The sequence below is a fragment of the Rhodococcus rhodochrous genome (assembly GCF_900187265.1).
Taxonomy (GTDB): Bacteria; Actinomycetota; Actinomycetes; order Mycobacteriales; family Mycobacteriaceae; genus Rhodococcus; species Rhodococcus rhodochrous.
Window position 1 is genome coordinate 744,509 of the sequence record NZ_LT906450.1, and the last position, 230,686, is coordinate 975,194.

A 230,686-nucleotide genomic window follows, 5' to 3' on the forward strand; every position below is an offset into this window, starting at 1 on the left:
CTGCGCGACTGCTGGTCGAGCCGGCCCGATTCGATGGAGATGGGGAAGGCACCGACACGCACCGAGCGGAAGCCGACCTGGACCACGCCGAGCTTCGACCGGATACCGATGTTGCCGCGGGAGGTCTGGGCCCCTGCCAGACGTCGGGCGAGATACAGGAAGTTCTGGGCACCACCGGGGAGGTGGAAGCCGATGAGATCGGCGCCGAGGAGACCCTCGACGATCTCGGTGCGCCACGGCAGCTGCATGAACAGCTCGATCGGCGGGAACGGGATGTGCAGGAAGAAGCCGATCGTCAGATCGGGGCGGAGCATCCGCAGCATCTTCGGCACCAGCTGCAGCTGGTAGTCCTGGATCCAGACGGTCGCGCCCTCCGCGGCGGCCTTCGCGGTCTCCTCCGCGAAGCGGCGGTTGATCTCGACGTAGGAGTTCCACCATTCGCGCCGGTACTCCGGGCGCACGATCACGTCGTGGTAGAGCGGCCACAGCGTGGCGTTGGAGAACCCCTCGTAGTAGTCGGCGATGTCCTCGGTGCTCAACCGCACCGAGTGCAGGGTCAGACCGTCCTCGACGATGACGCCGGACTCGGCGTCGGCCACACCGGCCCAGCCGACCCAGGCGCCGTTGTTCGAACGCAGGATCGGCTCGAGCGCGGTGACGAGGCCGCCCGGACTGCGCTTCCAGCGGGTGGTGCCGTCGGGAAGCCGTTCGAGGTCGACCGGCAGGCGATTGGCGACGACCACGAAGTCCGACCCGGCGTGCGAGTCGTGGTTCCCCGCTGCGTCCGCTTCGCCTGCTGTCACGTTGTGGTCCTCTTTCGGGGCCGGTGCCGTCGCCGGCCCGGCAGGGTGGGTGCCGTCACCGGCCCGGCAGGGTGGGTGCCGTCACCGGCACCGTGGTGGGTGTCGTGCTCGTCAGTGCTTGTCGCTGGGACCGATGCCGAGCATCGACAGCAGCATGCGGCACTCGTCCGCATTCTCTGCGTAGGCGGCGACGACTCGCTGCGCCTGTCGTGCGGTTTCGTCGGCGACGGGTTCGAGATCCTCGTCGGCGATGTCGTTCGCGGTGGTCGGGTCCGCGGCCATGATGTCCTCCCGGGGTCGCTGCTCTGTGCGAGCACGCATCGTCCTTCGACTCTAGGAGAATCGGACAGCTCGCCGCCACCCGCCTTCCGAGGTCGGTCCTGGCACGGTCCTGCACGTCTACGTCGCGGTACCGTAGGACGGTCGTGCTGTAGGTACACCGTGTGTGTTTCCGGTGCGCGACGTCACGGCGCCGACCCGCGGCGCACAACCGCGCTCTCGTCGAGGAAGGTATTCATGCCCATTGCCACCGTGAACGGCATCCCGCTGAACTACCAGGTCAAGGGAACGGGCGATCTCGTCGTCCTCATCATGGGAACGGGTAGTCCGGGACGCGTGTGGGATCTGCACCAGGTGCCCGCGCTCGTGAAGGCCGGCTACCGGGTCGCCACCTTCGACAACCGCGGCATCGCACCGTCGGGCGAGAGCCTCGGCGGCATGACCATCGACGACCTGGTGAAGGACACCGCCGGCCTGATCGAACTGCTCGGCGGTCCCGCCTACGTGATCGGCACGTCGATGGGTGCGCGTGTCGCGCAGGAGTTGACGCTCGCCCGTCCCGAGCTCGTCCGCAAGGCCGTCTTCCTGGCCGGCCACGCCCGCATGGACCAGTTCCAGCTGACGCTCACCGAGGGGGAGCGCCAGCTCTACGACAGCGGCGTCGAACTGCCACCGAAGTACCAGGCCGCCGTCACGGCGGTGATGAATCTGTCGCCGGCCTCGCTGGCCGACGAGCACACCGCCCGCGACTGGCTGGACGTCTTCGAGTTCAGCGGCGGAAAGGTGTCGGCGGGCGTGCGCGCGCAGCTCGGCATGGACCGGGAGTTCGATCGGCGCGCGGCCTACCGGGGCATCACCGTGCCGTGCCTGGCCGTCGGATTCGCCGACGACCGGATGATCCCGGCCTATCTGTCGCGCGAGGTCGCGGACGCCATTCCGGGTGCGCGCTACGAGGAGATCCCGGACGCCGGGCACTACGGCTATCTCGAGCGGCCCGAGGCGGTCAACAAGATCCTGGTGGACTTCCTGGCTTCGTAGGGGAGTCCCCTGGCAGGGGAAATCGGCAGGCGGGCGCGGTGGAATCGGTCACGATCCACCGCGCCCGTCGTCTGCGAAATGCGACGAAGGTCCCTGTGATCCGGGAGATCGTGACGTCCCGCGGACCGTCGGGCACTGGTACGCTCACCGAACAAAGGTTAGCCTGAGCTACCTTCGAGTCTCGTACGAACCGATCACGGGCCCCTCCGGCCCCCCTAGTACGGAAGTTGAGTGATGACCGACCGTTCCAGCCTTGTCGCCGATGACGCGGGGAGGTCGGAGGGCAACTCGCAAGGAGACGTCTTCGACCTCGTCGGTATCGGTTTCGGCCCCTCGAACCTGGCGCTCGCGATCGCTGTCGAGGAGCACAACACCGACAACCCCTCCTCGGCGATCCGGGCACGATTCTTCGAACGTCAGTCGGCCTTCGCCTGGCACCCGGGCATGCTGCTCGAGGGCGCCACGATGCAGATCGCGTTTCCCAAGGATCTGGTCACCTTCCGTAACCCCACGAGCTCGTACAGCTTCTTCTCCTACCTGCACGACCGTGGCCGTCTCGTGGACTTCGTCAACCACCAGACGTTCTTCCCCACGCGTCACGAGTTCCAGGACTACCTGCAGTGGGCGGCCACGCGCGTCGACGCCGATGTCCGCTACGGAACCGAGGTCGTCTCGGTCGAGACCGTGCGCAACCACAACGGGATCGCCGACCTGTTCGCCGTGCGGACCGCCGACGGTGCCGTCGTGTACGCGCACAGCGTCGTGGTCGGAGTCGGACTGCGTGCCCGGCTCCCGAAGTGGGCGGTCGCGTCTGCCCGCTGCTTCCACAACCACCACTTCCTCTTCCACATCGAGGACATGCCGGAGCCGCAGCACCAGCGCTTCGTGGTGGTCGGCGCAGGGCAGAGCGCTGCCGAGGTCGTGCAGTACCTGCACACGCACTACCCGCAGGCCGAGGTCCACAACGTCTTCAACCGCTTCGGGTACAGCCCCGCCGACGACAGCCCGTACGCGAACCGCATCTTCGACCCGCAGGTCGTCGACGAGCTGCACGCGGCCCCGCTGTCCGAGCGTGAGCGTCTGCTCGCTCTGCACCGCAGCACCAACTACTCGGTCGTCTCGCCCGAACTCATCGAGGCGCTCTACGCGACCGAATACCGCGAACGGGTGAGCGGTCGTCGCCGCCTGTTCATGCGGCGTGCCTCGGAAGTCGTGTCGGCGATCGAGAGCGACGGTGGAGTCACCGTCGAGATCCGCGACAATCTCGAAGGCGACAGCGAGACACTCGAGTGCGACGCGGTGGTCCTCGCGACAGGCTTCGAGCCCGCACCCCTCGCGCCGCTGCTGGGCGATCTCGCCCCCGAGACGCCCGTCCTGTCCGTCGCCCGCGACTACCGTCTGCCGCTGCCGGAGAACGTCACGGCCGACGTCTACCTGCAGGGCGGAACCGAGAAGACACACGGTCTGACCGCGTCGTTGCTGTCCAATGCAGCGATCCGCGCGGGTGAGATCCTCACCTCGATCGTCGAACGCCGAGAGCTCCGTCTGCCCGGAGCAGGGGGAGGAATCGATGAGCTTGGTAGGATATCGGACCATCACACCTACGCAACAAGTGAGGCGAGATGAGCACGAATCCATTTGACGACGAAGACGGCCGCTTCTACGTCCTCATCAACGATGAGGAGCAGTACTCGCTGTGGCCGACCTTCGCCGAGGTTCCGCAGGGGTGGCGGGTGGTATTCGGCGAAGAGTCGCGCGCCGCTTGCGTCGAGTACGTCGAGCAGAATTGGACCGATATGCGTCCGAAGAGCCTTCGCGACGCAATGGAAGCCGACGAGAAGGCCCGCCAGGGCAGCTGAACGCTTCCGTCAGATCCGCCGAGAGTCACGCCCGCGCCGAAAGCGCAGCGTGGCTCTCGTCGTCTGTACGGACGATCCTGCCTCCCGGCCCGATGACGACCCGTGTGAATCGAGAGGTATCGGGCCGGTGGTCAGGGGACCCGACGCGATCGGGCCCGTCGGTATCGGGCCGGTGGCGATCGGACCGGTGGCGATCGGACCGGTGGCGATCGGTCCCGTCGCGAGGGGGCCGGTCCCGGGAGCTGTGGGTATCGGACCGGTGTGCAGCGATCCCACCGGGATGGGACCCGTGGCGGGGCCGGGCGCCGGACGCCACACCGGGCGGTTCTTGTCGAGCCGGATCCGGGGGATACGCCGCAGCTGCGGGCGACGCAGCGCGCCGACGCGGAGGACACCGCGCGGGTTGCGGGTGCGGCGGGCGAGCCATTCACCGAGCGTGACACCCGCGGCGAGCGCGCACCCGATACCGAACGCCGAGAACAGCGCCGTCATGCCGGTGGCCATCTGATTGCGGAGCATCGCGTACAGGCCGCGATAGAGGGCGAGACCGGGCAGCAGCGGCGTGATGCCGGCGACCGCGACGACCAGCGGCGGCGTGAGCGTGCGGCGGGCCATCAGACCACCGGCGAAACCGATGACGGTCGCGGCCAGTGCCGACGAGATGATCGGGCCGAGCGACAACCCGAGCGCGAGCTGGTAACCGAGGCTGCCGGTGGCGCCGGCGAGCGCGGCGACCGTGAGGGCCCGGCGTTCGGCGTAGCAGGCGAGGGCGTAGAACAACGCCGCCGCGGCGCCGGCGAGGATCTTCGTCGGCAGCTGTGTGAGGTCAGGGAGTGCCTCGTAACTGATGAGGGGGAGTTCGGCGCCGAACACCGACGCGACCCGCAGGGTCGTCGCGACGCCCGCGATGATGCCGCCCGTCATCATCAGCACTTCGAAGAAACGCGCCGACGCCGTGATGGGGGCACCGGTGATGGCGTCCTGCACCGAACCCACGAGCGACAGACCGGACAACAGCACCGTCACGCCGGCCGCGATGATCAGTCCCGGAGACACTTCGACCCCGAAGGTCTCCCGTATCCCGTACAACGTGATCGCCGGGGCCGTCGCGATGATGCCGCCCACCAGATGCTGGAAGAAGAACGGCAACCCGGCCGCGTTGAGTTTGCGATTGACGCGGTCGATCACGAACGTCGAACCGAAGGCGACGAGCGCGACCAGCGCGTCGCCACCGAGGAGCACGGAGATCGAGGCGGCCATCGCCGACCACGCGATCGTCGCCACCCAGCGGTTGTACGGATGAGCCTTGGTGGTGATGGCGAGCAGTTCCTCGTGCGCCTGTGCCGGGGAGATCGCGTCGCGGCGGATGCGGCGGGTCAGGCGGTCGACGGCCGCGAGTCGCGTGAAGTCCATCGAGCGGTAGTGCACCACCCGCATCGTGCTCGACGGCGGCATGGTCGGTCCGCGATAGGCCGACAGCACGATCGAGTTGTAGGTGACGTCGACGTCGCACTGCGCCAGACCGTAGGTGGCAGCGACGAACCGCACCTGTTCGGCGGTGTCGATCGCGCCGGTGCCCGAGGCGAGCAGGACCTCACCGACACGTACGGCGACGTCGAGCGCCTCGGCGACCACTGCATCGTCGGTCAGATCGATCGGCTGCAGTGGCGCCGGCGCCTCGGTGACCGCGTCGATGGTCGCGCGGCGGGTCCCGAGAACCCGATCGAGGAAGTCGTCGAAGCGGCTCACCGTCCGCGGCCTCCGGTACGGCTGGGGGAAACGGGGAGGGTGGGCATGCAATCCACCGTAACGAAGGCGGGTGGGTGCGCGCCGGGAGTGTGACGCGCTATATGATGGCGTCGCTCACGCGTCGTCCGCGGCCGTCGAGTTCTGTGCCTCCTTAGCTCAGTGGTAGAGCACTCGCCTTGTAAGCGAGCGGTCGTCAGTTCAATCCTGACAGGGGGCTCCAGTAGGGCCCGTCGCGTACCGCGCGGGCCTGTTTCATCCGGTGCTGCTGTGAACCGCTGCGAAGACCACGAATACGGCGAACAGCGCCGCAGCGCCCAGGCAGGCACCGATCAGAGCTTCGCGACGATGCGTCGCCGTACCCCTGTCGATCCGTTCGAGACCGATCCATCCGCACACCACCGCGACCAGACCTGCCGGGATCGCGACGAAGTCGCCGATGACGGGTACGAAGGCGAAGACGAGCGCGACGATTCCCGAGATCAGTGCCGTGTTCCCGGCGCCGTTGCGGGGCGGGACCGGGGTGAAGCGGTCTGCGGTCATCGTCCCTCGATCCGGGAGGCACACATGCACGGGCGGGTGTTCGCCCGGACCGGATCCCGATGTCCCGTCGAAGGCGAGAAGGACAACCTACATCGGAAGACGGGGCTCCGGGAGAGTTGCCGGACCGGTGCCGTCCTGCTCCGGCTGGTGGCGTTCACCGAGGCGGAGTGCTCGGCGCTCGGACAGGTCGATCACCGGTGCGATCGTGCGCGGCGCCTCGTGGAGGTCGCGGGCCGCGGCGACGCGGCCGAATACGAGGGCGACCACCGGGGATGCCGTGAGCCATCCGAGCAGCGGCCAACCGATCCATGTCATATCCAGAGAACGGTTCGGGCGCGCGGAGCGTTAACGGATCCGGTGCAGTTCACCCGGTTGTTCACCCCTCGCATGTCACTGCAGGGGCGTGTGAATACGGAAGTGGCGAAATGGATCGGATATCAGGACTTCGAGGATTCGAATGCGTCCATATCGACGAATATCAGTCGTCCGTCGTCGAGTGCCACGGCCCAGCGGCGCACGGGCGCCCAGTCGCGACCCAGCTTGTCGCCCACGGCTTCCTGTGCAGGACCGAAGTCTTCGACGATCGTGCCGGGACAGGCCTTGTCGCCCGCGACACCCGCGCGTACGACGACCTTCGAGCCCACAGCAGGCTTCGGGGGAGTATTCGACGATCCGGCCATAACTCGAATCATGCCATCAGTGGAAAGAAATGACCGGGCAAACACGCATTATCCGCATCGGACGAATGTGGTGATTCGAGTGGAATATCCCTTTTGCGTTGTTCTTTCCTCCGGAAACGACTTCGCCCACGCCGGTCGGCGTGGGCGAAGAGGTTCTCGAATCGGAGAAACAATGGTCGGTCAGCGCAGTGCGAGCTTCTCGCGCGCCTGATCGACGAACTCGGAATCGACCATGAGGTCGTAGCGCGAGGCCTCGATGCTCTTTCTCGAGACGAAGTCGCGGCGTCCCCCGGTGCTCCAGTGGGTGAAGAAGCCGAGTGATCCGCCCCATACCGCGCCGAAGACGACAGCGGCGAGGATCACGGTGGCCATGCCGGTAGCAGGCAGGAGCAGTGCCAGGAGCAGCCCGAAGAGCAAGCCCGTCCAGACGCCCGCGGCGGCGCCGCGAAGGGCGGCCTTGCCGTTGGTCATGCGGCCTTCGATGTGTTCGACGGTGGTGACTCCCTGGCCCACGACTCGCAGGTACTCCACGGGAAAGCCTTCGTCGGACAGGTGGTCGATGGCCCTCTCGACGGCGTCGTAGGTGCGGTAGCTCTCGAGGACGGTTTCGGATTCGGTGTGGTGCCCGGGCGTCGGTGCGTAGATATCTGTCATGCGTTCCCCTTCGTCGACGATTGGAACGATACGCTCATCGTAGCGTATCGTTTCGTAGTGTTTGATTCGGGGTCGCCTTTTCGGGGAGACTCGGGAATCCTGCGGGTGTATGCCCGCGCGAGGAGGATGTAGACATGGTGGGCGAGGTCGAGACGGAGTCCGTGGCCCTGACGTCGCGGCGTCCCGTCAAGGAGCGTGCCGGGACCGACGCACGCATCGTGAAGGCCGCGCTCGAGATCCTGCGCCTTCACGGGCCCAACCGCGTCACCGTCGAGGCGGTCGCGGCGCTGTCGGGCGTTGCGAAGACGACGATCTACCGGCGCTACGCGAACCGCGAGGAGATCCTCGACGCGGCACTGCACTCGCAGGTCGCCTCGCCGTGCGTTCCCGACGGGTTGTGCGTCTACGACCGCGTCAAATGGACCCTCGAACTGATCCGTCGCGGACTGTCGAACGAGGTGGGCATGGGCAGTGTCGGCGCACTGCTCACCGACCAGGAACCCGAGTTCACCGAGTCGATCCGCGAGATCATCAATGCCCGGAGCGAGGTCGTCGCCGACGTGCTCCGCACCGCGATCGAGTCGGGCGCGATCCGCAAGGACATCGACGTCGACACCGCCGTCTCGATGCTCGTCGGCGCGTATCTCGGCGCCTACCTGCGTCACGGCGAGGTGGGGGAGTCCTGGGCGGACGAGGTCGTCCACATCGTCTGCCCCGAACTGGAACCGGACACGAAGGGGCAGTGATCGTAGGCCCGCCCCCGCGGGTCGATCGGCCGTAGGCTCGACCCGTGACCGAGTCGAGTCGATGCGTGGTGGCGGTCGTGGGATCGCTCAACCTCGACCTGACGGTCGTCGTGGCACGTGCTCCCGAAGAGGGTGAGACGGTACTCGGCCGGCATCTGCGCACCTATCCGGGAGGCAAGGGCGCGAACCAGGCCATCGGTGCTGCCCGCCTGGCTCCCACCGCCATCGTCGGCGCGGTGGGCAGCGATCATGCCGCCGACGTGCTGCGCGGCGTGCAACAGAGGGCCGGGGTCGACACCTCCCATCTGCGCACCACACCGGGCCCGACCGGCCGGGCCGTCATCATCGTCTCCGACGACGGGCAGAACCGGATCGTCGTCGTACCCGAGGCCAATTCGCTGCTGAAAGCCGAGGACGTGACCACCGCACTCGATGCCCTCGATCCCGCGGTGGTGCTCACCCAACTCGAGCTGCTCCCCGCGGTGACCTGGGCCGCCGCCCAGTGGGCGCGCGATCACGACCGCCGGTTCGTGCTCAATCCGAGCCCGGTGATCGACCTGGACGAATACGTCCTCGCCGGCGCCGATCCGCTCGTACTCAACGAGCAGGAAGCCCTGCACTACGCGGGTCTTCCCGCCGGGGCCCCCTTCGACGAGATCGTGACCCGCCTGCTCGAACAGGTACGCACCGTGGTGATCACCCGGGGCGGGGAGGACGTCGTGGTCGGAACCGAGGACGCGATCGAACATCTGCGGGTCCCGCAGGTCGACGTCGTCGACACGACGGGTGCGGGCGACCACTTCGCCGGCACGCTCGCCGCACTGCTCGGCACGGGGGAGGACCTGTTCGCGGCAGCGCGCCGGGCATCGGCCGACGCTGCCCGGCTGGTCGCATCCCGTCGCTCCGATCGCTGATCCGCGGGAACCGCGTCAGGGCGGCGGAAGCAGTTCGCCCTTGCCGCTGCGCAGCCAGCGCCCGGGAAGGCGGCCGGCGAGGTCGCCGAGCGGACCGACGGCCCCGCGCAGCAGCTCGACCGTTTCCTGCAGCATGTCGATACTCGCGTTCATCTGCGAGATGCCGGGCGTGAGATGCGCGAGTGTCTCCGAGAGCGAGACGATCTGATCGAGCGGACCGCCCTCGGCGAGCAGTCGTTCCAGGGCGCCCCGTTCGGAGAGCAGGACGTCGAGGACGCCGCCCTGGGCGAGAGCCCGCTCGACGACCCCGCCGGGCCGGATCGCCACGTCGACGATGCCGCCCGGTGCGGTGAGCCGCTCCACCGCCCCGTCCTGGGCGAGCAGCCGCTCGAGCGGGCCGTCGTGCGCGGTGAGGCGATCGAGCAGACCGCCTTCCGACACGAGGCGGTCGAGGGCACCGTCGTCGGCGAGGATCCGGTCGAGGGGACCGCCCGGCGCGGTGAGCCGGTCGACGGGTCCGCCCGGTTCGAGCAACCGATCGAGCAGGCCACCCGGCTCGGTGAGCCGATCCACGGGACCACCCGGCGCGAGCAGCCGGTCGAGGGGACCACCGGGACGCAGCGCGTGACCGAGTCCGCGGTCCTCCGACGTGAGCTTCGAGATCTGCTGCAGCAGACCCACCGAACTGCGGGTGTCGGGCAGGCCGACCGCGCCGAGCGCGGAGTAGGTGGTGGGCGACACCGCGACCCGTACGGTGCCGACGACCGTCTCGGCGACGCTCAGGGCGGCCTCGGCGGCGGTCAGACCCACACGCACCGGCATCACGAGTATGGACCCGAGGTTCATGGAACCGACTGTAACGGTCAGTGTCCGAGAACGTCAGTGCCGGAGGTTGTCGGTGCACGGAAAGGTCAGTGCACGAGTTTCAGGCCGACGACGCACAGCACGATGCCCGCGATCAGTGCGATCTTCAGCAGCGAGGCGGTCTCGGTGCCCGTGACCATCGCGTATCCCACCGTGAGGGCGGCGCCGATACCCACCCAGACGGCATAGGACGTCCCGACCGGCAGCGTGCGCAGGGCGTACGCGAGTCCTGCCATGCTCAGGACGAGGGCGACGACGAACACCAGTGTCGGTGTGAGCCGGCTGAAACCGGCGGATCTGCCGAGGGCCGTGGCCCACACGGCTTCGAGCACACCGGAGAGGACGAGAACGATCCAGGCCATGACGTACAACGCTCCTGCACCGTCTTGTCGCTGGCCGGGTACGGTGCGCTCGTCCGGGAGGCCGACCGGCGGCCACCTCCGTCGAGGTTAGGAATCCCGGGCGAGTATTGGCAAATTGCTCAGGACACGCGCAGCAGCTGTGATTCCTGCGCAATCACCGTGCACGAGCATCCGCCGTCCAGTTCGGTGCAGTCGAGAACGAGGGTGTGCCGCACGATCTCGAAGCCGACGCAGTCGGGTTCTGTGCAGTCGACCCGAGTATCGGCGTGGATCACGAGGGTGCCGTGGCAGTGGTCGAGATCGTGGTTGCACTGTGAGCACGTCATGCACCACTTGATAGCACTACCGTCGGACAGGTTCTCAGAGGCGGGTCGTGTGCCGTCCGGTTCGTCCGGTGCGCGGGCCCCGACGTCCCACGACTATCGTGAGCACGCGCAACAAGCAGGTATTGCCGACTCGGGGAGGAGTCACACATGGGGATCACGGACGTGGTCGGGAAGGCCGCGCGGAACGCGTGGTCGTTGTTCGTCGCCGACGGAATCGCGCCGCCCCATCGCACTCCCTCGGTGGTCGTCGGGGACGGTCGCCACCGCACGCTGCGTCGCTTCGGCCCGGAGAACGCCGGTCCGCCGGTGCTGCTCGTGACCCCGCTCGCCGCCTCGCCCACCTGCTTCGACCTGATGCCCGGCCAGAGTCTCGTCGAGCACCTCCTCGAGCTCGGACGCAGCGTCTTCCTCGTCGAATACGGCGAGATGACCTCCGACGACCGCGACCTCGGACTCGAGTTCTGGATCGACGAGGTCATCCCCGAAGCGATCGCCCGCACGTCCGAACTGTGCGGGAACCGCGAGGTGGACGTCGTGGCATGGAGCATCGGCGGCACGCTCGCGATGCTCACCGCCGCGGCACATCCCGACCTGCCGATGCGGTCGCTGACGGCCTTCGGCAGTCCGCTCGACTACTCCGCGATCCCGCTGATGGCGCTTCCCCGGCTCGTCGGCCGGTTCGTCGCCGAGCCCGCACTCGGCCTGCTCGACGCCGTTTTCGGCGGGGTGCCCGCACCCATCGTCCGCACGGCCTACCGCCTCACCGCGATCGAACGCGAGATCCAGCGTCCGTGGTTCGTCGCGACGCACCTCGCCGACGCGGAGACGCTCGCGCGGATGGAACGCGTCGACCGTTTCCAGGACGAGATCCACGGCTACGCCGGACGCGTGTTCCACCAGCTCGCGACGAGCGTGACCGTCGACAACGAACTCGCCACCGGACGTCTGGACCTCGGCGACCGGGTCGTCGACCTCGCCGATGTCACGGTGCCCGTGCTCGCACTCGGCGGCGAGGACGACGTGCTCGCCCCGATCCCGGCGGTCGAACCCGTCACGAGGCTGCTCGGCAGCACGCAGGTGCGCTTCGTCCGCGTTCCGGGGACGCACCTCGGCATGCTCACCGGCAGCGCCGCGCGCGACACCTCGTGGGTCGAACTGGACGCTTTCCTGCGCGAACCCCGTGCGAACGGCAACGCGCCGGCCGCCACGCTTCCCGTCGAACAGGAAGTCGTGACGACCGGCGCGTGAGTTGGCCGGCCGGCCGGTGGGTACCGCCGGCTAGTGCGTGCCGGCGGTCTCCGGGACCGACGCCTCCACCGCATCCGGTTCGGGCTCCGGGGCCCGTCGGACGAACAGCGAGCCGACGACGGCGATCACCGCGATCACCGCACCCCACGTGAAGGCACCGTGGACACCGTCGGCGAGCGCGCCTGCGGGATCGTCGGCGTTCTCGGCGCCCGCGACGGTCGTGCGGGTCAGCACCGTGATGAACAGCGCCGTACCGGCCGCGCCGGCGACCTGCTGCATCGTGCTGACGATGGCGCTGCCGTGCGAGTACAGCCGTCGCGGCAACGCTCCGAGGGCGGAGGTCAGCAGCGGCGAGAACATCAACGCGAGGCCGATGTTGAGCAGCACGTGCCAGGCGATCACAGTGCCGATCGCGGTGGTCGCGTCGAAGGTCGTCATGCCCCACATCGCGACGCAGGCGATGACCGCGCCCGGCGCGACGAGCGGCCGCGGACCGAACCGGTCGAACAGGCGTCCGACGATGTAGCCGAGCAGACCCATGACCAGACCGCCGGGCAGCAGCATCAGGCCGGTGGTCAGCGTCGACTGGCCCAGCACGTTCTGCAGGTAGATCGGCAGCAGGATGAGGGTGCCGAACAGCGACATCATGCTCACCGACACGAGTGCGACCGCGAGGGAGAACGCCGGGGTGCGGAACGCGCGCATGTCCAGCAGCGCGCCGTCGCCGAGGCGGATCTGACGCAGGACGAAGACCGTCAGCGACGCGATGCCGACGCCCAGCGGCAGCCACGGGGGCAGCAGCGGATCACCCTCGGCGGCCTCACCGAGGCTGCTCAGACCGAAGACGAGACCGCTGAACCCGAGGGCCGACAACACCACCGACGGGACGTCGAGCGGCACCGCGACCGGTTCGGTGACATTGCGGATCCAGCTCAGGCCGAGCGCCGTCGCGACGACCGCGATCGGCAGCACCAGCCAGAACATCCACCGCCAGCTCAGCTGGTCGAGCACGACGCCACCGATGGTCGGGCCGACGGCAGGAGCGACCGCGATGACGATCGAGATCACGCCCATCGTGCGCCCGCGACGATCGGCGGGAACCAGGTTGAGCACCGTCGTGAACAGCAGCGGCAACATCACCGCGGTGCCCACGGCCTGGACGACACGACCCAGCACGAGGACCGGGAAGATCGGGGCGCTCGCGGCGATCAGGGTGCCGAGCAGGAAGCTGCCCATCGCGATCGCGAAGACCGTGCGCAGCGAAAGCCGGGTGAGCAGGTAACCCGTGATCGGGATGACGACGGCCATGGTCAGCATGAACGCCGTCGTGAGCCATTGGGCGGTGGCCGCGCCGACGTCGAACTCGACCATCAGCTTCGGCAGCGCGACGCTCATGATCGTCTCGTTGAGGATGACGACGAATGCGGCCCCGACGAGAACGGCGATCAGCAGACCGGCGCGCGGTGCGGCAGCGGCCTGCGGCTCGGCCGTACCGGCCGGGGCTGGGGAACTCGGTGGAGTAGAAGACACGAGGAACTCAACGGGATACCGGTCGGAATTGTTCCGCCGATATCCCGTCGAGTGGAGATCAGTCCGGGACGTGCTCGCCGTGACCCTGTTCGCGCAGCGCATCCTTGATCTTCTGCTGCGCCCGGTCGAGCGATTCGGGCGACGGATCCTTCTCGGCCGTCGCGAAGTCGAAGTCGCCGAGGGAGTAGGCCGGGAAGACGTGCAGATGCAGGTGGGGGACTTCCAGACCGGCGATCATCAGGCCGGCGCGCGGGGCGTCGAAGGCGGCGGTGACGGCGCGGCCGAGGATGCGGGCGACGTCGTTCACCTTCGCCCACAGGTCGTCGTCGACGCTCTGCCAGTGATCGACCTCCTGCCGCGGCACGACCAGCACATGCCCCTCGGTGAAGGGATTGATGGTCAGGAAGGAGACGACGTCGTCGTCCTGCCAGACGAAACGGCCCGGCAGTTCACCGGCGATGATCTTGCTGAACACGGAAGTCATACCGGGAGGATAAGGGACACCGTGTTCACCGGAGCTGTTCCCCGACATCGGCCGCCGCGACGGTGAGGACGAGCAGCGGCACGACCTTCTCCGGAGCGATCCGGTAGCGGTTGCGGCTCTCCTGCTCGACCACGCGCGCAGCCGACAGGGCCCGGAGATGGTGGTACAGCCGGCCGGTCGACGTGAGGTCGGTGGCCTCCTGGAGTTCGGTGGCGGTGGCGGGACCGCGCAGCAGGGTCCGCACGATCGCGAGTCGCGCCGGGTTGCCCAGCGCGTCGAGGACGGCGGCGACGGGAACGGGATCGAGTACGAGGGATGCGCCCGCGTCGTACTCGATGTTCCAGCGCACGTTCCCGTGCAGGGAGACCGCGCCCCCGTAGGTCACGGACCCGGTGCCCGCCGCCACGTCCGCCGCGGGGCCGGGACCGTCCCCGGCGCTCGGACGGGTCGCGTCGCCCTCGAGGATCCGCACACGGCGTTCGAGATCCGCGAGCCGGGCCTCGTACTCGTCGTTCACGTCGCCGTCGCTCACATCGCGCAGCGTATCCGCTCGAGGAAATCGGGATCGTTCGCCGCCGTGAAGAGCATCTCCTGGTGGGCGAACGATTCGAAGGCTCCCGCATAGTCGCTGTCCGACATGCCGGACGCGAGCATCACCGTGGTCGCGATCGTGCCGTCGTCGCGGCGGAAGGTGATCGCGTCGGTGAGGACGCCGGGCAGGCTGCCGCCCTTGAAACCGATTCCTTCGAATCCCGGAACCGTGGACGGTTGCCATTCGAGGTGGGTGCGCGCGAGGTCGCTGCCGGCGCCGAACGAACCGTCGGCGATCGCGCGATGCAGGTCGGTGAGTTCGGCGGCCGATCCGGTGTTGTCGAAGCGCTGGACGCGGTCGACCCGGGCGGCCAGATCCTCCGGCACCGGGTTCTGCACCACTTCGGCGCGGTAGGCGGGGTCGGAGGCGTAGCGGCGCGCGGCGTCCCGGACCGCCGACGAGTCGTCGAGCGTCGGGTCGAGCAGCGCGAGCGTGTTGCCGAGCATCGTCGGCGGCGTGAAGTCGTCCCAGCCGCCCTGGGCGGCGGCCTCGCGCAGGGCGTCGTCGCCGAGCCGGTCGCGCAGGTAGTCGGGGACGGCGTTGTCGCTCTCCTGGATCATCGCCGACACCATCTCGTCGAGGGTGACGGTGTCCTCCGGATCGTTCACGCCGAGCCGTTCGAGAGCCCGGGGATGTGCGCCGCCGTCGGTGTCGGGGAGATGCCAGCGTTCCCAGTCGGTGAGCGGTACACGCTCGTCGGGGGAGAGTTCACCGGCTGCGACGGCGCGGGCGTAGGCGGCGAGATGCACGACCTTCACGGCCGATGCGAGCGGTTGCCGCTCGTCGGGTCGCTGTTCGAAGGACCCGCCGTTGCCGTCGTGGACCGCGACGGCGACCGTGTCGGAGTTCTCGGCGAGGTAGCCGATCCAGCCTTCGGCGGTGGTCACGTCGGCGGCGGGGGTCGGCAGGCATTCACCGGTCGGCGCGGATCCCTCGGCACCGGAAGGTGCGGCGACGTCGGGTTCCGGCGGGTCGGTCTGTCCGCATCCGGCGAGTGCGATCACGACGCTCGTCGCGGCGAGGGTGGTTCCGATCCTGTTCGGCATGGCGATGTCCGTCCGTGTCGAGGTTGGTAGTTCGTAATTTCGAACTTACGAAATAACGATAGACCGGTCGGGGTGGGCGTGTCGAGAGCTCACGGCGACTCCGATGTCGCGAGCGGTCGTATCGTCGGGCTCATGGGAGGTGACGGGAGTGTGCGGGAGGCGCCGCTGCGCGTGCTCGTGGACGAACTCGTCACGCACGTCCTCGTGGGACTTCCCGCGGATCGGCGCACGGTCGTCGGTCTGTGCGGGCCGCCGGGCGCCGGGAAGAGCCGCGCCGCGGCGCTGCTCGTCTACGCCCTCCGATGCGCGGGGGTGTCCACCGGGCAGGTGCCGATGGACGGCTACCACCTGTCCAACCGCCAGCTCGACACCTTCGGCGCGCGGGACCGGAAGGGAGCGCCCGACACCTTCGACGTCGCCGGCTTCCGCGACATGCTGAGCCGGGTGCGGCAGTGCCGCGACGAGACGATCTACGCCCCCGACTTCTCCCGGCCCCTCGACGAACCGATCGCGGCGGTGCACGCCGTGCCGGCCGACGCGCGGGTGATCGTCACCGAGGGCAACTACCTGATGTTCGAGACCGGGGGATGGGAACACATTCGCCCGCTGCTCGACCTCGTCATCTACATCGACGCACCCCGCCGCACGCTCACCCGGCGTCTCGTGCGCCGGCACCGCCACAACGGGCGGGACGACGACGGAGCGCGCGAGTGGGTGCGGACCGTCGATCTGCCCAATGCGGAAGCCGTCCAGCGCACGCGCTCCCGCGCCGATCTCGTGTGGAGACCGGTCCCGTAGTCTGTCCTGCGTGCGCGTACTCGTTATCGGCTCCGGTGCCCGTGAACATGCTCTTGCTCTCGCCCTGTCCCGCGACCCCGGCGTGACCGCCGTGCTGGCCGCGCCCGGCAACCCCGGTATCGCGAACGTCGCCGAGCTGTTCCCTGTCGACGCGGCCTCCGCCGAGAGCGTCGTCGACCTCGCCACCGAGCAGAAGGCCGACCTCGTGGTCATCGGCCCCGAGGTCCCGCTCGTCCTCGGTGTCGCCGACGCCGTCCGCGCCGCGGGCATCCCCTGCTTCGGACCGTCCGCCGCCGCCGCGCGCATCGAGGGATCGAAGGCGTTCGCGAAGGACGTCATGGCCGCCGCCGGTGTGCGTACCGCCCACAGCGAGGTCGTCGACAGCCCCGCGACCCTCGACGAGGCGCTCGACCGCTTCGGGCCGACCTGGGTGGTCAAGGACGACGGTCTCGCCGCCGGTAAGGGCGTCGTCGTCACCACCGACCGTGCCGCGGCCCGCGACCACGCCGCCGAGATCCTCGAGAACGGCCACCCCGTCCTGCTGGAGTCCTTCCTCGACGGCCCCGAGGTCTCGCTGTTCTGCCTCGTCGACGGCGAGACGGTGGTGCCGCTGCTGCCGGCGCAGGACCACAAGCGCGTCGGCGAGGGCGACACCGGCCCCAACACCGGTGGCATGGGTGCCTACACGCCGCTGCCGTGGCTGCCCGAGGGTAGCGTCGAGCAGATCGTCTCCGAGGTCGTCGAGCCGGTCGCGGCCGAGATGGTGCGTCGCGGATGCGGTTTCTCCGGCCTGCTCTACGCGGGTCTGGCGATGGGTGCCGAGGGTCCGGCCGTGGTCGAGTTCAACTGCCGTTTCGGCGACCCGGAGACCCAGGCCGTGCTCGCCCTGCTCGAGTCGCCGCTGGGCGAGGCCCTGAACGCGGTCGCCACCGGCACGCTCGCCGAACTCCCGCCGCTGCGCTGGAAGGACGGCGCCGCGGTGACCGTGGTGCTCGCCGCCGAGTACTACCCGTCCACCCCGCGCACCGGCGACGTGATCACCGGTGCCGAGGGTGAGACGGTGCTGCACGCCGGCACCAGGCGTCGCGACGACGGTGCGCTGGTCTCCGCAGGTGGGCGCGTGCTCAACGTGATCGGTGTGGGTGCCGATCTCGCGTCCGCGCGCGAAGCCGCTTATGATCGGCTCGCCGACGTGAAGCTGCCGGGCGGTCACTTCCGCCGCGACATCGGTCTGGCAGCCGTCGAGGGCCGGATCTCGGTCTAGCCTTTCACCCGCGTCCTTCACCTTGCACCTACCGGGTGTATGTTGCACACTCGGTGCATCTTTGATGCCGCCAGGGGTGACTGCATGGTTTCTCGAAGACGACCGCCGAAGCCGGACCCGACACCGCTACGGCACCACCACGTCGTCGTCCACGGGCTGCCGGACGACGTCCTCGTCGAGCGCGACGTGCCCATCCGCACGGGCGACGGCACCGTACTGAAGGCCGACGTCTACCGCCCCGCAGGCTCCGGTGAGCACGACCGCTGCCCCGTGCTGGTCGCCGTCACCCCCTACGGCAAGGACGCCGGCGTCGACCGGTATCCCGTCGACTTCGACGATCTCGCCGAATCCGGCAACCACGTGGGCGATCTCGAGATCAGCGACTGCACCTCCTTCGAAGCGCCCGACCCCGCCTACTGGGTTCCTCACGGTTACGTGCTCGTCGTCGCGGACATGCGCGGCCATCACGCGAGCAGCGGCCGTCCCCGACTGCTGCTCGGCCGGGCCGCGCTCGACTGCGCGGCCGTCGTGGAATGGGCCGGCGGTCAGAAGTGGAGCAACGGCCGCGTCGGCCTCGCCGGCGCCGACTACCTCGCCACGCTGCAGTGGTACACGGCCGCGCTCGACCCGCCCTATCTCGCGGCCATCGCACCCTGGGAGGGCGTGAGCGATCCCTGCCGCGACATCCTCACCCAGGGCGGCATCCCCGAGACCCGCTACAGCGCGTTCTGGTACAGCGCGATGAACACCGGAGCCCGCTGCGGCGCCGCGTCCCTCCGGCGATTCACCCCGTGGTTGCTGCGCCGGTTCCCCGACCTCTTCCGCCACGTCGCCCCACCGCCCCGGCTCGAGGACGTCACCGTGCCCGCCCTCGTCGGGGTCTCGTGGTCCGATCAGGGCCCGCGCGCCCGCGGATCGGTCGAGGGCTACCGCCGCATCGCGTCGGAGCACAAGTGGCTCTACACCCACGGCCGGAAGATGTGGCAGACCTTCTACGGCAACGAGGCACTCGACTACCAACGACGTTTCTTCGACCGCTTCCTCAAGGGCGAGGACAACGGCTTCGAGGACACCCCGCGCATTCGCCTCGAGACCCGCCACGACCTGCGCACCTATTCCGAACGCCTCGAATCCGAGTGGCCCGTCCCCGACACCCGCTACGTCGCACTCCACCTCGACCACGCGAACGCAGACCTGAGCACCACCCCGTGCGAGAGCCGCCAGTTCCGCCGCACCTTCCCCGTCGCGGGCGACGAACTCGTCTTCACTCACACCTTCGACGAGGACACCGAGATCACCGGCCACGCCGCGCTGCGTCTGTGGGTGCAGGCGAAGGACGCCAACGACATGGACCTGTTCGTCGGGCTGGCCAAGCGCGACGAACACGGCCGCGACGTGTGGTTCGAAGGCCACGGCGGCTACGAGAAGGGATTCGTCGCCCACGGGTGGATGCGGGTCTCGCGCCGGGCACTGGACCCGGAGGCCTCCACCGCCTACCGGCCCGTCCACGACCAGAAGAAGTACTGGCCGTTGCTGCCCGATCAGATCGTGCCGGTCGACATCGAGATCATGCCGCACAGCACCTTCTTCGAGGCCGGATCGAGCCTGGTGCTCGTCATCGCCGGTCACGACCTCGACGAGAACCCGCGCGTCGGGCACGATCGCACCATCAACAAGGGCTTCCACATCGTGCACGCCGGCGGACAGTTCGACTCGCATCTACTGTTGCCGGTCGTGCCGCAGCCGCAGCCGGAACCCGACGAGACCGCCACCGACGCGGACGCCGTACCCGCGAAGGGCGTCGATCGTCACGACTACCCGATCGCGTGGGGCGCCCTCACCCGACTTCAGCGCGTCCGGCTCTGACGAACGACACAGGCGTACTACCGTCGTCGACGTGCGCCCCGAATCCCAACGCTCCGGTATCGAGACGTTCCATGTCATGGATGTGTGGAAGGCGGCTGCCGAGCGGCAGCGCAGCCACGGCGACGTCCTGAGTCTCGCCGCCGGACAACCCTCGACCCCCGCACCCGCTCCCGTGCTCCGCGCCGCCAACCTCGCGATCGACGCCGAACTGCTCGGTTACACGGAGACCTTCGGCATCCTGCCGTTGCGCGAGGAGATCGCGGCGTACCACCGCCACAAGTACGGCATCGACGTCGACGCGGACGACGTCGTCGTCACCACCGGCTCGTCGGGTGCCTTCACCCTGGTGTTCCTCGCGGCCTTCGATGTCGGCGACACCGTCGTCGTCGCCCGCCCCGGTTACCCGGCCTACCGCAACACCCTCGCCGCCCTCGGCTGCCGCGTCGTCGAACTCGACTGCGGCCCGCAGACCCGCTACCAGCCGACCGTCGCGATGCTCGAGGAACTCGACACTCCGCCCGCGGGAATCGTCGTCGCCAGTCCGGCCAACCCGACCGGCACGATGATCGAACCGTCCGAGCTCGCGGCGCTCGCACGCTGGTGCGACGAGCACGGCAGCCTGCTCATCTCCGACGAGATCTACCACGGCATCGAGTTCGGTACCCCCGGATCACCGGCGACCTCCACGGCGTGGGCGACCTCCCGCGACTCGGTGGTGATCGGCTCGGTCTCGAAGTACTTCTCGATGACCGGCTGGCGGCTCGGCTGGATGCTCGCGCCCGAGACGATGCGTCCGGCCCTGCAGCGACTCGCGTCGAACATGACGGTGTGCCCGCCGTCGATCTCCCAGTTCGCGGCGATCGAGGCGTTCGGGACCGAGGCCCGCACCGAACTCGACGGACACGTCTCCCGTTATGCCGTGAACCGGGAACTGCTCCTCGAAGGCCTGCCGGATCTCGGAATCACGAAACTCGCCCCGGCCGACGGCGCCTTCTACGTCTACGCCGACATCGGTCATCTGCTCGACGGCGAGAACTCGACGGCGTGGTGCGCGCGGCTGCTCCACGACACCGGTCTCGCGCTCGCACCGGGCGTCGACTTCGACACCGTGCGCGGCGACGGGACCGTGCGACTGTCGTTCGCAGGATCGACCGCCGACGTCACCGCGGCGCTCGACCGGCTCGCGGGCTGGCTCCCCGTCTCCTGATCGCCGGCCCGGACCGCCGCGGACGGATCACCGCCCGTCGGCGACGATCCGCGCGATGTTCCGTTCGGCCAGCGCCGCGATGGTCAGCGACGGATTGGCGGTGCCGGTGCTGCCCGGGATCAACGCGCCGTCGACGACGTAGAGGCCGGGATGACCGTGCACGCGGCCGTACCCGTCGGTCGCGTCGCCGAGCACCGCACCACCGAGCGGATGCGCCGTGAAGGTCGCGTTGACGTCCTCGGCCATCGGCGATGCGCCCGGGATCGTGCCACCGGCCTGCGCCATGGCGTTGTGCACGGCCCGAAGGGCCTCGACGCTCTCGCGTTCGCCACCGGCCGGCCAGTTCGGAACCGCGCGATCGGCACCCGGGTCGTACGTGAAGTCGGCGCGGGTGGGGTCGAGGGTCATGCCGAGGGAGGCGAGCATCCCGACGTCCTTCGCGGTGCCCGCGACAAACCAGTTCTCGAGGCTCAGCGGCAGACCGGACTCGTCGACGATGCGCGACGCCGACGGCGCGCCCTGGTCGCCGCCGAAACCCTCGGTGAGCGCGAACGAACGGACGAGCACCGCGTCGCCGTTGGTGCCCCAGCCCCGGCCCACGCGCTCGTCGAGGTTCGGCAGCGAACCCGTGTGCCGCGCCTTGACGAGCAGTTCGGTGGTGCCGATCGATCCGGCGCCGAGGACGAGGCGGTCGCACGTGATCGTGGTGGTGCGCAGCACCGCACCCGTCGGGTCGACGGCCTGCACGTCGAGCCAGTACCGGCCGTCGCCGTCCTGACCGACAGCGAGCACCCGGTGACCGTGGCACACCAGGGTGCGCCCGGTCGCCTCGGCCGCCGGGATGTAGTTCTGTGTGAGATCGAACTTCGCGCCGTTCGAGTTGCCGAGATTGCTCTCACCCGCGACGGCCGACCGGCGGACCGAGCCGGCGAGTTCGGCGCGCACGACGTCCCAGTCCCAGATGCCGTCGATGCGGTGCGGGCTGTAACCGGCGGCGCGGGCGTCGTCGTCCCACCGCCGCGAGTGCGTGAACTCGGCGGCGTTGTAGATGTCGTCGGGCATCGGATCGAGGCGCAGCATCGAGCGCACCTTCGGGTACCAGGTGGACGCCATCTCGTCGTAGGAGAGACGGCCGCCGAAGACGTGCTCGAAGAAGTGCCGTTCGGGAGCGATCATCACGCCGGTGAACACGATCGATCCGCCGCCCACCGCGGCGCCGCGCCACACCGACATGTTCGGGTAGTCGACGACGTCGAGGACGCCGGCGAAGTCGTCGCACACCACCGGGATGCCCGTCGGGCCGGTGAACCGGGTGCGGTGGTGGTAACCGCGACCGTCGGCGAGCAGGTCGGTCGTGAAGATCTCGCGGTGCGGGTCGCGGGGCCAGCGCATGCCGCGCTCGAGCATCGTGACCCGGTTCCCCGCCTCGGCCAGGCGCAGCGCGGCGACGCTCGCCCCGAAACCGGAGCCCACCACGACGACCTCGGAATGCTCCGGCGGTGCGGGCGGCGGCACGAACAGCTCGGGCACGAGACGGAGGTACTCGTCGACCCCGACCGGCAGGGCGTCCGCACGGGGGACACCGATGCCGGTCAGGCCGGAACCTGCGGCGCCGGTGCCCGCCAGGGCAGCCCCGAGAAGCGAGGCCTGCAGAAAGCGTCGACGTCTCATCCGGTACGGCTCCGATCGTTCGATGACCTACTCGCGGGGCGGCGCCCGCCGAGGACTCGACACGCGCGGGCGGGCGCAATGGTACCGGTTGGTCTCCAATTCCGTTTTCCCCTGGTGAGACGCTCGGGACTGTCACCATGAGAAGGTGTCGATTGCTGCGACCCCCAAGGGCGAACGGCGCCGTCAGGCGCTGGTCGAGGCAGCGGCCGACCTCATTCTCGAAGGAGGGATCGACGCCGTCCGCCACCGGGCCGTCGCGACCCGCGCGGGCCTGCCGCTCGCATCGACCACCTACTACTTCGAATCACTCGACGACCTCGTCGCGTGCGCGGTCGACTACAACAGCGAGCGGGAACTCGACGCGATGCGGGAACGCGTCCGCGACATCGAGCCGCTCCCGCGCAGTCTCGAGGGCACGGCCGATCTCATCGTCGACCTGCTGATCGGGCCGCGGGACTGCGACGGCGGCATCGACCGCGAACGCCTGATCTCCCGCTACGAGCGGTGCGTCGCGACGGCCCGCTATCCGGAACTGCGCGACGTGCAGGTCCGCATGCGCGAACAGATCGACCACCTGCTCACCGACCTGCTCGAACGCTGCTGCCGATCGGTGCGGCCCCGTGAGGTGCGCCGGCTCGTGGCGGTCGTGGACGGCGCGGTCCTCGGCGGACTGGGCGAACTCGATCCCGACCCGCGCTCGCTCGCGCGCGGCATCCTGCTCGACGTCGTGGAGACCGTCGCACCCCCGGTCGAGGATTGAGGTCGGGGAATACGGGAACAGGCCCGGACCGTAAACTCACTTCTGTGAGCCACATCCCCAACGTCCTCGCCACCCGCTACGCCAGCCCCGAACTCCGGGACCTGTGGTCGCCCGAGTACAAGATCGTGCTCGAGCGCCAGCTGTGGCTCGCGGTGCTGCGGGCGCAGGCCGAACTCGGGATCGACGTTCCCGCCGAAGCGATCGCCGACTACGAGCGCGTGATCGAGCAGGTCGACCTCGAGTCCATCGCGCAGCGCGAACGCGTCACCCGCCACGACGTCAAGGCTCGCATCGAGGAGTTCAACGCCCTCGCCGGTCACGAGCACGTCCACAAGGGCATGACCAGCCGCGACCTCACCGAGAACGTCGAGCAGCTGCAGATCCTGCGGTCGCTCGAACACGTCCACTCCCACGGTGTCGCCGTGGCCGCACGCCTCGCCGAGCGCGCCACCGAGTACGCCTCGCTCGTCATGGCCGGCCGCTCGCACAACGTCGCGGCGCAGGCCACCACACTCGGCAAGCGCTTCGCGTCGGCCGCCGACGAACTGCTCATCGCGCTGCAGCGCGTCCGGGAGCTGATCGCCCGCTACCCGCTGCGCGGGATCAAGGGCCCGATGGGCACCGCGCAGGACATGCTCGACCTGCTCGGCGGTGATTCCGCCAAGCTCGCGCAGCTCGAACAGAAGGTCGCGCAGCATCTCGGCTTCGCGAACGTCTTCACGAGCGTCGGCCAGGTCTACCCCCGTTCGCTCGACCACGACGTGCTCTCCGCGCTCGTGCAGGTCGGCGCCGGCCCCGCGTCGTTCGCCCACACCATCCGGCTCATGGCCGGCCACGAACTCGTCACCGAGGGCTTCCAGCCCGGCCAGGTGGGATCGTCCGCCATGCCGCACAAGATGAACACCCGCTCGTGCGAGCGCGTCGACGGCCTGCAGGTCGTCCTGCGCGGCTATGCCTCCATGGCCGCCGAGCTCGCCGGCGCGCAGTGGAACGAGGGCGACGTCTTCTGCTCCGTCGTCCGCCGTGTGGCCCTGCCCGACGCCTTCTTCGCGATCGACGGCCAGATGGAGACCTTCCTGACGGTCCTCGCCGAGTTCGGTGCCTACCCGGCGGTGATCGAGAAGGAACTCGTGCGGTACCTGCCGTTCCTCGCGACCACCAAGGTCCTCATGGCCGCGGTCCGGGCCGGGGTGGGTCGCGAGACCGCCCACGAGGTCATCAAGGAGCACGCGGTCTCCGTCGCGCTCGCGATGCGCGAGGAGGGCCGCGAACCCGATCTGCTCGACCGTCTCGCCGCCGACGACCGGCTTCCGCTCGACCGCGCCGCGCTCGACACGGCACTGGCCGACCGGGAGGTCTTCGCCGGAGCCGCGGTCGCGCAGGTCGAAGCGGTCGTCGCGGCGGTGCAGGATCTCGTAACGCAGTATCCCGAGGCGGCGAAGTACACGCCGGCGCCGATTCTCTAGGAAGCCGATTCAGCAGGAATCACGGGAGCCGACTACCGGGGGGAGTGTCCGATGGGGGTGGGCGGTATCAGCAGGGGAGAACGAAGTGTCGGTGAAACCGGGAAATACGGGTCGGGTGCGTGACGCAGCGCGAACACGCACCGCGCTGCTCGATGCGGCGCGCGAGGTGTTCCTGCGCGACGGATACGCGGCGGCGGCCACGGAGGAGATCGTCTCGGTCGCGGGGGTGACGCGCGGTGCGCTCTACCACCACTTCGCCGACAAGCGGGATCTGTTCCGCGGCGTCATCGAGCGCCTCCAGAAGGAAGCGGAGAGCTCCCTGGTCCCGGCCGAGCCGGTCGACGACGCCTGGGAGGGTTTCACCCAGGCCGTGCTCGCCTCGCTCGATGCTGTCTACGATCCCGCGACCCGCCGACTGCTGCTCATCGAAGCTCCGGCGGTCCTCGGCTGGGCCGAGGTTCGTGAGACCCACCGGCACTCCTCGCTGAGGGCGATCGAGCGCATGCTCGTCACCCTCGACCCCGAGACCTACGAGGCGTCGCCCACACGGACGTCGGTGCTCGCGCACCTGCTCGTCGCGGCCGTCGAGGAAGCGATGCTGTGCCTCGCGCACAGCGACGATCCGGTACGCGACCGTCCCGAGGTTCAGGGCGAACTGCTGCGCCTGCTCGAATCCGCCCGCGGACCCGCACGTACGGAGGAGTCCACGCCACGGTGACGGACTGCATCTTCTGCGCCATCGTGGCCGGGCAGTCGCCGGCCAGCGTCGTGCTCGACGAACCCGATGTGCTCGCATTCATGGACATCCGCCCGTTCACCCCGGGGCATCTGCTCGTGATCCCGAAGCGGCACGCCTCCGGACTGGCACAGCTCGATCCCGACGACGGAGCGAAGGTGTTCGCCGCCGGGCAACGGATCGCCACGGCGATGCGCGAGTCCGACCTCCCCATCGAGGGCGTGAACATGTTCCTCGCCGACGGCGTGGCTGCCGGCCAGGAGGTGTTCCACGTGCACCTGCACCTCGTGCCGCGCAGGGCCGGGGACGGCTTCGGGATCCGCGCCGATTGGCGGACACCGAACCGGACCGTGCTCGACGGCACGGCCGCCACCATCCGCACCGCCGTGGAGACACACCGGTCGTGATGCAGTGACAGGTGCATACGTTCAGCCGATCGCGCCGGTCGGCGGGTCGCTCGCGTGGTCGGCACTGGTGGCGGTACTCCCGCTGCTGACCATGCTCGTCCTGCTCGCCGTCTTCCGTCTGCGGTCGCATTCGGCCGCGGGCATCGCGGTGGTGGTGGCCCTCATCGTGGGCACCGCCGTCTACGGCATGCCGGTCGGGTCCGCGCTCAGCGCCGGCGTCGAAGGCGCGGTCTTCGGTCTCTTCCCGATCATGTGGACGGTGGTCAACGCCGTCTGGGTGTACCGGCTCACCGTCGAATCCGGGCACTTCGACGTCCTCACCCGCGCCTTCGGGCGAATATCCCCGGATCCGCGGATCCTCACCATAGTCATCGCCTTCCTGTTCGGCGCGCTGCTCGAGGCGGTCGCCGGTTTCGGCACCCCCATCGTCGTGTCGACCGTCGTGCTCATCGGCGCCGGTCTGCCTCCGGTGCGTGCGGCCGCTGCGTCGCTGCTCGCCAACTCGGTCGTCACCCCGCTCGGCGTCATGGGCACACCGATCCTGACGATGTCGCGCGTGTCGGAGATCCCGATCGACGAGATCGGACCGGTCGTTGCGCGCCAGGTCTGCCTGCTCGCGGTGTTCATCCCGCTCGTGCTGGTCGCGGTGATCGGCGGATGGCGCGGTGTCCGCGAGACGTGGCCGGTCGCGCTCGTCGTCGGACTCGCCTTCGGCGCCGCCCAGTTCGTGTGCGCGAGCTACCTCACCGTGGGGCTGAGCAACATCGCCGGCGCAGTGGCCGGTCTGCTCGTGCTGGTCGTCGCGGTGAAGGTGCACCCCACGCATCGGGAGGCCCGCCGGGCCGCGGCCGAACGGATCCACGACTCGCGCCGACGCGTCGTCGAGGCATTCGCCCCCTACGCGCTGATCGTGGTCGTCTTCCTCGTCAGCCGGTTCGGTCCGGTGGCATCGCTGCTGTCGAACGCGAGCCTGTCGTTCCCCTGGCCGGGTGTGGACGTGACCACCGCGGACGGGGACGTTCCCACCGCGGAGACCTTCACCATCGATCTGTTCACCGCCCCGGGCAGCCTCGTCTTCGTCGCCGCGCTGCTGTCGATACCGGTGCTGAAGGTCGCGGTGGCCGACGCGGTGCGGTGCTTCGTCGCGGCGGTCGTGCAGTTGCGGTGGTCGTTCGCGACGGTGACGGCAGTTCTCGCCCTCGCGTACGTGATGAACCTGTCCGGGCAGACCGCCACGATCGGCGGGTTCCTCGCCGGTGCGGGCGTCGCGTTCGCGCTGTTGTCGCCCGTGCTCGGCTGGCTCGGCGTCGTGGTCACCGGCTCGAACACCGCCTCCAACGCGATGTTCGGCAGCCTGCAGGTCGCCGCGGCCCAGCAGTCGGGACTCGACCCGACCGTGCTGGTCGCCGGGAACATGGCCGGCGGCACCACCGGCACCCCGATCGCACTGCAGAACCTCGCGCTGGTGTCGTCGGTGAAGGGACTGTCCGGCAAGGACGGGCTGCTCATGCGCCGCATCTGGCCGCTGAGCATCGCCGGCCTCGCGGTGCTCTCCGTCCTCGTATGGCTGCAGTCGACCTCGGTGTTGGGTTGGATGGTGCCCTGACACTCCCGGCGTGCCGTGAATGCCTGGTTCGCCGGGGTGCACTAGCGTTGTCCGAGTGGTTCGCGCACAACCGATACTGACCCCGCTCACCGAAGCGGCGATCTTCCTCGTCGTCACCGTCGACGAGGGTGCAGAGGACACCGTGCGGGATCTGCTCGAAGATCTCTCGGGCCTGCGCCGCTCGGTCGGTTTCCGCATCCCGGAGGGCGGCCTGTCGGTCGTCACCGGCATCGGCTCGGACATGTGGGACCGGCTGTTCGACGGTCCCCGCCCTGCCGAACTGCACCCGTTCGTCCCGCTCGACGGCGGTCGGCACCAGGCACCCTCGACCCCCGGCGACCTGCTGTTCCATCTCCGCGCGTCGACGATGGACCTGTGCTTCGAACTCGCCGCGAAGATCAACGATCGGCTGCGTGGAGTGGCCCGGGTCGTCGACGAGACCCACGGCTTCCGCTATTTCGAACGCCGCGACCTGCTCGGCTTCGTCGACGGAACCGAGAACCCCGAGGACGACGAGGCCGTCGACGCGGCCCTGGTCTCCGACGAGGATCCGGACTTCGCCGGTGGTAGCTACGTCATCGTCCAGAAGTACCTGCACGACCTCGCGTCGTGGAACTCGCTGACGGTGGAGGAGCAGGAGCGGGCGATCGGCCGGACCAAGCTCGACGACATCGAACTCGACGACGAGACCAAGCCCGCGAATTCGCACGTCGCGCTGAACGTGATCGTCGACGAGAACGGGGTCGAGCAGCAGATCGTGCGCGCGAACATGCCGTTCGGCAGCTTCGGCGCCGACGAGTTCGGCACCTACTTCATCGGTTACTCGGCCACCCCGGAGGTGACCGAGCAGATGCTGCGCAACATGTTCCTGGGCAGCCCACCCGGCAACACCGACCGCATCCTGGACTTCTCCACCGCGGTGACGGGCTCGCTGTTCTTCTGCCCCTCGCTGGAGTTCCTCGAAGATCTTCCGCCGTCACCGGCGGATATTCCCTCCCACGAAGATTCGAGTGCCTCGACCGCCGGCCGGCCGGCCGACGGATCACTCGGAATTGGCGCTCTGCGAAGGAGTTCGACGCTGTGAACAATCTGTATCGCGACCTCGCCCCGATTTCCGAGGCAGCATGGACCGAGATCGAGGAGGAGGCCGCGCGCACCTTCGAGCGGCACGTCGCCGGACGCACCGTCGTCGACTTCTCCGGACCGCACGGCACCGACTTCGCAGCGGTGGGTCTCGGCCGCACCCGCGAGATCGAGCCCCCGGCCGCCGGAGTGCGGGCACGCCAGCACCGCGTCGCGCCGGTCGTCGAACTGCGGGTGCCGTTCACGCTGTCGCGCGAGGAGATCGAGAGCGTCGAGCGCGGTTCCCGCGACATCGACCTCGACCCCGTCAAGGAAGCGGCCCGCCAGATCGCCTTCGCCGAGGACCGCGCGATCTTCGAGGGCTACGCGGCCGCCGGTATCGAGGGCATCCGGGCGTCGTCGTCGAACCCGTCCCTGCAGCTGCCCGAGGATCCCCGCGATTTCCCGGAGATCATCAGCCAGGCGCTGTCACAGCTGCGACTGGCGGGTGTGGGCGGCCCGTACTCGATCCTGCTCGGCGCCGACGAGTACACCAAGGTCAGCGAGACCTCCGATCACGGCTATCCGATCCGCGAACAGCTGCGCCGCCTCATCGACGGCGACCTCATCTGGGCCCCGGCGATCGACGGTGCGTTCGTCCTGACCACGCGCGGCGGCGACTACGACCTGCAGGTCGGTCAGGACCTGTCGATCGGCTACCTCTCGCACGACGCCGAGACGGTGAACCTGTACTTCCAGGAGTCGTTCACCTTCCTCGTCTACACCGGCGAGGCCTCGGTTCCGCTGGTGCCGACGACGCTCGAACTCCCGCACTGAGCCGACCCCGGGGCGTTCGCGCGTGCGGCGCCCCGGGTCACCGAGCGAGAGCGAAGTGCGCGCGATCTAGTTCCGGATCGCCCCGGCCTTCAGCGCCGCCGCGTTGACGCGGACGAGCGCGGCGTGCAGGTCCTGGAGTTCGTCGAGCCCGACACCGAGGGCGTCGACGACCTGACCCGGCACCGATTCGGCCTCGGCGCGCAGCGCCCGCCCGGCGTCGGTGAGCTCGAGGACGAGTTGCCGTTCGTCGGCGGCGCTGCGCGCACGGGTGATCAGCCCCAGAGCTTCGAGCCGCTTGAGCAGGGGAGAGAGCGTGGGGGAATCGAGCTGGAGCAACTGCCCCACTTCCTTGCTCGTCAGCGGCGAGCGTTCCCACAGGGCGAGCATCACCAGATACTGCGGATGGGTCAGGCCCAACCTGTCGAGGATCGGCCGATAGACCGCGAGCACGGCGCGGTTCGCCACGGCGAGCGCGAAACACACCTGCCGCTCCAGTGCGAGAGGATCATCGCCGGAAGCGGGGAGATGAGTGGCCGGGGACTCGACGCTCATGAATCGACGATACCGAACCGGTATGCCCTGACCCGGGTTCTCCCTGGTGCAACGATCCTCACGGGTCGTAATCGGGATAGGTCGTGTGCAACCTCAGGTAGCCGGTGACGTTCTCGCCCAACCATCCTTCGCTCTCCTCCGGCGTCACGCCGTCGCAGACCGCGTCGCCCTCGATGCAGATCCGTTCGACGACGATCGGCCCGAAGTCGTCGCGACCGCCACTGAGTGTGATGCCCGGAGCGACCTCGCCGGGGAACAGCGTCTCGACCCCCCCGGGTGTCGCGCGGATCGGAGTACAGCACACCGCTGATCCGCTCCGGCGGCACCGAACCGTCGGCGGCGATCTCGGCGAGGACGTCGCCGGCGATCGACGCGCCCTGCGAGTAACCGAGGACGACGAGTTCGCTGTCGGGACACGAGCTGTGCCGGACGGTGATCGTCTCGCGCAGGCGCTGGTGCCCGATCCTCTTGGACTCGTCGTAGGCGAGACGCCCCGACCCCTCGCTCGACCCGGACTCGGGCACCGGGACCACGACGGCGGGATACCGGATGTGCTCGACCACCGTGCCGGGTGCCGCGTATCGCGCCGAGATCTTCGCGAGGGGCGAATCGGGATCGATCGAATCGGGGGTGTCGATGTTGCGGGTTCCGTCGACCGCGATGACGAACCGCTCCGGGCACGGACGGAAGGTCTCCGCTCCGGCGGTGGATGCGGTGCCGGCGGTGGCAGCGGCGGCGACAGGTCCGGTCAGACCGAGGGTGAGTCCTGCGATGATCGCCAGGACACGACGGCAAGCGAAGTCGGACATGGCAGTCTCCTGTGATCGATCCCGACACCGATGACTACCGCACGAGAATATCGTCCCTTTTGACTCATTTCTCGTCGGAGAACCGCTACCTGGAGTGTAGTTGGTTACAAAGTCACAGACCGAACGTTCGGAATTTTCGAGGAGGGTCGGTCAGGAGAGTCCGGTGCTCCGCAGGGTGATGTTGAGGCGCCCCGCGGTGAGTCCGCAGCGGGCGCTGCCGGTGTCCGGATACACGACCGGCACCCCGTGGTACGCGAATCGCGACGGCCCACCGAAGACGAACAGGTCGCCGGATTCGAGACGCACGTCGGTGTAGGGCCGGCCTCGCGACTCGGTGTTGCCGAACCGGAACAGGCAGGCCTCCCCGAGGCTGAGCGACACGATCGGCGCGCTCACCCGTTCGTCCTTGTCCCGGTGCATGCCCATCCGCGCGTCGCGGTCGTAGAAATTGATCAGGGCGGTATCGGGTTCGTACCCGCTCCCGGCCGCCGGATCGTCGTAGGCATCGGCGACGGCACGCCGCCCGAGTTCGACGAGCAGGTCGGGAAGCGGGGGAACGGGAGCGTCGTCGACGTCGACCGCGGTGCGGGTGTACCGGTACGGCGACCAGTGCCATCCGAGGCACACCGTGCTCACCGACATCCGTCCGCCACCCGGCAGCAGGGTGTGCCGCATCGGCGCCGGCGGGCGCGCCCATTCGCGACACAGCTCGACGAGCTCGCGCTGTTCGTCCGGGCCGAGCCAGTCGGGCACGTGCACGGCGCCCGGCGCGATCTCGCGTCGCGGACGGGAGACGGAGAACAATTCGTCCATCCCGGGTGCTCGACCTTCCGTGCGTGTGAGCGGTACGTACAGCCGGTGATACGTGTAGACAGGTTCCGTACCAACTGTGCCGCACGGGACGGCACTGCGATTCGACGGGGAGGTAACAGCGATGAAGGTCGAAGGCAGAGTGGCCGTCGTGACCGGCGGGGGCGGCGGAATCGGCGGCGCCATCGCTGCCGGCCTCGTCGAACGGGGTGCGCGAGTGGTGGTCGCCGACCTCGACGAACACGCGGCCCAGCGCGTCGTCGCAACGCTCGAGGAGAAGACCCCGGGCAGCGCCGTCGCGGTGGCGGCGGACGTCTCCGACGACGAGCACATCCGCGGACTCGTCGAGCGCGCCGAAGCGGAGTTCGGTCCCGTGGACATGTACTTCGCCAATGCCGGTGTCACCGGTGTGCCGGGCCTGGAGATCGAGGACTCGGTCTGGGAGCAGTCCTTCGATGTCAACCTGCGCGCACACATCCGGGCGGCGCGACTGCTGGTGCCCCGCTGGGTCGAACGCGGCGAGGGCTATTTCGTCAGCACGGCGTCGGCGGCGGGCCTGCTCACCCAGATCGGCTCGGCCACCTACTCGGTCACCAAGCACGCGGCCGTCGGTTTCGCCGAGTGGTTGTCGGTGACCTACGGCGACAAGGGCGTGCGGGTGAGCTGCCTGTGCCCGATGGGCGTCAACACACCCCTGCTGTACTCGGGGGACGCATCCGGGCATGCACTCGGCGAACTCGCCACCCGCGCCGTCACGACCGCCGGTGCGGTGCTCGAACCCGCGGACGTCGCGGAGACGGTGTTCGCCGCGATGGAGGAGGAGCACTTCCTGATCCTTCCTCACCCGGAGGTCCTCGAGATGTACCGGAACAAGGGCGCCGACTACGACCGGTGGCTGCGCGGCATGCGTCGCTACCGTCAGGCCCTCGAGGAGTCGACTCCCACCGATTCGTGAAATCGGTGCCCCTCCCGCCGGTGGTGTCCTAACGTCACCGGTCATGACATCCGTCGACACCGTTCGCGGCCCCCTCGACACGGGCCGTCTGGGCAGAGTCCTCATGCACGAGCACGTCTTCGTGCTCGGCGAGGAGATCCGCAGCAACTTTCCCGACTACCCGAGCCCGTGGGACGAGGACGAGCGTGTCGACGACGCGGTGGCGAAGTTGAAGGCGTTGTCGGAGCGTGGCATCGACACGATCGTCGATCCCACGGTGGTCGGTCTCGGCCGGTACATCCCGCGCATCCAGCGCGTCGCCGAACAGGTGGACATCTCCATCGTCGTCGCGACGGGCCTGTACACCTACAACGATCTGCCGTTCCAGTTCCACAACGTCGGGCCGGGGCTGCTGGTGGACGGACCGGAACCGCTCACCGAACTGTTCGTGAAGGACATCCGCGAGGGCATCGCCGGCACGGGGGTACGTGCAGGAATGCTCAAGTGCGCCATCGAGCTTCCGGGCCTCACGCCGGGCGTCGAACGCGTGATGCGGGCGGTGGGGCAGGCGCACGTCGAGACCGGCGTGCCGATCACGGTGCACACCAACCCGCACACCGGATCGGGGGAGGTGGCGCAACGCGTGCTCGCGGAGGAAGGCGTCGACCTCACCAAGGTGGTCGTCGGGCACAGCGGTGATTCGACCGATCTGGATTACCTGCGACGGATCGCCGACGCCGGTTCGATTCTGGGGATGGACCGCTTCGGCCTCGACCTGCTGTTGCCGTTCGAGCAGCGCGTCGATACGGTGGTCGCGCTCGTGGAGGCCGGTTATACCGAGCGCATGGTGCTCTCGCACGACGCGGCATGCTTCATCGACTGGTTCCCGCACGACGTGAAGCAGGCCGCCGTGCCCAACTGGAACTACAACCACATCAGCGACGAGGTGCTGCCGGCCCTGCGTGAACGGGGCGTGACCGAGGAGCAGATCACCACGATGCTCGTGGACAATCCGCGGCGGATCTTCGAACGGTAAGAGTGCTCAGGCCGCGTCGTGCAGGACCAGGCCGAGCGTGCGACGCAGACCGGAACGGACGGTGCTCACGCCGTGCCGGACCGGTGCCCGCGACCATCCGCGTGCCGAGCGGATCGGTCGGTCGCGGGTGGTGAAGATCAGCGCGTGGCCTCGCTCGAGCACAGTGACGGTGCCCCGCGACTGCGCGCGCGGCCGTTGTTCGACCAGCAGGAACTCACCACCGGTGTAGTCGACGCCCGCCCGGTCGAGCCCGATCACGACCTGCAGGGGGAACACGAGGTCGCCGTAGAGATCGCGGTGCAGGGCGTTCCAGTCGCCGGTGGTGTAGCGCAGCATCAGCGGGGTGGGGTCGGTCTGGCCGGCCGCGTGGCACATGCCCAGCCAGTCGTCGAAGTCGTCGGGCCAGGGTGCCGGATCGCCGAGGCGTTCGGCCCACGAGCGCGCGACGCCGAGCAGCTGCCGGTAGAACGCCGAGCGCAGGTGTGCGACGGCGTCGGGGACGGGTGGGCCGAAGTACTTGTAGATGCCGTGCCCGTATCGGTAGCGGCTCATGTCGACCGTGGTGCGGAATCGGGCGTCGTCGTCCCACAGGGCCGCGAGCTCGGCGCATTCGTCGTCGCTCAGCAGCGGCCCGGTGAGGACGCAGCCGTTCTCGTCGAGCTCGTTCGTCAGCTCGGGCAGGTTCAGTGCGTCGACGCGCGACTGCAGGCTGTCGATGGTCTTCACGGGGTTCTCCTCGATCGGCACGGACACTCGTAGGGAAGACGTCGCCGCCGTCGGAAATGTGAGTACCCGGAACCGGAAAGGATCAGCGCGGCCGGTCGTCGACGAGTTTGTGCAGCAGATCGGACAGTCGCGCGCGTTCCTCGGCGCCGAGCCGGTCGAACATCTCGACGGCGTCGGCATCGCGGGCGGAGGCCAACTCGGCCCGGATCCTGCGGCCCTCGTCGGTCAGCCGCACGCAGACCGCGCGCCGGTCGGCGGGATCGGGGAGCCGCTCGGTGAGGCCCCGCGATTCGAGGCGGTCGACCACCTCGGTGGCCGAGCGGGGGACGATACGCAGTTCCTTGGCCACGACACCGAGGCGGATGGGGTCGTCGGCGCGTCCGATGACGTCGAGCGCCCGGTACTCGTGGGGTGACAATCCCCACGGTTGGAGGAGGTCGTGCCAGCGTCGGCGCAGCGTACGCGTGGTGGTGAGGAGGAGATCGCGCAGTGCGACGGGTGAATCCGACATAGTGGTAACACTACCTCACTTGACGGTTGCCACTCAATGAGGCAACCTCAATAAGTACGAAACACGAACCACGAATCGAGGTGGCGCACATGATGCAGCCCCCACCCACACTCGGCGGCAAGCCGGGCGGCCGCGGCGGGATCGACAAGAAAGATCTCGAGCAGCTCCGCGAAGCCCCGGTGAGCCTGCGCCGTATCGGCGCCCTCTTCGCGCCCTACCGGTGGAAGATCACCCTCGTCGTCGCGCTCATCATCGCCTCATCGGTGATCTCCCTCGCGACGCCCTTCCTCGTCCGCGCCGTCATCGACGACGCCATCCCGCACCAGAACGTGAGCCTGCTGCTGTGGGCGGTCGGCGGCATGCTGGCCGTCACCGTCGCGAGCTCGCTCCTGTCCGTCGTCCAGACCTGGATCTCCACGACCGTCGGCCAGAACGTCATGCACGGTCTGCGCACCCGGGTCTTCTCCCACCTGCAGCGACAGTCGCTGAACTTCTTCACCCGCACCCGCGGTGGCGAGATCCAGTCGCGGTTGACCAACGACATCGGCGGCATGCAGTCCGTGGTCACCAACACCGCGACCTCGCTGGCGTCCAACGTCACCACCGTCGTCGGCACGGCGATCGCCATGGCGGTCCTCAGCTGGCGACTGGCCCTGCTCTCCCTGATCGTGCTCCCGCCGGCCATCTGGCTCACCCGCCGGGTCGCACTCATGCGCCGCGCCGTCACCGCCCGTCAGCAGCGCCGCCTCGCCGACATGCAGTCGCAGATCGACGAAGGACTGTCGGTCAGCGGTGTGCTGCTCGTCAAGACGCTGGGCACCGGCCCGGCACTGTCCGACAAGTTCGCCCGCACGTCGGAGGAGCTGGCCGATCTCGAGGTGCACGCGCAGTTGTCCGGCCGCTGGCGCATGGCCACGATGAACATCGTCTTCGCGGCGATCCCCGCGGTCCTCTATCTCGTCGCCGGCCTGCCGGCCACCTCGGGCGGCATGACGATCGGCACCCTGGTGGCGTTCACCGGACTGCAGGGCGCGCTGTTCCGGCCGCTGATGAGCCTGCTCGACGTCGGTGTCTCCGTCACCAGCTCACTGGCCCTGTTCAGCCGCATCTTCGAATACCTCGACCTTCCCGTCGACATCGACGACCCGCGCGATCCGGTGGCCGTCGACCCGGCGACCGTCGCCGGCCGGGTGCTGTTCGAGAACGTGAGCTTCCGCTACGAAGGAGCTCACCGCAACGCGCTCGACGGGATCGACCTCGACGTCCCGGCGGGAGCGCAGGTCGCGCTCGTCGGCGAGACCGGATCGGGCAAGACCACGCTCGGCTCGCTCGTCGCACGACTGTACGACCCGGTCGACGGACGCGTGAGCATCGACGGCGTCGACCTGCGCGACATGCGGCTCGCCGATCTCGCCGGACTGGTCGGCGTGGTCTCGCAGGAGACCTACCTCCTCCATGCGACCGTCCGGGAGAACCTGCGCTACGCGAAGCCCGACGCGACCGACGACGAGATCGAGGCCGCGGCCCGCGCCGCCCACATCCACGACCTGATCGTCTCGCTGCCCGACGGCTACGACACCGTCGTCGGTGCCCGCGGACACCGCTTCTCCGGTGGCGAGAAGCAGCGCCTGGCGATCGCACGTACGCTCCTGCGCGACCCGCGTGTCCTCGTGCTCGACGAGGCGACCAGTGCCCTCGACAACGACACCGAGCACGCCGTGCAGCAGGCCCTCGACGCCGCGCGCAGCGGTCGTACGACCATCACCATCGCGCACCGGCTCTCGACCGTGCGCAACGCCGACGAGATCGTGGTCCTCGACCGGGGCCGCATCGTCGAACGCGGAACGCACGACGAACTCGTCGCCCGCGGTGGCCGCTATGCGACCCTCGCCGCCCGTGCAGAGCGAGGTGAGACCGGCGCCGCCGTGCGGAGCGAGGTCGATACCGCCGCCGTGCGGAGCGAGATCAGTCCTTCAGAGTGGCCGCGAGAGCGCGCCGCAGTTCGTTCCGGCTGATCTTGCCCACACCCGTGACGGGGAAGGCGCCGACGAACTGCACCTTGTCGGGGATCTTGTACTCGGCCAGCCCTCGCTCTCTCAGGAACTTCTTGAGCGCGAGGGCCTTCGGCGCTTCACCCTCGGTGACGACGAAGGCGCAGGTGCGCTCGCCGAGATACTTGTCGGGCATCGACACCACCGCCGCATCGAGCACGGCCGGGTGCGCGATCAGATGGTTCTCGACCTCCTCGGCCGCGATCTTCTCGCCACCACGATTGATCTGGTCCTTCGCGCGTCCCTCGACGACGATGTAACCGTGCTCGGTGAGCCGGACGATGTCGCCGGTGCGGTAGAAACCGTCCGGGGTGAACGCCGTCGAATTGTGTTCCGGCGCGTTGTAATAACCCCGGATCGTGTACGGGCCGCGGGTGAGCAGGTGACCGGTGGTGCCCACGGGCACGGGTTCGTCCGCGTCGTCGACGACGCGGATCTCGTCGTCGGCACTGATCGGCCGGCCCTGGGTGGTGACGATGGTGTCCTCGTCGTCGTCGAGCCGGGTGTAGTTGACGAGACCCTCCGCCATACCGAAGACCTGTTGCAGCGTGCAGCCGAGTTCGGGGCGAACGCGTTTGGCAGCCTCGGCCGGGAACTTCGCGCCACCGACCTGCAGCACCTGGAGCGACGACAGGTCGCGCTCGGTGCGGGCCCGCGCCGACAGCCACGCCTGCGCGAGGGGCGGGACGAGCGACGCCATCGTCACGCCCTCGCTCTCGATCAGGGCGAACGCGGTGTCGGGGCTCGGATCCGGAGCGAGGACGACGGTGCCGCCGGCGTGCAGCACACCGAGGATGCCCGGTGAACTCATCGGGAAGTTGTGCGCCGCCGGCAACGCGACCAACATGCGGGTGTTCTCGTCCACCCCGCAGATCATCGCGGACTCGCGCACCGAGTACAGATAGTCGGCGTGGGTGCGGGGGATGAGCTTCGACGTCCCGGTGGTGCCGCCCGACAACTGCAGGAAGGCAACGCTTTCGGAGTCGTTCTCCGTGATCGGCGCGGGTTCGCGGTCGCGCAGCGAGTCGAGCGCGGTGAACTCCTCGGCCTCACCGGCGACCACGACCGCCGGCGGATTCTCCATCTCGGAGGTGACCTGCCGGGCGAGCACGCGGTAGTCGAATCCGCCGTGTTCGTCGGCGATCACGTACGCCGCGGCGTCGCTGAACCGGCAGAAGTAACCGATTTCCGACGCGCGGTGTGCGGGCAGGGAGAAGACGGGGAGCGCGCCGAGCCGGAAGACCGCGAAGAGCACCTCGGTGTACTCGACGATGTTCGGCAACTGCAGGACGACACGGTCGCCCTTGCGTACCCCGAGGTCGGCGAGACCGGCGGCGATGCGGGCCGAGGCGTCGTCGAGTTCGCGGTAGGTGATGCTCCGCCGAGTGGCCGTCGCGTCGTGTCCGACGACGGCGGTGCGATCGGCGAACCGGGCGGCGCGGGCCGGGAGGAACTCGCCGAAGGTCTCGCTCGTCCAGTAACCGGCTGCGCGATACCGCTCGGCGAACTCCTCGGGGTAGCGGGCGGTGTCGACGAGCGGGGTGCGCTCGAAACCGGTTGTCACGGAACGGTTCCTTTCGGGATGCGGATCGATGTGGGGTCGGTCGGTCAGGCACGGAGGGTGGCGCCGCCGTCGATGTACAGCGCCTGCATGGTGATGTGACGGGCACGGTCGGACAGCAGGAATTCGATGGCCTCGGCGATGTCGGCGGGCTCGGCGATGCGGCCGAGGGGGATGCCCACCTTGAACTGCGACGGATCGCCCTCGATGGCGCTGCGGGCGCCGGCGTCGTCGTTCGGATCCTCCCACAGCGAGCGCTGCATGGCGGTGTCTGTGGAGCCCGGCGCGACGATGTTGGCGCGGATCCCGTACTGCGCCAGTTCGAGTCCGAGGATCCGGACGATCATCGTGGCGGCGGCCTTGGACGATCCGTAGGCACCCATGCCCATCCGCGGCACGCCCGCGGAATTCGATCCGACGACGACGATCGAACCCGACCGCCGCTCCCGCATGGCCCGTCCGACCGAACGCAGGACCGACAGCAGGCCGGTGACGTTGACGTCGTACATGTGCTGCCAGTCCTCGGGATCGGAGTCGAGCACCGATCCCGTGGTGAAGACACCGGCGACGTGCGCGAGATGCTCGATCGGTCCGTGCTCGGATTCGATGCTCTCGACGACGTGGGCGACAGCATCGTGGTCGCGGATGTCGACGGGGTAGGTGGGGACGGGGCCGCCGAGCAACGCGGCGGTCTTGCAGAGTCCTTCGGCGTCGCGGTCGGCGAGCACGAGACGGTGACCGGCGCGCGCGAGGGTCTCGGCGGTCGCGCGGCCGATGCCCTGCGCGGCCCCGACGACGAGCGTGACGGGGGAGGGTGCGGTATCGGTCATCGGAGTACTCCCAGTGCATCGAGGACGGTGCCGAACTTGACGGTCGTCTCGGCCAGTTCGTCGGCGGGGTCGGAGTCGGCGACGATACCGCCCCCGGCGTACGCCGTGAGCCCGACACCGTCGGCGTCGAGGACGGCGCAGCGGATGGTGACCAGCCACTCGCCGTCGCCCGCGGCGTCGCACCATCCGAGCGCACCGGCGTAGAAGCCCCGGTCGCCCTCGGTGGCGAGGATCAGATCGCGGGCCGCGGCGGTCGGCGTGCCGCAGATCGCGGGAGTGGGGTGCACTGCGAGTGCGAGATCGAGGGCCGTGACACCCGGATCGCGCAGGCGACCCTCGATGGGAGTGCCGAGATGCCACAGCTGGCGCGTGCTCGTCACGGTCGGCTGCTCGGGGATGTCGAGCTCGACGCACAACGGTTCGAGAGCGGTGCGGATCGCATCGATCACGTGCGCGTGCTCGGCGAGGTTCTTCGCGGAACCGGCGAGCCTGTCGGCCGTCGCCCGATCGATCTCGGGGTCGCGGTGGCGCGGTGCGGATCCAGCGAGGGGGTGGGCGGTGACCCGATCGCCGCGTCGGCGCACGAGCACCTCCGGGCTCGACCCCACCAGGTGGCGGCCCGTCCACGCGCCGCCGGCGGACGTGAGGTCGACGAGGAAGCCGTTGTGCAGCGGATCGTTTCGCGTGAGAGCGACGAGAAGGTCGTGCGGGGTGACGGGCCGGTCTGCGCGCAGGGCGAGTGTCCGGGCCAGCACCACCTTGAGCAGGTCGCTGTCGTCCGAGCGGAGCAGCCGCAGTACGGTCTCGACCCGATCGATGTGTTCGCCTTCCGACGGCAGTGCGCCCGTGATCGTGATCGGGGGCAGCTCGGCGGCCGGTGCGTCGTAGTGCGCGGGGACGTGGCGGAGTGTGTCCGGAGCGGTCAGTGCGGCCGGACCGTCGGGTGCGAAGGGCAGTGCTCCGACGATCGCGGCGACCTGTCCGGTGCGCAGGGCGTCGGCTGCGGAGGACGCGCGATCGAAGCGTCCGCTCACGCCTTCGGCGACCACCGTGCCGTGCGGGCGGGACAGGACGAACGGGTGCGCGACGGGCCGCTCGGCCCGGTCGGTAGCGGTTGCGCCGAGGACCGGCACTTGCATTCTCGTACCTTCCGGTTGAGGAGGTCTGCTGGCAGGACCGCGCCACAGGACACACGATCACTGAGCAAGATATACGGTAAGCCTAACCTTTGGTACTGTGCCCTCCGGCGCCGCAGCGCGCACATCAGCGGATTCCGTTCCCAGTCAATCGTTTCGATCGAAGGAAAGAGGATCTCCAGTGCCCCTTGCCGGCCCGGACGCCTCGCGGCTCGCCCTGTCGCGCGCACAGTCGGGTGTATGGTTCGCCCAGCAGCTGAACCCCGACAACCCGCTGTTCAACACCTCGGAGTGCATCGAACTGCGAGGCGTGGTCGACGAGGAAGCGCTGGTCACCGCCGTTTCCTCGGCGGCATCCGAGGCCGAGGTGCTGGTCGCGGGGTTCGAGACCCGCGCCGACGGTACGGTCGTCCAGATTCCCGGTGCGCGCACGCTCGATCTCGCCCCGACTCTCGACCTCACCTCCGCGGCGGATCCCTGGGGCGCGGCCCACGAGTGGATGGCACGCGACCTCGAACAGCCCGTCGACCCGGCAGTGGATCCGTGCGTCCGGGCCGCGGTCCTGCGACTCGCCGACGATCACGTCCTGCTCTACGTGCGCGCCCACCACATCGTGCTCGACGCCTTCGGTTTCTCGTTGTTCAACCGGCGCATCGCCGAGCGCTACACCGCCGCAGTTGCCGGCGCGAAAGTTGCTGCTGCACGGTTCGATCCGGTCGAACCGGCGATACGGGAGGAATCGGACTACCGCGACTCGGCCGCCTTCGACGCCGACCGTGACTTCTGGGGAGAGTACCTCGACGGCGTGGACGAAGCGGTCGCCCTCCGGCCCGGCCCGGGTGGCATCGCCCGTCGCTCCCGGGGTGCGCGCTTCACCCTCGACGCCGAACAGCAGCGCGGTCTGGTGACCCTGGGTAAGGAGGCCGGTGCGAGTTGGGGCGACGCGGTCACCGCCCTCGTCGCCGCGTACCTGCGCGGAGCGACCGGTCGCGAGGACCTCACGCTCGGTTTCCCCGTCATGAACCGCCTGGGCACCGCCGCACTGCGGGTGCCGATCACTGCCGTCAACGTCGTTCCGCTGCGCCTGAACCCCACCGCATCGGCCACCCTCGTCGATCTCGTCGCCCAGGTACGCGACGGAGTAGCATTGTGTCGCAACCACTATCGCTATCGCACCGAGGACATCCAGCGCGACCTGCGACTGCCCACCGGATCCCGCGGCGTCATCGGCCCGTCGGTCAACGTCAAACCGTTCGGCGACTCGCTCCGGTTCGGCGACATGCGTGCGGCCGTGCACTCGATCGCCCGAGGACCCCTGCAGGACTTCATGGTCACCGTGCGGCCGCTCGACGGCAGTGCCGGACTCGAGGTGTTCGTCGACGTCGACGCCGACGTCTACAGCGAGGCGGATCTGACGATCCACACCGAGCGCCTGGAGATGCTGTTCGGTTCGGTGGCCGAGCGGGATCTGCACACCCCGCTCGCGCAGGTGTCCGTCCTGACCGCCGACGAGCGACGGACGATCCTCGACGACTGGAGCCACAGCCCGGACATCCCGTTCGACCCCGACCTGACCCTCGTCGACCTGCTGCGGGAGAGGATCGAGGCGGCCCCCGACGCACCGGCCGCTGCGGACACCCATGTGACGCTCACCTACGCACAGTTCGGCGCCCGGGTGCACCGCCTGGCCCGCCACCTCGTCTCGAGCTTCGATCTCGACCGGCCGCACGCGCGGGTCGCCCTCGCGCTGCCCCGCACCGTCGACGCGCTGATCGCGATCCACGCCGTCCTCGAGGCCGGTGCCGCCTACGTCCCGCTCGACGTCGACCAGCCCCTCGAACGCCTCGCCCACATCCTCGGCTCCACCGACCCCGTCTGCGTCCTCACCACCCGCGCGACCGACGACCGGGTCGCCGAGGTGACGGGGGCGCCGCAGCGCGTCGTGCTCGAGGATCTCGACCTCGACGCCGTGTCCGACGCTCCGCTCGACGACTCGGAGCGCGGTCCGCTGACACCCGACTCGATCGCCTACGTGATCCACACGTCCGGCTCCACCGGCCGACCGAAGGGCGTCGTCGTACCCCACCGCGGGCTGGTCAACCTCTTCCACAGCCACCGCGCCCAGGTGTTCACCCGTGCCGCCCGCGAGGCCGGCCGCGAATCCGTCCGCCTCGGACTGGCCTGGTCGCTCGCGTTCGACGCGTCGTGGCAGCCGTTGCTGTGGATGCTGGCCGGGCACACCGTCGACATCGTCGACGAGGCGACCCAGCGTGACCCGGCGGCTCTCGCACGCCGCGCCCTCGACGAGGGATGGGATTTCGTCGAGTTCTCACCGAGTCAGCTCGAGCAGTTCGTCGACGACGGCCTGTTCCCGGACGGCACCGTGCCCACCCTCGGTTTCGGCGGCGATGCCGTCTCCGAGCGGTTGTGGAGCCGCCTGCGCGAACGCCGGGGTGCGGCCTTCAACTTCTACGGCCCCACCGAGTGCAGCGTCGACGTCCTCGTCGCGGAGGTCGCCGACGCCGAGACGCCGGTCGTCGGCCGTCCTGTCGCCAACCTGCGCGTCCACGTCCTCGACGCGGGACTGGCGCCCGTGCCGCCCGGAACCGAGGGTGAGCTGTACGTCGCCGGGCCGGGCGTGGTCCGGGGGTATCTCGACGCACCCGCCCTCACCGCGACGAGGTTCGTCGCGAATCCGTACTCGGAGGACGCTTCCGGTCCGTACGCCCGCCTGTACCGCACCGGCGATCTCGTGCAGTGGACCGAGGACGGCCGGCTCGTCTACCGCGGCCGGGTCGACAACCAGGTCAAGGTCCGGGGATTCCGCATCGAACTCGGTGAGGTCGATGCCGCTCTGTTGCGCATCCCCGGCGTCTCCCGCGCCGCGACGGTGGTGCGCACCGATCCTTCCGGCACCGCGCAACTCGTCGGTTATCTCGTCGGTCAGGACGTGCCCGAACCGGTCGAGGCCCGCCGCCTCGTCGCCGAGTTCCTGCCCGGGTACATGGTTCCCGCGGCGCTCGTCGTCCTCGACGAGATGCCGTTGACCTCCAATGGCAAGCTCGACCGCAAGGCACTGCCCGAGCCGGACTTCTCGTCGATGGTCTCGTCCCGCGTCGCGGAGACCGAGACCGAACGGGCACTGTGCCGCATCTACGCCGAGATCCTGGGGCTCGACACGGTGGGCGCCGACGACGACTTCTTCGCCCTCGGTGGACATTCGCTCAGCGCCGCGAAGCTGCTCGCCCGGATCCGCGACGAGCTCGGTGTGGAGCTGCCGATCCGGACGGTCTTCGACCATCCGCAGGTCGTCGCGCTCGCCGTCCACTGCAGCAACGGTGCGGACACCGCCCCGGACCGGCCTGTGCTCGTCCCGCGCGGTGGGACCGATCCTGCACCCCAGTCACTTGCTCCGCTGTCGTATGCGCAGCAGCGGTTGTGGTTCATGTACCGCATGGAAGGGCCCAGCCCGACCTACAACGTCCCCATCACCGTCGACCTGCACGGACCCGTCGATCCGGATGCTTTGCGGCACGCGGTCTCCGACGTGCTCGCACGCCACGAGAGCCTGCGCACCGTCCTCGTCGACCGCGACGGCGTGGGGATGCAGCACGTGCGCGGAACAGAAGAGATCGCAGTTCCTTTCGCGGTCGAGGCCGTCGACCGCGACGCGCTCACCGACCGCCTGCACTCCGAGGCCCGGCACGCGTTCGATCTCGAACGCGAGATCCCGTTGCGGATCCGGTTGTTCACGATCGCGCCCGACGAACACGTGATGCTCGTGCTCGCCCACCACATCGCGAGCGACGAACTGTCCACGCCGCTGCTGCTGCGCGATCTCGGCAACTTCTACTCCGCGCACGTACGCGGTGACTCCCACGAGCCGGCACCGTTGCCCGTGCAGTACGCCGACTACGCGATCTGGCAACGGGAACTTCTCGGCGACCAGGGCGACGAGAACTCGCTCGCTGCACGACAACTCGCGTTCTGGCGCGAGGAGCTCGAGGGCCTCCCGGCCGAACTCGACCTTCCCGTCGACCGTCCGCGCCCGGCCGTGGCGTCCTACGCGGGTGGCGGTGTCGAGCACCGGATCCCCGCCGACCGCGCGGCGGCGATCCGGGAGGCCGCCCGCACGACCGGCACCACGATGTTCATGATGGTGCACGCGGCGGTCGCGGTCGCACTGTCACACAGCGGCGCGGGCGAGGACATCCCGCTCGGCTCGCCCACCGCGGGACGGCCCGCCCCCGAACTCGACGACCTCGTCGGCTTCTTCGTCAACATGGTGGTGCTGCGCACCGACCTCTCGGGCGACCCCACGGTGCGCGAGCTGCTCGCCCGGATCAAGGACACCGACGTCGCGGCGTACTCGCACCAGGAGGTGCCGTTCGACCGCGTCGTGGAGACGCTCGCGCCCGAGCGCAGCGCGGCCCGGCACCCGCTGTTCCAGGTGATGGTGCAGTACCAGAGTCCGCCCGCGATCACGGGATTCGACGACCTGACGCCGACACCCTCGTTCGTCGCGAACGACACCGCGATGTTCGATCTCACCTTCGACGTCATCGAGGAATCCGACGGCGGTCTGTGTGTGCGCGTCGAGTACGCCCGCGACCTGTTCGACGAGTCGTCCGCCGAGGCCTTCGCCGCGCGGATCGAGCGGGCATTCGCCGCGGTGTGCGCCGATCCGGACGCGAGGCTCTCGACGCTCGATCTGCTCACCGGCGCCGAGCGAGAGGTGCTGCGTGCCGGTGACGCCGCCGCGCTCCCGGATCCGTCCGGACCGCACCGTGGCAGCGCCGACTGCTCGGCGACCCGCAGCCTGCCCGCCCTGTTCGCCCGCACCGTGGAGCGCTACGCCGACGAGATCGCGCTGGTCACGCCGTCGAACCGCCTGACCTTCCACGACCTCGACACATGGTCCGACCGGATCGCCCGTCACCTCGTCGCGAACGGGATCGGTCCGGAGGACGTCGTGGGATTGAGTCTTCCGCGCGAATCCGTGCTGGTCGCGGCGATCGTCGGCGTGTGGAAGTCGGGAGCGGCCCATCTGGTGCTCGACCCGGAACAGCCCGCGGAGCGGAACGAGTACATCCTCCGTGACGCCGGTGTGGGCGTCGTCCTCGATGCCGACGCGGTCGGATCGATCACCGACCCCGCCCCGGACGTGCGCCTGCCGGACGTGCACCCGGACACCGCCGCCTATCTCGTCTACACCTCCGGTTCGACCGGTACCCCCAAGGGCGTGGTGGTGCCGCACCGCGGTGTCGTGAACCTGTGGGAGACGGTGCGCACCCGCACCGTCGGCGATCCCGCGACGCGCCGCCGCGCCGTGCTGCTGAGCTACACCTTCGCGTTCGACTCGTCCGTCGAACCCCTCCTCGCAATGCTGGGCGGCCACACCGTGCACGTGCTCGCCGAGGACCTCATGGCCGATGCCGAGGGAATCGTCCGGTACGTCCGGGAGCACCGCATCGACGCGCTCGACTGCGGCCCCGTACTCGCCGGTCGCCTGCTCGCCGAGGGACTCCTCGACCCCACCGCGCCGCACCGCCCCGAGTCGATGGTGCTCGGTGGCGAAGCCGTCCCGGGCGCGCTGTGGTCGCAGCTCGCTGCGGAAACCGATGTGCGCGTGAGCAACATGTACGGTCCGACGGAATGCACCGTCGACGCGACCGGCGTCGTGCTCACCCCCGGCAGCGCCCCGAACATCGGAACACCGATCCACGGCGGCCGGGTGTACGTCCTCGACGCGTACCTGCGGCAGGTGCCCCCGGGCGTGGCCGGCGAACTGTACGTCGGCGGCCCGCACGTCGCCCGCGGCTATCTCGGCCGGAGTGCGCAGAGTGCGGGCCGGTTCGTGGCCGACCCCTTCGGCGCCGGTGGTGAGCGCCTGTACCGCACCGGCGATCTGGTGCGCTGGAGGATCTCCGGGGCCGACGGTCCGGTGCTCGACTACCTCGGCCGGACCGACGACCAGGTGAAGATCCGCGGCTTCCGCATCGAACTCGGCGAGATCGAGACCGTGCTCGGCGGCCACCCGGCGGTGAACGCCGCGGCGGTCGTGGTCCGCGAGGACGAACCGGGACGTAAACGGCTCGTCGCCTACGCGGCCGGAACGGCGGACCCCGATACCCTCCGGATGTACGTCACCGACCGGTTGCCCGACCACATGGTTCCCGCCGTCACGGTCGTGCTCGACGAACTGCCGGTCACTCGCAACGGAAAGATCGACCGCAGAGCACTTCCCGAGCCGGTCTTCGGCCCGGCCGCCGAGAGTCGGCTGCCGGTGGACGAACTCGAACAGCGTCTGTGCGACCTGACGGCGGGTGTGCTCGGACTCGACGCCGTGGGCCCCGACGACGACTTCTTCGCCCTCGGCGGTGATTCGATCGTGTCCATCCAGCTCGTGTCCGCGGCGCGCGCCGCCGGGATCCGCTTCACCGCTCGGCACGTCTTCGAACACCGCAGCCCGGCCGGACTCGCCCGGGTCGCGGAGATCGAGGACGGGCCCGGGACGGTCGACGTCGAGGCGGCACTCGGGGAGGTCCCGGCGACCCCGATCGTCCACGACATGCTCGACCGCGGTGGACCGTACGCCCGCTACGCGCAGTCGCGTCTGCTCCTCGCACCCGCAGGGTTGACCCTCGACCGGCTGACCGACGGCGTCCAGGCCCTGCTCGATACGCACGACGCGCTGCGGGCCGTCTTCGACCCGCAGGCACGGGTGCTCGACGTCCGCCCGGTCGGTTCCGTCGGCGCGGCGGATGTCGTGACCCGCGTGGGTATCTCGGGCTCGTCCGACCTGCAGGAGACGATCGTCGCCGCGACCGGGGCCGCCTACGCGGAACTCGATCCCGCCGCGGGCGCGCTCGTGCGCGTGATCTTCTTCGACGCCGGTCCCGACGCGCCGGGTCGGGTCTTCGTCGCGGTGCACCACCTCGTCGTCGACGGTGTGTCGTGGCGCATCCTGGTGCCCGATCTCGCCGGCGCGGTCGACGGGGTCGCACCGGTGCGCGCGGGCACGTCGCTGCGTCGCTGGGCGCGGGGACTGCTCGACGGGGTGCCGGCGCGCAGATCGGAACTGTCGCTGTGGCGGCGGATCCTTGCCCCGGCGGGACGCGTGCGTCTGGCGTCCGGGGATCCGGATCCCGTGCGGCACACCATGGCGGACACCGCGAAGGTGCAGGTCGAAGTTCCGTCCGAACTCACCGACGCGCTGCTCACCACCGTTCCCGAGCGGTTCCACGCCGGCGTCGAGGATGTCCTGCTCACAGCGTTGGCTTTGGCGTCCGCGCGGGTGTGCGGCGACGGGGCGGTCGCGGTCGACCTCGAAGGACACGGCCGCGAGGAACAGGCCGTTCCGGGGGCGGATCTGTCGCGCACCGTGGGATGGTTCACCACGCTTTATCCGGTGCGCCTGGATGTCGCAGGACTCGACGTCGCCGACGCGTACGCCGGGGGATCGAGCGCAGGTGACGCTCTGAAACGCGTGAAGGAACAATTGCGGGAGATTCCCGACAGCGGAATCGGATTCGGGATGCTGCGGCACCTCGATCCCGTGGGCGGTCCGGAACTCGCGAGCGCCGGTGCCGTGGACATCGGATTCAACTATCTTGGCCGGTTCACGCTGGGGGAGACCGAGGGGCAGTCATGGGCCGGTGCTCCGGAGGGCTCGGCGCTCGGTGGGGCCACCGAGGCCGACATGCCCGTGGCGCACGCCGTCGAGATCGGTGTGCTCACCGACGATTCCGGTGCCGAACCGGTGCTGCGCGGAATGTTCGGGTACAGCCCCGATCTCGTTCCGGCGGAGACGGTGTCGGCGTTGGCCGACGAATGGATCGCGGCGTTGCGTGCGCTCGCCGGGCACGCGTCGGACGAGGACGCGGGCGGGTTCACACCGTCCGATCTCACGCTCGACGACCTCGACCAGTCGGAGATCGACGATTTCGCGCTGGAATTCGGCTGAGAACGGAGCGCTTGGCGGGGCGGTCTGTTTCGGTTAGCCTAACCAATCGTGACCGGGGCAACGCGCCCCGGCGGGAGACTCTGGGAGAACAACGATGCGCGTTCTGGAACGCAAGCGCGCGCGGGGCGCCGTGGCGCTCGGCGCGGCAGCTCTGCTGGCCGTCGGACTTGTGGGATGTTCGAGCGACGGTGACAGCAGCAGTGCCGAGAGCGGCACCGACTCCGTCGCGACGCGCACCTTCGAAGCGCAGAACGGCAGCATCGAGATCCCGGCCGACCCGCAGCGGATCGTGTCCTGCGGTTACGCGACCCTCCCGCTCATCCAGGCCGGCGCGAACCTCGCCGCCGTGTGCGAGTGGAGCCGCGAGCTCGACAACATGGACGAGGAGACCCTGGCCGCCTACGAGGCACTCCCGAAGGTCGCCCCCGACGGAGCAGTGGCGGAGCTCAACTACGAGGCCGTCACCGCCGCCGATCCCGACCTCATCATCATGGGTGTCCCGGCCCGCGTGAAGGAGCAGGTCGACGTGGCAAAGCTCGAGGCGCTCGCCCCGGTGGTCTTCGTCGGACTCACCGTTCCGGGTGAGTGGCGCGAACTCGGTGAGCAGTACGCCGATGCCGCGAACGTCAGCGACTCCTACGGGGAGTTCAAGGAGGAGTACGAGGCTCGCGCTGCCGAGATCGCCGACAAGTACGCCGGCTCGCTCGGGGGCCTGAAGTTCGCCGGCGTCTGCGGTGTGTGCGGTACCGAGCCCGGTGAGTTCTCCCGCGAGTACGCCTCGTCGTACACCACCAACCTGTTCGACGATCTCGGACTCGACTTCTACGGTGAGCCGACCGATCCCGAAGAGGTTCACTCCGAGTACCTGTCGGTCGAGCAGCTGCCCGAGAACCTCGGCGAGGCCGACGTGATCGTCTACGGTGTCGAGGCCGACGGTTCGCTGCCGCCCGAGCTGGAGGAACTGTTCGCCTCCCCGCTATGGCAGGATCTGCCCGCAGTGAAGGCCGGCAACCTCGTCGCCGTCAAGCACTCCAGTGCAGCGACCTACGAAACCGCTCTGCTGGCACTCGATTCCATCGATGCCGAGTTGGCGAAGCTTCCTGCGAGCCAGAACCAGGAGTAGTCGCCGCTGCGGGCCCGTCCCGCACCACCGACCGAACGGCCCCCGACGTCCCGACGCGGGGGCCGTTCGTCGTTCGTGCCCGAATTGACCGTCTTACAACGAAAGCGACAGATGACCCGTTCCACTGCGCTCGAAGACATCGTTCCGCTCTCGCCGCTGCAACAGGGCCTGCTCTACCTGAGTACCGTTGCGGCGCCGACCGGCTCGGTATCCGACAACACGGGTACGGCCGACCCCGACGCCTACACGGTGCAATCGGTGGTACGACTGTCGGGCGCGGTCGACGAGGGGCGGATGGCGGCCTCCGCCCAGGCGCTGCTCGATCGTCATCCGGCGCTGCGCACGTGCTTCCGTCCCCGAAAGGACGGCCGTACGGCGGGTCTCGTCGTGTCGGGCGTGGAGAATCCCTGGCGTAGCGAGGATCTGTCGGGTCTCGAACGCGCCGAGGCGGAACGCCGGCTCGAGCAGATCGTCGAGGACGACCTGCACGACTGGTTCGACCTCACGCAACCGCCGCTCGTGCGCTGGACCTTCGTGCGGTTCGGCGCCGACGAGGTGCGCCTGCTGCTCACCGCCCACCACATCGTCGTCGACGGCTGGTCGTCGCCGATCCTGGTGCGCGAGCTGCTCGAGATCTACGCTGCCGGGGGATCGGCGTCGGGTCTGCCGTCCGTACGCCCCTACCGCGACTACCTCGCATGGCTCGGGCGCCAGGACCACGAGGCCGCCCGGTCGCTGTGGCGCGAGGCGCTCGACGGTGTGAGCGAACCGTCGCTCGTGGCACCGCCGGGCGCGACCCGCTCGTCGGAACGCTGCGGCGAACTCGACGTGCCGGTCCCCGACGGGCTCGGCGCGAAACTCGCGGAGCTCACCCGCGCAAGCGGGGTCACCCTCAACACGGTGCTGCAGACCGCGTGGGCGATGCTCCTGTCCGGTCTGCTCGGCCGCGGCGACATCGTCTTCGGCGCGACGGTCTCCGGCCGCCCGCCGGAACTCGCCGGCGTGGAATCGATGGTCGGGCTGTTCATCAACACCGTGCCGGTGCGGGTGCGGCTCGATCCCGCCGCGACCGTCACCGACCTGCTGCGACGCGTACAGCTCGAGCAGTCGCGCACCGTCGACCACCAGTATCTGGGCCTGTCCGACGTGCAGCGCGCCGTCGGGATCGGTGAACTGTTCGACACCCTCACCGTGTTCGAGAGCTACCCCGTCGACCGCGACGCCCTCGAGCGAGCCCAGCGCGCCGGGGGAGTGACGATCACCGGCGTCGACGGACGCGACGCCACCAACTATCCGCTGGTCCTCACGGCCGGCATGTCCGACCGGCTCGTCGTCAAGCTCGACCACCGTCCGTCGCTGATCGACGCGGACGAGGCCGCCGCCCTGGGTGCCCGCCTCGTCGCGATCCTCGAGGCCCTGTGTACCCGGCCCGATGCGCCTGTCGCCGACCTCGACGTCCTGCCGTCCTCGGAACGGGAACGCATACTGGGCACCTGGTCCACCGCACCCGCGGCACCGTCGACCGGCACCGTCGCCGACCTGCTCGCGCACCGGTTCACCACCGACACCGACCGACCCGCAGTGGTGTGTGGTGAGCAGGAATCGTCCTTCGGTGAACTCGGCGCGGCCTCGGCACGACTGGCGAGACTGCTCGTCGACCGCGGCGTGCGACCCGACGAGCGGGTCGGTCTCGCGCTTCCCCGGACCGGCGCCATGGTCGACGCGATCGTCGCCGTCCTCACCGCCGGAGGCGCCTACCTGCCGCTCGACCCGTCCTATCCCGCCGACCGGCTGAAGCACATGATCACCGACGCCGCACCGCGACTGGTGATCACCACCGAAGCCGTGCGCGCGAGCCTCGGCGACGTGCTCGACGGCGCCGACGTGCTGGTCCTCGACGCCCCGGACGTCGAGTCCGCACTGTCGGCGCTGCCGTCCGCTCCGCTCAAGGACGCGGACCGGCGCGCCCCGCTCCGCCCGGACCATCTGGCCTACGTCGTCTACACCTCCGGTTCCACGGGTCTGCCGAAGGGTGTCGCCGTCACGCACGCCAATCTCGCCGACCTGCACGCCGCACAGACCGCCGGGCCCATGCAGGCCGCCGGTCGTGCGCCGCGTGACGGGCAGTGGCACGTCCTGCTCACCTACCCGTTCGCCTTCGACTCGGCCGTCGCCGCGCTCACCTGGCTCTTCGAAGGCCATGTGCTGCACGTGCTTCCCGACGAGTACCGCGCCGACGTCGACCACATCGTCGACTACGTGCGCACCCACGGCATCGACTACGTCGACACCGTGCCCGTGCTCATGAACCGCCTGCTCGACGCCGGTCTCCTCGAACCCGGCGGGCACGTCCCCGCGACCGTCACGGTGGGCGGCGAAGCGGTGAGTGCCGCGCTGTGGCAGCGCCTCGCCGCGAGCGACGTGGTGGCGACGAACTGCTACGGACCCACCGAGTGCACCGTCGACGCGACCTCTGCGCGCATCGCGGGGGAGACCGTGACGATCGGCGGTCCCACCCCGGGGACGAGCGTGCGGGTCCTGGACCACTGGCTGCGTCCCGTGCCCACGGGAGTGGCCGGTGAGCTGTACGTTGCCGGAAACGGCGTCACCCGAGGCTATCTCGGCCGGAACGGCCTGACCGCGACGCGTTTCGTCGCCGATCCGCACGGGCCGGCGGGTGCCCGCATGTACCGCACCGGCGACGTCGTGCGGTGGACGGACGACGGCACACTCGAATACGTCGGGCGCGACGACGACCAGGTCAAGATCCGAGGATTCCGCGTGGAACCCGGCGAGATCGAGACCGCGCTCACCGCGCATCCGGCCGTGCGGAACGCCGTGGTGGTCCCGCACACCGACGATCGGGGGACCACCCGCCTCGTCGGGTACATCGTCGGTGACGGACCCGATACCGCCGAGGTGCGGGCCGTGCTCGCCGGCCGGCTGCCGGACTACATGGTGCCGGCCGTGCTCGTCGCTCTTCCCGTCCTTCCACTGACGACCAACGGCAAGATCGACCGGAAGGCGTTGCCCGAACCCGACTTCTCGTCGCTGGCGGGTGCCGGTGAACCGCGCACCGAGACCGAGCGGACGCTGTGCGCCACCGTCGCCGACGTCCTCGGCCTCGACCGCGTCGGGGTGCACGACGACTTCTTCGCCCTCGGAGGCGATTCGATCGTCTCCATCCAGCTGGTGTCGCGGTTGCGTGCGGCCGGGCTGCGCGTGACGGCCCGTCAGGTCTTCGAACTGCGTACCGCCGCCGCGCTCGCCGCAGCGTGCGAGGCACCCGCCGAGGAGCCCCGGCGAGCCCGGACGGCGGCGACCGGCCCGGTGCCCGTCACGCCGATCGTGCACGAATCCCTCGCGTCCGGATCGTTCGACTCGCTGCGCCGGTTCACCCAGTCGCGGGTGCTCGTCGCCCCCGTGGGTCTGCGGGAGGCGGACCTCGTCGCGGGCGTGCGGGCACTGCTCGCGGCTCACCCGATGCTGCGCTCGCGGTTCACCATCGGCGACTCCGGACCGTCGTGGATCGTGCCCGAGGACCTTCCGGAGGCCGCGACGCTCGTCCGGCGAGTGGATGTCTCGACCACGGACCAGGTCTCGTGGAGCGACGTCATCGCCGAGGCGTCGGCGGAGGCCGTCGACGCACTCGACCCCGAGACCGGGATCATGCTCCGCGTGGTCTTCCTCGACCCGGGACCGCAACAGGCCGGGCGCATCGTCGTCGTCGCGCACCATCTCGTCGTCGACGGCGTGTCGTGGCGGATCCTGGTGCCCGACCTCGCCGGTGCCGTCGACGCAACCACCCGCGGGGAGACCCCCGCGCCGGAGGACACCGGGACGTCCTTCCGGGAATGGGCGGAAGCGCTCGTCGAGGCCGCCTCGTCCGAGCGGATCACCGGATCGTGGCCGATCTGGGAATCCGCTCTCGCCGTCGAGGGGGCACCCGCGGTGGGAAGCCGCCTCCTGGACCCGCAGCGCGACATCGTGTCGACCTCGGCGTCCGTCGAGATCGACGTGCCGATCGACGTCACCGAACGCATCCTCACCACCGTGCCGTCCGCCCTCGGTATCGGCACCGGCGACGTGCTGCTCGCAGCTCTCGCCCTCGCCGTCACCGACGTCTGCGGCGGATCCGCCCTGCGAGTGCATCTCGAGGGTCACGGCCGCGAAGAACAGGTCGTGCCCGGCGCCGACCTGTCGCGCACCGTCGGATGGTTCACCTCCCTGTACCCCGTGACGGTCGAACTCGTTGGAGACCGTGCGCTCGACGGTGGTGATCCGCTCCGGGCCGTCGCCTACGCGACCGAGTCGCTGAAGCGGATCCCCGACAACGGAATCGGATTCGGTCTCCTGCGCTTCCTCGGCGACGACCGCGACCGCTTCGCCGGCTACCGGGCCCCGGAGGTGATGTTCAACTACCTCGGCCGCATGACCCTCGGCGACACCGCCGACGCCGCGTGGTCGGCCGCACCGGAGGTGGCCGCGCTCGGCGGTTCCGTCGACCCGGCCATGCCCCTCGACCACGTCCTCGACGTCAACGCCATCACGGAGGACGGACCGGACGGACCCGCGCTGTCGGCGGTGTTCACCTACGCCACCGGTGCGCTCGACGCCGATCGCGCCCGCCGGATCGGGCAACGCTGGCTCGCGGCACTGCGCCTCCTCACCGACACGGTCGCAGATGGCGTTGCCGGTGCCCCCGTGCCGTCGATGCTCACCGCGTCCGGACTGTCCGTCGACGAGGTGCTCGCGCTGCACGCCGAGAATCCGGACGGCATCGAGGACGTCGTGCCGCTGACACCCCTGCAGCGCGGCATGTACTTCCTGGCCGGACTGGACGAGCCATCGGGATCGGGCAGTGTCGCCGAGGGTGTCGATGTCTACACGATGCAGACCGACCTCGCCCTCGACGGTCGCGTCGACGCCCGAACGATGCAGCGCTCGGTGCGTGCACTCGTCGACCGGCACGCCGTGCTGCGCACCGGATATCGACTCGGCGCAGCGGGCGAACCGATCGGCGTCGTCCGTCGTACCGCCGAACCGCGCTGGGAGGTCGTCGATCTCGGGGACGTCGAGCCCGGCGAACTCGACACGCGGGTGGCGGAACTGCTCGCCACCGACCGCGCCCGCAGGTTCGATCTCTCGGCCGCACCGCTGGTGCGCTTCACGCTGGTGGTCGCGGGACCGTCGCGCGCGCGACTGCTGTTCACGATGCACCACCTCGTCTCCGACGGTTGGTCCACCCCGCTGCTCGTGCAGGAACTCCTGCAGATCTACGCCGCCGGCGGATCCACCGCCGGACTCGCACCCGTCGCGCCGTTCTCGGACTACCTCGACTGGCTCGGCGAACAGGACGTCGCGGCCGGTGTCGAGGTGTGGCGCGAGTTGCTCGACGGTGTGGACGAACCCACCCTCGTCGCGCCGTCCGGCACGGCGCTGCGACCGGAGTTCCCCGCCGAACTGACGGTCGCCGTGCCGGACGGACTGTCGCGGCGACTCGTCGAGGCGAGCCGCGCATACGGCGTCACGGTCAACGGACTCGTCCGGACCGCCTGGGGTCTTCTCGTCGGATCGCTCACCGGCAGAACCGATGTCGTCTTCGGGGCGATCGTCTCCGGGCGCGTCCCCGACGTGCCGGGCGTGGAATCGATGATCGGCCTGTTCATCAACACCGTCCCGGTGCGCGTCCGCACGCAGGCGGAGGAGTCGATCACCGATCTCGTCACGCGCACGCACGCCACCCAGAACCGTGTGATGGACCACCAGTACGTGGGTCTCGCCGACATCCAGCGTGCCGTCGGGGTCGGCGAACTGTTCGACACCCTGCTCGTCTTCGAGAACTATCCCGTCGACCGCGACGCCCTCGACGCGGCGCAGCGGGACGGTGGCGTGCGGGTCGGCTCCGTCGGAGGCTCGGACGCCACGAACTTCCCGCTCGTGCTGGTCGCGGGACTGGAGGACGAACTGCATCTCGGCCTCGAATACCGGACTGATCTGTTCACCGAGGACGACGCCACCGCACTGGGGGAGAGGCTCGTCCGCATCCTCGATCAGCTCGTCACCGAGAAGCCCAGAACCGTGACGCAACTCGATGTGCTCACGGCCGCCGAACGCGCCGGTCTGCGCAGCGAGTGGTCGACGACCCCCGCGGCACCGTCGAGCGGTGCGGCGACCGTCGCCGATCTCCTGGCACGGCAGATCACACGTACCCCGCACGCACCCGCGGTGGTCGCCGACGGCACGACACTGTCGTTCGCGGAACTGGGCCGGCGATCCGCGCGACTCGCGCGGCTCCTCGTCGACGCCGGGGTCGGGCCGGAGACGGTCGTGGGGCTCGCGTTGCCGCGGTCCGAGCACATGGTCGTCGCGATCGCGGCGGCGATCTCGTCGGGTGGCGTGTACGTACCGATGGATCCGTCCTATCCACAGGATCGACTGGCGCACATAGTGTCCGATTCGCGTCCGCAGGTGATCGTCACGGTCGCCTCGGTTCTGGGTGGCATCGCCCCCGTCGCAGGCGACACGCGGATCGTGGTGCTCGACGACCCCGACCTGCAACTCGACGAATTCTCCACGGCCCCACTGACGGACGCCGACCGGCTCGGAGCGTTGCGCCCGCACAACGGTGTGTACGTCATCTACACCTCCGGTTCGACCGGACTGCCGAAGGGCGTCGCGGTCACGCACGCGAACCTGCTCAACCTGTTCGAGAGTCACCGCGCGGACCTCTACGTCCCGACCGTCGCGGCGTCCGGACGCGACTCCGTCGGCGTCGGGCACGCATGGTCGTTCGGCTTCGACGCGTCCTGGCAGCCCACCCTGTGGCTGCTCGACGGACACACGGTGCACGTCTTCGACGAGGACACCATGCGTGATCCCGAACGGATGGTCGCGTACACGCTCGAACACGAACTCGACTTCCTCGAGGTCACCCCGTCCTTCCTCGACCGCATGCTCGCGGCGGGACTGTACGAGAGCGGACACCGCCCCGCCTCCGTGGGATTCGGTGGCGAGGCCGTCAATCCGGCGTCGTGGCAGCGACTGCGGGAGCTCACGGACGGGCGGGCCTTCAACCTCTACGGCCCCACCGAATGCACCGTGGACTCGCTCATCGGGTCGGTCACCGATGCGGACACACCGTGCCTCGGCCGGGCGGTACACGGTGCCGGCGCCTACGTCCTCGACGCGATGCTCCGGCCCGTGCCGATGGGAGTGGTCGGCGAACTGTACGTCTCCGGTGCCGGCGTTGCCCGCGGATATCTCGGTCGGCCCGACCTCACGACGGTCCGGTTCGTGCCGAATCCCTTCGCCGACGACGGCAGTCGCATGTACCGCACCGGCGACCTCGTCCGGCGGGTCCGCGGTGCCGACGGCCGGCCCGTGCTCGAATTCCTCGGGCGCGGCGACGACCAGGTCAAGATCCGCGGCTTCCGGGTCGAACTCGGCGAGGTGGAGGCCGCGCTGACCGCGGTGCGTGGCGTGCGGGACGCGGTCGTGAACGCACACACCGACACTCGTGGAGTGACGCGTCTGGTCGGCTACGTGACCCCGGACGGCGACGTCGATCCGGCGGTCGTTCGTGCCACCGTCGCCGAGCGCCTGCCCGACTACATGGTGCCCGCCGTGGTGCTCGTGCTCGACACCTTCCCCGTCACCGCCAACGGCAAGGTCGACCGGAAGGCGCTACCCGAACCGGACTTCTCGTCGCTGGTCGGCACCAGTGCACCGCGCACCGGCACCGAACGGGTCCTGGCCGGACTCGTCGCGGACGTGCTCGGACTCGAACGGGTGGGCATCGACGACGACTTCTTCTCCCTCGGCGGCGACTCGATCGTCTCGATCCAGCTCGTGTCGAAGGTCCGGGCAGAAGGACTGTGGATCACGACCCGTCAGGTGATCGAACTGCGCACCGTCGAGGCACTCGCGGCTGCGATCGACATCGGCAGCGGGCAGACCCGTCCGGCAGCCGTCGGCGACGCTACGGGCGAGGTGACCGTCACGCCGATCGTGTGGGACACCCTCGAACAGTGGACGGGTCTGTCCCGGTTCTCGCAGGCGCGACTGCTCGTCGCGCCGGTCGGGGTCACGCTCGACACCCTGCGGACCGCGATCGAGGCGCTCGTGACCGCCCATCCGATGCTGCGCTCGGCCTTCCGGGTCGACGACGAAGGCCGGCCGTCGTGGACGGTCCCCGAGACCGTGCCCGACCTCACCGGGTCCGTGCGGCGCGTCGACGCCACGGGCCGGGACTGGGGCGAGTTGTTCGACGAGGAACGTGAGAACGCCTACGCGGCACTCGATCCCGAGAACGGGATGATGGTGCAGGTCGTGTGGTTCGACTTCGGGCCGCAGCAGGCCGGACGCGTCCTGATCGTCGTGAACCACCTCGTGGTGGACGGCGTGTCGTGGCGGATCCTCGTCCCCGACCTCGCCGACGCCGTCGAACAGGCCGAGCGTGGAGAGCCGGTGACCCTGTCGTCGAGCGGCACACCCTTCCGGGTGTGGGCGGACGAACTCGCGAAGGCCGCCCGCTCGGAGCGGATCACCGCGTCGTGGTCGGCCTGGCAGCGCGCCGTCGACGCCGATGAACCGATGCTCGGTTCGCGCCCGCTCGACCCGGCACGCGACACCGTCTTCTCGACCCGGTCGACCCGCGTGCACCTGCCCGTCGACGTCACCGAACGGGTCCTGGCCGCGGACGTCGTCGACGACATCCTGCTCTCGGCCCTCGCCGTCGCGGTGGCGTCGGTTCGGGGCGGCGACCAGGTCCGTATCGATCTCGAGGGACACGGTCGGGAGGAGCAGGTGGTCCCCGGTGCCGACCTGTCGCGCACCGTCGGCTGGTTCACGTCGATGTATCCGGTGACGGTGGATCTGTCGGAGGTCGACGTGGCGTCCGCGTCCCGGGACACCGACGCCGCGGGCGCGGCGCTGCGCGCGGTGGCACGCGCGTCGCGGGAACGACCCGACAACGGCATCGGCTTCGGCCTGCTGCGTCGGCTGAACCCGGACTTCGGCCACCGCTTCGCCCGGTACGTGCCGCCGGCCGTCGTCTTCAACTACCTCGGCCGGCTCACGCTCGGAGAGGCATCCGGCAGCCCGTGGTCGGGCGCACCGGGCGCCGCCGCGATCGGCGGGTCGGTGGATCCGGACATGCCGCTCGACCACGTCCTGCAGGTGGACGCGATCACCGAGGACACCCCGGACGGCGCGGTTCTAGAATGCGAGTTCGCCGCCGCAGCGGACGTGGTCGATGCGGACACGCTCGCCGAGATCGCGCGGATCTGGCAGGACACGGTGCAGGTCGTCGTCGCCGCGAGAGAACTGACGGGCACCGCTCGATAGAGCGCAACCCGCCTGCACACATCGAAAGAAGGAGAACACCATGCTCGATCGCACTACCGTCCTCGCCGACACCGCCCGGATCCTGGACATCGACGTCGACGAACTCGACCCCTCGGCGAGCCTCGTCGACCAGGGACTCGATTCCGTCCGGCTGATGGCCCTCGTGGAACAGTGGCGCAGCGCCGGCGTCGAGGTCGACTTCGTGGACCTCGCCTCGGCCCCCGACCTCGAGCAGTGGATCGCGCTGCTCACCCGCGGATGAGCGGGTGATCGTGGCCGTCTTCGAGAAGCTCCTCATCGACATCGACCCGCTGCGGACCAGCCGCGAGTTCCGGTACCTGTTCACCGCACGCGTCGTCTCCCTGTTCGGTCTCGGTTTCCTCATCGTGGCCGTGCCCGTGCAGGTCTACCAGCTCACCGGCTCGACGGCGCAGGTCGCCGCCGTCTCCGCGGTGATCGGTGTGACCACCTTCGGGGCCACCTTCGCGGGCGGGGTGCTCGCCGACCGGTACGACCGGCGGAACGTCATCGCCCTCGCTCGCGGCACCGCAGGCGTCGCCTTCGCGCTGCTGGCGATCAACGCGTTCCTGCCCGAACCGCAGATGTGGGCGATCTACGTGCTCGCCGTCGTCGACGGCATCGCGGGCGGGATCTCGGCGACCGCGCTCATGGCCGTCACCCCCAGCCTGATCCCGCGCGACAAGCTCGCTGCGGCCGGCGCGCTCATGGCGCTGACCGCCGACCTCGGCTCCATGATCGGCCCGGCGCTCGGCGGTGTCGTCATCGCCGCCGGTGGTGTGGGCGTGGCCTACGCGCTCGCGGCGTTCACCACCGCGATCACCACCTTCTGCATCACCCGCCTGCCGTCGCTGCCCCCGACGCATGTCGCGGAGGAGTCACCGCTGAAGTCTGTGGTGTCGGGCTTCCGGTACGCGGCACACAACCGCGTGGTGGGGCAGGTGCTGATCGTCGGGTTCCTCGCGATGCTGCTGTCCGGCTGGGCCGTGCTGATCCCGGAGTTCGCCGACGAGGTGCTCGGCGTCGGACCGTCGGTGGTGGGCCTGCTCTACACCGCGCCCGCAGTCGGAGCCGTGATCGGCTCGCTGACCAGCGGCTGGACCGGCTCGATCCGCCGGTACGGGCTGGTGGTGTACCTGCTCATGGCGGTCTCCGCCGCCGGTCTGGTGGGTGCCGGCGCGACCGGCGTCCTCGCCGTCGTGCTGCTCGGCCTCGCCGCGCACGGTTTCGGCGACTCGCTCGCGGACGTCGTGCGGTACGCGACCGTCCAGCGCAACACCTCCGACGAGTACCGCGGACGGATCGCGGCCGTGTGGGGCGCGCAGGTGACGGCCGGTACCTCCGTCGGTGCGGTCGCGGCGGGCGTCGTGGCCTCGCTGGTGCCGATCTCGATGGCCCTGACCGTCTACGGCGTGGCCGGTGTGGTGATCATCGCGATCATGTTCGTCGCGACCCCGACGCTGCGGCGGTTCGAGGACGCGGGCGATCTCGAAGCTGTGGGCTGACCTGCGGGTCGACGAGCGGGGCCGGGGTGAACCCCGGCCCCGCCTTCGCGTCGATCAGCGCCTTCGTGTCATACCCGTCCGTCGCGCGCCCAGGCCTCCACGGCCGAATACCCTTCGCTGACGCCCTGGGTGTAGGCGACGAGCGCGCCGTACAGCCGGGATCCCTCGGTGGCGAGCTCGATGGTGCCCACCCAGTCGGCAGCGCGTGCCATGACGTGCGCGGAGATGTCCTGCCGGTCGCGGGTCGCGGACGACACGATCCGGAATGCCTCGTCGGCGATCCGGAAGGTCTCGGCGACACCGCGCCAGAAGTACTCCGCGTCCATGGCAGAGCGCAGCGCCTCGTAATCCGTCGTGTCCTGCATCGCCGTGGCGTGTGCCAGCCGCTGCAGAGCATGCTCCGCAGCCCCGACGGGGAAGTACGTCACGTCGTCGATGGTGTCCTTGCCGCCGCTTGTCGTTCTCACCGCAGAGATGGTGCCCGATCTCGAGCGAATACGAAACAGCGCGTAGGTAACGGTATAGGCACGCGGCGTGTCGCCTACCCGGCCGCCGCCGGACGGTTCTGGATCAGGCACACGCACGACACCAGCAGGGCGGCGCAGACCAGAACGGCGACGAACACCGGCGCCACGGACGCCGCCAACTGCGCCGCGTCGGGAGCCCCCATCGTGGTCTCGTCCGCTGCTGCACCACCGAGCGCGGCGTTGGCGAGCGCACCGAACACCGCCACACCGACCGCGCTGCCGATCGCGCGAGCGAAGGCGTTCGCCCCCGTGACGACGCCCCGCTCCGACCACTCGACACTCGACTGCGCCGCGATCAGCGACGGGCTGGCGATCAACCCCATCCCGAGACCGACGAGCACGCAGCAGACCGCGACCTGCCAGGGAGCCGACTCCACACCGACCTGCGTCAGCAGTGCCGCGCCGCAGAGCAGCGGCACCGCACCCACCAGGCCGGTGTTGCGGAAACCGATCCGCAGGTAGAACCGGCCCGACTGCGCCGCCGCGATCGGCCAGCCGATCGTCATCGTCGCCAGCGTGAAGCCCGCGACGAGCGCGGTGGTCCCCAGCGCGCCCTGCACGAACGACGGAACGTACGAGGTCAGACCCAGCACGACCGCCCCCACCAGGCACGATACCGCGCTGGTGGTGACGAGCACCCGCCGCGTGAACAGGCGGATCGGCAGGATCGGCTCGGCTGCGCGGGACTCGATCCACACGAACACCGCGATCAGCGTCGCGCCCGCGGCGAAGATGCCGATGCTCGGTGCCGACGTCCACGCCCACGACTGGCCGCCCTCGAGCAGTCCGAGGATCAACAGGGCGGCGCCCGCCGCGAGGGTCGCCGCGCCGGCCCAGTCCACCCGCGGTCGTGGTCCGGCCGGTTTCTCCTCGCGGAAGTTGCGGACGAGCACCCACGCCGCGAGGGCGCACAACGGCAGGTTGACCCAGAAGATCCACCGCCACGACAGGAAGTCGGCGAAGATGCCTCCCACGGCCGGGCCGACCACCGCCGACATGCCCCACACGCTGGCCAGATAGCCCTGCGCCTTGGCCCGCTCGGCGACCGTGTAGATGTCCCCGGCGATGGTCTGCGCCATCGGCAGCACCGCACCGGCGCCGAGTCCCTGCACCGCGCGGAACGCGATCAGCGCCGGCATGCTCCACGACAGCGCGCACAGCACCGAACCCGCCGCGAACACCCCGATCCCGAACAACAGGAGCGGAGTGCGGCCGAAGACGTCGGAGAGCTTGCCGTAGACGGGGACGAGCACCGCCTGCGTGAGCAGGTAGGCGGAGAACAACCACGGAAACTGCGTGAAGCCACCCAGGTCCGCGACGATCGTCGGGACCGCGGTGGCCAGGATCGTGCTCTCGAGCGCCACGAGGGAGGTGGCGAGCATCAGAGCGATGAGGATCGGGCCCCGATCGGACCTGAACCCGACGTCCACCCGCGACGATGCGGCCATGCCACTCCTGTTCTCGCTCGCGTCGCTGCTCCGTCGTGCTGTGACCGAGTGGGATATCCGCCACGGGGTGCGGTACGCCCACTCGATGAGCACTAGGGTGTCAGCGTGCGTCCTTCACTCGAGTCCTACCAACACCTCGCCGGCGGCAAGGTGCGTGATCTGTACGTGATCGACGACGAGCACCTGCTCCTCGTCGCCAGTGACCGGATCTCGGCCTACGATCACGTGCTCGAGACCCCGATCCCCGACAAGGGGCGGGTCCTCACTGCGATGAGCGTGTTCTTCTTCAAGCTGCTCGACGCCACCAACAACCATCTCGCGGGAGAACCCGACGACGAGCGTATCCCCGAGGAGGTCCTCGGCCGTGCCCTCGTGGTCAAGCGCCTCGAGATGGTGCCCGTCGAGTGCGTCGCCCGCGGCTTCCTCACCGGCTCCGGCCTCCTCGACTACCAGGCCACGGGCTCCGTCTGCGGTGTCGCCCTGCCCGAGGGTCTCGTCGAGGCCAGCAGGCTGCCCGAGCCGATCTTCACCCCGGCCAGCAAGGCCGCGCTCGGCGACCACGACGAGAACATCTCGTTCGACGACGTCGTCGAGAAGGTCGGCCTGAACCTGGCGATGAAGCTGCGCCAGGACACGCTCGACATCTACGACCGCGCCGCCATGTACGCCTCCGAACGCGGCATCCTGCTCGCCGACACCAAGTTCGAGTTCGGTCTCGACAAGGCCGGCAACCTGGTGCTCGCCGACGAGGTCCTCACTCCGGATTCGTCCCGCTACTGGGACGCGAACGAGTACGAGGAGGGCAAGGTGCAGCCCAGCTTCGACAAGCAGATCGTCCGGAACTGGCTCACCGGACCCGAATCGGGCTGGGACCGCGCCTCCGACACCCCGCCCCCGCCGCTGCCGCAGCACGTCGTCGACAAGACGCGTGCCCGCTACATCGAGGCGTACGAACGTATTTCGGGAATGTCCTTCGACGATTGGATCGGCTGACCGCATATGACCTCCTCGAAGATCGCTCCGCCGGTCGCGAAGAAGGTGCCCCTCGAGCGCACCCACCACGGGCACACCTTCGTCGACGACTACGAATGGCTGCGCGACAAGAACGACCCCGAGGTCGTCGCGTACCTGGAGGCGGAGAACTCGTACACCGAGGCGCAGACGGAGCATCTCGCTCCGCTGCGTGAGGCGATCTTCGAGGAGATCAGGTCGCGCACCCAGGAGACCGACATGTCGGTCCCCACCCGGATGGGCGACTGGTGGTACTACGCCCGCACCGTCGAGGGCAAGCAGTACGCGATCCAGTGCCGGTGCCCGATCACCGACGCCGACGACTGGACGCCGCCGAACGTCACGCCGGGTGTCGAACTTCCCGGCGAGCAGGTGCTCCTCGACGGCAACGTCGAGGCCGAAGGGCACGAGTTCTTCTCGCTCGGAGCGTTCTCGATCAGCCACGACGGCACCCTGCTCGCGTACTCGACCGACGTCGTGGGCGACGAGCGCTACACCCTGCGCATCAAGGACCTCACCACCGGTGGGATGCGGTCGGACGAGATCCCCGGCACCGCACCGGGAGCGACGTGGGCGCTCGACCACAGCCACGTCTTCTACCAGACGGTCGACGAGTCGTGGCGGCCCGACACCGTCTGGCGGCACAAGCTCGGCACCTCCGTCGACGAGGACGTGAAGGTCTTCCACGAACCCGACGAGCGGTACTGGGTGTCGATCGGATCGACCCGCAGCGAGAAGTACCTCATGATCTGGGTCGGATCGAAGATCACCACCGAGGGGTGGGTGCTCGAATCCGAGAACCCCACAGGCGAATTCCGCGTGATCCTGCCGCGGCGCGAAGGTGTCGAGTACGGCGCCGAGCACGCCGTGATCGCCGGTGAGGACCGCTTCCTGATCCTGCACAACGACGTCGACCCCGAGACGGGGGAGAAGGCCGAGAACTTCGTCCTCGCCGAGGCTCCCGTCGACGACCCGTCCGCGCTGCGCACCCTGATCGAGCACCGGCACGACGTGCGCCTCGAGGACGTCGACGCGTTCGAGGGACATCTCGTGCTCGGCTACCGCCGCGAGGCCCTCACCCGGCTCGCGGTGTGGCCGTTGACCGACGAGGGCTACGGCACGCTCACCGAACTCGAGTTCGACGAGGAACTCTTCGCCGTCGGACCGGGCGCGAATCCCGAATGGACCCAGCCCACACTGCGTCTGGGCTACACGTCGTTCATCACCCCGAGCCGGATCTACGACTACACGGTGAGCACCGGCGAGCTGGAACTGCTCAAGTCGCAGCCGGTGCTCGGCGATTTCGACCCGACGCTCTACGAGCAGCGCCGCGAGTGGGCGACCGCCGAGGACGGCACGAAGATCCCGCTGTCGATCGTCGCGCGCAAGGGCACCCCCGAGAACGCCCCCACGCTGCTGTACGGCTACGGCTCGTACGAGGCCAGCATCGACCCGGCCTTCTCCGTCGCACGCCTGTCGCTGCTCGACCGGGGCATGGTCTTCGCGGTCGCGCACGTGCGCGGCGGCGGCGAGATGGGCCGGCACTGGTACGAGAACGGCAAGTCGCTGACGAAGAAGAACACCTTCACCGACTTCGTGGCGTGCGCGCGGCACCTGATCGACACCGGCGTCACGAGCCCGGAGAAGCTGGTCGCCGACGGCGGCAGCGCCGGTGGCCTGCTCATGGGTGCGGTCGCGAACATCGCGCCCGAGCTGTTCGCGGGCATCCTCGCGAACGTCCCGTTCGTCGACCCGCTCACCTCGATCCTCGATCCGTCCCTGCCGCTCACGGTGATCGAGTGGGACGAGTGGGGCAACCCGCTCGAGAACCCCGAGGTGTACGAGTACATGCGCTCGTACAGCCCCTACGAGAACGTCGAGGCCAAGGACTACCCGGCGATCCTCGCGATCACCAGCATCAACGACACCCGCGTGCTCTACGTCGAACCCGCCAAGTGGGTCGCCAAGCTGCGCGCGACGAAGACCGGCGATGCTCCCTTGCTGCTCAAGACGGAGATGAGCGCGGGACACGGCGGTGTGTCGGGTCGCTACGAGAAGTGGCGCGAGGTCGCGTTCGAGTTCGCATGGGTGCTCGAGACGTCCGGCGCCTACCGCGCGGAGGCGTCCGCGCAGTAGCGGCTCGTCCTCGAGCACTACCTGCCGTGAGCTACTCGTATCCGCTCGCTTCTTCGTCATCCGCTACGGCAATTCGGAAGTTGTCAACCTGTCTGAGACAGATCAGGTGTGTTGATTCCCGTCGGTTGCGGTAACGCCGGCGCTGCCGGTCGACGCCGGAACCGATGCGGATACTTTTCGTGGATCCGGTTGAGACGCTCCTGCCGACGTCGGTGTTCCTCGGCGGCACTGCCGAGGAACACCGACACCGGCGTGTACCGCCCCAGCCCTGCGTGCCGGTGCTCGAGCGCATACCGGTTCATGAAGTCTTCGGTCCACCGCCGAGCATGATCGATATCATCGAACCGATCCGGACATGTCAGGTCGTACTTGATGGTCTTGAACAATGACTCCGAGAAGGGATTGTCGTCACTGACCCGCGGACGGGAGAACGACGACACGACCCCCGCCGCGGCGAGGGCATCGAGCAACAACCCCGACCGCATCGATGCCCCGTTGTCGGCATGCAACACCCCCGGCGCCCCGAACGCGGTGAACGCTTCGGTGAACATCTCTACCGCCTTGGCCTTGTCCTCGTGGTATTCGATGCGCCACGCCACCGGAAACCGTGAGTACACATCGATTGCCAGATACAACCGAAACTGGTCCTGCGTGCGGGGCCCCTTGAGTGTCGTGATGTCCCACGACCACAGGTCCCCGACGTCGATGGCCTCGACGACCGGTGCGCAGCGGGGCGTCGACGGTCCTCCGGTGCGGCTGCGACGCCGGTCCCCGGTGAGCTTCTCGGCCCGGGCCACCCGATAGAACGTGACCTCCGAGCAGTCCACCAATCCGTCATCGAACGAACGCCAATAGATTTGACACACAGACTGATCCGCGTTCTCCTCGGCGAGGATCAACGCGACGATGGTGGCCTTCTCGGCCGGCGACAGTGCCGCTGGTTGCTGCCGCTGTCGCTGCGGGATCGGATCGGTGACCGGCCGATAGTGCCGGTAGTGGTGGGCCCGCCGGTAATAGCTCGACCGGGCGATCCCCACGAGCGCACATCCCCGGGTGACCGACATTCCCGCCTCGGTCAGTTCGGTGACGATGTCGGTCAGGACAACGCTTTGCGCTCGAGCCACAGCGCGTACTCGCGTGCGCTCATCAATGCCGGCGGGATCTCGGTGGTCTCGTCGGTCGAGGTCTTGTGGATCCCCTGCAAGAGCTCGAATGCTTTTCCCAGGATCTCCACGGCGGCGTCGCTCTGGGCGACTTTGTCGCGGAGGCGTTCGTTTTCGCGGCGGAGTTCGGCGAGCTCCGCGCGGTCTCGACTGTCCAATCGGTCCCTCGCTTTGTCTGCTGCTTCGACCATCGACTTCTGCAAGTGTCCCTCATCGCGGGCCTGCAGCCAGCGGCGGACGGTGCCTTGGGCGAGATTGTTCTCGCGCAGCAGTCGGGTCTTGGCGCCGCGTTCGACGCAGGTGTCCCATCGGCGCAAGAACTCGATTTTGTAGGCCATGGAGAACGCGCGGTGGCCTTGTTGGGTTCGTCCTACGGGGATGGTCATGAGGTCGGACATCTGTGTCGCTCCGATCCCCGCGTTGGTTGTCAGGATGTCTCACGACCATCCTGACAACCAACGAATTGCTGTAGCGGATGACCGAACTCGTAGCGGATGAGCGCAGCGTCAGTTGTAGGAGTCGAGCATCTCCTGCGGCAGCGGGTCCAGCATGACGATCTGCGAGCCGTCCCAGGTGTACCGCACTGTCGCGGGGCCGCCCTCGGGGCAGCAGAACGGCTCGTCGCCGGCGAGCCAGCGGTACTCCGCCGTGACCGTGTCGTCGGAGGCGTCGACCACCGAGGTGTACGCGTACGGCTCCGACGTCGCAGTACCGAGATAGCTGCCGTCGGCGAAGAACAGCAGGTGTTCGGGGGAGGACGCACTGTTCCCGCCCACCGCGACCAGCCACATCAACGACGGGCAGTCGCCGACGACGGCATCGGTGGAGTCCTCGACCTGCCATGCGAACCCGTCGTCGCTCAGACCCGCGAGCGCGTCCGCGACAGGAGGCGCCGCCGGGTCGAGACACAGCCCCTCGCCTTCGAGCGCCGACGCCTCCCGCGTGGGTTCGATCGGCGCGGGTGCTGCGGTCGACTCGGCAGGTGCAGGTCGCGTCGTGTTCGCGCCGGTGGGCTCCGCGGTCGCGTTTGCGGAGGTCGTGGTGGGGGCGGGCGTCGTATCGTCGTTCCCGCATGCCGCGAGCAACGTCGTTGCGACGACGGGGATCAGGAGCGCGGTCGGTCGGAATCTCACGTGTGTGCCTCCTCGGTGGAGTCGGACGGGTGATCACCCGGTACGTCGCGACCCGCCGACGCCCCCGTTAACGGAGTTATCGCATCGTTGTCGCCTCGTCATCGGATACACGACCGCTCACCTGCGCAGTTCGTACCGGACCTGGGGTCGGCCGGCGCGGCCGTACTCGGTGAGGCGGGTCGCGGCACCGTCGTCGGCGAGCCGTTCGAGGTAACGCCATGCCGTGACGCGTGAGACCCCCACGGCCGAGCCGACTTCCGCGGCGGTGCGCGGGCCGTCGGCGTCGTGGAGGAAATCGGTGATCTTCGACAGCGTGTCGGGGGAGATGCCCTTGGGGGTCGACGGGCGGGAACTGCTCGTGCGCAGCGCCGCCATGGCGCGGTCGATGTCGTGCTGACCCGCCGCCGTCTCCGCGTCGCGCAGCGCCGAGCGATAGGCCACGTACTGCTCGAGTTTGTCCTGCAGCGCCGCGAAGGTGAACGGCTTGAGCAGATACAACACCACGCCCCGCGCGACCGCCGTCCGCACGACCTCCAGATCGCGGTTCGACGTCACAGCGATGATGTCGGGGCTCGGACGACCGGCGCTCAGGCGCGCGGCGACCTCGAGGCCGTTCGTGTCGGGGAGCCCGATGTCGAGCAGCACCAGATCCACCGGTGTTTTCGCCCGCGCCGCCGACGCGACCGCCCGCACGGCGTCGCGGCCCGTGTGCGCGATGCTCACCACCTCGAATCCCTCCACCCTGCCGACGTATTCGCGGTGGGCCTCGGCGATGAGCGGCTCGTCCTCGACGATGAGCACGCGGATCACGACGTGCCTCCGAGGGGGATCTCGGCGACGATCATCGAACCCAGCGACGGTTCGGTGCGCAGGGTGCCGCCGTGACGCGCGACGACCTGGACGACGAGCGCGAGTCCGAGACCGCGCTGCTCGGATTTGGTGGAGTAGCCGCGCTGCATGGCCCGGGCCAGTACTTCCGGCGACATCCCCGGCCCGCTGTCGGCGACCTCGACGATCATCGACGAATCCTCCTGGCGCACAGTAACCTCCACCCACGGATCGTCCGACGCATGGGAGGCGTCGATGGCATTGTCGATGAGATTCCCGACGAGAGTGACGATATCGCGCGCCGGGATCGGAACCGGACCGAGTTCCGTGTCGTCGGTGACGGTCAGTTCCACCCCTCGTTCGGCGGCCTCATCGATCTTGCCGAGCAGCAGTGCCGACAGCGCCGGTTCGTGGACCGCGCTCGTCAACCTGTCGATCAGATGCTGGGAGACCGCCAGTTCCTGCGTCGCGAACGCGACCGCTTCCTCCGGCCGGCCGAGTTCGACCATCGTGATGATGGTGTGCAGACGGTTCGCCGACTCGTGCGCCTGCGCCCGCAGCGACTCGGCGAACCCGCGGACCGAGTCGAGTTCGCCCAGGACACTGCGTAGTTCGGTGTGGTCGCGCAGAGTGACGACCGTGCCGATGCGGCGCCCGTTCCAGTTCACCGCGTCGCTGTTGACGACGAGCGTGCGGTCGCGGGTCAGATGCACCTCGTCGCGTGCCTCACCGGTGAGTGCGAGTTCGCGCAGTGTCTCGGGGAGCGTGTCGAAGGGGACCGGTCCGGTCGGGGGAAGCCCGAGCAGGCGGCGCGCCTCGTCGTTGACGACGTCGACGCGCGGAGAGTCCTCGGCCGTGCCGAACACCAGCAGTCCCTCTCCGATCGAGTGCAGGACGGCGTCGTGGTGTTCGTACATGCGCCGCAGCTGGTCGGGGTTGAGGCCGAGTGTCTGCCGGCGCAGACGCCGGGCGATGAGGTAGCCGCCCGCTGCGGTGACCACGAGCCCGGCCGCCACGAGCCCGAGGATGCCCGGCAGGCTCCGCACGAAGTTCTCGGCGATCCTCTCCCGCGTCACCCCGACCGACACGAACCCGACGAGCGTGCCGTCGTCGTAGACGGGGGCGATGGTGCGGATCGACGGGCCGAGGCTGCCGGTGTACGTCTCGGTGAACGGCGTGCCCGAACGGGCCTCGTCGGTGTGGCCCGTGTACGGCAACCCGATCTGCTCCGGCACCGGATGTGTCACCCGGATGCCCTCGGGGTTCACGACGACGACGAAGTCCACCCCTGTCGCCTCGCGGATCTGCTCGGCGCGGGGCTGGAGCGCTGCGGTCGGATCGGGGGAGATCAACCCGTCCGCGACCTCCGGGAAGAGCGCGGCTGTCACTGCGATATCCGTCACGCTGCGACGGGTGGCCTCGTCGGCGTCGCGGCGTTCGTCGACGACGATGAGCGCGCCCGCCACGATCGCTACCACCGTGAACACCACCAGCTGGAGGATGAGCAGCTGGCCCGCCACGCTCATCGGCGGTCTCGTCTCGCGACGGTTCACCGGTCACCTCCCGTGAACACTATGTACACAAACTTCTCCCGCGGTGAACGGACCACCACCATTTCCCTATGTGGACGTGATGCCGGTCACCGCCCGGGCGCGGAGAGGCCCTACCAGGGTTCCGTAGTACCCGACCGAACCACGGTCGATTCCCGAGTCCTCGCCGGTGCGTCACCGCATCCCGTTATCCGTGAACATCGCGCGAAGAGCCCGCGCATGATCGAAGGGCACTCCATGAGCACCACAACCGTGCGTGGCGAGAAACGCCGCGACCGCACCCACTGGCTGTACATCGGCGTCATCATCGCTGTCGTCGCCGGTATCGCCGTCGGATGGCTGGCCCCGGAGACAGGCAAGTCGCTCGGTGTCCTCGGCACCATGTTCGTCGACCTGATCAAGATGATGATCAGCCCGGTGATCTTCTGCACCATCGTGCTCGGCATCGGGTCGGTCCGGGCGGCGGCGAGTGTCGGCCGGATCGGTGGACTCGCGCTGGTCTACTTCGTGGGCATGTCGACCGTGGCGCTCGCGATCGGCCTCGGTGTGGGCAACCTGCTCGACCCGGGCTCGGGTCTGACCCTCGATCCGGCCAACGCCGGTTCGGGTGCCGAACTCGCCGAGAAGGCGCACGCGGCCGGCGGCACCGTCGACTTCATCGCGTCGATCATCCCGACCACCCTGCTCTCCGCGCTGACCGCAGGCAGTGTCCTGCAGACCCTGTTCGTGGCGCTGCTCGTCGGTTTCGCGATCCAGGGCATCGGCAAGTCGGGTGAACCGATCCTCCGCGGTATCGCCCATCTGCAGAAGCTCGTCTTCCGCATCCTGACGATGATCCTGTGGCTCGCCCCGATCGGTGCGTTCGGCGCCATCGCCAACGTCGTCGGTCAGACCGGACTGAGCGCGGTCCTGCAGCTCGGTGTGCTGATGATCGCCTTCTACCTCACGTGCGTCGTGTTCGTCTTCGGCGTCCTGGGATCGCTGCTGCGGGCCGTCGCCGGTGTCTCGGTGTTCAAGCTCGTGAAGTACCTCGCCCGCGAGTACCTGCTCATTTTTGCGACGTCGTCGTCGGAATCCGCGCTGCCGCGCCTGATCGCCAAGATGGAGCACCTCGGTGTCCAGCGCACCACCGTCGGCGTGGTCGTGCCCACCGGCTACTCGTTCAACCTGGACGGCACCGCCATCTATCTGACGATGGCCGCCCTGTTCGTCTCCGATGCGATGGGCAGCCCCCTGAACATGGGCGAGCAGCTCTCGCTCCTGCTGTTCATGATCGTCGCCTCGAAGGGTGCGGCCGGGGTCACCGGTGCCGGGCTGGCGACGCTGGCCGGCGGTCTGCAGAGCCACCGTCCCGACCTGCTCGACGGCGTCGGCCTGATCGTCGGTGTCGACCGGTTCATGTCCGAGGCGCGAGCCGTCACCAACTTCTCCGGCAATGCCATCGCGACCCTGCTCATCGGCACCTGGACCCGGTCGGTGGACCGTGAACGCGTCGACGAGGTGCTCAGCGGACGGCTGCCGTTCGACGAGAGCATGATGGTCGACGATCACGAGCCCGCTCCCGAGCGCGAACCCGCGAACCTGGAGAAGGTCTCCGTCTGATCCGGCATCCGCTACGACAATGGCTGTCCGCTACGGAAATTTCCGTAGCGGACAGCCATTTCTGTAGCGACTACGCGCCGGCGGCGACGAAACGCTGGTGCAGTTCGCCGATGCCGTCGATCCAGCTGTCGAGCCGCTCACCGGCGCGCAGGTAGCGCTGCGGGTCGCGGCCCGTGCCCACACCGGCGGGTGTGCCGGTGAAGATCACGTCGCCCGGATGCAGGGTGACGTTGCGCGACAGCTCGGCGACCATCGCGGGGACGGAGAAGATCATCTCCCGCGTGTGGCCCTTCTGGACCTCCTCGCCGTCGATCGTGCACCCCAGTTCCAGATCGTCCGGGTCGGCGAACTCGTCGGGGGTGACGAGCCACGGACCCTGCGGGGTCGTAGTTCAACCCGACCGCGAAGACCTGACGGGGCGCGGGGGAGGGTGGGCTCGAGCCGTAGCGGGGACATCGAGGACGAGTTCGACCGGGTCTCCTGATCGCACTCTCCTGTCGGAGCGATGCGGCATAGTTCGGGGAAGAAGCCACGCAACGCTCTTCAACCGCACAACTTCGGGAGTCGCTGTGAAGAACCGAGCTCGATTCGTCGATGTCGAAGGCCGTCCCGCGATCCGCTTCGAGCGGGAGTACCCGTATCCGCAGGAACGATTGTGGAGCGCGGTGACCGACCCGGCCGAACTCTCCCGATGGTTCCCCGCCGCCGTCGACATCGAACTGCGCGAAGGCGGCACGATCACCTTCGCCGACGAGCCCGGCGCCGAGCCCACGAAGGGCACGATCCTGGCGTGCGAGTCACGCGGCAGCCTGTCCTACACGTGGGAGGGCGACGAACTGGGATTCACGCTGAACCCGACGCCGCAGGGCTGCCTGTTCGTCTTCGTCAACGTCCTCGGCGACCGGGAGACCGCCGCGATGGTCGCCGCGGGCTGGACGGTCTGCCTCGACGAGTTCGACGCCCTGCCGGCAGGCGAACCGCCGTCGCAGGAGACCGACTCGGAGGCCTGGCGGCCGGTCTACGAGCTCCTACATCGCAGAAGGATTCCCGGCGGGTGCTCCCGTGCCGGGACAAGGAGGGGAGACCTCATGAGCGAGTCCGAGAAGGGCACCGGACCCAAGCTGTTGTCGGGTGGCAACCCGCAGATACCGAAGGGGATGGGCAGGGAACCGGTCGAGGCCTACATCGTGGCGATGCCCGAGTGGAAGCACGACATCGGCCGACGCCTCGACGAGCTGATCCTCGAGGAGGTCCCCGGCGTCCACAATGCCGTGAAGTGGAATCAGCCGCTCTACGGCACCGCCGACGACAGCTGGTTCCTCACGTTCCGCTGCTTCACGAACTACGTGCAGCTGAGTTTCTTCAGGGGGAGTTCACTCGACCCGCTGCCCGAGAAGGGGCCGAAGCATCCCGAGATGCGCTATCACGACATCCGCCGGCTCGAGGACCTCGACGAGGACAAGGTCCGGAAGTGGGTGAGGCAGGCCGCCGAGCTCCCGGGGGAGAAGATGTAGCACGCCGATGTTCGGGGGAGTGATCGGGCACACGATAGTTTGGAAACATGACCACGCCTCTCCAGGACATCCCGATCAACACCCTCTCGGGTGAACCCACGAATCTCGGCGCGTACGAGGGCCACGCGGTTCTCGTCGTGAACGTCGCGTCCAAGTGCGGGCTGACCCCGCAGTACACGGCACTCGAGAAGCTCGCGCAGGAATACCGCGACCGCGGACTGTTCGTCGTAGGCGTGCCGTGCAACCAGTTCATGGGGCAGGAACCCGGCACACCGGAGGAGATCCAGGAGTTCTGCTCCGCCACCTACGGCGTGACCTTCCCGCTGCTCGAGAAGATCGAGGTCAACGGCGAGAACCGGCATCCGCTCTACGCCGAGCTCACCAAGCACCCGGACGCCTCCGGCGAGGCCGGCGACATCCAGTGGAACTTCGAGAAGTTCCTCATCGCCCCCGACGGCACGGTCGCTGCGCGCTTCCGTCCCCGCACGGAACCGGATGCGCCCGAGATCCTCGACGCCCTCGAAGAGATCCTGCCGGCCTGACATGTTCGGCACCGAAGCGCGGGACGCGCTGTACGACATCATCCGCATGCGTCGCGACGTCCGTGCAGAATTCAACGGGGAACGGCTCGACGAGGACACGCTGATGCGCATCCTGCGGGCCGCCCACCACGCACCCAGTGTCGGCAACACCCAGCCCTGGGACTTCGTCGTCGTGCAGGACGAACAGCGACTGAAGGAGTTCGCCGAGCACGTCGCCGGTTGCCGACAGGCGTTCGCCGACTCGCTCCCCGAGGACCGGAAGAGCACCTTCGACCCCATCAAGATCGAAGGCATCGTCGAATCGGGGACCGGCGTCGTCGTCACCTACGACCCCGAACGCGGCGGCAAGCACATCCTCGGCCGCCACACCATCGACGAATCCGGCCTGTTCTCGGCCGTGCTGGCGATCCAGAACCTGTGGCTCGCCGCGACCGCCGAGGGACTCGGCGTGGGATGGGTGTCGTTCTACGAGGAGGACTTCCTCGCCGACTTCGTCGGAGTGAGCGCACCCGTGCGTCCCATCGCGTGGCTGTGCGTCGGCCCGGTCACGCGACTCCAGGAAGTACCCGACCTCGAACGGTTCGGCTGGCGCAAGGGTCGTCCGCTCGAGGAGGCCGTGCACCGCGACAGGTTCGCGGCGCCGGGCGACCGGGAGGCCTGATCCGACGGGTGGCGGCCGGTTCGTGAGTGCACGAACCGGCCGCCACCTACTGTTCTCACAGGTCGGTCGCCACCTGCCGCTTCACAGGCCGGTTGCCACCTGCTGTTCTCACAGGTCGGTTGCCACCTTCCAGGCACTGTGGATGGCGCCCTCGATGTAGTCCACCCGACCGGCGTCCCCGACGACGCGGACGTCGACACCCGAGCCGGCCAGTTCGTCGGCGAGCGGCGCCGCCGCCGACACCCCGGACGCGACGACGACCGTCCGGGCACGCACAGATCTCGTCTCCCCACCCACCGTGAACTCCACCGTCTCCGGCGTGATGCGCTGGACGGTCGCGTTGCGGTGCACCTCGACGCCCACCTCGCGCGCGTGCTTGACGGCGCTCCACCGGCGCGGCATCGCCATCGGCACCCCGAGCTGTTGCTCTTCGGCGAGCAGCGTCACCCGGCTGCCGCGTTCGGCGATGAACTCGGCCAGCTCCAGACCGACGAGCGACCCGCCGATCACGACGACGTCCTTCGCCATCGGCAGGAAACGCAGGAACCGTCGGCTCAGATCGCGGATCCTCCGAGGACTCGTGGTGATACCGGCGAGCCTGCCCACTCGGCCCATCACCCGCAGCACCAGGGACTGATCGGAGACGTCGCCCGCACCCGTCATGAGCGCACGCATGCTGTCGCCGGTGTGCACGTGCGGCAGGTCTCCGCCCGGCACGGTGGGACGTTCCCGCACGGCGCCCGTCGCGACGACCACCACGTCCGGCTCCAGGGCACGGATCGATGCGGCGGTGGCCTCGGTGCCGAGCCGCACGTCGATGCCGAGGCGGGTGACCTCGGCCGTCAGCCACTTCAGCAGCCGCTCGTTGTCGGGGGTGGTGAGGGTCGAGAACCACAGGGTCCCGCCCAGCCGGTCGGTCTTGTCCAGGACGGTGACGCGGTGCCCGCGTTCGGTGGCGACCCGCGCAGTCTCGAGGCCGCCCGGCCCGGCACCCACTACGACGACGTGCTTCGGCGCCGCAGTGCGGACGAACGGCACGAGCGTCTCGTTGCCCAGCGCCGGATTGACCGCACAGATGGGCGTGGCGTCCCAGAAGTTCTCCTGCACGCACACGTAGCAGTTGATGCACGGGCGGATCTGCTCGCTGCGCCCCTGCTCCAGCTTGGCGACGAGCGCGGGATCGGCCAGCAACTGACGTCCCATCGCGACGAAGTCGGTGACGCCCTCGGCGATCATCCGCTCGCCGACCTCCGGCAGCATGCGGCCGACGGTGATGACGGGGATCGACACCGCACGCTTGATGACCGCGGCGTCGGAGGTGTAGAAGCCGACCTTGTCCGGCAACGGACCGTCGGTGAAGTTCGCGAACGCGTTGAGCGCGGTGCCTGTGACGTGGAGGGCGTCGGCGCCGGCTTGCTCGAACAGCACTGCGGCCGCGGCGGATTCCTCGACGGTCAGGCCGTCCGTCTCACCGTATTCCTGCCCTGCCAGGCGCACGATGACGGCGAGGCGGTCGCCGACCTCGGCCTTGACCGCGCGGATCACCTCGCAGGTCAGCCGGGCCCGGTTCTCCAGCGACCCGCCGTATTCGTCGGTGCGCTGGTTCGTGTAGCGGCTGAGGAAGGCGCCGAGCACGTAGTTGTGGGCGGCGTGGATCTCGACGGCGTCCGCTCCGGCGGCGGCGACCCGGCCCGCGGCCTCGGCGAACATCCGGATCAGCCACTCGATGTCGCTCTCGGAGGCCTCGTTGTAGGTGGCCCGCGCACCACCCTGAATCGACGCCATGCGCTGCAGTTCCGCGGGCGTGCACTCGGCCATGGCGCTCATGTCGCTCGGCGGCTTCGGGATGCTCGGCACGAGCTGCGGCCGGCCCTGCAGGGTGTCGATGCGGGCGACCTTGCCGTGGTGCACCATCTGCACGCACAGCTTGCTGCCGGCCTCGTGGACGGCGTCGGCCAGCGCGCGGAGCCCGGGGACGAACCGGTCCTCGGACAGACCGGGCTCCTTCGTGCTGGTGCATCCCGCCGGATAGGCGACCGCGCAGCATCCTGTGACGATCAGCCCGGTGCCTCCGGCCGCGCGGGCGACGAAATGATCGATGTCGCCCTGCTCGATCTCTCCGTCCTCACAGAGGTTCATGTCCATGGCGGGCATCACCACGCGGTTGTCCAGCGTGATCGGCCCGATGGTGCCGGGGGAGAGAAGGCGCGTATAGGTCTGGTTCGGGACTGCCACGCCCGGACGGTATGCCCGGCCCCGTGTGGCCGTCGACACGGTCCCGATGAACGGGACGCGGATCTCCGGACCGAGTCTTCATCCGGACTTCCCGGCAGGGCAGGACGCCGTTCACCCGGGTGCAGCAGGCTCGGGGTCATGAGCGGACGGATGATCGTGTCGGTGTCGGGGATCCGGGACGTCACGCGCGACCTCGTGGACGCCTTCGCCCGCGAGACCGACGCGCGCGGAGTGCCGTTGTCGCTGTTCGTCGCACCCCGCCTGAAGGACCACTACCGCCTCGCGCGGGACCCGGCGACGCAGGAGTGGCTGCTCGAACGACGCGAGGGCGGCGACGCGATCGTGCTGCACGGTTACGACCAGGCGGCGACGAAGCGACGTCGCGCCGAGTTCGCGACGCTGCCCGAACACGAGGCGCGCCTGCGCCTGCTCGCAGCCGACCGCGTGCTCGAGGAGACCGGACTCCGCACCCGGCTGTTCGCACCACCGCGATGGCGCGCGTCGCCGGGCGCAGTGGCAGCACTTCCGCAGGTCGGTTTCCGGATGATGGCGGACCACGCCGGCATCCACGATCTGGTGACGGGCACCGTGACGAAGGCACGGGTGTACGGCCTCGGGGACGGTGCGGGGTCGGACGTGTGGCGTTGCCGCGCGATGGTGATGGGCGCGTCGCGGACGGCGCGGCGCGGGGAATTGCTGCGTCTGGCGATCGCCGCTCCGCGACTCGCCGAGTCCGGACCCCGGCAGGCGATCCTCGACGCCGTCGACCTCGCACTGCACCACGGTGCCGAACCGACCGTCCACGCCTGGCGGCCGCGTCCGTCGAACAGTCGCGTGGCGTGATCCCGCCGGGCCCGCCGGTGCTCCCGGTCGCCGCATCCGCTCGGTAATGTTGGCGGCCATGGACGCTGACGTGATCGTGGTGGGGGCGGGACTCGCGGGGCTCGTGGCGGTCGGTGAACTGATCGACGCCGGTCGCAAGGTTCTGCTGGTCGATCAGGAGAACTCGAACAACATTGGCGGGCAGGCCTTCTGGTCGTTCGGCGGGTTGTTCTTCGTCGACAGTCCCGAACAGCGACGACTCGGGATCAAGGATTCCTACGAACTCGCCCTGCAGGACTGGATGGGCACCGCCGGCTTCGACCGCGAGATCGAGGACCGCTGGCCGCGGCGCTGGGCCCAGGCCTACGTCGAGTTCGCCGCGGGGGAGAAGCACGCCTGGCTGAAGCAGCGCGGGCTGAAGATCTTCCCGATGGTCAACTGGGCCGAACGCGGCGGATACGACGCTGCGGGGCACGGCAACTCGGTCCCGCGATTCCACATCACCTGGGGCACCGGTCCGGGCCTCGTCGAGATCTTCGAGCGCAAGCTTCGCGAAGGCGTCGAACGCGGTCTCGTCACGCTGAAGCACCGCCACCGGGTCGACGAACTCGTCGTCACCGACGGAGCCGCCACCGGTGTGCGCGGGGCGATCCTCGAACCCACCGACGCGGCGCGCGGCGTGGCGTCCTCCCGCGCCGTCGTCGGGGACTTCGAGTTCTCCGCCGGAGCCGTCATCGTGACCTCCGGCGGTATCGGCGGCAACTACGACCTCGTGAAGAAGAACTGGCCGAAGCGGATGGGGGAGCCGCCGAAGCACATGCTCAGTGGTGTGCCCGCGCACGTCGACGGCCGGATGCTCGAGATCACCGAGAAGGCCGGCGGGAGCATCGTCAACCGCGACCGCATGTGGCACTACACCGAGGGCATCACCAACTACGACCCGGTGTGGCCCGAGCACGGCATCCGTATCCTGCCCGGCCCGTCGTCGCTGTGGCTCGACGCCACCGGTAAGCGGTTGCCGGTGCCGTTGTTCCCCGGCTTCGACACGCTCGGCACCCTCGAGTACATCGTGAGCACGGGCTACGACCACACCTGGTTCGTGCTCGACCAGAAGATCATCGAGAAGGAGTTCGGGCTCTCCGGTTCCGAGCAGAACCCCGACCTCACCGGGCGCAGCCTCCGCCTGCTGCTGCAGCGGGTCAAGTCGGGTGCACCCGGACCGGTCGAGGCATTCAAGGAGCGCGGGGTCGACTTCGTCGTCCGCGACACGCTCGCCGATCTCGTCGCGGGCATGAACGAGCTCACCCCCGAGGCGCCGCTCGACTACGAGCAGGTGCGTTCGGTGGTCGAGGCCCGCGACCGCGAGATGGACAACAAGTACACCAAGGACCTGCAGGTCGCGGCGGTGCGCTCGGCGCGCGCCTACGCACCCGATCGCGTCGTCCGCATCGCGGCGCCGCACCGGATTCTCGACCCGAAGGCCGGGCCGCTCATCGCCGTGAAGCTGCACCTGCTCACCCGCAAGACGCTCGGCGGGCTCGAGACCGACCTGTCCTCGCGCGTGCTGCGGTCGGACGGGTCGGTCTTCGACGGCCTCTTCGCGGCCGGTGAGGTCGCCGGATTCGGTGGCGGCGGCGTCCACGGCTACCGGTCGCTCGAGGGCACCTTCCTCGGCGGGTGCATCTTCTCGGGCCGGGCGGCGGGTCGCGCCGCCGCCCGCTGAACCATCTCCGCAGCGTCAGACCTCGACGCCGTCCTCGTGCGGCAGCACGCGGAATTCGGTGCCCTCCGGCGCCATCTCGCTGTACCGGCCGTAGAAGATGCCGCGACCGTTGTCGTTGACGATGCCCTGGTGGATCGGCACGGCGACCCGCGGGTTCACCGCACGCAGGTAGTCGATCGCCTCCCAGATCTTGAGCCACGGCGCGGTCGACGGCAGGGCCAGCACGTCGACGCGCTCGTGCGGGATGTACAGCGAGTCGCCGGGGTGCAGCAGCCGCGACGGATTCTCGTCGTCGCCGACGAGGAAGGCCGTGTTGTCGATGACGGGCATGTCGGGGTGGATCACCGCGTGCCGTCCGCCGGTGCCGCGCACGGTCAGCGAACCGACCGAGAACGAGTCGCCGGGACGCACCGCGGTCCAGTCGCCGTCGAGCAGGTTCGCCGACTGCGGGTCGGAGAACAGCTGCGCTCCGGGATTGGCCTCGAGGAGCGCGGGCAGCCGGGTGGTGTCGGCGTGGTCGGGATGCTGGTGGGTCACGAGGATCGCGTCGAGTCCGGTGATGCCCTCGAACCCGTGGGAGAAATTTCCGGGGTCGAAAAGGAGCTTCGCGCCGAGGTGTTCGACGAGGATGCAGGAATGGCCGAAATGGGTCAGTTGCATGTCGTCGAGTATGCCGTCGGAAGGAACCCGATGACCGACTACGGACAGGAACTCCGCTTCGGGAGCTTCCTCACGCCGTCCGCCGCCGATCCGGTGGGCGTCGTCGACCTCGCCCTGGTGTCGGAGCGTGCCGGACTCGACCTGGTGACGATCCAGGACCATCCCTACCAGCCGCGATTCCTCGACACCTGGACACTGCTCGGGTGGATCGCCGCGCGCACCACGACCGTGACGGTCGCGCCCAACGTGGCGAACCTCCCCCTGCGCGGGCCGGTGATCCTCGCGCGGAGCGCGGCCTCGCTGGACCGGCTCAGCGGGGGTCGCGTCGAACTGGGTCTAGGGTCGGGGGCCTTCTGGGACGCCGTCGCCGCGAACGGCGGACCGCACCGCAGCCCCGGCGAGGCGGTCGACGCGCTGATCGAGGCGATCGCTGTGATCCGCGCACTGTGGTCGGACGAGAAGGGCGCCGCCCGGATCGACGGCACGTACTACCACCTGACCGGCGCGAAGCGGGGCCCGTTCCCCGCGCACGATCTCGGTATCTGGCTCGGCGCCTACGGCAAGCGGATGCTCGACGTCACCGGTCGTTTCGCCGACGGGTGGCTGCCGAGTTCGTTCGCCGCCGGGCCCGAGAAGCTGGGGGAGATGAGCGCCCGCGTCGACGAGGGCGCGCACCGTGCCGGGCGTGATCCCGCCGCGATCCGCCGGCTCTACAACATCTCCGGCACCTTCGCGGACACCGCGGACGGGTCGTTCCTGCACGGACCGCCCGAGGTGTGGGCCGAACAGCTCGCCGAACTGACCCTGCGGCACGGGACCAGCACCTTCGTTCTCGGCAGCGACGAGCAGCCCGACCTCGAACGTTTCGCCGGCGAGGTCGCGCCCCGCGTGCGCGAACTGGTTGCTGCGGAGCGGCGTTGAACGGGCGTGACAGGTCTCGCACGAGAGGGACCTCGGCCGATGCCCGTCCCGGTGGCCACGGCCGGTAAACTGCTGGATGTCCGGTGTCCGTCCCCGGGCGCCAGCACTACTACCGAGGAGCAGCACGTGGCGCGTGTCGTCGTCGAAGTCATGCCCAAAGCCGAGATTCTCGACCCCCAGGGTCAGGCCATCACCGGGGCGCTGTCGCGGCTGGGCTTCGCGGGCGTGACCGACGTCCGTCAGGGCAAGCGTTTCGAGCTCGAGGTCGACGGCAGCGTCGGCGACGAGGAGCTCGAGAAGATCGCCGAGTCGTTGCTCGCCAACACGGTGATCGAGGACTGGGCCATCCGGCGGATCGACGGTGACGCATGAGCGCACGCATCGGAGTCATCACCTTCCCGGGCACGCTCGACGATGTCGACGCCTCCCGCGCGGTGAAGCTTGCCGGTGGTGAGGCCGTGAGCCTGTGGCACGGGGACGCCGACCTCAAGAACGTCGACGCGGTGATCGTGCCCGGCGGCTTCTCCTACGGCGACTACCTGCGCTGCGGTGCCATCGCCCGGTTCTCGCCGGTGATGGGCAAGGTCGTCGAGGCCGCTCAGAAGGGCATGCCCGTCCTCGGTATCTGCAACGGCTTCCAGGTGCTGTGCGAGGCGGGTCTGCTGCCCGGCGCGCTCACCCGCAACGCCGGTCTGCACTTCGTCTGCCGCGACGAGTGGCTGAAGGTCGAGTCGAACACCACCGCGTGGACCTCGCGCTACGAGGCCGGCGCCGAGATCCTCATCCCGCTCAAGTCGGGTGAGGGCCGCTACCAGGCATCGGAGAAGGTGCTCGACGAACTCGAGGGTGAGGGTCGCGTGGTGTTCCGCTTCGCGGGCGACAACCCGAACGGTTCGCAGCGCGGCATCGCCGGCATCTCCTCGGCGAACGGCCGGGTCGTCGGTCTCATGCCGCACCCGGAGCACGCCACCGAGGCGCTCACCGGCCCCAGCGACGACGGACTCGGCATGTTCTACAGCGTGCTGGACGCGGTCGTCAACGCGTGACCGTCTGACCGGAACTTCCGGCGAAGCCCCATCGACTCTCCCGTGTCGGTGGGGCTTCGCTCGTTCCGGGTTCGATGGATCCCGAACTCGAAGTCCCGGAACAGGAGAGACGGAACGAGGGACCCCGCCACCGTCCCGATCGGCTGCGGAATCCCTCGTCCCTACAACCCGGAGCTCGACCCCCCGATCAAGTCCCGGGCGCGATGTCGTCGTCATCCCCCATGCGCGACATCGCGGATCAGTCTGCCGGAGCCGAGTGGGCCTGTCCTGAGTAGGACTACCCAAATCGGGCCCCTCCATCGATGGGGCGTTGCGTGTCGGTCCCCGGCGGTACCGTCGCGTCATGACAGCGACCATCGCGATGATCACCTTCGACACCACCGATCCGGCTCCGCTCGCGACGTGGTGGGCCGAGCGTACGGGCGGCCGCATCGAGCAGGAGAACGACGGCTGGTTCGTCATCGTCGCCCTGCCCCAGGGCATCCGGCTCGGTTTCCAGAAGGTGTCCGATCCGACACCCGGCAAGAACCGCGTGCACCTCGATCTCACCGCTCCCGATCTCGACGCCGAGGTCGAGCGCTTCGTGCAGGCCGGCGCGAAGGAGGTCCACCGCGAGAACATGGGCGACGACTTCCGCTGGGTGACGCTCGCCGACCCCCAGGGCAACCTGTTCTGCGTCGCCGAGGGCCACTGAGCTCGGCGCGGAGAGAGCGGGGCGACTCTTTCGGTCAGCACTCCCACTGTCCGTGATGCGAAGATGCAGTCATGTCTTCCACGCGTGCCGATGCTCGGGGTCTCTGTAATTTCGTCGACCTGTCGCCGTCGCCGTTCCACGTCTGCGCCACCGTCGCCGCGGCGCTGACCGAAGCGGGCTTCGCCGAACTGCACGAGCAGCAGGCCTGGCCCTCCGAACCGGGACGCTTCTTCCTGGTGCGCGGCGGGTCGCTGATCGCGTGGAGCACCGAGGGTGTCGCCGACGATCCGGCCGCGCCCTTCCGCATCGTCGGTGGGCACACCGACAGCCCCAACCTGCGGGTCAAGCAGCATCCCGACCTCACGTCGGCGGGCTGGCGGATGGTGGGGCTCGAACCGTACGGCGGTGCGTGGCTCAACTCGTGGCTCGACCGCGACCTCGGGATCTCCGGGCGCTTCACCGTGCGCGCGGGGGAGACGACCGAGGACGTCCTCGTCCGCGTCGACGCGCCGGTCCTGCGGGTCCCGCAGCTCGCCATCCACCTGTCCGAGGACCGCAAGGGCGTCCAGCTCGACCCGCAGCGCCACGTGAACGGCGTCTGGGGGATCGGCACCGAACCGCGCTCGTTCATCGCGTGGGTCGCCGAGCAGCACGGTATCGACCCGGGCGCGGTGCTCGGCTGGGAGCTGATGACCCACGACCTTGCGCCGAGCGCGGTCGTCGGGCCGGGCCGCGACCTGGTCAGCGCTCCGCGTCTCGACAACCAGGGCACCTGCTACGCCGGACTGCACGCCCTGCTCGACGCCGCGGAGCACGTCGCAGCTCACGGTGGCCCGATGCCGCTCCTCGCCCTGTTCGACCACGAGGAGGTCGGCAGCATGTCCGACCGCGGCGCCTTCTCGGAACTGCTCAACACCGTCCTCGAACGGATCGTCCTGATCCGGGGCGGCAGTCGCGAGGAGTTCCTCCGCGCTCGCGCCGGCTCGATCGTCGCGTCGGGCGACATGGCGCATGCCACGCACCCCAACTATCCCGAGCGGCACGAACCCGCGCACCGCATCGCGGTGAACGGCGGACCGGTCCTGAAGGTGAACCAGAACCTGCGGTACGCGAGCGACGCGACCGGAGCCGGAGCCTTCGCGCTGGCGTGCGAGCAGGCGGGAGTTCCGTTGCAGCGGTACGTGCACCGCGCCGACCTGCCGTGCGGCTCGACGATCGGCCCGATCACCGCGTCGAGGACCGGCATCACGACCGTCGACGTCGGCGCCCCACAACTCGCCATGCACTCGGCGCGCGAGTTCATGGGCGCGGACGACGTGACGAGCTATGCGCAGGCCCTGACCGCTTTCCTGACCCCGGCATCGTGACCGCGTTCGCCCGCCCCGAAGCACCCGCCGGTGACACACTGAAGACGGTCGTGTCCGGTCGGAGAGAACGGGGGAATGCAGTGGACGTCCCGTCCTACCCCGATCATCTGCTGTCCCTCGCCGAGTGGTCTGCCCTGCCCGAATCCGACGGGCACCACGTGGAGGTGTGCGAGGGTGTCCTCGTCGCCGCGCCCGCGCCGGGAGCGGCACACGATCACGCCGCAGTGACCCTGGCGTTGCTCCTCGACGAGAAGTTGCCCGACGAGTGGTGCGCGCTCGGCGGCGTCGAGGTGCTGGTCGCGGAGAAGCCGTTGACCGTGCGGTGCCCCGACGTGATCGTCGTGGGACGCTCCCTCGTCGACGCCGACCCCGATCGGGCGCCGATCTCCGAGGTGAAGCTGGTCGTGGAGGTCACCGTCGACGGCACGGCCCGCACCGACCGGGTCACGAAGTTCTCCGAATATGCGGAGGCCGGCGTCCCGCAGTACTGGATCGTCGATCTCGGCGGGCCGCCGGTGATCGCCACCTTCACGCTCGTCGACGGGTGGTACCGATTCGACGGGGAGCACTCGGGCACCGTCACCCTCGATGCGCTGGGCACCGAGGTGGCCGTCACACCGTCGGAGCTCGTGCCCGCACCGGTGAACCCCGTCGCGCCTGCGCAGCGATAGACTGATCCGCGGCAGTTCCCGTCCGGCCTGCCGTTTTCGATCCCAGAGTGAAGGGACCCGACGCCCAGTGTCACCGCACGTGGATACCGTCTCCCACGCCGCCGAAACCCCCGACGCCGCTCAGCCCTATCGGGAGCTGGGTCTGAAGGAAGACGAGTACACCCGGATCAAGGAGATCCTGGGCCGTCGCCCCACCGACGCCGAACTCGCCATGTACTCGGTGATGTGGTCCGAGCACTGCTCCTACAAGTCGTCGAAGGTGCACCTGCGCTACTTCGGCGAGACCACCACCGACGAGATGCGCGAGTCGATGCTCGCCGGCATCGGTGAGAACGCCGGTGTCGTCGACATCGGCGACGGCTGGGCCGTCACCTTCAAGGTCGAGTCGCACAACCATCCGTCGTACATCGAGCCGTACCAGGGCGCCGCGACCGGCGTGGGCGGCATCGTCCGCGACATCATGGCCATGGGCGCCCGCCCGATCGCCGTGATGGACCAGCTCCGCTTCGGCGCGGCCGATCACCCCGACACCCGTCGCGTCGTCGACGGTGTCGTGCGCGGTGTCGGCGGCTACGGCAACTCCCTGGGTCTGCCCAACGTCGGTGGCGAGACCGTCTTCGACGCCTCCTACCAGGGCAACCCGCTCGTGAACGCGCTGTGCGCGGGTGCGATGCGCGTGGAGGACCTGCACCTCGCCCACGCTTCCGGCACGGGTAACAAGGTCATCCTGTTCGGCGCCCGCACCGGTCTCGACGGCATCGGCGGCGTGTCCGTTCTCGCCTCCGAGACCTTCGACGACAGCGCCGGTGGTCGCCCCAAGAAGCTTCCGAGCGTGCAGGTGGGCGACCCCTTCACCGAGAAGGTGCTCATCGAGTGCTGCCTCGACCTCTACCGCGAGAAGCTCGTCGTCGGCATCCAGGACCTCGGCGGCGCCGGTCTGTCCTGCGCGACGTCCGAGCTCGCCGCCGCCGGCGACGGTGGCATGCACATCAACCTCGAGCGTGTCCCGACGCGCGCGAAGGGCATGACCCCGGCCGAGGTGCTGTCCTCGGAGTCGCAGGAACGCATGTGCGCGGTCGTCACGCCCGACAACGTCGACGCCTTCATGGACGTCTGCAAGAAGTGGGACGTCCTGGCCACCGTCATCGGTGAGGTCACCGACGGCGACCACCTCGTCATCGACTGGCACGGCGAGACCGTCGTCGACGTGCCGCCGCGCACGGTCGCGCACGAGGGCCCGGTCTACGAGCGTCCCGTCGAGCGTCCGGCCTCGCAGGACGCGCTGATCGCGAACACCACCGCCGGTCTGAAGCGTCCGGAGACCGCCGACGAGCTGCGCGAGACGCTGCTGAAGATGCTCGCGTCGCCGGCGCTGTGCAGCCGCAAGTGGATCACCGAGCAGTACGACCGCTACGTGCGCGGCAACACTGTGCTCGCCGAGAACGCCGACGCTGGTGTGGTCCGCATCGACGAGGAGACCGGCCGCGGCATCGCGCTCGCGACCGACGCCTCGGGCCGCTACACGCAGCTCGATCCGTACGCGGGCGCCCAGCTCGCCCTCGCCGAGGCCTACCGCAACGTCGCCGTCACCGGCTCGACGCCGAAGGCCGTCTCGAACTGCCTGAACTTCGGTTCGCCCGAGGATCCGGGCGTGATGTGGCAGTTCCAGCAGGCCGTGCGCGGCCTCGCGGACGGCTGCGCGAAGCTCGGCATCCCCGTCACCGGCGGCAACGTCAGCTTCTACAACCAGACCGGCGCCACCGCGATCCTGCCGACCCCGGTCGTCGCCGTGCTCGGTGTGATCGACGACGTGCACCGCCGCATCCCCACCGGCATCGGCCTCGAGCCGGGCGAGACGCTGATCCTGCTCGGTGAGACCCGCGACGAGTTCGACGGCTCCATCTGGGCGCAGGTCGAGCACGACCATCTCGGTGGTGTCCCGCCGAAGGTCGATCTCGACCGTGAGCGGCTGCTGTCGGAGATCCTCACCGCCGGTTCGCGCGACGGCCTGATCTCCGCCGCGCACGACCTGTCCGAGGGTGGCCTCGCGCAGGCCGTCGTCGAGGCCGCGCTCGCGGGTGAGACCGGCTGCCGCGTGCTGATCCCCGAGGGCGCCGATCCGTTCGTGACGCTGTTCTCCGAGTCGGCCGGCCGCGTGCTCGTGGCCGTACCGCGCACCGAGGAGTCGCGCTTCACCGGTATGTGCACCGCACGCAACATGCCGTGGGTGCGCATCGGTGTCGTCGACGAGGGATCCGACTCCGTCGAGGTCCAGGGCCTGTTCTCGATCCCCATGACCGAGCTGCGCGAGGTGTGGGAAGGGACCCTGCCTGCCCTGTTCGGGTAACCGTGCCGGCCACCCAGGTCGATCGGCTGGCGGCGTTCGAGGCCCGGCAGGGCCGGATCATCGCTGCGGTCACCGACTTCGGTGAGCGCCACCCCCTCACCGCACGGGTGTGGGGGTGGCTCAGCCTGGACTTCACGGGCGTCGCCTTCGCCGCGCTCTTCTTCTGCTGGTCGCTGACGCCCTCGCTGCTCCCGCGCGACTGGCTCTTCCAGGGCCTGATCGGCGGCATCAACGCCGCGATCGGGTACGGCGTCGGATGCATCGTGGGCTGGGTCGTGGCACGCTTCCTGCTCCCCGGGCGGAGGTGGTGGCCGCCGCCGCTCCCGGTCCTGCGTGCCATCAAGGTCGCGGTTCCGGTCGCGGCCGTTCTCGCGTCGCTCGTCGCGCTCGTGCTCTCCGCCGGCGAGCAACGCCAGCTCGCAGCCCTCATGGGTGTCGAGGGCACCACGACCTCGGGATATCTACGCACCATCGTGCTGAGCGTCGCGGTCGCGGCCGCCCTCATCGCGCTGTGGCGCGGGCTGCGCGACATCGTCCGCTGGGTGTCGATGCTGCTCATGCGCCGCACCCGGATGCCGCTCGGTCTCGCCCGCACGCTGGGCGTTCTCGTCGTGGTCCTCGCCACCTTCATGCTCATCGACGGCGTGCTCATCCGCGGCACCTACGCCATCGTCAACCAGGCGTTCGGCCTGCAGGACGACACCACCCGTCCCGGCGCGATCCAACCCATCGATCCCGCCAAGTCCGGTAGCCCCGAATCCCTCGCGCCGTGGGAGACGCTCGGATTCGAGGGCCGCAACTTCGTCTCGCGGGGACTCGACGCCGAGGAACTCACCGCCGTCAACGGCAGTCCCGCACAGGAACCGATCCGCGTGTACGTCGGTCTCGACACCGCGCCCACCCCGGAAGAACGCATCGACCTCGTCCTCGCGGAACTCGAACGGACCGGTGCCTTCGACCGCTCCACGCTCGTCCTGATCCCCACCACCGGCACCGGCTGGGTCAATCCCACCGCAGCCCGCGCGATGGAGCTCGTCCACAACGGTGACCTGGCGATGGTGGCCTGGCAGTACTCCTACCTCCCGAGCTGGATCTCCTTCCTCGCCGATCGCGAGAAGGCCGCTGCCGCAGGCAAGATGCTGGTCGAGCGGGTGCACGAACGCTGGTCGCAGCTGCCCGAGGACGACCGTCCCGATCTGTTCCTCTACGGCGAGAGCCTCGGCACGCAGTCGGGGGAGGGCGCCTTCGACAGTCTCGCCGAGATCCGCGCCCAGATGGACGGAGTGCTGTGGGTGGGCCCGCCCAACTCCAACCGTCTGTGGCGACAGCTGGTCGAGCGCCGCGATCCCGGCACCACCGAGGTGCAGCCGGTGTACGCGGACGGTCTCGTCGTGCGCTTCGCCGACAGCCGGGAGGCGATCCACGAACCCGAGACACCGTGGTTGTCGCCGCGCGTGCTCTACATCCAGCACGCCTCGGATCCCGTCGTGTGGTGGTCGCCGGACCTGTTGTTCTCGCGTCCCGACTGGCTGTCGGAGCCGCCCGGACGCGATCGGCTGCCGCAGATGCGGTGGTTCCCCTTCGTCACCTTCTGGCAGGTCTCCGCCGACCTCACCAACGCTGCCGGTGTGCCCGACGGGCACGGCCACAACTACGGGTCGGCGGTGCTCGAGGGGTGGATAGCGGTCACCCAGCCCGAGGGGTGGACCGAGAACGACACCGAGCGGGTGCGCATCGCACTCGAGGCGTTCGCCGAGGTCGACGGGCCCGAGAAGTGACATCGCGAGTCGTCGTCCCGAGCTGCACCGCCCTGACGTGCACCGCTGCGGGATGCGCTGCCGCACTCGTCGCATGGAACAACGTCGTCCTCCCGGCGATGGATCTCGGTCCGCGTGGCAGGGCCGCCGCGAACGCCGGTTTCGGTGTCGCACTCGCCGCCGCGACCCGCGCCGCCGGTGTCTCCGCAGCCGAGCTCGGCTGGCGCAGGGCAGGGCAGGGACTGCGGTGGGGGACCGCGTCGGCGGCTCTGCCGGTCGCGGCCTACACGGTGATGCTCGCCGTCCCACCCGTGCGACGGCGGATGGCCGCCGGAGCGCGCCGCGCCGACCACACCGAGTGGGTCTTCGTGCACATACCCTTCGGGACGGTCCTGGCCGAGGAGTTGCTGTTCCGATCGGTGCTGTACGCCCTGGCCCGCCGCGCGTCGCGGAGGTGGCACCGGGCGCTGACCTCGGTCGCCTTCGGGCTCTGGCACGTCGTCCCCGCCCGGCGCGCCGGCGACTCGGTGCCCGGAACCGTCGTGCTGACCGCTCTGAGCGGGGTGGTGTTCGACGAACTGCGACGACGGACCGGCAGTGTCGTCGCGCCGATGCTCCTGCACCTGGCGATCAATGCCGGCGGTGCCGTCGCGGTCGGCATCGCGACGAGGCCGCGTCGCTAGGCTGGGCTGCCATGGCACCCCGGAAACCTGTCGACCCCGCCGAACTGCGCGCAGCCCTCGAACGGGTGGGTCCGTGGGTGACGGGGGAGAGCGACGAGAAGCCGCCGCGCCCCGATCTCGCCGCCGCCGTCCGGCTCAGTGCCCGCACCCTCGAACAGATCTCGCCGGGGTCGAGCGTGGAGGTGCGGGTGCCGCCGTTCGTGGCCGTCCAGTGCATCGAGGGCCCTCGCCACACACGGGGGACACCGCCGAACGTCGTCGAGACCGATCCGCGGACGTGGCTGCGTCTGGTGGTCGGCAGCATCGATTTCGACGGGGCCGTGGACACGGGTGCGGTGGAGGCGTCGGGTGGGCGCGCAGCGGAGATCGGTCGGCTGCTCCCGATCGCCCGACTCTGACGTTTTGCCGGGTCCGGACAGGGCGTCCGGGAGGGAGCACCTCGCGCTGGCCGTAGAATGGGAGGAGCCCCGCTTGTCCAGCCTCAGGGAGCACGTCCGTGACCAGTGCCGATCTGTCGGTCCACACACGTAATCTTCTCGCCTCCACCGAACCCGAGAACGAACCCCGCGAAGAGTGCGGAGTGTTCGGAGTGTGGGCTCCCGGGGAGGACGTGTCGAAGCTCACCTATTACGGTCTCTATGCGCTGCAGCACCGCGGACAGGAAGCTGCGGGCATCGCCGTGGCCGACGGTTCGCAGGTGCTCGTGTTCAAGGATCTCGGTCTCGTCAGCCAGGTCTTCGACGAGCAGACGCTCGCCGCGATGACCGGCCACATCGCCATCGGTCACTGCCGCTACTCCACCACCGGGTCCACGACCTGGGAGAACGCGCAGCCGATCTTCCGCACCACCGCCACCGGCTCGGGCGTCGCGCTCGGCCACAACGGCAACCTCGTCAACACCGCCGAACTCGCCGAACGGGGACGCCGTCTCGGTGTGCTCGATCCCACGCGCCCCGGTGCGGCGAACTCCGACTCCGACACCGTCGGTGCGCTGCTCGCCCACGGCGCGAAGAACAGCACGATCGAAGAGGCCGCGATGGAGCTGCTCCCGCAGCTGCGCGGCGCGTTCTGCCTGACCTTCATGGACGAGCACACCCTCTACGCGGCCCGCGACCCGTGGGGTATCCGCCCGCTGTGCCTCGGACGCCTCGACCGCGGCTGGGTCGTCGCCAGCGAGACCGCCGCCCTCGACATCGTCGGCGCATCCTTCGTCCGCGACATCGAGCCCGGTGAGCTGCTCGCGATCGACGCTGACGGTGTGCGCTCGTCGCGCTTCGCGAATCCCGAGCCCAAGGGCTGCGTCTTCGAGTACGTCTACCTCGCGCGCCCCGACTCGACCATCGCCGGTCGCTCCGTGCACGCGACCCGCGTGGAGATCGGCCGCCGGCTCGCGAAGGAACACCCGATCGACGCCGATCTGGTCATCCCGGTGCCCGAGTCGGGCACCCCGGCCGCCGTCGGTTACGCGCAGGGCTCCGGCCTGCCCTACGGCCAGGGCCTGATGAAGAACGCCTACGTCGGCCGCACCTTCATCCAGCCCAGCCAGACCATCCGCCAGCTCGGCATCCGGCTCAAGCTGAACCCGCTGCGCGAGGTGATCCGCGGCAAGCGCCTCGTCGTCGTCGACGACTCGATCGTGCGCGGCAACACCCAGCGCGCCCTGATCCGCATGTTGCGCGAGGCCGGCGCCCTCGAGATCCACGTGCGCATCGCGTCGCCGCCGGTCAAGTGGCCCTGCTTCTACGGCATCGACTTCGCGTCGCCGGCCGAGCTGATCGCCAACGGCGCGGGTACCCGCGACACCGTCGAGGAGGGGCACGACTACGACGAGATGGTCGAGATGGTGCGCCGGTCGATCGGCGCCGACTCGCTCGGCTACATCTCGATCGACGGCATGATCGGCGCCACCGAGCAGCCCGCATCCCGTTTGTGCGCTGCATGTTTCGACGGCCACTACCCGATCGCCCTCCCCAGGGAACATCAGGCGGGCAAGGACGTCCTCAACGGCGTCGTCGACACCGATTCGGTCACCCCGACGGTGTTGGACAACGACAACGCGGACGTTCTCAGTCGGCCGTAGAAGCTGGTCGGGTACCGTAAGTGCCGCGGTCGGCACGGTTCGGCGTGTGTTTCGCATGCCCGGACGCAGGTGTGCCTGGCCGCATGTAGCCAGATTTTTCACGACAAGACACAACTCGAGGCTGGAGCCGACAACTCATGACCGAGGACGCAACCCCCGGAGCTTCCTACGCCGCGGCGGGCGTGGACATCGAGGCCGGTGACCGAGCCGTCGAACTGTTCGCCCCGCACGCGAAGAAGGCCACCCGCCCGGAGGTCATGGGCGGCCTGGGTGGGTTCGCCGGTCTGTTCGCGCTCAAGGGTGGATACAAGGAGCCGCTGCTCGCGGCGTCCACCGACGGTGTCGGCACCAAGCTCGCGGTGGCGCAGGCACTCGACAAGCACGACACGGTCGGTCTCGACCTCGTCGCCATGGTCGTCGACGACCTCGTGGTCTGCGGTGCCGAGCCGCTGTTCCTGCAGGACTACATCGCCGTCGGTCGCGTCGTGCCCGAGCGGGTCGCGGAGATCGTCGCCGGCATCGCCGAGGGCTGCGTCCAGGCCGGTTGCGCGCTGCTCGGTGGCGAGACCGCCGAGCATCCGGGTGTCATGGCCGCCGACGACTACGACCTGTCCGCCACCGGCGTGGGTGTCGTAGAGGCCGAGAAGCTCCTCGGACCCGACCGCGTGCGCCCCGGCGACGTCGTCATCGCGATGGGTGCCTCGGGTCTGCACTCGAACGGCTACTCGCTCGCCCGCAAGGTGCTGCTCGACATCGGCAAGATGAGCCTCACGGCGCACGTCGACGAGTTCGGTCGCACCCTCGGCGAGGAGCTGCTCGAGCCCACCCGCATCTACGCCAAGGACTGCCTCGCGCTCGCTGCCGAGACCGAGGTGCGTACCTTCTGCCACGTCACCGGTGGCGGTCTCGCCGCGAACCTCGCGCGCGTGATGCCCAAGGGACTCGTCGCCGAGCTCGACCGCACCACCTGGAGCCCGGCTCCGGTCTTCGGCCTCATCGCGCAGCGCGGACGGGTCGAGCGGGTCGAGATGGAGAAGACCTTCAACATGGGTGTCGGCATGGTGGCCATCGTGGCTCCCGAGGACGTCGACCGTGCTCTGGCAGTGCTCACGGCCCGGCACATCGACTGCTGGACGCTCGGCACGGTCCGCAAGGCACAGGACGGCGCCGACGAGCGCGCGGTGCTGCTCGGAGATCACCCGCGCTTCTGACGGGCGTGCGTCGCCCGACGCGAACACGACGAAAGGCCGGTTCCCCCAGGATGAATGGGGGACCGGCCTTTCGGATCAGTGCCGTGTTGTGAACTCGGAAGTCACAGGCTCGAAGGCTGCGGACGGTGAGGAGCGCCGTCCGGCCTCGCGTCGAACGCCGACCACACCACCGACGGAGGGGGAGCCGAATGTCGGCCTCCCCCTCCGTCGGAGAGTGATATCAGGTCAGCGACGCCAGTCGTCGTCGTAGTCGTCGTCCCAACCGGAACGTTGCTCGGCGAAGACTTCGTCCCGCTGCGAGTTGGTTGCTCCGCCAGACAGCTCTCGCTGGAGGCTCTCGAAGTCGGTGGACGGCGAGCTGTACTTGAGTTGCCGTGCAACCTTGGTCTGCTTTGCCTTAGCCCGGCCGCGGCCCATGGCCAACCCCCTCGCGCTTTGACGGGGCGGCCTGGGGAAAAGTGGCGGCCCCGGTGTGTTGAGTATTTTCCTGACGCCCACTTTAGCGTGGAAACTTCGGTTGCGCCTCCACACACCCGGCTGGGCCGGTGTCCGTTACGCCTCATAACGACCCGACCTGCATGAATGCTGTTGAAATGTGATAAAGATGCCCTTCAGAACACCCCCGGGACGGCCCGGACGGTGCCGACTCGCACGCCACCACCGAACACCGGCGCCGACGAGAGCACCGCGAGCCGTTCGGAATCGAAGGTCGCGGCGTTCGCGGCGGTACCCGCTCCGAGGCGGTGGAGCAGGGCCGCGGTGAGCGGAAGGCGTGCCCGCTCGTGTCCGTCGTCGATCTTGAAAGCGAAGGACGTGCCGTCCGGCAGCGCACCGGCGTGGATCCCGTCGGCGCCCGCCTTGCAGAGCAGGCCGCCCACCGCGCGCATGAGCTTCAGGTCGTCCTTGCCGGTGCCGGAGATCAGGAACGGATGCTCGCGCACCGCGTCGGCCACGGCGCGCTCGGGCGTGCCGGTCTCCGCTGTCGCGAGCCGCGAGTAGGCGCGGGCGAGGTTGAACAGGGGGACGGGCACGATCGGTAGACCGCAGCCGTCGATGCCGAGATCGGTGTCCTCGATGTCGCCGGTCAGCTCGAGGATGGTCTCGGTCACCAGCTGCTGCAGCGGGTGGCCCGCGTCGGTGTAGCCGTCGGTGTCCCAGCCGTTCGCCGCGCACGCCGCGAGCATCGCCGCGTGCTTGCCCGAGCAGTTCATGTAGATCGACCGCGGCGTGCGTCCGGCGGCGAGCACCTCGGCGCGCGCGAGTTCGTTGCCGGGCAGATCCGTCGGGCAGCGGAGATCCTTCTCGGTGAAACCGGCACCGGACAGGACGCGCTCGACGGCCTCCACGTGGTCGGCCTCACCTTCGTGCGAGGCCGTGGCGATCGCCAGTTCCGCGGAGTCGCGGGGAACGAAGCCGGCGCGCAGCAACGCGACCGCCTGCATCGGCTTGTTCGACGACCGCGGGTAGATCGGTGTGTGCACCTCGCCCAGGGATACGAGGACCCCGCCGTCCGGGTCGAGGACGATCAGCGACCCGCGGTGGACGCACTCCCGGAAGCCCGAGCGCACCACCTCGACCAGTTCGACGCTCAACGACTCTCTCCCTTCCGTGCCCGCCCCACGAGACGGTGCGCCTTGTCGGCGACGCTGGGAGCGATGTCGGCCTGTTGCTCGAGCATCGCGGCGACCCGCTCGTGGCCCTGTCCGGTGAACAGATCGCGCACCGTGGCCCCGTGGGAGGGGACGTGCTCGACGACGATGCGGTCGCCGGAGGCCACCGGTCCCTCGGAGATCACCTTCAGGTACGCGCCGCAGTCGCCCCGGGCGACGAACCGCGTGGCCCAGTCGTCCTCCTCCGAACGGATCGCGAAGGTGCGGCAGGGGGTGCGGGGGCCGGTCACTTCGAGGAGCAGACCGCCGTCGCCGACGCGCCACCGCTCGCCGATGACGGCGTCGGTGGGGGAGAACCCGGCGACGTGCAGGTTCTCGCCGAACCAGCCGACGGGGAGCTCCCGGTCGAGTTCGGAGCCCCAGCGGCGCGACTCGTCCTGCGAGAAGGCGTAGACCGCCTTGAAGACGCCGCCGTGGTTGGCGGTGTCGCACTGGCGGTCGCCGGTCAGGCCGAGTTCACCGACGTGCACCGGTCCGTCGACGGGACGCTTGTCGATCGCGGTGACGGGATTACGCCGCAGTCCGGTCTCGTGCAGCGTGTGCACGACGCAGACCGCTGCGACGGTCCCCGAGGTCGCCGGCCGCATGCCGGCCGTCTCGGCGGTCACCGGCCGCGCAATCGGTCGACCGCCGCCCTTCCTGCCTGGATGCCGTCGTCGGGAGGGATGGAGTCGGGGTCGATGGACGCCGCGCACGGTCCTGCGACGAGGGCCGTGTCGGGCGTGATGGTGCGCTTGACGAGCGCGAGCGCGATCGGCCCGAGCTCGTGATGGTCGACGATCGTGCCGATGCGCCCGACCGCGCGACCTCCGGCGGTGATGTCGTCGCCCGTCTCGGGTCGTCCGTCGGCCGAGCCGTCGAGATGGAGAAGGACGAGATGTCGCGGGGGCTTGCCGAGGTTGTGGACCCGCGCGACGGTCTCCTGGCCGCGGTAGCACCCCTTGTCGAGGTGGACGGCACCGTACTGCTCGGGTCCGCCGATCCAGCGGGCCTCGTGGGGGATGGTGCGCTCGTCGGTGTCGACACCGATCCGGGGACGGACCGCTTCGACGCGCAAGGCCTCGAACGCCCAGCTGCCGGCCGGACGCGCGCCGGCGTCCCGCAGGGCGGTGAAGAGCGCGGTGAGCGACTCGCGCGGCACCAGGAGGTCGAAGGAGTGCTCGGTGGGCCACGGCATGCGGCGCACGAAGCCACCGGCGGGCAGGGCGACGGCGGCATAGGGTTCGGCCGGCAGCGCGTCGATCCCGAGTGCGGCGAGCACGGCGGGGCTGCCGGCGTCCGGTCCGAGGAGGCTCAGAACCGCGAGTTCGTTGCCGTCGCGAGGTTCGGCCTTCGCCCAGAACACCATCTTCTTCAGGAACGCGAGCAGGTCGGGTCCACGGTCGGCTTCGGTGTCGATCCACGTCACGCCGTCGAGGTCGGTCTGCACGAAGTGGTGCTCGACGCGGCCGTTCGCGTCGAGGCTCAGGTTCTCGGCGGAGGTGCCGTCCGGGAGCGACGCGATGTGCTGGCTGGAGATGGTGTGCAGCCAGCTCAGGCGTTCGTCGCCCGGAACGGCGATGACGAAGCGGGTGGAACGGTCGACCACGGCGGCGGATGTGGCGGCGGCACGTTGCTCGCCGAGCGGGTCGCCGTAATGCCAGGGGAGTCCGGCATCGGGCCCGCCGGAAGGCGAGGCGACTGCGCCGGGAAGTGCGAGAAGGGCGCTTTCGGACACGATCGGAGACTCGGTCACGACACCAGTCTATGGGGAACCGGCCGACAGGTCTGCCAGTGGCTAGGCTGAGCGCCATGGCTGAGCGGGTGCTGGTGACGCTGGACGGCGAGGTGAGGGATGCGGACGCACCCCTTCTGCACGCCGACGATTTCGGTGTTCTTCGTGGCGACGGGGTGTTCGAGACGTTGCTCGTGCGAGGAGGCCGGGCGCGTGCGCTCGAACTGCATCTCGCCCGGCTCGCGGCGTCCGCGGCCGCCGCGCAGTTGCCCGAACCCGATCGCGACGACTGGCGGCTCGCCGTCGACGTGGCACTCGAACAGTGGGGCGCCGAGCAGGAGGGCGTGCTGCGCCTGGTCTACACGCGTGGTCGTGAGGGTGCCGACACGCCGACGGCCTTCCTGCTCGTGACGCCGGTGGCCGAGCGTGTCGGCATCGCACGGCGCGACGGCGTGTCCGTGGTGACCCTCGAACGGGGTTTTTCGACCGATCTGGCGCAGAAGGCGCCGTGGCAGCTCCTCGGTGCCAAGACGCTGTCGTACGCGACGAACATGGCGGCACTGCGTCACGCCGAGTCGGTCGGCGCCGACGACGTGATCTTCGTCAGTGCCGAGGGCTACGTGCTCGAGGGTCCGCGGTCGACGGTGCTCGTCGCGCGTGGCCGGACGTTGCTCACTCCGCCGCCGGAGCAGGGGATCCTCCCCGGCACCACGCAGCAGGCACTGTTCGACCTGGCGGGGGAGCGGGACTTCACGGTCCGGTACGAGCCGCTGCGCCCGGCGGATCTCGTCGTCGCCGACGGTGTCTGGCTGATCTCGAGCGTGGCGCTCGCGGTGCGGGTGCACACGCTCAACGGGCACGCGCTGGTCTCGCGGGTCCAGGAGGGCGAGATCGAAGGCCTCGTCGACGAGGCGGTCGACACCGCCGGGTGAGTGAGGCGGGGTGTGCCCCCGCGGGTGATCCGTATCCGATGTGACGTGAGTCCGATGTGTCGGGCGACACGAACGTGTTCCACTTCGCGCAATCGCTACTACATTCGGTAGTAGCAAGGCCGGAGCAGTACTACCGGCGTGTCTTTGCGAACGAGAACCGCAGCGTCGGCCCCGCTCCGGATCTCCGTATCGACCCGGGCCTCACTCGGAGTGGCAATGGACGTCTTGGATCTGTCCCGGTGGCAGTTCGGGATCACGACGGTGTATCACTTCATCCTCGTGCCGTTGACGATCGGCCTCGCGCCGCTCGTCGCGATCATGCAGACGATGTGGGTGGTCACCGGCAAGGACCACTGGTACCGCCTGACGAAGTTCTTCGGGAAAATGTTCCTGATCAACTTCGCGCTCGGTGTCGCGACCGGCATCGTGCAGGAATTCCAGTTCGGCATGAACTGGAGCGAGTACTCCCGCTTCGTGGGCGACGTCTTCGGCGCACCCCTCGCCCTCGAAGGTCTCGTTGCCTTCTTCATGGAGTCGACATTCCTCGGCCTGTGGATCTTCGGCTGGACGCGCCTGCCGAAACTCGTTCACCTCGCGACCATCTGGCTCGTCGCGATCGGCGTGAACGCCTCCGCCTTCTTCATCATCGCGGCGAACTCGTTCATGCAGCATCCCGTCGGGGCCACCTACAACCCCGAGACCGGCCGCGCCGAGCTGACGAGCATCTGGGAACTGCTCACCAACAACACCGCGCTCGCAGCCTTCCCCCACGCGGTCGCCGGCGGCTTCCTCACCGCCGCAACCTTCGTCGCCGGCATCGGTGGCTGGTGGATGGTCCGCAACATGCGACGCGCCGCCGAGATCCGCACCTCGGAACCCGAGGAGGCCCAGCGCCTCGAGAACGACGCCCGCGGACTGTTCCGCCCCGTGACCCGCCTGGGCCTGATGGTCATGATCATCTCGGGCATCGGGTTGTTCGTCACCGGTGACGTCCAGGCCAAGCTCATGTTCGAGCAGCAGCCGATGAAGATGGCCTCGGCCGAGTCGCTGTGCCACACCGAGACCGACCCCAACTTCTCGATCCTCACGATCGGCACGCACAACGACTGCGACGGCGTCATCCACGTCCTCGACGTGCCCTACGTGCTGCCCTTCCTCGCGCAGGGTGAGTTCAGCGGCGTGACCCTCCAGGGCGTCGAGGACCTGCAGGCGCAGTACGAACAGGAATTCGGCCCCGGCAACTACAAGCCCAACCTGTTCGTCACCTACTGGTCGTTCCGCGCGATGATCGGCCTCGCCGCCGGTTCCGCGGCCCTGGCCCTGGCCGGGCTGTGGGTCACCCGCAGCGGCCGGGTGCCCGACCAGAGGTGGTTCTCGACGCTGTCGCTCGTCGCGATCCCCACGCCCTTCCTCGCCAACAGTGCGGGCTGGATCTTCACCGAGATGGGCCGGCAGCCCTGGGTGGTGCATCCGAATCCCACGGGCGTGGACATGATCCGGCTCACCGTCGACCAAGGTGTCTCCGAGCATGCGGCCGGAACTGTGCTCACCTCGCTGATCGCCTTCACCCTCGTCTACGCGGCGCTCGGCGTGGTGTGGTTCTGGCTCATCCGCAAGTACGCGATGGAAGGCCCGCAGGAGCACGACGCGCAGCCGCCGGGCTCCGACGACGACACCGACGACACGCAGCCGAAACAGCTGTCCTTCGCGTACTAGGAGTGGGCGGACATGGGACTTCAGGAAATCTGGTTCATCCTCATCGCAGTACTGTTCACCGGCTACTTCGTCCTCGAGGGGTTCGACTTCGGTGTCGGCATGCACTTCCCGGTGCTCGGCCGCGGTAGGACCGTCGAGGCGGACACCCGGCGCCGGGTGCTGCTCAACACGATCGGTCCGGTCTGGGACGGCAACGAGGTCTGGCTCATCACCGCGGGCGGTGCGCTGTTCGCGGCGTTCCCCGAGTGGTACGCGACCCTCTTCTCCGGCTTCTACCTCCCGCTGCTGCTGATCCTGCTCGCCCTGATCGTGCGCGTGTGCGCCATCGAATGGCGCGGCAAGGTCGACGATCCGACCTGGCGTCGCCGCTGCGACTGGGGGATCATCTTCGGCTCGTGGGCGCCCGCCGTGCTGTGGGGTGTGGCGTTCGCGAACATCGTGCGCGGCGTGGCGATCGACGCCGACAAGCAGTATGTCGGCGGGTTCTTCGACCTGCTGAACCCGTACGCCCTGCTCGGCGGTGCGACGACGGCGCTGGTCTTCGCTCTGCACGGCGCGGTGTTCATCGCGCTCAAGACCGAGGGACAGGTCCGGACGGATGCCGTGGCGATGTCGCGGAAACTGGCCGTGCCCGCCGTCCTCGTGGCCGGTGCGTTCGTGGTGTGGACCCAGCTCGCCTACGGCAAGGGCTGGACGATCGCGCTCGTCGCCGTGGCGGCGATCTCCCTGCTCGCGGTGGTCGCGCTGACCGCCGTCGCGCGTGAGGGCTGGGCGTTCGTGTTCACCACCGTCGCGATCGCCGCGACCTCGGTGCTGCTGTTCGCGTCGCTGTTCCCGAACGTCATGCCGTCGACCCTCGACCCGTCCTGGTCGCTGACGATCGAGAACGCGTCGTCGAGCCCGTACACACTGAAGGTCATGACGTGGGCCGCAGCGTTCATGACCCCGGTCGTCCTGGCCTACCAGGGCTGGACGTACTGGGTGTTCCGTCAGCGTCTGTCGACCGACCACATCCCGCACTCGATCGGTCTGAAGATCGGCTCGAAGTGAGCATGACGCAGTCCGCCGCCCCCGCCGACGCGCCCGCGCGCCGGCGGGGTCCGGTGGACCCGCGGTTGTGGCGCTACTCGGCCGCAGCCCGCGGATATCTCGTCCTGACCGTGGTCACGTCGGTGGTCGACGTCGTGATGGTCGTCGTCACCGCACTCATGATCGGACGGGTCCTCGCGGGCGTCATCACCACCGACGCCCGGTCCGTCGGCGACCGGACGACCGAACTGGCGATCCTAGCGGCGGCGATCGTCGTGCGGGTCGCGGTGACGTGGCTGCAGTCGCGGTATGCGCACCGGTCCGCGACCCGCGTGGTCGCCGAACTCGAACACGAGGTCCTCGATTCCGCGGCGAATCTGCCCCCGCGCGAACTCGACCCGCGACGCGACGAGATCGCGGTGGTTCTCACCCGCGGACTCGACGGGCTGAAGGAATATCTCACCGGCTATCTGCCGGCGCTGCTGCTGGCCGTGATCCTCACCCCGGTGACGATCGTCGTGATCGCCCTGCACGACCTCACCTCGGCGGTCATCGTCGTGATCACGCTGCCGCTCATCCCGATCTTCATGATCCTCATCGGCCTGCTCACCAAGGGCAAGGCCGACCGCACCCTGCGCGCGATGACGACACTGTCGTCGCAACTGCTCGACCTCCTCGCGGGTCTTCCCACGCTGCGCGCCCTCGGTCGTGAGAAGGGGCCCGCCGATCGCGTGCGCGAACTCGGCGACGAGCACCGCGCGACCACGATGTCGGCCCTGCGCGTGGCGTTCCTGTCCGGCACGGTCCTCGAATTCCTCGCGACGCTGTCCGTCGCCCTCGTCGCCGTGAGCATCGGCATGCGGCTCGTCTACGGGTCGATGCCCCTCGAGGCCGGCATCATCGCGTTGATCCTCGCGCCCGAGGCCTACCTCCCGCTGCGCACCGTCGGCAACAAGTTCCACGCCGCCGAGGACGGGATGGCGGCAGCCGACAAGGCGTTCGCCGTGCTCGACTCGGTGCCGGACGACGCCTCCTCGCGTCACGCCCCCACGGACGCGATCGGCACCGGCCGGGTCGCGAACTGCGAGATCGCCTTCGACGGCGTCTCCGTGCCCGGCCGCGACGGCTGCGCCCCACACCGGCTCGACGCGATCTGCCGTCCCGGCCGGATCACCGCGTTCACCGGCGCCAACGGGGCCGGCAAATCCACCGCCCTGCTGGCGCTGCTCGGGCTCGCCGAGCCGAGTGAGGGGACCGTCACCGTCGACGGACGTCCCGTCGCGGGCGACGAGAACTGGTGGTCGCAGGTTGCGTGGCTTCCGCAGCGGCCGGTGCTGCTGCCCGGCACGCTCGCCGACAACCTGCGACTCACCGGTGTCGACCCGGAGACCACCGAACTCGACGACGTCTGCGCCGCCACCGGCTTCGACAGCGTGCTCGCCGAACTTCCGGACGGCTGGCGGACCGTCGTGGGGACCGGAGGCACGGGCCTGTCGCTCGGCCAACGTCAGCGACTGGCGCTCACCCGCACCCTCGCCTCCCCGCGCCCGGTCCTGCTGCTCGACGAACCCACGGCCCACCTCGACGAGGACACCGAGGCCACCGTCCTGTCCACGCTGCGCGGGCTCGCCGCGGCCGGCCGCACCGTGGTGGTCGTCGCGCATCGCTCCACCCTGCTCGCCATCGCGGACGAGGTCGTCACCGTCCACGCAGGGCCGACGGAGGTGTCCCGATGAAGGATCTGCGCCGGGCGATGGCCCTGCTCGAACTCGAGCCGCGCCGAGTGCTGCTCGCCGTCCTCGCCGGAGTCGCGACCCTCGGCAGTGCCCTGCTGCTCGCCGGTCTCTCGGCGTGGCTGATCGTGCGGGCATGGGAGATGCCGCCCGTCCTGGACCTGACCGTCGCGGTCGTCGCGGTGCGGGCGCTGGGCATCTCCCGCGGGTTGTTCCGCTACTTCGAACGACTCGCAACGCACGAGACCGCGCTGCGCGGCACCACCTCGGCCCGCGCGAATCTCTACCGGCGACTCGCGGACGGCGACCCGGCCGCCACCCTGGGCCTGGGACGCGGCGACCTGCTCGCGCGCACCGGTGCCGACGTCGACGCTCTCGGCGACGTCGTGGTGCGCGCACTCGTGCCCATCGCCGTCGCGGCCGTGCTCTCCCTCGCGGCGGTCGTGACCCTCACCGTCATCGCTCCCGCCGCCGGCGTGGTCCTCGCCGCGGCGCTGCTCGTCGCCGGACTGCTCGCACCGTGGCTGTCCGCCCGCGCCGCGGCCCGCGCGGACGCCGATGCGAACGCCGCACGGACCCGGTTCACCGAGGACGCGGTCACGGTGCTGGACCACGCGGCGGAACTGCGGGTCGCGGGACGGCTCGACACACTCACCCGGCGGGCCCGCGCCGCGAACGTCGCCTCCGTCCGTGCCACCGACCGCTCTGCGGTCCCCGCGGCGTTCGCCGACGCGGCCGCACCCCTCGCGGTCGGCGCGAGTGTGCTCGGTGCCCTCCTCGTCGGTATCGCCGTCTTCGGCTCCGGTCCGGCGGCCATGAGCCCGACGACACTCGGCATCCTCGTCCTGCTGCCGCTGTCGGCGTTCGAGGCCACCGCCGTCCTCCCGGCAGCCGCGCAGACCCTCAATCGCGCACGCCTGGCGGCCGGTCGCATCACGGAGATGCTCGACCGCGCCGACAGGACGGTGCCGCACGGCACCGAACCGGCCGACGGACCCGGCCGGCTACGTGCGGTGGGTCTGCGAGGCGGATGGCCCGGCGGACCGTCCACTGAACCGGTCGACCTCGACCTGCGGCCGGGCTGTCGCGTCGCGATCGTGGGCGGCAGCGGCAGCGGCAAGACCACCGTGCTCATGACGCTCGCGGGCCTGCTCGCCCCACGCGGAGGCGCAGTGACGCTCGACGATGTCGACCTCGCGGACATCGATCCCGCGGCCCTGCGCCGGAAGATCGGCTTCTTCGCGGAGGACGCCCACCTGTTCGACACGTCGATCCTCGAGAACCTGCGTGTCGCGCGGGGCGACGTGGACGAGGGCGAAGCACTGGCCGCCCTCGGCACCGTGGGGCTGGGGGAGTGGGTGGACGGACTCCCGAAGGGAGTCCACACCGTCCTGGGGGCCGGAGCCCGCACGGTCTCCGGTGGGCAGCGCCGTCGCCTCCTGCTGGCCCGGGCTCTGCTGTCGCCCGCACGGATCCTGCTGCTCGACGAACCCACGGAACATCTCGACGACGAGAGCGCCGACCTGATGCAGCGACTCCTCCTGGACCGCGACGCACGCTTGGTCGGCCCCGAGCGCACCGTCGTGGTGGTCACCCACCGTCTGCCCGCGGATACCGCCGCCGACCTGGTCGTTCGCGTCGAGAAAAATGCGTTGCCCGCCTCGTGAACGAAGCGTAGTTTCGCTGGTACACGAGGAAGGAGGTGGTCTGGAAGTGATTGATATTCGGACGCGTGAGGTGGCTACCCGCTAGCTGCTTGCCGACGACGGAATTCACCGACCGCGCGCGGCTGGCGAATCCCAGGTAGTCACCCGGCCCCCGAGTCCCCGGTCCGTCCGATCGGGACCGCCGACTGCGGAGCGATCCGTGCGGTGGTGCGGCTCGGGGGCTGTTCGCATTTCGGGCAAGATCGGCGTTTCGGGTGTGCAAGTTCGTCCGTTTTGGGTACACCGGTTTGGTGCCGATACTTCAAAAAGCTCACGATTCGTTAAGATTGCGCACGTCACCGGGCGTTTTCTTCTCTTCTGCGCTCATCGCGCTGCTCTTCGTCGTACTCACGATCCTGTTCACCGACGGCGTCGATTCGATCTTCAGTACCGCGTCCAACTGGATCATGACGAACCTCGGATGGTTCTACATCCTGGGCGTCACGACCTTCCTGCTCTTCCTCGTCGGAATCGCCTTCACTCATTACGGTCGGGTCCGGCTCGGCGGTGACGACGAGCGACCCGAGCACTCGACTCTGGCGTGGTTCGCCATGTTGTTCGCCGCCGGTATCGGCACGATCCTCATGTTCTGGGTGTCGCCGAGCCGATCTCCCACTTCGCGAACCCGCCCATGCAGGACGTCGAGCCGGAGTCCGTGGAGGCCGCGGAAGAGGCCATGGGCTTCGCGCTCTACCACTTCGGACTGCACACCTGGACGATCTTCGCCCTGCCCGGCCTGGGCTTCGGTTACTTCATCTACAAGCGGCACCTGCCGCCGCGCGTCAGCTCGATCTTCGCGCCCCTGCTCGGGGGCCGCATCTACGGCCCGATCGGCAAGACCATCGACGTCGTCGCGATCATCGGCACGGTTTTCGGTGTCGCGACCTCGGTCGGCCTGGGCACCCTGCAGATCAACGCCGGTCTCGCGCAGCTGTTCGACATCCAGGAATCCGGGGTCGTCCAGATCGCCCTCATCGCGCTCGTGACGGTGATGGCCGGCATCTCGGTCGCCCTCGGTCTCGACAAGGGCATCAAACGCCTGTCGAACATCAACATCGGCATGGCCGTCATGCTGCTGGTCTTCGTGGTCGTCACCGGACCGAGTCTGTTCCTGCTCAAGGGCATGATCGAGTCTGCCGGGATCTACGCCGAGGCCCTGCCGCGTCTAGCGTTCTGGAACGACACCTTCGCCGACTCGGGCTGGCAGAACACTTGGACCGTCTTCTACTGGGCGTGGACCATCACCTGGTCGCCCTTCGTCGGTATCTTCATCGCTCGCATCTCGCGAGGCCGCACCATCCGCGAGTTCGTCGGCGGTGTCCTCGGTCTGCCCGTGCTGTTCTCGGTGATCTGGTTCAGCATCTTCGGGATGGGCTCGTTCCACATCGAGCTCGAGGGCGAGGGTGGACTCGTCGAACGTGTCGTGGACGCCGGCGACATCCCGGGTGCCTTGTTCGAGTTCCTCGGCAACTTCCCGCTCACCGGCCTGGTGTCCGGCATCGCGATCATCCTGGTGGTGATCTTCTTCGTCACCTCGGTGGACTCGACGTCGATGGTGCTCGACATGATGGCCTCCGGGCACGAGGAGAAGGCGCCCATCCACCAGCGCCTGTTCTGGGCGGTGCTCATGGGCCTGGTCGCAGCGACCATGCTCGTCGCTACCGGTAAGGACGGGCTCGACGCCCTGCAACAGGTCATCACCGTGGTGGGCCTGCCGTTCTTCGTGATGGGCTTCATCATGATGTACAGCCTGGTACGCGGCATCCGCGAGGACCTAGGCGAGCGGCCGGAACCGGTCACCCGCCAGTGGCCCGAGGTGCGATCGGCCGAGGAACTCGAGGCGGCCGAGGAACTGCCCGCTCCCGAGGTCGTCGTCCAGACCAGGGCCATCCCCGACGAGAACGAGAACGAGAACGCCGCCGAGGATGCCGAAGACGTCGGCGTCCACCGGGTCCATGCCGGCGAACCCGATGCGCTCCGTGCACGAGGCGACGGTGAGCATGCCGACAAGAAGAGCACCACCGGCACGACGGTCGTCGAGGAGAACTGAGAAAAACGGTCCGGGTCTGTTCCTCCACAGGGGAACAGACCTGGACCGTTCGAATCTCGGAAGAAAGAGGCTCGGTCAGCCGATGTGGCGTGACAGACGGGCAGACATCCGGGGCTTCAGTTCGCCGTCGGCGGTGACGCGCTCCTCGACGTAGGCGAGGTCGCCGCCGTCGACGATGCCGTAGAGGCGCTTGGCGCCACCGACGACCTCACCGGACTTGGTGCGGATCACGACGTCGGTCGCGAGCTCCCACGAGGACTGGGTGAGTGCGGTGCCGTAGTACAGCTCGACGACGCCGGAGCTGTGCGTCAGCAGCAGTTCGAGCGTCTCGGGATCGTCGCTGTCGGGCGCGCCCGTTCCGGACACGCGCCAGAAGCCGCTCTCGCGCCGATCCTCGCCCACGTATTCACCCGAGTCGTCGAGACGCCACGTGCGCGACTCCCACACCAGATACGCGCCGCCGTTGTGCGCGACGGTGATCTGCTGACCGAACGGATAGTCGCCGGTCTCGGGATCGTTGGCCTCACCCTCGCCGCGCCACACACCGACCAAGGGAAGGACGGCGAGCAGGGCAGGACTCAGGTCGGGGCCGAGCCGCAGGTTCGCGGTGTCCTCGGCGCCCGGCAGCCCGGCCAGGACGGGAAGGTTCAGCTCGGCGGTGACGCGAGCGCGCTCGGCGGCCCGGGCTATCGCCTCGTCGCCGCTACGCCGCTGGGCGTCCGATCCGTCGTTCGTCACGATCCGTCGGAGACCACGCGGTAGATGGTGTACAGCGCGAACCAGGTGATGAGGAGCGCCGCGGCGACCAGCAGAATTTCGAAGAAGATGACCACGCGGTCATTCTAGACAACGTCTTTTCGGGTACGACGAAGGGCTCCGCTCCTGATGGAGCAGAGCCCTTCGACGAGGTGTTCCGGCCGGATTACTTCGCGACCGTCACGTCCACGTTGTGCACGCCGGGAGCGGTGGGGCTCACGGTGGAGGTGCCGTTGCCGGAGCTCGACAGGGCGCGGATCTTCCAGTCGCCGGGGGCGGCGAAGAAACGGAAGTCGCCGGTCGCGGAGGCGACGACCTCGGCGGTGAACTCGTCGGTGCCGTCGAGCAGGCGCACGAAGGCACCGCCCACGGGCTCACCGTCGGCGTTCAGGACACGGCCGGTGATGACCGTCTCCTTCTCGGTGTCGACGCCGGCGGGCAGGGTCTGGGTCTGGACAGGGGCTCCGCACATGATCAGTTGACCTCCAGTTCGATGGGTGCACCGACGAGCGAGCCGTACTCGACCCAGCTGCCGTCGTAGTTCTTGACGTTCTTCTTGCCGAGGATCTCCTGGAGCACGAACCAGGTGTGGCTCGAGCGCTCACCGATACGGCAGTAGGCGATGGTCTCCTTGCTGTCGTCGAAGCCCTTCTCGGCGTACAGCTTCTCGAGGTCCTCGTCCGACTTGAAGGTGCCGTCCTCGTTGGCGGTGGTGCTCCACGGGATGTTGATGGCACCGGGGACGTGGCCGCGCTGCTGCGCCTGCTCCTGCGGCAGGTGCGCCGGGGCGAGGATCCTGCCGGAGAACTCGTCGGGCGAACGCACGTCGACGATGTTCTTGGTGCCGATCGATTCGATGACCTCGTCGCGGAAGGCGCGGATGGAGTAGTCGGGCTCGGCGGCCTTGTACTCGGTGGCCGGACGGGTGACCTCGTCCTTCGACAGCGGACGGCCGTCGAGCTCCCACTTCTTGCGGCCGCCGTCGATGAGCTTGACGTCCTGGTGGCCGTAGAGCTTGAAGTACCAGTAGGCGTAGGCGGCGAACCAGTTGTTGTTGCCGCCGTAGAGCACGACCGTGTCGTCGTTGGCGATGCCCTTGCGCGAGAGGAGCTCGGAGAACTGCTCACGGTTCAGGAAGTCGCGGCGGACGGCGTCCTGCAGGTCCTTGCGCCAGTCGAGCTTGACGGCACCTTCGATGTGGCCGCCGTCGTAGGCGGAGGTGTCCTCGTCGACCTCGACGAAGACGGTCTTCGGCGCATTGAGGTTCTGCTCTGCCCAGTCGGCGGAGACCAGGACGTCGGAGCGAGCCATGGGTGTTCCTTTCGGTGAGGGAATCCGGGAGGTTTCCGTGACCGGAACCCGTGCGAGGGTCCGTGCCAGGGTGAGGTGTGGGATGTCGAGTTCGGTGACCGCCGGTCAGGCGGGCACGCGACGCATTCGAGCGACCAGCGGGTAGATCCGGCAGCCGAGACACACGCCGAAGGCGGCGTTGAGCAGCGCCGCGAACAGCGCGAAGCCTGCGGCCACCGAGCCCACGACGATCGCGCCGGCGAAGAACGCGACCGTTCCGACGAGGGCGAAGACGAATCCGACGAGCTGCGCGAACCGCAGCGGCTCCACCGGCTCGGTCTCGATCGGAGCACCGAGGCGGGGAGCGACGAACCTCGCGAACAGCGCACCGTACGGGCTGCGTCGCGGGCCGAGTGCCGCTCCGAGAGCGAACACGATCGTCTGCAGGGCCAGGATCACGGCCGCTGCGACGGGAGAGAAGGTGGCGACGACCAGGGCGAGGACGAGGACGCCGGTGGTGATCCACGCCGCGAAACGCGGGCCACGGACGTCGACCTGCCGACCGGACGTGCGGGGAGTGGATACGGACATGGGGAATCTCCTGCTGGATTCTGATTCGCTGGGCGGAGGGTGTTCAAACGACCGCGGGGCGACGCATCGGTTCGGCGGCATCGATGCCGCAGGGGTCGGGACGAACCCGTCGATACGTTCAGCAGGGACAACAACAGCCACCGAGGCGGCACAGATCGACTGCGCGGCGTCGGGTGAGCATCAGCTCGTGGCGGTTCTGCACGCGAGGGAGTTTAACGCACGTCACCTCGGGGGTGGACCCCCGGGATCACAACGACGACAGGGCTGTGCGCAGATCGTCGGCGGACGGAACGCCGGACGCGCGGAACCGTTCGCGCCCCTCGCCGTCGAAGACGAAGGTGGTGGGCAGCGACAGCACTCCGAGTTTCCGTGCCAGGACGGGATTTTCGTCGAGATCCAGCTCGACCTCGCGTGCCCGACCAGGATCGCGGTCGAGAACCTGCACGACGACGCGTCGCACGGCCGCGCACGGTCCGCACCACGGCGCGGAGAAATGCAGGACCACCGGTATGCCGTCGCCGACACCCGCCGTGGCCAGTGCGGGATTGAGTTCGTGGGTGCCCACCGAGGCGTCGTCGCCGGTGGTGCGGAGCTTGCCGGAACGGGTGCGCAGGGCCGTTCCCACCGCCAGTGTGGCGACTATCACGACCATGAGGACGATCACTGCGATCATGCGGGCGTCTGCACTTCCTGGAGATCGATGACGGCGTCACGGGCCTCGCCCTCGATGACTATCCGCGAACCCCGCGCCTCGACGAAGGTGGGGCGGACGCCGAAGGGTAGATTCTGCGGCTCGATCGTCGTCGTGAACAGTCCGAGTACCGCCGGCTTCAGGACGTCGGGAACCGAGAAGTCGGCGCGTCCCTCGGGGCCGAAGTAGAGATCCGACGCGACGATGTGGACGCGGTCGCCGTCGAGCACCAGATCGGCCTGCACGCTGACCGTCGCCTCCACCGGCCCGACGGGCACCGTTCCCGTGAGGACGACCCCGCCGGCGGTCGTCGGCCCGGAGCCGCCGGACCCTCCCGTGCCGTCGGACTTGCTCGCCGGGGGAGCGGAAACCTGCAGGTCGGGGATGCCGTAGAGCTGTCCGAGCTCGGTGGCGTCGAGCATGACGCGGCCGTACAGCAGGTCGACGGGGACCGACCGGATCGACCCGTCGAGCAGCTCACCGGCCTCGGCGTGCGCACCGATCAGATTGGCCTCGACCGTGATGTCCCCGAGCAGATCGGTGTGGACGTTGTCGGCCACGATCTCGACGTTCTCGTAGTGACCGTCGCGGGCCTGCAGGAGGAAGGGGAAGCCGTGGATGGTCACCGCCGGATCGGACTCGAGAACGCCACCCTCCCGCAACGCACGCGAGACGCGGTATTCCGACCACGCCGCCGCGCCGAAGTCGGCGAGGACCGCGAGTCCGAGCAGGACTACGAGACCGAAGATCAGTTTGCGCACGCCCACCATTGTGTCGGACGCGCCGTCGGTCGGACCGCGCCCGTCCGCTCCGATGCCGTCCACGGAATTCTCGTGCTTACATAGCGGTAACAATCGGGGCGTTACTCTGTTGCACGACGTTTACGACCCTTATCCGCGCTGGTCGCGCGAAGAACTGGAGGCCCAGTGGAGCTGCTCCTTCTGACCTCCGACCCGAATCCGGATGCGGTCCTGCCGTCCTTGGCGCTGCTCCCGCATTCGGTCAGGCCGGCTCCTACAGAAGTATCGTCGCTGCTCGAAGCAGGTTCGGCGGATATCGCCATCGTCGATGCCCGCTCCGATCTCGCGGCCGCGCGAGGACTGTGTCGACTGCTCGGCAGCACCGGGTCGGCAGTGCCCGTCGTCGCCGTGCTCACCGAAGGCGGACTCGTGGCCGTCAACCCCGAATGGGGACTCGACGACATCCTGCTGTCCAGCACCGGACCGGCCGAGCTCGACGCGCGCCTGCGCCTGCTCATGGGCCGCTCGGGTGTCGCGGTGGGGCCGGAGAACACCGGCAAGATCACCCTCGGGGAACTCACGATCGACGAGGGCACCTACACCGCCCGCCTGCGCGGACGTCCCCTCGACCTCACCTACAAGGAGTTCGAACTCCTCAAGTACCTCGCCCAGCACGCCGGCCGGGTGTTCACCCGCGCCCAGCTGCTGCAGGAGGTCTGGGGTTACGACTTCTTCGGTGGTACCCGCACCGTCGACGTCCACGTCCGACGCCTGCGCGCGAAGCTCGGCCCCGAGCACGAAGCACTCATCGGAACGGTCCGCAACGTCGGTTACAAGGCCGTGCGTCCCTCCAACCGCGTGGGCAAGGGTGGCAATGCCACTCCCGATGTCGACGACGACGATGTGGACGACGCACTCCTCGACGACCCTCGTGCGGAGGATTCCGGCACGGGTGACCCGGGCGCAGGGGAGTCCGGGGCACAATTCGTTCCGTGAGCACCGATACGGAATTCGTCGACCACCCGTCCGCCGACCACGCCGAAGCCGTACGCGCCGTGTTGTCGCGGGCGACGCAGACCGACGGCACCGCGCCGATCTCCGAACAGGCGGTGCACTCCCTCGGACGCGAGGGTGCGGCCCGGCATCTCGTCGCGTTCGGAGACGACGGTGAGGTTGCGGGTTACGCGAACGTCGTGCCTGCTCAGGATGGTCATCCGGCAATGGCCGAAGTCGTCGTCGACCCGCCGCGGCGCGGGCACGGACTCGGTCGCGAACTCGTCGATCGTGCACTCACCGAAGGTGGCGACGGCACCCGCGTGTGGGCGCACGGCGACCTGCCCGCCGCGCAGGCGGTCGCGCGCCGTCTCGGCCTGACCGGTGTCCGTGAACTCCTCCAGTTGCGTCGTTCCCTCGAACAGGACGATCTTCCCGCCCTCGAGGTCCCCGACTCGGTGCTGCTGCGCACCTACGGCGGCCCGCAGGACGACGCCGAGCTGCTCCGCGTCAACGCCGCGGCCTTCGAGTGGCACCCCGAGCAGGGTCGTTGGACGGCCGCCGACGTGGAGGAACGCCGCCGCGAGTCCTGGTTCGATCCCGAAGGCCTGTTCCTTGCATTCGATCCCGCCGAGCCCGAGAAGTTGCTCGGATTCCACTGGACCAAGGTGCACCCGGCCACGGCGTCCGACCCGCAGCTCGGCGAGGTCTACGTCGTGGGTATCGACCCCTCCGCGCAGGGCCGCGGACTCGGTCGCCTGCTCACCCTCGCGGGCCTGCACTACCTGCGCGATCGGGGTCTGCCCGGTGTCCTGCTCTACGTCGAGGGCGACAACACCGCGGCGTTGAACACCTACGGCAAGCTCGGCTTCGAGCGGTTCCACGTGGACGTCGCCTACGCCCGGGTCTGAACACCTGCGATCGCCGGGTGGACGAACCGCGTGAGGGGTGCACCCTGCCATCCGACACGTCGATCGCGGTCAGGATTCGAGTGATGGTCGCAACACCATCGCCAGGTGTATCCGGCGTGTTCATCCGCCGTTAACCTTCGGTCGTCCGAGCGTCCACCGTCTCCTCCTAACTTCACTAGCGGGTCGAGTACTGCAGACCCGGCGCCGGGCGTCGCCCGCGCCACGAGGCCGCCGCCGTCCGCGCGGCGGTCGTGTGAAGTACTTCTCGGAGGAGAACAGGTGAACTTCAAGCGCAACGGCGCCCTGCTCGGCGTGGTGACCGCCGCAGCTCTCACACTCTCGGCGTGCGGTACCGACGACAATTCCGGCTCGGTCGACGTCGACGCGTCCGCCTCCGCCGCGACATGCGACGGCAAGTCCACCCTGTCGGGTGCGGGCTCCTCGGCCCAGAAGAACGCGATGGACCAGTTCGTCTCCACCTACATCGCGGTGTGCTCCGAGAAGGGCACGAACGTCAACGTCGCGTACAACCCCACCGGCTCCGGTGACGGCCGCACGCAGTTCATCGCGAACCAGATCGACTTCGCCGGCTCCGACTCGGCCATCGAGGACGAGCAGGCGGCACAGGCCGCCGAGCGTTGCGCCGGCAATCCCGCATGGAACCTGCCGCTGGTTTTCGGCCCGGTGGCCCTGGCCTACAACGTCGAGGGTGTCGGCGATCTCGTGCTGGACGCCGAGACGGCCGCGAAGATCTTCAACGGCTCGATCACGAAGTGGAACGACCCGGCCATCGCCGCACTCAACGAGGGTGCCCCGCTGCCCGACGCGGACATCACCCCGATCGTGCGTTCGGACTCGTCGGGCACCACCGACAACTTCCAGCAGTACCTCGAGACCGCGTCGAACGGCGCCTGGACCTCGGGTGCCGGTTCGGACTTCACCGGCGGGGTCGGTGAGGGCGCGAAGGGATCCGCGGGTGTCGCGCAGGCCGTCGCCGGCTCGCCGAACTCCATCACCTACGTCGAGAAGTCCTTCGCCGACCAGAACAACCTGAGCATCGCGAAGATCGACAACGGCTCCGGCCCCGTCGAGCTGACCGAGGAGACCGCAGGTAAGGCCATCGAGGGTGCCGAGTTCGTCCCGGCCTCCGAAGGCGATCTCACGCTCGACCTGTCGTCGATCTTCGGCAGCTCCGAGGAGGGTGCCTACCCGCTGGTGCTGGCCACCTACGAGATCGTGTGCTCGGGCGGCTACGACGCCGACACCGCCGCGGCCGTCAAGTCGTTCCTGATCTCCGCCGCCAACGAGGGTCAGGAAGGCCTGTCCGAGCAGGGCTACGTCCCGCTGCCGGACGCCTTCAAGACCCGCCTCACCGAGTCGATCGACGCCATCGCCGCCGGATGACCCGCCGATCCCTCGGCCGGGTGAGTGACCGAGGGATCATCGACCCGCCCGTTCCTGACGAATACGCTGAGAAGGATTGCGAGCGCACATGAGTGACGCGCACAACACGTCGGTCTCCATCGCGGCCGACGAACCGACCCGCTCAGGAACGGGCGGTGCAACCGGCATCACGGAGGACACGATCAGCACCCCACCCCCATCCCCGGACCGGGCACGCAAGACCGTCGTGCGGCCGGGAGACAGAATCTTCGGCTCCCTGGCATCCGGCTCCGCCGTCCTGATCTCCGTGATCATCGGCGCGATCGCAGTCTTCCTCGTCTGGCGCGCCGTCCCGGCACTGCAACGCAACCAGGTCAACTTCCTCACCAGCCGTGAATGGATCACGCAGGACATCACCGACATGGCGTTCGGTGTCCTCGACCTGTTCCAGGTGACGGTGCTCGTCTCCTTCTTCGCGCTGTTCCTCGCCATGCCCGTCGCGCTGGGCATCGCGATCTTCCTCACCTCGTACTCGCCCGATCGGCTCCGGAAACCGCTGGCGTACGTCATCGACCTGCTCGCCGCGGTCCCGTCGATCGTCTACGGCCTGTGGGGCATGCTCGTCCTCGCCCCGTTCCTGCGCCCCGTCGCGGAATGGCTCAACACCAACCTCGCCTGGTTCCCGCTCTTCGCCACCGGCAGCGGCTCCATCGTGGGCGGCGGAACGATCTTCACCGCCGGCATCGTCCTCGCCGTGATGATCCTGCCGACCATCGCCGCGGTCAGCCGCGAAGTGTTCGTGCAGACCCCGACGGCCCACATCGAGGGTGCGCTCGCCCTCGGCGCGACCCGCTGGGAGGTCGTCCGGACCACCGTCATCCCGTTCGGCAAGTCCGGCTACATCAGCGGTTCGATGCTCGGTCTCGGCCGCGCGCTCGGCGAGACGATGGCGCTGTACCTCATCCTGCGCACCACCTCGCAGGCGTTCTCCTGGTCGCTGTTCGACGGTGGCGCGACGATCGCGTCCAAGATCGCGCTGGGATACGCCGAGTTCAACAACGACATCCAGGCGGGCGCCTACATCGCCGCCGGTCTCGTGCTCTTCGTGCTCACCTTCGTGGTCAACGCCGCCGCGCGCATGATCGTCGCAGGAAAGAAGGACTGATCCATGTCGACCACCTCCACGTCGACCACCGCGCTCTCCTCGCCGGTCAAGCCCCCGGCCTTCCAGCGGGTCAGCGGACGTCGCCGCGTCAAGGACACCGCAGCCACGGTGCTCGTCACCCTGTCGGTCGTCGTCGCGCTGATCCCCCTGGCCTGGGTGCTGTTCACCGTCGTCGCCAAGGGCCTGCCCGCCCTGATCTCGCCGACCTGGTTCACGCACTCCCTGAGCGGACTGACGGCGTCGTCGACCGGCGGTGGCATCTACCACGCCCTCGTCGGCACCCTCCTGCAGGGACTCGTCTGCGCGGTCATCTCCATCCCGCTCGGTGTCTTCGTCGCGATCTATCTCGTCGAGTACGCCGGCAGGTCGCGGCTCGGTCGGATCACCACGTTCATGGTGGACATCCTCAGCGGTGTCCCGTCGATCGTTGCGGCGCTGTTCATCTACGCGTTGTGGGTGTCGACCTTCGGGATGCCCAAGTCGGGCTTCGCGGTGGCGCTCGCGCTCGTGCTGCTCATGGTGCCGGTGGTCGTCCGCAGCACCGAGGAGATGCTGCGAATCGTCCCGCAGGATCTGCGCGAAGCGTCCTACGCACTCGGTGTCCCCAAGTGGAAGACCATCGCGCGCATCGTGCTGCCCACCTCGCTCGCCGGCATCATCACCGGCATCATGCTCGCACTGGCCCGCGTCATGGGCGAGACGGCGCCGCTGCTGATCCTCGTCGGCTACGCGCCCTTCATCAATTTCGACCTGTTCGGAGGTGAGCAGGGCACCCTCCCGGGTGTCATGGTCGCCGAGATGAACAACCCGACCGACGCCGGTTCGCAGCGCATCTGGGGCGCCGCGCTCACCCTGATCCTGGTCATCGCGGTCCTCAACATCGCGGCCAAGCTGATCAGCCGGTACTCGCAGGTCGGCAAGAAATAACCCACAGACCTCTTCTCACATCGATACACCAGTAGGGAGCCGGTAATGGCCAAGCGTCTGGATCTCAAGGACGTCAACATCTACTACGGCAAGTTCCACGCCGTGGCCGACGTGACGCTGTCCGTGCCGCCGCGGAACGTCACCGCCTTCATCGGCCCGTCCGGTTGCGGCAAGTCCACCGTGCTCCGGTCGATCAACCGCATGCACGAGGTGACGCCCGGCGCCCGTGTCGAGGGATCCATCCTCCTCGACGGCGAGGACATCTACGATCCGAACGTCGACCCGGTCGGTGTGCGCAAGACGATCGGCATGGTCTTCCAGCGTCCCAACCCGTTCCCCACGATGTCGATCCGCGACAACGTCGTCGCCGGCCTGAAGCTGCAGGGCGTGCGCGACCGCAGGACCCTCGACGAGATCGCCGAGAAGTCGCTGCGCGGCGCCAACCTGTGGAACGAGGTCAAGGACCGCCTCGACAAGCCGGGCGGTGGCCTGTCCGGTGGCCAGCAGCAGCGTCTGTGCATCGCGCGTGCCATCGCGGTCCAGCCCGACGTGCTGCTCATGGACGAGCCGTGTTCGGCTCTCGACCCGATCTCGACGCTGGCCATCGAAGACCTGATCGGTGAGCTGAAGAGGGACTTCACCATCGTCATCGTCACGCACAACATGCAGCAGGCCGCGCGCGTGAGCGACCAGACGGCGTTCTTCAACCTCGAGGCGACCGGCCGCCCGGGTGGTCTGGTGGAGATCGACGACACCGAGAAGATCTTCTCGAATCCGAGCCGGAAGGCCACCGAGGACTACATCTCGGGCCGTTTCGGCTGAGTCTTCACCACATACACGAGGCCCCGACCGGATCCGTCCGGTCGGGGCCTCGTCGTTCGGGTACTTACCGAGCCCGGTACTTCCTGGACTCAGTGGTTCTCCGGGTAGACGGTCAGGCTGTCCACCTTCTCCACGAGCTGACGGATCTCCTCCTCGGTGGGGAGCTTGCCCGTCACGAGGAAGATGACGCGGCGGCCCACCTCGACGGCGTGATCGGCGAACCGCTCGTAGAAGCGGCCGAGCAGGGTGACGTCGACGGCGGCCGCGACCCCGTGGTCCCACTCGCGGTCCATGAGCACGGTGAACAGGTGACGGTGCAGGTCGTCCATCGCCTCGTCCTCGTGGTGGAGGCGGGCGGCCCGGGCAGGATCACGGGTCTCGAGGATCTCGCGTGTGGCAGCGCCGAGGGCCACCGCGATCCGTCCCATCTCGGCGAAGTAACCCTTCACCTCGTCGGGAAGCACGTGCTTGGGATGGCGTCGGCGGGTCGCCTTCGCGATGTGCAGTGCGAGCGCACCCATGCGGTCGATGTCGGCCACGATCTGGATGCCGCTGACGACGGCACGCAGATCGCCGGCGACCGGACCTTGAAGGGCGAGCAGCTGGAACGCCTTCTCCTCGCAGATCGCGCCGAGATCGGTGATCTTCTCGTGCTCGTCGATCACCTGCTCGGCGAGAGCGAGATCGGCTTCGAGAAGAGCTCTGGTGGACCGCTCCATCGCGGTCCCGGCGAGCCCGGCCATCTCCCCGAGGAGATCACCGAGTTCGCCCATCTGTTCGTTGTAGACGACGCGCATAATGGCACAGCCTACGACCTCGATCGGTCCGAACGGCGAGCATCGGATGAACCACAGGTGAACGTCGACGGCCGAACAGTGGTGTCTACGTGCACAGATCGTCGGCGGCGTTGGTGATCGCGAGATCGGCGGGGAGCTCGACCGACGACTCCGACCGGGTCTGGATCTCCATCGGGGCGAGCTGCGTGCCCGCCGGGGTGGGAGCGACGACGGTGCCGTCGAAGCTGGTGCCCAGGACGATCTCCACGATGCCACCCAGCTGAGCCGAGGGCGGAGCCTCCTGCAGCACCGCACCGGGGAAGGCCGATGCGACCGTCGCGGCGTCGGTCTCCTGGCCCTCGCTGAAGCGGATCACGGTCTGCTTGCTCGTCCCGGACGCGTAGTTGCCCACCGAGTAGACCGGGAAACCGTAGGCGGCGACCTCCTCGGCGGTGCGGGCCGCCAGTCCGGACAGACCCGACGCGTTCGAGACCTGCACCGACACCGTCGACGGATCGACCGCGAGCTGCGCGGGCAGCGGTTCGGCCGGGGGAGCGGCCGCGACCTCCGTCGGGTCCTCCTCCCGCTTCTCACCCGGCAGCGGGAGATCGTCGATGATCGCGGTGAAGATCGCCTTGATGTCGTCCGTGCGGGGGATCTCGTTGCCCCAATCGTTGGTGCCGGCCGTGGGGATGGTCAGGAAGGACACCGCACCCGCCTCGACGTTCTGCATCGAACGTCCGAGTTTGACGAGCGACTCGGCGTTGACGTTCTCGACGAAGGTCGCGCGGGTGAAGGCGCCGATGAAGCCGTTGAGCTTCCCGGGGTCGAACAGCACCTTGTTCGACAACGTCGAGCGCAGCAGCGACGACAGGAACTTCTGCTGCCGGCTGATCCGGCCGTAGTCGCTGTTGCCTTCCTGGTCGATCTTGCGGGCACGGACGTAGTCGAGTGCCCGTTTGCCGTCGAGCGTGTGGGTGCCGGGAGTCTCGATCAGGGGACCGAGTTCGTTGTCGTACAACGGTATGGAGGTGCACACCTCGACACCGCCGATCTCGTCGACCATCGATTCGAAGCCGGCGAAGTCGATGCCCACGAAATGGCCGATCTTCAACCCGGACATCTTCTGGATCACCTTGACCAGGCATTTCGGTCCGCCGAGGGCGTAGGTCGCGTTGAGCTTGTCGCCGTCGGCCGCCGGATACAGCTCGGAGTCGTATTCGCCGGTCGCGCTGTCCCAGCCGCGACAGACCGGTCGCTCGACGTCCAGGTCGCGCGGGAACGACACCGCGACCACGCGGCTGCGGTCGGCGGGGATGTTGACGAGGATGACGGTGTCGGCACGGGCGCCCTCGGCGTCGTCGACGGTTCCGGCGCCGATCTCACCGCTCGCGCCGGCGCGGGTGTCGGTGCCGATGATCAGATACGTCTCGTCGCCGGTCTGACCGACCGGATCGACGATGTCTTCCGAGTCGATGTCGAGCGCGGCGATCTGGGAGAAACCGGCCTCCGTGGATCGGACGTACCCCCACACCGCCCCGTTCCCGATGAGCGCGAGGACGGAGACGAACGCAACCACGGCTCTCGTCGCGAACCGGAGACGCTTCTGCTTGCGCTGTTTGCTCTGCGCGAGCCGGCCGAGCGTGGCGTTGCCCACCGTGCGGGGCCGAGCGGATCCATGCGCCTTCGCGTCGGGCGTGCCGTCGTTCTCCTCCTCGACGGGCGCCGCAGCGCCCTCGGGGGCCACCGTATCGATCTTGACGGTCGGCTGTTCGTTCGCGAGCGACGGTTGCTGTCGAGGGGGAGGCGTCTGTTGCGATCCGGCGGTCCGAGCCGGCACGACGGGAGGTGCCGGTCGCGGCTCGGCCAGTGGACGTGGCTCTGCGGGCGGTGCGGAGCGCGGGTCCGCGGGAGATACCGGGCGGGAGTCCGCCGGCGGCACCGGGCGCGCGGACGGCACCGAAGGCGGGGGAGCCGGTACCGAAGGCGGAGGAGTCGCTATCGAGGGCGGAGCAGACGGGGGGCCGGCCATCCGATCCGGCGCCTGAGTGCGCGGCGGGACGGGATTCTCCGGCGGCCGGGGACGGGACGGTCCCGGAGGCACCCGGGGAGCACCGGGCCGGACCGGCGGTACGACCGTGGTCGGAGGTCCCGAAGAGGCCGGCGGCACCGGAGGGGTGGGCGGTCCCGACGGAGTCGGGGGCGGCGTCCTGCGCGGGAGCTCCGCGCGACCGGCATCGTCCTCGGGCGCGACGTGCCGAGCGGATTCCGGGTCGTGAGGACGGGCGGGAGGTAACGACGAGGTGGACGTGTGCGGCGGATCGGCAGGAGGCGGATCCGTCGGTGGTTCCGACCGTGGGGACGGATCGGATCGTCGTCCCACCTTGTCGAGCAGTTCGGCGACGGTGAGCTGCTCCGGATCGTCCGAGTCCGCGGCCCGGCGGTTGCGTGCACTCTCGTGGCGACGCGAATCGGCATCGGTGTCGTCGGAGCGGTGCACCCCACCCGAGCGGCTGCGGCGGGACGAGCGGGATTCGCGGTAGCTGCTGTCGGCTATCGGCCGTTCCCAGGGAGCGCGAGGATCCGGGGATCCTGTCTCGTGCTCCTCGTCCACCGATACCTGCTCTTTCCGCGGTCGCACCGCCTCGTCATCCGTCGTCGTCCACGTGATCGCTCACCGGCGACCGTCGCGAGGACTCCGCAATGATACTGATCGTCTGTTGCATGTGACCGTGACGCGGCTGTGTCGCACGACATCCATCGGTCGCTCCGCCTGTCCTCCGGGACCACGTGCCGGGACGGGTTACCCGCCCGAGTGCATAATGTCGGCGCCCTCGGGCACGCAGGTGTCCTCGGGGTCGTCGAGCCAGCCGTCGGGCAGAGCGACGCTGCTCGGGGAGCCCTGACGTCCCCGCGGGCCTTCGGCATCCGCGGGGAAGGGCACGTCGTGGTCGAGTTTGCCCAGCAGGTCGTCGAGCTCGGCGAGCGTCGACACGCGGGCGAGGCCGTTGCGGATCTCCGAACCCGCAGGGAAGCCGCGCAGGTACCAGGCAATGTGCTTGCGCATGTCGCGCAGACCGCGGTCCTCGCCGTGGTGGTCGGCGAGCAGTTCGGCGTGCCGTCGCATGATCTGCGTCACCTCACCGAGATTCGGCGGGGTGGGGATCGGGCGACCACCGAGCGCGGCGCTCAGTTCGGCGAACAGCCACGGGCGTCCGAGGCAGCCGCGACCGACGACGACGCCGTCGCACCCGGTCTGCGCCATCATCTTCTCGGCGTCGGAGGCGTCGAAGATGTCGCCGTTGCCGAGCACGGGCACATCGGTGACGTGCTCCTTCAACCGTGCGATCTCGCCCCAGTCGGCCGCTCCCGAATATCGCTGCGCAGCGGTCCGGGCGTGGAGGGCCACGGCCGCGGCACCCTCGGAGGCTGCGATGCGACCGGCATCGAGGTGGGTGTGGTGTTCGTCGTCGATCCCGATGCGGAACTTGACCGTGACCGGGATGTCGGTGCCCTCGGTGGCGCGGACGGCGGCCGCGACGATCTGCCCGAACAACCGGCGCTTGTAGGGGAGGGCCGACCCTCCGCCCTTGCGGGTCACCTTCGGGACCGGGCATCCGAAGTTCATGTCGATGTGGTCGGCGAGGTTCTCGTCGACGATCATCTTCGCCGCGGCGTAGGTGGTGTCGGGATCGACGGTGTACAGCTGCAGCGACCGCGGTGTCTCGGTGGGGCCGAAGGTGGTCATGTGCATGGTGACCGCGTGCCGCTCGACGAGGGCGCGGGCGGTGACCATCTCGCACACGTACAGGCCCGACGTGCTGCCGGCCCGTTCGAGTTCGAGTTCGCGGCACAGCGTGCGGAATGCGACGTTCGTCACTCCCGCCATCGGCGCCAGCACGACCGGGCTGTTCAGTTCGAGCGGACCGATACGGAGGGATGACATGGTACCTCTGGAAAACGTTGTGTGACAAAGAAATAGCGTGCCCGTCAGGGATGGGCCGCGGAAACGACTGTGCCCGGCACCGAAACCGGCGCCGGGCACAGGATAACCTCCGCGGACTCAGGCGGCGGTGTGCATCCGGACTCAGGCGTCCGTACACATGGGACTCAGGCGTCCGCGCCGACCTTCTCGCGCTTGGCGGCCTCACGGGCGAGGGAGCGATCGCGCATCTCCTCGAACCGCCCCGCCTGACGCCCCAGCTCGTCGAGGAAATTGCCGAGCTTGTCGAGATCCTGCTGCGCCTCGCTGCCGAGATCGCGCTCGAAGATCCTCCACTTGCGCAGCACCGGCATCACGACGTCGTCGAGGTGCTGACGCAGGTCGTAGATGCCGTGCTTGGCCATCAACACACCGTTGCGACGGAAGTTCGGCATGCCGGCACCCGGCATCTGGAAGTTCTCGAGCACCTCGACGATCGCGGCGAGCGTCTGGGCCGGAGCGATGTCGATCGCCGCGTCGCAGATGTTCCGGTAGAAGATCATGTGCAGGTTCTCGTCGGCGGCGATGCGCTGGAGCATCTTGTCGGCGATCGAGTCGTCGCAGGCACGACCGGTGTTGCGGTGCGACACGCGGGTCGCGAGCTCCTGGAAGGTCACGTAGGCGACGGAGTGGAGCATGCCCGTCGAGTTGGGGGACGCGAAGCCGTTCGTCATGTGCTCCATGCGGGCGTTCTCGAGTGCGACGGGATCGACACCGCGCGTGACGACCAGGTAGTCGCGCATGACGATGCCGTGGCGGTTCTCCTCCGCGGTCCACCGGCCGACCCAGGTGCCCCAGGCGCCGTCGCGCGAGAAGCTCTCGGCGATCTCCCGGTGGTAGGAGGGCAGGTTGTCCTCGGTGAGGAGGTTGGTGATCATGGCCGCCTTGGCGACCTCGTCGAGCTTCGACTGCTCGGGTTCCCAGTCGACACCGCCCATCGCGGCGAAGTTCCGGCCCTCGTCCCACGGCACGTAGTCGTGGGGGTGCCAGTCCTTCGCCATCGAGAGATGCCGGTTGAGGTTCGCTTCGGCCACAGGCTCCAGCTCTCGCAGCAGCTCCAGTTGAGTCAGGACTCGCGTCATGCTCTTCTACCCCTCACATCGGTGTCCGTGTACTCCGCCGGCCTACGGAGGAGGGGAGCCCGGCCGTTCGTCGCCGCGGCACGCGGCGCACCGGTGGCCCCCCCACATTCGCCCGGATCACGGTACAGGTCCGGGCGGCCCGATGACAGCACCGTCCCGCTCGTGCCGTATCACACGGACGAGCGGAACGTGCGGTTCCGGAGGGTCTCAGCGCTTGCCGCCACCGAGAAGTCCCCCGAGGAGACCGCCGAGTCCACCACCCGAACTGCCGCCGAGCACGCTGCCGAGGACGTCGCCGATCCCACCGCCGGAGGTGGCCGATCCACCACCGGCGTTCTTCAGCAGACCCCCGAGGAGATCGGCGAGACCTCCGCCCTGCGGAGCGCTCGCGGTGTTCGTTCCCGCACCGCCACCGATCTGCTTGGCGAGATAGGACAGCACGATGGGGGCGATGATCGGCAGGACCTTGGCGATCAGATCGTTCCCGCCGGCGCCGTTCACGGAACCGAGGGTCGAGATCACCTGGTCCTTCTTGTCGCCGAAGACGTTGGAGACGATCCTGTCGCCGTCCTCGGTGTCGATCCCGTCGACATCGACCTCACCCTCGGCCAGGTTCGACTCGGAATGCTTGCCCAGCGCGGAGAGCAGAGATGCCGCTCCGGTCGGGTTCTGGGCGTTGGCGTCGAGACCACCGACGAGGGTGGGGAGCGCTGCGCGGACGGCCGTCTCCGCCGTCGCGTTGTCGACACCGAGTCGCTGCGCCACCTGGTCGACGGGAATGCGGGACATCAGATCGTCGAGACTTGCCATCGTTCCTGCCTTGGCTCGTGGGTGCCCCGAAGTGGCCACCCGGTGCCGAGAGGGTATCGGGACGAAGCCCGTTGCAGCGGGAGGCGTCAGTCGAGCGAGGCGGCGCTCGTCGAAGAACGGCGCAGCGCGATCAGGCAGCACAGCAGTGCGACGAGCGTGCCGCTGAGCAGGAGCACCGTCCCGTTCTGATTGGTCAGGGTCGTACTGCGATTGAGTTCGACGTACTCGCCGTGGGTCTGGAACAGACGTGTCCAGAACACCGCGGCCGTCGCGACACCGATCAGCGTCCCGGCCCAGCCGACGGCCACCGAGTCGAACAGTGCGGCAGCGAGGAGCAGGACCGCGGCGACGACCAGTGGTACTGCGAGGGACTCGTACAGCGGCAGACCCGGGACCGCGACACCGGCCAGGTCGCCGTCGGGGAAACCGTCGCGCAACGCCGACAGGGGAATCTCGGTGGGTCGTATTCCGCCGACCACCGGCAGCACCGACCCGATTCCCAGTGCGACAGCGGCCAGGAACAGGCCCAGGTCCACGAAACTGCGCATGTTCCTCCCCGGACGATGAACGTTCGATTACCCCTGCGGCTCACCGTATACAAAGTCGGGCAACCGCACCGGGTGAAATTCGCAGTGCGAAGGGACCTGATCCGAATGCGGTGGTCCGTAGGCTGAGATGCACACCGCAGGTGCACGTACCGATCGGCGAGGAAGGTTCGATATGGCGGACATGAATGTCGACGAAGCGGGTTCGCGGAAAGGCTTGCCGCCGTGGGCGAAGAAGACCATCGCCGTGGTCGTGGCCCTGATCGTGCTCGTCATCGCCTACTACACCCTGGCGGCGTTCGTTCCTCGTTGGTGGGCGCAGCGGATCGCGAACCTCGCCGAGGGCGGCTTCGTGCGCGGCGTGTTGTGGGGTCTGCTCTTCGGCATCCTCTGCACGGCGATCCCCATCGCGCTGCTCTCGTGGATCTGGCAGGTCCGCAACTGGAAGTACGGCCGCGGGCTGCAGGTCGCCTTCGGCGTGCTCGCGCTGGTGGTCGCGCTACCGAACCTCATGACCCTGGCGGTCGTGCTGGGTACCGGGAACGGTGCGCACGCGGGGGAGCGCATCCTCGACGTGGACGCGCCCGGCTTCCGCGGCGCCACGTTGATCGGCGCGATCATCGGAGCGCTGCTCGCGGTGGTCTTCGTCGTCGCGCTCACCCGTTATCGCAAGCGCGGACGGGATCTGAAGCAGGCCCGCACGGATCTCGAGCAGCGCCGGATCGAGCAGGAACGGCTCGAAGCGCGCCGTGACGCGGAGAAGGAACTCGGCCGGCACACCGACGACGTCCCGCCCGGCTCCCACCGACTCTGACGTAGGGCCCGGGCTCCGAAGAAGACCCCGAAAGGTCCGGGAACGACGAACGCCGGCGTCGCGTACGACGCCGGCGTTGCCCGGTGCCCCCAGTAGGGCTCGAACCTACGACCTGCGGATTAAAAGTCCGTAGCTCTACCAACTGAGCTATAGGGGCATGGGCGCACAGTGTAACCACACCGCACGGTGAGCCACGCTGCGCGATCGATGATATCGGACATCCGGCGGTGCGGGCGCCGCCCGCGACGAATGGAAAAAGGCCCGGGTGCCCACCCCCTGCTCCGCACCCGAGCCGGACAAAGCGTACCACTCGGTGTGTTCTGTGGAAACCCGGGTCCCGGCGGTGGGGCTCACATTTCACCCGGTGGAACACGGCCCGGAACCGGGGTTGTGGGGGCAGACTAGAGTTGTCTCGTGGGGGAACACAGGAACGTGGAAGGCTGAATTTCCCCATGCCCCGTCAACAGGAGCGTGCGCGTCGTACGCGGGCTGCGATCGTCCGATCGGCAGCCACCGAATTCGCGCGGCGAGGTTTCGCCGCAGCATCGATCAACGCCATCCTCGAGCAGTCGAATGCCACCAAGGGTGCGATGTACTTCCACTTCGCGTCCAAGGAGGATTTGGCCCGGGCGGTACTCGACGAAGGGCTCGAGCACTACCGCGCCATCGTCGACAGGTGGATGGACGTCCCCGGTCTCGACCCCTTCGAGCGGCTGCACGGCCTCATCGGTGATCTCGGTGCGGCCCTGCACGACGACGTGGTCATCGCCGCGGAGTTCCGTCTGGTCACCGAACCCGAGTTCGCGGAGGAGGTCAGGCTGCGCGGCAGCGTCCTGTGGGGGCGGGCCGGCTACCAGCTGGCACGCGAAGCGCAGGAGAAGGGCCTGTTCCGGCCCGGCGTCGATCTACAGCGTTTCGTCGAGGCGATCGCGTCGTCGCTCGCCGGTCAGCGCTATCTCGCCGACCTCACCTCACCGGAGACCGACGTCCGCGCACGCTTCGAGGCCTGCGTGGAAGTGCCGCTCGAGGCGATGGCGTCGGAACAGTGGCTCGCGCAATGGCGGGAGAAGGGTTGGCCGAGCAGGCCCGACAACGACGAATCGACGGCTTGACCTGCTGATTTGTGATTCGCGAATGCCGTGGCATAAGCTGTCCAAGCTCCCAACGGAACGCCAAACCCGTTGAGGGTGCGGTTCGGAGAGATCCGATCGGGCCCCCTTCGTCTAGCGGCCTAGGACGCCGCCCTTTCAAGGCGGTAGCGCGGGTTCGAATCCCGTAGGGGGTACGCTTCGACCTCGTCGAAGTGTGCAGTATCTTGGTGTGAGAAGTGAATATGTATGGCCCTGTGGCGCAGTTGGTTAGCGCGCCGCCCTGTCACGGCGGAGGTCGCGGGTTCGAGTCCCGTCAGGGTCGCTCCAGAGTTTCGATCGGCATTCGGTTCGGGTGCCGTCCGGCCAGGTAGCTCAGTTGGTACGAGCGTCCGCCTGAAAAGCGGAAGGTCGCCGGTTCGATCCCGGCCCTGGCCACCACGGTTGTCCGGCGAACAACCATCAATTTCATATCTTCGACCCACCGGTTACGGTGGGTCGAGCTATGGGAACTTCGGTTCCTCATGGCCCTGTGGCGCAGTTGGTTAGCGCGCCGCCCTGTCACGGCGGAGGTCGCGGGTTCGAGTCCCGTCAGGGTCGCTCCAGGCGAAGCCCCGGTATCACATCGATACCGGGGCTTCGTCGTCATCTGTTCGCGGGCCTGTGTCCACTCGCCGTTCCCACTCGTATCGTGGATCCGCACCGGGTGTGGTCCGGCTCGCTATCGTGAGGACACAAAACATGTTCTAGTGTGTGCCCTACACAACTAGTGGACATCTGTCCGAGCGACCTGGCCCTCCGAGCGAACCCCGAGGTGGAATGTGCGCGTAGCTCTGTTGTCCTACCGGAGCAAGCCGCATTGTGGGGGCCAGGGGGTCTACGTTCGCCATCTCAGTCGCGAACTCGTCGCCCAGGGACACACCGTCGAGGTGTTCTCCGGCCAGCCGTACCCCGAGCTCGACCCCGGCGTGACGCTCACGAAGGTACCCAGTCTCGATCTCTACCGCGACGACGATCCGTTCCGCACGCCGAAGCCGGGCGAGTACCGCGACTGGATCGACGTCCTCGAGGTCGCCACCATGTGGACCGCCGGCTTCCCCGAACCGCGCACCTTCGGTCTGCGCGCCGCACGCCTGCTGCGCGACCGCCTCGGCGACTTCGACGTCGTGCACGACAACCAGTCGCTCGCGTCCGGGTTGCTGCGCATCGCCGAGGATCTTCCCCTCGTCGCGACGATCCACCATCCGATCACCCGCGACCGCGAACTCGATCTCGCCTCCGCGACCACCCTCCGCCGCAGGATCACGCTCCGGCGGTGGTACGGATTCCTGCGCATGCAGGAGAATGTGGCCCGGCGGATCCCCACCCTGCTCACGGTGTCGGAGAACTCGGCCGACGACATCCGCACGGCCTTCGGGATCGAATCCGAACGTATCCACACGATCCCGCTCGGCGTGAACACGGAGGTCTTCGCGCCCCGGCAGGACGAACGCGTTCCAGGCCGGATCGTCTGCGTCGCGAGCGCCGACGCCCCGCTCAAGGGTGTTCCCACCCTGCTCGAGGCGGTCGCGAAGCTGCGCACCGAACGCGAGATCGAACTGGTCCTCGTCTCGAAGCTCGCCCCGGGCGGCGCCACCGAGAAGCTCATCGACGAACTGGCGATCGGCGACGTCGTGCGCACCGTCTCCGGCATCGACGACAGCGAACTCGCCGACCTGCTCGCCTCCGCCGAGATCGCGGCGGTGCCGTCGCTGTACGAGGGATTCTCGTTGCCGGCCGTCGAGGCGATGTCGTGCGGAACACCGCTCGTCGCGAGCCGCGCCGGGGCCATCCCCGAGGTCGTCGGGGACGCCGGTCTGCTGGTGCCGCCGGGCGACGCCGAACAGCTCGCCGCAGGACTCGCGGGCCTGTTCGACGACCCGGCCGAGCGTCGGCGTCTCGGCGCGAAGGGCCGCGACCGTGTGCTCGAACGCTACAGCTGGGCGGCCGTGGCCGCGCAGACCGCCGCGATCTACGACAAGGCGATCGCCGCGCATCGAGAGGGGAAGAACGGATGCTGACCGTCGACTTCGACCGCCTGGGGGTCGTACCGGGGATGCGCGCTCTCGACATCGGGGCCGGCGCGGGGCGCCACTCCTTCGAGCTGTACCGCCGCGGCGCGGATGTCGTCGCCTTCGACCAGAACGCCGACGACATGAAGGCCGTCGCCGACATGTTCGTCGCGATGGAACTCGAAGGCGAGGTCCCCGAGGGTGCGCTGGCCCGGGCCGAGGTCGGCGACGCGCTCGCGCTGCCCTATGACGACGCGACCTTCGATCTCGTGCTCATCTCCGAGGTGCTCGAGCACGTGCCGGAGGACGAGCGGGCCATCGCCGAACTCGTCCGGGTCCTCAAGCCCGGTGGTGTCGCGGCCGTGACCGTGCCGCGCTGGCTGCCGGAGAAGATCTGCTGGGCACTGTCGGACGCCTACCACGAGGTGGAGGGCGGGCACATCCGCATCTACAAGGCCGACGAACTCGCCGCGAAACTCGCCGCCGCCGGTCTCACGGTCTCGGGCACCGACCACGCCCACGCGTTGCACGCACCGTACTGGTGGCTCAAGTGCGCCGTCGGCGTCGACAACGACGACAATCCGCTGACGAAGGCGTACCACCGGCTGCTGGTCTGGGATCTCATGAAGGCCCCGTGGATCACCCGCACGGCCGAGAAGATCCTCGATCCCGTCATCGGGAAGAGTGTCGTGTTCTACCTCGAGAAGCCGGGAAACGCCGGTGCGGCGCGGTGAATCCGCGCGCGTGACGGTGCCGTCGGTGCCGGGTGTGCTGTCGCCGGAACAGAGCCTGGCGACGGGCCGGGCCATCGCGCGGATGCAGGAGCCCTCGGGCGCCGTCCCGTGGTTCCCCGGTGGTCACATCGACCCGTGGGATCACATCGAATCAGCGATGGCGTTGACCGCCATCGGTTTACGTGAGGAGGCGGACGCCGCCTTCGAGTGGTCGCGGCGGACGCAGCGCGCCGACGGGTCGTGGCCCATCCAGTTCCGCGGCGACATCGTCGAGAACCACGACACCGACAGCAATTTCACCGCCTACATCGCCGTGGGCGTATGGCACCACCATCTCGTGACGGGCGATCGCGGGTTCGTCGAGCACATGTGGCCGACGGTGCGTGCTGCGCTCGACCTCGTGGTCGACATGCAGTTGCCGGGCGGCCAGATCTCCTGGGCGCGAGGCGACGGCGGGATGTTCGACGAAGCGCTGCTCACAGGCTGTTCGAGCATCCACCAGAGTCTGTGGTGCGGTCTGCGGATCGCCGACCTGATCGGTGAGGCGCAACCCGAATGGGAGGTCGCGCTGATCCGTCTCGGCCACGCTCTGCGTCGGCACCCCGAGGCGTTCACGCCCAAGCCCGAGTACTCGATGGACTGGTACTACCCGATCCTCGGCGGAGCGGTGCGCGGCACCGACGCGCACGAACGGATCCGCGAGCGCTGGTCGGATTTCGTTGTCGACGGGCTCGGGATCCGTTGCGTCGACCATCGCCCGTGGGTCACCGGAGCCGAGACGTGCGAACTGGTCCTGGCGCTCGACGCACTCGGCCACGCCGGGCGTGCCCGCGAATTGTTCGCGGCCATGCAGCATCTGCGCGACCCGGACGGTTCGTACTGGACCGGTCTGGTCTACGCCGACGGCAAGCGCTGGCCGGTGGAGGTCAGTTCCTGGACCAGCGCAGCGGTGATCCTCGCCGCCGACGCGCTCTCGCGCACGACGGGAGGAAACGCGATCTTCCGGGATGCGGCGGCACCCGCCGACCAGCTGGGCGCCGACCGCTGCACCGAACGTTGCCCGGTGCTCGTCCCGTAGTTCAGCTGCCGGGCAGGGATCCGACCGTACCGGCGGTGCGTTCGAGAACCCGGAGCGAGGACGTCACCGACTTCTCGACGAACTCGCCGCTCTCGAGTGCGAGACAGTAGATCTCGTACGGAGGCCGCCCGCCGTCCTTCGGGTCGGGGAAGACGTCGTGGATGATCAGGGCGCCGCCGATGCGCACCCATCTCGCCCAGCCGTCGTAGTCCGCCCGGGCCGCCTCGCTGCTGTGTCCACCGTCGATGAACACGAACGATGCCGGGGTGCGCCAGAACGACGCCACCACAGGAGAATTGCCGACCACCGCGACGACGTGCGATTCGAGGTCGCCGTCGGCGAGGGTGTGCCGCAGCGCGCCGACGGTGTCGAGCCGGCCGGTGTGCGGATCGACCAGCGACGGATCGTGGTACTCCCAGCCGGGCTGGTGTTCCTCCGAACCGTGGTGGTGGTCGACGGTGACGATGGTGCCGCCGGTCGCCTTGGCCGCAGCTCCGAGATACACGGTCGAGCGGCCGCAGTAGGTGCCGATCTCGACGCCGACACCGTCACCGAGATACTGCACCGCAGCCTCGTGCAGTGCGGTTCCCTCGTCCTGAGGCATGAAACCTGGTGTCGCCTCGGCGAGTCCGATCGCCTCACGGGGCAGGGTGGTGCGGGACATCGGATGGATCTCCGTTCTTCTCGCGTGATGCGGTGTATCCCGGATCACCCTACCGACCGGTCGCGCCGTCCGATGCTCTCGGACACGACGGTGAGACTGTCGAGTTCGCGGATCGCGGCGCACGACCGCTCGACCATCACCGCGAACATGCGGTCGCCGCGGTCGGTCCTCGTGCCGTAGGCGCACCCGAAGACCGCGACGAGCGGACCCTGCAACATCGCGAATCGGTAGTCGTCCCAGCACTGCTGCAGGCCGTAGCCTTCGACGCCGTGGCACAGCAACGCGCGGTGATAGGTCGAGACCAACTCCTGCTCGTGCTCGCGTCGGACCGTCGGCTCCAGACTCGTTCCGACGAAGTACGCGAGGTCGCGGGCGGGGAGTCCCACCGTCAGGGTCTGCCAGTCCACCGCGACGACACCGCTCTCGCCACCGGGTGGGAACAGGAGGTTGTCGAGCCGGTAGTCGCCGTGCAGCAGCGCGAACCGGTCGGATCGCGCGAGCACCCACTCCTCGGTGAGCTCGGCGCAGGCCCGCAGCGTGTCGCGGTCGTCGGCACCGATCAGATCACCGAGACCGTCGAGGAAGGTCTCGATGGCCGGGCCGTACAGCTCGGCGAGGATCCGTGCCTGCTCGGCGTCCGTGGTGGTGAGCCAGTCCGATTCGTGGAGGTCGGGTGCGCACCAGCGGGGACCGTGCAGTCCGGCGAGATTGCGGACGGCGTCGTGCGCCTCGTCGACGGTGCACCCGGCGAGCTGGTCGCCGGGCAGTGCCGGGGCGGCGTCCTCGAGGAGCAGGGTGAACTCCCCGTCCTCGCCGGAGGCGACGTGATAGCAGGTGGGGGTCCGCACCGCGACGGACGGTTCGATGTCGCTGTAGAAGCGTGCCTCCCCACGATAGGCGCCGGCGAGCATCCTCCGCGTCGCGGGATCGGGTGACGGAAGCTTCGCGACGAGTGAGGACGGCACGTCGTCGCCCGTCAGGACGAGCCGGTAGCACAGGGCGATCTGACCCGTGCCGATCCGCTCGACGTCCACCGTGCGTACCGTGCCGCCGAGCACGGCCGAGAGTCGTTCGGGCGTCAGATCCTCCGCCGACAGGAACAGATCGGTCATGGTGTGCTCCGGCCGGGGTTGGCGGGTAGGGATACGAAACGTGCGGGGTCGCGGATCGTCCGCCACGCGGCGACGACCGGGACGAGTTCGGAGGGCGTGGCGCCGTGCAGGATCACACTGTCGGCACCGGCGTCGAACTGGTCGGCGATGCGGGTCGCGCACTGTGCGGCGCTGCCGGTCGCGCTCGCGGCGAGCCACTCGTCGGGCAGCAGCGACCGGATGTGCACGAGCAGTTCGGTGGGTGCCGCGTCGATCGGTCCGGAATGGGCACGGACCTCGGCGTCCTCCCGAAAACGGTGCAGTACCTGCGGGTCCCAGCCGTTCGCGCGGACGAGCACGTCACCGTAGCCCTGCAGGTAGGTCGCGAGCCGTCCGGTGAGCTTCCGCAACCGGAGGTCCTCGGGGATCGACTCGTCGACGGTCGCGAGGACCGACCAGATACGGACGGACTGCGGGTCGCGGCCGGCCTGCTCGGCGGCGTCTCGCACCGTCTTCACGGCGCGGGCGAGCGTGTCGTCGGTGAAGAAGGTGTGCAGGACGACGGCGTCGGCCACGCGTCCTGCCAGGTCGAGTGTGCGCTCGCCGAGCGCGACCATGAGGATCGGGATGCGGTCGACACCCTCGGCGGTGCGTCGCAGATACGGGAAGTCGCCGGCCGGGCCGTGGTGGTCGACGACGGCGTCACCGCGCCACAGCGTCCGGAGCAGGTCGACAGTGTCCTCGAGCCGCGCCGACGTCACGCGAGGCAGCCCCATGAGATCGAACAGCACGTCGAAGCCGCGACCGAGCCCGAGGGCGTACCGGCCGCGGCTCAACCGGTGCAGGGTGGTCGCCATCGTCGCCGTGACGAGGAGGTGGCGGGTGTGCGGATTGGTCGCCGCGGTGCCGATCCCGAGCGTGCGGCTCGTCGCGGCCGCCGCGCCGGCCAGCACTGCCGCGTCCTTGGTGTCGAACCGTTCCGACAGGAAGACCGAACCGAGACCGATGCGTTCGGCGACGGCGATTTCGTCGAGCAGCGCCCTCGGGTCGTCGGTGTGCCCGGCGAGGCCGTAGAACCCGAGTTCCGGACAGTCCGGCTCCGGTGCGGACCCACCGGGGATGCTCACGAGCGGGCCGCCGCCTTCCGTCGCTGCAGCACGCTGCCCACTGCGTTGTCGAGTTTCGAGCCCAGCGGCCAGCCCACGTAGTGGCACAGGAACAGGGCGATCTCGCGGAGCTGCTGCTCGTCGAGTTCGTCGTTCTTCAGCGCCGCCTCGATCTGGATCTCGGCGATGTCGGGGGCTCCCTGCGCGGTGAGTGCCCCGAGCAGCAACAGTCGCCGATCGCGAATGCTCAGTCCGGGCCGGGTCCAGATGTTCGCGAACAGGTGGTCGGCGGTGACGGCGAAGTGCTCGCCGGGACCGTCCTGCATCTCCCAGCCGTAGACCTTGGACATCATCTCCAGGCCGCGGCGGCGGGTCTCGTCGGTCATGCGTGCTCCTTCCGGGAACGGGTCCGTGCGATCTCTCCCGTGCCGACTCCGAGGCCGGGGCCGAGGTCGGACAGCGCCCGGGCTCCGAGCGGCAGGTCGACTCCGAGGCGATCGCCGAGGTCCAGTGCCAGCGCGAGATCCTTCTCGCCGAGGGCGCGCACGCGCGAGAAGATCGGGAACCAGGAGTCGTCCTCCGCGAGGGGAGATGTGGTGTCGCGCCACATGATCGAACCGGCGCCGCCGGTGATCGCGTCGGTGTGCCGGACGACCTTGCCGAGCTCGGTGATGTCGATGCCCGCGGCCTCGGCGAGTCGCTGTGCTTCCGTGGCCGCGGTGAACGCGATGAAGTGGAGCAGGTTGCGGGCGAGCTTCATCCGGGTTCCCGCCCCGACGGGACCCGCGTGCACGACCAGCGACGCGAAGGTGCCGAAGGGTTCTTCGATTTTCGCGAAACCGTCGTCGGTCGCGCCGACCATCACTGCGAGAGTGCCGTTCTTCGCCCCGCCGGCGCCACCACTGACGGGTGCATCGACGAAGTCGACTCCCTTCTCGGCACACTTCGCGGCGAGCTCGACGGCGGTGGTGTCGGAGATCGTCGAGTGGACCGCGACGACCGTGCCGGGCCGGGCCGTCGCGAGCAGTCCGTCCGGACCGGTCACGACGTCGCGGACCTGGGCGTCGTCGAGGACGGTCACGCACACGAGGTCGCAACCGGCGGCCAGCTCCGCCGGGCTCGACGCCGCGGCGGCACCCTTGTCGGTGAACGGGCTCATCGCCTCGGGCACCACGTCGAGCACGGTGAGGCCCCCGGGCCGGGTGAGCAGCCGCTCGGCCATGGGCGCCCCCATGTTGCCCAGCCCGATGTAACCGACCCGGCCGATCGTGGAGCCGGTCACGAGCGGATCACCTGCCCGCCGTCGACGTTGAAGATCTGCCCCGTGACCCAGGCCGCCTCATCGGAGAGCAGGAACAGACACATGCCGACGAGATCGTCGGGAGTGCCCATGCGCTCGAGCGGCAACTGCTTCACCATGTCGGCGACCATGTTCGCGGGGGTGGTGGTGCGGGTCGCCTCGGTGTCGATGGGACCGGGGGCGATCGCGTTGATGCGGATGTTCGAACCGCCGAGCTCGACGGCGAGTTGCTGTGTGAGACCGTTGATCCCGACCTTCGCGAGCCCGTAGAAGCCCGAATACAGCCAGGCCGCCGTCGACGACTGGTTGACGATCGACCCGCCGTTCTTCGTCATGTACGGCCACACCGCGCGGGTGACGTTGAGGGCACCGTCGAGGTTCACACTCATGAACTTCTTGTAGTAGTCCCACGGAACCGTCAGCAGCAGATCGAGTTTCATGCCGCCGTAGATGGCGGCATTGTTGACCACGTGGTCGATGCCGCCGTAGGTCTCGACGGTCGACGCGGCGAGTGCCTCGGCGGAGGCGGGGTCGGAGACATCGACCGAGGTGAAACTCGCGACGCCCCCGTCGGCGACGATCTGTTTGGCGACCTGCTCGCCGAGTTCGGCGTCGATGTCGGCGACCACCACGTTCGCGCCCTCGGCGGCGAGCGCACGCGCGTACGCCTCGCCGATCCCCTGGGCGGCGCCGGTGACGATCGCGGTGCGACCGGTGAAACGTGCCATCGGAAAAGTCCTTTCGGAAGTTCGGGTCAGCTCGCGGGTTCGGCGACGAGCTTGGTCTCCAGGTACTCCTCGAAACCGGTCACACCCATCTCGCGGCCGATCCCGGACTGCTTGTAACCCCCGAACGGGGCGTCGGCGGCGTACCAGATGCCGCCGTTGACGCCCAGCGTGCCGGTCCGTACACCTGCGACGACCCGCGCGATGCGGTCCGGATCGGTGCCGTACACCGAACCCGAGAGGCCGTAGGGGGAGTCGTTGGCGATGCGGATCGCGTCGTCGTCGCCGTCGTGAGGGAGGATCACGAGCACCGGACCGAAGATCTCCTCCTGCGCTGTGCGTGCGGAGTTGTCGAGGCCGGAGATGAGGGTGGGTTCGACGAAGAAGCCGCGCTCGTGTTCGGTCGGACGTCCGCCGCCGGTGACGATCGTGCCGCCCTCCTCGACGGCGAGGCGGATGTAGCCCTCGACACGCTGCCGCTGCTTCTCGGAGATGAGCGGCCCGCACACCGTGCCGGGATCGCGCGGGTCGCCGGGCCGGATGCCGCTCATGGACTTCGCGGTCAGGGCCACGGCTTCGTCGTACCGTTCGCGGGGGACGAGCAGACGCGTGGTGATCGCGCAGCCCTGGCCGGCATGCGTGCACACGGTGAAGGCCGCCATCGAGCAGGCGCCGCGCAGGTCGGCGTCGTCGAGGACGATGAACGCCGACTTGCCGCCGAGTTCGAGGAAGACCTTCTTGAGGTTCTCGGAGGCCGCGCGCATCACGGCCCGGCCGGTCGCGGTGGAACCGGTGAACGAGATCAGGTCGACGCGCGGATCCTCGCTCAGCTGTGCGCCGAGGCTGTGGTCGCTCGAGGTGACGATGTTCAGCACTCCCGGTGGGATGTCGGTCTCCTCGGCCGCGATCCGCCCGACCAGGGCCGCGCACCACGGGGTGTCGGGGGCGGGCTTGAGTACCACGGTGTTCCCGGCGGCGAGAGCGGGTCCGAGCTTGGCGAAGTTGATCTGGTGCGGGAAGTTCCACGGTGTGATCGCGCCGACGACCCCGACTGCTTCCTTGAGCAGATAGCGGTGGGTCGGGATGCCCATGGGGGAGGCGTTGCCGAGATCCTGCGTCCACGCGTAGCTCTCGGCGAGGTCGGCGAAGTAGAGCAGGTCGTCGATGGGGCCTTCGAGATGCGCGGCGCTCGTGAGGAATCGGGGAGCGCCGACCTCGGCGATGGTGATCTCCCGCAGTTCCTCGATGTGCTCGCGCAGGGCGTCGCGCAACTGACGGAGGCAGCGGGCCCGGAAGGTGTGGTCGCGTGACCAGTCGGTGTCGTCGAAGGCGCGACGTGCGGCCGCGATCGCGGCGTCCATGTCGGTGGCGGTGCCCTCGGCCGCGTGGCCGAGCAGTTCTTCGGTGCTCGGATCGGTGATCGCGAAGGTGCCTCCGCTGCCGGGTACGAGCTTGCCGTCGATCAGAAGGGTGGAGCTGTCGGTGGGGCGAAGTGTCATCAGACGTTCCCTCGGTTCTGGACAGGTGTCTGGACTATAGTTCGGGCACTCGAGGCAGCGCAATGGGTGAACGGGGAACCTTATGGCAGACAACAATTCGGGGCCGGACAATTCGACCCCGCTCGCGGGCCGCGTCGTGGTCGTGACGGGCTCCAGCCGGGGGATCGGACGGGCGGTGGCGCGGACCCTCGTGGACGAGGGCGCACGGGTGGTGGTCAACGGCCGCGACGCCGAGGCGGTGCGCGACACCGTGTCGGAGCTCGTGTCGCAGGGCGCCAGTGCGATCGGAGTGTCCGGTTCGGCGGCCGCCTCCGGGGTCGCGGAGGATCTCCTCGGGGCGGCCCTCGACGAGTTCGGCGCGGCGGACGCGCTGATCAACTGTGCCGGCACCGCGGAACCTCCGGGCTCGTCGATCCTCACAGTCACCGACGAGGAATGGGACGACCTGATCGATTCGCATCTGACCGGCACCTTCCGTACGTGCCGGGTGTTCGCGCCCCGGTTCGTGGCGCAGGGGCGCGGGGTGATCGTCAACACCGGATCGTTCGCGTTCCTCGGCGACTACGGCGGTACCGGATACCCGGCCGGAAAGGGTGCGGTGAACAGCCTGACCGCGGCGATCGCTGCCGAACTGCGCGAGCACGGAGTGCGGGCCAACGTCGTGTGCCCGGGAGCCCGCACGCGACTGTCGACGGGACCGGAGTACGAGCGGCACATCGAGCGACTGCACGAGCGCGGATTGCTCGACGACGTCACCTACGAGGGCTCGCGCAACCCGGCGCCGCCGGAGTACGTGGCGCGGCTCTACGCCTACCTCGCGAGCGACACGGCGACCGTGACCGGCGGAATCTTCGCCGGCTCCGGATGTTTCGTCGGTCGGTTCGACAAGCCGACACCGACGCTGCTGGCGTGGCGGGACCACGACACGTCGCCGCCCTGGACGCTCGACGAACTCGCCCACCTCGTGGAGGGCGCGAGTCGTGCGGGAGCGTCGGGTTAGGTCAATCCTCGACGAGCCACTTCCAGCCCTTGGTACGCACCACCATCAGCAGTCCGGCGGCGAGCAGGAGTGCATGCCCCGCGAGATGCAGCGGCGCGGGCAGGTCGACGTAGTTGAGCGCGAACCAGCTCTTCGAGTCGCCGAAGAGATTGTTGATCAGGCCGCCTCCGCCCTGGACGACGAACAGGACACCGACGAGGGTCGCGATCGATTCCACGAGTGCCTCCACATCTGTGACGATACATTTGTATTGATCCGCTGCCCACGCTACGGTGGGGAAGCGAACAAATCAATACAAATGAACTGAAATGATGGTGGTGCCGTGACGGTTCGTGGCCTCGGCGCAACGCACGACGAGAGACGGTGGGAGATCCTCGACGCGGTCTTCGCCATCGTCGACACCGAAGGTGCCCAGCAGGTGACGATCAGGCGCGTCGCGGCGGTGGCGGGCGTGTCGGTGGGGCGGGTGCAGCATTACTTCCCGACCAAGGACGCCCTGTTGACGGGAGCGTTCACTGCGGTCAACGAACTGGGAACCGAGCGCGTGCGGCAGCGGATCCCGGAGAACGGTGTCGAGGGGGAGGGCCCCGCATCGATCCTCGACGCGGTGCTGACCGAACTGATCCCGGAGACGGCCGACGACTGCCGGCTCGTGCGCGTCGCGCAGACGTTCGAGACGTATGCGTGCACACGATCCGAGCTGAAGGACCGCGTCGTGCGCGGATACGACGAACTCGTATCGCTCCTGGCGCAGCTGATCGGCGGATGTCTCGCCACCGACAGCGGCAAGCAGGAGGACGCGGCGCGGTTCCGGTCCCGGGCCTACGAACTGCTCGGCCTGGCAACCGGTCTCGCCGCACTCGTCGTCGTGGACGCTCTCGCGCCGCGAGCGGCCCGCGACATCCTGACGCACCGCCTCACCGAACTGCTCGACGCGTCACCCGAGGCGGACGGGTAGCTCCGTCGTGTGGGGGGCAGGGCTCAGAAGACCCGCAGTCTGAGGCATTGCCGCGTGCGCAGATCGAGCAGATAGGCCTTCCACAGCAGCGGCCACACCCACGGCGTGACGCGGTGCAGGCGCCGGACCGCCACGAGATAGCGGTCGAAGCGCCGCTGGTCGTCGGGTGTCCACCGGTAGTGCATGAGGTCGCGGAACTCCGGCGGCAGTGCGCCGCGGGTGATCAGTTCGAACGACCTGCCGAGCACCCGGTGGATGCCGCGGCCCAGTCGTCCGAGACGCACTTCGAGGAACGCGAGATTGCAGAGTTCGGTGAGGTACTCGCGCACCTGCTCGTTCATGGAGATGTCGGCGATGCCGGCCTTCCACAGTTCCTCGTACTCCTCGCGGGTCGTGGGCCACGACTCCGGTCGGACGTTCAGCGTCGTCGCGAGGGTCGCGCCGTCGCGGAGGATCCGGGCGTACTGCTCGTCGGTGAGCGGGCCGTACAGGAACTCGTGCTGGTCGACGAAGTACTTGAGCAGGCAGACCGCGACCCACAACTGCAGGGCTGGGGAGTTGGCGCTGTAGCGGACCTCCGCGCCGGGTGACGAGGCGACCCGGGCGTGGATCCTCCGCACCGACTCGCGGACGAAATCGCGGTCGGTGTCGTTGCCGAACACTGCGACCGCCAGATAGGTACCGGTCGTGCGGGCCCGCTTGATCGGATGAAGGTCGGCCCGGCCGGAGTCGACCGTGCTGTCGACGACGCCCTGGCCGACGCCGGGATGTGCGAGCTGCATGATGACGTTGGCGGCGTTGATCGTGCCACCGAGCGGTGAGACGAGATCGCCGAGAGTGTCGATCGCCCGCATGACCCCTCCATCTGAAGACGGATGTGTTCAGTTGATGGGTGTCACTCTAGCGCGTCCTGGTGGGGTCGAGGGAGGCGCCGGTCAGAACTCCGCGCACGACCGTCTCGTAGATGTGGTCGAGATCGAGCTCGTCGCCCAGGAAGCCGCTGCTCTGGAGGACCGCGAAACCGTGCAGGGCGGCGAACATGCCGACCGCGGCCTCGAGCGTCTCCTCCTCGGGGACGCCACAGGACGCGAGCATCGTGCGCAGGGCCACGTTGGCGTCAAGCGCGGCGGCGAGCAGGCCGCCGCGGTCGACCGGTGCGGTGGTCAGCGCGCCGTAGCGGCGGGGATGTTCGACGGCCCAGGCGTGGTGGGCGTCGATCAGGGCGCGAAGCCCGTCGATGCCGCTGCGGCCCATCGCGACCTCGCGCAGATGTGCTCCGAGCTCGGTCATCGCGCGGATCTGCACGGCCGCCCGCACGTCGTCGAGATTGCGGACGTGGTTGTACAGCGAGGCCGTGACGATTCCCAAGCGCGACGAGAGGGTGCTCATCGTGAGCTGTTCCCATCCCAGCTCGTCGACGATCCCGAGCGCTGCTGCGACGACCTTGTCGCGGGTCAGTGTCCGCCGACGCACGGGTCGGGAGTTGTCGTCTGCCATGAAAACAGTCTAAGGGGCTTCCGTTCCAAACGAACGTGAGTAGTTTGTAAACGAATGCCATTCGTACGATCCCACGAGAGCGGCTTCATGACGACTTCACCCACAGATCTCAAGAACCCCGACGTCTCTTTGCCCAGGGGGTCCCACACGACTACTTCTCCGAACTCCGACGCACCTGTCCGGTTCACCGCCAACCCGAGGAGGGCGGCGTGGGCTTCTGGGCCGTCACCCGGCACGCCGACGTCATCGCGGTCTCCCGCGACAGCACGACCTTCTCCTCGGCGCTCGGAACCACCCAGATCGACGATTTCGACGAGGAGACACGCCTCAAACAGGCGTCCATGCTGCTCAACCTCGACCCGCCGGAGCACACCCGCCTGCGGCAACTCGTCAGCCGAGGTTTCACCCCCCGCATGGTGAAGACGCTCGAGGAGCGTATCCGGCAGACGTGCGAACGCACCGTCGACGCCGCCGTCGAGGCCGCACGCGACGGCACTGTGATCGACTTCGTCCCGGCGATCTCGGCACCCCTGCCGCTGGAGGTGATCGCAGCCCTGCTCGGCGCACCGGCCGAGGACGTGGGAAAGCTGTACGACTGGTCGAATCGCATGATCGGCTGGGACGACCCCGAATACGGCACCACCCAGGAGGACGGCGAACTCGCCGCCGCCGAGATCTTCCTGTATGCCAACGAGATCGCCGCGCAACGGCGAGTCGAACCGCGCGATGACATCGTCTCGAAGCTGGTGTGTCCCGACGGGAACGGCGACACGCTCTCCGAGATGGAATTCGACATGTTCTTCGTTCTGCTCGTCATCGCGGGCAACGAGACGACGCGCAACGCGATCTCGGGCGGGATGCAGGCATTCGTCGACCATCCCGAGCAGTGGCGCCGGCTGCAGAACGATCCCGGTCTGACCGACAGCGCAGTGGAGGAGATCCTGCGCTGGGTCACCCCCGTGGTGGGCTTCCGCCGCACGCCCACCTGCCCGGTGTCGATCGGCGACCAGCAGGTCGAACGGGGTGACAAGGTGATCGTGTACTACCCGAGCGCGAACCGCGACGAGGAGGTCTTCGACGACGCGCACATCTTCGACATCGGGCGCGAGCACAATCCGCACGTGGCGTTCGGTGGGACGGGTGTGCACTTCTGTCTCGGGGCGCATCTGGCGCGGCTCGAACTGCGGATCATGTTCGAGACCCTCGCCGCGCGTATCGACCGCGTCGAGCCTGCCGGCGAACCACGTCGGTTGCGGTCGAACTTCATCAACGGCATCAAGGCCATGCCCGTCCGTATCCACCCGCGACAGCGCTGAATTCGTCGGATGAACGCGCCGCGGGCATTGCCGACCCCCTTCGACCGTAGTAATGTCCAGACACGTGTCCAGAAACGTGAATCTCGAATCGACCCGTCGCCGCCTGACCGAGAAGCAGGCCGACACGGTTGCGAGGCTCACGCAGGCCGCGGTCGAGGTGCTCCGCGAGGAGGGATTCACGGGGCTGACGGTGCGTATGGTGGCCGCCCGTGCCGGAGTCGCCCCGGCGACCGCCTACACCTACTTCTCGTCCAAGGAACACCTCGTCGCCGAGGTGTTCTGGCGCCGGTTGGCCAACGCTCCCACGGCCGACGCCGCCGACGCCGAGAACACGAGCCGTGCCGATCGGGTGGTCGCGGTACTGCGGGGAATCGCGCTGCTGCTGGCCGACGAACCCGAGCTCGCCGCTGCCGTCACCAGTGCACTGCTCGGTCAGGACCCCGATGTCGAACACCTGCGTGCGCGCATCGGACTCGACATCCGTCACCGGATCTCGGCAGCGCTCGGCGCCGACTCCGATCCCGACGAACTCGAAGCACTCGAGCTGCTCTATGCCGGCGCGCTGGTCCGGGCCGGTATGGGCTACGGCACCTACGAGAAACTCGCCGACAGGCTGGAGACATCCGCCCGACTTCTATTGGAGTGATCCATGATCCAGGCATCTCCGGGCTCCGCGTCGCACGCAGGGCCCGCTTCGCCCGATCCACCGACGCTCGGCCCCGTGATCTTCAACCCGTACGACTACGCCTTCCACGAAGATCCGTATCCCACCTATCGCCGCCTCCGTGAAGAGGCGCCGGTCTACCACAACCCCGACCTCGAGTTCTGGGCCTTGTCCCGTCACGCCGACGTCGTCGCGGCCTTCCGCGACAACACTCGCCTCTCGAGCGCGAACGGTGTCTCGCTCGATCCGTCCGCCTACGGACCCAACGCCCACAAGGTGATGTCCTTCCTCGCGATGGACGACCCGCGGCACATGCGCATGCGCCGCCTCGTCTCCAAAGGATTCACTCCGCGTCGCGTCGCCGACCTCGAGGAACGCATCCTCGAGCTGACGCTGCGCTACCTCGAACCCGCTGTCGGGGCAAGGGAATTCGACTGGATCTCGGAGTTCGCCGGCAAGCTGCCCATGGACGTGATCTCCGAACTCATGGGTGTGCCCGAATCCGACCGCAACGAGATCCGCCGTCTCGCCGACCTCGTCGTCCACCGCGAGGAGGGCGTACTCGACGTGCCGGTCGCCGCGATGGAGGCCTCGTTGCACCTCGTCGGCTACTACGCCGACATGCTCGCCGAACGTCGGAAGAAGGAGACCTCCGACCTCACGTCGGCGCTGCTGGCCGCCGAGATCGACGGCGACCGGCTCACCGACGACGAGATCATCGGCTTCATGTTCCTCATGGTGGTCGCGGGCAACGAGACCACCACGAAACTGCTCGGGAATGCCCTCTACTGGGGCGCGCACAACAAGTCCGAGGTGGCGCAGGTGCTCCGCGACCCCGCTCGTGCACCGCAATGGGTCGAGGAGACCCTCCGCTACGACACCTCGAGTCAGATCGTCGCCCGCACCGCCGTCGCCGACCTCGAACTGCACGACGCCACCATCCCGGCCGGTGGGAAGGTCCTGCTGCTCATCGGCTCCGCCAACCGCGACTCCGACGTCTTCGACGCCGCCGACGACTTCCGCATCGGACGCGACAGCTCCCAGAAGATCGCGAGCTTCGGTGGGGGAGTGCACTTCTGCCTCGGCGCACACCTGGCCCGCCTCGAGGCGAACATCGCGCTCGAACAGTTCTCCCGGCGCGTCGCCGACTACGAGATCGACGAGGACCGTTGCGAACGTGTCCATTCCACCAATGTCCGAGGCTTCGCGGCCCTTCCTGTAGAGGTCACCGAACGACATGCCTAGATTCGAACCCCACCCCGAACGTCGTCCCGCGCTGGTCGCCGGGGCCTCGTCCGGAATCGGTACCGCCACCGCCTACGCGCTCGCCGAGGCCGGACATCCCGTCGCGCTCGGGGCGCGCCGCGTGGAGGAGTGCGCGGCGATCGCGGAGAAGATCCGCGCTGAGGGCGGCGAGGCCTTCGCCCACTTCCTCGACGTGTCGTCCACCGACTCCGTCGACGAATTCGTCACCGCAGCAGAAGAGGCTCTGGGCGCTGCGGAGATCGTCGTCTCGGGAGCGGGCGACATGGATTTCGCGCTGCCCCACGAGATGGACCCCGACCGGTTCGCCTTCCAGGTCAACGTGCACCTGATGGGCACGCAACGCCTGGCCCATCGCGTGCTGCCCGGCATGATCGACCGCAAGCGCGGCGACTTCGTCGTGATCGGATCCGACTGTGCCGTGCTTCCCCGGCCCTGGATGGGTGCCTACAATGCCGCCAAGACCGGCCTCGAAGCGCTCGTCCGCGAGATGCGGATGGAACTCGAGGGCACGGGTGTCCGCGCGTCGGTCGTGCGCCCCGGGCCGACGCAGACCGGTGCCGGTATGACCGCGCCGGCGGAGGTGCTCGAACCGATGCTCGAGGACTGGGGCACATGGGGTTTCGCCCGACATCCCTATTTCCTTCGTGCATCCGACATCGCCGCGGCCGCGCTCTCGGTCGTCTCGGCCCCCCGCGGCGCCCACATCGTGCTCATCGAGGTTCAACCCGAAGCACCCCTGCGGAAGGACAATCCATGACCACACTCGTCGAACCCCGGCGTGTGTCCGGCGGCGAACACGAACACGGCCACCTCGAGGAACTGCGGACCGATCCCATCGCGCTCATGCGCCGGGTGCGCGAGGAGTGCGGCGACGTCGGGGTCTTCCAGCTCGCCGACAAGAAGGTCGTACTCCTTTCCGGCGCGGAGGCCAACGAATTCTTCTTCCGCGCCGCGGACGAGGATCTCGACCAGCAGGCCGCCTATCCCTTCATGAAGCCGGTCTTCGGTGAGGGCGTCGTCTTCGACGCCAGCCCCGAGCGCCGCAAGGAGATGCTGCACAACTCGGCGCTGCGCGGCGAACAGATGCGAGGTCACGCGGCGACCATCGACCGCGAGGTGCAGGACATGGTCGCCGGCTGGGGCGACGAAGGCGAGATCGACCTGCTCGAGTTCTTCGCCGAGCTGACCATCTACACGTCGTCGGCCTGCCTGATCGGCAAGAAGTTCCGCGACCAGCTCGACGGACGATTCGCCCACCTCTACCACGACCTCGAGAAGGGCACCGACGCTCTGGCCTTCGTCGATCCCTACGCGCCGATCGAGAGTTTCCGACGACGTGACGAGGCCCGCCGCGGACTCGTGGCACTCGTGCAGGAGATCATGGACGGGCGCATCGCGAACCCGCCGCAGGGCAAGGAGGACCGCGACATGCTCGACGTCCTCGTCTCCATCAAGGACGAGGACGGCAAGGAACGGTTCAGTGCCGACGAGATCACCGGCATCTTCATCTCGATGATGTTCGCCGGCCACCACACCACCTCGGGCACGGCGGCCTGGGCGCTCATCGAACTGTTGCGCAACCCCGAGTACATGCAGCAGGTCACGGCAGAACTCGACGTCCTGTACTCCGACGGCGAGAGCGTCAGCTTCCATGCACTGCGGCAGATCCCGGTACTCGAAGCAGTACTCAAGGAGACCTTGCGGCTGCATCCGCCGCTGATCCTGCTGTTGCGGGTCGCGCGCGACGACTTCGAGGTCGCCGGATACCGGATCTCGGAGGGCGATCTCGTCGGTGCGACACCGGCGATCTCCAACCGGATCCCGGAGGACTTCCCGGATCCCGACGTTTTCGATCCCGGCCGCTACATCGACCCGAACCAGGAGGACATCGTCAACCGGTGGACCTGGATCCCGTTCGGGGCCGGCCGGCACCGCTGTGTGGGAGCGGCGTTCGCGCTCATGCAGCTGAAGGCGATATTCTCGGTTCTGCTGCGCGACTTCGAGTTCGAACTGTCCCAGCCGCCCGGGACCTACCGCAACGACCACTCGAAGATGGTGGTTCAACTCGAACAGCCGTGTGCTGTGCGGTACCGACGACGCACCCGGGCGGCGTCGGACACCGGCACGGCGACGCAGGAGTGAGGTTCGGATGAGGATCGAAGCAGATCTCGATCTGTGTCAGGGACACGCGATGTGCTCGATGGAAGCCCCGGACGTCTTCTCCGTCGCCAAACGGGGTGAGGTGGAGATCCTCCTCGATCCCGTGCCGGAGGAGATGCATGCCGACGTACGAGCAGCTGTGAAGTACTGCCCCACCCAAGCCCTTCGCATCGTCGAAAACTGAGGACCAGGAGACAGGATGGCCACGTTCGATCGTGCCGAGCTCGACGAGATGATCACCCGCTGGGTCGACGCCAACAAGCGCGCCGAGGCCGAAGGCGACTGGAAGCCTTTGGCCGACATGTACACCGAGGACGCCACCTACGGCTGGAACTACGGTCCGAAGGACGAGTTCATGGCCGTGGGCCGCGAGGAGATCCGCGATCTCGCACTGGGCCAGGAGATGGACGGGCTCGAAGGCTGGCAGTACCCCTACCAGCAGTTCGTCGTCGACGAACGCTCCGGCGACGTGATCGGCTTCTGGAAGCAGGTCGCCGACAGGACCCGTGAGAACGGTGAGCACTACTCCGTGCACGGTATCGGCGGGAGCTGGTTCCGGTACGGCGGCAACTTCCAGTGGTCGTGGCAGCGCGACTTCTTCGACTTCGGCAACGTCTCGCACCTGTTCCTCGAGATGATCACGGCGAATGCGCTGTCCGACGGTATGCAGAAGCGGATCGAGCGATCGACGGGGAAGAAGCGGCTTCCCGGCTGGTACCGGGTCGGCGAGTCGCCGGTCCCGTTGTGGTGACCGCTGTGGACACCGGCGGATCGTTCGCCGCGCTCTCCCGCACCGACCTCGCCGTGCTCGTCCCCGAACTGTTGCTGTGCGGTCAGCTCATCGACCGTTCGGGGATGGCACATCTGATCTCGGCGTTCGGTCGGGAGGGCATGGCGGAGGTGGCCATCGAGGAATGGCAGGCGTCCTCGCCGTGGTACACGCGCCGCATGCAGCGTGCCCTGAAGTTCGAGGGCGACGACGTCGTCACCATCTTCAAGGGCATGCAACTCGACATCGGGGCGCCCCCGCAGTTCATGGACTTCCGCTATCGCGTCCACGACCGCGACCACGGCGAGTTCTGGCTCGACCACTGTGGGGCACTGATGGACGTCGAGCCGCTCGGCGACGCCTACGTGACCGCGATGTGCCACGACATCGAGGACCCGACCTTCGACGCCACCGCCCTCGCCACCAATCCGCACGCGAGGGTGCGGCCGATCCATCGGCCGCCCCGCGCGCCGGCCGATCGGCGCCCGCACTGCGCGTGGACGGTCACGATCGACGCGTCGTACGAACCACCGGCTGTCGAACCACACACCGAAGCGCTCGGCCGGACCGCGGCCGTGGCACTCGAGCTGCGTCCGATCGACCGGGACGGTGAAGGGAGACACGACTATTCGGGCCCTCTCCTCGCAGACCTCCGGTTCGACGAGTTCTCGAAGTCGGCCCTGGTACGCATCGCCGAAGAGGTGTGCCTGCAGCATCACCTGCTCGCGCTCGGGTTCCTCATGAGTGTGCGCAAGCGGACCGACGAGCAGTCCGCGATCGAGCTGACCCGTAAGCAGCTCACCGGCATCGCCGGCATCACGTCCGAGCGAATCCGTACCGCGCTGGGACTGCCGCGCTCGTTCGCCGGCCTGGCCGCGGTACTCGACGTGCATCCGCTGCTGGCACCGCACCGGTACGTCGATCGGGTGATCTGTTTCGACGACGACGCGCTGGGTCTCCGGATCAACCGGCGAGGTGGCGCCTTCGACGACGGGTCCTGGCCCACCCTGATCGACCCCGAACACCTCGGTCCGCTCGACGCCCTGGTGCGTGGTGTGGATCCGCACTTCACCACCCGTCTGGTCTCCGAGACCGAAGAGGCTCTGGTCGTCGAGGTGTTCCGTGCCGAATCCCCGGCGAACGAGTGCGACGAGGTCGCCATCACCCGCTTCAGCACGGGTTCGTCCTTCGTCTTCGAGGATCGGGGTATCCCCCTCCCGCTCACGGTTGTCTGACCACGCTCCAGGAGAGCCATTCGTGAATACTGCGCTGTCCCGCCGTACCTTCCTGCGGGGAACCGTCGTCGGCGGTGCGGCTGTTGCCGCGTTGTCGTTGTCCCCGATCCCACGCGCACGCGCCGAGGTCACCGAGGAGCGCCATCGGGCGGTCGTCGTGGGCAGCGGATTCGGCGGTGCGATCACCGCGCTGCATCTCGGCCGGGCCGGTGTGCAGACGCTGGTCCTCGAACGGGGCATCCGCTGGCCCACGGGACCGAACGCCGAGACGTTCCCTCACATGCTGCAACCGGACCGGCGGATGTCGTGGTTGTCGTCCGCCCCGGTGATGACCGGTACTCCGCCGATCCCGACCGAACCGTTCACCGGGCTCATCGAACGGGTTCCGGGGAACGGTATGGACGTCATGTGCGGCGCGGGGGTCGGCGGGAGTTCGCTGGCCTATCACGGCATGACCGTGCAGCCCGACGGGCAGCGATTCTCCGATTCGGTGTCCTCGCGTATCGATTACGAGCTGCTGGCCTCCGACCACTATCGGCGGGTGGCGCGGATGCTGCAGGTCGCGACCATCCCGGACGATCTGCTCGACCACGATCGGTACCGTTCCTCACGCCAGTTCCTGGACCGTGCAGGTTCGGAGGGCTACGACACGTTCAGGGTGCCGATGTGCATCGACTGGGACTTCGCGCGACGGGAGCTGACCGGGGAACTGAAACCGTCCTACACGACCGGCGACGTCATCTACGGAGTCAACAACGGCGGTAAGTTCTCGGTCGACGTCACCTATCTCGCCGAAGCCGAACGCACGGGGCACGTCACGGTCGCGCCGCTGCACCGGGTCGACGACATCGAGCGGGCACCGGACGGCACCTGGATCGTGCACGTGGACCGGATCCACACGGACGGAACGGTTCTCGAACGCAAGCGGATCATCACACCGGCGTTGTTTCTCGGCGGCGGATCGGCCGGCACGACCCGTCTTCTCGTGAAGGCGAAGGCGAAGGGACTCGTCCCCGATCTTCCCGACGGCGTCGGAACGGGATGGGGCAACAACGGTGACCGGGTGTTCGCCGTGACGAGTCCGCTCGTCAGCCCCGGCGACCATCAGGGCGGGCCCGCCTGTGTGGGTATGCGCGACTACACTGACCCCGCCGGACCGTTGATGATCGTCACCGGTCCGGTGCCGTTCCCCGTCGATGTGGGAACGACCACGATGATCGGTCTGGGGATCGTCGACGGCCGAGGAGTGTGGCACTACGACGCCGGCCGCGACGATGCGGTCCTGAACTGGGATCAGGCGTACGACCGGGAACTCACCCGCGCGATCGAGGCCCGCATCCGGCGGATCGCGGGACCGGCTTCGATCGTCATCGACGTCAACGCCGTCGACATCAACACTTTCCATCCGCTCGGCGGTGCGCCGTTCGGGGCGGTGTGCGACGACGCCGGTCGCGTGCACGGCCAGTCCGGCTTGTACGTGGTGGACGGCGCAAAGATCCCGGGATCGACCGGAGCGTGCAATCCGTCCATGACGATCGCGGCGCTCGCCGAGTACGGCGCCAACCACATCGTCTCGCGCGACCTGGACCGCGTGTTCTGATCGGGTGGGTGGTTCCGGTGGCCGTGGCCACCGGAACCGTTCCGGCTCAGCCCTTCGCGGCCGACAAACCGGCGCGACGCCCGAAGAAGCTTCCGTCGCCCAGCGACGTGCCGCTCGCATACCCCCACGCGCACACACCCGACGTGCAGCGACCCGCGGCGAACAGGCCGGGGATCGCATCGCCGGACACGTGGAGCACCTCCGAGTTCACCGAGGTGCGCAGACCGCCGAGCGTGAAACCGGCTGTACAGTTGCGGAGGTCGAGCGCGGCGATCGGACTGCCGATGGGCTTGACCCACTCGCTCTTCTTGCCCAGCACCGGATCGCTGCCGTTCTCCGCATGCCTGTTGTAGACCTCGACGGTCGCCTGCAATGTTCCGGCGGGCAGTTCCATGTCGGATTCGAGTTCGGCGACGGTCTCCGCGACCCACTTCGGGCGGAACCGGAAGAAGGGTGTCGAACTCGTTGCCGCACAGCCCTCCTCGTATGCCTGTTCGTCGATGATCAGATACGCCTGGTTGTCGTTCTTCAGCAGCGTCAGCTGGCCGATGCGACCGGGATAGGTGTCCTCGGGGACGTAGCGCTGACCACGGCCGTTGACGAGGATGCCGCGGGCCATCAACTGCGGGTCGCCGAAGAAGGCGACCTCGGTGGCGTCCATGTGCGCGAGATCGGCGCCGAGCGCCTGCGCCATGCGGATCGCGCGGCCGTCGTGCTCTTCGATGGCCGCACCCGGGCGACCGCTGAGCTGCGGCGCGTACGACTCGACCATCTCCTTGTTGTACGCGAAACTGCCGGTCGCGAGGACGACGCCGCGGCGGGCCCGGATGTGGACGTCCTTGCCGTACTGCTTGGCCGCCAGGCCCACGACGCGTCCGTCGCCGTCGACGATCAACCGCTGCACCCGAACGTCGTATTCGGCGCGCACGCCGAGGCTTTCGGCGACCTGTGAGAGCGGCTGCATGAGCATGTACCCGCCGCCCTTCTCGCCGGTACGCTTGTCGGTCATCTGCGGGACGTGGCCGCGCGGGGCGGGCGTCGCGATCTCGTTGAAGGGTGCGGAGTTCTCGCCGCCGGAGTACATCAGCCCGTCGTCGCCGGGGATCTCCCAGCCGGGTTCGCCCCAGAAGCTCTCCTTGAACACCACACCGTTGTCGACGAGCCACTCGTAGTGTTCGACGCTGCCCTCGCAGTACTCGGTGATCTTCGCTTCGTCGGCTCCCGGCCCGAGTGCGGCGAGCATGAACGCCTTCATGTTCTCGGGTGTGTCCTCGAACCCGAGGGCCTTCTGCAGCGGCGTGCCGCCGCCGAGGTAGACGATGCCGCCCGACAGCGAGGCCGCGCCGCCCCACCCGCCGGTCCGCTCGAGCACGAGCACGTCGGCACCCGCGCGGGCGGCCTCGATGGACGCCGAGACGCCGGCGATGCCGTAACCGGCGACGACGACGTCGGCTTCGTGGTCCCAGGTGGAGACGCTGTCGGCGGGGAGGGGGTGGAGATCGGTGCTCATCGGGGTCCGTTCGGGTCGGTGATCAGTGGTCGAGTTTCGAGGCGAGTCTGTCGATGTACGCGACGACGTCGTCCTGGGCGCGGTCGGGCAGTCCGAAGATCACCTCGGTGACCCCGGCGTCCTCCCAGAGTTTCAGTTGTTCGGCGTCGTGACGTCCTGCCAGAGCGAGGATTTCGGGAGTTCCGGTACGACCGGCGTCGGCCCACGCCTTGTGCAGACGGGCGACGTTGTCGACGACGTTGTCCTCCGTGGGTGTGGTGATCCACCCGTCGGCGTGGCGGACGATCCAGCCGAAGTTGCGGTCGGTGGAGCCGGCGCCGAGGAAGATCGGGGGCCGTGGCTGCTGCACGGGTTTCGGCCACGCCCAGCTCGGACCGAACGCGACGAAATCGCCCGCGTAGGAGGCCTCCTCCTCGGTCCACAGCGCCTGCATCGCTTCGAGATATTCGCGCAGGGCAGTGCGCTTCTTCTTCGGCGGTACACCGTGGTCGGCGAGTTCCTCGGCGTTCCAACCGAATCCGACGCCGAAGTGCACGCGGCCACCGGAGAGATGATCGAGGCTCGCGATGGTCTTGGCGAGCGTGATGGGGTCGTGCTCGAGGGGAAGCGCGACGGAGGTGCCCAGCTTGATCGTCGACGTCACCGCGGCTGCGAGGCCCAGTGCAACCCACGGATCGAGGGTGCGCATGTAGCGGTCGTCGGGGAGGGTCTCGTTGCCCGTTCCCGGGTGTGCGGATTCGCGGCGGATCGGGATGTGGGTGTGTTCGGGTACGTAGAAACTGTCGAAACCGCGACTTTCCGCGGTCGAGGCGGCGACATCGGGACGGATTCCCCGGTCGCTCGTGAACAGGGTGATTCCGTGGCGCACAGCAGCCCCTCTCCAGACGGTGACGGAGAAAATGTAACGCGTTCTACATCCGGAGGGAAGAGATTTCCGGACACCTGTCCGGTTATGGCCGGTCGGCGGTACGAAAAGGCAGGCACGCCACGCTGAACTATCCTCGAAACGGGCATGAACGGAAGGTGACGTGATGACGGAGCAGTCGACGACGGAGACCGCGGGCGAGGAGTCGGCGTCGACGCAGACCTCACGACCGGCCCTCGGGTCCACCCAGTCGCCCGGTACAGGCCTGCGGCCGGCGCAGCGGGCGCGATACATGCGGATCATCGCCTCTGCCGAGGAGCTCGCCTCGGAGGGTGGTTACGACGCCGTGCAGATGCGGGCGGTCGCAGATCGATCCGGTGTCGCCCTCGGCACGGTCTACCGGTACTTCCCGTCGAAGAACCACCTGCTCGTCGTGGCGCTCGTACTCGAATTCGAGACCGCCGCCGAGGCTGTGACCACCGCGGAGATCCCGGGCGACAGTGCCGCCGAGCGCCTCATGGGCGTCCTGCGCGGGGTGATGCCGCGTCTGTCCGAGAACCCGCTGCGTTACGACGCGCTGATCCGGGCGGCGATGTTCGCCGACGCGTCCTCGGCACCCGAACTCGACCGTCTCGGTGAGGTGCTCACCCGCTTGTTCGCCCAGGCGTCGGGCATCGACATCGTCACCGAAGAGGTCCTCAACGCCGTGCGGATCATCGCCGACGTGTGGATGTCGGCGCTGGTCGCCTGGGTGGCGGGCCGGCAGTCGGTCGAGGAGGTTCTCGCCCACATGGACACCGCCGTCACGCTCGTGTTCGACCGGCTGAACCGACTGCAGCGGGCGAGCTGACGCCCACCCGCTGCAGTTCGAGTTCGCTCTTCGGTACCGGGTCGATCAGGCGGGCACGTCCACGATGCCGATCGTGGGAAGGAAGAAGCACTGCGCGTCGCCGTTGCGGACGTTGCCGAAGACGGCCGAGAGCACGGTGCCCGACCCCGTCTCGACCGGCGCGACCCGCACGCCACCCAGCGGCAGCGTGTCGGCGATGAAGGTCGTGATCGCCTGCTCGACGATGCCGCGGGCCTGTGCGGGGACGCCGGCCGGGATGGCGCCCGCGGCCGCCTCCTCCGGCGTGCCCATCGGCACGAAACCGCCCTGGAAGGTGTTGACGTTGAACCACGCGAGCTGGATGCCCGAGGTGTCGGCGTCCTCCTCGAGGCCGACCGGGACGAAGGCGAAGAGCGTCTCGGCGGGGGAGACGACGTTCAGGTTCTCCGACAGGAACGGGATGTCGGAGTTCGGCCACGGCCCGGGTAGGGCGCCTGCAACGGCGGGCACGATGCCCAGCGGCAGGTCGCCGTCGGCTGTGCAGAACGGTGCGCCGGTGGGGTAGAGGAACGGTTCGACGCCGAGGCGACGCAGGAACTCCATGCCGTCCTCGTAGGCGCCGAGCGGGGTCGCTTCGGCCGCGTCGACAGCGCTTCCGCGTGCGTTCGCGATCGCTTCGGCAGCAGCGAGAGTCGTGGGATCGACGCCGGGCAGCGCGCGGAGGGCTTCGAGCGAGCTCACGAGCGGGCTCGTGGCGGGCGCTTCCGCCGGTGCTGCCGGCTCCGCGGGTACGGGCTCGGCGACGGCGACGGCGGGAAGCGCCAGGCCTGCGGCGACGGTCAGGGCTGCGGCGGCCGAGATGCGACGCATCCGATTGCGGTGTCTGCGGCTCATGTGGGGTTCTCCTCCTGTGGGTCGTGACACCCGGACGGGCTCTACCTAACTCTAAAGTAGAGGTTTAGAGTACGACCGCTCCAGGAGACCACAAGGGCGGCGCCCTTCCGGTGCGCCGCCCCGCGGTGTTATCGAACGGTGACCGGCCCGGTGGCCGGTGACCGACTAGGCGTCGGGATCGTCCGGATTCCTCCGGAGATGCAGGATGCTCAGCAACAGACCACCCCAGAGGGTGATGAGGGCGAGGAGCATCATGCCGATGGCTGCTCCGCTCACTGGGTACCTCCTGAGGACGTGCCGTCGGTCGCCGACGGGATGAGGGGACGGTTCTCGTCGAGCTCGTATTCGAGGTCGATGCCCTTCCGCCACGGGATGAACGACAGCACCACCGCCAGCACGATGACGGCCGCCTGCACGCTCCAGCCGAAGGCGAGGACCAGGCTGTCGGGCAGGCCGCCGTAGCCGTCGCGGACACGGTCGCGGATCTCGCTGAACAGCATGTAACCGAGGACGAGCGGGGTGATGATGCCCGTGAACACCATCCAGCCGGTGCCCACCTTGAACGAGGACACCGAGTTGAGGTGGTCGCGGAGTTCGGGCAGGCGGCGGTAGATCCACGCGACCACGACGAGCGCCACGAAGGCGACACCGACGATGCCGAACTGGTTCGCGAAGCGGTCCACCACGTCGAGGGTGTTCAGGCCGGTGGTGGTGGGGAAGAGCAGCAGCGACACGATCGCCGACACGCCGCCGATGGCGAGAACGGCCGGTACCCGGCCGAGGCCGGTCTTGTCCTGGAAGGCCGAGACGGTCACCTGGATGATGCTGATCATCGACGTGAACCCGGCGAAGACCAGCGAACCGAAGAACAGCACACCGAACAGCGGGCCGCCGGGCATCTCCGAGACGATCGTCGGGAAGGCGATGAAGGCGAGGCCGATACCGCCGGCGACCACCTCACCGACCTCGACGCCCTGCGCCTGCGCCATGAAGCCGAGAGCGGAGAAGACACCGATGCCGGCGAGCACCTCGAAGCTCGAGTTCGAGAAGCCGACCACGAGACCCGAACCGGTGAGGTTCGTCTTCCGCTTCAGGTACGACGAGTACGTCACCATGATGCCGAAGGCGACGGACAGCGAGAAGAAGATCTGCGCATACGCCGCGATCCACACCCCGGTGTCGGTCAGCGCCGACCAGTTCGGGCTGAAGAACGCATCGAGGCCGGCGGTCGCGCCGTCGAGGGTCAGCGACCGGACGACGAGCGCACCGAACAGCAGGACCAGCAACGGCACGAAGAACCGGTTGGCGTTGCCGATACCGCGCTGGACGCCGAGCGCGAGCACCGCGAGCGTCGCGATCCAGACCAGCAGCAGCGTCCACGCAACGCCCGGCACGAAGCTCAGGCCGAAGGTCGCATCGGCGTCCTGGTTCAGGAACGAACTCATGAAGAAGCCTTCGGGGTCGTCGCCCCAGGCCTCGGTGATCGAGAAGAAGGTGTACCGCGCGGCCCAGGCCACGATCACCGCGTAGTACACGCCGATGACGAAGCACACCAGCACCTGCCACCAGCCGATGAACTCGGCGCCGCGGCGCAGTCTGCGGAAGGCCAGCGGCGGCGATCCGCGGAACTTGTGCCCGATCGCGTAGTCGACCAGGAGGAGGGGGATACCCGCGGTCAGCAGCGCGACCAGATACGGGATCAGGAATGCGCCACCACCGTTCTCGTAAGCGATGTACGGGAAGCGCCAGATGTTGCCGAGTCCGACCGCCGAACCGATTGCGGCCATGATGAACACGGACCGGCCCGACCAGACCTCCCGTTTGTGTGTGACCTCGTGCTGTGCCACGGACCTCGTCCTCCATTCATTCGGATGGAGGACAATGCTAGCGCCCCGACCGGCACGCAGGCGATCTTTTCGGGTCGGCGTCTTCAGTCGTCGTCCCAGATCCGCAGGTCCGGGGGAGTGTCGTCCTCATCCTCCTCCTCGCCGACGTTCCGATAGCGGAATGCGAAGACGATCCAGCCGACCGCGGCGACGAGCACGAAACTGATCAGCCGGTACACGACCACCGCCGACAGGGCCTGCGCGCCGCTCATGCCGGAGGCGGTGAGTGCCGGAACGAGCACGGCGTCCATGACACCCAGACCGGCGGGAAGCAGCGGGATGGCGCGGCTGGTGGCGGTTCCGGCCGCATAGGCGACGGCGATACCGGCCAGGCTCGGTGCACCGCCGACCGCGTACGCGGCGAACGCCAGGCACGCACCGTCGCACACCCAGTTGCTCAGCGACCAGCCGAACGCGCGGGCCGCATGCGGGCGATCGAGTTGCACCGCGCTCAACTGGCCGACGATCTTCCGCCACGCCCGCGCACCCGCCTGTTCGGGCTTCTTCCGCAGCCGGTTCAGACTCCGCAGGGCGATCAGGCCGATCGATTCGAACGACCCCGGGTTGCCGGCCGCGTACTGGATGAGCACGACCAGCAGCAGCAGACCGCCGATCGAGAAGATCAGCGAGAACGGGTTGTTGCTGGCGCCGACGAGCAGAGCGCCGACGAGACCCAGCAGGGCGAGTCCGGCGGCCTGCAGGAGACCGGCCATGACCAGCTGCCAGGTCGCCACCACCGGGGGTGCGCCCCAATGTCGCATCTGCCGGTAGGTGAAGGTCGTCCCCACCACCGGTCCACCCGGCAGCGTCACGCTCATCGAGTTCGCCGCGAGGGCCACCGAAAGCGATTGTCGCTGCGTCACCTTCACACCCGCCGCGGACAGCAGTGCCCGCTGCACCCGCGCGAAGGTCGACATCTCCGCCATCGACGCGAACACCGCCGCCGCGACCCAGCCCCAGTGGAGGCGTCCGAGGCCGCGGACGCTGTCGGACAGCTCCGGCCACACGAGCACGATCTCGACGGTGAGCACCACGACGAGCAGAGCTCCGACGATCCACTTGAGATACCGGCGCCGCTTCGGGGTCAGGGGCCCGTTCTCACCGTTCGTGCTCTCGTCGGGTCCGTCGTCGTCCGGCTCCTCGGCTTCCACGGTCTCGTTCGTCATCTATTCGGTGGGCCAGCTCGACAGCGTGCGGCGGTAGAGGTCCTCGACCTCGGCGATGTGCTCGTCGAGGTTCTCCCGCGACCAGCTGCTCACGTCGATCGGTTCGAGCACCGCCACGTCGACGGTGCCCGACCGCAGCAGGGTCGAGTGCTTCCACAGGATCTCACCGGCGTTGCGGATCACGACCGGCACGACCGGGACGCCGGCCTGCATCGCGATGTGGAAGGCGCCCTTCTTGAACCTGCCGATCGCCGGGGTCAGCGAGCGCGTGCCCTCGGGGGCGATGACGATCGACGTCCCCTCGCGGAGGGTGTCGACGACGGGTCCGAGCGCCGCGACCGCCCGTTGGGTGTTCGTGCGGTCGACGAAGGTGGCGCCGACGAACCGCAGGAGCGGACCGAACAACGGGTCGTTGGCCATCTCCTTCTTCGTCACGCCCGTGAAGTCCTGCCTCAGGACCTTGGCCAGCACCACCGGGTCGAGCTGACTCTGGTGGTTGAAGATGAACACCGCCGGCCGGGCGGCCCACGCATTCGCTTCCCCGACGATGCGTACGTCCACTCCGGCCAGAGCCAGGGAGACCTCGGTGCCGATGCTGATGATCGAGTCGAGTGCCGTCTTGCGGCTGCGGTTGATCAGGCCGAGACCGAGGCCGGTCCACACCGAGCCGAACATTCCGCCGTAGGCGGCGGCGGTGCGGACGAGTTCGCGGGCTCCCGGTGTGCCGCGCGGCCGGAACCGCATGATCGGCCAGTCGCGTTCGATGGCGACACGGGTGAGAGTGCGGTCGGGGTTCGTGGCGGTGGGGTTGCCGGCGACGGCCAGGAACTCCACGTCCTCACCACCGTTGGAATAGGTGTAGCTCGACTCGGCGTCGATGCCGTGCGTCTCGACGAAATTGCGTGCCGCCTCCGCTTTGCCGCTGCGCCACAACGATTTACCGTCGACCCGACCGGTGAGGACACCGTTCTCGACCTCGAGCGGGGTGAACAGGATGTGCTCGACGCCCAGCGCGTCCCCGGCGGCCTGGATCTGGTAACGCGAGGCCGACGAGGCGATCACCACCGTGTGGCCCGCGTTCTGGTGCGCGCCGATGAGCTGCCACGCCTCCGGATACAGGTGCCCGGCGATCGTCGTCATGAACAACCGGCTGCCGATCTCGTAGAGTTCTTCCTCGGTGTGACCACGCCACGCCTTGAAGGCGATCGCGACGAAGCGTTCGAAGTCCTCCTCGGTCTCCGTCCCGCGGATCCCGTTGATCATCGTCGCGGCCAGTTCGGACGCGGAGACCTTCCCGGCGAGCACCCGATCGCGGAAGAAGTGGACACCGGAGAAGCCGTGCACGATGGTGCCGTCGAAATCGAAGAAGGCCGCCACCTCGGGTCCCTGTGGACCCGTGCGCACCCGTTCGAGGGCCTGCTCGAGGTTCACCGTTCCACCTTTCTGTTCGACACGTCGAGCGACTCGGCCAACGCGACCCGCTGGGCCAACTCCGACAGCTCCGTTGCGAAGGCCTTCCTGCGCTCGCGGACGATCTCGGGGTCCTCGTCGCGGTCGAGCAGTCCTCGATTGCGCGCCAGATCGAGCGCGGACGCGAACAACTCCGACGACACCGATTCCGGCCCGTACAGGCGGCGCTGCAGCAGCATCTGCCGGCCCACCGCGACACACTCCGACAGGAAGGCGGCGCGGTCGACCTCGAGCTCCGGGTCCCGGACGGCGAGGCGCTCGGCGACGACGAGCTGCGCGTCGAAGAACGACCGCAGCGTGCGGTGCGACATGAAGAAGCCTGTCTCGACGAGACCGGTGAGCGCTTCGTCCTTCGTCGGCAGCGTGTCGCCCCAGGACGGGACGAGCCAGGCCAGCTCGTCGCGCATCTGGGCCTCGAAGGTGTCGCGGTCGGGGAAGAAGAACTCGAACTTCAGCAGGTCGCGCAGATTCTTCGCCTCGTCCCACGCCACCCGGGCGGGATCGTCGCCGGGATTGGCGTGCGCGTAGAGGATGGCCAGCTCCATGATCGACCGGTTGACGAACCAGTGCACGCCGCTGTTGCGGTAGAACGCCGCGACGAGATGCTGACCCGGCTGGATCGAGTAGACGGGCTCCTCCCCGCCGGCGTAGGTGGTGACCACGCCCGCGTGGGTGAGCGACGAGAGCACATCCTCGAGCCCACCCTCGACGTCGAGGATGGGCAGGCCGCCCTGCGGGACACCTCGGCGATCGAGATAGCGGCGGACCGGTGCGATGACGGCCCGCACCTCCTCGAGCGTCAGCGAGCGGTCGCGCACACCCAGCAGAGCGAGGGTGACCAGGCAGTTCACCGTCACGGGCGTGTTGCAGTTGATACCGACCGCGACTTCGAAGGCGACCTTCTGCAGCGCCTTGCGGCGCAGCGCCCGTATCTCCTCCGGGTCCGTCGGCGCCGCGGACGGGTCGGCGGCCAGCGCCGGTGCGGCCAGGTCCGGATCCCCACCGGCGACCAGCAGTTCGCGCATCGACACGGGATCGCCGAAGCGCACGTACACGTTCCCGGCCCGCTTGCGCTGATTGCGGGCGTAACGCACGAGCCATCCCAGGCCCTCGGGCTTCTTCGTCGCGCCGGTCTGCTCGGCGGCGACCGCCGCGACCTCGGCGAGTCCCTCGTAGGTGATCGAGACCGGCACCAGCATCGCGTCCTCGACCCGTCCGCCGCGGATCGCGTTGGCCACGTAGCTGAGCAGCCCGTAGCGCGGGGGACGGAGCTTGCCGGTGCGGGTCCGGCCGCCCTCGAAGTACCACTCGAGGTTGAACCGCTTGCTCAGCAGGAACGCGAAGTACTCCTCGAGCGCGGCCTTGTAGACGTCGTCGTCGGCGAAGCTGCGCCGGATGAACACCGTGCCGGTGCGGCGGGCGACCGGACCGATCGGCCAGAAGGTGAGGTTGGCCCCGCCCATGATGTGGTTGCCCGGAAGATCGTTCGCCGCCAGGATGTCGCCCAGCACGAAGGCATCGGCGTAGGACCGGTGCGAGGGGAGGAAGACCAGGGAGTACCGGCGGTTGGACTCACGCAGTGCGCGCAGGCCGGACTCGTCGGCGTGCACGGTCCACGCCGCCGCGTGCAGCGGTCGCATCGCCTGCGAGAACAGGTCGGTGACCAGTCGTGACTGCACGGCCACGAGTTCGTCGAGCGAACTGCGGGCCCGCGCCTCGACCTCGGCGCGGGAGAGTCCGTGCTCGGCGGCGATCTCGTCGAGGCGGCGCCGGAAGATCGGCGAGTCCATGATCTGAGCGGCGACGAGCCGCGGGACCTTGTAGCGGTCGCCGATCACCGCTCGCTCGGCGCGTTCGAGTGCGACGACGGCGCGGCGGGTCACGTACCGCGCGAGTGCCGCGTCGTCGCCGTCACCGCCCTCCATGCTGAGCGCCTCCCGCAGTTCGGACAGGCGGGCCGGTTGCGCGACGACGATCCGGTGGCGGTCCGCGCCCCTGCGCACGAGCCATTTCTGCAGCAGCAGATTCGGATTGCGCGGGTTGGTGAGGGCGAGGACGTCGGAGAACCGGACACGCCGCGCACCGTCGCGCTCGGCCGGGAGCCACACGAACCGCACGGGCAGGATCAGCGGGTCGTCGGTACGGGTCACGAGCTCCTCGGCGAGCACCCGCGAGTCGAGGTCGAGCGACTCGGGCCGGGTCGGTGTGCGGTACTCGGCGGGAACCTCGTCCGAGCGCAGCCACTCCTCGATCATCGTCCGCTCGAGAGCGGTCGTGTACGCCACGACCGCCACCGTGGGCCCGTCGTCGGCCCTCGCAGTGCCGTCTTCGCGTGCCAGGCTCGGTTGATCGTTCCTCATCTCACCCCGTCCAGAAGTCGCCCCGGTGTGAAAGCTACCTGTCGCGGCCGGTTCGTTCGGGCGATCCGGACGAGAACGCCGACACTGTGCAGAGGTACCGATGCGGATGCAGCGACGGGGTGCCTGATCGACAATGTGATGGACGAGAGGACTCGGTGGGATCCGCCGACGGCAGGGAGGGCGCAGTGAGCACAGGTGCCGGACCGGACGGTGTCGGATACGCGGGAGTGAGGGAGACGCATTCGTCGGTGGTCTTCTTCGTCGGCGACCGCGTGCACAAGTTGAAGAAGCCGCTCGACCTGGGCTTCCTCGACAACCGCACGCGTGAGGCCCGCGAACGGATCTGCCACCGGGAGGTGGAGCTCAACCGGCGTCTCGCACCGGACGTCTACCTGGGTGTCGCGGACGTCCACGGCCCGGACGGACAGCTGTGCGAGCACCTCGTCGAGATGGTGCGGCTGCCCGACGATCGGCGCCTGGCCGCGGCGGTCCGCCGAGGTGAGGACGTGTCGGCGGTGATCGACGAGGTGGCACGGCAGGTCGCCGCACTGCACGCCTCCTCGCCGCACGGTCCTGAGATCGACCGGTGTGCCTCCGCGGACTTCGTCGCCCGGTTGTGGGATCTCAGCCTCGACCATCTCGGCCGGCTGGAGGTGGGGGCGGATCGTGCCGGAGTATTGGCGCGGATCGGGGAGTCCGTGCACCGCTATCTCGCAGGCCGGACGGTGCTGTTCGACGAACGCATCGCGGCGGGCCGGGCCGTGGACGGGCACGGCGACCTGCTCGCCGACGACATCTTCTGTCTCGACGACGGTCCGCGCATCATCGATTGTCTCGAGTTCGACGACGAGTTGCGCTACGGCGATGCAGTGCTCGATCTCGCCTTCCTCGCAATGGATCTCGAACGTCTCGGCGCCGAGTCCGCGGCGCGGCGACTGCTCGAGCGGTACAGCGAGGTCTCGGGTGATCATCCACCCTCCTCGCTCGTGCACCACTACATCGCCTATCGAGCGCTGGTGCGCGCGAAGGTGACCGCCCTGCGCTACGAGCAGGGCGATGCAGCGGCGCGGGAGACGGCGACCGGTTTCGTCGAGCTGCTCGAGGGACATCTCGACCGTGGACGTGTGCGCATGGTGCTCGTCGGTGGTGTCTCCGCGACCGGCAAGACGACATTGTCGCGCGAGGTCGGTGCGTATCTCGGAGCGGATGTGCTGCGCAGCGACGTCGTCCGGAAGGAGTTGGTGGGTCTGGAGCCCACCGACCGCACCGGCGACGGCACGGATGCCGGCCTGTACGCGCCGGCGCATACGGAGGCCACCTACGGGGAACTGCTGCGCCGGGCCGGGAGCGCTCTCGCCCGGGGACGATCCGTCGTGCTGGACGCGACCTGGTTGTCGTCCGGCCAACGCGACGCGGCCCGCAAGGTCGCCGACGGCGCCGCAGTGGACGTCATCGAGATCGAATGCCGTGCGGACAAGGGAATCCTGCTGCAGCGGATGGCATCCCGCGCCGAACGCGGCGACGACGCCTCCGATGCGACCCCTGCCGTGCTCGAGCGGCAACTCCGGCGGCGGGACCCGTGGCCGGAGGCGGTGTCGATCGATACGGGTGTCGAGACCGTCGACGCGGCGTGGCTGGAGACCACACTCGGTCCTGCGCCCTGGTGAACGTGCCCCGGTGAACGCGTTCCCCGGGAACGGCGAACGGGGATCGCTTCGTCGAAGCGATCCCCGTCGGCCGGAACGGTCGGGTCTAGACCTTGCGTGCGATGAGCACCGGGCACGGAGCCTTGTGCAGCAGGTTCTGGCTCGTCGATCCGAGCAGGGCGGCGCGGAACTGGCCACGCCCGTGGCTGCCGACCACGACGAGTTGGGCGTCGTCGAGGTGCGCGAGCAGGACCTTCGAGGCCGGTCCCCGGTCGATCACACGCTCGACGGTGACATCGGGGTAGCGATCGCTCCAGCCGGCAAGCGTCTCGGCGAGAACCGCGGTCTCCGCGGTCTCCACGGCATCCCAGTCCACCAGTGCGGCCGTGGCGCCGACGCCGAGTGCGGCATCACCGAGCCAGGAGTGCACGGCCCGAAGCGGAACCCCGAGGGCCGATGCGAGATTGAATGCGTGAGTGACTGCGGCAGCGGACAATTCGCTGCCGTCCACACCGACGACGATCGGCCGGGAATCGGGCAGCGGAGAATCGGTGCTGCCGCGCCACACGACCACCGGGCAGGGTGCATGGTTCGCGACGCGCAGAACGGTGGAGCCGAGCAGGAAGTTCTCGAGCGCACCCGCACCGGTGGCGCCCATGACGACCAGGCGTGCGTCCTCGGCGGCCTCGAGCAGCGACTTGGCTGCGGGACCGGGGCCGATGAAGCTGCTGACCTCGAGATCGGGGTGGTCGGCGCGGACCCGTTCGGCGGCGTCGGCGAGGAGTTTCTTGCCGTCCTCCTCGAGCTGCTGGATCATCTGCGACTGCACCAGTACCGCGGCCTCGCTGTAGAAGATGCCCTCCGGGGGCATCGAGTGCACGAGGTGGAGGGGCGCTCCGATACGTGACGCGACGGCGCCGGCCCACCGCGCTGCCGCCACAGCCGTTTCGGAGCCGTCGACGCCTGCGACGACTGCCTTGCGGGTGCTCGGTGTGCTCATCGATGTCTCCTTCTCGTTGCAGCGCGCGGCTTCCCGTGCGCAGGTCGGCCCGAGGCCACGTTACCGCCACGACGCGGCTGTGACCCGGATTCGACGATCTTCATGATCCCTGATCGGGGAGACCCGGACCAGGGACTTCGGACCTCGATCAGGACCACAATCGGCGGGCGGAGCGGTGGGCCTTCCTCCAGCCGCCGTCCAGGTGCGCGGCCTGCGCGTCGCCGATCTCGGTCTCGATGCGGAACAGGATCCCGAGCCCGAAACTGGTCTCGGCGGTGTGCCCCTGCTCGGAGAGCATGTCCAGGAGGTGTTCCCGCGCGACGACTGAGTCCTGGAATTCGCCGAGCAGATCCTGGAAGTCGTCGAACCGGTCGAGGATCCGTCCGGACCGCTTCGGATGCATCGGCGCGATCACCTCGATGGCGTATCGCATCCGTTTGGCGCCCTTGCGTGCCCGGTGCATGAGCGCGTCCCGTTCCGCCGGGTTCTCGGCGTCGCCGACCCTGTCGACGCGGCGCGAGACCTTCTTCGACAACGCTGCGATCGCACGCAGCAGTTCCTTCCGCGCCACCTTCGGACGTGCGCCGGCCGCTTCGGTGGCGGGAGCGAGGTCGTCGATCGCCGCGTCGAGGCGGGAGAGCAGCCCGACGTACCGATCCGAGTCCAGGCTATCGACGGCCTCGAGGCGGGCGGCCTCCGATCTCGCCGAGAAGTACTCGTCGATACGGGCTCTCGTCGCCTCCCGGTGCGAGTCGACCGGGATGTCCGCCACGCGCTCGGCGAGCCGTTCCCACTGGACCTCGAGATCACGCGAAGAGCTGAGACGTCTTCCGAGCCAACGGAGTTCGTCGACGAGATCGTGATCGACGACGATCTCGTCGGAATAGGTCTGCAACGCGCTGCGCAGACGCCGCGCGGCCTTGCGCATGCTGTGCACCGCGTCGGGTGCGTCGCGCCGGACGGCGATGTCCGACAGCGCCAGGGTGTGCAGTTCGCTCGAGAGATAGTCGCGTATCGGGATCAGTCCCTTCGCGATCGGCGGGCGGGCGGGGATCAGATCGCCGAGCACGCGGTGGAGCTTCGACGGGCTCTCCGAACGGGTGATCCCGGAGGCCGCGAAGCGTTCCTCGAGCGCCGTGAGGAATCGGTCGATCGTCTTGTCGCCGAGGGCGGAATTCCACTCGACCTCGATCTCCTTCCAGCGGATCTCGGATCCGTCGGCTCCGCGCACGGCGTCGACGTCGTCGACCACCACCTCCGCGATGAGGCGGCCGTCCGACGCCCGGAGCCGGTGCCGGTGTCGTCGGGTCACGAGCAGAGCGGCCAGGCCCAACGGGGCGCCGCGCCGGACGCCGCGCAACAGGGACCCGAGGTCTGCGGGGACGTCCTCGGCGGAGTCGTCGCCGAGGGGGAAGTGCAGTTCGGTGCGGGTGTCGACACCGGACGGCAGTTTGAGATGCCACCCCGCGTCGTCGCCGCCCTCACGTCTGCGGAGCGTGACCTTCGAGCGCAGCAGGTTCAGGTCGGCGGTGTCGTAGTACTGGGCCGACAATTCGAACCGGTCGACGTCGATCGCATCGACGGACGGCAGTCCCGTCAGGTCCGGGAGCGGCCGCTCGCCGGTGGCAGAGTACTTGCGTTCCGCCTCTTCCGCGACGGTCGCCGGCGATGTGCTGGGCATCCATCTGCTCCTTCTCGATGCGCGTTGCCTCCACCTTGCCACGCGGTCCGGTATGAGGTGATTCGTCCGACTGTGATCTGCCGATACCGGGCAAAGAGCACTTCGGCACTGGTCAAGGCCCGGTTCGGGGGTGATCATGGTTCGACGCGGGTCCGGAGGGTAGTGATGAAGGTTCTTGTTTCGGTGGCCAGTCGGCACGGCTCGACCGCGGAGATCGCGACAGCGCTGGCCGCGTCGATGCGTCACCACGGCGCGCAGGTCGACGTGAACGCGCCCGAACATGTCGACGAGGTCGACGCGTACGACGTCGTGGTGCTCGGCAGCGCCGTCTACCGCAGTCGCTGGCTGCGCAGCGCGCGGGAGTTCGCGGAGCGGTACGCGGCCGAACTGCGGGAACGCGACGTCTATCTGTTCTCTTCGGGCCCGGTCGCTTCGGGCGGAAGGTCGGTGAACACGTGCTACGACGCGTGCGCCGTCGCCGAGCGGGTCGGGGCCGTCGAACATCGCACCTTCCCGGGGAAGCTCGATCCGGCGGTGCTCGGCACCGGCGAACGGATGGTCGTCAGGATGGTCGGCGCCCCCTGCGGCGACTTCCGGGACTGGGACGCGGTCGGAGCCTGGGGCGCGCGCATCGTGGCACACACGTCCGCCCGGGAGCACGATCTCGGCGGCGTCGGTTCGGCTCCCGTGCGACGTGGGGCGCGCCGCTAGCCTGTCCGCCCGGTCCCGGGTCCGGCGATCAGCCCGGGTCCCGCTGCGGCGCTCGGCTCAGCCCGAGCTTCCCTGGTAGTGCGCGCTGAGTTCGGCTGCGCGGTCCCAGATCGACCAGTCGACCGGACGTTCCTCCAACTGCGCCTCGACCACCTCGAACCCGGCGTGCCAGGCGGCGCCGTGTGCGAGGGCGTCCTCCTCGTCGTCGGTGGTGTGGGTGAGGGTGAGCCAGCACCCGCCGGAGCCGTCGGGGGTGAGTTCCCAGTGCAGAACGTCGGTGTCCCAGAGGTATTCCAGGACCCGCGCGGGCCGCACCGTGAGCACACTGCCCATGGTGGTGTGCCCTTCGGGCAGGCCGAAGCGGCGGGTCTGCTCCTGTGTGGAGCGGAATTCGAGTGTCGCGCCGGGTGTGAGCTCGAACTCGACGTCGGCAGGGAACCAGGCGCGGAGATGTTGAGGATCGGTCAGGACCCTCCACACCTTCTCCGGCGGGTGGGGGAACGAGCGTTCGAACCGCAGGGCCACCCGCCCGTCATAGGTACGCGAGATGCTGCCGATTTCCATGGGAACCTCCAAGACGAGAACTCGCCGGTCAGCGGGGTCCTGGTGTGCTGTTACTCCATGCTGCCAGGTTTCGTCGGCTTACGAAGCGGGTCGGCCGACCTGTGATCGGATCGTGGAACGACAGGGATCTCGCCAGAAGCTGCAGCGGATTCGAATAGTCCTGCGGCCCAACCTCGTACACCTCAGGATAGAGGTTGTCGCCGAGGATGGGGATTCCGAGCGAGTTCATGTGTACCCGGAGTTGATGCGTCCGGCCGGTCTCGGGACGCAGACGGTAACGCGCACGGTCGCCGGCCGTGTCCACCACATCGATCGAGGTCACGGCGTTGACGGGACCGTCGACCTCGCGGGCCTGCAGCACGCCGCGCTCCTTGACGATGCGGCTGCGGACCTCGCGAGGGAAGTCGAGGCGCGGCGCGGCCGGGGCGATCGCCTCGTACTCCTTCTCGACGAGACGCCGGTCGAACAGCATCTGGTACGCGCGTCGCGCCTCGCGCCGGACGGTGAACACCAGGACGCCCGCCGTGAGCCGATCGAGCCGATGGACGGGGGACAGTTCGGGCAGGTCCAGTTCCTTGCGCAACCGGACCACGGCGGTCTCCGTCACCCAGGAGCCGCGAGGGGTGGTCGCCAGGAAGTGTGGTTTGTCCACGACGAGCAGGTTCTCGTCGCGGTGGAGCACGTCGATCTCGAAGGGGACGCGCGGTTCGGCGGGCGGATCACGGTAGAGATACACGAATTCGCGTGGGACGTACGGGGTCGAGAATGTGACCGCTGTGCCGTCCTGTACGACCACTTCGCCGGATTCGATCTTCTCCGCGATGCGCGTCGCATCGTTCGGAAAGCGCGTGAGCAGGAACTCCGCTATGGTCTCCCAGCTGGGATTTTCCGGCAGTCGCAGGCGGGTGGGGTTCAGGCCGTCGCGAACGGGGAGGGGAGCTTCGGGCACGGGTCGTCAGGCTAGCGGTGCGACCGGAATGCGAGCGCCGAAGGCCCGACGATAACGTTGCCGGACTTTCCACGATAACGATTGTGTGCAAGCCTGCTTAAGGTTTCTGCACCGTCGATATCCTGGGACGGAAGTGAAGAATGTTACTGGAGTGCAAGGGGAGCATGTTGTGACGATTTCGGCGAGAACCGGAACACGTCGGCGGGGGGGACGCGCTCTCGTGCGGCTGCTGGTGGCGGCACTGGTGCTTCCGCTGGCGCTCGCGTTCAGTGGGCTCGGCGCCGGCACGGCTGCGGCCGATCCGTACGAACGCTTCCACGAGGACATGGTCGCCGCCCCGGGCGGGGTCGGGGCGATCAAGGTACGCATCTGGCGGGCGAACAACGGCAGCAACAAGGCCGTCTATCTGCTCGACGGTCTGCGCGCCACCGACGACGTGAGCGGCTGGGAACACGAGACCAACGCGGCGTGGCTCGCCGATCACGGCGTCAACGTGATCATGCCGGTGGGCGGCCAGTCGAGCTTCTACGCCGACTGGTACGCGCCGAGCAATTTCAACGGCCAGCCCTACACCTACAAGTGGGAGTCCTTCCTCACCCAGAACCTCCCCGACCATCTCGCGAACGTCTACGGCATCGACCGCAGCAACAACGCGGTGGTCGGGCTGTCGATGGGCGGTAATGCGGCGCTGATCCTGGCCGCCTACCACCGCGACCAGTTCAAGTTCGCCGGCTCGCTCTCGGGTTACCTCAACCTCTCGGCCCCCGGTATGCGCGAGGCCATCCGTCTCGCCATGCTCGACGCCGGCGGATACAACTCCGACGCGATGTGGGGACCGCCCTGGGACCCGGCGTGGCTGCGTCACGACCCGTTCGTCGCGGCGCCGCAGATGCGCGGACTGCCGATGTGGATCTCCGCGGCGAGCGGTCTGCCCGGCCAGTACGACCGGCCGAACTCGCTCGTGGGCAGCTTCAACACGACCAACGCCATGGGTCTCGAAGCGCTCGCCCGCACGCAGAACCGCGCCTTCCAGGTGCGCCTGCTGACCCTGGGTATCGACACCGCACACTTCTCGTTCCCGATCGTCGGTACCCATTCGTGGGGTTACTGGCAGGACGAGCTGTGGGCGATGCTCCCGATGCTCAAGTCCTCGATTGGCGCCTGACGCCACCACATCGCTGGTCGGCCGCACCGTCGTCGTGACGGGGGCCACCAGCGGTGTGGGCGAAGCAACGGCCCGCGCCCTCGGGGCTGCCGGCGCCACCGTCGTCCTTGCCGGTCGCAACCTCGACCGGGGCAAGCGCATCGCCGACGAGATCGGCCCCCGGGCCGAGATGATGCCGCTCGATCTCGCCGACCTCTCGGCGATCCATGCCTTCGCGGACGCCTTCGCCGATCGCCGGATCGATGTCCTGGTCAACAACGCCGGGGTCATGGCGGTGCCGCTGCGTCGCACCGCCGACGGGTTCGAGATGCAGATCGGAACGAACCATCTCGGACACTTCGCCCTGACCGGACTGCTGTTGCCGCGTATCACCGGCCGCATCGTCACGGTGTCGAGCGCCGCCCACCTGATCGGCCGGATCGATCTCGACGACCTCAACTGGGAGCACCGCCCGTACAATCGCGCCGCGGGGTACGCACAGTCGAAGCTCGCGAACCTGTTGTTCGCGCTCGAGCTCGAACGACGCCTCGCCGCTGCCCGCTCACCGCTGCGCGCCGTCGCGGCCCATCCGGGCTACGCGGCCACCGAGGTGGGCAGCCACACCGGGACGTGGTTCGACCGGCTGTTCGGTTTCGGCAAGAAGATCCTGCAGCGCACCCCGGACCAGGGGGCCGAATCGGTCGTGCTCGCCGCCTCCGATCCGGGCATCGCGGGCGGCTACATCGGCCCGCGCTTCCTCCTCTTCGGCGCGCCCGGTGTCGCCACCGTGGGTCGTCGCGCCCGCGACCGCGAGACCGCGGCGCGGCTGTGGGAGTTGTCGGAGAAGCTCACCGGAGTGCACTTCGAGATCGACTGATACGCGTCGTCGCCCGCACCCCGTGACCGCCGCCCGACGGGCGCCCCGCGGTCACGGGGTGCGGCGCATCGGCACGTGGTCGATCCCGGCCTCGAGATAGTTCGCTCCGGTGCGCACGAACCCGAATCGCGCGTACCAGTGCTCCAGGTATGCCTGCGCCGAGATGTCGACCACCCCCGGGCAGGTCCCGAGCGCCGCCTCGATCAGCTCCGCGGCGAGGCCGCGCCCGCGTGCGTGCCGGGCGGTGGCGACACGACCGATATGGGCGACGTCCCCGTCGTCGTGGAGCACGCGCAGCGTCGCGAGGACCTCGTCGCCCTCCCGTGTCCAGAACAGTTCGGTGGTCGGGTCGAGATCGCGGCCGTCGAGTTCCGGTTCACTGGTGATGCCCTGCTCGAAGACGAACACGTCGGTCCGCAGGGCGACGATCCGGTACAGGCTCTCGGGGTCGGTCTTCCTCAGCGGTGCATGGTGGATGGACGGCACGCCCCGATCGTAGGGGGATCCACCCTCCGGGGAGGACAGGGGCGGGCTTCATCCGCCCGTCGTGAACCCGTCGAGCAGTCCCGCATAGCGCTTCGGTGGGGGCGTCGCGAACTCGCCTCGCTTGCCGGTCGCCAGGCCCATCGTGACCAGCGACTGCACGGTCAGCGTCGCGGCCGCGACACCGTCGACCACCGGCACCCCGATCTCCGCGGAGATGTGGGCGCACAGGTCGGCCATCCCGGCGCAACCGAGCACGATGGCGTCGGACCCGTCCTCGTACAGGGCGTCGAGGCACGCCTCCGTGACGATCTTGCGTGCGTCGGGATCGCTGTCGAGGGCCAGCACCGGCAGGTCGCACGCGTGCACGCCCCGGCACGCGTCGCCCATGCCGTAGCGGTGCGCGAGGTCCCACGCGCGTCCGGTCGTGCGGGCCAGCGTCGTGACGACGGAGAATCCGCGCCCCAGGACCGCGGCGGTGTGCATGGCGGCCTCGGCGATGCCGACGACGGGCCCACCGGCGAGCTCGCGCGCCGCGTCCAGTCCGGGATCGCCGAAGCACGCGATGACGTAGCCGTCGACGCCGTCGCGTTCACCCTTCTCGATCTCGGTGAGGATGCCCGGCACGGCGAGCGCCTCGTCGTAGTGGCTCTCGATCGACGGAGGCCCCATCGAGGGGCTGACCGCCTCGACGCGTGTGCCCGGGCCTGCGACGGCCCGGGCACACGCCTCGATCGTGGCGGTCATCGACCACGTGGTGTTCGGGTTGACGACCTTGATGAACATGGAGGATCAGACTGCTTCCTGTGCGACCCGGTCGGGGAGACGGACTGCGAGACGAGTGCGGGTCGCGAGCAGGTGGTAGACGGCGAAGCCGAGACCGCAGCCGATGAACCAGCTGTACTGGGCGGCGGTACCCATACCGGGAGCATCGTTGAACAGCACGGGAATCATCGCGACCACGGCGCCGACGACGGTCGCGATCACCGCGGCCGGGTTGTAGCCCTTGCGGTAGAAGTACGCGCCCTTCTCCGACATCGTGAACAGGTCGTCGACGATCACCCTCTGCTTGCGCACGAGGTAGTAGTCGGCGATGAGGATGCCGAACAGCGGACCGATGAACGCACCCAGAGTTTCGAGGGTGTAGTGGATGACCTCGGGGTTGTTGTACAGATTCCACGGGGTGATGAGCACCGAGCCCACCGCGGCGATCATGCCGCCGGCGCGCCAGCTGATCTTCTGCGGGCTGACGTTCGAGAAGTCGAAGGCCGGGGAGATGAAGTTCGCGACGATGTTGATGCCGATGGTGGCGATGGCGAAGGTCAGTGCGCCGAGCACGATCGCGAAGGTCGAATCGATGCGGGCGACGGTCTCGACGGGGTCGGTGATCAGTTCACCGTAGACGGGCAGTGTGAGCGACGCGGTGATCACCACGAGCAACGAGAAGACCAGGAAGTTCACCGGCAGACCGAGGAAGTTGCCCTTCTTCACCGCGGCGTAGGACTTCCCGTACCGGGAGAAGTCGCCGAAGTTGAGCATCGGGCCGGAGAAGTACGAGACCACCAGGGCGATCGCGCCGAGCATGACCGGCACCGACGACCAGCCGGTGTGCGTGACCTCGCCGAGGGTCAGATCGATTGCGCTCCAACCGGACTGGGAGATCAGGTAACCGCACAGCAGGAACATCACGACGTAGACGGCCGGGCCGCAGAAGTCGATGAACCGTCGGATCGACTCCATGCCGCGCCAGAACACGCAGGCCTGCAGCACCCAGAGCGTCAGGAAGCTGACCCATCCGAGTGCGGACAGGCCGGCGAACCCGTAGTCCTCGACCACCGCGTAGGGCGCGAGCGAGGGGAACAGCTTGATCAACACCACGTCGAGTGCCGCCGAGGCGAGGAAGGTCTGGATCCCGTACCACGCCACCGCGATCAGACCGCGGATGATCGCGGGGATGTTCGCGCCGAGGACACCGAAGACGCTGCGGCAGATCACCGGATAGGGCACGCCGGTGACCTGGCTGGGCTTGGCGACGAGATTGCAGAAGAAGTAGACGATCGTGATGCCCACGAGCAGGGCCACGAGGACCTGCCAGCTGGCCAGACCGAGAGCGAACAGGCTGCCGGCGGTGACGTACCCGCCCACGCTGTGGACGTCGGACATCCAGAACGCGAAGATGTTGTACGAACCCCACCGCTGGTTCTTCAGCGGGGCGAGGTCGTCGTTGGTCAACCGCGGGTCGTATCCGGTCGCGGACGGCGGGGGTGCGGCGGGGACGTCACCGGCGCTCGGTGTCAGCACTTCGGTCATGCCTGCTCCTGTGCGAGGGGGAGCCGCCCGTGCCCCGGTGTGAGGCCGGTGGGCGGAGTCGAATCGATCGACGGAACATCAACGGCGGTGGTGAATTCCGATGTACAGACCGTAACGGGGCGATATTGCCGGAGAGTTACCCGAACTGTATATCTTCCGCGGGCAGCAGACCGGACTCGGCGGTGAGGCCGGAGATGGCTACGTCGAGGTGCCGATTGTGGTGTTCGGACGCCGCGAGCAGCGCGTCGGTGTCGCGCGCGAGGAAGGCGGTGAGCATCGCCTCGTGCTCGCGATGGAGCTCGGCGCGTTCGGAATCGCTCACGTGCACCATCGGCTGCACGGGTTCGGTGATGTTCCAGGCGTATTCGAGCATGTGCAGCAGGCGGTGCATGCGGGACGGCCGGGTCAGAGCCATGTGGAAGACGCGGCTCTCGCGGTGATAGCCACGCGAGTCGCCTTCCCGCACAGCGCGTTCGAGAAGGAGATGCGACTCCTCGACGCGCCGGTCGTCCTCCTCGGTGGCGTTGCGTACGGCTGCCGCGAGCGACGCCGATTCGAGAGTCTCACGGACGAGGTACATCTCGCGTAGTTCCGCGATCGTCAGCTGGGCGACGATGTACCCGTGGTTCTGCCGGTGGGTCACGAGACCTTCGCCGATGAGGGTCTTGAGCGCCTCCCGGACCGGGATGCGGCTGACCCCGAACAATTCTGCGACCTCCCCGACGGGAATCGGGGTGCCCGGGGGAGCGGCTCCGGAGAGGAAGGCGCGGCGCAACTCCTCGAGGATCACGTCCTGCGGGCGGCCCGGCACGTCGACGCGCAGCTCGTCCAGCAACGCGGATCTACGGCGTGGTGCCACGACCGGGTCCTCCTTCGTCACCGGGATGCGAGTGCTCGACTCCGCGAAGGTAGACCCGTCGTGTTACGTCCTCGTCTCCACTGTGTGACGGGGGTGCGCACCTCACGCGCCGCCGCGCGGAGGGAAGGTCGGCAGCGTGGGCATCGGCCGCGGTGTGGTGGGTGCACCCGTGGTGGTGGGTCGGGGCGTCCCGGTGCTCGGCGCGTCGCTCTCCTCCGTGTCCCGGCGAGGACGGTCCTCGTCCGGCTCGGTCCCGCGCCCCGGCCCGCCGCGCCTGGTGAAGCCCCCGGCGGTCGACGTCGCCGTGGTGGTGGGGGCGGCGGTGGTTTCCGCAGCGGACTCGGCGGTCGGTGCCGAGGTGCTGGTCGCCACCGGGGCGTCGACCTCGGGTTCGTCCGGCGTCGTCTCCGCAGGCTCGGTGGTCGTCGTGGTCTCGGCCGGCGCCGCGGTCGTGGTCGTCGCGACCGGCGACCCGACGTCGAGCGTCGGCTCGGCGGCAGGACGCAGGACCGGTCGCTCGACGGATTCGGCCTGAGGGAACACGAACAACGCACCGACGCCCAGCACCGCGAACGCCGCGATCGATGCCGCGATGACGGGAACGGTGCGCTTCGCGCGACGGTCGCGACGGGGGAAGCCCTCCCGGTCCAACGGTTCGAGTCGACGCCCGAGATCGAGCAGTTCCGCCTCCGAGGGCTGCACCGCGAGCAGCCGTCCCCGCAGGTGCGCGGGTAGCGGGGTGAAGGGGAGAAGCGAGAACGTTCCGAGCGCGTTCGGCACGCGGGGCACCGCGCGGTCGACGAAGTCCTGCGCATGGGCGAGGACACGTCCGTCGCCGGCGGAACCGAGCATCGCCTCGATCTCGTGGGACGAGAAGTGATGCCGCACCGTGAGGTCGACGACCTCGCGGGCGGTGCCGTCGAGCAGGTGGACCGCCTCCCGGACATCGAGTACGTCGGAGGCGGCCTGATAGGCGGGGTCGGCCGCGGGGAGATATTCGAGTGCGGAGCCGGTGCGCTCGAGCGCGCGGATGCATTCGGCGCGGACCACGGCGTAGAGCCAGGCCCGGAGGAGACCCTCGTCGCGCAGCGACCGGATCCGCGCGGTCGCCGTCCAGACCGCGTCGTACACGACGTCCGATGCCGACGACACGGCGACGAAGCCGCACGCGTACGCGTACAGGCCGGGGGCGAAACGGTCGAAGACCGCTGCCGTGGCGTCCGGCTCCCCGTTCCGCAACGCTGCGGCGAGTTCGCGGTCCGGACGTCCGGGGTGGTGCCCCATCGATGGAACCTCCCTGTCGTGCATGCGCCCCCGCGCGCGTGCGGTCGTGAGTTCCGGGGAAGTCTACGAGCAGGTGCGTCCCACGGCGAGGACGAGATCCACCGGGCCCGTCGATGCCGGAAACGGGGGGTGTCGCCACGCGGCGCGCGTCCGTAGGGTGGGCGGACATGGGGTGGACCACGAACGATATTCCGGATCAGTCGGGACGCACGATGGTCGTGACGGGGGCCAACAGCGGGCTCGGTGCCGAGACCGCCCGGGCGCTGGCGCGCGCCGGTGCCGAGGTGGTGCTCGCCTGCCGCGATGTCACCAAGGGCGAGGCGGTTGCGGCCGACCTCGGAGACCGCGTCACCGTGCGACGTCTGGACCTGGCGGATCTCGCGTCGGTCCGTGCGTTCGCCGACGAGGTGCGTGCCGAGCACGAGCGCATCGACGTCCTGGTCAACAATGCCGGTGTCATGGCGGTGCCGCTGCGGCGGACGGCCGACGGTTTCGAGATGCAGATCGGGACCAATCACTTCGGTCACTTCGCGCTCACCGGGTTGCTGCTCGATCGCATCTCCGATCGGGTGGTGACGGTCAGCAGCACGATGCACCGCTTCGGCAGCGTCGATCTCGACGACATCGACTGGGAACGCCGCCGCTACGAGCGGTGGCTCGCCTACGGGCAGTCGAAGCTCGCGAACCTGCTGTTCGCGTACGAACTGCAGCGGCGCCTGACCGCCGCCGGATCGAACGTGAGGTCGCTTGCCGCCCATCCGGGTTATTCGTCGACGAATCTGCAGTACCGCAGCGAATCCTGGCACGGGAAGATCGTCGAACTCGTCACCCCGATCATCGGGCAGTCCCCGCAGCAGGGTGCGCTCCCGACGCTCTACGCGGCGACCTCGCCGGATGCGGAGCCGGGCGGCTACTACGGGCCGGATTCCTTCTTCGAGATGCGCGGTCACCCGAAGCGGGTGCAGTCCACCTCGCGGTCACGCGACGAGATCCTGGCGCGCAGGTTGTGGGAACTGTCGGAGCGGCTGTGCTCCGTCGAGTTCTCGATGCCCTAAGAGCATGTCTCTTATGGCCTAGATCGTTTGTGCGGCATAATGCACTGCCGTGGTCGATGCGTTGTCTTCCCGGCTGGTACCGGATGCGTTGTGGGAGATCGTCGAACCGTTGCTGCCCGAATTCCGGGCGCGGCCCCAAGGCGGCGGCCGGGCGGCGATCGATGATCGGGCGGTGTTCACCGCGATCGTCTACGTGCTCACCAGCGGCTGTGCCTGGCGGCACCTGCCACCGTCGTTCGGGGTCAGCGTTCCGACCGCACACCGCCGCTTCACCACCTGGGTTCGGGCCGGGGTGTTCGACGAGCTGCACCGCCGGGTCCTCGATCGGCTCGGTGCCGGTGGGGACCTGGACTGGTCCGCCGCGATCCTGGACGCAGCGCACGTGCGGGCGAAAAGGGGGGCTCTCTGACCGGTCCCAGCCCGGTCGATCGAGGCAAGAACGGCTCGAAGATCCACATCCTCTCCGATGCCGACGGCATTCCCCTCGTCACGGCGGTGACCTCGGCGAACACCCACGACAGTGTCATGCTGCAACCCATGGTCGCTGCGATTCCGGCGGTGCGTTCGCGTCGCGGTCCGCGGCGCCGCCGACCCGGCCGGTTGCGGGCGGACAAGGGTTACGACTATCCCGTGCACCGCCGGTGGCTGCGGGCCCGGGGCATCGTTCCGCGGATCGCCCGCCGCGGCGTCGACAGCAGCGAACGCCTCGGCCGTTACCGGTGGAAGATCGAACGCACCCTGGCTTGGCTGAGCGGCTATCGCCGGCTGACGATGCGCTACGAACGTCACGGTGAGAACTTTGCTTCCTTTCTCCAACTCGCCGCTGCGCTGACCTGCTTCAAGAAACTCACCAAATGAGACATGCTCTAAAGCTCTCGATCCCGTAGATCCTGCAGGTCGGAAGTTCTCAGGTCAGGGTGAACGAGACCGGCGGCAGATCGTCGCGTCGGCACAGTCCGGTCTGATCCACGAGATCGAGGGTGCGCAGATAGCGCCGGACCAGATCGCCCGCCGAGAGCCCCGCATCCGAAGCGGTGCGCAGGGCGGCGGCGAGTCCGTCCCCGCGCGCCCAGCGGTGGATCGCGGCGACGGCGATCGGATCCGGATCCGGCCCCACCTCCAGGCCGAGACGCTCCTCGTGTCCGGCGAGTTCGCTCCATAGCCGTGAGGTCGCGCGCAACGCTTCGTCGATCGCCGGGGTGGTGCGTCCCGGGACTCCGACTGTGCGGCGACGGGTCTCGCCCAGAGCGCTCGAGGCGACGGCGGCGAGCTCGGCCGGCGTCAGGCCCGACCACGCGCCCGTCCGCACACATTCGGCGACGAGAAGGTCGTTCGCGCAGTAGATCCGGCCCAGGCGACGACCGTCGTCGGTGACGTAGGCGGATCCGCCCATCGGGTCGCGGAGCAGATAACCCCGCTCCTCGAGCAGGTCCAGGGTGCGATCGAAGGTCTCGACGAGGCGGCCGGTGACCGAGTCGATCTGCGACCGCATCCGTTCGGTGTCGCCGTGCACCGCGGCGCGCCGCGCCGAGAGGGCGAGGAGGCGCTCCCTGTCGCCGCGTCGATGCGCGGGATGCGAACGTACCGCCCGTGCCAGCGACGTCACGAGTTCGGCCGAACCGGAGCGCCGTGCTTCGGCGAGCCGGTCGCACAGGTGCCGGTACTCGGTGAAACCCTCGACGTCCTCGAGTTCGGTGTCGAGATCGCGCAGCGCCGTCGTGTTCGCGCGGACGGCGTCGGTGAGCGCTGCGACGGACCGTTCGGCCTGGAACTGGGCGAACGAGCGTCGCAGAAAGTCACGGGAGCCGGGGATGCCGCGACCGGCGACCAGGTTGACCGCGGTGTTGTAGCCGACGCGCAGCGAACTGTGCAGCGGGTACGAGCGTGCGCCGGCGAGACCGGCGACGGTCGCGGGGGCGGCCTCGGGACTCCACAGCACGACGGCGTGGCCTTCGACATCGATGCCGCGTCGGCCGGCGCGACCGGTGAGCTGGGTGTATTCGCCGGGGGAGAGGCGCACCGGGCCGTCTGCGGTGGGTTTGACGAGGCGTTCGAGGACGACGGTGCGCGCCGGCATGTTCACCCCCACGGCGAGGGTCTCGGTGGCGAACACGACCCGCACGAGACCGCGGGCGAACAATTCCTCGACGGTGTGACGGAAGGCCGGGATCAGGCCGGCGTGGTGCGCGGCGAAACCGCGTTCGAGTCCTTCGAGCCACTCGATGTGACCGACGGCGTCGAGATCGGCGGGCGGCAGGGCGGCGGTGTGCCGGTCGGCGACCGCGCGGATCTCGGCGACGTCGGCGGCCTCGGTGAGGCGGACCGACGAGTCGAGGCATTCGGCGACGGCGTCGTCGCAGCCGTTGCGGCTGAACCGGAACCAGATGGCCGGTAACAGTTGTTCGGCCTCGAGGCGGGCGACGACCTCGGGCAGGTCGGCACCGGCCGGTCCGCGTGTGCGTCGCCGTCGCCGCCCACGGCCGGTCGCGGGGCCGGGTGCGGCCTCGACGAGCTGACGGTGGGCGATGTACCGCTCGAGGGTCTCGTCGACGGTGCCGGACGGGGACAGCAGGTCGAACAGCCGCCCGCCGGCGAGCATGTGCTGGGTCAGCGGGACGGGCCGGGTCTCCTCGACGACGACCGCGAGGTCGCCGCGGATGCCGCGCAGCCAGCCACCGAACTCCTCGGCGTTGCTCACCGTGGCGGACAGGCTGGTCAGCCGGACATCGTCGGGGAGCGAGAGGATCGCTTCCTCCCACACTGCACCGCGCTCGCGGTCGGCGAGATAGTGCACCTCGTCCATGACGACGTGGGTGAGTCCGCGCAGGAGCGGAGAGCCACCGTGAAGCATGCTGCGCAGCACTTCGGTGGTCATGACGACCACGGGTGCGTGCGGATCCAGCGAGATGTCGCCGGTGAGCAGACCGACACGGTCGTCGCCGAACCGGCGCGACAGGTCGAGGTACTTCTGGTTGCTCAGCGCCTTGATGGGGGTGGTGTAGAAGCAGCGTCCGCCCGCTACGAGCGCGAGACGGGCGGCGAACTCGCCGACGACGGTCTTGCCCGCCCCGGTGGGAGCGCAGACCAGGACGTCGCGGTCGTCCTCGAGGGCGCGGCAGGCCTCGACCTGGAAGTCGTCGAGGGGGAAATCGAGTTCGGTCGCGAACAGCGAGAGCTGCGACCGGTCCTGCGTGCGCACGTGTCCACGCTACGGGTCGGCGCGGACACGTGCGCAGCGCAGGGGGAACGTCACTCGCGCGTCATCCCTCGGGGATGACTCACTCGTCCGTCACCTCGAGGGTGACGTCGATGTTGCCGCGGGTCGCGTTGGAGTACGGGCACACCTGGTGCGCCTTCTCGGTGAGCTCGAGCGCCTTGTCGCGGGGGAGGTTCGGCAGGGTCACCTCGAGGGTCACGGCGAGACCGAATCCGCCACCGTCGGTCGGGCCGATGCCGACGCGGGCGCCGACCGCGGAGTCGCTGATGTCCGCCTTCTCCTGCCGGGCGATCATCTGCAGCGCCGAGTGGAAGCACGCGGCGTATCCGGCGGCGAAAAGCTGTTCGGGGTTGGTGCCCTTGCCGCTGCCACCCATCTCGGTGGGGAGGGCCAGGTCGACGTCGAGCTTGCCGTCGCTGGTGCGGGCGTGGCCGTCGCGGCCTGCTCCGGTGGCGAGTGCTTCGGCGGTGTAGATGATGTTCACGGTGTCCGGCCTTTCTTCGAGAGTGCGCCGGGTGCTTCCTGCAACGCGGCGGTCAGGCGGTGGAGCGTCTCGCGTAGCGCGACCAGTTCGTCGACGTCGAACCGGCTGTCCCGCGTCACGCAGCCGGGGATGTCCGCGGCTTCTGTCCGGAGTGCATCTCCCGCTTCGGTGAGGTGGACGACGACACGACGTTCGTCGGTCCGCTGCCGGCGTCGTTCGACGTATCCGGCGGCCTCGAGCCGTTTGAGCAGGGGGGACAGTGTGCCCGTGTCGAGATCGAGCGAGTCGCACAGATCCTGCACGCCTCGTGCATCGCTTTCCCACAGTGCCAGGAGCACGAGGTATTGCGGGTAGGTGATGCCCAGCCTGTCGAGGTGCGGCCGGTAGGCGGCCGTGATGGTGCGGGAGGCGCGGTAGAGCGCGAAGCACACCTGCTGGTCGAGTTCGAGTGGAGACGGCACGGGAATGAATGTAGTGCCCCGTTTTGTTGTGCACAACATTAATGGCCACAACTCGATGCGTGTTCCGGATCACTTCCATGTGGGAATTGAGGGAACACTGGGCACGTTAGTTGAGTGAGAATGGCTCAAGTTCGACAGAAAGGCTTCGGAATGCCGGCATTCTTCGGGCCTGGTGGCCCCGGCCGAATCGACATCACTCGTTTCATGAGCCGCGGTACCCAGGATCTCCTCGCCCACGCAGCGCGCTACGCCACCGACCGTGGTGACGCGGAACTCGACGTGCTGCACCTCCTCCGCGCGATGGCGGAGCAGGATCCGTCCCGCACGGTCATGACGCGCGCCGGAGCCGACCCCGCCGACGTCGCTGCCGCCGTCGACCAGCGGCTGCCGCAGAGCCGCCCCGGTGAGGCCGTCTCCGCACCCGCACTGACCGGTGCCGTGAAGACCGCACTCCTCGAAGCGCACCAGCTCTCGCGTGCGCTCGGCTCCACCTACATCGACCCCGAGCACCTGTTCTTCACGCTCGCGGCCGACCAGACCCGCGCTCCCGGACGTCTGCTGGCGTCCCTGGGCGTGACCCCGCAGGCGTTGCAGACCGCACTGCAGCCCACCCCCGCGGCTCCCGCCGCGGAGGAAACCCCGACGCCGACACTCGACAAATTCGGCGTCGACCTCACCGAGCGGGCGCGCGGCGGCGGCATCGACCCCGTCATCGGCCGTACCGACGAGATCGAGCAGACGATCGAGATCCTCGCGCGACGCACCAAGAACAACCCGGTGCTCGTCGGTGAGGCCGGCGTCGGCAAGACCGCCATCGTCGAAGGACTCGCCCAGCGCATCGTCGACGGCGACGTCCCGGACATCCTGCAGGACAAGCGGATCGTCCAGCTCGACCTGACGGCGATGGTCGCCGGAACCCGCTACCGGGGCGACTTCGAGGAACGCCTCACCACGGCGCTCGACGAGATCACCGCCCAGCAGGGCAAGCTCATCGTCTTCATCGACGAGATCCACACCGTCGTCGGCGCGGGCGCCGGCAACGAGGGCGCGATGGACGCGGCGAACATCCTCAAGCCGAAGCTCGCCCGCGGTGAACTGCATGTCGTCGGGGCGACCACCCTCGACGAGTACCGCAAGCACATCGAGAAGGATCCGGCGCTCGAACGCCGTTTCCAGCCCGTCACGGTCGACGAGCCCGCACGCGACGACGCCGTCGCGATCCTGAAGGGTCTCGCCGATCGGTACGCCGAGTTCCACAAGGTCCGGTACACCGACGAAGCGCTCGAAGCGGCCGTCGACCTGTCGATGCGGTACCTGCCCGACCGGCACCTGCCGGACAAGGCGATCGACCTCGTCGACCAGGCCGGTGCACGACTGCGCCTGCGGGTGCCGCGCACCGACGTGAGCGAACTGCGTTCGAGGCTGGACGAACTCGAAGCGGAGAAGGATCGGGCCGTCGAGGCCGAACAGTACGAGGATGCCTCGCGCATCCGCGACGAGATCCTTCGCATCCAGGCTCGGATCGACGGTGGCGACAGCGAGGGCGACGGAGAGGGAACTCCGACCGTCGACCCGGAGCTGATCGCCGAGATCGTCTCGCGGGCCACCGGAGTCCCCGCGTCGCGGATGACCCGCGCCGAGAAGGAGAGGTTGCGCACTCTCGAGGACGAGCTGCACAAGCGCGTCGTCGGACAGGACGAAGCCGTCCACGCCGTGGCACGTGCCGTGCGGCGCAGCCGCTCCGGCATGAGCGACCCGCGTCGTCCGGTGGGCAGCTTCCTGTTCCTCGGTCCCACCGGCGTCGGCAAGACCGAGCTCGCGAAGGCCCTCGCCGAGGTGCTCTTCGGTGACGAGCGCACCATGCTGCGCATCGACATGAGCGAGTTCGGCGAACGCCACACCGTGAGCCGGCTCGTCGGTGCCCCTCCCGGCTACGTCGGCTACGGCGAGGCCGGGCAGCTCACCGAACAGGTGCGTCGTCACCCCTACTCGGTGGTGCTGCTCGACGAGATCGAGAAGGCGCACCCGGACGTGTTCAACACGCTGCTGCAGGTCCTCGACGACGGTCGCCTCACCGACGGTGAGGGACGCACGGTGGACTTCACCAACACCGTCGTCATCATGACCAGCAACCTCGGTTCGGACATCATCTCGAGCCGTGGTGGCGCGCTCGGCTTCACCACCGGTGACGCCGAGGCGGCCGAGAAGCCGCTGCGCGACCGGGTCATGGGACGGCTGCGCGAATCGATGCGGCCGGAGTTCCTCAACCGCATCGACGAGATCGTGATGTTCCGCAAGCTCGACGACGACCAGCTGCACCGGATCACCGAGCTGCTGCTCGACGACAGCCGGAAGCGGCTGCAGAGCAAGGGGATCGATCTCGAGTTCACCGCCGACGCGGTGGAGTGGATCGCCCGCAACGGTCATCAGCCCGAGTTCGGTGCCCGTCCGTTGCGCCGCTCGATCTCCCGGGTGGTCGACGATCGCATCGCCGACATGCTGCTCGACGACGCACTCGCCGAGGGCAACCGGGTGACGGCGGACGTCGTCGACGACGAACTGTTGCTCCAGGTGAGCTGACCCGCGCAACGAGGAAGGGGAGAGATGCCACGGCATCTCTCCCCTTCCCGTGTTCGGACAGCGGTCAGCGGGCCGTGAGGCGACGGATCGCCTCGAGCGGCAGGTGCAGCCACGAGGGGCGGTGTCGCGCCTCGTAGACCACCTCGTAGACCGCCTTGTCGAGCTCGTAACCGCGCAGCAGGACGTCGGAGTCCCGCGGATCCGTGCCCGAGGCGGCCGCGTAACCGTCGCAGAAAGCAGCGCAGTTGCGTTCGGCCCACTCGCGGGCCCGGAACTCCCGCTGCGACTCCACGGCCGCGCCCTGTTCGGATTCACGGATCGAGTGGTGTGCGGCGTAGTCGAACGACCGCAGCATTCCTGCCACGTCCCGGAACGGGCTGTCGGGCTTGCGGCGCTCCTCGAGGGATTTCGCGGGTTCGCCCTCGAAGTCGATGAGCAGCCAGCGTTCGGGAGTGCGCAACACCTGCCCGAGATGCAGGTCGCCGTGGATGCGGTGCACCCGCACCTTGCCCAGCGCGGCGACCTCGTCGAATCGGGCCCGGACCGCGTCGGTGAGTTCGACGAGGTCGGGGACCTCTGCCGCCGCGGCCTGGAACCGGTGGATCATGCCTTCTGCCAACTCGGAGGCGTCGCGTTCGTCGACGCCGAGCGCGGAGCCGAGATGGGCGTGCACATCCGCCACGGCCGCGCCGATGCGGTGCGAGTCCCCGGCGAAATCGGTGCCCACCTCGTCGGCGCGCAGGTCGCCTTCGAGGAGCAGGTCCCGGACGCTGCCGAGCGCCATCGACCAGCCGTCGGCCGAGTTCGCCGCGAAGTCCTGCACCATCGCCAGCGTGGTGCGGACCCCGTCGACCTCCGCTTCGATCCACGCCCGGATCGGGGCGATCGACCGGCATCCGTCCTCGCCGAGGGCGAGCGGCAGCTCGACGTCCGGATTGATGCCGAGCGTGAGCCGACGGAACATCTTGAGCAGCAACTTCTCTCCGAGGACCACGGAGGTGTTGGACTGCTCCGCGCTCAACGCGCGCCCACGTAGGCCCGGTTCGATGACCGAACCCGGCACGGTGTGGAGCTCCACCGGGCCGGCGGGGGTGCCGTTCGCCAGATTGCGCGAGTACCGGTCGAGGATCTCCTGATCGCGGAGGCCGTCGTAGACGTGCAGGCCGCGATCCTGGGAATCGTCGGGACCGACCACGCTCCACGACTGCAGTTCCTCGGGGAGATGGGAACGGAAACCGAGAGGCACCTGATAGATCTGGTCCGCCGTCGAGTCGAACGAGACCTTCACGATCACATGATCGGCCCCGAAACCGGGTTCCTCCACGAGCGGATGACGCAGGACGACACCGACCCCGGTGATGGTGTGGCCCTTCGCCGCGAACCATCGCTGGTGCGGCATCCACTCACGCAGGTCCTCGACGAGCTGCGCGTCCGGATAGAGCTCGTTGTCGGCGGTCATGGCTGGACCGCCGCTTCTGCTTCGCTGCTCACCGGATGTTCGCCCGGTCCCTCCTTCGACGGGTCGGGTTGCAGGGCGAACCAGAAGAATCCGTGACCGGGCAGGGTGATCATGTAACCCTCCTCCGTGATCGTCGGGAACGGGACGGACCCGGTCAGCTCCACAGGGATCCACCCCGCGAAGCGCGACAGATCGAGAACGACCGCCTGCGGATAACGCGACAGGTTGTTCACACACAGGATGACGTCGCTGTAGTTGCGTTCCGGACCGGGCGACATCTCACGCAGATAGGACAGGATCGCGGGATTCGCGCTGCCGAGTTCGGTGAACGAGGCCTTGCCGAAGGCGGGATGCTGCTTGCGGACCTGGATCATCCGCCGCGTCCAGTGCAACAGCGAGTTCGTCGAGTTCATCTGCGATTCGACGTTCACCGCCTGGTACCCGTAGGTGGGATCCATGATCACCGGCAGGTACAGCCGGGCCGGGTCGGCGCGGGAGAAGCCCGCGTTGCGGTCGGGGGTCCACTGCATCGGGGTCCGTACCGCGTCGCGGTCGCCGAGCCAGATGTTGTCGCCCATGCCGATCTCGTCGCCGTAGTACAGGACGGGGGAGCCGGGCAGGCTCAGCAACAGAGCGGTGAAGAGCTCGAGCTGGTTGCGGTCGTTCTCCAGCAACGGGGCGAGGCGACGGCGGATGCCGATGTTGGCGCGCATCCGTGGGTCGGTGACGTACTCGGCGTACATGTAGTCGCGTTCCTCGTCCGTCACCATCTCGAGGGTCAGCTCGTCGTGGTTGCGGAGGAAGATGCCCCACTGGGCGGTCTTCGGGATCGGCGGGGTCTGGGCGAGGATCTCCGAGATCGGGAAACGGTTCTGCCGCCGCACCGCCATGAAGATGCGTGGCATCAGCGGGAAATGGAAGGCCATGTGGCACTCGTCGCCGATCTCGGGTTCGCCGAAGTACTCGACGACATCGGTGGGCCACTGGTTCGCCTCGGCCAGCATCACCCGGCCGGGATATTCGGCATCCATCACCGCACGGCACTTCTTGAGGAAGGCGTGCGTCTCGGGAAGGTTCTCGCAGTTGGTCCCCTCGCGCTCGAACAGATAGGGGACCGCGTCGAGGCGGAACCCGTCGATGCCGAGATCGAGCCAGAAACGCAGGACGTCGAGCATCGCGTCCTGGACCTCGGGGTTGTCGTAGTTCAGGTCGGGCTGATGCGAGAAGAACCGGTGCCAGTAGTACTGCTTGCGTACCGGATCCCACGTCCAGTTGGACGTCTCGGTGTCGACGAAGATGATGCGGGCTTCCTGGTACCGGTCGTCGACATCCGACCACACGTAGAAGTCGCCGTACGGCCCGTCGGGGTCGCTCCGCGATTCCTGGAACCACGCGTGCGTGTCGGACGTGTGGTTCATGACCAGGTCGGTGATGACGCGGATACCGCGCTTGTGCGCCTCGTCGAGGAAGATCACGAAATCCTCGACCGTACCGAATTCCGGTAGCACAGCACGGAAGTCGCGGATGTCGTAACCGCCGTCGCGGAGCGGTGAATCGTAGAAGGGCGGCAACCAGATGCAGTCGGCACCGAGCCACGCGATGTAGTCGAGTTTCTCGGTCAGCCCCCGCAGGTCGCCGGTGCCGTCGTTGTTCGAGTCGTTGAAAGCGCGGGCGAGGACCTCGTAGAACACCGCGGTCTTGAACCAGTCCGGGTCGACGGGCAGGCTGCGCGCATGGGCGAAGTCCTCGGCCCGGCTCTCGACGAGATGACCGTCTTCGGTGTGTTCGTAATCGGGTACTCGGTCGGACGGATCCGGCATGGCACCTCCGTGCTCGTCGCGTCGCAGGATGGACTCGCCCCAGAATGCCCCGGCGGACCGATTTCCACACCCGTACCGGACGGAACGCTATGTGAGTGCACATGTGCGCCGATAGATTGGCGGGCATGACTGCGAACCGGCCCGAAGGGCGGGTGGCCGAACTGTGCACCCGCATGCGTTCGTTCATCGACGACGAGGTGATTCCTCTCGAACCCGTCCTTAGCCGCCACGACGACAAGGCCGCCGAGGCGCTCGCCGGTCTGAAGGGCAGGGCGAAGGAACTCGGGCTGTGGGCCCTGGGGCATCCCGAGGAGATGGGCGGGGGCGGGGTTCCCTTCCTCGACTTCGTCTACCTCAACGAGATCATCGGCCGCTCCGAGTACGGCCAGCTCGCAGTGGGATCGGTGTCCATGCAGGACGCCCTGATGATCCAGCGGCACGGCACCGCCGAACAACGCGAGCGCTGGATCCCGGGGCTCGTCTCCGGCGATATCCTGCCCTCCGTCGGCATGACCGAACCGGAAGTGGCGGGATCCGACCCCGTGCTCGTGCAGACCACCGCCCGGCTCGAGAACGGCGAATGGGTGATCGACGGGCACAAGTGGTTCACCACCGGTGCCGCGCAGGCCGGCTATTGCACGGTCTTCGCCCGGACCGAACCCGAGTCGACGCCGCTGCACCGCAGCATCAGCGCGATCATCGTGCCCATCGACACCCCCGGACTCGAGATCGTGCGGGCGATCCCCACGATGGGTCACGACCCGAGCGATCACTACGAGGTGCGGTACAGCGGGGTGCGGGTTCCCGAGAAGAACGTGCTCGGCGAACGCGGCAACGGCTTCGTCGTCGCGCAGGACCGGCTCGGGCCGGGCCGGATCTTCCACTGCATGCGGTGGCTCGGCCAGGCCCAGCGGGCCTTCGAACTCATGTGTGCCCGCGCCAACTCCCGATTCGCCCACGGTTCGCTGCTCGGCGAGAAGGGGGAGATCCAGCGCTACATCGCCGAATCCGCCGCCGACATCCAGGCCGCACGTCTGATGACCCTGGACGCCGCGCGGGTGATGGACGCGGGGGAGGACGCCCGGGTGCAGATCGGGCTCGTCAAGTTCCGCGGCGCGCAGATGCTGCACGACGTCGTCGACCGTGCGATCCAGGTGCACGGGGCGCTCGGTCTCACCGCCGACACACCGCTCGAGGGGATGTACCGGCGGGCGCGTTACGCCCGCATCTACGACGGTCCCGACGAGGTGCACCGGATGTCCACGGCACGGCGGATGCTGCGCGACCCCGAACGCGTGCCGTGGCGGTAGACCGCCGGCCGCGCGCGAGCGGCTCTCTGCACCAGAGAGTTTCGGCGCGAGGTCGTCATGCCGTTTCGGGCGGGAAGCCTCCCGTGGCCACCGGACCCCAGCGGGTCGGGGTGATCCGGATCAGCGACTTGCCCTGATCGCGCATGGCCTGCCGGTACTCGTCCCAGTCCGAATGCTCACCGGCGATGTTGCGGAAGTACTCGACGAAGGGTTCGACGTCGTCGTGGGCATCGATCACCTCCGCGGTCCCGTCGATCTGCACCCACGCGTCGTTCCAATCGTCGGACAACACGACGACACCGACCTCCGGCCGGCTACGGGCGTTGCGGGTCTTGGCACGCCGGGGATAGGTCGCGATCACGATGCGCCCGCTGTCGTCGACGCCGCCGGTGACGGGGGAGGCCTGCGGTGTGCCGTCGTCGCGCTGCGTCATGAGGATCATCCGGTGGCGCGGCCGGACGAAGTCCAGCAATTCCTGCAGGCCGACTGCGGTGTTGGTTGCGATCTTGCGGGCCATTCACGTTCTCCTGTTCCGATGGGTCACGACTCGAGGAGCGCCGCGAGTCGCGCGAGGTCCTCTTCCACCATGCGCGTGTCGCGGTCGAACTCGTCGTCGGTCGGATCGATCTGCCGGACGGTGAAGACGACCTCGGCACCGTCCGGATGGGGGAGTACCCGCATCGGATTGTGCACCGTCGTACCCGACGGCAGTGTCACCTCGTGGTCGAGCACCCCGTAGTCGTTGGAGCCGACGAACCGCACGGTGACCTCGCCCATCGGGGACTCCGCGACGAGGGCGTCGCCGACCCGCCGTACCTCGCTCCGCGCCAGGCCGGCCGCCCACTTCGGCAGGTTGTCGGGATCCGCGGCGAACTCGTAGACCCGGCGCGGTGCGCACCGGACGACCCGAGCGACATGGCGGCTGCGGACGACGTGCGTGCTCATATTCGCAACACTAGGAGTTCGACGGGGTGATCGCCGACGGAAATCGGCTTCCCGTTTGCCGCACGCACACCGGTTGCCGGGGCGCACACTGGAAGTGTTCGAACCATCCGAAGTAGGCCCGGGAGCCTGCGCCGGGTTCTCCTCCTCCGAAGGAGCCGGCGGATGTCGTACACCGAAGACGACCCCAACGAAATCGCGGTCCCCTTTCACCGAGGCGCCCACATCGCCGATCCCGGCCCCCTGGGTCTGGCAGCCTTCGCTCTCACGACGTTCATCCTGTCCTGCGCCAACGCCGGGTTCATCTCGGCGGAGGCGGAAGCCGCCGTCTTCGGGGTGGCGTTGTTCTACGGCGGTCTCACACAGCTCGCCGCGGGAATGTGGGAGTTCCTGAAGGGGAACGTCTTCGGGGCGACGGCCTTCAGCTCGTACGGCGCGTTCTGGCTGAGCTTCTGGTATCTCGTCACCTACACCGCAGAGGAGATGGGTGCCGAGAGACACGTCGGGGTGGGCATCTTCCTGCTGGCCTGGACCATCTTCACCGTCTACATGTGGTTCGCCAGTACCCGGATCAGCGCGGCCCTGTTCGCCACCTTCTCGGTGCTGCTCGTCGCCTTCGTCTTCCTCACTCTCGGAGCGCTGCTGGAGCAGACCGGTCTGACGAGGGTCGGTGGTTATTTCGGACTCGCCGCCGCCGGTGCCTGGTACACCTCCGCTGCCGGGGTCCTCAGCACGACCTTCGGTCGCGTCGTCCTGCCCACGGGTCCACGCTGACGGACACCTCTCCGTCTCCCCCTCCCCGGGGTGGTTTGACAGGCGTGTCGGCCGTCCTGGTAAAGTCCGGAGTTATGCAGCGTGCATATTTCTGGTTTAGCAGGCCGGCCCGGGGTGGGTCGGTCGGCGTGACCACGCGCTGACTTCTTCACCTACGAGCCGGATCCAGACCGGCTCGTCGGAATCTCAGGTTCTCTCGGGTCGGACTCCGAACCACCGAGAACAGGAACCATCGATGAGCCCCAGCACCGGAACCGCGAGCACCGGAATCTCCACGTCGAATCTCGACGAACAGCGCACCGTCAAGGTCAGCCCCCTCGTCGCCCCCTCCGAGATCCGCGCCGAGTACGCACCCGACGCCGTCGTCGCAGCGACCGTCCGCTCGGGTCGCGCCGGCACCGTCGACATCCTCAACGGCGCCGACGACCGCCTCGTCGTCGTGGTCGGCCCCTGCTCCGTGCACGACCCCGCCGCCGCGATGGACTACGCGCGCCGTCTGGCCTCCAAGGCCGAGGAACTCCGCGACGACCTGCACGTCGTGATGCGCGTGTACTTCGAGAAGCCGCGCACCACGCTCGGATGGAAGGGCCTGCTCAACGACCCGCACCTCGACGGCACCTTCGACATCAACACAGGCCTGCGCATCGGCCGCAAGCTGCTGCTCGACGTCTCCGGTCTCGGCCTGCCCGTCGGTTGCGAGTTCCTCGACCCGATCCTCCCGCAGTACTACGCCGACCTGGTCACCTACGGAGCCATCGGTGCCCGCACCGCCGCGAGCCAGGTCCACCGCCAGCTGTGCAGCGCGCTGTCCATGCCCGTCGGCATCAAGAACTCCACCGAAGGTGACGTGCAGGTCGCGGTCGACGGCACCCGCGCCGCAGCGGCCAGCCACGTCTTCCCCGGCACCGACCTCGACGGTCAGGCCGCGCTCATCGAGACCGTCGGCAACCCGGACTGCCACGTCATCCTGCGCGGCGGCAGCGCCGGCCCGAACTACGACGCCGAGACCGTGGCCGACACCATGGCCCGCCTGCGCAAGGCCGGTCTGCCCGAGCGTGTCGTCATCGACGCGAGCCACGGCAACAGCCGCAAGGACCACAACAAGCAGGTCGACGTCGTCACCGATGTCGCCGAGCGCATCGAGGCCGGCGAGAAGGGCATCGTCGGACTGATGCTCGAGAGCTTCATCGAGGCGGGACGTCAGGACCTGACCCTCGGCGAGGCCGACAAGCTCGACTACGGCAAGTCGATCACCGACGCGTGCATCGACTGGGACACCACCGCCGCGCAGCTCGATCGCCTCGCGCAGGCCGTGCGCGCCCGCCGCGGCTGATCCCCGTCTCCGGCACGAAGGGCCGGCGGAGTCGTCAGCGATGACGAACGCCGGCCCTCGTCGGTCCGGTAGCGTCGTTTCCATGGCTACGAACAGGTTGTCGATCGTCGTGCCGGCCCACAACGAGCAGCGATACATCGCGCAATGTCTCGCGGCGCTGCTCGCCCAGAAGTCGGAGATCCACGAAATCCTCGTCGTGGACAACAATTCCACCGATCGAACGGCGCAGATCATCGAAGCCATCGCCGCCGGTGAGCCCCTCGTGCGACGGATCGTCGAACCACGGCCGGGTGTCGCATTCGCGCGCAATGCCGGATTCGATGCGGCCACAGGAGATCTCATCGGCCGGATCGATGCCGACACGCGGGTTCGTCCCGGGTGGGCGCACACCGTCCGCAGCTTCTTCGCCCGCGACGACACCGCGGAGGTCGGCGCGATCAGCGGACTCGGCAATTCCTACGATTCCCCCTACCGCGGGCTCAAGCAGTGGTACATCGACAAACGGGTCGCGCAAGGAGTATTCGGCGGTGAACGACGGATCGACAATCTGCACGGCGCGAACATGGCACTGCGACGCTCCGCGTGGGAACGGGTCCGTGACGTCGTCAGTACCGACCCGAAGATCCACGAGGACATCGACCTCGCCCTGTGTCTCCGCGAGGCGGACATCGAGATCGCCCAGCTCACCGAACTGTTCGTCGACGTCTCGCCGCGCCGTGCCTACACACCGCCGAGCGAGTACGCGGCCTATATCCGATCGGGCATCGACACCTTCGAACTGCACGGCAGGCTCACGCCGCAGATTCGCAAACTCGTTCGTCTGCAGTCGTATCTCCACGTGATCGCGTATGCGGCATACCGCCCCTACGATCGCGAGCTGGGCAGGTTCACCCTCCGGCGGGCGATCTTCGGCTCACGTGGACGCGCCATGCCGATCGACATGCAGGCACGCACGACATCTGCGTGACAACGGCGCCCCGACGGCGGCGGCCGGGACGCCGCAGGGCGTCCCGGCCACAGCCGTGGAGGTGCTCACATCATGTCACCTCAGTCATGTCACGTCAGCGGCGTGAAGTCGCGGCTGCCGAGATAGGACGGACGCGGCTTCGACGCGGCGAACGGTTCGACGAGCGTGTTCTCGACGCTGTTGAACACCACGAACAGGTTCGAGCGCGGGAACGGCGTGATGTTCCCGTTCGAACCGTGCATGCAGTTCGAATCGAAGACCGTCGCCGAGCCTGCCGGCCCGGTGAACGTCGCGATACCGTGCTCGGCGGCCAACCGGGTGAGAGTGTCCTCGTCGGGCGAACCCGTCGGCGGAACGTGGGTGACCAGGGACTCGCGGTAGTAGTCCTCGGGTGTCTCACCCGCGCACGAGATGTATGTCTTGTGCGAACCCGGCATGATCATCAAACCGCCGTTGTAACCGTAGTTCTCGGTCAGAGCGATCGAGATGCTCAGGGCGCGCGGCGAAGGCATGCCGTCCTCGGCGTGCCACGTCTCGAAGTCCGAGTGCCAGTAGAACGGGCCACCGCGGAAGCCGGGCTTGACGTTGAGCCGCGACTGGTGGACGTACACATCGGATCCCAGCAGTTGCCGTGCGATACCGACGATCTCGGGCCTGCGGATGATGGAGTCCACGAGATCGCTGAGCCGGTGCACGTCGAAGACCGAGCGGACATCGCCGCTGCCCTGTTCACGGACCACACGGTCGTCGTCACCGAGCTCTCGGCCGAGTCGTGCGGTCTCCTCCAGAAGGTTCCCCACATCGTGTGCGGCGAGAAGCCCTTCGGCGGTGTGGAACCCGCGGCGGTCGTATTCGGCCACTGCCTCGGAGCCGAGCGGCCCGCCGGTGGCCGAACCCCAGACGACGGGATCCTTCCTCTCGACGGACTCGCAGGCGGTGCGACCGCGGGTCGGATAGTCGTCGCGAACGATCGTGCGCATAGCTCGTAGATCACCCTCTCGAAAGTCGATGACGGTTCGCCTCCGACGTTCCCATTGAAAATGGAGGAATGCAAGCCGGGCTCCGGCATGTGCGTGTAGCTGGGTTCTCTCCCCGAACCTGCTGGTCGAATCGAGTTTCGGCGCGGAGTACGAGGGGTATCCGGCGACATCACGACAACCGGCGGGCGCGACTGTCAGCGGTGTTCTCGATATGCGCGAGGAGTGTTTCCGGTCCACCTCTTGAACGCCCGGCGGAAGGCGCTCGGTTCGGAGAAACCGAGCCGGGACGACAGATCGTCGACCGCCTCACCGCGTCTCAGGCCCGCGATCGCGAGGTCGCGGAGGACCTCCTCGCGCAACTGCCCCAACGACGTGCCCTCCTGGCGGAGCAGGCGCCGCAGGTGGGGAGGGCTCACTGCGAGCCTGCCGGCGATGTCCTCGGCGGTCGCCGTCCGGCCTTCGATACCCGACTCGAAGATCCGCCGCACCTGGGACGAGACCGTCGACTCGTATTCACGTTCCGAGAGAATGAGATTCGGAGAATCGCGCAGGTAATCCTCGAGCGATTCCTCGGTCTGCACGAGGGGCGACTTCAGTGCGGCATTGTCGATCTCGAGCGCTGCCCGTCCGGCGCCGAAGGTCACCGGCACGCCGAAGATCGCGTCGTAACTACGGGCCAGGACGGGATCGGGTTCGGTGTACGGCAGGAAGACCGACTCGAGGGGGACACGCCCGCCCACCAGCCATGCGGCGAAGCGGTGCAGCAGCATGAGAAGGAAATCCACGACCACGCGGGTCTTGTCGTCCACGACCTCCGGCAGCTCCACCTCCAGGAAGGTGGTGGACGCTCCCGGGGTCAGACTCAGTTGCGGCAGCGACCGGATGACATGGTTCACCTCGATCATCCGTTGCAGAGCGTGATCGAGATCGGGCCGGTGGATGAGGGTCAGACACATCACCCGGAAGGTGCCGCGGGGCACGGGAGCCGGTGCGATGCCGAAGAGTTCGTCGTCGGTGATCTGCCAGACCACCTGGGTGAAGCGACTGACCTGGGCGGGCGTGAGCCGGGCATGGGGGTGGGTGAGCACCGCGCGGCTGATGCGTGCTGCGTCGAGGGCAGGCTGCAGATCGATGCCCTCCTCGGCTCCCACCCGTACCGCTCGCGACACGAAGTCCGACGGGATGGTAGGTCGCAACATCTAGCGCGCCTCCTGCAATCCGTTCAGACGTGCCACCGCTTCGGTGAGCACCTCGTCCCGTTTGCAGAACGCGAAGCGCACCAGATGGTTCCACGAGGCGGTGTCGTCCACGAAGACGCTCACCGGTACCGCGGCCACCCCGATGCGGCCCGGGAGTTCGCGGCAGAAGGCCACCGCGTCGGTCCGGCCGAGGGGAGTCAGATCGGCACACACGAAGTACGTTCCGGCAGAGTCGAACACCTTCAAACCGGCATCGGAGAGTGCGTGGGACAGGAAGGTTCGCTTGCGTTCGAGGTCGGCGCGCATCGACGCGATCCAGTCCTGTTCGTGCGTCAGCGCATGCGCGACGGCCGGCTGGAAGGGCGCCCCACCGACGAACGTCATGAACTGTTTCGCGGCGCGCACCCCGTCGATCAGCTCGCGCGGGCCCATCGCCCACCCGATCTTCCAGCCGGTGACGTTGAAGGTCTTGGCGGCACTCGAGACCGTGATCGTCCGCTCGGCCATGCCGGGCAACGATGCGAGCGGGATGTGCGTGCGACCGTCGAAGACCAGGTGCTCGTACACCTCGTCGGACAGCACCAGCAGGTCGCGTTCGCACGCGAGCTCGGCCAGTGCCGTCAGTGCCTCGCGGTCGTAGACGGTGCCGGTGGGATTGTGGGGGCTGTTGACGACCAGCATCCGCGTCCGGTCGGTGACGGCGGCGCGCAGGGCGTCGACATCGAGCACGAAACCGTTCCCGGAACGGGTCAGCGGCACGGTCCGTCGCGTCGCACCGGCGAGCGCCACCGAGGCCGCGTACGAGTCGTAGTACGGCTCCGTGAGGAGCACCTCCTCGCCGGGTTCGACGAGCCCGAGGATGGCGGCGCTGATCGCCTCGGTGGCGCCGACGGTGACGAGCACCTCGGATTCGGGGTCGTGGTGCAGGCCGTACCGCGCGGCACGGTCGGCAGCGACGGCCTCCCGCAGGACCGGCATGCCGGACCCGGGCGGATACTGGTTGACCCCCTCGGCGATGGCGTTGCGGGCGATCTCGAGCATGGCGGGCGGGCCGTCGACGTCGGGAAAGCCCTGCCCGAGGTTGATCGCACCGTGCCGGACGGCGAGTTCGGTCATCTCGGCGAAGATCGTCGAGGCGAACGGTCGTAACCGGGAGACCGTACGAACTCGTCCCGAAGTCGTCGAATCAGCCATTCCTGCAGCGTAGCGCCCGCGGTGTCACATCCGTGCGGCCTGCCTCGTCTCCATGATGTAGACCACCTCGAACCGGCGGGGGATTCCGCCGGTCGCACCGGAAGGACACCGTCATGGCACGACTCGAAGCCGTCGCTCCCGACCGCACCGGTCCGATGACCCGTGCGATGTATGCGCTCGCCCGCCGCAGGTTCGGTTCGGTCCCCGAACCCTTCGCGGTGGCGGCACACCATCCGAGGCTGATGCGTACGAGCGGAATCCACGAGATGCTCGCCCAACGCGCCTCCACCGTCCTGCCCGCCGCGGTCCGGGAGATCGCGGTCTACCGCGTGGCGTGGACCGTCGGATGCTCGTGGTGCATCGACTTCGGCACGATGCTCCAGCGGCTGGACGGACTCGACACCGAACGACTCGCCCACATCGCCGAGTACGAGACCTCCGATCTCTACAGCGACGACGAGAAGGCCGCGATCGCGTACGCCGACGCGATGACCGGCGACGTGGCGACGGAGGTCACCGACGAACAGGTCGCCGACCTCGAGCGTCGTTTCGGGCCGGCGGGCGTCGTCGAACTCACCTATCAGATCGCGCTCGAGAACATGCGTGCGCGCATGAACTCGGCGCTGGGCATCCACGACCAGGGATTCAGCACGGACGCCTGCCGGGTGCCGTGGGCCGAAGAAGCCGGGAACGCATGACGCCTAGTCGAAGATGCCGTCGGGCAGAAGGACTCCGCGTCTGAGCTTCTCGGGGTTCGCGATGTCGTAGGCCGCCCAGATCCGTCCGTCCCGCACGGTCCACGCCGTCACGCGCGGAGGAAAGCCCGGCCGACCGTTCTCGGCCGGGCGACCGCGGTTCAACAGACCCAGCTCGCCGTTGACGAGGACCGGTTCGAAGGCCGTCAACGCCTCGGCACCGTAGAGCCGCAGCAGTCCGAGGATGAACCGCGCGACCTTCTCGGCGCCGACCACGACGTTCAGCGCCGTGCGGGTCGTGCCGCCGGCGTCCCCGATCATGCGGGCGTCGGGATGGAGCGCGGCGACGACGGCGTCGAGGTCGGCGCCCGCGAAGGCCGCGACGAGCCGTCCGACGGCCTCTTCGTGTTCGGCCGGTGAACTCGGCGGTGGCACGGTCGAGACCGTCCGGCGGGCGCGGGAGGCCAGCTGGCGGGCGGTCGGGGTGGCGACGTCGAGGATCCGGGCGATGTCGTCGAACGGGATGTCGAACGCGTCGTGGAGCACGAACGCGATGCGCTGGGCCGGCGTCAGGCTGTCGAGGACGACGAGCGCGGCCAGGCGGTTGTCCTCGTCGCGCACGATCTCGTCGAGCGGGTCCGGGGGAGCAGGGGAGCCGAGAGGCGCCACGATCGGTTCGGGCAGCCACTGGCCCATGTAGGTCTCGCGGCGCACCGCGGCCGAGCGCAACCTGTCGAGGCACAACCGTCCCACGACCGTCGTCAACCAGGCACGCAGGTCGCGTACCTCGGAGACATCCGCGCCCGCGAGTCGCAGCCATGCGTCCTGCACGGCGTCCTCGGCGTCGGCGATGCTGCCGGTGAGGCGGTAGGCCACCGACAGCAGGTGGGTGCGGTTCTCCTCGAACGCCTTCTGGGTGCTCTCGTCGAGCATGGGGACGATGCTAGACGCAAACGGCCGCGGGGCGAAGGGGTGTCGATCACCCCGTACGGATGTCGACGGGCGCCTATCCTCGTCCTCGAACGGAAGGGGCGCCGTGGACAAATACGACATCAAGCGTGAGCACCGTGAGCTGTACACATGCTCGACCGAGGATTTCACCGAGGTGCACGTCCCCGAGATCGGTTACCTCGCCGTGGACGGCAAGGGCGATCCGAACAGTTCCGGCGAGTACGCCGACGCCGTCGAGGCCCTCTACTCGGTGGCATACACCCTGAAGTTCACCTCCAAGAAGGAACTCGGCCGGGATTCCGTCGTCGGGCCCCTCGAAGGTCTGTGGTGGAGCGAGGACATGAGCACCTTCCTCACGCGGGACAAGGACTCCTGGTCGTGGCGCATGCTCATCGCGCAGCCGCCGTGGATCACCGACGACATGGTGGACGACGCGATCGCAGCGGCGGGTGACAAGGCCCGGGCGAAGAAGAAACCGCTCCCCTCCCTTCCGCGAGTGCGGCCGTTCCGGCTGGCGGAGGGCAGGGCGCTGCAGATCCTGCACATCGGACCGTACGACGCGGAAGGCCCCGTCCTGCAGCGCCTGCACACGCAGGTGATGCCCGAACGCGGGTTGACGTTCGCCGGCGACCACCACGAGATCTACCTGTCCGACCCTCGCCGCACGGCCCCCGAGAAACTGAAAACGATTCTGCGTCAACCCGTCGCAGACATACAGGAGCGATGATGGCCGCCACCAGCGCAGGTCTGCTGTTCTACCGCATCGACGACACCGGTCTGCTCAGCGTGTGGCTCGTCCACCCCGGCGGCCCGTTCTGGAAGGGGAAGGACGAAGCGGCCTGGTCGGTGCCGAAAGGGGAGTACGGCCCGGAAGAGGATCCCCGGGAGGTCGCCCTGCGCGAGTTCACGGAGGAGTGCGGGATCGAACTACCGGACGTGCCGCTGTCCCTGCTCGGTCGCTACCGGCAGTCGTCCGGCAAGATCGTCAGTATCTACGCGGGAGAGACGTCGGACGAGCTGGAGTTCGTCGAAAGCAACACGTGCGAGGTCGAATGGCCGCCGAAGTCGGGTAAGCAGATCACGATCCCGGAGGTCGACGATGCGCGCTGGATCGTCGCAGCGGACGCCGAGACGAAACTGCACAAGGGGCAGCGGCCGGTGCTCGAGGCCCTGCGTGCGCGATTGGACGAAGAAGGCCGGTACTACCGCCTCGAGCCGTAGTCCGGAAGCACCATCGGAACGAGGAACTGCCTGGCGATCGACGCGAGGGCCTCGTCGTCGTCGATGTCGACGACCTGACTCGGTGTGGTGAGGAACGAGGCCGAGATGCGGACGATCATCTCCGCCACCAGATCGGTGTTCAGATCGGCGGCGACCGTTCCGGCGCGCTGCTCACGCTGCAACTGTCCTGCGACGAACCGGCGGACGGCGGCGAGCATCGTTCCGTCGTCGCCACCGATCGCACCGGCGAACAGCACCGGTTCGGTCTCGAGCAGATTGCCGATCAACCTGTTCGTGCGGATGACGCGCAGCGCGCTGACGAATCCGAGGACCACCCGATCGGCCACGGTGTCGGCCTGGGCGATGTCCTCGAGGAAACGCAGGAAGTAGCGGCGGAACTCGCGCATGATGACCTCGTCGACGAGGGCATCCTTCGACTCGAACTTGCGGTACAAGGTGATTCGCGACAGCTTCGCGCGGCGGGCGATCTCCTCCATCGAGGAGCGTTGGATGCCGGTCCGGCAGAACTGTTCGTAGGCGGCATCGAGCAGGCGTACACGCGTCTCGTCGATCTCGATACCCATGACGGATTCGTCCGGAAGAAGAAGTGCGTCCTGAAAAGCACGTTCCAGCAACGACGCCGATTCGGCAGGGGACGGTGGGGAGGCGGGTGAGACCGCTCGGGAAATCGGCGACGCAGAATCCACATGTCCTCCTCGAAGTGCAGAGTTTACCGTTCCGGTCCTGTCGCCGACCATCCCGAGCAGTGACATTTCACGATTCATTGTGACCCGAGCCACAGTATGGTTCGATGTTACAGAGAAACTCCGAATGTTTCATTGCTACATCCACGAGTCGTAGGGGAGCGACAGTATGGATAATCCGAGCAGGCGCGACGTTCTGAAAACCGGTGTTCTCCTGGGCGCATTGGGGGCGTTCGCGGTGGTGACACCGGCGCAGGCCCGGCCCTGGAGGTGGTCGCCAGCAGGATCGATACCGGGTACGGGGAGCGGTGCCGATCCACGACAGGTGTGGGACGACGAGGCCGACCCGATCGTCGCCTCGTTGCTCGAGCGCGGCGACGTACCGAGGGTCAACGAGCTGCTGCGCACCTGGAAGAAGAATTCCCAGCCGCTGCCCGACGGGCTTCCGAGCGACCTGCGCGATTTCATGGAACACGCCCGGCAGCTTCCGTCCTGGGCCGATCCGGCGAAACTCGAGACGGCCGTTCGGTTCAACGAGAAGCGCGGGCTGTATCTCGGTGTCCTGTACGGATTCGTGAGTGGGATGATGAGCACGGTCATCCCGAAGGAGGCGCTGGCCGTCTACTACTCCAAGGGCGGCGCCAACATGAAGGGCCGCATCTCGAAGACGGCAAAACTGGGTTACGACATCGGTTCTCGCAACGCCTATCTCGACGACGGCGAAATGATCGTCACGTCCGTGAAGACCCGGCTCGTCCATGCCGCGGTGCGTCATCTGCTCCCGCAGTCCTCGCACTGGGCCGATCTGGCGCCCGAGGACGTGCCGATCAGTCAGCACGACATGATGGTCACCTGGCACAGCCTGCCCACCAGTGTGATGCGCACATTGAAGGAGTGGAAGGTTCCCATCCCGGCTGCGGAGGCCGACGGATTCCTGCATTCGTGGCAGGTCAGCGCGCACATGCTCGGCATCGAGGACCAGTACATCCCGGCCACCTGGGACGACGCCGAATCCCAGGCGCAGCAGGTGCTCGATCCGATCCTCGCGCCCACACCCGAGGGTGTGAAACTCGCCGACATGCTGCTCGATCTCGGTAAGGTCTGGATTTCTCACTGTTGACCCGCCCGATCCTCGGGGCGCTCACCCGGTTCGCGCTCGGCAACGAGATCGCCGACTGGCTCCACATTCCACGCGAACCCGTCTGGGGCACACTGCTCGACGTCGCGTGGGGTCCGTTCATCGCGGTACGCGAAGGGCTGTTGCCGCTCCCGCTGGCACCGGACGCCTACTGGACGTTCGACGAACTGCTGCGCCAGTTCGTCCTGCTGTACATGGCGGAACTGCGCCCGATCAGCATCGAGATCCCGGAATTCAACAACCCGAATTACCCGTGACCCGTTGACATCTGCGGAGGCCGGTACGTGGAGCGTGCCGGCCTCCGCAGCGTGTCGTCAGTCCTTCGCCGCTTCCGCTTTCAGCGAATCGATGGCAGCCTGCAGGGCGGTGGTGGCGTCATCGGCCACATCCGCGAGTCCCGGACTGTCGGCGACCTGCACCATCATCTGCGGGTTCATCGCGTCGATCACCACGGTGTCGGGGTCCTCGGGGTCGGTGCGGACCACGACGTTGCAGGGGAGCAGGAGCCCGATCTGCCGGTCGACCGTCACCGCTCGGTGGGCGAGCGGCGGATTGCACGCACCGAGGATCACGTAATCCTCCATGTTCTCACCGAGTTTCGCCTTCAGGGTAGCCTTCATGTCGATCTCGGTGAGAACGCCGAAACCTTGTTCGGACAGTGCCTTACGGGTGCGTTCGACCGCGTCGTCGAACGATGTGCGCAGGGTGGCCGTCAGTGCGAGTGCCATGGAATTCCGCCTTTCTCTCGACGGCGCGCCGGTCAGGCCAGAGCGAGGAAGAGCTTCTCGAGCTCGGCCTCGGTCATCGGCTCCTTGCCCTCCTCGGCGTTGCCGGTCATGCATTCCTTCAGGCCGGTTGCCACGATCTTGAATCCGGCGCGGTCCAGTGCGCGCGACACGGCCGCGAGCTGCGTGACGACGTCCTTGCAGTCGCGACCCTGTTCGATCATGGAGATCACTCCGGCGAGCTGGCCCTGGGCTCTGCGCAGCCGGTTGAGTACCAATGCGATGCTGTCTTCGTCGCCGACCATCGAGATGTCCTTTCGTAGACCTGTCGCCCAGTGTACCCCCGGGGGTATTCTGTCCGTGTTGTTACCGCAGGAAGACGGCGTCGACGAGTACATAGGCGGCCACTGCGAACACCAGGAACGCGAACCAGCGCCGGAGGCGGTCGGTGTCGACGCGGGAACCGAGCCGGCCCGCGACCAGCGAACCGACGATCGCAGTCCCCGCGAACCCGGCCGTGATCGCCCAGTCGATACTCGTGCCGCTCAGGTGCGACACGAGTCCGGAAGCCGAGTTGGCGACGATGATCACCAGCGAGGTGCCCACCGCGACCGGCATCGCCACACCGAGGAGCAGGACCAGGGCCGGGATGATGAGGAATCCACCTCCGACGCCGAACAGGCCGGTGAGGAAGCCCACTGTCAGGCCTGCCGACGCGGAGCGTGGAACGCATCGGCGCCAGTTGATCCCGGAACCGCCCGTCGAGCACGCGGTCCCGGTGTCCCCGCGGTCGGCGAGCATCCGCGCTCCCGCTACCACCATCACCACCGCGAATCCGACGAGGAGTGCGCGCTCGGGGAGCAACCGTCCCACCGCGCTGCCGACGAAGGTGGCCGGCAGGCCGGTGAGGGCGAAGATGCCCGCCAGCCGCCACTGGACCTGACGGGCCCGAACCTTGGGTAGTGCACCTACCGCGGACGCTGCGCCGACGACGATCAACGAGATCGGGATGGCCTCCTCGACGCTCAGCCCCATGCCGAAGACCAGTGCCGGCACCGCGAGGATCGAGCCGCCACCGCCGAGCAGGCCCAGCAGTACGCCGATCGCAGCACCGAAACCGAGTGCGAGGATCATGGTCGTCTCCACATCGGCCGCACTCACTCCCGGTAGTCGGACGGAGTCGGCTGCTTCGACGCGATCAGTTGCGCGACGACTGTCTGCGGGTCGCAGCCGGCGCTGCGGTTGTACGGGAGCTCGGCAAGCAGCATGCCCATTGCACACGTGTTCGACAGCGCCGCGAAGGCGAGTCCGCCACCGATTCCCGCCGCGAGCCACTTCAGTCTCGGAACGGCGACGCTGCCGAGAATCGACGACAACACGAGCGAACCGGCGACGAGCCGGACCTGGCGTTCGAGATCCCAGCGTTCGACACCGCGGTCGACGGGAAGACCGGCGGATTCCCACGCCAGCATGCCGCCGTCGAGGATGCGGATGCGGGACAGACCCGCGGCACGCAAGGTCTGTTCGGCCCGACCGGCGCGCTGTCCGGATCTGCATACCAGCACGATGTTCTCGTCGAGATGTGTGCAGAACTCGTCGCGGTGCTCCCGCAGCACATCGAGCGGCACGTTGTAGGAGCCGGGGATGTGCACCGACTCGAACTCGCCCGGCGTACGGACGTCGACGAGGCGCACGTGACCGGCGGCATTCATCGATTCGTGCAGGGTGTTCGGGTCGATGGCGGTGGTTGCGGGCTCGGTCATGGGTGCCTTTCGGTGGGGTGGGAACGGGAGCGGGGGATCCGCGACGGTGCCTGCGCTGTCCGGCGTATGTCCGTCTGGATACCCCCGGGGGTACTTGACATACCCTAGGGGGTATCTGTCAGGCTTGTCCACAACGAGGTCGAATCGAATCGTTCGGAGGAACCCATGATTCTCGAGCAGTACTACATCGAGTGCCTCTCCCACGCCTCCTACCTCATCGGCGACGAGAACACGGGAAAGGCCGTCGTGGTCGACCCCCGGCGCGACATCGACGAATATCTTTCCGACGCAGCGAAGTACGGATTGACGATCGAAGGTGTGATCAACACCCACTTCCACGCCGACTTCGTCTCGGGTCATCTCGAACTCGTCGACGCCACAGGTGCGTGGATCGGATTCGGGGAGGTCGCCGAGACCGACTACCCCATCCGGCGCCTGCGCGACGGCGAGAAGATCTCCCTCGGTGACGTCGAACTCGAGATCCTGTCCACCCCGGGCCACACCTGGGAATCGATATCGGTGTTGGTCCGCGACCATCCCGGTGCCGTCCCGGCCGCGGTCCTCACCGGCGATTCGTTGTTCATCGGCGACGTCGGGCGCCCGGACCTGGTCAATCTCGGCGACGGCACGACCGGTGATCTGGCCCGGGCGATGTACCGCACCGTGCACGAAAAACTCCTGACGTTGCCCGACGAGGTCGCCGTCATGCCTGCTCACGGTGCCGGTTCGTCGTGCGGGAAGAACCTGTCGACCGACCTGACCTCGACCATCGGCGAGCAGCGCGCCACGAACCCGTCCGTGCAGCCCATGAGTGAGGACGACTTCGTCGCTCTGGTCACCGAAGGTCAGCCGGCGGCTCCGTCGTACTTCTCGGTCGATGCGGCGATGAACAAGCGGATCCACCCACTGCTGGTACAGGACCGCGCGATCCCCGAGTCGACTCCGGAGCAGGTGAAGGACGAACTCGAAGCCGGCACACGTGTTCTCGATGCCCGTGGTGTCGACGACTTCGCCGCCGGGCACCTGCGCGGCTCGGTGAACGTCGGGTTCGACGGCCGTTTCGCGGAGACGGGCGGCATGGTCGCCGAGGTCGGCGAACGGATCGTGCTGATCACCTATCCCGGTGAGGAGCAGGACGCCGCGGTACGTCTCGCCCGCATCGGATCCGACGGGGCGGCAGGTTATCTGAACGTCGATCGGGACGGTGTCTTCCCCGCCGAACTGACGGACCTGATCGAGACCGCTCGACGGACGACGGTCGAGGAACTCGACCGGTTGCTCGCCGACGACGCAGTCACCCTCGTCGACATCCGTAACCCCGGCGAACGCGAATTCGGTGTGATCCCGGGATCGGTTCCGATCCCGTTGGCCCAGTTGCGCACCCGTCTGGAACAGGTGCCGGTCGGCAAGCCGATCGTCGTGCACTGCGCCGGCGGGTGGCGTTCGAGCGTGGCGGCATCGCTGCTGCGCGCCCAGGGTTTCGAGAACGTCACCGACCTGCTCGGCGGCTACAACGCCTGGGACGAATCCCACGTCTCTGCCTGATCACCCGGATCGAGGCCCGCGCACGGCCGAGATCCCCGACCGGATTGCCGAACGACGCGCAGCCCCGCTCCCGACCCTTCCGCTGGGTCGGTACCGAACTCTCATCGAGGAGGACTCTCATGTGTTACCCCGTCGCCTGCCCGAACTGCGGAAAGACCGGATGGGGCGGATGCGGACAGCATGTCGACGCCGTCATGCGTTCCGTGCCTGCCGCCGATCGCTGCACCTGTGGTCAGGACACCGTCCCGGCCCGAACCGAGCGTCGAAGTGTGCGTTCGCTCTTCCGTCGCTGACCTCGTCGCCGTCCGGACGTACGAAACACAACGGCCGATCGCCGCTGCTCGGTAGCGACTAGGGTGATCCGGGCTCGTCCGGTGACGAATCGACGGAGATTCCGGCCTCGGAACCGGTGGACGCGGAGGCCGGGATACCGGCACGGTCGAGGGCTTCCTCGGTGAGGGAGCGCCCCAGCGCGATCATCTCGGCCGCCTTGTGGAAGTCGAGGCTTCGGCACGCGGTGCGCGGGACCTCCACGAGGATGTCGGGCGGATAGGCCGCCAACTGGAACCGGGACAGCGCCGACTGCATGATGTCGAGCGACCGGTTCATCACCGCGACGCGTCCGAACTTCGGGACGAGCGCATCGTCGGCGTCGACGTCTCCGGTGTCCTCGGTGTCCTCCTCCGGTGGCTCGTCGTTCGCCGCACTGGTCGAGAACCGGTTGACCACCGACCGCACGATGTCGGTGTCGAGCATCTGGTTGGCGCTGCGCCGGAAACGTGCCTTCCATTCCTCGATGGGCCGTGCCTCGGAGCTGGCGTTCTCGGGTGATTGTGCCGAGCCCTGCTCCTCCCCGCCGAGGCTGACTCCGATCGTGAGGTCGGCGGGCATGCCGACCGTCGGTGCGATCGGTAGGGGCGAGAGTGTGCCGCCGTCGGTGAGGACGCGGCCGTTGAGTATCACCGGCGTGATGACGCCGGGTATCGCGATGGATGCCCGGATCGCCGCGTGGACGGGACCTCGCTGGAACCAGACGGCGCGACCTGCTGCGAGGTCGGTGGAGACTGCGGTGAACGGAATCGGGAGTTCCTCGATCACCGCATCGCCGAGGATCTCCCGCATCTTGGACAGGATCCGTTCGGCGCGGATCGCGCCGGGAGCCGAGACCGACAGGTCGAGAAGGCGCACCACATCCATCTGGGACAGTCCGGTGGCCCATTCGGTGTACGGGTCCATCGCACCTGCCGCGTAGACGCCACCGACCAGCGCGCCCATCGAAGCGCCTGAGACTCCGACAATTTCGAGGCCACGTTCTTCGATCGCCCGGATGGCGCCGATATGGGCGTACCCGCGGGCACCACCACTGCCGAGGGCGAGTGCCACGCGTGTCCGTCCGGCCATGGGTCCGATGGTACGCAGCGCCCTCTCCGATATCCGACGGGAACGCAGTCGTCGTGTCGCGCACGGCGCCGGAGTTCGGAAGAATGTTCGGCGGTCGCACTGCACACTGGAGCCCGTGGGTGGATGGACGACATCGCGCCCGTACCTATCAGCGAAGGAGCCGCATGCGTTTCGGACTGTTCGTTCCCCAGGGTTGGCGCCTGGACCTCGTCGGCATCGATCCCTCCGACCAGTGGCAGGTGATGCGCGATCTCGCGCTCCGTGCCGATCGCGGCCCGTGGGAGTCGATCTGGGTGTACGACCACTTCCACACCGTCCCTGTACCCACCGACGAGGCCACGCACGAGGCGTGGACTCTCGTGTCGGCCTTCGCCGCCGTCACCGACCGTGTGCGCATCGGCCAGATGTGCACCGCCATGGCCTACCGCAACCCCGCCTATCTCGCGAAGGTCGCGGCGACCGCCGACATCATCTCCGGTGGGCGCATCGAAATGGGGATCGGTGGCGGATGGTACGAGCAGGAATGGCGCGCATACGGTTACGGATTCCCGTCGGCGGGTGAGCGACTGCGTCGGCTCGACGAGGGCGTGCAGATCTTCCGCCAGGCGTGGACCACGGGCTCTGCGACGTTCTCGGGCAGGCACTACACCGTCGACGGCGCCATCGTCCGTCCGCTTCCGCTGCAGGGCGGCGGTATTCCCCTGTGGATCGCCGGCGGCGGCGAGAAGGTGACCTTGAAGATCGCCGCGAAGTACGCGCAGTACACCAACTTCGACGGCACACCCGAAGGATTCGCGCGGAAGTCGGAGATCCTGCGCGAGCACTGCGCCGAGGTCGGCACCGACTTCGACACCATCGTGCGATCGGCCAACTACAACGTGGCGATCGGCCGCACCGAAGCCGAGGTGCGGGACCGGCTCGAGGCTCTGCGGGCCCGTCTCGAACCGATCGTCGGAGCGGAGAAGGCCGACGGGGCGCTCGACGCCTTCCGGGGGATGCCCGCCGTCGGAACTCCCGAGCAGATCGTCGAGAACCTCACGGCGCTGAAGAAGCAGGGGCTCGAGTACGCGATCTTCTACGTTCCCGAGGCTGCCTACGACACCTCGGGGCTGGAGCTGCTCGAGAAGGAAGTGCTTCCGCACCTCGCGTGATACCCGCGGCCCCGGGTACTACAGCGCTGAGGCCACAGCGCCCGAGGGCTACAGGGGCCAGCCGTCCACGGGGCCGGGTGGGTCGTCGGCGGACAGTCCGGCGACCCACACGTCCCTCGGCACGCCCCGCTGGAGCAGGCCGTTGCGGGCGATGCCCTCGTACCGGAACCCGGCCCGTCGTGCGACGGCGGCGGAGGCACGATTGCCGACGAAGGCACGCCACGCGACGCGCGGGACGTTCATGCCGTCCGGGGCGAACGCGAAACCGCATGCCAGTCGCACCGCGGCGGTCGCGAGTCCGTGGCGCCGCGTCGTCGGTGCGATCCAGTAGCCGATCTCCGGATCCGAGCCCTCACGCGGAACGAATCCGACCATGCCGCACAGCACTCCGTCCGCGGCGGTGCGCACGGCCCAGTCGGGCCATCCCTGCGCCCACTTGGCCGGAACGAGCTCCTCGACGAAGTGCAGCGCGTCGGCCCGGGTGTAGGGGGAGGGCACGGTGGTCCACCGGGCGATCAGCGGATCCCGGCACGCCTCGGTAATGGTGTCGACGTCGGCCGGACCCGGTGGCGAGAGCACCACCGCACCATCGGTCAGCGTGCGTACTTCCATGTCACCGCAGTTCGGGCGGCAGTTCCTTGCTCGCCAGTTCGAGGCGACGCTCGTTGGTGGCGTCGACCTGGTCCACCATCGTCAGCTTGTCCTTCAGCACACGCCACTCCACCTCGGGGATCTGCGCGACCGCGTCGGCGATGACCTTCTGATCGCGGGTGCCCCAGGCGATCGGCATGGGGCCGACCATCTGCCACACACCCGAGTCGTTGCGGGTCGTGCGGTCGGACAGGACGGCGGCGCACGGCACCCGCTCACCGATCGCGATCCGATGACCCGGCACCGCCTCCACGTTGCGGGTGACCAGGGCGAAGTGCCGGCCGGACGTCTCGGGCTTGGCGATGTCGACCAGCGCGAGCAGCGTCAGCCCGCGGGCACGCTCGGCGGCGACGACGGCCGGGACGAGCGGACTGTCGCGGTAGAGCTGTTCGATGGTTCCCACTTTGCGCGGGGCCCACAGTGCCACCCACACCGACGTCGCGGCCGCGACCGCCAGCACGGCGGCGACGATGTACGCCCAGGCATCACCGAGCAGGAACAGACCGACCGCGCCCGCGATGCACACCACCCCGACGAATATCGCCGACCACCGCAGACGGCGGACATCCGCGAGGGTCTGGTTCACGGCCTTGGCATGGGGCAGGTCCACAGGGAAGTCGAAGCGGCGCACGCCACCAGCTTATTGGACCCCTTCGGACGGCCACGACGGGCTCGAGCAGAATGCGCACAAGGGCGCTATCGCGCGCAACGGTGACTCGGCGAGGGACCAGGCCACACACTCTGCTGTAGCAGAGATCACACAACCCTCACGGCTCTCGGGCCGGACCTCACACGAACCTCCGGTCGCGTCCGCGACCCGTGGCCGACGTGTGCCCGGACCGGCCCCGATCACGTCAGAAAGTGGGCACCGCCATGCTCGTCGTCCTCGGCTTCCTGATGGTCGCCACGTTCATGTACCTGATCATGTCGAAACGGGCCACCCCGGTCGTCGGCCTGATCCTCATCCCGGTCGCGTTCGGCCTGATCGCCGGAGCCAGCACCGACCTCGGCGACATGATCGTCGACGGTGTCGAAAGTCTCGCCCCCACAGCGGCACTGCTGTTCTTCGCGATCATCTTCTTCGGCATCATGATCGACGTCGGCCTGTTCGACCCGCTCGTGCGGCTCATCCTGCGCCTCGTGCGCGACGACCCGGCGCGACTGGTGATCGGAACCGCGGTGCTGGCGATGGTCGTCTCCCTCGACGGGGACGGGTCCACGACGTTCATCATCACCACCTCCGCGTTGCTGCCGCTCTACCTGAAACTGAAGGTCAGCCCCGTCGTCCTCACCGTCGTCGCGGGACTGGCGAACGCCACGATGAACATCATCCCGTGGGGCGGGCCGACGGTGCGCGCAGCCAGCGCGCTCGGGTTGTCCCCGTCCGACGTGTTCGTCCCGATGATCCCGTCGCTCGTCGTCGGACTCGTGGTCGTGCTGGGCTTCGCCGCCCACCTGGGATTCGTCGAACGTCGCCGCGTCGGGAAGCTGACGTGGAAGCCCGATCCGATGCCGCTCGGCGCCGGTCCGTCCGGCGTGGGTACGACGGTCGGCAAGGACACGGACGGGACCGACGGGGAGGTCGGGCAGCTGGCTGCCGGGCTCGACCCCGACCGTCCGACCCTGCGTCCGCGCCTGCTGCCCTTCAACGCGATCCTCACGGTCGCGTTGCTCGTCGTCCTCGTCCTCGACATCCTGCCGATCCCCGTGCTGTTCATGATCGCCGCGGGTATCGCGCTGGCCGTGAACTTCCCGCGCGTCGTCGACCAGTCCGCCGCGATCGCACGGCACTCCTCGAGCATCGTGTCGGTCGTCGCGATGGTGTTCGCCGCGGCCGTTCTGACCGGCGTGTTCCAGGGCACCGGGATGGTCGAGTCGATGGCGTTGTGGCTCACCGGCGTCGTCCCCGACTCGCTCGGCCCCTTCCTCGCCGTCATCACCGGTCTGCTCAGCATCCCGATGACCTTCTTCATGACCAACGACGCCTTCTACTTCGGGGTGCTGCCCGTGCTGGCGGAGACCGCAGCGCAGTACGGCATCGAACCGGTCGAGATGGCGCGTGCGTCGATCACCGGGCAGCCCGTCCACATGCAGAGCCCGCTGGTCCCGGCGATCCTGTTGCTGGTGACCCTCGCCGGGGTGCCGCTGGCCGACCACCACCGCAAGGTGTTGTGGCGCGCCGGAGTGGTCTCGGTCGTGATGCTCGTGGTCGGGGTGGTACTCGGGCAGATTCCGTTCGGGTGAGATCGGCCCCGGGCCACACTGGACGGATGGGACGAACGGGAGCGACGCCGTGAAACTTCGCACCCAGGTACTTCTGCTCCAGTCCGCGGTGGTGGCGGTGGCACTCGGCATCGGATTCACGGTGTTCGCCACCACCACCGAGGATCGAGTCACCGACGAACACGGTCAGCGGGCGCTCGCGATCGCACGGTCGGTGTCCGCGGACCCGGCCGTGCGGGACGAGGTCGCGCGCTATTCGGCCGCCGACGACGGGGTGGTCTCCCCGGACAACCCCGAACTCGCATCCGGTGCGGTGCAGCAGGCCGCCGAGGCAGTCCGCGCCGCCACCGGAGCGTTGTTCGTCGTGGTCACCGACGACCAGGGGCTCCGGCTCGCCCATCCCGATCCGGAGCAGCTCGGCCGGAGGGTGAGCACCGACCCCACCGAGGCACTCGCCGGACGTGAGGTCGTGACCAGCGAGTCGGGCACACTCGGTGATTCCGTGCGGGCCAAGGTTCCGGTGACCGACCCCGCCTCGGGCAGGGTGGTCGGGGAGGTGAGCGTCGGCATTGCCACCGACCGGGTGCGCGCCGAACTGCGCAGCGACCTCGCCGATGCCGCCCTGATCGCACTCGCGGCGCTCGGGTGCGGTGCTGCCGGGTCGTTGCTGCTCGCCAACCGCTGGAAGCGACTCACCCTGGGACTCGAACCCGAGCAGCTCACCGAGCTGGTCCGCGAACAGGAGGTCGTGCTGCACGGGATCTCCGACGGGGTGGTCGGCACCGATGCCCGCGGCATCGTCACCGTCGTCAACGCCGAGGCGCGTCGGCTGCTCGATCTCGACGACGGGATCGGTCGCAACGTCGACACGCTCGGGATCACTCCGCGGCTGTTCGACGTGCTGCGCGCCGCGGACGGCACCCCGGTGGCGGCGACCACCGGCGACCGGGTCGTCGTCGCCGTCTCGCGGCGCGTGGTGCGCGACGGCCGGGACCTCGGCACGGTGATGTCGGTGCGGGACCGGACCGACATCGAGACGCTCACGCGTGAACTCGACGCCGTCAAGGCGATGAGTACGGCGTTGCGGGCCCAGCGGCACGAGTTCGCGAACCGGCTCCACCTGCTCGACGGCCTGCTCCGTCAGGGGCATGCGGAGCAGGCGCTCGAGTACATCGAACAGATCCTCGGTTCGGGACCGCTCGGTGAGCAGCTCGAGGGCATCGACGCGATCACCGACCCGTATCTGCACGCCTTCCTCGTCGCGAAGGCCGCACATGCGCGCGAGCAGGGAGTCACGCTCGTGCTCGGCGAGAACACGTGGGTGCACGCCACCGTGCGGGCACCCGTCGATGTCACCACGGTGCTCGGCAACCTGCTCGACAACGCCATCGAGGCGGCACGCACGAGCGGGCGCACTCCGGCGGAGGTCGAGGTCGAACTGATGGAGGACGGTGCCGACCTGCACGTGAGTGTCGCGGACACCGGCGACGGCGTCGATCCCGAGCTGCCCGACGTCTTCGTCGAGGGCGCGACGACCCGGAACGATCCGACGGTGCCCGGCGGCCGCGGAATGGGGTTGGCACTGGCCCGGCGCATCGCACGACTGCACGGCGGCGACGTCGTGCTCGCTGACCGCGGCGGGCAGCGCACGCCGGAGAATCCGACCGGGGGTGCGGTCTTCCTGGCGACGCTACCCGGGATGCTCGACGAAAGGGATACGGGATGGGCGGAACGGATCTGAAGGTCCTCGTCGTCGACGACGACTTCCGCGTCGCCGAACTCCACGCCTCCGTGGTCGCGGGTGTGGCGGGATTCGAGGTCTGCGCGGTCGCCGGGAGCATCGCGGCGGCCCGGGACGCCGTTCGGTCCGGTCCCGTCGATCTCGCCCTCGTGGACGTGTACCTGCCGGACGGTTCCGGGATCGATCTGATCCGGAGCCTCGAATGCGACAGCTTCGTGCTCGGTGCCGCCGGTGAGGGCGCGACGGTGCGCGCGGCGCTCGCCGCCGGTGCCCTGGTGTACCTGGTCAAGCCGTTCGCGAGCACCGAACTGGCCCGACGCCTGGCGGCGTACGCGCAGTACCGCAGGGTGGTCGCCGGGGAGGAACTCACCCAGACCGAGATCGACACGGCGCTGGCCGCATTGCGGCCGGTGTTGCCGGCCGCCCGGCCGGCACCCTCGCGTTCGATGACCGAGGAACTCGTGATGCAGGCACTCCGGGAATCACCGGAACCGATGTCGGCGGGGGAGGTGGCCGTGACGATCGGGGTGTCGCGCGCGACCGCCCAGCGCTATCTCGCGGCCCTCGTCGCGAAGAAACGCCTGCGGATGCAGTTGCGGTACGGCACCACCGGTCGTCCCGAACAGGAATACCGGCCCCTGTGACGAGGGGGCCCCGTGATCAGCGGTTCCGGAGGATTCCGCGTCAGCCGATCTGCGGTCCGAGCAGGTCGTCGGCGTCGGTGATCCGGTACGCGTAACCCTGCTCGGCGAGGAACCGCTGGCGGTGCGCGGCGTACTCGGCGTCGAGCGTGTCGCGCGAGACCACGGAGTAGAAGTGGGCCTGCCCGCCGTCGTGCTTCGGACGCAGCAGACGTCCGAGACGCTGGGCCTCCTCCTGACGCGAACCGAAGGTGCCCGACACCTGGATCGCGACCGAGGCCTCCGGCAGGTCGATGGAGAAGTTCGCGACCTTCGACACGACGAGCACCTTCAACTCGCCCGACCGGAACCGGTCGAACAGCGCCTCGCGTTCCTTCGTCTTCGTCGAACCCTTGATCACCGGGGCGTCGAGCGCTTCACCGAGCTCGTCGAGCTGATCGATGTAGGCGCCGATGATCAGTGTCGGGGCGTCCTTGTGCTGCTCGAGGATCGACTCGACCACCGGAATCTTGGTGCGCGCGGTCGAGCACAGCTTGTACCGCTCCTCGGGCTCGGCCACCGCGTACGCCATGCGCTCGGCGTCGGTGAGGGTCACACGGACCTCCACACAGTCGGCCGGCGCGATCCAGCCCTGGGCCTCGATGTCCTTCCACGGCGCGTCGAACCTCTTCGGGCCGATGAGCGAGAAGACGTCGCCTTCGCGCCCGTCCTCACGCACGAGCGTCGCGGTGAGGCCGAGGCGGCGGCGGGACTGCAGATCGGCGGTCATCCGGAAGACCGGCGCCGGCAGCAGGTGCACCTCGTCGTAGATCATCAATCCCCAGTCGCGGGAGTCGAACAACTCGAGATTGCGGTATTCGCCCTTCGACTTGCGGGTGATCACCTGGTAGGTGGCGATGGTGACCGGACGGATCTCCTTCTTCTCACCCGAGTACTCGCCGATCTCGTCCTCGGTGAGGGAGGTGCGCGCAATCAACTCGCGCTTCCACTGGCGCCCGGCGACCGTGTTCGTCACGAGGATGAGCGTCGTCGCGCCGGCCTTCGCCATCGCGGCGGCACCGACCATCGTCTTGCCGGCACCGCACGGCAGCACCACGACACCCGAGCCGCCCGACCAGAACGAGTCGGCCGCCAGTTCCTGGTAGTCGCGCAGGTGCCAGGGGTTCGTCTCGAAGTCCAGCGAGATCGAATGGGCCTCGCCGTCGACATACCCTGCGAGGTCCTCGGCCGGCCAGCCGATCTTCAGCAGCATCTGCTTGACGCGTCCGCGCTCGCTCGGATGCACGATCACGGTGTCGTCGTCGATACGGGCACCGAGCATCGGTGCGATCTTCTTGTTCCGCAGGACCTCGGCGAGCACCGCCCGATCGAAGCTGACCAGGGTCAGGCCGTGTGCGGGGTTCTTGACCAGCTGGAGGCGCCCGTAGCGGCCCATGGTGTCGACGATGTCGACGAGCAGCGCCTGCGGGACGGCGAACCGGGAATGCGAGACCAGTGCGTCGACGACCTGCTCGGCGTCGTGACCGGCGGCACGGGCGTTCCACAGTGCCAGCGGCGTCACCCGGTAGGTGTGGATGTGCTCGGGGGCGCGTTCGAGCTCGGCGAAGGGTGCGATCGCCTGCCGCGCCTCGTTCGCCCGTTCGTGATCGACCTCGAGGAGCACGGTCTTGTCGGACTGGACGATGAGCGGTCCGTCGGCCACGAGTGCCTCCTGTGGATGGAAAGTAGAACTTTCCCATTCTCCAGGTTCGGGCCGTACCGCGCCACCACGACGGTGTACGGCCGTGCGTTCCCCCGTGGCGGGAACGCACGGCCGACCGGTTTCACGGCGTACTCACCGTGCGAGCGACTGCCGCACCTCCATCACGCACACCAGTGCCTCGGAGATACCGGACCGGTAGCCGGCGTCCTTCTCGGAGGCGGGAGGCCTCGAATCCAGTTCCGATTCGAGTCGTTCCTGGATCTTGTCCAGGGCATGCAGCGTCCGCTTCATTCCAGTACCGATTTCTCTTTCTCAGGCCGGCTGTTTCATCGCGCCGGCTCGCTCGTCGAGAACGAACACCCGTGCACGCGCCAATGCGGCACGATATCCGTGCCGCTGTGCGTCGGTGCCCGTTTCCCGACCGGACAATCCACTTATCTTCTCGTACAGCGCTTCGAGCGCCGCGATTTCGAGATCCATGGCCTGCAACCGGATTCAGCTCCGCTTCCGCTTACGGATGAACTCGCCGGCTTCGGCGGCCTTCTGCCGCTTCTCCTGGCGACGTTCCTTCAGGGACTTCGCAGGCTTCTTCGGATTCTTGCCCTTGTCGGCCATTGTCACTCCATCTTCGATGAACAACCACTCGACAGGACCACACCATACGTCATTTCCCAGGAAATGCCAGTCGCTCGAATTATTCTGTGCGCCATCCGAACACGGCGCCGAAATATCCCGCACTCCGGTTTCCGGAGTTGATTTCACCGTGCGTCGATCCCTGTCGGGAAGTTCCGCGCGGCCGATACCGTCACCGGCGATGCTGTGCGGACAGAGGATGTCCACAGCCCGGGCAGACGGGGGAGAGCGATGGGCCGGACCGTGATCGCAGGCCGCAGTGCCTCGCGTCGCGAGCACCGTGCGTGTCGCGTCGTCCACCGATCGCGGTTCCGCGGTTGTCCGCACTGTCGCTGTCGGCTATACCGCGACCGCTGATTTCGGGATCGTTCCTCTCGGGGCCGGGCCCGCGCCCGGGTTCCCGTTCGTCCTCCGGTAGCGCGCGTCGGCGCATTCCGCGCGACGTCGCGCCCCTCACCTTCGCAAGGAGTTCTCATGACCGTGTCCTCACTCGTGCGCTCTCGAAGATCGCGCGCTCCGATCGTCGTCGCGGCCGCGCTGAGCGTCGTGCTCACCGGGTGCTCCGGCGGCTCGGCCGGGGGATTGTCCGCCGACGCCGAACTCCCCGAGGAGATTCCACCCGGGACGTCGTTGAGCATTGCGGTCGAGCCCACCCGTATCCAACTCGAGGCGACCGGCCGTATCGACGAGTTGCCGTTCACGGTGTCGGACTGGCCCGACGTCTCGGCCGGTCCCGACGTCATCCAGGCGTTCCGCGGCGACGCCGTCGACCTCGCGTCCAACGCGGCGATCCCTCCCATCCAGGCCCGTGCCACCGGGCTCGACGCCAGGATCATCGCCGTACGCGAGAAGGATTCGCCGCAGTATTCGCTCGCGACGGCGTCCGGTACCGACATCGATTCGTTGGACGACCTGCGCGGCAGGAAGATCGCGCTGTCACCGGGGCAGGCCCAGGGTGTCGTCGTGCTCCGGACGTTGAAGTCGGCCGGAATCGGCCTCGACGAGGTGGAATTCGTCGAACTACCGAGCACGCAGTTCCTCACGGCACTCCAGGCGAAACAGGTCGACGTCGCACCGCTGGCGGAACCGACTCTCACGAAGTATCTGAACCAGTACGAAACCGAGGGTGCGCGAGGGGTGTTCACGCCCGAGGTCGACGCGTTGAGCGTTCTGTGGGCTCCGGTGTCCGTGCTCGAGGATCCCGCGAAGGTCGCGGCGATCAAGGAGTTCATCCCGCTGTGGGCGCAGGGAGACGTCTGGGCGTGGGAGAACCAGGACGAGTGGATCCGCAGGTACTACGTCGAGAGCGAAGGGGTCTCGTACGAGGACGGTAAGCGGATCATCGAAACCGTCGGGCAGAAACCGGCCTACCCCACCGACTGGGACTCCGCGATCGAGTGGACGCAGGAAACCTCGGAACTGCTCGACGAGGCCGGGTGGTTCGACGAGTTCGACGTCGAGCAGATCTTCGATCGCAGATTCGAAACCGTTGCCGCGGAATCCGTTCCGCAGGAGTACCGGAAGGGGTCGGATTCGTGACCGGCACACTGACACAACCGGTGGAGGTCGGCGCCCGTACGCCGGCTCCCGTCGATCCGCCACCGACGGAGGGGATCAGGCCGCTCCGTCGGCTCGGTCTCCGCAAGGCCGTCCCGTTCTCGCGCATGACCGGCGTGGTTCTGCTGCTCGCCGTGTGGGCGATCGGTTCGGGCGCCGGATGGATCGACGACCGCAAGCTCTCCGCTCCCTGGACGGTGGTGACCAGCGCGATCGAACTCGTCGCGGAGGGAACTCTGCAGCAACACATCCTGGCGTCGCTGAGCCGTGCCGTGCTGGGCTTCGTGATCGGATGCGTCATCGGTACGGCGCTCGCACTCGCGTCAGGACTGACACGTACGGGCGAAGCGTTGATCGACGGCCCCGTACAGTTCAAGCGTGCGATCCCCACTCTGGGTCTCATCCCGTTGCTGATCCTGTGGCTCGGCATCGGCGAGACCTTCAAGATAACGGTGATTGCGCTCGGCACGGTCGTGACCATCTACATCCAGACGCACAACGCCCTCACGGCCATCGAACAGCGCTACGTCGAACTCGCCGAGGTACTCGGCCTCACCCGTGCACAGTTCGTGTGGAAGGTGGTGCTGCGGGGAGCGCTGCCCGGATTCTTCCTCGGTCTGCGCCTCGCGGTGACCGGTGCGTGGCTCACCCTGATCGTGGTCGAGAGCATCAACGCCGTGAGCGGCCTGGGCAAGATGATGTTCAACGCCCAGAACTACGGTCAGCCGGACGTCATCCTCGTCGGATTGCTCGTCTACGGCGTCTTCGGTCTGGCATCCGACGCCGGCCTCCGGTTGCTCGAGCGTCGCGCGCTCGCCTGGCGGAAGACGCTGGGCGGATGAACGCCGTACGCATCCGCGGCCTGATCCGCGGCTTCGGCGACCGGAACGTGCTCGACGGGCTCGACCTCGAGATCCCCGACGGGCAGTTCGTCGCCCTGCTCGGCAGGAGCGGGTCCGGGAAGTCCACCCTGCTGCGTGCGCTCGCCGGACTCGACTACGACGTGGAGATCCGCGGCGGCGCACTCGCGGTACCGGAGAAGGTCTCCGTCGCCTTCCAGGACTCCCGCCTGCTGCCCTGGCTGCGCGTGCTCGACAACGTCACGCTCGGACTCGACAGGCAGGGGAGGAGCCGGGGATCCGAGATGCTGGCCGAGGTCGGCCTGGCCGGACGTGAGGACGCCTGGCCGCTCGAACTCTCGGGTGGGGAACAACAGCGTGTCGCGCTGGCCCGGGCCCTGGTGCGGGAGCCGCAGTTGCTGCTCGCCGACGAGCCGTTCGGTGCACTCGACGCCCTGACCCGCATCAGGATGCACGGACTGCTCGACGACCTCGTCCGCGCGCACCGTCCCACGGTGCTGCTCGTGACCCACGACGTCGACGAGGCGATCGTCCTCGCCGACCGGATCGTCGTGCTGGACGAAGGACGCATCGCCGTCGACCGCCACGTGGATCTCGACAAACCCCGTTCCATCACCGACCCCGGTTTCCGGGACATCAGGGAGGACCTCCTCACCGCCCTCGGTGTCATCACACAACCGTGACGAAAGACCTTTCACGACAGGAGAAGACATGACCGACCGTCGATTGCACCTCAACGCCTTCCTCATGCCCATCGGACACCATGAAGCGGCGTGGCGTCTGCCGGAGAGCGACCCGAACGCGAATCTCGACATCCAGCACTACATCTCGCTCGCCCGCACCGCGGAACGTGGCAGGTTCGACTCGGTGTTCCTCGCCGACAGCCCCGTACTGTTCGCGAATCCCGAACGGCGTCCGAGCGGCAAGCTCGAACCCACGATCATCCTCACCGCGATCGCGACGGCCACCGAGCGGATCGGTCTCATCGGGACCGCGTCGACGACCTACAACGAGCCCTACAACCTCGCGCGGAGATTCGCGTCGCTGGACTTCGTCAGCGGTGGACGTGCGGGCTGGAACATCGTCACCACCGCCGGTGACGACGCCGCCCGCAACTTCGGTCTCGACGGGGTGCCGGCGCACAAGAGCCGCTACGCGCGGGCCGCCGAGTTCGTCGAGGTGTCGACCGAGCTGTGGGACAGCTGGGAGGACGACGCGATCGTCGCCGACAAGGAGGCGGCGATCCACGCCGACTCCGCGAAGGTCCACACCTTCGAACACGAGGGAGAGTTCTTCTCGGTGGCCGGGCCGCTCAACGTGCCGCGGTCACCGCAGGGCTACCCGCTGCTCGTGCAGGCGGGCTCGTCGGAGAACGGCAAGGACTTCGCCGCGCTGTACGCCGAGGCGATCTTCACCGCCCAGCCCACCTTCGAAGAGGGCAAGGCGTTCTACGACGACGTCAAGGACCGTGTCGGCAAGGTCGGCCGCGACCCGCGGCAGGTGCTGATCCTCCCGGGCATCGTGCCCGTCATCGGCGATACGGAGAAGGAAGCACGGGAACTCGACGCCGAACTGGCCCGGCTGATCTCGCCCGAGTACGCCCGCCGCCAGCTCGCCGAACGGTTCGGGCTGCGGCCGGAGCAGCTTCCGCTCGACGAGCCGCTGCCGGAGAACCTGCCGTCCGAGGACGAGATCGAGGGAGCCAAGAGCCGGTACACGCTCATCGTGCAACTCGCACGGCGGGAGAACCTCACGGTGCGGCAGCTCATCGAACGCCTCGGCGGCGGTCGTGGCCACCGCACCTTCGCGGGCACGGCCGAGCAGGTGGCCGACACGATCGAGCACTGGTTCCACAGCGGTGCGGCCGACGGCTTCAACATCATGCCCGCGGTGCTGCCGTCGGGACTCGAGAAGTTCGTCGACGGCGTGGTGCCGATCCTGCAGGAGCGTGGTCTGTTCCGCACGGAGTACACCGAAGCCACCCTGCGTGGGCACTACGGACTCCCGCGGCCGGAGAACCAGTTCACCGTCGGGAGGGCGTTCGTGGGGCTCGCGACGCAGCCCTGAGCCTCACCGCACGGGGAACGCGAACCTACAGGCTGTACGTCGACGGCGCCGCCGGACGGACCGCCCTCTATGCTCTGCGCCATGTCATCGCAGAGCCGGGCGGGTGCCTCGGACGGCGGCGCCGTCGACGTCATCGTGGTGGGCAGTGGATTCGGTGGTGCCGTCGCGGCACTGCGCCTGAGCGAGCAGGGCCGGAAGGTCCTCGTGCTCGAACAGGGCCGACGGCACACCCGGGACGATTTCGCCGTTGCCCGCCGCGATCCCCGTCGCTATCTGTGGATGCCCGGGATCGGGCTGCGCGGATTCTTCTCCCAGCGCGTCCTCTCCCATGTCGGGATCATCGGGGGAGTCGGCGTGGGTGGCGGCAGCATCGTCTGGGCGGGTGTGCTGCTCGAACCGAAGGATGCGTTCTTCACCGATCCCGCCTGGCCGTCGGTGCCGGACGGATGGCGTGCGGAGCTGACCGAGCACTACCGGACGGCCGCCCGCATGCTCGGCCGCGCCACCGCTCCGATCAAGGGGCCGATGGACGAGCATCTGGAGGTCGTCGCGCGTCGGGCCGGCGCCGGCGAGACCTACGGTCCGACGCCGATGGCGATCCATTTCGGCGAGGAGGGCGTCACCGTCCCCGATCCCTTCTTCGGTGGAGAAGGACCGGAGCGCACCGGGTGCGTGATGTGCGGCGGATGCCTCGTCGGATGTCCGTACGGCAGCAAGAACACCCTCGACCTCAACTATCTGTGGCTCGCGCAGCGTCGCGGAGCCCAGGTCCGACCCGACAGCCGCGTGGTGTCCGTCGCCGCCCTCGACGCCGGCGGGTACGAAGTGGAACTCGCCGACGGGGAGCGTCTGCGCGCCGGCGAGGTCGTCCTCGCCGCCGGTGTCCTCGGCACCGTGGAACTGCTGTTCCGGTCGCGGGAGAACGGGGGACTGCCGAACGTCTCGGAGCGTCTCGGTGTCGGCGTGCGCACCAACTCGGAGGCGATCACCGCCGTGCTCGCCGACGACGTCGACGTCGACCTCACCCGCGGACCGACGATCTCGAGCGAGTTCTATCCGGACGAACGCACCCACGTCACGCAGAACCGCTACGTCGGAGGATGGCACATGCGGTTGCAACTCGGACCGCTGGTGGACGGTGCCGATCCCCGTCGGCGACGTCGCGAGGCGCTGCGGGCGCTGGCGTCGCGCCCCGCCCTGCAGCTGCGGACGATGTTCGCGCGCAACTTCATCCGCCGGCTCAGTGTGTTCACGGTGATGCAGGACGTGGAGAACGAGATCCGTCTGGTCTTCGACCGGTCGCCGGTGCGGCCCTGGCGGCGCGTGCTGCGTTCACGGGCAGTGGAGGGGCTGCAGGCACCGAGCTATCTGCCCCAGGCGAATGCCGTCGCCCGCTCGTTCGCCGAATCGATCGGTGGCCGCCCGCTCAACCTGCTGCTCGAGAGCATCGGGGGCAAGTCCATCACCGCGCACGTCCTCGGAGGTGCGTCCATGGGCACCGACGCGGCGGACGGCGTGATCGACACCGATCACCAGGTGTTCGGGCATCCGGGCCTGTACGTCGTGGACGGTTCCGCGATCCCCGCCAACGTCGGAGTCAACCCGTCGCTCACCATCACGGCGATGGCCGAACGGTTCGCGGCACGCTACGCCGTGCGTCGTGCATCCGGCGAACCGGCCACATTCGCGCACACCACCGAGGAGAACTCATGACGACACGGGACACCGACGCGCTGCCGCGATCGATACGCGGACTGCAGCAACGATTCCGGATGCTGCACGCCGACGCGCTCCCGGCCGCCGGCACGTACCGGGCCGTCTTCGTCGGACCGGCCGCGCTGCGGGCCGCCGCGCCCCGCGCCATCGCGCTCGGTGGGATGCCCCGGTGGTACGGCAAGCGGTTCGCCGACGACGGAAGCGCCGTGAACCTCCTCGCCGACGCGGACGGCACCCTGCGCGAGGTGCTGCCCATGCGGGTCGCGCTCGAACCGTCGTGGCTCGACGGGCGACCCGCGATAGTCGTGTCGTACGGATCGAACGGGCCGGTGCCGTGGCGCTGGGTCCGCGACGAGTTCCGCCCCGTCGACGACGGGACCCTCCTCGGTCTCACCTTCGTGGCTGCTCCGGCATCACGGATCGCGGCGTCACCGTTCACGCTCGTGCGCGACGCCTGACCGGCCGCACCGGGCCCGTCGTCAGTCGACCAGCGCCACCGACGTGACGCGGTGCAGCACGAAGCTACGCACCGAGCCGGTCGCCGGATCGAAGGCCTGCACCTGCCCGCCGCCCACCGACACCGGGTCGACGATGCGGCGCGTCGCCACGCCCTGGGCGTCGACGTATCCGAGGGTGACGCTGCGCTTGCCGTGCACGGCCAGTTGCAGCAGCGCGAGCGTCGCCGCACCACCGGACCGGCTGCCGTCACCTCGTGCCGAGGCCGTCGGTGTCGCGGCCTCCGCACGGTCGCCGGCGCGCAGCGTGCGCACGAGGGTGTCGAGTTGCTCGTCGCTCGGCGCGGTGGGTCCGGCATAGCGGGCCCGGGCGCGCGGCATCGCGACACGGGCGCCCCGGGGCCGTAGATCCACGATCGCTCCCGAGGCGTCCTCCCCGGCGGGCGCGAAGCCCGCGGCGCGCAGCTCGGTGAGCACCTCGGCGAGAGGCGCCTGCGAGATCGCGACGGTCGGGGCGACCGCGCGCAGGGCGAGCGTGGCGGCGACCGGGGCGGACAGCACCTCGGTGAGCAGAGCCGGATCGTCGGCGCGGACGAAGGACGTCGCCACACCGGCCCGCAGGCGTCCGTGGCGACGCGCGACGTCGTCGATCAGGTAGGTGAGCGACTGCGGCACCGGTGTGCGCGAATGCGTCGCGAACAGGCCGTGCAGGTCGCTCGCGCCCAGACCGGCGTCGAGCGCGCGCCGGATACTGCTGTCGCCGATCCGGTAGACGGTCGCGGCACCGGCCGATTCGACATCGGCGACGAGCGCGATCCGCTCGCCGAGTTCGGGGACGAGCGGTCCGGGGGCGACGATCGTGAGGTCGGCCTGGACGAGCACGTAGTCGACGGGTTCGGGCAGCACCGCCGCCATCTCGGCCTCGGCGTCGCCGCCGTGCAGCAGCGCCTTTCCCGGCGACGCGAGCATGCCGTGCGCGACGAGACCGAGTGTGGTCGCCTCCCGCACGGTCTCCACGACACTCGTCGTGTCGAAGCGGCCCGCCCAGCGAGGACGACGCCACGCCGCTGCGGCACGCAGGTCGGCGACGTCCGTGCCCGCCGCCGGCACGTCGGAGAGGACGTCGAGCAGCAGCCGCCGGTCGCGGGCGGCGGTGGGGGACTTCACCTCGTCGGACAGTGCGGCGACCGGCTTGTCGTTCTGGTCGCGGCGGCCGATCAGCCAGGGCCGGCGCGGCAGGTCGAGCCAGGCACCGGCGAGCACGGCCCAGCGGTAGGCGGGGGTGGACGCGAGCCACGCGTCGGTAGCGGTGGTCGGGGCCCAGTGGTCGTCGTCCCCGGGAGTCGGCGGCTCGGGGAGGCCGCGCGCGATCAGACCGGCACCCGCGAGGACCTCGACGACGAGCGCCGTCTCCTCGTCGTCGAGTCCGACCGCCTTCCCGACGCGATGCAGTTCGCGGACGCCGAGCCCTCCGGCCTTGAGGACGGGAGCGGGTTGCGCCCCGAGAGTGTCGAGAACGTCCTCGCAGTGCCGCAGCAGTTCGAGGGCGGCACCGGCAGCGGTCGCGTTGACGTCGGCGGTCGAGCGGGTGGGTTTCGGTGCGCGCGGGGGAGCGAGCGCCGCCGGATCGAAGGGGGCGTCGTCGCGCAGCGCCTGGCCCACCCGATGGGGGAGTTCGACGGTCTCGTCGTCGATACGGAAGAGCAGCCCGGCGGCGAGCAGTTTCTGCACGGGCCGGTCGGCGGAAGTGTCCGGTGCGGCGTCGCGGGTCCGGCCGATCGGGGACGTGCGCGACAGGGTGTCGAGGATGCTCCGCTGTTCGGGCGGGAGGGCCGCGAGGAGGTCGTCGAGTTCCTGCCGGGACGGTCCGGTGACGTCGCCGGTGCGTCCGACGCGCCACGGAACGGCGTCCACGGCGGCGGCGACGAGACGCAGCTCGTCGGTGGAACCCCACACGAGCAGCAGCGAGCGCAGGGTGGACAGGATCCGGTCGAGACTCCTCGCGCTGATGCGGCCGGAGACTTCGTCGAGCACGGCGGCGCGGGAGACGGGGGTGTCCACCGCTCCGAGACGGGCCAGGACCTCGATGATCCCGAAGGCGGCGGTGTCGAGTTCGTCGGCCGCACGGAAGACCGAGGCGCGTTGCTGCGCTCGGCTCGCGAGCACGTTCATGCTCGCCGGCGGCGGCACCACGAGATCGGGACGGGCGCGCAGCGTGGCGGCCAGATCCGTGTCGCGTCGACCTGCCAGCCAGCGGGCGAGGGAGTCCGTGGCGGTGTCGGGAGCGGGCGTGGTCGGGGACATCCCCTCCAGATTAGAGACCTGCGGTAGCAGGCCCCGAACTCACCTGCCAAAATGAGCGCATGGCTACCTCTTCGAAAAAGCATTACGTCGACCACGGATGGCCCGAGCTGGCCGACGGTGAGCACGCTGTCACCGAACTGTCGTCCACGCGTTCCGGTCCGCTCTCCCCGTACGGTGAGGACACCGTGTTCCCGTTGCCGGTCGAGGACCTGCCCTACACGCATCCGAAGACGGTGATCAACCGCTGATCCGATCGCGGATCACCGAACAGGCTCTTCCGTACGACGCCCGGTCCCTTCGTGGGGCCGGGCGTCGTCGTGTGAGGGAGGAACGAGCTCGTCCGCATATGCGGAAGGGCCCCGCACCGTGATCGGTGCGGGGCCCTTCCGGGATGTTCGGGGTGTTACTGCGGGAGCACCGCGCGAACGGCGTCCAGGATGTTCGGGTCGAGCTCGACGCCGGCGTCCTGGAGTGCGGCGACGCCCTGCTCGAAGCCGGCCAGGATGCCCTGGACCTCGGCGGGGAGAGCGGGGGTCTCCGGAAGCTGCGGGACAGCGTTCTGGATGGCGGGCGCCGGGGTCTCGGCGGGAGCGCTGGGGGCGGCGTCGACGGAGCGCTGCGTGGGCGCGCTCGACAGTCCGAGGCTCGACGAGCAGGAGGGCCATGCGCCCCAACCCTGGCCGGCGAGGACACGCTCGGCGACGGCGATCTGCTGTTCGCGGCTGGCCTGGTGGGCCGTGGCAGCGTATTCCTGGCCGCCGTAGGCGTTCCAGGTGCTCGGCGAGAACTGCAGGCCGCCCTGGTAGCCGTTGCCGGTGTTGATGCCCCAGTTGCCGCCGGACTCGCACTGTGCGAGGCGGTCCCAGTCGGAGTCGGGAGCGGCAGCGGCGGTGCCGCTGAACGCGACACCCGTGACGCCGAGGACTGCACCCGTCAGCGCGAACTTCGCGACGGTACGACCGGTATTGGTGGGCTTGCGATGGCGTCCGCTCATGTCGGTTCCGTGTTCCTCTCCGTACGCACCTACGAGGTCAGCTGTCGGGTTCGGGCTGAAGAGGTTGCCCGGCCGTGTCGCTCCGTTGGGAGCGCCTTCGGCTTCACCCCGAGGACCGTCGCGGTTGCGTCGGCCCGGGCCTCCTGGACACCGTCCGGCTGTGGGCCGATCGGTTCCTGGGAGACCGGTGGGTCCCCCGTTTCCTGTCCCTTGTGGATCGTTCGTCGGGACTTCCGGAACCACGGGACAGGAATTTGGCGCGGCGGTTCCGGACCGGTCGAGCCAGGCGGTTCGACCGGACATGACGGTAACGGTTCCGAGGGCGAAGTGTCACCAATTGATAACGCGCTGATTCGCGTGGCGACAGGCGGGCGCGGCGCAGACCAGGGAATAAAGTCCCAGGTAGTGGGGTTCGGGTACCCGAAAACCCGTTTCGAGTCCCGCCCGTTATGCGGTCGTTATGTGAGAAAGATCACATGTAACTCGGGCGGGCATCCACAGGAACGATCTCCCTCCCCAGGGGCATCAGGGAGATCGGGATCATCTTCAGGTTCGCGACGGCGAGCGGGATACCGATGATCGTGACGGCCATGGCGAGCGCGGTGGCGATGTGGCCGAGGGCCAGCCAGATGCCGGCCACCAGGATCCAGATGACGTTGCCGATCAGCGACATGGCGCCGGCGGTCGGCCTCTCGACCGTCGTCTTGCCGAACGGCCACAGCGCGTAGATGCCGATCCGGAACGACGCGATGCCGAACGGGATGGTGATGATGAGGATGCAGCAGATCAGACCGGCCGCGAAGTAACCGAGCGCGAGCCACAGCCCGCCGAAGATCAGCCAGATGATGTTGAGCAGGATCCTCATGTCCGGTCTCCGTTCCGAGCGCGCCGGCCCGAGCGCAGCGCGAAGGCGATGGCGAGGGCGAATCCCAACGGCCATGCGAGGGTCAACAGATACAGCACGAGCCCGGGGCTGCCGTCGGTGAGCGCCGGCGTGAGGAAGATGGCGAGGACCGCCACCACGCCGACGACGAAGCAGGCGATCGCGGCCTTCAGGAGGCCGTTACGCGGGGCGGCAGACGAATCCGAAGATGAAGTACCCACGTGACCACGGTAGTCGCCGCGGGGGCGAACGGTGACGTCCGGGAGCGGGAAGACGATTCGGGGGTGGACCCACCTCTGCGGGTACACTGACAGGTGTCTACGCGTCCCGCTCGACCGAGCCGGGGCGCGTTGTTTTGCATGATGAACGGGTTGCCCCGCTTGGGGCACAGCTGTCGAGGAGCAGGTGAGCGCGGTGCCGACCGGCAAGGTGAAGTGGTACGACGTCGAGAAGGGCTTCGGCTTCCTGTCCCAGGACGAGGGTGAGGACGTCTACGTCCGTGCCTCGGCGCTCCCGGAGGGAGTGGAAGCGCTCAAGCCCGGCCAGCGCGTCGAGTTCGGTATGGCGGTGGGCCGCCGGGGACCGCAGGCACTGAAGGTCGAGCTCCTCGAGCAGCCCACGCTGCGGCAGGGCCGCCGCGAGGCTCCCGCCCAGCAGAAGCGCCGCGCGCCGGACGAGCTGCACGGCATGGTCGAGGACATGATCAAGCTGCTCGAAGCAGCGGTCCAGCCCGACCTGCGGCGCGGGCGTTACCCCGACCGCAAGACCGGGCAGCGCATCTCCGAGGTCATGCGGGCGATCGCACGCGAGCTCGACCACTAGGAACGAACCACGACGGGCCGCCCTCGCCATGTGCGAGGACGGCCCGTCGTCGTATGCGGGGCCGGGGCTCAGAACGTCTTGACGGCCCACACGGCGTGCGCGATCGGTTCACCGGCCTCGTCGACCACGGCCGACGGCAGCTGGATCTCCACTCCGAGCAGCTGCAGCTCCGGGGAGCTCTTCACGGTGAGGGTGCGACGCGCACCGGCCTCGAACATCGCGCCGTCGATGTAGGTCTGCCCGGTCTGCGTGTCGCCGTAGACGGTGATGATGCGCCACGGAGCGTCGGCGATCTCGTTCGGGAGCGACAGCTGCAGGGGGTAACCGGCCGGCACGTCGAGCTGACCGATCGGGTTCTCGACGCAGTCCTCGAGATAGAGATTGCAGTGCTGCGCGGGATCGACCGTCACGGTCTCCCCCTGTGCATAGGCGGTGATGGTGGGGAGCGTGGGCTCGGCCGAATCGACCAGTTTCCACACCGTGGCGGCGACTCCCGCTACCACGACCACCAGGGCCACCAGCAGCAGCGCGAGAGTCTTCTTCGTCCGGGCCTGCAACTCAACTGTTCCAATCTTCGGTGGGGGATCCACCGGCGCGCCTCCGCCCGGCAGCCGTCTCCGTGGAGACGCGTTCGGGTCGACGGCCGCCGAATCCCGGCAGCAATGTCCCCCCACGGTATGTCAGCACCGTCTGTGCGAATCCGAGAACCAGCACGACGGAGACCACAGCGAATCCGAGCCACAGCTCGGTCGGCAGCAGCACACCCATCGCTCCGCCGAACACCCAGCTGAGCTGGAGGACCGTCTCGGACCTGCCGAATCCGGACGCGATCGACTCCTCGGGGAGGTCCTGCTGGAGCGATGCATCGAGCGAGACCTTGGCCAGCGCGCTGGCGCACGCCGCGACGAGCGCCGCCAGCGCGGCGGCCAGGACGTTGCCGGTCGCGGCGACGACGGCGGCCACGACGACGACCGCGGCGGTGCACCGCACGACGATGAGAGCAGGACGTCCGAGCGCGAGTCGCGCTCCGGTCGCGTTGCCGGCGAAGTTACCGATCGCGGCGGCGGCACCGACACCACCGAGCATCGCGGCCTGCATCAGCGGATCCTGACCTGTGGTGTTCTTCGCGACGAACGCCATGAACAAGGTCAGGAAGCCGGTGAGGATGCGGATGGTGCCGTTGCCCCACAGACCGGTCACCACCGCGCGTCCCAGCGGTTGCTTGCGTTTCCCGGACTTGGTGACGATCACCTCGGTCACGGTGTCGGCGTTCAGCACCTCGGTGCGCGCGTCGGAGCGGTGGTACGACAGCGTCGCCGGCACCTCGCCCTCGGTGACCTCGACCCAGGCGGGGATACGCATGCTCAGATAGGCGCCGAACGCGGTGATCCCGGCACACAACCACAGCGCGCCCGACGAACCGAACGCCCATGCTGCGGCCGCCGCGATCGCGCCGGCACCGATCGTGCCGCCGACCAGGCCGAAGACCGTCAACCGGGAGTTCACCCTCACCAGATCGATCTCCGGTGGAAGAACTCTGGGTGTCACCGCGGATTTGAGCACCGCGAACGATTTGCTCAGCACCATCATGCCGAGGGCCGCCGGATACAACACCCAGCTGTCGAAGTTGAACACCAGCACCACCGCGAGCACCGTGCGCAGCGCGAACGACGTCGCCAGAGCGACGCGACGACCGTGTTGCAACCTGTCGAGCAACGGCCCGATGAGCGGCGCGATGATCGCGAACGGCGCGATCGTGATGAGCAGATACAGCGCGACCTTCGTCCTGTCCTCACCGGTGGCCGCCGAGAAGAACAGGGTGTTCGCGAGCGCGACGGCGATGGCCGCGTCGGAGGCGAAGTTCGCCATCGTCGCGTAGGTGAGCGCGGTCAGGCCCGACTTGTCGGCGCCGTCGGCCGTGGCCGCTCGACGGAAGGTCGCGATGCCCTTCGAGGTGAGTTCGCGGCTGCGCAGGGCCGCGACCCGCGTCACCGTCAGCTTCCGCGGCATGCGCGGAGCGCGCGGCGAGTCGGTCTCGGACGAGGACTCCGCCCGACCGGCGGCCGACGCCCCCGGCGGCCGGCGAGGATGGTCGACGGGATGCAGGGGCGGCAGGGGAGTGCGACGGCCCGAGACGCGGCGCGGAGGCGGATAGTTGCTGTACCCCGGATGCTGCGAGCCCGGGGCACGGCCGTCCGCTCCCTCGGGGGCGGGTCGCTCGTCCGGTTCGGTCACGTCTTCGATTCTTCCCCACGCGACAGCGGGTGTAACACAAGGGCGGCACGTGGCCGCGGTGACGCGTGTCGCGATCGGTATGCCACCCGGATCACTCCACGAAACGCACTTCGAACAGCGTCGGCCAGTACTTGCCCGTCACCAGGAACCGATCGGTCCCGGGGATCTGCGCGATGCCGTTGAGGACGTCCACGTCGGCACCCTCGGGCAACCGATCGCGCAGCGGAGCGGCATCGACCCGGGCCTCCACCCGGCCCGAGGTGGGATCGATCAGCACGATCTCGTCCGTCTGCCATACGTTCGCCCAGACCCTGCCGTCCTCGGTGCATTCGAGTTCGTTGAGCTCCGACACGGCACGGCCGTCCCGGTGCACGGTGACGCGCCCGAGTTCGTCGAAGGTGGCGGGGTCGCGGAAGATCAGCTCGGCCGAGCCGTCGCTCATCACCAGACGGTCGGGTTGCGCACACAGTCCCCAGCCCTCGCCGTCGTAGTCGACCCGCCGCTTCTCGAGCAGAGTGTTCCGATCACGGACGACGGCCGTGCCGTCCTTCCAGGTCAGCTGCCACAGCTCGTCGCCCACCACGGTGATGCCCTCACCGAAGAGGTCGTCGAGGACGGGTTCGCGGGTGCGCTCGGTCCCGGCGAGGGTGACGGTCCCGCCGTCGAGGTCGACCTCCCTGGCCGACACCCACGAGCGTCCGGCCCGGCCGGTGCCTTCGAGCAGTTCACCTTCGTCGATCTCGAGGCCCTGGGTGAACGCCTCCGGATCGTGGGGGTGCGTGGCGACGACCTCCACACCGAGTTCGGTGGCCGGCGGACCGGGTTCGGCGACGAGATCGTCGCCGCACCCGGCGGTGGTGATGCAGACGACCGTCGCGACCGCGGCCGAGAGGAGAAGACGAGGCACGCGCCCATCCTGTCACCGCGCGTATGAGCGGTGCCCGTACGACCTTCCGCGACCCGCAGGCGCCGGAGCAGACAGGTCAGGCAGAATAGGGGCCGTGAGTGTTGCCTCTGCTTCCACTTCCCGAGGAACGAACCCCGTGGTCGATCCGGCGGTGCGTTCCGTGCTCGCCGACGCCGTCGACCTCGCTCGGGCCGCACTCGACGAACTCGGAGACGGTGGAGTCGGCGCCTATCTGGGCGTGACACGCGAGGACGAGTGCTCGGCCACCCATCGTTTCGCCTCGGAGCTGCCGGGCTACCGCGGGTGGCAGTGGGCCGTCGTCGTGGCCGCCGCCCCGGATTCGGATCGGGTGACGGTGAGCGAACTCGTGCTCCTGCCCGGCCCGGACGCGCTCGTCGCACCCGAGTGGGTGCCGTGGAGCGAGCGGATCCGTCCCGGCGATCTGGGCCCCGGCGACCTGCTGGCTCCCGCTCCCGACGACGTGCGCCTGGTGCCCGGCTACATGCAGTCCGGCGACCCCGAGGTCGACGAGACCGCCCTCGAGATCGGGTTGGGCCGCAAGCAGGTCATGAGCCTGGAGGGTCGCCTCGAGGCAGCGCAGCGCTGGTTCGACGGCGAGTACGGCCCGGGTTCGGAGATGGCGAAGGCCGCTCCGTCCTCCTGCCGCCTGTGCGGTTTCTACCTTCCGCTCGCCGGATCGCTGCGTGCGGCCTTCGGTGTGTGCGGGAACGAGTTCGCCGCCGACGGTCACGTCGTGCACGCCGAGTACGGGTGCGGTGCGCATTCCGACACCTCTCTGCCCACCGGCGCCGGTTCCCCGCTGTACGAGGCCTTCGACGATTCGGCGGTGGAGGTCGTCGAACTCGGCTCGGCCCGCTCGGCGCCCGTGGAATCGGCGCAGACCGAGTCCACGCCGAGTGATTCCACGGACGAGCCCGCCGAGCCGTCCCCGTCCGAGCCGGAACAGACCGACTGACGTGACCCGGCCGGACCCCGCGGATCCGTTCGGGACCGCGGCGTTACGTGAGGGAATCATCGCGGCCTGGTCGTCGTCGCCCACCCGCCTCCGGGAGGACGCCGCCACCGAGGCCGATCACGTCCGCGCGGGCTACCGCGATCGCGTCCTGACCGAGCTCGCCCAGAACGCCGCCGATGCCGCCGCGCGTGCCGGTGTACCGGGTGAACTGCGGGTCCGGTTCGCCGACGGTCGTCTCCACGTCGCGAACATCGGTGAGCCGCTCGACGAGGGCGGTGTCCATGCGCTGACCGCGCTGCGCTCGTCGAACAAGAGCGCTACCGGGTCCACCGTGGGACGGTTCGGCATCGGTTTCACCGCGGTGCTGGCGGTTTCCGACGACATCGAGGTGCGTTCGCGCACCGGCTCGATCCGCTTCTCGGCCGAGCGCACCCGCTCGGTCCTCGCCGAACGGAAGCTGCCCGAACCCGAATCCGGCATCCCGGCTCTGCGCCTCGTGTGGCCGACGGCGACACCACCGGCGTCCGGCAGCGACACCGAGGTCGTGCTGACCCTGCGTGCCGGGGTCGACCCGGTCGCACTGCTCGATGCCTTCCGCGCCGAGGCCCACGACATCCTGCTCGAACTTCCCGGCCTGCGCACCGTCGTCATCGGCGACGACGAGTTCACCCGCCACCGGCGCGAACTCGACGACGGCCTGGGGGAGATACGGGTCGGCGATCGCACCTGGTGGGAGTTCACCGGCCCCTCGGCGCGGTGGCTCGTTCCCGTCGTGGACGGCCGGGTCGCACCGGTCGGCAGCGACGTCCTGCGCGCCCCAACCCGCTCCGACGAGGAGTTGTCGCTGCCCGCGATCGTCGTCGCCGATGTCGCGATGCAACCCGACCGGCGGCGCGTGATGCCCGGTGCCCACGTCGAGAACGTCGCCTGCGGGTACGTGCGGTTCGTCGCGGCTCTGCCCGCCGACCAGCGCCTCGACCTCGTGCCCCTCCCGGGCTTCGCGCGCGGCGAGGTCGACGGCCGGATCCGCGAGGCGATCCTCGACGACCTGGCCGGCGGCGCGTGGCTTCCCGCAGCCGACGGCAGCGCCGATCTGGTGCCCGACCGGGCCGTCGCGTTTCCCGGTCTCACCGACGAGCTCGCGGATGTCCTCGGTGAGGTCGTCCCGGGGCTCGTGCTCCCCGAGCTGTGCGGTCCGCGATATTCGTCGGCGCTCTCGGCCGTCGGAGTGCACCGGCTCGGTCTCGCGCGACTCGCCGAACTGCTCTCCGGGCACGAACGCGATCCGAAGTGGTGGAACCGCCTCTACGAGGCGCTGACCCCGCTCGTCGTCGATGCGGTGGCGGCCGAGGAACTCGCATCCCTGCCGGTTCCGTTGTCGGACGGCCGGACCGTGACCGGCCCGCGCACGACCGTCCTCGCGACGCAACTGCAGGATCTGGGCCCGGTGTCGATGCCGTGGGTGCGCCTCGTCCATCCCGATGCCGCGCATCCTCTGCTCGCCCGGCTCGGAGCCGGCACCGTGACGGTCGAGGATCTCATCGCCGACCCGGCGCTCGTCGCGGCCGTCGAGGACGCCGATCCCGACGACGTCGACCCGGACGGTGATCAGCCGGCCGGCGCGATCGCCGACGTCGTCCTGCGGCTGGTGCCGTTCGCGTCACCCGCGGCCGTGCCCCGCGAACTCGGGGCGCTGCTGCTGCCCGACACCCACGGCGATGCCGTCCCCGCCGACGAACTCCTGCTCCCCGGCGCGCCGCTCGCCGAAGTGCTGGTCGAGGACGCGCCCTTCGGCACCGTCGATCCGGCCGTCGTCGACCGGTACGGAGCCGACGCGCTGCGCGCGATCGGCGTGGGCTGGGGCTTCACGATCCTCCGCGCCGACCTGCCCACCGGTCCCGACCACGACCTGCCCGACGAACACCTCTGGTGGGAGCGACTCGACGAGGACCCCGAGACGCTCGTCGCGGTGCGCGACCTCGATCTCGTCGACGATCGTCGCTGGTCGCGGGCGCTGACCCTGCTGGCCGCCGAACCCGCGACGGCCGAAGCGCTCGCCGACCCCGGCGGATACACGGCGTGGTACCTGCGCACCCGGGCATTGCTCGACGGCCGGCCCCTGGGCCACTACCGCTTCGCCGATGACACCCTGTTCGACGGTCTGCTCGATCCCTGCACCCATCCCGACGCGGCTGCCTTCCGCGGTGCGCTCGCAGGAACGGTGGTCGAGGACGTCGAGCTGGCGCAGACACTGCTCGACCGGCTCGCGGACGAGAGCCGGTCGCCGGGACCGGCCGCGATCGTCGCCGCTCACGACGCGCTCGCCGCGGCCTTCTCGTCGGGTGGTCTCGATCCCGAGTCGGTCACCCTGCCCGACGGGGTGCGCAGTCTGTCCGGCGCCGTCGTCGACGCAGCGGACGCCCTCGTCCCCGACCGTCCGTGGTTCGCGGCCGTGATCCCGCACGACCGGCTCGTCACCGGTGGGCGGGGATCGGCGCACGCGCTCGCGGACGTGCTCGACATCGCCGTGGCGTCGGCGGTCGTCGACGCGGAACCCGTCGAGCAGGGACGCAGCTCGACCTGGGAACGCGAACCGGCCGCGGTGCTGGCCGGGATCGTCGCCGGTATGCCGCTTCCGCGCGGGGTACTCGCGCTGCACGACCGGCTGGTCGTGCGCTGTTCCGGGGCGCTGACCGGTGAGGTCGAGGTCGAGTGGTGGATCGACGCCACCGGCACCGTCCACAGCACACCGACCGGCCTGGTCGCGGCACTCGCCGCTCTCACGGACCGCACCTCGCGCACGGCGCCGGACGCGAGAGCCGAACCGTGATCCTCGATGCCACGGTGCTCGAATGGATGGTCTCGATCCGCGAGCCCGGGCTGACCACCGCGGTGACGGCACTGACCCACACGGGCGGGGGAGTCGCCACGACCCTGATCGCCGCGGCGACGACGCTGTTGCTGGTGCGGGCCGATCGGCTGTCCGACGCCGTCCTCGTGGCCGGAGCGGTCCTCACGGGCTGGCCGGTGATGGTGCTGCTCAAGAACATCTTCGGGCGTGTCCGGCCCCCCGAACCCGAACGGCTCCTGGCCCTGCACACCGAGTCGTTCCCGTCCGGACACGCGATGACCAGCGCGGTTCTGGCCACGGCGCTCGTCGCGGTCGTGGTGCGCACATGGCCGCGCGGCGATCGCCGCCGGACCGTCGCGATGATCGCGCTCGCCGTGTACACCCTCGCGATCGGGCTCACCCGCGTCTACCTGGCGGCGCACTGGCTCACCGATGTCGTCGCGGGCTGGATCTTCGGGATCACATGGGCCCTGCTGTGGGTGTGGTTGATCACTCGCGTACGGATCCGCCGCTGACACTGCCGCGGGCGTGTCGCGGACGGCGGCGGGCGGGGATCAGTCCAGACCCACCTGGGCGCCTCGGTCGCCGCGACGGGCGGCACGACGCTGCAGGAGGAAGAGCGCAGTTCCCAGCAGCCCCACCACGATTCCCGCTACACAGACCGGTAACGCATCGTCGCGGAGATCGCCGCCGACCGCCGACACGACGACGGTCGCCACCACCCACAGAGCGGTTCCCACGGCGAGCGCGGGACGCGGGTCGGCGAGGCGTCGGATACGGGCTGCGACGAGCTGGGCGGGTTCCACGGTTTGCAGATTAGTTCCTTCGCGCTGCAATAATCGGTTCCCGTTGCGACGCCCCGTACTCGACGAGCGGATTTGTGGACATGGCCGTAGGCACCGACTTCAAGCGAACGTCCTTTCTGGACACCTATTTCAAGATCACCGAACGCGGTTCGACCGTGTCCCGGGAGGTGCGTGGCGGCATCGTCACGTTCTTTGCGATGTCGTACATCGTTGTCCTCAACCCGCTGATCCTCGGTAGTTTCTCCGCCGACGACGCGACGGCGAAGGTCGACGTGATGGGCAACATCCTGCCCATCAACCAGGTCGCCGCCGTCACCGCGCTGGTCGCCGGCTTCATGAGCATCGTCTTCGGTGTGGTCGCCAACTATCCGTTCGCCATCGCCGCCGGCCTCGGCATCAACAGTCTCCTCGCGGTGACCATCGCGCCGCAGGTGACCTGGCCCGAAGCGATGGGCCTGGTGGTCATCGACGGCATCATCATCGTCGTGCTGGCCCTGACCGGATTCCGCACCGCGGTCTTCAACGCGATCCCGGCGGAACTGAAGGCCGCTATCGCCGCCGGTATCGGTGCCTTCATCGCCATGATCGGTCTCGTCGACGCCGGTTTCGTCCGCCGCATTCCCGACGCCGCCGGCACCACCGTGCCGGTCGGTCTGGGTATCGACGGGTCGATCGCCTCGTGGCCGACCTTCGTCTTCGTCGTCGGTGTCCTGCTGATGGGCGTGCTCGTCGCGCGCAAGGTACGCGGCGGACTGCTGATCGGCATCGTCGCCACCACGATCCTGTCGATGATCATCGAGGCCATCGCCGACGTCGGCCCCTCGCTGGGCACCA

General features: G+C 68.7%; 209 protein-coding genes, 6 tRNA genes, 5 pseudogenes and 2 riboswitches (2 of these 222 cut by a window edge). Of the genes and pseudogenes, 111 read left to right on the plus strand and 109 right to left on the minus strand.

The annotated features are described in order from the left end of the window. Positions 1-803 carry the 5' portion of an alpha,alpha-trehalose-phosphate synthase (UDP-forming) gene (locus CKW34_RS03470; RefSeq protein ID WP_059382462.1) on the minus strand. 709 nt of this gene lie to the left of the window's left edge, so 803 of the gene's 1,512 nt are visible here — the first part of the coding sequence; its start codon is at positions 801-803; its stop codon lies beyond the left edge, outside the window. A gap of 111 nt (positions 804-914) precedes the next feature. After that, positions 915-1,124 carry a hypothetical protein gene (locus CKW34_RS03475; RefSeq protein WP_016692417.1) on the minus strand — a complete coding sequence of 70 codons (210 nt, stop codon included), beginning with the start codon at positions 1,122-1,124 and terminating at the stop codon, positions 915-917. Between the two features lie 195 nt (positions 1,125-1,319). Between CKW34_RS03475 and CKW34_RS03480 the strand changes: the two genes are divergently transcribed. The 3 genes from CKW34_RS03480 (at position 1,320) to CKW34_RS03490 (ending at position 3,979) form a co-directional block, all read left to right on the plus strand. After that, positions 1,320-2,120 carry an alpha/beta fold hydrolase gene (locus CKW34_RS03480; RefSeq protein ID WP_016692418.1) on the plus strand — a complete coding sequence of 267 codons (801 nt, stop codon included), beginning with the start codon at positions 1,320-1,322 and terminating at the stop codon, positions 2,118-2,120. A gap of 234 nt (positions 2,121-2,354) precedes the next feature. Further along, positions 2,355-3,746: a lysine N(6)-hydroxylase/L-ornithine N(5)-oxygenase family protein gene (locus CKW34_RS03485; RefSeq protein WP_059382461.1), complete on the plus strand. Its 1,392-nt coding sequence runs from the start codon at positions 2,355-2,357 to the stop codon at positions 3,744-3,746. Then, complete coding sequence (locus CKW34_RS03490; protein WP_006551884.1) at positions 3,743-3,979, plus strand: MbtH family protein; 237 nt, start codon at positions 3,743-3,745, stop codon at positions 3,977-3,979. Before CKW34_RS03485 ends, CKW34_RS03490 begins: the two co-directional genes overlap by 4 nt. 351 nt (positions 3,980-4,330) lie before the next feature. On the opposite strand, the pseudogene CKW34_RS03495 reads toward CKW34_RS03490, so the two are convergent. Then, a pseudogene (locus CKW34_RS03495) lies at positions 4,331-5,728 on the minus strand (threonine/serine exporter family protein); the annotation flags it as partial. Between the two features lie 145 nt (positions 5,729-5,873). Here CKW34_RS03495 and CKW34_RS03500 point away from each other — a divergent pair. Continuing rightward, positions 5,874-5,948, plus strand: a tRNA-Thr gene (locus tag CKW34_RS03500). Positions 5,949-5,980: 32 nt separating this feature from the next. Here CKW34_RS03500 and CKW34_RS03505 read toward each other — a convergent pair. From CKW34_RS03505 to CKW34_RS03520, 4 genes are all read right to left on the minus strand, one after another. After that, positions 5,981-6,268, minus strand: a complete 288-nt coding sequence (locus CKW34_RS03505) for a hypothetical protein (RefSeq protein WP_059382459.1) — start codon at positions 6,266-6,268, stop codon at positions 5,981-5,983. An 87-nt stretch (positions 6,269-6,355) separates the two neighbouring features. Then, positions 6,356-6,583: a hypothetical protein gene (locus CKW34_RS03510; RefSeq protein ID WP_059382458.1), complete on the minus strand. Its 228-nt coding sequence runs from the start codon at positions 6,581-6,583 to the stop codon at positions 6,356-6,358. Between the two features lie 122 nt (positions 6,584-6,705). Beyond that, the gene (locus tag CKW34_RS03515) at positions 6,706-6,948 is read right to left on the minus strand and encodes a hypothetical protein (RefSeq protein WP_026061175.1); all 243 of its coding nucleotides are present in this window, start codon (positions 6,946-6,948) and stop codon (positions 6,706-6,708) included. A 180-nt stretch (positions 6,949-7,128) separates the two neighbouring features. After that, positions 7,129-7,602 (minus strand): YflT domain-containing protein, encoded by a 474-nt coding sequence (locus tag CKW34_RS03520; RefSeq protein ID WP_059382457.1) that lies wholly within the window; start codon positions 7,600-7,602, stop codon positions 7,129-7,131. Between the two features lie 134 nt (positions 7,603-7,736). Between CKW34_RS03520 and CKW34_RS03525 the strand changes: the two genes are divergently transcribed. Both CKW34_RS03525 and CKW34_RS03530 read left to right on the plus strand, forming a co-directional pair. Next, complete coding sequence (locus CKW34_RS03525) at positions 7,737-8,348, plus strand: TetR/AcrR family transcriptional regulator (protein WP_059382456.1); 612 nt, start codon at positions 7,737-7,739, stop codon at positions 8,346-8,348. A 44-nt stretch (positions 8,349-8,392) separates the two neighbouring features. Beyond that, positions 8,393-9,262 (plus strand): ribokinase, encoded by an 870-nt coding sequence (locus CKW34_RS03530; RefSeq protein ID WP_080968257.1) that lies wholly within the window; start codon positions 8,393-8,395, stop codon positions 9,260-9,262. Between the two features lie 15 nt (positions 9,263-9,277). On the opposite strand, the gene CKW34_RS03535 is transcribed toward CKW34_RS03530, so the two are convergent. The 3 genes from CKW34_RS03535 to CKW34_RS03545 all read right to left on the minus strand — a co-directional run bounded on the left by CKW34_RS03535 (position 9,278) and on the right by CKW34_RS03545 (position 10,814). Further along, positions 9,278-10,108 (minus strand): hypothetical protein, encoded by an 831-nt coding sequence (locus tag CKW34_RS03535; RefSeq protein ID WP_059382455.1) that lies wholly within the window; start codon positions 10,106-10,108, stop codon positions 9,278-9,280. 65 nt (positions 10,109-10,173) lie between these two features. Further along, positions 10,174-10,488 (minus strand): DMT family transporter, encoded by a 315-nt coding sequence (locus CKW34_RS03540; RefSeq protein ID WP_059382454.1) that lies wholly within the window; start codon positions 10,486-10,488, stop codon positions 10,174-10,176. A gap of 13 nt (positions 10,489-10,501) precedes the next feature. Beyond that, positions 10,502-10,567: riboswitch (guanidine-III (ykkC-III) riboswitch) on the minus strand. Between the two features lie 40 nt (positions 10,568-10,607). After that, positions 10,608-10,814, minus strand: coding sequence for a hypothetical protein (locus CKW34_RS03545; RefSeq protein ID WP_059382453.1), 207 nt, complete (start codon positions 10,812-10,814; stop codon positions 10,608-10,610). A gap of 147 nt (positions 10,815-10,961) precedes the next feature. Here CKW34_RS03545 and CKW34_RS03550 point away from each other — a divergent pair, with 147 nt between their 5' ends. Beyond that, entirely contained in the window at positions 10,962-12,062 is a 1,101-nt protein-coding gene (locus CKW34_RS03550) for an alpha/beta hydrolase (RefSeq protein WP_059382452.1), read from the plus strand. 30 nt (positions 12,063-12,092) lie between these two features. On the opposite strand, the gene CKW34_RS03555 is transcribed toward CKW34_RS03550, so the two are convergent. The 4 genes from CKW34_RS03555 to CKW34_RS03570 are packed head-to-tail and all read right to left on the minus strand — an operon-like array spanning position 12,093 to position 15,714. Next, positions 12,093-13,592, minus strand: a complete 1,500-nt coding sequence (locus CKW34_RS03555) for an MDR family MFS transporter (RefSeq protein WP_059382451.1) — start codon at positions 13,590-13,592, stop codon at positions 12,093-12,095. 58 nt (positions 13,593-13,650) lie between these two features. Continuing rightward, entirely contained in the window at positions 13,651-14,076 is a 426-nt protein-coding gene (locus CKW34_RS03560; RefSeq protein ID WP_059382450.1) for an HIT family protein, read from the minus strand. A gap of 25 nt (positions 14,077-14,101) precedes the next feature. Beyond that, positions 14,102-14,608, minus strand: a complete 507-nt coding sequence (locus CKW34_RS03565; RefSeq protein ID WP_226950066.1) for an ArsR/SmtB family transcription factor — start codon at positions 14,606-14,608, stop codon at positions 14,102-14,104. Next, positions 14,605-15,714 carry a serine hydrolase gene (locus CKW34_RS03570; protein ID WP_059382449.1) on the minus strand — a complete coding sequence of 370 codons (1,110 nt, stop codon included), beginning with the start codon at positions 15,712-15,714 and terminating at the stop codon, positions 14,605-14,607. Before CKW34_RS03570 ends, CKW34_RS03565 begins: the two co-directional genes overlap by 4 nt. Positions 15,715-15,846: 132 nt before the next feature. Here CKW34_RS03570 and CKW34_RS03575 point away from each other — a divergent pair, with 132 nt between their 5' ends. The 4 genes from CKW34_RS03575 (at position 15,847) to CKW34_RS03590 (ending at position 20,849) form a co-directional block, all read left to right on the plus strand. Next, positions 15,847-16,512: a nucleoside/nucleotide kinase family protein gene (locus CKW34_RS03575; protein ID WP_059382623.1), complete on the plus strand. Its 666-nt coding sequence runs from the start codon at positions 15,847-15,849 to the stop codon at positions 16,510-16,512. A 10-nt stretch (positions 16,513-16,522) separates the two neighbouring features. Next, positions 16,523-17,776, plus strand: coding sequence for a phosphoribosylamine--glycine ligase (gene purD / locus CKW34_RS03580; RefSeq protein WP_059382448.1), 1,254 nt, complete (start codon positions 16,523-16,525; stop codon positions 17,774-17,776). Positions 17,777-17,860: 84 nt separating this feature from the next. Then, positions 17,861-19,642 carry a CocE/NonD family hydrolase gene (locus CKW34_RS03585; RefSeq protein ID WP_226950067.1) on the plus strand — a complete coding sequence of 594 codons (1,782 nt, stop codon included), beginning with the start codon at positions 17,861-17,863 and terminating at the stop codon, positions 19,640-19,642. Positions 19,643-19,673: 31 nt separating this feature from the next. After that, positions 19,674-20,849, plus strand: a complete 1,176-nt coding sequence (locus CKW34_RS03590) for a pyridoxal phosphate-dependent aminotransferase (RefSeq protein ID WP_059382447.1) — start codon at positions 19,674-19,676, stop codon at positions 20,847-20,849. 27 nt (positions 20,850-20,876) lie between these two features. On the opposite strand, the gene CKW34_RS03595 is transcribed toward CKW34_RS03590, so the two are convergent. Then, on the minus strand, positions 20,877-22,520 hold the full coding sequence (locus CKW34_RS03595; RefSeq protein ID WP_059382446.1) for a GMC oxidoreductase: 1,644 nt from the start codon (positions 22,518-22,520) through the stop codon (positions 20,877-20,879). Positions 22,521-22,665: 145 nt separating this feature from the next. Here CKW34_RS03595 and CKW34_RS03600 point away from each other — a divergent pair, with 145 nt between their 5' ends. The 7 genes from CKW34_RS03600 to CKW34_RS03630 all read left to right on the plus strand — a co-directional run bounded on the left by CKW34_RS03600 (position 22,666) and on the right by CKW34_RS03630 (position 29,394). After that, positions 22,666-23,280, plus strand: a complete 615-nt coding sequence (locus CKW34_RS03600; RefSeq protein WP_016693982.1) for a TetR/AcrR family transcriptional regulator — start codon at positions 22,666-22,668, stop codon at positions 23,278-23,280. A 44-nt stretch (positions 23,281-23,324) separates the two neighbouring features. Continuing rightward, complete coding sequence (purB, locus tag CKW34_RS03605) at positions 23,325-24,746, plus strand: adenylosuccinate lyase (protein WP_059382445.1); 1,422 nt, start codon at positions 23,325-23,327, stop codon at positions 24,744-24,746. Positions 24,747-24,861: 115 nt separating this feature from the next. Further along, entirely contained in the window at positions 24,862-25,464 is a 603-nt protein-coding gene (locus CKW34_RS03610) for a TetR/AcrR family transcriptional regulator (RefSeq protein WP_059382444.1), read from the plus strand. Then, the gene (locus CKW34_RS03615) at positions 25,461-25,889 is read left to right on the plus strand and encodes an HIT family protein (protein ID WP_059382443.1); all 429 of its coding nucleotides are present in this window, start codon (positions 25,461-25,463) and stop codon (positions 25,887-25,889) included. The genes CKW34_RS03610 and CKW34_RS03615 overlap by 4 nt, the downstream gene beginning before the upstream one ends. Before the next feature lie 4 nt (positions 25,890-25,893). Next, positions 25,894-27,495 (plus strand): L-lactate permease, encoded by a 1,602-nt coding sequence (locus CKW34_RS03620; RefSeq protein WP_059382442.1) that lies wholly within the window; start codon positions 25,894-25,896, stop codon positions 27,493-27,495. Positions 27,496-27,514: 19 nt separating this feature from the next. Continuing rightward, a complete protein-coding gene (locus CKW34_RS03625; RefSeq protein WP_231921790.1) occupies positions 27,515-28,579 on the plus strand; it encodes a Dyp-type peroxidase in 1,065 nt (354 codons plus the stop codon). Further along, complete coding sequence (locus tag CKW34_RS03630) at positions 28,576-29,394, plus strand: family 1 encapsulin nanocompartment shell protein (RefSeq protein ID WP_059382440.1); 819 nt, start codon at positions 28,576-28,578, stop codon at positions 29,392-29,394. Before CKW34_RS03625 ends, CKW34_RS03630 begins: the two co-directional genes overlap by 4 nt. Before the next feature lie 66 nt (positions 29,395-29,460). Here the strand turns inward: CKW34_RS03630 and CKW34_RS03635 are convergent, their stop codons facing one another. The 3 genes from CKW34_RS03635 to CKW34_RS03645 form a co-directional block, all read right to left on the minus strand. After that, positions 29,461-29,946: a MarR family winged helix-turn-helix transcriptional regulator gene (locus tag CKW34_RS03635; protein WP_059382439.1), complete on the minus strand. Its 486-nt coding sequence runs from the start codon at positions 29,944-29,946 to the stop codon at positions 29,461-29,463. After that, complete coding sequence (locus CKW34_RS03640) at positions 29,943-30,755, minus strand: cutinase family protein (protein WP_231921791.1); 813 nt, start codon at positions 30,753-30,755, stop codon at positions 29,943-29,945. Before CKW34_RS03640 ends, CKW34_RS03635 begins: the two co-directional genes overlap by 4 nt. A gap of 150 nt (positions 30,756-30,905) precedes the next feature. Continuing rightward, entirely contained in the window at positions 30,906-31,568 is a 663-nt protein-coding gene (locus tag CKW34_RS03645; protein ID WP_059382438.1) for an alpha-ketoglutarate-dependent dioxygenase AlkB family protein, read from the minus strand. A 121-nt stretch (positions 31,569-31,689) separates the two neighbouring features. Here CKW34_RS03645 and CKW34_RS03650 point away from each other — a divergent pair, with 121 nt between their 5' ends. Together CKW34_RS03650 and CKW34_RS03655 are read left to right on the plus strand one after the other, a co-directional pair. After that, positions 31,690-32,520 carry an SDR family oxidoreductase gene (locus CKW34_RS03650; RefSeq protein ID WP_059382437.1) on the plus strand — a complete coding sequence of 277 codons (831 nt, stop codon included), beginning with the start codon at positions 31,690-31,692 and terminating at the stop codon, positions 32,518-32,520. Positions 32,521-32,563: 43 nt separating this feature from the next. Further along, positions 32,564-33,535 (plus strand): phosphotriesterase family protein, encoded by a 972-nt coding sequence (locus CKW34_RS03655; protein ID WP_016693969.1) that lies wholly within the window; start codon positions 32,564-32,566, stop codon positions 33,533-33,535. Between the two features lie 6 nt (positions 33,536-33,541). Here CKW34_RS03655 and CKW34_RS03660 read toward each other — a convergent pair whose 3' ends face one another. Both CKW34_RS03660 and CKW34_RS03665 read right to left on the minus strand, forming a co-directional pair. Continuing rightward, positions 33,542-34,261: a 2OG-Fe(II) oxygenase gene (locus tag CKW34_RS03660; protein ID WP_059382621.1), complete on the minus strand. Its 720-nt coding sequence runs from the start codon at positions 34,259-34,261 to the stop codon at positions 33,542-33,544. An 82-nt stretch (positions 34,262-34,343) separates the two neighbouring features. After that, positions 34,344-34,772, minus strand: a complete 429-nt coding sequence (locus CKW34_RS03665) for a MarR family winged helix-turn-helix transcriptional regulator (protein ID WP_059382436.1) — start codon at positions 34,770-34,772, stop codon at positions 34,344-34,346. Positions 34,773-34,861: 89 nt separating this feature from the next. Here CKW34_RS03665 and CKW34_RS03670 point away from each other — a divergent pair, with 89 nt between their 5' ends. Next, entirely contained in the window at positions 34,862-36,787 is a 1,926-nt protein-coding gene (locus CKW34_RS03670) for an ABC transporter ATP-binding protein (RefSeq protein ID WP_059382620.1), read from the plus strand. On the opposite strand, the gene CKW34_RS03675 is transcribed toward CKW34_RS03670, so the two are convergent. From CKW34_RS03675 to CKW34_RS03685, 3 genes are read right to left on the minus strand one after another with little or no spacing between them, the layout of a single operon-like run. Beyond that, positions 36,738-38,387 carry a (2,3-dihydroxybenzoyl)adenylate synthase gene (locus CKW34_RS03675; RefSeq protein WP_059382435.1) on the minus strand — a complete coding sequence of 550 codons (1,650 nt, stop codon included), beginning with the start codon at positions 38,385-38,387 and terminating at the stop codon, positions 36,738-36,740. The two genes, CKW34_RS03670 and CKW34_RS03675, sit on opposite strands and share 50 nt — an antisense overlap. 44 nt (positions 38,388-38,431) lie before the next feature. After that, on the minus strand, positions 38,432-39,214 hold the full coding sequence (locus CKW34_RS03680) for a 2,3-dihydro-2,3-dihydroxybenzoate dehydrogenase (protein WP_059382434.1): 783 nt from the start codon (positions 39,212-39,214) through the stop codon (positions 38,432-38,434). Beyond that, positions 39,211-40,353 carry an isochorismate synthase gene (locus CKW34_RS03685; RefSeq protein WP_059382433.1) on the minus strand — a complete coding sequence of 381 codons (1,143 nt, stop codon included), beginning with the start codon at positions 40,351-40,353 and terminating at the stop codon, positions 39,211-39,213. The genes CKW34_RS03680 and CKW34_RS03685 overlap by 4 nt, the downstream gene beginning before the upstream one ends. Before the next feature lie 178 nt (positions 40,354-40,531). On the opposite strand from CKW34_RS03685, the gene CKW34_RS03690 reads away from it, so the two are divergent. From CKW34_RS03690 to entS, 5 genes are all read left to right on the plus strand, one after another. Beyond that, positions 40,532-48,316 (plus strand): non-ribosomal peptide synthetase, encoded by a 7,785-nt coding sequence (locus CKW34_RS03690; RefSeq protein WP_059382432.1) that lies wholly within the window; start codon positions 40,532-40,534, stop codon positions 48,314-48,316. A gap of 94 nt (positions 48,317-48,410) precedes the next feature. Continuing rightward, a complete protein-coding gene (locus CKW34_RS03695; RefSeq protein WP_059382431.1) occupies positions 48,411-49,439 on the plus strand; it encodes an ABC transporter substrate-binding protein in 1,029 nt (342 codons plus the stop codon). 111 nt (positions 49,440-49,550) lie between these two features. Continuing rightward, positions 49,551-58,787 (plus strand): non-ribosomal peptide synthetase, encoded by a 9,237-nt coding sequence (locus CKW34_RS03700; protein ID WP_059382430.1) that lies wholly within the window; start codon positions 49,551-49,553, stop codon positions 58,785-58,787. 40 nt (positions 58,788-58,827) lie between these two features. Next, the gene (locus CKW34_RS03705; RefSeq protein WP_059382429.1) at positions 58,828-59,049 is read left to right on the plus strand and encodes a phosphopantetheine-binding protein; all 222 of its coding nucleotides are present in this window, start codon (positions 58,828-58,830) and stop codon (positions 59,047-59,049) included. A 10-nt stretch (positions 59,050-59,059) separates the two neighbouring features. Then, positions 59,060-60,310 (plus strand): enterobactin transporter EntS, encoded by a 1,251-nt coding sequence (gene entS, locus CKW34_RS03710; protein WP_059382619.1) that lies wholly within the window; start codon positions 59,060-59,062, stop codon positions 60,308-60,310. Positions 60,311-60,378: 68 nt separating this feature from the next. Here entS and CKW34_RS03715 read toward each other — a convergent pair whose 3' ends face one another. Continuing rightward, entirely contained in the window at positions 60,379-60,777 is a 399-nt protein-coding gene (locus CKW34_RS03715) for a hypothetical protein (protein WP_059382428.1), read from the minus strand. A gap of 74 nt (positions 60,778-60,851) precedes the next feature. After that, positions 60,852-62,285, minus strand: coding sequence for an MDR family MFS transporter (locus CKW34_RS03720; protein WP_059382427.1), 1,434 nt, complete (start codon positions 62,283-62,285; stop codon positions 60,852-60,854). A 105-nt stretch (positions 62,286-62,390) separates the two neighbouring features. On the opposite strand from CKW34_RS03720, the gene CKW34_RS03725 reads away from it, so the two are divergent. Next, positions 62,391-63,278: a phosphoribosylaminoimidazolesuccinocarboxamide synthase gene (locus CKW34_RS03725; protein WP_059382426.1), complete on the plus strand. Its 888-nt coding sequence runs from the start codon at positions 62,391-62,393 to the stop codon at positions 63,276-63,278. Between the two features lie 6 nt (positions 63,279-63,284). Next, positions 63,285-65,432: a S9 family peptidase gene (locus tag CKW34_RS03730; protein WP_059382425.1), complete on the plus strand. Its 2,148-nt coding sequence runs from the start codon at positions 63,285-63,287 to the stop codon at positions 65,430-65,432. Between the two features lie 83 nt (positions 65,433-65,515). Here CKW34_RS03730 and CKW34_RS03735 read toward each other — a convergent pair whose 3' ends face one another. The 5 genes from CKW34_RS03735 to CKW34_RS03755 all read right to left on the minus strand — a co-directional run bounded on the left by CKW34_RS03735 (position 65,516) and on the right by CKW34_RS03755 (position 70,082). After that, the gene (locus tag CKW34_RS03735) at positions 65,516-66,556 is read right to left on the minus strand and encodes a DDE-type integrase/transposase/recombinase (protein WP_226949771.1); all 1,041 of its coding nucleotides are present in this window, start codon (positions 66,554-66,556) and stop codon (positions 65,516-65,518) included. Continuing rightward, on the minus strand, positions 66,529-66,981 hold the full coding sequence (locus tag CKW34_RS03740) for a hypothetical protein (RefSeq protein WP_059384853.1): 453 nt from the start codon (positions 66,979-66,981) through the stop codon (positions 66,529-66,531). Before CKW34_RS03740 ends, CKW34_RS03735 begins: the two co-directional genes overlap by 28 nt. A 120-nt stretch (positions 66,982-67,101) precedes the next feature. After that, complete coding sequence (locus CKW34_RS03745) at positions 67,102-67,728, minus strand: LppP/LprE family lipoprotein (RefSeq protein ID WP_059384283.1); 627 nt, start codon at positions 67,726-67,728, stop codon at positions 67,102-67,104. 117 nt (positions 67,729-67,845) lie between these two features. Continuing rightward, positions 67,846-68,538 (minus strand): response regulator, encoded by a 693-nt coding sequence (locus CKW34_RS03750; RefSeq protein ID WP_059384282.1) that lies wholly within the window; start codon positions 68,536-68,538, stop codon positions 67,846-67,848. Then, on the minus strand, positions 68,535-70,082 hold the full coding sequence (locus CKW34_RS03755) for a sensor histidine kinase (protein ID WP_064059943.1): 1,548 nt from the start codon (positions 70,080-70,082) through the stop codon (positions 68,535-68,537). The genes CKW34_RS03750 and CKW34_RS03755 overlap by 4 nt, the downstream gene beginning before the upstream one ends. Before the next feature lie 261 nt (positions 70,083-70,343). On the opposite strand from CKW34_RS03755, the gene CKW34_RS03760 reads away from it, so the two are divergent. After that, complete coding sequence (locus CKW34_RS03760) at positions 70,344-71,708, plus strand: cation:dicarboxylate symporter family transporter (protein WP_059384280.1); 1,365 nt, start codon at positions 70,344-70,346, stop codon at positions 71,706-71,708. Between the two features lie 70 nt (positions 71,709-71,778). Here CKW34_RS03760 and CKW34_RS03765 read toward each other — a convergent pair. Continuing rightward, positions 71,779-72,093: pseudogene (locus tag CKW34_RS03765) on the minus strand (fumarylacetoacetate hydrolase family protein); the annotation flags it as partial. Between the two features lie 184 nt (positions 72,094-72,277). Between CKW34_RS03765 and CKW34_RS03770 the strand changes: the two are divergent. Genes CKW34_RS03770 through bluB form a run of 3 tightly spaced genes read left to right on the plus strand, consistent with a single transcriptional unit; the run spans position 72,278 to position 74,425 of the window. Beyond that, on the plus strand, positions 72,278-73,222 hold the full coding sequence (locus CKW34_RS03770; protein ID WP_162232232.1) for a DUF1801 domain-containing protein: 945 nt from the start codon (positions 72,278-72,280) through the stop codon (positions 73,220-73,222). 47 nt (positions 73,223-73,269) lie between these two features. Then, positions 73,270-73,764 carry a glutathione peroxidase gene (locus tag CKW34_RS03775; RefSeq protein ID WP_016695454.1) on the plus strand — a complete coding sequence of 165 codons (495 nt, stop codon included), beginning with the start codon at positions 73,270-73,272 and terminating at the stop codon, positions 73,762-73,764. A gap of 1 nt (position 73,765) precedes the next feature. After that, positions 73,766-74,425, plus strand: coding sequence for a 5,6-dimethylbenzimidazole synthase (gene bluB, locus CKW34_RS03780; RefSeq protein WP_059384279.1), 660 nt, complete (start codon positions 73,766-73,768; stop codon positions 74,423-74,425). A gap of 108 nt (positions 74,426-74,533) precedes the next feature. Here bluB and CKW34_RS03785 read toward each other — a convergent pair whose 3' ends face one another. Next, positions 74,534-76,660 (minus strand): oxidoreductase, encoded by a 2,127-nt coding sequence (locus CKW34_RS03785; protein ID WP_059384278.1) that lies wholly within the window; start codon positions 76,658-76,660, stop codon positions 74,534-74,536. Between the two features lie 138 nt (positions 76,661-76,798). On the opposite strand from CKW34_RS03785, the gene CKW34_RS03790 reads away from it, so the two are divergent. Together CKW34_RS03790 and CKW34_RS03795 are read left to right on the plus strand one after the other, a co-directional pair. Beyond that, positions 76,799-77,503, plus strand: a complete 705-nt coding sequence (locus CKW34_RS03790) for a DUF2334 domain-containing protein (protein WP_059384277.1) — start codon at positions 76,799-76,801, stop codon at positions 77,501-77,503. Positions 77,504-77,561: 58 nt separating this feature from the next. Then, on the plus strand, positions 77,562-79,205 hold the full coding sequence (locus CKW34_RS03795) for an FAD-binding dehydrogenase (protein WP_059384276.1): 1,644 nt from the start codon (positions 77,562-77,564) through the stop codon (positions 79,203-79,205). Between the two features lie 15 nt (positions 79,206-79,220). On the opposite strand, the gene CKW34_RS03800 is transcribed toward CKW34_RS03795, so the two are convergent. Continuing rightward, positions 79,221-79,865 carry an MBL fold metallo-hydrolase gene (locus CKW34_RS03800; RefSeq protein WP_006551826.1) on the minus strand — a complete coding sequence of 215 codons (645 nt, stop codon included), beginning with the start codon at positions 79,863-79,865 and terminating at the stop codon, positions 79,221-79,223. 30 nt (positions 79,866-79,895) lie between these two features. Here CKW34_RS03800 and CKW34_RS03805 point away from each other — a divergent pair, with 30 nt between their 5' ends. The 12 genes from CKW34_RS03805 (at position 79,896) to purM (ending at position 92,642) form a co-directional block, all read left to right on the plus strand. Beyond that, on the plus strand, positions 79,896-80,786 hold the full coding sequence (locus tag CKW34_RS03805) for an LLM class flavin-dependent oxidoreductase (protein WP_059384291.1): 891 nt from the start codon (positions 79,896-79,898) through the stop codon (positions 80,784-80,786). A 126-nt stretch (positions 80,787-80,912) separates the two neighbouring features. Beyond that, positions 80,913-81,158 (plus strand): phosphoribosylformylglycinamidine synthase subunit PurS, encoded by a 246-nt coding sequence (gene purS / locus CKW34_RS03810; protein WP_006551824.1) that lies wholly within the window; start codon positions 80,913-80,915, stop codon positions 81,156-81,158. Beyond that, positions 81,155-81,832 (plus strand): phosphoribosylformylglycinamidine synthase subunit PurQ, encoded by a 678-nt coding sequence (gene purQ / locus CKW34_RS03815; protein ID WP_059384275.1) that lies wholly within the window; start codon positions 81,155-81,157, stop codon positions 81,830-81,832. Before purS ends, purQ begins: the two co-directional genes overlap by 4 nt. A gap of 343 nt (positions 81,833-82,175) precedes the next feature. Then, positions 82,176-82,526, plus strand: a complete 351-nt coding sequence (locus CKW34_RS03820) for a VOC family protein (RefSeq protein WP_059384290.1) — start codon at positions 82,176-82,178, stop codon at positions 82,524-82,526. Positions 82,527-82,597: 71 nt separating this feature from the next. Then, positions 82,598-83,893 carry a M18 family aminopeptidase gene (locus CKW34_RS03825; protein ID WP_059384274.1) on the plus strand — a complete coding sequence of 432 codons (1,296 nt, stop codon included), beginning with the start codon at positions 82,598-82,600 and terminating at the stop codon, positions 83,891-83,893. Between the two features lie 80 nt (positions 83,894-83,973). After that, positions 83,974-84,564, plus strand: a complete 591-nt coding sequence (locus CKW34_RS03830) for a Uma2 family endonuclease (protein WP_016695412.1) — start codon at positions 83,974-83,976, stop codon at positions 84,562-84,564. A gap of 67 nt (positions 84,565-84,631) precedes the next feature. Further along, a complete protein-coding gene (purL, locus tag CKW34_RS03835; RefSeq protein WP_059384273.1) occupies positions 84,632-86,911 on the plus strand; it encodes a phosphoribosylformylglycinamidine synthase subunit PurL in 2,280 nt (759 codons plus the stop codon). A gap of 2 nt (positions 86,912-86,913) precedes the next feature. Then, positions 86,914-88,689 (plus strand): alpha/beta hydrolase, encoded by a 1,776-nt coding sequence (locus tag CKW34_RS03840; protein WP_059384272.1) that lies wholly within the window; start codon positions 86,914-86,916, stop codon positions 88,687-88,689. A gap of 98 nt (positions 88,690-88,787) precedes the next feature. Continuing rightward, positions 88,788-89,351, plus strand: a complete 564-nt coding sequence (locus CKW34_RS03845; protein WP_231921899.1) for a CPBP family intramembrane glutamic endopeptidase — start codon at positions 88,788-88,790, stop codon at positions 89,349-89,351. An 11-nt stretch (positions 89,352-89,362) separates the two neighbouring features. Next, entirely contained in the window at positions 89,363-89,749 is a 387-nt protein-coding gene (locus CKW34_RS03850; RefSeq protein ID WP_059384271.1) for a sterol carrier family protein, read from the plus strand. 98 nt (positions 89,750-89,847) lie between these two features. Further along, entirely contained in the window at positions 89,848-91,431 is a 1,584-nt protein-coding gene (gene purF / locus CKW34_RS03855) for an amidophosphoribosyltransferase (protein ID WP_059384270.1), read from the plus strand. A gap of 137 nt (positions 91,432-91,568) precedes the next feature. Next, a complete protein-coding gene (gene purM, locus CKW34_RS03860; RefSeq protein WP_059384269.1) occupies positions 91,569-92,642 on the plus strand; it encodes a phosphoribosylformylglycinamidine cyclo-ligase in 1,074 nt (357 codons plus the stop codon). A 225-nt stretch (positions 92,643-92,867) separates the two neighbouring features. Here the strand turns inward: purM and CKW34_RS03865 are convergent, their stop codons facing one another. The 4 genes from CKW34_RS03865 to ygfZ all read right to left on the minus strand — a co-directional run bounded on the left by CKW34_RS03865 (position 92,868) and on the right by ygfZ (position 96,047). Further along, positions 92,868-93,059: a DUF3073 domain-containing protein gene (locus CKW34_RS03865; protein ID WP_006551813.1), complete on the minus strand. Its 192-nt coding sequence runs from the start codon at positions 93,057-93,059 to the stop codon at positions 92,868-92,870. A 194-nt stretch (positions 93,060-93,253) separates the two neighbouring features. Beyond that, entirely contained in the window at positions 93,254-94,234 is a 981-nt protein-coding gene (locus CKW34_RS03870; RefSeq protein WP_059384268.1) for an asparaginase, read from the minus strand. Then, a complete protein-coding gene (locus tag CKW34_RS03875) occupies positions 94,231-94,899 on the minus strand; it encodes an MOSC domain-containing protein (RefSeq protein ID WP_059384288.1) in 669 nt (222 codons plus the stop codon). Before CKW34_RS03875 ends, CKW34_RS03870 begins: the two co-directional genes overlap by 4 nt. Before the next feature lie 17 nt (positions 94,900-94,916). Further along, a complete protein-coding gene (gene ygfZ / locus CKW34_RS03880; protein ID WP_059384267.1) occupies positions 94,917-96,047 on the minus strand; it encodes a CAF17-like 4Fe-4S cluster assembly/insertion protein YgfZ in 1,131 nt (376 codons plus the stop codon). Between the two features lie 56 nt (positions 96,048-96,103). Between ygfZ and CKW34_RS03885 the strand changes: the two genes are divergently transcribed. From CKW34_RS03885 to CKW34_RS03910, 6 genes and pseudogenes are all read left to right on the plus strand, one after another. Next, entirely contained in the window at positions 96,104-96,958 is an 855-nt protein-coding gene (locus CKW34_RS03885; protein ID WP_059384266.1) for an aminodeoxychorismate lyase, read from the plus strand. Positions 96,959-97,174: 216 nt separating this feature from the next. Continuing rightward, positions 97,175-98,674 (plus strand): cytochrome ubiquinol oxidase subunit I, encoded by a 1,500-nt coding sequence (locus CKW34_RS03890; RefSeq protein ID WP_059384265.1) that lies wholly within the window; start codon positions 97,175-97,177, stop codon positions 98,672-98,674. 12 nt (positions 98,675-98,686) lie between these two features. After that, a complete protein-coding gene (gene cydB / locus CKW34_RS03895; RefSeq protein ID WP_059384264.1) occupies positions 98,687-99,724 on the plus strand; it encodes a cytochrome d ubiquinol oxidase subunit II in 1,038 nt (345 codons plus the stop codon). 2 nt (positions 99,725-99,726) lie between these two features. Continuing rightward, on the plus strand, positions 99,727-101,439 hold the full coding sequence (gene cydD, locus CKW34_RS03900; protein WP_059384263.1) for a thiol reductant ABC exporter subunit CydD: 1,713 nt from the start codon (positions 99,727-99,729) through the stop codon (positions 101,437-101,439). Continuing rightward, positions 101,436-103,103 (plus strand): thiol reductant ABC exporter subunit CydC, encoded by a 1,668-nt coding sequence (gene cydC, locus CKW34_RS03905; RefSeq protein ID WP_059384262.1) that lies wholly within the window; start codon positions 101,436-101,438, stop codon positions 103,101-103,103. The genes cydD and cydC overlap by 4 nt, the downstream gene beginning before the upstream one ends. Positions 103,104-103,399: 296 nt before the next feature. Further along, positions 103,400-105,192, plus strand: a pseudogene (locus tag CKW34_RS03910) (BCCT family transporter). A gap of 75 nt (positions 105,193-105,267) precedes the next feature. Here CKW34_RS03910 and CKW34_RS03915 read toward each other — a convergent pair. From CKW34_RS03915 to CKW34_RS03945, 7 genes are all read right to left on the minus strand, one after another. Further along, entirely contained in the window at positions 105,268-105,930 is a 663-nt protein-coding gene (locus CKW34_RS03915; protein ID WP_059384261.1) for a heme-binding beta-barrel domain-containing protein, read from the minus strand. 184 nt (positions 105,931-106,114) lie between these two features. Then, positions 106,115-106,420, minus strand: a complete 306-nt coding sequence (locus tag CKW34_RS03925; RefSeq protein ID WP_006551801.1) for a DUF1416 domain-containing protein — start codon at positions 106,418-106,420, stop codon at positions 106,115-106,117. Positions 106,421-106,422: 2 nt separating this feature from the next. Then, positions 106,423-107,259: a sulfurtransferase gene (locus CKW34_RS03930; RefSeq protein WP_059384260.1), complete on the minus strand. Its 837-nt coding sequence runs from the start codon at positions 107,257-107,259 to the stop codon at positions 106,423-106,425. Positions 107,260-107,364: 105 nt separating this feature from the next. Further along, positions 107,365-107,829, minus strand: coding sequence for a DUF4395 domain-containing protein (locus CKW34_RS03935; RefSeq protein ID WP_059384259.1), 465 nt, complete (start codon positions 107,827-107,829; stop codon positions 107,365-107,367). Positions 107,830-107,947: 118 nt separating this feature from the next. Next, entirely contained in the window at positions 107,948-108,010 is a 63-nt protein-coding gene (locus CKW34_RS24885) for a putative leader peptide (RefSeq protein ID WP_350247722.1), read from the minus strand. Between the two features lie 66 nt (positions 108,011-108,076). Then, positions 108,077-108,502, minus strand: coding sequence for a thioredoxin family protein (locus tag CKW34_RS03940; protein ID WP_059384258.1), 426 nt, complete (start codon positions 108,500-108,502; stop codon positions 108,077-108,079). After that, complete coding sequence (locus tag CKW34_RS03945; RefSeq protein ID WP_080968406.1) at positions 108,499-109,281, minus strand: LmeA family phospholipid-binding protein; 783 nt, start codon at positions 109,279-109,281, stop codon at positions 108,499-108,501. The genes CKW34_RS03940 and CKW34_RS03945 overlap by 4 nt, the downstream gene beginning before the upstream one ends. Before the next feature lie 165 nt (positions 109,282-109,446). On the opposite strand from CKW34_RS03945, the gene CKW34_RS03950 reads away from it, so the two are divergent. The 6 genes from CKW34_RS03950 (at position 109,447) to pstB (ending at position 115,461) form a co-directional block, all read left to right on the plus strand. Then, complete coding sequence (locus CKW34_RS03950; RefSeq protein ID WP_059384257.1) at positions 109,447-110,256, plus strand: winged helix-turn-helix transcriptional regulator; 810 nt, start codon at positions 109,447-109,449, stop codon at positions 110,254-110,256. Further along, a complete protein-coding gene (mshD, locus tag CKW34_RS03955; protein WP_059384256.1) occupies positions 110,253-111,164 on the plus strand; it encodes a mycothiol synthase in 912 nt (303 codons plus the stop codon). The genes CKW34_RS03950 and mshD overlap by 4 nt, the downstream gene beginning before the upstream one ends. Positions 111,165-111,443: 279 nt before the next feature. Then, on the plus strand, positions 111,444-112,568 hold the full coding sequence (gene pstS / locus CKW34_RS03960) for a phosphate ABC transporter substrate-binding protein PstS (RefSeq protein WP_059384255.1): 1,125 nt from the start codon (positions 111,444-111,446) through the stop codon (positions 112,566-112,568). A gap of 88 nt (positions 112,569-112,656) precedes the next feature. After that, positions 112,657-113,712: a phosphate ABC transporter permease subunit PstC gene (gene pstC / locus CKW34_RS03965; protein ID WP_059384254.1), complete on the plus strand. Its 1,056-nt coding sequence runs from the start codon at positions 112,657-112,659 to the stop codon at positions 113,710-113,712. Between the two features lie 3 nt (positions 113,713-113,715). Then, positions 113,716-114,639 carry a phosphate ABC transporter permease PstA gene (gene pstA, locus CKW34_RS03970; RefSeq protein ID WP_059384253.1) on the plus strand — a complete coding sequence of 308 codons (924 nt, stop codon included), beginning with the start codon at positions 113,716-113,718 and terminating at the stop codon, positions 114,637-114,639. Between the two features lie 45 nt (positions 114,640-114,684). Further along, on the plus strand, positions 114,685-115,461 hold the full coding sequence (pstB, locus tag CKW34_RS03975) for a phosphate ABC transporter ATP-binding protein PstB (RefSeq protein WP_059384252.1): 777 nt from the start codon (positions 114,685-114,687) through the stop codon (positions 115,459-115,461). A gap of 89 nt (positions 115,462-115,550) precedes the next feature. Here the strand turns inward: pstB and phoU are convergent, their stop codons facing one another. From phoU to CKW34_RS04010, 6 genes are all read right to left on the minus strand, one after another. After that, positions 115,551-116,258 (minus strand): phosphate signaling complex protein PhoU, encoded by a 708-nt coding sequence (phoU, locus tag CKW34_RS03980; protein WP_059384251.1) that lies wholly within the window; start codon positions 116,256-116,258, stop codon positions 115,551-115,553. Positions 116,259-116,343: 85 nt separating this feature from the next. Beyond that, positions 116,344-118,269 (minus strand): LCP family protein, encoded by a 1,926-nt coding sequence (locus CKW34_RS03985; RefSeq protein WP_231921792.1) that lies wholly within the window; start codon positions 118,267-118,269, stop codon positions 116,344-116,346. A gap of 771 nt (positions 118,270-119,040) precedes the next feature. Continuing rightward, positions 119,041-120,183, minus strand: coding sequence for a tRNA dihydrouridine synthase DusB (gene dusB, locus CKW34_RS03995; protein WP_059384248.1), 1,143 nt, complete (start codon positions 120,181-120,183; stop codon positions 119,041-119,043). A 164-nt stretch (positions 120,184-120,347) separates the two neighbouring features. Further along, entirely contained in the window at positions 120,348-121,301 is a 954-nt protein-coding gene (locus tag CKW34_RS04000) for an acyl-ACP desaturase (RefSeq protein WP_059384247.1), read from the minus strand. Between the two features lie 207 nt (positions 121,302-121,508). Beyond that, positions 121,509-122,111 (minus strand): DUF937 domain-containing protein, encoded by a 603-nt coding sequence (locus tag CKW34_RS04005; RefSeq protein WP_059384246.1) that lies wholly within the window; start codon positions 122,109-122,111, stop codon positions 121,509-121,511. Positions 122,112-122,197: 86 nt separating this feature from the next. After that, positions 122,198-122,659 (minus strand): hypothetical protein, encoded by a 462-nt coding sequence (locus tag CKW34_RS04010; protein WP_016695567.1) that lies wholly within the window; start codon positions 122,657-122,659, stop codon positions 122,198-122,200. Between the two features lie 172 nt (positions 122,660-122,831). Here CKW34_RS04010 and CKW34_RS04015 point away from each other — a divergent pair, with 172 nt between their 5' ends. Then, the gene (locus CKW34_RS04015) at positions 122,832-123,470 is read left to right on the plus strand and encodes a hypothetical protein (protein WP_059384245.1); all 639 of its coding nucleotides are present in this window, start codon (positions 122,832-122,834) and stop codon (positions 123,468-123,470) included. Between the two features lie 84 nt (positions 123,471-123,554). Here CKW34_RS04015 and CKW34_RS04020 read toward each other — a convergent pair. Further along, positions 123,555-123,627, minus strand: a tRNA-Lys gene (locus CKW34_RS04020). A 295-nt stretch (positions 123,628-123,922) separates the two neighbouring features. On the opposite strand from CKW34_RS04020, the gene CKW34_RS04025 reads away from it, so the two are divergent. From CKW34_RS04025 to CKW34_RS04060, 8 genes are all read left to right on the plus strand, one after another. Further along, entirely contained in the window at positions 123,923-124,582 is a 660-nt protein-coding gene (locus CKW34_RS04025) for a TetR/AcrR family transcriptional regulator (RefSeq protein ID WP_059384244.1), read from the plus strand. 100 nt (positions 124,583-124,682) lie between these two features. Continuing rightward, positions 124,683-124,755 (plus strand) — tRNA-Glu (locus CKW34_RS04030). A gap of 54 nt (positions 124,756-124,809) precedes the next feature. Continuing rightward, a tRNA-Asp gene (locus CKW34_RS04035) sits at positions 124,810-124,883 on the plus strand. Between the two features lie 39 nt (positions 124,884-124,922). Then, positions 124,923-124,999, plus strand: a tRNA-Phe gene (locus CKW34_RS04040). A gap of 85 nt (positions 125,000-125,084) precedes the next feature. After that, a tRNA-Asp gene (locus CKW34_RS04045) sits at positions 125,085-125,158 on the plus strand. A gap of 221 nt (positions 125,159-125,379) precedes the next feature. Beyond that, a complete protein-coding gene (locus CKW34_RS04050) occupies positions 125,380-126,618 on the plus strand; it encodes a glycosyltransferase family 4 protein (protein WP_059384243.1) in 1,239 nt (412 codons plus the stop codon). Beyond that, positions 126,612-127,343: a class I SAM-dependent methyltransferase gene (locus tag CKW34_RS04055; RefSeq protein ID WP_059384242.1), complete on the plus strand. Its 732-nt coding sequence runs from the start codon at positions 126,612-126,614 to the stop codon at positions 127,341-127,343. The genes CKW34_RS04050 and CKW34_RS04055 overlap by 7 nt, the downstream gene beginning before the upstream one ends. Further along, complete coding sequence (locus CKW34_RS04060; protein ID WP_059384241.1) at positions 127,330-128,421, plus strand: glucosidase family protein; 1,092 nt, start codon at positions 127,330-127,332, stop codon at positions 128,419-128,421. The genes CKW34_RS04055 and CKW34_RS04060 overlap by 14 nt, the downstream gene beginning before the upstream one ends. 1 nt (position 128,422) lies before the next feature. On the opposite strand, the gene CKW34_RS04065 is transcribed toward CKW34_RS04060, so the two are convergent. The 7 genes from CKW34_RS04065 to CKW34_RS04095 are packed head-to-tail and all read right to left on the minus strand — an operon-like array spanning position 128,423 to position 134,806. After that, on the minus strand, positions 128,423-129,085 hold the full coding sequence (locus tag CKW34_RS04065; RefSeq protein WP_059384240.1) for a class I SAM-dependent methyltransferase: 663 nt from the start codon (positions 129,083-129,085) through the stop codon (positions 128,423-128,425). 44 nt (positions 129,086-129,129) lie between these two features. Then, a complete protein-coding gene (locus CKW34_RS04070) occupies positions 129,130-130,197 on the minus strand; it encodes a phosphotransferase family protein (protein ID WP_059384239.1) in 1,068 nt (355 codons plus the stop codon). Next, positions 130,194-131,303: a TIGR03857 family LLM class F420-dependent oxidoreductase gene (locus CKW34_RS04075; protein WP_059384238.1), complete on the minus strand. Its 1,110-nt coding sequence runs from the start codon at positions 131,301-131,303 to the stop codon at positions 130,194-130,196. The genes CKW34_RS04070 and CKW34_RS04075 overlap by 4 nt, the downstream gene beginning before the upstream one ends. Continuing rightward, entirely contained in the window at positions 131,300-131,668 is a 369-nt protein-coding gene (locus CKW34_RS04080) for a carboxymuconolactone decarboxylase family protein (protein ID WP_059384237.1), read from the minus strand. Before CKW34_RS04080 ends, CKW34_RS04075 begins: the two co-directional genes overlap by 4 nt. After that, positions 131,665-132,564 (minus strand): NAD(P)-dependent oxidoreductase, encoded by a 900-nt coding sequence (locus tag CKW34_RS04085; protein WP_059384236.1) that lies wholly within the window; start codon positions 132,562-132,564, stop codon positions 131,665-131,667. The genes CKW34_RS04080 and CKW34_RS04085 overlap by 4 nt, the downstream gene beginning before the upstream one ends. Beyond that, entirely contained in the window at positions 132,561-133,310 is a 750-nt protein-coding gene (locus tag CKW34_RS04090) for an SDR family oxidoreductase (protein ID WP_059384235.1), read from the minus strand. Before CKW34_RS04090 ends, CKW34_RS04085 begins: the two co-directional genes overlap by 4 nt. Positions 133,311-133,336: 26 nt before the next feature. Next, positions 133,337-134,806, minus strand: coding sequence for an aldehyde dehydrogenase (locus tag CKW34_RS04095; RefSeq protein WP_059384234.1), 1,470 nt, complete (start codon positions 134,804-134,806; stop codon positions 133,337-133,339). 82 nt (positions 134,807-134,888) lie between these two features. Here CKW34_RS04095 and CKW34_RS04100 point away from each other — a divergent pair, with 82 nt between their 5' ends. Then, a complete protein-coding gene (locus CKW34_RS04100) occupies positions 134,889-135,806 on the plus strand; it encodes an SDR family NAD(P)-dependent oxidoreductase (protein WP_059384233.1) in 918 nt (305 codons plus the stop codon). A gap of 1 nt (position 135,807) precedes the next feature. Here CKW34_RS04100 and CKW34_RS04105 read toward each other — a convergent pair whose 3' ends face one another. Further along, positions 135,808-136,035 carry a hypothetical protein gene (locus CKW34_RS04105; RefSeq protein WP_197700690.1) on the minus strand — a complete coding sequence of 76 codons (228 nt, stop codon included), beginning with the start codon at positions 136,033-136,035 and terminating at the stop codon, positions 135,808-135,810. Positions 136,036-136,128: 93 nt separating this feature from the next. Here CKW34_RS04105 and CKW34_RS04110 point away from each other — a divergent pair, with 93 nt between their 5' ends. Further along, positions 136,129-136,764: a TetR/AcrR family transcriptional regulator gene (locus CKW34_RS04110; RefSeq protein ID WP_059384232.1), complete on the plus strand. Its 636-nt coding sequence runs from the start codon at positions 136,129-136,131 to the stop codon at positions 136,762-136,764. A gap of 23 nt (positions 136,765-136,787) precedes the next feature. Here CKW34_RS04110 and CKW34_RS04115 read toward each other — a convergent pair whose 3' ends face one another. Together CKW34_RS04115 and CKW34_RS04120 are read right to left on the minus strand one after the other, a co-directional pair. Continuing rightward, positions 136,788-137,618 (minus strand): oxygenase MpaB family protein, encoded by an 831-nt coding sequence (locus CKW34_RS04115; RefSeq protein ID WP_059384231.1) that lies wholly within the window; start codon positions 137,616-137,618, stop codon positions 136,788-136,790. Between the two features lie 46 nt (positions 137,619-137,664). Next, positions 137,665-138,261 (minus strand): TetR/AcrR family transcriptional regulator, encoded by a 597-nt coding sequence (locus CKW34_RS04120; RefSeq protein ID WP_059384230.1) that lies wholly within the window; start codon positions 138,259-138,261, stop codon positions 137,665-137,667. Between the two features lie 87 nt (positions 138,262-138,348). Between CKW34_RS04120 and CKW34_RS04125 the strand changes: the two are divergent. From CKW34_RS04125 to CKW34_RS04165, 9 genes and pseudogenes are all read left to right on the plus strand, one after another. Next, positions 138,349-139,577: pseudogene (locus CKW34_RS04125) on the plus strand (cytochrome P450). Between the two features lie 76 nt (positions 139,578-139,653). Continuing rightward, positions 139,654-140,223 carry a TetR/AcrR family transcriptional regulator gene (locus CKW34_RS04130; protein WP_059384229.1) on the plus strand — a complete coding sequence of 190 codons (570 nt, stop codon included), beginning with the start codon at positions 139,654-139,656 and terminating at the stop codon, positions 140,221-140,223. A 75-nt stretch (positions 140,224-140,298) separates the two neighbouring features. Continuing rightward, positions 140,299-141,486, plus strand: coding sequence for a cytochrome P450 (locus tag CKW34_RS04135; protein ID WP_059384228.1), 1,188 nt, complete (start codon positions 140,299-140,301; stop codon positions 141,484-141,486). Next, positions 141,479-142,264: an SDR family oxidoreductase gene (locus CKW34_RS04140; protein ID WP_059384227.1), complete on the plus strand. Its 786-nt coding sequence runs from the start codon at positions 141,479-141,481 to the stop codon at positions 142,262-142,264. Before CKW34_RS04135 ends, CKW34_RS04140 begins: the two co-directional genes overlap by 8 nt. Next, positions 142,261-143,649 (plus strand): cytochrome P450, encoded by a 1,389-nt coding sequence (locus tag CKW34_RS04145; RefSeq protein WP_059384226.1) that lies wholly within the window; start codon positions 142,261-142,263, stop codon positions 143,647-143,649. Before CKW34_RS04140 ends, CKW34_RS04145 begins: the two co-directional genes overlap by 4 nt. Before the next feature lie 7 nt (positions 143,650-143,656). After that, a complete protein-coding gene (locus tag CKW34_RS04150) occupies positions 143,657-143,851 on the plus strand; it encodes a ferredoxin (protein ID WP_059384225.1) in 195 nt (64 codons plus the stop codon). A gap of 15 nt (positions 143,852-143,866) precedes the next feature. Then, entirely contained in the window at positions 143,867-144,418 is a 552-nt protein-coding gene (locus CKW34_RS04155) for a Cif family virulence factor (RefSeq protein ID WP_016693017.1), read from the plus strand. Continuing rightward, on the plus strand, positions 144,412-145,671 hold the full coding sequence (locus tag CKW34_RS04160) for a hypothetical protein (RefSeq protein WP_059384224.1): 1,260 nt from the start codon (positions 144,412-144,414) through the stop codon (positions 145,669-145,671). The genes CKW34_RS04155 and CKW34_RS04160 overlap by 7 nt, the downstream gene beginning before the upstream one ends. 22 nt (positions 145,672-145,693) lie before the next feature. Then, complete coding sequence (locus tag CKW34_RS04165) at positions 145,694-147,271, plus strand: GMC oxidoreductase (RefSeq protein ID WP_059384223.1); 1,578 nt, start codon at positions 145,694-145,696, stop codon at positions 147,269-147,271. A gap of 46 nt (positions 147,272-147,317) precedes the next feature. On the opposite strand, the gene CKW34_RS04170 is transcribed toward CKW34_RS04165, so the two are convergent. Next, positions 147,318-148,781 (minus strand): FAD-dependent oxidoreductase, encoded by a 1,464-nt coding sequence (locus CKW34_RS04170; protein ID WP_059384222.1) that lies wholly within the window; start codon positions 148,779-148,781, stop codon positions 147,318-147,320. Between the two features lie 22 nt (positions 148,782-148,803). Then, positions 148,804-149,649 carry an LLM class F420-dependent oxidoreductase gene (locus CKW34_RS04175; protein WP_059384221.1) on the minus strand — a complete coding sequence of 282 codons (846 nt, stop codon included), beginning with the start codon at positions 149,647-149,649 and terminating at the stop codon, positions 148,804-148,806. Between the two features lie 163 nt (positions 149,650-149,812). Here CKW34_RS04175 and CKW34_RS04180 point away from each other — a divergent pair, with 163 nt between their 5' ends. After that, positions 149,813-150,496 carry a TetR family transcriptional regulator gene (locus CKW34_RS04180; protein WP_059384220.1) on the plus strand — a complete coding sequence of 228 codons (684 nt, stop codon included), beginning with the start codon at positions 149,813-149,815 and terminating at the stop codon, positions 150,494-150,496. 45 nt (positions 150,497-150,541) lie between these two features. On the opposite strand, the gene CKW34_RS04185 is transcribed toward CKW34_RS04180, so the two are convergent. The 6 genes from CKW34_RS04185 to CKW34_RS04210 form a co-directional block, all read right to left on the minus strand. Further along, the gene (locus CKW34_RS04185) at positions 150,542-151,369 is read right to left on the minus strand and encodes a hypothetical protein (RefSeq protein WP_059384219.1); all 828 of its coding nucleotides are present in this window, start codon (positions 151,367-151,369) and stop codon (positions 150,542-150,544) included. 165 nt (positions 151,370-151,534) lie between these two features. Further along, positions 151,535-151,645 (minus strand): methionine/alanine import family NSS transporter small subunit, encoded by a 111-nt coding sequence (locus tag CKW34_RS04190; RefSeq protein WP_080968402.1) that lies wholly within the window; start codon positions 151,643-151,645, stop codon positions 151,535-151,537. Next, a complete protein-coding gene (locus CKW34_RS04195) occupies positions 151,642-153,216 on the minus strand; it encodes a sodium-dependent transporter (RefSeq protein WP_059384218.1) in 1,575 nt (524 codons plus the stop codon). The genes CKW34_RS04190 and CKW34_RS04195 overlap by 4 nt, the downstream gene beginning before the upstream one ends. Before the next feature lie 83 nt (positions 153,217-153,299). Beyond that, entirely contained in the window at positions 153,300-154,421 is a 1,122-nt protein-coding gene (locus CKW34_RS04200) for a lysylphosphatidylglycerol synthase transmembrane domain-containing protein (RefSeq protein ID WP_059384217.1), read from the minus strand. Continuing rightward, complete coding sequence (locus CKW34_RS04205; RefSeq protein WP_059384216.1) at positions 154,422-155,852, minus strand: HAD-IB family hydrolase; 1,431 nt, start codon at positions 155,850-155,852, stop codon at positions 154,422-154,424. Further along, positions 155,849-158,251 carry a glycerol-3-phosphate 1-O-acyltransferase gene (locus tag CKW34_RS04210; RefSeq protein WP_059384215.1) on the minus strand — a complete coding sequence of 801 codons (2,403 nt, stop codon included), beginning with the start codon at positions 158,249-158,251 and terminating at the stop codon, positions 155,849-155,851. The genes CKW34_RS04205 and CKW34_RS04210 overlap by 4 nt, the downstream gene beginning before the upstream one ends. A gap of 155 nt (positions 158,252-158,406) precedes the next feature. Between CKW34_RS04210 and CKW34_RS04215 the strand changes: the two genes are divergently transcribed. Beyond that, complete coding sequence (locus tag CKW34_RS04215) at positions 158,407-159,918, plus strand: bifunctional aminoglycoside phosphotransferase/ATP-binding protein (RefSeq protein ID WP_059384214.1); 1,512 nt, start codon at positions 158,407-158,409, stop codon at positions 159,916-159,918. Between the two features lie 85 nt (positions 159,919-160,003). Here CKW34_RS04215 and CKW34_RS04220 read toward each other — a convergent pair whose 3' ends face one another. Both CKW34_RS04220 and CKW34_RS04225 read right to left on the minus strand, forming a co-directional pair. Beyond that, the gene (locus tag CKW34_RS04220; RefSeq protein ID WP_059384213.1) at positions 160,004-160,897 is read right to left on the minus strand and encodes a universal stress protein; all 894 of its coding nucleotides are present in this window, start codon (positions 160,895-160,897) and stop codon (positions 160,004-160,006) included. Between the two features lie 148 nt (positions 160,898-161,045). Then, the gene (locus tag CKW34_RS04225; protein ID WP_059384212.1) at positions 161,046-162,578 is read right to left on the minus strand and encodes a CYTH and CHAD domain-containing protein; all 1,533 of its coding nucleotides are present in this window, start codon (positions 162,576-162,578) and stop codon (positions 161,046-161,048) included. Between the two features lie 165 nt (positions 162,579-162,743). Here CKW34_RS04225 and CKW34_RS04230 point away from each other — a divergent pair, with 165 nt between their 5' ends. Then, on the plus strand, positions 162,744-163,289 hold the full coding sequence (locus tag CKW34_RS04230; RefSeq protein WP_059384211.1) for a flavodoxin domain-containing protein: 546 nt from the start codon (positions 162,744-162,746) through the stop codon (positions 163,287-163,289). Positions 163,290-163,346: 57 nt separating this feature from the next. Here the strand turns inward: CKW34_RS04230 and CKW34_RS04235 are convergent, their stop codons facing one another. After that, positions 163,347-163,853 carry an SRPBCC family protein gene (locus CKW34_RS04235; RefSeq protein ID WP_059384210.1) on the minus strand — a complete coding sequence of 169 codons (507 nt, stop codon included), beginning with the start codon at positions 163,851-163,853 and terminating at the stop codon, positions 163,347-163,349. A 28-nt stretch (positions 163,854-163,881) separates the two neighbouring features. Next, positions 163,882-164,802 carry a pseudouridine synthase gene (locus CKW34_RS04240; protein ID WP_059384209.1) on the minus strand — a complete coding sequence of 307 codons (921 nt, stop codon included), beginning with the start codon at positions 164,800-164,802 and terminating at the stop codon, positions 163,882-163,884. A gap of 175 nt (positions 164,803-164,977) precedes the next feature. Between CKW34_RS04240 and CKW34_RS04245 the strand changes: the two genes are divergently transcribed. Together CKW34_RS04245 and CKW34_RS04250 are read left to right on the plus strand one after the other, a co-directional pair. Further along, complete coding sequence (locus tag CKW34_RS04245; RefSeq protein WP_430716389.1) at positions 164,978-165,967, plus strand: alpha/beta hydrolase; 990 nt, start codon at positions 164,978-164,980, stop codon at positions 165,965-165,967. Beyond that, positions 165,957-166,823 carry an oxidoreductase gene (locus CKW34_RS04250; RefSeq protein WP_059384208.1) on the plus strand — a complete coding sequence of 289 codons (867 nt, stop codon included), beginning with the start codon at positions 165,957-165,959 and terminating at the stop codon, positions 166,821-166,823. Before CKW34_RS04245 ends, CKW34_RS04250 begins: the two co-directional genes overlap by 11 nt. Positions 166,824-166,874: 51 nt before the next feature. Here the strand turns inward: CKW34_RS04250 and CKW34_RS04255 are convergent, their stop codons facing one another. The 5 genes from CKW34_RS04255 to CKW34_RS04275 form a co-directional block, all read right to left on the minus strand. Then, a complete protein-coding gene (locus tag CKW34_RS04255) occupies positions 166,875-167,309 on the minus strand; it encodes a GNAT family N-acetyltransferase (protein ID WP_059384207.1) in 435 nt (144 codons plus the stop codon). Between the two features lie 48 nt (positions 167,310-167,357). Beyond that, the gene (locus CKW34_RS04260; protein ID WP_059384206.1) at positions 167,358-168,092 is read right to left on the minus strand and encodes an aspartate/glutamate racemase family protein; all 735 of its coding nucleotides are present in this window, start codon (positions 168,090-168,092) and stop codon (positions 167,358-167,360) included. Positions 168,093-168,098: 6 nt separating this feature from the next. Beyond that, positions 168,099-169,616 carry an NCS1 family nucleobase:cation symporter-1 gene (locus CKW34_RS04265; protein ID WP_059384205.1) on the minus strand — a complete coding sequence of 506 codons (1,518 nt, stop codon included), beginning with the start codon at positions 169,614-169,616 and terminating at the stop codon, positions 168,099-168,101. A 136-nt stretch (positions 169,617-169,752) separates the two neighbouring features. Continuing rightward, positions 169,753-170,475, minus strand: a complete 723-nt coding sequence (locus CKW34_RS04270) for a GntR family transcriptional regulator (RefSeq protein WP_059384284.1) — start codon at positions 170,473-170,475, stop codon at positions 169,753-169,755. 102 nt (positions 170,476-170,577) lie between these two features. Beyond that, positions 170,578-171,759: an RNA polymerase sigma factor gene (locus CKW34_RS04275; protein WP_059384204.1), complete on the minus strand. Its 1,182-nt coding sequence runs from the start codon at positions 171,757-171,759 to the stop codon at positions 170,578-170,580. 167 nt (positions 171,760-171,926) lie between these two features. On the opposite strand from CKW34_RS04275, the gene CKW34_RS04280 reads away from it, so the two are divergent. After that, positions 171,927-172,814: an oxidoreductase gene (locus CKW34_RS04280; RefSeq protein WP_059384203.1), complete on the plus strand. Its 888-nt coding sequence runs from the start codon at positions 171,927-171,929 to the stop codon at positions 172,812-172,814. 61 nt (positions 172,815-172,875) lie between these two features. After that, positions 172,876-173,672, plus strand: a protein-coding gene (locus CKW34_RS04285; protein WP_414896221.1) for an IS5 family transposase whose coding sequence is annotated in 2 segments (ribosomal slippage) — positions 172,876-173,212 and positions 173,212-173,672 — 798 coding nt in all. Because the reading frame shifts where the segments join, the coding sequence is not laid out codon by codon here. Between the two features lie 49 nt (positions 173,673-173,721). Here the strand turns inward: CKW34_RS04285 and CKW34_RS04290 are convergent. The 3 genes from CKW34_RS04290 to CKW34_RS04300 form a co-directional block, all read right to left on the minus strand. Then, positions 173,722-176,013: a DEAD/DEAH box helicase gene (locus tag CKW34_RS04290; RefSeq protein ID WP_059381847.1), complete on the minus strand. Its 2,292-nt coding sequence runs from the start codon at positions 176,011-176,013 to the stop codon at positions 173,722-173,724. A 79-nt stretch (positions 176,014-176,092) separates the two neighbouring features. Next, positions 176,093-176,515 carry an organic hydroperoxide resistance protein gene (locus CKW34_RS04295; RefSeq protein ID WP_059381846.1) on the minus strand — a complete coding sequence of 141 codons (423 nt, stop codon included), beginning with the start codon at positions 176,513-176,515 and terminating at the stop codon, positions 176,093-176,095. Continuing rightward, positions 176,512-176,976, minus strand: a complete 465-nt coding sequence (locus tag CKW34_RS04300) for a MarR family winged helix-turn-helix transcriptional regulator (RefSeq protein ID WP_059381845.1) — start codon at positions 176,974-176,976, stop codon at positions 176,512-176,514. The genes CKW34_RS04295 and CKW34_RS04300 overlap by 4 nt, the downstream gene beginning before the upstream one ends. A 150-nt stretch (positions 176,977-177,126) precedes the next feature. On the opposite strand from CKW34_RS04300, the gene CKW34_RS04305 reads away from it, so the two are divergent. Continuing rightward, entirely contained in the window at positions 177,127-179,556 is a 2,430-nt protein-coding gene (locus tag CKW34_RS04305; protein ID WP_059381844.1) for an ATP-dependent Clp protease ATP-binding subunit, read from the plus strand. A 64-nt stretch (positions 179,557-179,620) separates the two neighbouring features. On the opposite strand, the gene CKW34_RS04310 is transcribed toward CKW34_RS04305, so the two are convergent. Together CKW34_RS04310 and treS are read right to left on the minus strand one after the other, a co-directional pair. Further along, positions 179,621-181,015, minus strand: coding sequence for a maltokinase N-terminal cap-like domain-containing protein (locus CKW34_RS04310; RefSeq protein WP_059381843.1), 1,395 nt, complete (start codon positions 181,013-181,015; stop codon positions 179,621-179,623). Beyond that, positions 181,012-182,835 (minus strand): maltose alpha-D-glucosyltransferase, encoded by a 1,824-nt coding sequence (gene treS, locus CKW34_RS04315; RefSeq protein WP_059381842.1) that lies wholly within the window; start codon positions 182,833-182,835, stop codon positions 181,012-181,014. Before treS ends, CKW34_RS04310 begins: the two co-directional genes overlap by 4 nt. Positions 182,836-182,960: 125 nt before the next feature. Here treS and CKW34_RS04320 point away from each other — a divergent pair, with 125 nt between their 5' ends. After that, on the plus strand, positions 182,961-184,145 hold the full coding sequence (locus CKW34_RS04320) for an acyl-CoA dehydrogenase family protein (protein WP_174479598.1): 1,185 nt from the start codon (positions 182,961-182,963) through the stop codon (positions 184,143-184,145). 55 nt (positions 184,146-184,200) lie between these two features. On the opposite strand, the gene CKW34_RS04325 is transcribed toward CKW34_RS04320, so the two are convergent. Then, positions 184,201-184,662 carry a PPOX class F420-dependent oxidoreductase gene (locus tag CKW34_RS04325; RefSeq protein ID WP_059381840.1) on the minus strand — a complete coding sequence of 154 codons (462 nt, stop codon included), beginning with the start codon at positions 184,660-184,662 and terminating at the stop codon, positions 184,201-184,203. Between the two features lie 23 nt (positions 184,663-184,685). Continuing rightward, positions 184,686-185,090 carry an SRPBCC family protein gene (locus CKW34_RS04330; protein ID WP_059381839.1) on the minus strand — a complete coding sequence of 135 codons (405 nt, stop codon included), beginning with the start codon at positions 185,088-185,090 and terminating at the stop codon, positions 184,686-184,688. Positions 185,091-185,252: 162 nt separating this feature from the next. Here CKW34_RS04330 and CKW34_RS04335 point away from each other — a divergent pair, with 162 nt between their 5' ends. The 3 genes from CKW34_RS04335 (at position 185,253) to CKW34_RS04345 (ending at position 188,161) form a co-directional block, all read left to right on the plus strand. Beyond that, complete coding sequence (locus CKW34_RS04335) at positions 185,253-185,861, plus strand: acetate uptake transporter (protein ID WP_059381838.1); 609 nt, start codon at positions 185,253-185,255, stop codon at positions 185,859-185,861. 235 nt (positions 185,862-186,096) lie between these two features. After that, positions 186,097-187,194: a 3-deoxy-7-phosphoheptulonate synthase gene (locus tag CKW34_RS04340; protein WP_059381837.1), complete on the plus strand. Its 1,098-nt coding sequence runs from the start codon at positions 186,097-186,099 to the stop codon at positions 187,192-187,194. 82 nt (positions 187,195-187,276) lie between these two features. Continuing rightward, complete coding sequence (locus CKW34_RS04345; RefSeq protein ID WP_059381836.1) at positions 187,277-188,161, plus strand: glycosyltransferase family 2 protein; 885 nt, start codon at positions 187,277-187,279, stop codon at positions 188,159-188,161. Between the two features lie 89 nt (positions 188,162-188,250). On the opposite strand, the gene thpD is transcribed toward CKW34_RS04345, so the two are convergent. The 3 genes from thpD to CKW34_RS04360 all read right to left on the minus strand — a co-directional run bounded on the left by thpD (position 188,251) and on the right by CKW34_RS04360 (position 191,534). Then, entirely contained in the window at positions 188,251-189,141 is an 891-nt protein-coding gene (gene thpD / locus CKW34_RS04350; protein ID WP_059381835.1) for an ectoine hydroxylase, read from the minus strand. A gap of 194 nt (positions 189,142-189,335) precedes the next feature. Next, complete coding sequence (locus CKW34_RS04355; protein ID WP_059381834.1) at positions 189,336-190,340, minus strand: AraC family transcriptional regulator; 1,005 nt, start codon at positions 190,338-190,340, stop codon at positions 189,336-189,338. Then, positions 190,341-191,534 (minus strand): pyridoxal phosphate-dependent aminotransferase, encoded by a 1,194-nt coding sequence (locus CKW34_RS04360; protein WP_059381833.1) that lies wholly within the window; start codon positions 191,532-191,534, stop codon positions 190,341-190,343. It lies immediately after the preceding gene. Between the two features lie 113 nt (positions 191,535-191,647). On the opposite strand from CKW34_RS04360, the gene CKW34_RS04365 reads away from it, so the two are divergent. Then, on the plus strand, positions 191,648-192,232 hold the full coding sequence (locus CKW34_RS04365) for a carboxymuconolactone decarboxylase family protein (protein WP_059381832.1): 585 nt from the start codon (positions 191,648-191,650) through the stop codon (positions 192,230-192,232). A gap of 3 nt (positions 192,233-192,235) precedes the next feature. On the opposite strand, the gene CKW34_RS04370 is transcribed toward CKW34_RS04365, so the two are convergent. Then, entirely contained in the window at positions 192,236-193,162 is a 927-nt protein-coding gene (locus tag CKW34_RS04370) for a sigma-70 family RNA polymerase sigma factor (RefSeq protein ID WP_059381831.1), read from the minus strand. 103 nt (positions 193,163-193,265) lie between these two features. Between CKW34_RS04370 and CKW34_RS04375 the strand changes: the two genes are divergently transcribed. Continuing rightward, on the plus strand, positions 193,266-193,907 hold the full coding sequence (locus CKW34_RS04375) for a GyrI-like domain-containing protein (RefSeq protein WP_059381830.1): 642 nt from the start codon (positions 193,266-193,268) through the stop codon (positions 193,905-193,907). Further along, positions 193,907-194,401, plus strand: coding sequence for an NUDIX domain-containing protein (locus CKW34_RS04380; protein ID WP_059381856.1), 495 nt, complete (start codon positions 193,907-193,909; stop codon positions 194,399-194,401). Before CKW34_RS04375 ends, CKW34_RS04380 begins: the two co-directional genes overlap by 1 nt. On the opposite strand, the gene CKW34_RS04385 is transcribed toward CKW34_RS04380, so the two are convergent. Next, positions 194,383-194,985, minus strand: coding sequence for a TetR/AcrR family transcriptional regulator (locus tag CKW34_RS04385; protein ID WP_080968203.1), 603 nt, complete (start codon positions 194,983-194,985; stop codon positions 194,383-194,385). The two genes, CKW34_RS04380 and CKW34_RS04385, sit on opposite strands and share 19 nt — an antisense overlap. 289 nt (positions 194,986-195,274) lie before the next feature. On the opposite strand from CKW34_RS04385, the pseudogene CKW34_RS04390 reads away from it, so the two are divergent. Next, positions 195,275-196,500, plus strand: a pseudogene (locus CKW34_RS04390) (oxygenase MpaB family protein). A gap of 57 nt (positions 196,501-196,557) precedes the next feature. Here the strand turns inward: CKW34_RS04390 and CKW34_RS04395 are convergent. The 4 genes from CKW34_RS04395 to CKW34_RS04410 all read right to left on the minus strand — a co-directional run bounded on the left by CKW34_RS04395 (position 196,558) and on the right by CKW34_RS04410 (position 198,731). Next, a complete protein-coding gene (locus CKW34_RS04395) occupies positions 196,558-196,971 on the minus strand; it encodes a DUF302 domain-containing protein (protein WP_059381829.1) in 414 nt (137 codons plus the stop codon). 32 nt (positions 196,972-197,003) lie between these two features. After that, complete coding sequence (locus CKW34_RS04400) at positions 197,004-197,273, minus strand: metal-sensitive transcriptional regulator (protein ID WP_059381828.1); 270 nt, start codon at positions 197,271-197,273, stop codon at positions 197,004-197,006. A 61-nt stretch (positions 197,274-197,334) separates the two neighbouring features. Then, positions 197,335-198,102 carry a sulfite exporter TauE/SafE family protein gene (locus tag CKW34_RS04405; protein ID WP_059381855.1) on the minus strand — a complete coding sequence of 256 codons (768 nt, stop codon included), beginning with the start codon at positions 198,100-198,102 and terminating at the stop codon, positions 197,335-197,337. A gap of 23 nt (positions 198,103-198,125) precedes the next feature. After that, positions 198,126-198,731: a rhodanese-like domain-containing protein gene (locus CKW34_RS04410; protein WP_059381827.1), complete on the minus strand. Its 606-nt coding sequence runs from the start codon at positions 198,729-198,731 to the stop codon at positions 198,126-198,128. Positions 198,732-198,896: 165 nt separating this feature from the next. Here CKW34_RS04410 and CKW34_RS04415 point away from each other — a divergent pair, with 165 nt between their 5' ends. Continuing rightward, positions 198,897-200,276: an MBL fold metallo-hydrolase gene (locus CKW34_RS04415; RefSeq protein WP_059381826.1), complete on the plus strand. Its 1,380-nt coding sequence runs from the start codon at positions 198,897-198,899 to the stop codon at positions 200,274-200,276. Between the two features lie 351 nt (positions 200,277-200,627). Here CKW34_RS04415 and CKW34_RS04420 read toward each other — a convergent pair whose 3' ends face one another. Then, positions 200,628-201,677, minus strand: a complete 1,050-nt coding sequence (locus CKW34_RS04420) for a patatin-like phospholipase family protein (protein ID WP_059381825.1) — start codon at positions 201,675-201,677, stop codon at positions 200,628-200,630. Positions 201,678-201,841: 164 nt separating this feature from the next. Between CKW34_RS04420 and CKW34_RS04425 the strand changes: the two genes are divergently transcribed. Further along, positions 201,842-202,828, plus strand: coding sequence for an LLM class F420-dependent oxidoreductase (locus CKW34_RS04425; RefSeq protein ID WP_059381824.1), 987 nt, complete (start codon positions 201,842-201,844; stop codon positions 202,826-202,828). 48 nt (positions 202,829-202,876) lie between these two features. Here the strand turns inward: CKW34_RS04425 and CKW34_RS04430 are convergent, their stop codons facing one another. Both CKW34_RS04430 and CKW34_RS04435 read right to left on the minus strand, forming a co-directional pair. Continuing rightward, positions 202,877-203,440 carry a GNAT family N-acetyltransferase gene (locus CKW34_RS04430; protein ID WP_059381823.1) on the minus strand — a complete coding sequence of 188 codons (564 nt, stop codon included), beginning with the start codon at positions 203,438-203,440 and terminating at the stop codon, positions 202,877-202,879. Between the two features lies 1 nt (position 203,441). Continuing rightward, positions 203,442-204,110: a DUF3239 domain-containing protein gene (locus tag CKW34_RS04435; RefSeq protein WP_059381822.1), complete on the minus strand. Its 669-nt coding sequence runs from the start codon at positions 204,108-204,110 to the stop codon at positions 203,442-203,444. Positions 204,111-204,352: 242 nt separating this feature from the next. Between CKW34_RS04435 and CKW34_RS04440 the strand changes: the two genes are divergently transcribed. Genes CKW34_RS04440 through CKW34_RS04450 form a run of 3 tightly spaced genes read left to right on the plus strand, consistent with a single transcriptional unit; the run spans position 204,353 to position 208,087 of the window. Beyond that, the gene (locus CKW34_RS04440; protein WP_059381854.1) at positions 204,353-205,723 is read left to right on the plus strand and encodes a CitMHS family transporter; all 1,371 of its coding nucleotides are present in this window, start codon (positions 204,353-204,355) and stop codon (positions 205,721-205,723) included. A 49-nt stretch (positions 205,724-205,772) separates the two neighbouring features. Next, positions 205,773-207,443, plus strand: coding sequence for an ATP-binding protein (locus tag CKW34_RS04445; RefSeq protein WP_059381821.1), 1,671 nt, complete (start codon positions 205,773-205,775; stop codon positions 207,441-207,443). After that, positions 207,425-208,087, plus strand: coding sequence for a response regulator (locus CKW34_RS04450; protein WP_059381820.1), 663 nt, complete (start codon positions 207,425-207,427; stop codon positions 208,085-208,087). Before CKW34_RS04445 ends, CKW34_RS04450 begins: the two co-directional genes overlap by 19 nt. Before the next feature lie 40 nt (positions 208,088-208,127). Here CKW34_RS04450 and CKW34_RS04455 read toward each other — a convergent pair whose 3' ends face one another. From CKW34_RS04455 to CKW34_RS24240, 4 genes are all read right to left on the minus strand, one after another. Beyond that, a complete protein-coding gene (locus CKW34_RS04455; protein ID WP_059381819.1) occupies positions 208,128-209,786 on the minus strand; it encodes a DNA repair helicase XPB in 1,659 nt (552 codons plus the stop codon). A gap of 132 nt (positions 209,787-209,918) precedes the next feature. Continuing rightward, the gene (locus CKW34_RS24420) at positions 209,919-210,077 is read right to left on the minus strand and encodes a hypothetical protein (RefSeq protein WP_016691299.1); all 159 of its coding nucleotides are present in this window, start codon (positions 210,075-210,077) and stop codon (positions 209,919-209,921) included. Positions 210,078-210,098: 21 nt separating this feature from the next. Beyond that, positions 210,099-210,266, minus strand: a complete 168-nt coding sequence (locus tag CKW34_RS24425; protein WP_016691300.1) for a hypothetical protein — start codon at positions 210,264-210,266, stop codon at positions 210,099-210,101. 15 nt (positions 210,267-210,281) lie between these two features. Next, the gene (locus CKW34_RS24240) at positions 210,282-210,719 is read right to left on the minus strand and encodes a hypothetical protein (protein WP_155418936.1); all 438 of its coding nucleotides are present in this window, start codon (positions 210,717-210,719) and stop codon (positions 210,282-210,284) included. A 174-nt stretch (positions 210,720-210,893) separates the two neighbouring features. Between CKW34_RS24240 and CKW34_RS04460 the strand changes: the two genes are divergently transcribed. The 6 genes from CKW34_RS04460 (at position 210,894) to CKW34_RS04485 (ending at position 217,077) form a co-directional block, all read left to right on the plus strand. Next, positions 210,894-211,958 carry an ABC transporter substrate-binding protein gene (locus tag CKW34_RS04460; RefSeq protein WP_059381818.1) on the plus strand — a complete coding sequence of 355 codons (1,065 nt, stop codon included), beginning with the start codon at positions 210,894-210,896 and terminating at the stop codon, positions 211,956-211,958. After that, on the plus strand, positions 211,955-212,818 hold the full coding sequence (locus CKW34_RS04465; protein WP_059381817.1) for an ABC transporter permease: 864 nt from the start codon (positions 211,955-211,957) through the stop codon (positions 212,816-212,818). The genes CKW34_RS04460 and CKW34_RS04465 overlap by 4 nt, the downstream gene beginning before the upstream one ends. Beyond that, positions 212,794-213,519 (plus strand): ABC transporter ATP-binding protein, encoded by a 726-nt coding sequence (locus CKW34_RS04470; RefSeq protein WP_059381853.1) that lies wholly within the window; start codon positions 212,794-212,796, stop codon positions 213,517-213,519. The genes CKW34_RS04465 and CKW34_RS04470 overlap by 25 nt, the downstream gene beginning before the upstream one ends. Before the next feature lie 28 nt (positions 213,520-213,547). After that, on the plus strand, positions 213,548-214,903 hold the full coding sequence (locus CKW34_RS04475) for an LLM class flavin-dependent oxidoreductase (protein WP_059381816.1): 1,356 nt from the start codon (positions 213,548-213,550) through the stop codon (positions 214,901-214,903). An 81-nt stretch (positions 214,904-214,984) separates the two neighbouring features. Further along, complete coding sequence (locus CKW34_RS04480) at positions 214,985-216,616, plus strand: GMC oxidoreductase (RefSeq protein WP_059381852.1); 1,632 nt, start codon at positions 214,985-214,987, stop codon at positions 216,614-216,616. After that, a complete protein-coding gene (locus CKW34_RS04485) occupies positions 216,613-217,077 on the plus strand; it encodes a hypothetical protein (RefSeq protein WP_059381815.1) in 465 nt (154 codons plus the stop codon). The genes CKW34_RS04480 and CKW34_RS04485 overlap by 4 nt, the downstream gene beginning before the upstream one ends. A gap of 21 nt (positions 217,078-217,098) precedes the next feature. Here CKW34_RS04485 and CKW34_RS04490 read toward each other — a convergent pair whose 3' ends face one another. Beyond that, positions 217,099-219,378 carry a helicase-associated domain-containing protein gene (locus tag CKW34_RS04490; RefSeq protein ID WP_059381814.1) on the minus strand — a complete coding sequence of 760 codons (2,280 nt, stop codon included), beginning with the start codon at positions 219,376-219,378 and terminating at the stop codon, positions 217,099-217,101. Between the two features lie 59 nt (positions 219,379-219,437). Here CKW34_RS04490 and CKW34_RS04495 point away from each other — a divergent pair, with 59 nt between their 5' ends. Continuing rightward, positions 219,438-219,626 carry a hypothetical protein gene (locus tag CKW34_RS04495; protein WP_006551681.1) on the plus strand — a complete coding sequence of 63 codons (189 nt, stop codon included), beginning with the start codon at positions 219,438-219,440 and terminating at the stop codon, positions 219,624-219,626. 155 nt (positions 219,627-219,781) lie between these two features. On the opposite strand, the gene CKW34_RS04500 is transcribed toward CKW34_RS04495, so the two are convergent. The 3 genes from CKW34_RS04500 to CKW34_RS04510 form a co-directional block, all read right to left on the minus strand. Further along, complete coding sequence (locus CKW34_RS04500; protein ID WP_059381813.1) at positions 219,782-220,372, minus strand: resuscitation-promoting factor Rpf1 domain-containing protein; 591 nt, start codon at positions 220,370-220,372, stop codon at positions 219,782-219,784. Positions 220,373-220,382: 10 nt separating this feature from the next. After that, positions 220,383-220,557: riboswitch (cyclic di-AMP (ydaO/yuaA leader) on the minus strand. A 287-nt stretch (positions 220,558-220,844) separates the two neighbouring features. After that, positions 220,845-221,237 (minus strand): YccF domain-containing protein, encoded by a 393-nt coding sequence (locus CKW34_RS04505; protein ID WP_059381812.1) that lies wholly within the window; start codon positions 221,235-221,237, stop codon positions 220,845-220,847. Continuing rightward, on the minus strand, positions 221,234-221,476 hold the full coding sequence (locus CKW34_RS04510) for a hypothetical protein (protein ID WP_226950073.1): 243 nt from the start codon (positions 221,474-221,476) through the stop codon (positions 221,234-221,236). Before CKW34_RS04510 ends, CKW34_RS04505 begins: the two co-directional genes overlap by 4 nt. A 193-nt stretch (positions 221,477-221,669) precedes the next feature. Between CKW34_RS04510 and CKW34_RS04515 the strand changes: the two genes are divergently transcribed. After that, a complete protein-coding gene (locus CKW34_RS04515) occupies positions 221,670-222,077 on the plus strand; it encodes a cold-shock protein (protein WP_006551677.1) in 408 nt (135 codons plus the stop codon). A 68-nt stretch (positions 222,078-222,145) separates the two neighbouring features. Here CKW34_RS04515 and CKW34_RS04520 read toward each other — a convergent pair whose 3' ends face one another. From CKW34_RS04520 to CKW34_RS04530, 3 genes are all read right to left on the minus strand, one after another. Beyond that, entirely contained in the window at positions 222,146-222,634 is a 489-nt protein-coding gene (locus tag CKW34_RS04520) for a DUF2771 domain-containing protein (protein ID WP_059381810.1), read from the minus strand. A 1-nt stretch (position 222,635) separates the two neighbouring features. Then, a complete protein-coding gene (locus tag CKW34_RS04525) occupies positions 222,636-224,312 on the minus strand; it encodes an MFS transporter (protein WP_059381809.1) in 1,677 nt (558 codons plus the stop codon). A 91-nt stretch (positions 224,313-224,403) separates the two neighbouring features. Then, positions 224,404-225,219, minus strand: a complete 816-nt coding sequence (locus CKW34_RS04530) for a glutaminyl-peptide cyclotransferase (protein ID WP_059381808.1) — start codon at positions 225,217-225,219, stop codon at positions 224,404-224,406. Between the two features lie 136 nt (positions 225,220-225,355). On the opposite strand from CKW34_RS04530, the gene CKW34_RS04535 reads away from it, so the two are divergent. The 3 genes from CKW34_RS04535 to CKW34_RS04545 are packed head-to-tail and all read left to right on the plus strand — an operon-like array spanning position 225,356 to position 229,561. Next, positions 225,356-226,195 carry a DUF3027 domain-containing protein gene (locus CKW34_RS04535; RefSeq protein ID WP_095092006.1) on the plus strand — a complete coding sequence of 280 codons (840 nt, stop codon included), beginning with the start codon at positions 225,356-225,358 and terminating at the stop codon, positions 226,193-226,195. Between the two features lies 1 nt (position 226,196). Further along, positions 226,197-229,025 (plus strand): sacsin N-terminal ATP-binding-like domain-containing protein, encoded by a 2,829-nt coding sequence (locus CKW34_RS04540; RefSeq protein WP_059381806.1) that lies wholly within the window; start codon positions 226,197-226,199, stop codon positions 229,023-229,025. After that, entirely contained in the window at positions 229,022-229,561 is a 540-nt protein-coding gene (locus tag CKW34_RS04545; RefSeq protein WP_059381805.1) for a phosphatase PAP2 family protein, read from the plus strand. The genes CKW34_RS04540 and CKW34_RS04545 overlap by 4 nt, the downstream gene beginning before the upstream one ends. A 39-nt stretch (positions 229,562-229,600) precedes the next feature. Here the strand turns inward: CKW34_RS04545 and CKW34_RS04550 are convergent, their stop codons facing one another. Continuing rightward, entirely contained in the window at positions 229,601-229,852 is a 252-nt protein-coding gene (locus CKW34_RS04550; RefSeq protein WP_059381804.1) for a DUF2530 domain-containing protein, read from the minus strand. A gap of 80 nt (positions 229,853-229,932) precedes the next feature. Here CKW34_RS04550 and CKW34_RS04555 point away from each other — a divergent pair, with 80 nt between their 5' ends. Then, positions 229,933-230,686: the 5' portion of an NCS2 family permease gene (locus CKW34_RS04555; RefSeq protein ID WP_059381803.1), read on the plus strand. The gene runs 716 nt beyond the window's last position; the window shows 754 of its 1,470 coding nt (coding positions 1-754); its start codon is at positions 229,933-229,935; its stop codon lies beyond the right edge, outside the window.

Bases quoted from the DNA above. Each gene is read 5' to 3' on its own strand.
- CKW34_RS03475 (WP_016692417.1), bottom strand. From the start codon at position 1,124: ATGCGTGCTCGCACAGAGCAGCGACCCCGGGAGGACATCATGGCCGCG.
- CKW34_RS03480 (WP_016692418.1), top strand. From the start codon at position 1,320: ATGCCCATTGCCACCGTGAACGGCATCCCGCTGAACTACCAGGTCAAG.
- CKW34_RS03485 (WP_059382461.1), top strand. From the start codon at position 2,355: ATGACCGACCGTTCCAGCCTTGTCGCCGATGACGCGGGGAGGTCGGAG.
- CKW34_RS03490 (WP_006551884.1), top strand. From the start codon at position 3,743: ATGAGCACGAATCCATTTGACGACGAAGACGGCCGCTTCTACGTCCTC.
- CKW34_RS03505 (WP_059382459.1), bottom strand. From the start codon at position 6,268: ATGACCGCAGACCGCTTCACCCCGGTCCCGCCCCGCAACGGCGCCGGG.
- CKW34_RS03510 (WP_059382458.1), bottom strand. From the start codon at position 6,583: ATGACATGGATCGGTTGGCCGCTGCTCGGATGGCTCACGGCATCCCCG.
- CKW34_RS03515 (WP_026061175.1), bottom strand. From the start codon at position 6,948: ATGGCCGGATCGTCGAATACTCCCCCGAAGCCTGCTGTGGGCTCGAAG.
- CKW34_RS03520 (WP_059382457.1), bottom strand. From the start codon at position 7,602: ATGACAGATATCTACGCACCGACGCCCGGGCACCACACCGAATCCGAA.
- CKW34_RS03525 (WP_059382456.1), top strand. From the start codon at position 7,737: ATGGTGGGCGAGGTCGAGACGGAGTCCGTGGCCCTGACGTCGCGGCGT.
- CKW34_RS03535 (WP_059382455.1), bottom strand. From the start codon at position 10,108: ATGAACCTCGGGTCCATACTCGTGATGCCGGTGCGTGTGGGTCTGACC.
- CKW34_RS03540 (WP_059382454.1), bottom strand. From the start codon at position 10,488: ATGGCCTGGATCGTTCTCGTCCTCTCCGGTGTGCTCGAAGCCGTGTGG.
- CKW34_RS03545 (WP_059382453.1), bottom strand. From the start codon at position 10,814: ATGACGTGCTCACAGTGCAACCACGATCTCGACCACTGCCACGGCACC.
- CKW34_RS03550 (WP_059382452.1), top strand. From the start codon at position 10,962: ATGGGGATCACGGACGTGGTCGGGAAGGCCGCGCGGAACGCGTGGTCG.
- CKW34_RS03560 (WP_059382450.1), bottom strand. From the start codon at position 14,076: ATGACTTCCGTGTTCAGCAAGATCATCGCCGGTGAACTGCCGGGCCGT.
- CKW34_RS03570 (WP_059382449.1), bottom strand. From the start codon at position 15,714: ATGCCGAACAGGATCGGAACCACCCTCGCCGCGACGAGCGTCGTGATC.
- CKW34_RS03575 (WP_059382623.1), top strand. From the start codon at position 15,847: ATGGGAGGTGACGGGAGTGTGCGGGAGGCGCCGCTGCGCGTGCTCGTG.
- CKW34_RS03585 (WP_226950067.1), top strand. From the start codon at position 17,861: ATGGTTTCTCGAAGACGACCGCCGAAGCCGGACCCGACACCGCTACGG.
- CKW34_RS03595 (WP_059382446.1), bottom strand. From the start codon at position 22,520: ATGAGACGTCGACGCTTTCTGCAGGCCTCGCTTCTCGGGGCTGCCCTG.
- CKW34_RS03625 (WP_231921790.1), top strand. From the start codon at position 27,515: ATGCCTGGTTCGCCGGGGTGCACTAGCGTTGTCCGAGTGGTTCGCGCA.
- CKW34_RS03635 (WP_059382439.1), bottom strand. From the start codon at position 29,946: ATGAGCGTCGAGTCCCCGGCCACTCATCTCCCCGCTTCCGGCGATGAT.
- CKW34_RS03640 (WP_231921791.1), bottom strand. From the start codon at position 30,755: ATGTCCGACTTCGCTTGCCGTCGTGTCCTGGCGATCATCGCAGGACTC.
- CKW34_RS03645 (WP_059382438.1), bottom strand. From the start codon at position 31,568: ATGGACGAATTGTTCTCCGTCTCCCGTCCGCGACGCGAGATCGCGCCG.
- CKW34_RS03650 (WP_059382437.1), top strand. From the start codon at position 31,690: ATGAAGGTCGAAGGCAGAGTGGCCGTCGTGACCGGCGGGGGCGGCGGA.
- CKW34_RS03655 (WP_016693969.1), top strand. From the start codon at position 32,564: ATGACATCCGTCGACACCGTTCGCGGCCCCCTCGACACGGGCCGTCTG.
- CKW34_RS03665 (WP_059382436.1), bottom strand. From the start codon at position 34,772: ATGTCGGATTCACCCGTCGCACTGCGCGATCTCCTCCTCACCACCACG.
- CKW34_RS03670 (WP_059382620.1), top strand. From the start codon at position 34,862: ATGATGCAGCCCCCACCCACACTCGGCGGCAAGCCGGGCGGCCGCGGC.
- CKW34_RS03680 (WP_059382434.1), bottom strand. From the start codon at position 39,214: ATGACCGATACCGCACCCTCCCCCGTCACGCTCGTCGTCGGGGCCGCG.
- CKW34_RS03685 (WP_059382433.1), bottom strand. From the start codon at position 40,353: ATGCAAGTGCCGGTCCTCGGCGCAACCGCTACCGACCGGGCCGAGCGG.
- CKW34_RS03695 (WP_059382431.1), top strand. From the start codon at position 48,411: ATGCGCGTTCTGGAACGCAAGCGCGCGCGGGGCGCCGTGGCGCTCGGC.
- CKW34_RS03700 (WP_059382430.1), top strand. From the start codon at position 49,551: ATGACCCGTTCCACTGCGCTCGAAGACATCGTTCCGCTCTCGCCGCTG.
- CKW34_RS03705 (WP_059382429.1), top strand. From the start codon at position 58,828: ATGCTCGATCGCACTACCGTCCTCGCCGACACCGCCCGGATCCTGGAC.
- CKW34_RS03720 (WP_059382427.1), bottom strand. From the start codon at position 62,285: ATGGCCGCATCGTCGCGGGTGGACGTCGGGTTCAGGTCCGATCGGGGC.
- CKW34_RS03730 (WP_059382425.1), top strand. From the start codon at position 63,285: ATGACCTCCTCGAAGATCGCTCCGCCGGTCGCGAAGAAGGTGCCCCTC.
- CKW34_RS03740 (WP_059384853.1), bottom strand. From the start codon at position 66,981: ATGACCATCCCCGTAGGACGAACCCAACAAGGCCACCGCGCGTTCTCC.
- CKW34_RS03755 (WP_064059943.1), bottom strand. From the start codon at position 70,082: ATGAGCGTGGCGGGCCAGCTGCTCATCCTCCAGCTGGTGGTGTTCACG.
- CKW34_RS03760 (WP_059384280.1), top strand. From the start codon at position 70,344: ATGAGCACCACAACCGTGCGTGGCGAGAAACGCCGCGACCGCACCCAC.
- CKW34_RS03775 (WP_016695454.1), top strand. From the start codon at position 73,270: ATGACCACGCCTCTCCAGGACATCCCGATCAACACCCTCTCGGGTGAA.
- bluB (WP_059384279.1), top strand. From the start codon at position 73,766: ATGTTCGGCACCGAAGCGCGGGACGCGCTGTACGACATCATCCGCATG.
- CKW34_RS03790 (WP_059384277.1), top strand. From the start codon at position 76,799: ATGAGCGGACGGATGATCGTGTCGGTGTCGGGGATCCGGGACGTCACG.
- CKW34_RS03795 (WP_059384276.1), top strand. From the start codon at position 77,562: ATGGACGCTGACGTGATCGTGGTGGGGGCGGGACTCGCGGGGCTCGTG.
- CKW34_RS03800 (WP_006551826.1), bottom strand. From the start codon at position 79,865: ATGCAACTGACCCATTTCGGCCATTCCTGCATCCTCGTCGAACACCTC.
- CKW34_RS03805 (WP_059384291.1), top strand. From the start codon at position 79,896: ATGACCGACTACGGACAGGAACTCCGCTTCGGGAGCTTCCTCACGCCG.
- purQ (WP_059384275.1), top strand. From the start codon at position 81,155: ATGAGCGCACGCATCGGAGTCATCACCTTCCCGGGCACGCTCGACGAT.
- CKW34_RS03820 (WP_059384290.1), top strand. From the start codon at position 82,176: ATGACAGCGACCATCGCGATGATCACCTTCGACACCACCGATCCGGCT.
- CKW34_RS03825 (WP_059384274.1), top strand. From the start codon at position 82,598: ATGTCTTCCACGCGTGCCGATGCTCGGGGTCTCTGTAATTTCGTCGAC.
- CKW34_RS03845 (WP_231921899.1), top strand. From the start codon at position 88,788: ATGGATCTCGGTCCGCGTGGCAGGGCCGCCGCGAACGCCGGTTTCGGT.
- CKW34_RS03850 (WP_059384271.1), top strand. From the start codon at position 89,363: ATGGCACCCCGGAAACCTGTCGACCCCGCCGAACTGCGCGCAGCCCTC.
- purM (WP_059384269.1), top strand. From the start codon at position 91,569: ATGACCGAGGACGCAACCCCCGGAGCTTCCTACGCCGCGGCGGGCGTG.
- CKW34_RS03865 (WP_006551813.1), bottom strand. From the start codon at position 93,059: ATGGGCCGCGGCCGGGCTAAGGCAAAGCAGACCAAGGTTGCACGGCAA.
- CKW34_RS03875 (WP_059384288.1), bottom strand. From the start codon at position 94,899: ATGCGGCCGGCGACCTCGGGGACCGTCGCAGCGGTCTGCGTCGTGCAC.
- CKW34_RS03885 (WP_059384266.1), top strand. From the start codon at position 96,104: ATGGCTGAGCGGGTGCTGGTGACGCTGGACGGCGAGGTGAGGGATGCG.
- CKW34_RS03890 (WP_059384265.1), top strand. From the start codon at position 97,175: ATGGACGTCTTGGATCTGTCCCGGTGGCAGTTCGGGATCACGACGGTG.
- cydB (WP_059384264.1), top strand. From the start codon at position 98,687: ATGGGACTTCAGGAAATCTGGTTCATCCTCATCGCAGTACTGTTCACC.
- cydD (WP_059384263.1), top strand. From the start codon at position 99,727: ATGACGCAGTCCGCCGCCCCCGCCGACGCGCCCGCGCGCCGGCGGGGT.
- cydC (WP_059384262.1), top strand. From the start codon at position 101,436: ATGAAGGATCTGCGCCGGGCGATGGCCCTGCTCGAACTCGAGCCGCGC.
- CKW34_RS03925 (WP_006551801.1), bottom strand. From the start codon at position 106,420: ATGTGCGGAGCCCCTGTCCAGACCCAGACCCTGCCCGCCGGCGTCGAC.
- CKW34_RS03930 (WP_059384260.1), bottom strand. From the start codon at position 107,259: ATGGCTCGCTCCGACGTCCTGGTCTCCGCCGACTGGGCAGAGCAGAAC.
- CKW34_RS03935 (WP_059384259.1), bottom strand. From the start codon at position 107,829: ATGTCCGTATCCACTCCCCGCACGTCCGGTCGGCAGGTCGACGTCCGT.
- CKW34_RS03940 (WP_059384258.1), bottom strand. From the start codon at position 108,502: ATGATCGCAGTGATCGTCCTCATGGTCGTGATAGTCGCCACACTGGCG.
- pstC (WP_059384254.1), top strand. From the start codon at position 112,657: ATGAGTGACGCGCACAACACGTCGGTCTCCATCGCGGCCGACGAACCG.
- pstA (WP_059384253.1), top strand. From the start codon at position 113,716: ATGTCGACCACCTCCACGTCGACCACCGCGCTCTCCTCGCCGGTCAAG.
- pstB (WP_059384252.1), top strand. From the start codon at position 114,685: ATGGCCAAGCGTCTGGATCTCAAGGACGTCAACATCTACTACGGCAAG.
- phoU (WP_059384251.1), bottom strand. From the start codon at position 116,258: ATGCGCGTCGTCTACAACGAACAGATGGGCGAACTCGGTGATCTCCTC.
- CKW34_RS03985 (WP_231921792.1), bottom strand. From the start codon at position 118,269: ATGGCCGGCCCCCCGTCTGCTCCGCCCTCGATAGCGACTCCTCCGCCT.
- dusB (WP_059384248.1), bottom strand. From the start codon at position 120,183: ATGTCATCCCTCCGTATCGGTCCGCTCGAACTGAACAGCCCGGTCGTG.
- CKW34_RS04000 (WP_059384247.1), bottom strand. From the start codon at position 121,301: ATGACGCGAGTCCTGACTCAACTGGAGCTGCTGCGAGAGCTGGAGCCT.
- CKW34_RS04005 (WP_059384246.1), bottom strand. From the start codon at position 122,111: ATGGCAAGTCTCGACGATCTGATGTCCCGCATTCCCGTCGACCAGGTG.
- CKW34_RS04010 (WP_016695567.1), bottom strand. From the start codon at position 122,659: ATGCGCAGTTTCGTGGACCTGGGCCTGTTCCTGGCCGCTGTCGCACTG.
- CKW34_RS04015 (WP_059384245.1), top strand. From the start codon at position 122,832: ATGGCGGACATGAATGTCGACGAAGCGGGTTCGCGGAAAGGCTTGCCG.
- CKW34_RS04025 (WP_059384244.1), top strand. From the start codon at position 123,923: ATGCCCCGTCAACAGGAGCGTGCGCGTCGTACGCGGGCTGCGATCGTC.
- CKW34_RS04055 (WP_059384242.1), top strand. From the start codon at position 126,612: ATGCTGACCGTCGACTTCGACCGCCTGGGGGTCGTACCGGGGATGCGC.
- CKW34_RS04065 (WP_059384240.1), bottom strand. From the start codon at position 129,085: ATGTCCCGCACCACCCTGCCCCGTGAGGCGATCGGACTCGCCGAGGCG.
- CKW34_RS04070 (WP_059384239.1), bottom strand. From the start codon at position 130,197: ATGACCGATCTGTTCCTGTCGGCGGAGGATCTGACGCCCGAACGACTC.
- CKW34_RS04080 (WP_059384237.1), bottom strand. From the start codon at position 131,668: ATGACCGACGAGACCCGCCGCCGCGGCCTGGAGATGATGTCCAAGGTC.
- CKW34_RS04090 (WP_059384235.1), bottom strand. From the start codon at position 133,310: ATGGCACGTTTCACCGGTCGCACCGCGATCGTCACCGGCGCCGCCCAG.
- CKW34_RS04095 (WP_059384234.1), bottom strand. From the start codon at position 134,806: ATGACACTTCGCCCCACCGACAGCTCCACCCTTCTGATCGACGGCAAG.
- CKW34_RS04100 (WP_059384233.1), top strand. From the start codon at position 134,889: ATGGCAGACAACAATTCGGGGCCGGACAATTCGACCCCGCTCGCGGGC.
- CKW34_RS04115 (WP_059384231.1), bottom strand. From the start codon at position 137,618: ATGCGGGCGATCGACACTCTCGGCGATCTCGTCTCACCGCTCGGTGGC.
- CKW34_RS04120 (WP_059384230.1), bottom strand. From the start codon at position 138,261: ATGGCAGACGACAACTCCCGACCCGTGCGTCGGCGGACACTGACCCGC.
- CKW34_RS04140 (WP_059384227.1), top strand. From the start codon at position 141,479: ATGCCTAGATTCGAACCCCACCCCGAACGTCGTCCCGCGCTGGTCGCC.
- CKW34_RS04145 (WP_059384226.1), top strand. From the start codon at position 142,261: ATGACCACACTCGTCGAACCCCGGCGTGTGTCCGGCGGCGAACACGAA.
- CKW34_RS04150 (WP_059384225.1), top strand. From the start codon at position 143,657: ATGAGGATCGAAGCAGATCTCGATCTGTGTCAGGGACACGCGATGTGC.
- CKW34_RS04155 (WP_016693017.1), top strand. From the start codon at position 143,867: ATGGCCACGTTCGATCGTGCCGAGCTCGACGAGATGATCACCCGCTGG.
- CKW34_RS04170 (WP_059384222.1), bottom strand. From the start codon at position 148,781: ATGAGCACCGATCTCCACCCCCTCCCCGCCGACAGCGTCTCCACCTGG.
- CKW34_RS04180 (WP_059384220.1), top strand. From the start codon at position 149,813: ATGACGGAGCAGTCGACGACGGAGACCGCGGGCGAGGAGTCGGCGTCG.
- CKW34_RS04185 (WP_059384219.1), bottom strand. From the start codon at position 151,369: ATGAGCCGCAGACACCGCAATCGGATGCGTCGCATCTCGGCCGCCGCA.
- CKW34_RS04200 (WP_059384217.1), bottom strand. From the start codon at position 154,421: ATGACGAACGAGACCGTGGAAGCCGAGGAGCCGGACGACGACGGACCC.
- CKW34_RS04210 (WP_059384215.1), bottom strand. From the start codon at position 158,251: ATGAGGAACGATCAACCGAGCCTGGCACGCGAAGACGGCACTGCGAGG.
- CKW34_RS04220 (WP_059384213.1), bottom strand. From the start codon at position 160,897: ATGAGCACACCGAGCACCCGCAAGGCAGTCGTCGCAGGCGTCGACGGC.
- CKW34_RS04225 (WP_059384212.1), bottom strand. From the start codon at position 162,578: ATGCCCAGCACATCGCCGGCGACCGTCGCGGAAGAGGCGGAACGCAAG.
- CKW34_RS04230 (WP_059384211.1), top strand. From the start codon at position 162,744: ATGAAGGTTCTTGTTTCGGTGGCCAGTCGGCACGGCTCGACCGCGGAG.
- CKW34_RS04235 (WP_059384210.1), bottom strand. From the start codon at position 163,853: ATGGAAATCGGCAGCATCTCGCGTACCTATGACGGGCGGGTGGCCCTG.
- CKW34_RS04260 (WP_059384206.1), bottom strand. From the start codon at position 168,092: ATGTTCATCAAGGTCGTCAACCCGAACACCACGTGGTCGATGACCGCC.
- CKW34_RS04265 (WP_059384205.1), bottom strand. From the start codon at position 169,616: ATGACCGAAGTGCTGACACCGAGCGCCGGTGACGTCCCCGCCGCACCC.
- CKW34_RS04275 (WP_059384204.1), bottom strand. From the start codon at position 171,759: ATGGGGCACCACCCCGGACGTCCGGACCGCGAACTCGCCGCAGCGTTG.
- CKW34_RS04280 (WP_059384203.1), top strand. From the start codon at position 171,927: ATGGGGTGGACCACGAACGATATTCCGGATCAGTCGGGACGCACGATG.
- CKW34_RS04305 (WP_059381844.1), top strand. From the start codon at position 177,127: ATGCCGGCATTCTTCGGGCCTGGTGGCCCCGGCCGAATCGACATCACT.
- CKW34_RS04310 (WP_059381843.1), bottom strand. From the start codon at position 181,015: ATGACCGCCGACAACGAGCTCTATCCGGACGCGCAGCTCGTCGAGGAC.
- treS (WP_059381842.1), bottom strand. From the start codon at position 182,835: ATGCCGGATCCGTCCGACCGAGTACCCGATTACGAACACACCGAAGAC.
- CKW34_RS04320 (WP_174479598.1), top strand. From the start codon at position 182,961: ATGACTGCGAACCGGCCCGAAGGGCGGGTGGCCGAACTGTGCACCCGC.
- CKW34_RS04325 (WP_059381840.1), bottom strand. From the start codon at position 184,662: ATGGCCCGCAAGATCGCAACCAACACCGCAGTCGGCCTGCAGGAATTG.
- CKW34_RS04330 (WP_059381839.1), bottom strand. From the start codon at position 185,090: ATGAGCACGCACGTCGTCCGCAGCCGCCATGTCGCTCGGGTCGTCCGG.
- CKW34_RS04335 (WP_059381838.1), top strand. From the start codon at position 185,253: ATGTCGTACACCGAAGACGACCCCAACGAAATCGCGGTCCCCTTTCAC.
- CKW34_RS04340 (WP_059381837.1), top strand. From the start codon at position 186,097: ATGAGCCCCAGCACCGGAACCGCGAGCACCGGAATCTCCACGTCGAAT.
- CKW34_RS04345 (WP_059381836.1), top strand. From the start codon at position 187,277: ATGGCTACGAACAGGTTGTCGATCGTCGTGCCGGCCCACAACGAGCAG.
- thpD (WP_059381835.1), bottom strand. From the start codon at position 189,141: ATGCGCACGATCGTTCGCGACGACTATCCGACCCGCGGTCGCACCGCC.
- CKW34_RS04355 (WP_059381834.1), bottom strand. From the start codon at position 190,340: ATGTTGCGACCTACCATCCCGTCGGACTTCGTGTCGCGAGCGGTACGG.
- CKW34_RS04360 (WP_059381833.1), bottom strand. From the start codon at position 191,534: ATGGCTGATTCGACGACTTCGGGACGAGTTCGTACGGTCTCCCGGTTA.
- CKW34_RS04365 (WP_059381832.1), top strand. From the start codon at position 191,648: ATGGCACGACTCGAAGCCGTCGCTCCCGACCGCACCGGTCCGATGACC.
- CKW34_RS04370 (WP_059381831.1), bottom strand. From the start codon at position 193,162: ATGCTCGACGAGAGCACCCAGAAGGCGTTCGAGGAGAACCGCACCCAC.
- CKW34_RS04380 (WP_059381856.1), top strand. From the start codon at position 193,907: ATGGCCGCCACCAGCGCAGGTCTGCTGTTCTACCGCATCGACGACACC.
- CKW34_RS04385 (WP_080968203.1), bottom strand. From the start codon at position 194,985: ATGGGTATCGAGATCGACGAGACGCGTGTACGCCTGCTCGATGCCGCC.
- CKW34_RS04395 (WP_059381829.1), bottom strand. From the start codon at position 196,971: ATGGCACTCGCACTGACGGCCACCCTGCGCACATCGTTCGACGACGCG.
- CKW34_RS04400 (WP_059381828.1), bottom strand. From the start codon at position 197,273: ATGGTCGGCGACGAAGACAGCATCGCATTGGTACTCAACCGGCTGCGC.
- CKW34_RS04405 (WP_059381855.1), bottom strand. From the start codon at position 198,102: ATGATCCTCGCACTCGGTTTCGGTGCTGCGATCGGCGTACTGCTGGGC.
- CKW34_RS04410 (WP_059381827.1), bottom strand. From the start codon at position 198,731: ATGACCGAGCCCGCAACCACCGCCATCGACCCGAACACCCTGCACGAA.
- CKW34_RS04415 (WP_059381826.1), top strand. From the start codon at position 198,897: ATGATTCTCGAGCAGTACTACATCGAGTGCCTCTCCCACGCCTCCTAC.
- CKW34_RS04420 (WP_059381825.1), bottom strand. From the start codon at position 201,677: ATGGCCGGACGGACACGCGTGGCACTCGCCCTCGGCAGTGGTGGTGCC.
- CKW34_RS04425 (WP_059381824.1), top strand. From the start codon at position 201,842: ATGCGTTTCGGACTGTTCGTTCCCCAGGGTTGGCGCCTGGACCTCGTC.
- CKW34_RS04430 (WP_059381823.1), bottom strand. From the start codon at position 203,440: ATGGAAGTACGCACGCTGACCGATGGTGCGGTGGTGCTCTCGCCACCG.
- CKW34_RS04440 (WP_059381854.1), top strand. From the start codon at position 204,353: ATGCTCGTCGTCCTCGGCTTCCTGATGGTCGCCACGTTCATGTACCTG.
- CKW34_RS04450 (WP_059381820.1), top strand. From the start codon at position 207,425: ATGGGCGGAACGGATCTGAAGGTCCTCGTCGTCGACGACGACTTCCGC.
- CKW34_RS24420 (WP_016691299.1), bottom strand. From the start codon at position 210,077: ATGAAGCGGACGCTGCATGCCCTGGACAAGATCCAGGAACGACTCGAA.
- CKW34_RS24425 (WP_016691300.1), bottom strand. From the start codon at position 210,266: ATGGATCTCGAAATCGCGGCGCTCGAAGCGCTGTACGAGAAGATAAGT.
- CKW34_RS04460 (WP_059381818.1), top strand. From the start codon at position 210,894: ATGACCGTGTCCTCACTCGTGCGCTCTCGAAGATCGCGCGCTCCGATC.
- CKW34_RS04475 (WP_059381816.1), top strand. From the start codon at position 213,548: ATGACCGACCGTCGATTGCACCTCAACGCCTTCCTCATGCCCATCGGA.
- CKW34_RS04480 (WP_059381852.1), top strand. From the start codon at position 214,985: ATGTCATCGCAGAGCCGGGCGGGTGCCTCGGACGGCGGCGCCGTCGAC.
- CKW34_RS04485 (WP_059381815.1), top strand. From the start codon at position 216,613: ATGACGACACGGGACACCGACGCGCTGCCGCGATCGATACGCGGACTG.
- CKW34_RS04490 (WP_059381814.1), bottom strand. From the start codon at position 219,378: ATGTCCCCGACCACGCCCGCTCCCGACACCGCCACGGACTCCCTCGCC.
- CKW34_RS04495 (WP_006551681.1), top strand. From the start codon at position 219,438: ATGGCTACCTCTTCGAAAAAGCATTACGTCGACCACGGATGGCCCGAG.
- CKW34_RS04500 (WP_059381813.1), bottom strand. From the start codon at position 220,372: ATGAGCGGACGCCATCGCAAGCCCACCAATACCGGTCGTACCGTCGCG.
- CKW34_RS04505 (WP_059381812.1), bottom strand. From the start codon at position 221,237: ATGAGGATCCTGCTCAACATCATCTGGCTGATCTTCGGCGGGCTGTGG.